The organism is Lactobacillus sp. W8174 (assembly GCF_016100975.1).
Taxonomy (GTDB): domain Bacteria; phylum Bacillota; class Bacilli; order Lactobacillales; family Lactobacillaceae; genus Lactobacillus; species Lactobacillus juensis.
The window spans coordinates 346,029-576,714 of the sequence record NZ_JACFRN010000001.1; the positions used below are offsets into that span (position 1 = coordinate 346,029).

The window sequence follows — 230,686 nt, forward strand, 5'->3', positions numbered from 1 at the left end:
GTAGATGTAATGATTAAAATGATAGAGTTGAATGCAAATAGCAATAAATAGTGAAACAAAAACGACTGTTTTTATTATTTCTTATTAAAATAATTAAAAGCTTAAATCTTGTTCTGATGGAGAAAATTTAACTTCTAAAAAGTTAGTAAAATTATGCACAATTAATAGAAATTTAAATTTAGGTACATAGGATCATTATCAAAAATGGTTTTATGTGCCTTTTTTCTTTTTAAAATTTTATATTGATAATTTGTGGAACACTTAAATTTTTCTAAGACAAAAGGCAAAAGACTCCTTGCAAAAGTTGATTATTTATTTTATTATACTAGTGTATTAGATAAATAGTTCACTATTATAATATAAGAGAAAGGATGAGTGATCATGCGAAGTTCTATTGCACTACAAGTCGATAATGTTTGCACTTATGTGGGCAAGACAGTGCTAGTTAATAATGCTACTTTTGATGTTAAAGCTGGTGAAATAATAGGTCTAATAGGCCCAAATGGAGCTGGAAAAACAACTATTATGAAAACCATTTTAGGGTTAATGAAATTTAAAGGAAAAATAGAGGTCAATGGCAAAAATGTGTCTGAAAATGAACATCATGCTTTAACAAAGGTTGGAGCATTAATTGAACATCCAGCAATTTACCCATTTCTTACTGGTATGCAAAATTTGACCCTTTATGCTCATGATCAAAAAGATATGGCAAATTTGATTTCTGAATTACAAATGGATTCATATATTAATAATAAGGCTAAAGGATATTCACTAGGGATGAAGCAAAAATTAGGCATAGCAATCGCCTTATTAAATCAGCCCCAAGTTGTAATTCTTGATGAACCAATGAACGGACTTGACATTGAATCAACGATTCGAGTAAGAAAATTAATTAAAAGATATTCTGATCAAGGAACAGCTTTTTTAATTTCAAGTCATATTTTAAGTGAATTACAAAAAGTAATGACGAGAGTTGTCTTAATCTCCGGAGGACAAATTATATTGAATAAAGAGGTCAAAGAATTTGAAAAAATTAGTCACCAAAAATACCATTTGACTACTGAAAATAATAAACTTGCAAAAAAGATTTTTGCTGCTTACCAGATCACATTTACGGCAAATGAAAACTATTTGATAGTAAGCCAAAAGGATATCTACAAAATACAAGATCTGCTTTTTAAAGAAGGAGTTCATTTAAATGAGATGTTACCTCTTGAGGCCAACCTTGAACGAATTGTAGTTGATGTCTTGGAAAAGAAAAGGGGCTAGACAGAATGCTTATAAGCTTTAAACAGGAAATCTATAAATTCAGGCATGAAAAGATTGCTCTGTATGGTCTGATTATTCTCATTGTAACAATGATTTACAACTTTTTTACTAATCCTATTACGCGCCAATCCCTTGGCTACGGATTTGGTGCAATTGAGTGGATTCCTTTAATAGTTATTACCGTAGCATCTGTAATTTTTTCAATGGAATACAAGAATAACACGATTATCATGCTGGAGTATAAAACTTCAAGCAAGTTTCAAATTTACTTTTCCAAGTTTTTGGTTGTCTTAGTCTATAGTTTTCTCCTAACAGTGATTGCATTTTTACTTACCTTGATTTTAAGCATGTTCTTTATTGCTGCTAGATATGATTGGTTAGTTAACCAAAAGGGGCATATTCTCTTAAATAATCTGCTAATTAACTTAGCAGGAGCATTGATTTATTCTTTTTTTAGTATTGGCTTATCTTTTATGCTCATTATGCTGGTTAAAAATAATGCTGTAGTAGTTTGTTTTGGAATTGTACTAGCATTTTTTGGTGCCAGCTTTTCCAAAGGATTAATGCAAACCTTTCCCCATTTTATAAGTACTATTAAATGGAACTTTTTAAATATGATTTTTATTTCCCAGCAATTATCAAATCCAAGCCTTAGCTTAAAATCGAATTTATCAAGTCTTGAACTAATTATAGCCAATATCGTTTACGGAATAGTTTTTATGATTCTAGGATATTATCTATTCAAACATCGACGAGTATAAAGAGAGGAGATCACTAAAATGATTTTTAGTATTAAGCAGGAATTATATAAATTAGTGCACCGCAAAATTACTTGGATCGCAGCTATCATATTATTTTTTTTAATGCTTATTACCGGTTTCGCTTTAGCAGATGAAAGTAAAAAGCTAATTTTAACATTAACTTTTGATTCTTCTGATTTTATCATGTTTATCCTAGTGATCGTAGGTGCCACGTGCTTTTCAATGGAGTTTCAAAACAATACGATTTTAACACTCTTATATAAGTCTTCGAATAAAATATATGTCTACTTATCGAAGTATATTGTTTTGTTCTTATACGATGTTTTTCTGCATTTGCTAGCTCTTTTTTATACCATTTGTCTGCGTTATACCATATTTAATTATCGAGTTAATTGGTCAGAACTTTATCTATACCATCAGCCGGTATGGCTAAACATGGTAACTGCTTCTCTAGTAGATTTAGTAACAACAATGTTAATTATTGCTATTGTTTTTTTACTCTCGTGTCTAATTAATAGTAGTGCAATTGTAATTACAGCAAGCCTTCTAATTACATTTATGGGTCAAAGTATTTCTTCGGACCTAATGAATGGAGGCAAACTGGTGAATATTATGAAATGGAACCCTTTTAATATGGTGGACTTGACCAGGCAATATGGTAATTATGGCATGTATGTTTTAACTACCCACCTTAATAACCAAGAGCTTTTAGTGGGTAGTCTAGTCTATATTCTTATTTTTGTGATTGCCGGCTATTTAATCTTTCGCAGAAAATGATTTTAAGTAATTAATTGCATAACTTTTAAGTTTATTGTAATATTATAGTGTATTATAAATGTAATACAGTTAGAAGAAAATTATGAATTTTAGAGACGATTTACCGATATATATACAAATAAAAGAATATCTATGTCGCCAAATAATCACCGGCAAGCTTGAGCCAAATCAGAGGATTCCCTCTGTACGCCATTTAGCAACGCAGTTGACAGTGAACGTTAATACTATTCAAAAAGCACTCAAACAAATGACTACGTCAGGGCTTTTAATTACTAAAAGAGGAGAGGGTAATTTTGTTACTAGCGATAAAAAATTATTGGAAAAAATCAAAAGAGACATGATAGTTGCTGAACAACGTAAGTTTGTTCAGAACATGAAAAGCTTAGGAATCACGCCAAAACAAACTAATCTTATTTTGGCTAATCACTTAAAGTAGGGAGTAAAAAAATGGATAATCTTTTAGAAATCAGAGATTTAACTTACAAGAAAAATCTGAAGACGATTTTAAATAATATCAACTTAAATTTACAACCAGGAAAAATAGTAGCACTTTTAGGCGAAAACGGCGCTGGTAAAACGACCTTAATGAGGGTAATTAGTGGGATGGCTAAAAACTATCGTGGAACCGTAAAAATTTCTGGTGAAAGTAAAGAGGCTCAACGAAAAGCCCGGCTATCATTCACTGATAGTCTAACGGGTTTTAACAACTCAACTAAAATCAAAGATATTGTTAAATTTTATGAAATTATTTATCAAGATTTTGATGGTAAACAATTTGAGCAACTTCGTCAGTTTATGAAATTAGATCCTGAAATGCGGTTATCTGAGATGTCAAAAGGGATGCGAGAAAAATTAATTATTGCACTTGCATTTTCGCGCAAAGTTGATCTTTACCTATTGGATGAACCTTTTTCCGGTATTGATGCTATGGCTCGTAAAAAAATTATTAACTCAATCATTTTATGGAAACCAGAAAAATCAACAATTCTCGTTTCAGATCATTTTGTCAACGAAATTGCCAGTATGTTAGACGAAATAGTCATAATCAAAGACCAAACCATTTATACTCATAAATCAACTGAAGAGATACGCGAACACCATAAGAGCGTTGAAGACTACTATGAAAGTTTATATGAGGCGGAGGATGAATAATGGCTACTTTCAACCACTTATTTGGCAAACTTTTTGAAAAAAAAGCCAAATATGTTCATCTACTAGTTGTCCTGCAATTTATCAGTTCTCTGGCATCAGCGTTTTTTACTTATTTTAGTTTTTATTCTGGCAGGTTTCACTTAAATTTGAACAATAACCTTGAATTTTTTCCAGGATGGATGGCCTTATTTGCTTCTTTTACTTTCCTGTTTGGACCTATTTTATATATTTTAACTGTCGTTCAGAATGAACGCTTAAATAGAAGTCAGACATGGCGTTTGGCACCAATCAGTGATGGCAAATTCTATGCTGCTAATATCTTAAGTTCATTTGTTTCATTAATTTATTTTGTGTTTTTAGATTTTTTAATTGCAATTGGTTTTTTCCTTTTGTCATTAATAATTTACCCCCAATTTGGCAAAAATCTGCGGTTTGAACTCAATTTAGATACTGACACATTTCTTACCTTTATTTGTATCATACTGTTGGTAATTCTAACTTCTCTTTTTATTTATTTTTTGGTTAGTTTCCTCAACTTTTCCAGTCAGGCAATTTTAAGTTTTTTACCACAAGCATCAAGTCATATTTTAATTTCTTTTATTCGTATATTCATCATTATCATATTAATGGGACTGCTTGTTAAGCTCTATAGAGTATTGATAAACTCTTTTGTAAATCTTTTTTTACTAAAAGCTACTGATCTTGCGGGATTAGAATATGTTGTAGGTATGATGTTTGTTGCTAATTTGATAATGCTTGGCATCAACGTCTTTTTAATCAATCATTTCTTTGAAGCAGAAGAGAAGTAAATCATAATATTTTTTACAATATTTTCATAGTAGGGGGAAAGAGTATGACCTCATTTAAAAATTTGTTTGGCAGATTCTTTGTCGAAAAAGCAAAAAATGTTTATTCATTTTTAATTATTCAAACAGTTGGTGCCCTTGCATTTTCTGTTTTTGGTCTGCTAATCGGGACAGGTAAGATAGGTGAATTTTTAAATTCTTATACTGAGCTTTTACCTGACTGGTTAATGGGCTTTTGTCTATTAGGTGTCTTTTTTGTCATTTTCTTTTTTATTTATATTATTGTTAAAAATGAAAAGATTAACCATAGTCAAACATGGCGTTTAACTGCAATTAGTGACGAAAAATTTTACATTGCTAACAGTTTAAGCACATTTGCAACGTTTGTTTATTTCATTATTCTTAACATCATTGTTGCTGGTATCTTGCTAACTGCTTCATTTTTTATGGACAAGGCTTTTCGTAATTCATGTGAGAGAATGTTTAAGCAATTTAGACCAAATTTTGAACTAAATACAATTCGTTTTATTTTTGATATCACGCTACTCATACTTTTATGTTGCTTTTTCATTTCGTTATTGATCAGCTTTTTAAATTTTTCCAGTAAAGCCATCATGGATTATCTTCCTGTAGCTTCAAGTGGGTTAATTGTCAAACTATTACATATTTTTATTGTTATCGTAATAGCATGGCTTTTTACTAAAGTAGAAAAAATTTTTGTCGATCAAGTTTTAGGCAGCCTCTTGAATTTTTTAAACTTAAATCCGGCTTATAACAACGCTTTACCATATGTTAATGTAATTGTTGTAGTTGTTAATTTAATAATGTACGTTATTAATATCTTTTTATTTAAGTATTTCTTTGAGGCAGAAGAAAAAAGTAGCTAGTAAAACAATATTTGTCACCAGTTAGAAATAAAAATAAGGAGTCAAAATGTCGGAATTTAGCAGACTATTCAATAGATTTTTTAAAATTAAAGCAAAAAAATTAAAAATATTGCTGTCTTTTCAGCTAATTGCAGCTCTAGCATGTGCCTTTTTTACTTATTATGAAGTTACAAATTGGCATATCCAAAAAAATTTAAAAAATAATGTCGGTTTGATACCAGAATGGGCATTATATTTTGTCATCTTAGCCTTCTTTGTCATATTATTTGTATTTATTTTAACTCCTTTGCAAAGTGAAAAATTTAATCGAAGTCAAACCTGGCGTTTAGCTGGAATAAGTGATAGTCAGTTTTATCTAGATAATGTTTTGAGTACATTTGTATCTTTTATTTACATGCTTGCGTTTGAAGTAGTTGCTGCAGTTATGCTAGGTTTCTTATCTTTTTTGGTTGATAAAGATTTTCAACGAGGACTTCATGATTTCCTAATGGATCTACATCCTAATTTTGATTACAATTTTTTCTGGACTGTAATTGGTACGATTGTCTTAGCCATTTTAAGTTGTTTCTTTTTATACTTTGTTATCAGTTTCTTTAACTTTGCTAGCCAGTCCATAATAGATTTTGTACCCGCCAACGTTAATGGAGCACTAGTAAAGATACTCCATTTATTCATAATTTTTGTACTAATCTGGTTCTTTTTTAAAATTCAACATATATTTGTCTACAAAATTCTTTTATCAGTATTTAACCCAGCTAATTACGGACTTGCTTTTTCTAGTGATTTACCTTTTGCAATTTTGTCAACCACAATTTGCGATCTTATTTTGTTGGTCAGCAACGTTTTCTTATTTAATCATTTTTATGAAGCTAGTGAACGTAAATAGGTAGGCAAATAAGAAAAAATTACTTTTACAATTTTATAATTTCTCACAAAAAAGCAAGTTATTACAACAATTAAAAGGTTTGCGGAAAAAATAAATCTGGTTTATGATAGTGTATTATAGGTGTATTACGGCCAAAGGATGGTGGACTTGTGGAATTTAAAGATAACATTCCCATTTACTTACAAATTAAGCAATACCTATATCGACAAATAATTACCGGCAAATTGAAGCCAGGTAAAAAAATCCCTTCTGTACGTGAACTAGCAGTGCAACTCACTGTAAACGTCAATACGGTACAACGTGCCTTACAACAAATGAACTTTGAAGGCATTTTGTATACCAAGAGGGGAGAAGGTAATTTTGTCACTGAAGATACTACTTTACTTGAAAAAACGAAAAGGGAATTAATTGACGCTGAACTAGACAAATTTGTTCAGAGCATGAACTCTTTAGGGGTTTCTGATGAACAAATTCTCAAATCTTTAACTGAATATCTTAAAGAGGAGCGTAAATAATGGGCAATCCCTTAGAAATAACAGACTTAGTTTACAAAAAGAACCAGAAAAAAATTATTACTGACTTAAATTTAACCCTTAAACCAGGAAAAATTGTTGCTCTTTTAGGTGAAAACGGAGCGGGCAAAACTACTTTAATGCGAATAATTAGTGGCTTAGCTAAAAACTATCGAGGCACTGTTAAAGTTGCAGGTTTTGCCAAAGAAGCTGACAGAAAGGCACATCTTTCTTTTACTGATGGCCTGACAGGATTTGCTAATTCAACTAAAATCAATGATATTGTCAAATTTTACCAAATTTTATACCATGATTTTAGTCTAAAGCAATTTGAGCAGTTAAGAAAATTCATGAATTTAGATTCTGACATGCGCTTATCTGAAATGTCTAAAGGAATGAAAGAAAAGCTGGTAATTGCTTTAACTTTTTCCAGAAAAACGGATTTATATCTTTTGGATGAACCCTTTTCCGGCATTGATGCTATGGCTCGCAAAAAAATTATTAAATCGATAATTTTATGGAAGCAAGAAAAATCCACTATTTTAGTTTCAGATCATTTCGTAAATGAAATCGCTGCGGTTTTGGATGAAGTTGTTATTATTAAAAATAAAACTGTTTGTATGCATAAGTCGACTGAAGCAATTAGAGCTGATAATCAAAGTGTAGAGGAATTTTATGAGAGTTTTTATCAAAGAGAAGAGGATGAATAATGGCTATTTTTAATCGCTATTTTACGGTGCTTTTCAGATTAAAAACCAAATGGATTTCTCTTCTGTTAATTATCCAGACCGTAGCTTCATTTGCGATGTCGTTTTTCAATTTTAATAACGGCCATGTGTACATTAATAGAACTATTTTTTCTAATTTCTTTACCTTGTGGCTGACTATTTTTGTGGTATCAGCGTGGCTTTTTACCGGGATATTTTATTTAACCACCTGTTTTCAAAATGAACGTGTCAGTAAAAGTCAGACTTGGCGTTTAGTACCAATTGATGATAAAAAGCTGTATTTCGATAATATTTTAAGTTCGTTTGGTGCATTGCTCTTCTTTGTGATACTCGAAATAATTTGCACATTAATTTTAGGCGTTGTTACTTTTACTTTTGATAGTCAGTTTCATACTGTCATAATCGAAATGTTTACTGATATTGGAAAGCATTTGCAGCAAGTTGATCTGGAAATTATGTTTAACTTCTTTGGTGCAATTATGATGGCCATTCTTTGCGCATTTTTTGGTTACTTCATTATCAGTTTTTTAAACTACTCCAGTCGTGCACTTTTGGATTTTCTTCCCCAAGCACTCAGCAAAGCTTACTTTCGGGTAATTGCAGTGTTTGTGATTATTTTAGTTGCCTGGCTTGCAATCAAAGCCAGTAACATTGGCCTACAAATAATTTCATTTCCGTTTAGATTTATGATGGGAGAAACCACAGGTACAAATGACGATTTAGCCCTAGCACTAATCTTAATGCTCGTAATCAATCTGTTCTTTTGGCTCTTGGATACAATCCTCTTCAGTAAATTTTTTGAGGCAAGGGAAGGAAAATAAAAATTCGTATACTAAAAGACGCTAAAAATTTTTAGCGTCTTTTTAACGGCCAAAAAAGACTCATGATACAAACAGCAAAAATACCAATGCGAATAAAGACAAAATGCAATAAAAGTTATAGCAGCAATTTTCTCAGCTTTTAAACTACGCAAAAGCAAGATTATTAATTATTTTCTCGCAACACTGAAAATAAAAGCCTGCAATGAAATAAGACGCATTGCAGGCTAAACTTTATAAATAACTTTTTAATGATTTGCAGCAAGGTAATCGTACAGCTGATTAATTTCTTCAGGAGTAAACTCGCCTTCGCCAGTTTTCATTGCGTGAATTTTTTCAACTGACAAATGACTTGCAAAAGCTAAATCCGTATCAGTAACATGATGTTTTACTTGAAAATCGATAATTGCATCGGATAATTCTTCTAATTGCTGATTCATAATAAATTCTCCTTTACAATTTATTTTAACGGAAAAATATTAAAATTCAAAGGAAATTAAAAACCTTGAATTTTATTAAATGGCCAATATCTGAATTTGACTTTGCCAACTAAATTTTGTCGTTTTACGGGACCAAATATATGTGAGTCCTTTGAAATGTCACGATGGTCGCCCATTACCCAATAATAGCCCTTCGGAACTTTATAAGTAAAATTCGTCGTATATGTCTGGCCTTGAGCATTATTAGCTTTTTTGAAATGATTTTCTAGATATGGCTCAGGTAAAAGTTTGCCGTTGACATACATTTTATCATTTTTAGAAACAAGCTTATCACCAGGAAGACCAATTACACGCTTGATATAATATGCCCCGGGGACATCATTAGCTGCCTTAGGAGCAAGCAAAACAACAACATCATTGCGCTTAGGAGTAAAATTACGCACAGCAATCAAACGGTCATTATCTTCAAAAGTCGGTTGCATAGACGGTCCAGAAACTCTATCATTAGAAAGTACAAAATGGAATAAAACATAGAATACACCTAAAATAACTGCCATCATTATGACAACATCAAGAATAAATTTACCTAAGCTTTCTTCCTCTTCGTCTTGCTTTTTTGTTACTTTTTTTGCCATAAAATTTTTCTCCTTTATTATGCTACCTTTTATTATAACTGAAATCCTTCAGTTTGAATGTTAAAATCATTATAGGGATTTGATAATGATAAATTTTTTAAGTAAAATTAACCACTTAGATGATCAACTTAATATTAAACAAGTACATCATCAAGTTAAGGAAATTAATGATATTATTTCTATCGTGAGCCAAAGACAAGTTTTGAAGAAAGCGCCAGAGAAACTGGGGTTTTTACCGGACATATTTGAAGAAATATGTGCTAGTCTTACGCAAACTGAAATTAGACAATTTAGAACTATTAACCACTTAATCAACAATTTAAGACAATTTCTGGCTATCAATTTTGGCGTTTGGTCGCTGCCTAATTTACAGACAGCTAAAGCAATTAAGGACAGGTTAAACATTAAAACCGGACTGGAAATTATGGCAGGTAATGCCTATTGGAGCAAGGCTTTATCTGATGTAGGTGTTAAAATGACAGTCACAGATAACTTAGATTGGTCAAAAACTTCAAACACTGGTTCCAAGTCATTTATGACAGTCGCAAATTTTGATGCTGCTAAGGCCATTGAAATGTTTGGTAATGTTGATCTAATAATATGCTCTTGGGCCCCCAATTTTGGCAACAGCGATACCAAAGTTGTTTCAACTTGGCAAAAGCTGAATACGCCAAGCCATCTGCTCTTTATAGGAGAAAAAAACGGAGCAACCAATTCAGAGGCTTTTTGGCAAAAAGGATTAGTACATCATTCAAAAGAATTAAAACAAATTAATCAAACTTTTCCTAGTTTTGATTTTATTGACGAACACATTTTTGAGATAGCACATGAAATTTAAAAAAACCATTTTAATCTTTATCATATTTTTATCTTTTTTAGGTATTGGCAGTATGTTGTCAAATGTTCAGTCCCGTGAAGCGAACCAGCTACTTGAGGCATATGGTTTAAGCAACAATACTCGCTATATTGAAGTTAAAAATGATCAAGAAGTTAGATCTTTTTTGATCTATCTGAAAAAGAAATTTCCCCATAATAAAATTCAAGTTCATATGACTTCTAAAGCTAAGAAAAATCAAACTCTCGTATGGTCAAATCATGATGTGTTAAAATTACCGACCGAATCTGGAAGGTACTTTACCAAAGATGATTTTAAAGGTCACGTTTCTTTTGCTGTACTAGGTTTAAATGCAGAGGTTCCTACTTTAAAAACACAAGGAAACGAATATATTTATATAAACCAAAAATATTATACAGTAATAGGAACTTTAAAGCATTATCGTCAAATGAAGCAAAACGGTTACTATTTGACTACTAGTCCAAAACAGCCAACAGGCAAATTTAAACTGCGTGATTATCAAATTATAATAGACAGTTCAAATAAAGTGATTCAACAAATCGCTAAGCATTATAAGGTAAAAGCTAAGACACCGGTTTTTGTAAAAAATCATCAAATACACCAGTTTTCAATTATTCGAGAAATTTTATTTATATTGTTGTTTTTGTTAATTGCTGCGGCAAGTAATATACTCTTAGCCTTTATGGACTGGAAAACTGTTAAACAAACAAACCTGAAGGGAAGTCTATTACGCAATTGGCTAATCAATCATGGTGTTAGAATTTTGCTTATTGAGCTTGTAATTACTTTTGGTGCTTATCTTTTTTTGATTTGGCGCAAATTCATTTCTAAACCACAACATTTAATATGGCTCTTAATGATAAGTTGGATTATAATTTCTATTCTGTACGGCATAGGTATTCTGCACTTATTACGAAAGGAACAAAACAATGCCAAAACTGCCTGAAGATTTCATCAAAAAATATACTAAGCTTTTAGGTAAGCAAAAGGCTGATCAACTTTTTAAGGCAATTAGTGAAAATTCCAAAAACGCATATCGGATTAATTCATTAAAAGAAAATCAAACTCTTTCTTATGATCAACGTGAAAAAATCCCATTAGTTCCTGGTGCCTATTACGGCAAAATAAGTGGAAAAGATCCTGAATGGGTAAGCGGAACAGTGTATTCACAAGAACCAGCTGCAATGTTTCCTGCTTTTTTTCTTGAAGCTCAACCTGGAGAAAAAATTCTCGATTTATGTGCAGCTCCTGGTGGCAAAAGTACTGCAATTGGCGCGCAACTAAAAGGTCAGGGACTTTTGTTAGCAAATGAAATTTCTCTTAGCCGCGCAAAAATTTTACGTGAAAATCTAGAACGTTGGGGAGTAACCAATGCACTAATCACGAGTGAAAAACCAGAAAAATTAACAAAATATTTTTCGCGGTATTTTGATAAAATTCTAGTTGATGCTCCTTGTAGCGGTGAGGGCATGTTTCGCAAAGACCCTCAAGCCATTGAATATTGGTCACAGGATTACGTAATTTTTTGTCAGCAACGACAAAAAGAGATTTTATCTGCTGCAGTTCAAATGCTTAAGCCAGGAGGAGAACTAATTTATTCAACTTGTACATTTGCTCCAGAAGAAAATGAACAAATAGTTGCTTGGCTAACTAAAGCTTTTGGTTTTACAATATTGCCACTAAAAATAAACGAACAAAATATTGACCATGGTCATCCTGAATGGTCTGATAATAATATTGAGTTAGTTAAAACAGCACGATTTTGGCCTACTGCTAATATTGGAGAAGGACAGTATGTGGCAAAGTTAAGGCTTGATGAAAAAATTAAGGATCAAACTTTCACGTCGACAAGCAAAAAGTCAACACACAAAAAGAAACAAAGAAATGCTTTAACCAAATCGGATATGGATTTGATTTCAAGCGTGTTAGATAAATTTAAATTGCCTCCTGAGATCGAGAACTGGCAAGTAAGTTGTCAGGTACGCAATAATCACGTTTTTATTCCGGCCATAAATACAAATTCTGATACTCATCTTAGGATTTTAGCCAATGGTGTTGAGTTAGGTGTTTTAAAGAAAAACCGGTTTGAACCAGGACATCAACTGGCGATGGTTTTAGCAGAACAAAAACAAAATAGAGTAGTTGACTTAGATAATGACAATTATTTGAAGTATTTGCATGGAGAAACTATTAAAACTGACTCAGCTATAACTGGTTTTATTCTGGTCAGTTTTAAAAACTTTATCTTAGGCTTTGGCAAAATCAGCAATCATATTATTAAAAACTATTATCCTAAAGGATTACGAATTTAGAGAAAGAAAAAAGAATGATTAAACTAATCGCTACCGATATGGATGGAACTTGGCTAACAGACCAAAAAACTTATGATCAAGACTTATTTTTGCAAGAATTTCAAATAATGCAAAAAAGAGCTATAAAGTTTGTCGTTGCAAGTGGAAACCAATTTGAAAATTTGTACTCCCGATTTCCCCAAGTGGCTAATCAGCTTTATTACATTGCTGATAATGGGGCACTCGTAGCTCAAGGCAGGCAAGTAATTCATGTTGAGTGCCTTTCTGAAGAAGACTGGCTCACGATTTTACAAATCATCCAAGAATATGATGAAAAAGTAACGGTTTCTGGTCTCGCAAGTGCATATATTTTAAAAAGTGATGGTCCTGAATATGCAGAAGATTTGAAAAAATATTATGAAAAACTGACAGTTGTTGAGAATTTTAATCATCTGGATGATCAAGTTTTTAAGGTCACTTTTGACGTTCCAGAAAATAGAATGGTTAAACTTTTAGAAGAACTTAAGCGGAAATATCCGCAAATTGGTTTTGTTTCCGGTTCAGCGACATCAATAGATATGTCGACAAAAGGCATGAATAAAGCACGAGGTTTGCAATATTTGGGCAACAAATACAAGATTAGTCCAAAGGAAATGGTTTCTTTTGGCGATAGTGGTAACGATGTGGGAATGTTAAAATATGCAGGCAGTAGTTATGCTACTGGAACAGCTCTTCCGAGTGCCAAAAAAGCTGCCAACCACATTATAGGTTCCAGTAATGATAGTGCTGTTCAAAAGGAAATATGGCGTTTATTAAAGTAAATTATTGTCAAATAAAAATGAGTACCAAGATTTTTAAAATTTCCGTACTCATTTTTATTTATAATAACTGATCAATAATAGTTTTTAGTGAAAAGTCATAATATTTATCAATCTTGGTTAGATCAGAGAGATCGTTTTGACCGTAAATTGCAAGAAGACAAGCAAGTTCATATTGCCATTCTTCAATAAGGTTTTGCAGGTAATCTGCATCATGCTTAAGTAATGCCTGTAAAAATACATTAGAAATTCCCACAAATTTTCCACCTAAGCAAAGCCCCTTAAAAACATCTAACGGATTACGCACACCACCAGAAACAGTAAATTCAACTTGCTCTTTGGCTGCCATTAAACTCGAAATAACGGTGGGTAAGCCAATATTATTTAAATAAAAAACATTATTAGTATTACGAGCATTTTCTATCTGAGCAAAATTAGTTCCGCCACTTCCTGCAACGTCATAAAATCTAAAGCCTTCATTTTTTAATGAACGAATTGTCTCTCTGTCTAATCCAAAACCGACTTCTTTTATAATAATTGGAACTGTTACTTTCTGACGCAGCTCTTTTAAGTTATCAAGCCAATAAAAATCTCGATCACCCTCTGGCATAGCTATTTCCTGTACCACATTTAGGTGTATTTGCAATGCATCAGCTTTTAGCTCTGTCACAATCTTTTCAGCTTGTTCGGCTGAAGTCTTTGCATTAACATTTGCTATTAAAGCGCCATCAGGATCTTGTTGTCTTGCAATCAAAAAGCTATCTAGTAAATCAGGTTCTTTAGTTAAAATACTGGCAGAACCTAATGCTAATGCAATATTTGTTTTTTCGGCTATTCGACCTAATTCTTTATTAATCAGATAAGATCTGTGAGATCCACCAGTCATAGCATTAATAAAAAAGGGGGCTGCAACTTTTTTACCAAACATTGTAGTTTGTATGGTTCGGTGATCAACTTTAGTTTCTGGTAATGCAGGGCGTACTAAGTGCATTTTATCAAAACTATTTGTTTTTTCATTTTGATAAAATTTTTGTGCCAAAACTAAATGTTCCTCTTTACGATTAGATCTGATTGACATAATTTTCCTCTGTTCTTCTAATCAGCAACTCGAATTTGGTGTACACGAAAGTCCAAAGGCATTATCCCGTTTTGACGCCATTTATCTTCAAGAAAAGCAGTATCTGTATTCCTGTCTGCAATTACAATGCCACAATCACCATTACCGGCACCTGAAGTCTTAGCTGCTCCACCAAATGATTCCGCAATGTTAATTAGTTTAGAAAGTCGTGGTATCTCAATGGCAATTTGATTTATTTGCGCAAAGTGCTGCAACAATTTACGATTGACACGAATTTGTTTTTTAATTATCTGAATATCATTATGTTCAAAGCCAGCAATCATTTTGAGAACGCATTTGCGTGAAAGCCTAAGAAACTCCTGGTATTGACCGTTTAAAGCAGCTTTATTTGCGTTAGTTTCATCAACCAGCCTTGAGGTTGATGCTGGCTTTTGACTCCAGCCAATCATTAATTTTAAACCGGCAGGAGGGGTCAGAAGCTGAATTTTAAGTCCAGGCCAAGCCTCGTTCAGTACTTCAGATAAAGATTTGTGTGCTAATTCATCAGCAAGCCATTGCTTATCAAAAGTTTGAAAAGCAATCCAGCCACCATAAACACTTGCAGCAATGTCACCGGCTGAACCATTACCTTGCACAGAATAATGTGAAATGGCTGATAGTTTATAAACTAATTCGTTACTGAAAGGCACATCGTAAAAACGGAGTATTGCTTTAACTGTGGCTACAGTCACTGCCGCACTAGAGCCTAAACCATACTTTTTGCCATCAGAAGAATCTAGATCAGAATTAACATATAAATCATAAACCTTCATCTTGACTTTTTGTTCTAAACAAAAACGTTCCGTGTAAGAAATTGCGGCCAAAATATACTCAAAAGGATTATCACGGTTGTCAATAACCATTTTTGCTCCTCGTCTTATCCAGTGAATGGAACTTTGAGAATACTGTTTAGAATGAATTAAACCAGTTTTCGATTTTGACTTAATAATTGAAACACGAATAAATTGATTAACTGCCACCAAGATAGCGGGACAATCTTGTTCTAATACGGCGTATTCGCCAGCTATGTATAATTTACCGGGTGCTTGTTCTGTTATCAAAAGAATTAAATCTCCTAATCAATTAATTTATATTAATTAGTTCAGACATGAAATACCTGGACCAAAACTTGCATTTATTATGTTAACATTATCAAATTCGGATACAAACCTATTAGTAATATCTTTTACATTTTTTAATTGACTTAAGATTTTTATATTAGGTCCGGCATCTATTGTAAAGTAACATTCTATACCAAGTCGACGTAAATCAGCTACAAGTTTGATTGCTTTAATAGTTGCAGGTTCAAAATATGTGAAACCTGGTTGTGCACATAAATTGACTGCATGCATTTCACAAGCATTCAGTTCTGCCAAACTGCCAATAGTTGAAAAATCATTTGCTTTAATAGCGCTAATCATTTGTTTTAATTCTGTTTGATTACGCGCAATCCAAGGTATAAAAAAGGGCGATGTTTGCGCCTGCTTCATCCCTTGAGTGGAAGACAAATCTTTTTGCTGGTTATTCAGCTCAACCACAAGCAATCGCAAATCTATGTCAGGCTTTTCATCTAAAGCATAGGCATAAGATGATTCATCATCGTGTCCTTTTCGCCAAATAGCAAAACCACCATAAATTGACCTGCTGGCTGATCCTGAACCTAAACGAGCCAAACGAGAAAGTTCAACAGGGGACAAATTAAAACCATAATGTAGGCAAAAAGCTCCAGCTAAAGCCGCAAAAGCTGAACTAGAAGAGGCTAATCCTGCAGCTGTTGGAACATGATTATATGATTCAACTTTTAATTTGCCGGTCACAGCAAATTTATTTTGTAGCAATTTTAAGAAAGAAAAAACGCGGCTGCTGCTTTGTCCATTTTGTTTGACGCCATTTAGCCAAAATTGATTTTCTAAACTATCTGAAATTTTGGTATCAGTATAAAATTTATCAAGTGTCATTGACAAACTGGTCATCAGAGGTAACCGTAAACCTGAATTTGCTTTGCCCCAATATTTGATCAACGCAATATTTGTATGGGCACGAACTGTTTTTTCCATAAAAATTATATTTCCTCAATCCAACTATTTGCAGCTATTTTTTGACATTTATCGGCTATTTTGACAGCATCTTCATGCTCTGGGCACAAAGCAATTACAATTCCGCCCAAGCCACTACCAGATAATTTAAAACCTAAAGCACCATTTGCAAGAGCAATTTTTTGCAAACGATCGATTTTGACAGTCGAAAGCTTAAACGAATGGAGTATCTCTTGTGCCCGATTAAAATATGAACCTATCTTTGCAGCATCTTTGTTCAACCAGGCGATTTTAGTCTCGTCTGCCAGTTTGCCTAGTTCTTTAATATTTTCTTTAACACGGGGAACTTTTATCATCAAATCATGAACCTGACTAACCGCTTTTTTGGTACTGCCTAATTCACCCGTATCCATTATAAGCAAAGTTGCGCCTAATTTAGCTTTAAGCGGTTTGGGACCTTCTTTTTGATTAAAAAAGATCAGATAATCTGAATTAACAGTTGCAGCATCAAGACCTGATGCTTTACCGTGATTGATCATTTCCGCATGATTAGTAATTTTAATTATTTCTTCTTCAGTTAAGTTAAGCTTGAAATAAGTATTCATTGCTCTGGTTGTAGCAAGAGCAACTGTTGCGCTTGAACCAAGACCACGTTCGATTGGAATCTCTCCTGTATAAGTTATTTTCAGAGTTTCATTACTGGCAGCTTTTGTCAGCATAGTTTTAACAACATATTTTAGTCCATCATATTCAGCTGGGGACATAAAAAAAGGCCCCTGATAATGAGCCGTATCCATCCACATTTGTTCTGCCGGTTCAACAGTAGTTTTGATATGCAATGATTTGATTGGCAACGCTAACGCATCATAGCCGTAAACTACTGAATGTTCACCTATCAGAATAACTTTTCCGTGTGCTAAAAAACTTGATTTCATTTTATTTAAGATCCTTATTGTTTGTAAAAAATTTTGGTTCCTATGCTAAAATAATGACAAAGGAGAAGAGAACAGATGATCAAGATTTTAGTCGGTCGCCAAACCGATCCCATGCAAGAAAAAATTTTACAGGAAGCAGTACAAAATTATCAGCACTTTCCTGATCATAAAACTTTTGTCATCGTTCCTAACCACATTAAGTTTACCACAGAAGTCAGGGCAATAAATAGAGTGGCTACTAGTCAAAAGCATACTGAACAGTCTGTCAAAAATCTACAGGTTCTATCATTTTCTCGCTTAGCTTGGTTTTTCTTAAAAGACGCCAAAAAAGGCTTGCCAACAGAACTTGATAATGCCGCTGCGGCGATGCTGCTTGCAAAAATCATTGACCAAAACAAAGAGCAGCTGCACCTTTTTCAAACTACCGACTTAAATCCAGGCTTACTAAAACAATTATACGACACCATTTTACAAGTTCGCGAAGGTAATTTGAATCTCGATGATATTGAGCTGGATACGCTCGAACTTGAAACCAAAAATAAAATTTCTGATCTCAAAGTTATTTATTCGGCTTTTATTGAAGCCATTACCGGCAAATTTTCTACCTCAAACGAGATACAGCTGCAATTAAATGAATTTTTAGCTACACAAAAAAATTTAGATCAAGCAGACTTTTACTTTAGTGATTTTTCTCATTTTTCGTTGCAAGAATGTTTAACTGTTAAATTATTGATGACCAAAGCCCATAGCGTCACATTGGCTTTTAAAACAAAATTGGGTGATATTAACCCTAAGCCTGAACCGGGGGATTATGATTACGTCATTCAGAATACTATCAGTAAACTTTTACAGTATATTAAAAATCATAATCTTGTACATCAAATAATAAATACAGCTGTCAATTCCAGACCCAGTAAAAGAGAACTGCTCAACGAATTTTGGACTGGAGCTGTTAGCAATATTGGTGAGCTTAAGCAAGTGCAGCTCGTGCGTGCAGATAACAGGTATGCAGAGGCGTATTATGTAGCTCATACCATTTACCAGCAAGTAGCTTTACGGCACTACCGCTACAGTGACTTCTTGGTTCTGGCACCTAATCTGCATGAATATGAAACTTATTTAACCCCAATTTTACGACAGAATCAAATTCCTTTCTTTAATGATTTACAGCAAGAAATGAAGTATCATCCTCTAGTGGTCTTAATTGAGAATATTGCCCAGTTATTGACTAGACCTATGCAGACCCAAAACTTGCTGGCCATAATGAAAACTCGTTTAATAATACCTGACTGGTATCAAGATGAAACGGCTTATGTATATGATGTTGATCAATTAGAAAATTTTGTCCTCGCCCATGGCATCAACCATAATTTATGGCGGAGAAACTTTGCGGAATATATGGCAGCAGATGTCATAGGCTTAGATAAAATTCCTGAAGAAGTTAATAAAATAGAAAAATTAAAGAATTATTTTGTCAAACAACTTACCCAGCTTTTTCACAATTTAAAAGAAGAAAAGGATACCCAAAAGGCTATTACGACATTTTTTAATTTTTTGATTAATAATAGGGTCAATGAAGTTTTAGAAAAATGGCGTGCCGACGCCCAAGAAAGTGGTGCTTTACAAGAAGCTAGGCAGTCAGAACAGGTTTGGGATCTTTTGATCAATCTGCTGCACGATTATCTCTTGATTAACCCTGATGATTTTGATCTGGCAGGCTTTTTTGCAGTATTAATTAACGGTTTTAAGGAAGCTACATTTTCTCAAATTCCAGCTACTCTGGACGCTGTAAATTTATCCGAAATGGGTATTGTTCAAGTTAGTGGCTACAAACAAGTTTTTATTATGGGAGCAACAGTTAACGGCTTACCACAAATGCAGAATACCCCGGGCTTTTTAAGTACTGAAAATCTGGATGAATTAAAAAAAGATTTTGGCGAGGACTCCTATATTGAAGACAAACAACAGCTAAGCAATTGGGATCAAAATTATCAGTTTGGTAATTGCCTGGCTTTAGCACAAGATAAGGTTTATTTATCGTATTCTTTAGCGACTGATGAGGGTAGCACTGTGCAGCCTTCAATTTATTATGAAAGGTTTAAAACAGCAGGTGCAGCAGAATTTTCGCAACACAATTTACCTGAAGAATACAGTCAATTGTTATCTTTTATAACCAATCCCCAAGCAAGTTTAGGATACTTAAGTTACCTTAACCGGGCAAAAAAAGACGTTGATGTTAAAGAATTGTTAAAGCTAACCGCTAAACTTTTACCGCAAAAAACCGCTAAAGTTATGGCAGGAAGTAGTTTCATAAATGAGCCCCAAAATATCGGTCCTGATTTGGCACAAGAATTATACGGGTCAAACCTCAATTCTTCAGTTTCTCAATTGGAAACTTTTTATGAAAATTCTTATGAATATTTTTTGACATATGGCTTACACCTTCATAAGAGATTTGAAAACGAATTTGATTTTATACAAGCTGGCAATTATTTTCACGAAACTTTTGACCGCTTAGTTAAGGAACTAAATGACCGTTCACTTGATTTAAAAGAAATTGATGATGACACATTAAAGCAGTTACTTACAATTGCACGTACTAAAATGAAAAGTGAAGCCAGATACCAGCAATTATTAAATGACCCATTTAATGAGTTTTTATTTAAATGCCTTGATCAAACTACCAGTAAAGTAGCAAGTAACTGGCACCATGCAGTTGCAAAAACACCTCTGCGTGCTAAATATTCAGAGCTAAGTTTTGGAAAAGGTGAGCAGGTACAGGGACTTAACTTTAAGGTGCCGGACATTGAAGGCAATCATTACGTTAATTTAAGAGGAAAAATAGATCGAGTTGATTTGGCTCAGGTTCCTGATCAAAACAAATTAATTGCTCAAGTAATCGACTATAAGTCCTCCGCTAAAAAATTTGATCTGGGATTATTTTACGAAGGTATTTCGTTACAAATGGTTTCATATCTAGATGTGTTGATGCAAAACCACAAATTCTTTGCTGGCTCTGAGCCACTTTCACTTTTAGGTGCTTTTTACCAAACCGTTACCAGACAAACTGAAAGGCTAAATAGCAATAAGTTGTATGACAGTAATTTGCAGATCAGAGATGCTTACTTAGACGGTCAAATTAAACTTAAATATACTGGTTTAATTAATGACGACCAGCTATTAATGCTCGCGGCTGAGCCTGACTTAAATAAAGCACGTAGTACTTCTTCCCTTTATGCTGGAGTCAGTACCACAAAAGATGGCTCTTTAAAGTTTGGCGGCAGTTATTTCAATAGTGATGAACTTGAATTATTGCTGAAATACGACGAAGAGCTTATTAAAGATGCCTCTAGTCAAATTTTAGCAGGAAAAATAAAGCTGAATCCCTATAAATATGGGAATGGAAAAAATGCCTTAACTTATTCAGACTTTCGTGATATTTTCTTTTTTGATGCCATGTTGAAAGAAAATAAGTATCATCAAGTAGGGAGCCTGAAAAGGGATGAACTACTGGCAAAGATTAAAAAACGGCTAAAGGAGAGCAATTAAAAATGGTTCAAGAAAAAGAAAAAACCCCATTTACAGCCGTTCAAGAAAAAGCTATTAATGATCATGGCCGCGACATACTAGTGTCAGCTTCAGCAGGTAGTGGCAAAACCACCGTTCTTGTGCAGCGCTTAATGAAAGAAATTCTTTCTGGCGTCAGTGTTGATCAACTGTTAGTAGTTACATTTACAAAAGCAGCTGCAGCGGAAATGAAAAAACGGATTAAAGAAGTATTAACAAATGAAATGCAGAAGTCTGCAAACAATTCATATTTGCGTCAACAGTTAAATTTGATTGACTCTGCTAATATCTCTACAATTGATGCCTTTTGTCTGGATGTGATTCATCGCTTTTATTACATAATTAATCTTGACCCCAGCTTCAGTATACTAACTGACGAGTCACAAGCGGAATTAATGCGTGAACGGGCTTTAAAAGAAGTTGAAGGAGAGTTTTTAGAGAAAAAAGATAAGGACTTCATAGCATTTTATGACAATTTTGCAGGTGACAGGGACGCGGAATCACCACAGAATTTATTGTTAGACTTATATAATTACGCAATGGCTAAACCTGATTATCGTGAATGGCTGCAAGGGCTAGCCTCAAAATATCAGATGGGAGAAGAAGTAAGCAAATCTTCTTTGTGGCAGAATGAAATTAAGCCTTATTTAGTCAATCTTTTTCAAAATCTTGCTGATAAGTTAGAGCATCTGTGTCAAAGTGCGGTCATGACTACTAAAGAACTGCATAAAGTTAAAGAAAGTTTTGACTTGTTTGAAAAATGTCTTAGCAGCTATTTGCATGACCTGAAAAATGACAGCACATATGATGATCAGCGAGAAAAACTACGTGCTTGCATTTTCAGGGGCAATCCGCGTAAAACTAAAAAATGGGACGAAGATATTATAGCTTTTTATGACAAGTGCTCTGATTTTAAAAAAGAGGCAAGAGAACAGATTTTTACTGCCTTTACCTCTTTTTATGCCACTGATGAAAAAGAGCAATTGTCCATGATGCAAAAAGGCCAGCAGATAATGACTGCAATCGTTAAAGCAGAACTGGCACTGATTGACCGTTTCAATGAGCTTAAAAGAGCAGAAAACCTGCTTGATTTTAGTGACATGGAACAGTTAGCCTACCAAATTCTCAGCCAAGACACTTCTGCATCCCAAATGGCACGAACCTTTTATCAAAATAAATTTAATGAAATTTTGGTCGATGAATATCAGGATATCAATCCGCTGCAAGAAAATATCTTGCAATTAATTAAAAAAGATGGTCAAAACAATCTTTTTATGGTTGGTGACGTTAAGCAGTCAATTTATGGCTTTAGGCAGGCTGAACCAAGTTTGTTTTTACACAAATATCAAGAAGCAGCCCTTAAAGAAAATCAAGCAAAAGAAGAAAGAATTTTATTGTCGGACAATTTCCGTTCTTCTCAGCCAGTTATTTCTGTAGTTAATCAAATATTTAAAAATATTTTGACAGCTGATTTTGGAGGCATTGATTATAATAAGGAGAGTCAGTTGACTTATGGCGCTAAATATTACCCCGCAAATCTTCCTGATGCGACAGAAATACTACTTCATGAGAAAAATAAAAACGAAACCAACCCGCAAGATGAGGATCCTGATGATATTGATTCAGCTGAAATTGCAATGGTTATTAATCGAATTAAAAAATTCACAGAAGAAAATTTGTTAATTTATGACAAAAACTCCCAAAATAATAATCATCTAAGACCTTTTAAGTACAGTGATATTGTTATCTTAACCCGAAGTCGCAGCAATAACCTTGAAATTATGCAAGAGTTTGCCAAAAGTCATATTCCGATAATGGTTACCGATGCGAAAAATTATTTTCAAACTTTAGAATTAACTATTATCATGAACTACTTGAGAATCATTGATAACCCAGATCAGGATATTCCGCTTGTTGCTGTATTAAGGTCACCTCTTTTTAATTTTACAGAGCCTGAGCTTAGTACTATTAGAATTCATACGCAGAATGCCAGTTATTACAATGCTTTAACTTCTTATGTTGCCGCGGGTGATGAACTAAGTCAAAAAGTTAAAGATTTTTTGAATCAACTCGAAGAATTGCGTAAATTCGCTGCAACACATAGAATTTCAGAATTGATTTGGAGTATTTATGAAAAGACCAGCCTGCTTGAAATTATGACCTCACTACCTAATGGCAAGCAGCGCAGAGTCAACTTAGAGGCTTTATATGAAAGAGCTGCTTCGTATGAAAGCGCTGGTTTTAAGGGCTTATATCAATTTATCAATTTTATTGAGCGAATGAGACGTAGCCAAAAGGACCTGGCGCAGCCACTTTTAACTAAAGAAGCCGGTAACTCTGTGCGCTTAATGACTGTTCATAGTTCCAAGGGCTTGGAATTTCCCATTGTTTTTTACTTAGGCTTGCAACACCAATTTCAAAAGCGGGATTTAAGCGGCAATTATATTATAAATTCGGGTTCTGTAGGTTTAACTATTAAGCAAAAACATTATCGTGCTGATACCCTTGTTAAGGCTATTGCAAATATATCCAAGAAGAGACAACTTTTAGAAGAAGAAGCGCGCATTTTATATGTGGGGATGACCCGAGCAAAGCAAAAGTTAATTTTAGTTGCTGATTTAAAGAAATTGCCTGATGCAATTAAAAATTGGCAAAATGAGACCGATCAAAATGGACGTCTTTCCCTGAACAGCAAGCTTAACGCTTCAAATCCGATGAGTTTAATTGGCCCGTCAATCAAATGGGATAAGCTTTTAAGTCAAAAAATCACTGATATCAATTCGGCTTCGGAAACTAGTCAAGAATTGCTTTATATCCAATATCAAGGCGAAAAAGTTCATCTTCAAGAAGATATTAGCCCGCAAGAAAGCAAAACTGAAAACATTTCAGCATTAGCACAATATACAAAAAAACTGTTTAATTTTAGTTATCCTTTTCAAGATGCCAGTCAAACAACCGCTTATCAATCGGTATCTGAGATTAAAAAAGCGTTTAACGATCCGCTTGATACCGAACTGGAAAATGCACACCTAATTTCTTCCACTAACCGTTACTTGCAGCCGATCGATACTAAACCTGATTTTCTATTTAAAACCCGGTTTACAGGAGCAGAGATTGGTACTGCAATGCACCTGATCCTACAATACTATGATTATCATGGATCAGGAAATACCAGCCAGGTGAAGGAAGAGGTTCAAGAATTAGTTAAGCAAAATAAACTTAATAGCAATATTGTTCCCAGTTTAGATTTAGAAAAAATAAATTGGTTCGTTCATAGTGATTTTGCACAGAGTTTCTGGCAAAAACCAGAAAACTTGCACCGTGAAATTGAATTTTCGAGTCTATTGCCAGCCGATAGTCTTTTTAACAATTTCAGCGATGCAGATGCAAAAATTTTAATTCACGGTACAATAGATGGCTATTTTACCGAAAAAGATGGCATAATATTATTTGATTATAAAACTGACCATATTGATCAAACTCACCTAGAAACAGCTATTAAAGAAATAAAACAGAGGTACCTGGGACAGCTGCGTCTTTATGAACAGGCCCTTAATTCCTTTGCTGGTAAAAAAGTGAAGGCTAAATACTTAATTTTATTAGATGCATGCAAAGTTGTTGAAGTAAAGTAAAAGAAAGGAGGAAAAATAGCAGAATGAAATCATTCGAGCATACCGTTTTTGCAGTAGTGGATTTGGAAACTACGGGAACTCAAAGAGAAGAAAATAATCACATTATTCAGTTTGGTTGCGCTATTATTAAAAACATGAAAGTTGTCAAAACTTACTCTTTTATGATTAATCCTCACCGCGAAATACCGATAGCCGTCCAAAATTTAACCCATATACACAATAAAGATGTGGCTCAAGAAAAAGATTTTGCTTATTATGCACCCAAAATTGTTAAAATCTTAAAAAATACTGTTTTCGTAGCACATAACGTTAACTTTGATTTGCCATTTTTGAATTTTGAATTGGTGCAGCACGGCTACGAGCCACTAACTAATCGAGCCATAGATACGGTGGAGCTGGCCAAAATTGCCTTTCCCACTGAACCGTCATACAAGTTAAGTGATTTGACCACGCATCTGCAGATAGAGCATTTAAATCCGCACAAAGCCGATTCTGACGCCTACGGCACTGCCGTTTTATTAATAAAAATAATTGAAAGACTTGAAAAACTTCCTCAAGCTACATTAAATACGCTAAGTTCTTTGGCTCACGGCTTAATTCGTGACACTTCCTGGATTTTTACTACCATTGCTGATGACGCACGTAAGGAAAAACGACCATTACCGGCTCAATTTCAACAAGTACGGCAAATAATTTTACGAAAACAGGAAAATGTAATTAATTCTGAGAATCAACAGTCTGGTCTTTTTCCTAAAAGTGACGCGGACAAGAAGAGATTATTTAAAAATAAGATTAATTACCGCCAGCCTCAGGTAGATCTCATCAATCGCATTGAGCAATTTTTGAATGCTCCTAAGCAAAAAGCACTATTGATTGAAGCACCTAATGGTACTGGTAAAACTTTTTCCTACCTGTTTTCATATTCCTATCAATTATATACAAATAGAAAATTAGTAATTGCCACTCCCACCAAAGTATTGCAAAGGCAGATAATAGAGCAGGAAATTCCCCAATTACTGAATGTAACCAAGTTGGATTTGAAAGCAGAAGAAGTAAAGGCCAGCAGCCATTACCTTGATTTAGATGGGTTTTACCAAAGTCTGTATCAGGGGACTCCCAATAAACTAACTTTGGTGTTGCAAATGCGCATTCTGGTTTGGTTAACTGAAACTCGAACGGGTGATCTAGATGAATTGCAGCTAACTAATTATCGTGCTCCTTTATTTGCCCAAATTGCTCACCCGGGAGATGCTCGTGTTGGCAGCATCTTTGCTGATGTTGATTTCTGGAATTTGGCCAGACAAAGGCAAGAGCAAGCTGACATTTTAGTCACGAATCATGCCTATTTAGCCAATCATTATAATGATACAATTTGGGGTCAAAATCCCTACCTCGTTATTGACGAAGCCCATCGCTTTGTTGACAATGTGATTACTTCAAGGAATGACTCATTTCAATTTGAATCATTGTGGGGCCTTCTTACTCACCTGCGTAATTTGCTTTATTATGCTGATGACAGTGTATTTAACCAGTATGGTAATGATGTACAGTTTAATTTTCTCTTAGAAAAATTAGATCCGGCAATACTTGATCTGATCAAAGTGATTAATCATTTGCAACGTTTGCTCTGTTCGAAAAAGAAGAAAGCTGTCAGTCAAAATACTCTAGCTAATGGCAATTTACTTCTCAGTTTTAGAGGTAAAGACCTATTTCCCAAGAATAGTCAATTTTTAACTAAACTGGCGGAATTACAACGAAAATTAGAAGGCATTAGGCAAAATACCAATCAAATTCTATTTAAGCTTTACAATGAAACTGACAATTCGAATATCGATAGGGATGCTATTTTAAGTGAAATTTCGGATCAAATAGATCAACTTGATGACTATATTACTAAAAGCTATCAATTATCGGATCTGCTTCATAAAAAAGCTTATGTGGATTCGGAAGGGTTTATCATTACTTTAACTAATCCGCAAGATCCTTTAAGTGCCAACTTAAGCTGGTTAATGCTTGATGCAACGCCCGAACTTCATAAGATATATGATCGCTTCGACCATATTTCATTTGTCAGTGCTACCTTAACTAGTGGAAAAGGTTTTGATTTTATCACTAAGCTTCTCGGGTTAACTAATTTAGCGCCACAAAAGTATATCGGAACAAGCACATTTAAGGTGGCAAAGCATCTTGAAGTATTGTCTGTGACTGATTTTCCCGATATCACCGACCCAAAATATGATAAAAGTCTAACCCAGATTTTGGAGAAAGATCTGGCAAATAAAAATCATGTTTTAGTTCTTATGACAAACCTAGAACAAATAAAAAAAGTTTTTAGTGCCATTATAAATTCACCTAGTTTACGTGATTTTGAAATTTTAGCTCAGGGCGTTTCCGGTTCAAATAATCGGATTATTAAGAGATTTGCAATTGCTAAACAAGCACTTATTTTAGGAGCAGATAGTTTTTGGGAAGGAATTGATTTTCATGAATGTGGTGTTGATTTGGTAATAGCAACTAAGTTGCCTTTCGAATCACCTGATTTGCCAGAAGTTAAGTTGCGCCAAAGACAACTTGTTGACAGGGGTATAGATGTTTTCCATGCCGATACAATGCCGCGAGCAATTATTCGCTTTAAGCAGGGAATGGGCAGGCTAATTCGTGGAGAACAGGATAAAGGTCAATTTTTAATACTGGATTCAAGAATCTGGTCAAAAGATTATGGTCCGGTTTTTCTGGCAGCCGTTCCAGTTAAAGTCAAAAAAACATCTTTAAGTAATTTACAGGAAAAGCTAACAAACTATGATACAAGATGATACAAAGCAAACTTTTAAATTTTTAGCATGGGTATTCATAATTCTGATTTTTTTATACTTTGCTTTCATTGTTATTTTTTACAAGGCAGGTAATCCGGAACGTTCAGAAACTCGTGAACTCAACAGAATAGCCGTCGAAAAGACTCCTATCAAATATACAGAAAAAAACTATCATTTAAATCGCGGAGTTAATAGTTATGCACTTAAAGGTCTAACTAAAAACCATAAGACTTACTACTTTATCTATTTACCTGGATCTAAAAAAGCATATCTTTATTCAGCAAGCAAAGGCGTAAATGAAGGGCTTATTCGAAATAAATATAGTGCAAAAGAGCCTAACGAAAAAATTACGGAAGTGAATCTGGGTTGGTATAGGAATAAACCCGTGTGGGAAGTAAGCTCTAAAAATATAGCTGGTGAATATCATTATCAACTTTATAATTTTAAAGATGGAAAATTAGTAGGTTAAGTCGCTAAATTGATCAAACTTTGGTATCATTAATTTGATTATGATAAGGAAAGTGGAATAAAAGTTTATGACAGAATTAATTTCAATAGAAGATTGCCGCAAGCATGTTGACCAAGAAGTAAAAATGCACGTTTGGTTGACTGACAAACGTTCAAGCGGCAAAATAGTATTTTTACAATTACGTGATGGTACAGCCTTTTTTCAAGGCGTAGTTCGTAAAAATGCGGTTTCTGATGAAGTGTTTGAAATAGCAAAATCTCTGCATCAAGAGGCCAGTTTTTATATTCAGGGAACTGTACACCAAGACGAGCGTTCTCATTTTGGTTATGAAATTCAAATTTCCGATTTAAAGCTGATAACTAACAATGAAGGCTATCCCATCGGCAACAAGGAACACGGGATCGAATTTTTGCTTGATCACAGACACTTATGGCTTAGAAGCAAACGTCCTTTTGCAATTATGCGCATTAGAAATACTATTTTCAAAGCTACGGTTGACTTTTTTGAAAATGAAGGCTTTGTAAAATTTGATGCTCCTATTTTTATGCATTCAGCTCCTGAAGGAACTACCGAGTTATTTCATACGGAGTACTTTGGTGGGGATGCTTACCTATCACAGTCTGGGCAACTATACGGTGAAGTTGGAGCAGAAGCATTCGGTAAGATTTTTACGTTCGGTCCCACTTTCAGAGCTGAAGAATCCAAAACTCGTCGTCATTTAACTGAATTTTGGATGATGGAGCCAGAAATGGCATGGATGCATCAAGATGAATCTCTTGATTTGCAAGAACGTTTTTTGTCATACGTGACCGGACAAGTTCTCAAGCATTGTCAATATGAATTAGGAATTTTAGGTCGTGATCCCCAAAAATTAGAGCCTGCGGCTCAAGGTAATTACACTCGCTTGTCTTATGATGATGCAGTAAAAATTTTGCAAGACGATGGTCGTGACTTCAAATGGGGCGATGATTTTGGTGCTCCTGACGAGGCTTTTATTTCTGAAAAATTTGATCGTCCATTTTTCATTGTTAATTACCCGACAAGTATTAAACCATTTTACATGAAGAAAAATCCCGATAATCCTAAGGAATACTTGTGTGCAGATGTTTTGGCACCAGAAGGTTATGGCGAAATCATGGGTGGTTCTGAACGTGAAAGTGATTATGAAACTTTGCTTAAACAAATACATGAGGCTGGTTTAAATGAGAATGATTACAGCTGGTATCTAGATTTGCGCAAATACGGCAGTGTACCTCATTCTGGTTTTGGGATGGGATTTGAACGTGTTATTGCTTGGATTTGCAAATTGGATCATGTCCGCGAAGCTATTCCATTCCCGAGAATGATTAATCGTTTGGAACCTTAAATTAAAGTGAATAGTATAGTTGAAAGTTGAACTAAAGATTGATTTAGTTCAACTTTTTTAAAGGGAGAAGTTAATATGCGCTATAATGATTACCGCTTTTTAGGTTTCACTACCTTATCAAATGGTTTACTAGCTTATTATCCGCAGCTTAATATTGATGATGCAGAAATGATGGTCATTATTCAATTGGAAATGTTTGCTCAGAAAAACATTTTTTTCCCCACCAATGAACAGATTGCAGGAAATACTAACTTTTCTGTTACAGAAATCACTGCTTTAATCCAAAAATTGATTGAAAAAGATTTAATTGTGATTGATCAGGTTACTGACAAGAATGGCATGATTGGAAACAAATATAATCTGAATCCATTATATGATAAGCTGGATCAATTGCTGGAAAATAAAACTTTGGCAGCTAATAAAAAAATACCTGTTAAAAAATCAGAAACGGTTATTGATAACAGTCCATTAAATCAATTAGTGCGGCAATTTGAAATTGAATTTGGTCGCTATTTAAGTCCAATAGAACGAGAAGAAATTGCCGCTTGGCTCAATGTCGATCACTACGATCCGGCCATTATTAAGCTGGCCCTACGCGAAGCAGTCTTATCTCAAGCATATAGTCTGAAGTATGTTGATCGTATTTTGCTCAATTGGCAAAGACATAATCTAAAAACAAGCAGTGAAGTCCAAAAGTTTTTGAGGAGGAACCGCTAAATGAAAGCAGAAAAAATACTTAGTAAAAATGAAGCTAGAAAGGTGCTAGAGTGCATCAACCGTATGTATCCTGATGCCAAAAGTGAATTGGTTTGGGACAATAAATTTCATTTATTATGTGCAGTGTTAATGAGTGCTCAAACCACAGACAAGATGGTAAATCGAGTGATGCCAAAATTTATGGAAGATTATCCAGAACCCAAGAATTTAGCCTCGGCAACAATTTCAGAGATAGAAAATCATATTTCCCAAATTGGACTTTATCATTCTAAAGCTAAGCACTTAAAAGAGACAGCAGAAATTTTGGTTTCAAAATATGATAGTCAAATTCCACCAGATAAAAAGGAGTTAATCTCTTTGCCTGGAGTTGGCGAGAAGACTGCTAATGTTGTTTTAGCAGAGGGATTTGGGATACCAGCGATAGCAGTTGATACACACGTGTCACGAATTTCAAAACGATTCCATATTGTGCCACAAAATGCCAAACCTCTTGAAGTAGAAAAAAGGTTAGAAGAAATTTTACCGAAAAACGAATGGATTCATACTCATCACGCAATGATTCTATTTGGTCGCTATTCCATGACAGCACGTGATAAAAATGATCCATACAGTTATTTAAAAGAAAAATAGGGTTTAAAAAAGGTTAGTATAATTTCTTTATCAAAATAATATTAAAGGAATCTATACTATGAGTAGTTGGCAAACGACTAACTTTAAAAGATTTTCGTAGGTTCTGCTTTATTCTTATGACTTCGTCCCTATGATGGAACCGGTGTTCCTAATACTATGTGTGTTAAATTTATTTACTTAACTGTTTTAGCAATGTTTTATGGCTTTGAAAAGCAGTTTAAAAATCTCACTGAACTGGAAGATGCGATTAGAGACTACATTGAGTATTACAACCAGAAAAGAATCAAGATCAAACTAAAAGGACTAACTCCGCTTGAATATCGGCAGTTAGTCCTCAGTTAATAGCTAATATAAAGTGTCCTAATTTTGGGGTTCACATCAATCTTTCGACGTTTTTCTTAACTAATGGTCATTATTTTCATTGTTGGTATTTGTATTATTGCTTTCACCTCCAGGTTTGTTAGGCTTTTGCTCATGATCAGAACTGGTACCCGAATCGGAATTATTAGAGTCATTATTTTGACTTGAATTTGGTGAATCATTTTCACTTGTATGATTTTGCTTCTTATCTTTTGAACTTTTGGCTTTTCTTTGATTCTTATCAGGTTGCCTGGTTGAACCATTTTGATTATGTTGAACTGAATATCTTCCTTGAGTATTTGTTGAAGAAGAATCATTAGTATTAGTTTTCTCATCATCTTCATCATAATCGCTGCTATCATCAACTATACCAATAGGAGAATGACCACGAACAAACAACTGCCATTCACCTGTAGACGACACTTCAGGCGGATTTGAGTTTCTAGCAATTTTTGCTCGGATCACAGAGTCAGGCTTTTGCCAATCGACATTTTCTTTGTTTCTCATTAGATAAGTCATCATGTTCTTGTAAAAAAGCTGTGCCGATTGCTGACCGATACCGGAAATGGTTCCGTCTTTCAGATTATCATAGCCTGTCCAAACACCAATTGAATAACTAGGCGTATAACCTACAAACCAGGAATCTTTAGGAGTTGCAGCGTACGCTGGGTAGCGTGCTAAATCCTGTTCGGAATACTTGACAGATCCAGTTTTTCCAGCATGATGCAAACCTCTAATTTGAGCGTTAGTACCAGACCCACGTTTAATTACTCCTTTCAGCATGTCCGTAATCATGTAAGCTGTAGACTTACTCATCACTCGAATGCCTTCAGAATCATAATTTCTGGTAAGTCCATCAGGAGTTTCAATTTTAGAAACAAATTGCGGTTTATGATAGATTCCCATCGTAGCAAAGGCACTAAAAGCACCGGCCATCTGCAAGCTTGACGCATTTGCACCAATTGCCACTGACAAGCCTGAGTCCTTAGGAACATTGATATCCATTTTCCCAGCAAATTTTGCTGCTCGTTTAACACCAACTTCTCTCAAAGTTTTGACTGCAGGAACATTACGTGACTGTTCCAAGGCGTGTCTCATTGTCATCATGCCATCATATTTATTATCCCAGTCATAGAGTTGCACATTCGTTCCTGGATATACATACTTGCTGTCATCTAGCATTTTTGCTGTTGACCAATTTAGATATTCAATTGCCGGACCATAATCTAAGACCGGTTTTATTGAAGAACCAGTAGATCTAGTGGTTTGTACTGCTCGGTCTAAGCCCAATTGAACTGAAGAGGGTAAGTGCCTGCCACCAAGTATAGCTACTACGTGGCCGTTACTTGGATCGACTACGGAAGCCCCAATCTGCATCTTGTCATTTGTGAAAGGAACTTGACCATTATTAGCCAGTTGATAAAGTTTCTTTTGAGCCTTTTGATCCATATTAATGGTAATCTTTAAGTTATCGCGGAAGGGGTCAAATCCCTTAGCTCTAACTTCGGCAATTGCTTCTTTAATGTAAGGATCATTAATTTTGCGTAAATTAGATTGTTTACGTTGATTATGAGGTTTTAACCCCTTTTTTATGCTTTCTTTCCTAGCTTCATCATATTGTTCTTGAGAAATTTTTTTATTGTTTAACATTGCTTTGAGAACAATATTACGCCGATATTTTGCATATTCTGGGTAGGTGTAGGGATTATAAACGGTTGGTCTGTTAGGCATTCCTGCAAGCATAGCTGTTTGGGCCAGGTCCAAATCTCCAATCTTTTTACCATAATAAAAGTTAGCAGCAGTGCCAATTCCAGTATTACCGTAATTCATGTAAACCTTATTAATATAAAACTCCAGAATTTCATCATGACTGTATTCTCTTTGAACTCGCATAGCCAGCCATGCTTCTTGTGCTTTTCTGCGTAATGTTCTTTGAGAGGCAGAAGTTGAAAATTTTGTCAACTTAACTAATTGTTGGGTAATGGTAGAGCCACCAGCAGAAATACTCTTGCTTTTAGCATTGGTTAACATTGAGCCTGCAATTCGAATAGGGTCAATTCCCAGCTTATCTCTATAAAAGCGCTTGTCTTCAACTGATACAATAGCATCTTTTAGTAGTTGCAAATCTTTACTGTCTTTAACATACAACCTTTTTTCAGTTCCAAGGGACATGATAAATTTACCATTGGTATTATATAACCCTGAAGAGCCACCACTTTCAAGATCAGCTCGACTAATGTTAGGAGCATCTTTAGCATAAAAGGCAAACAAACCTACGCCAGCTACCAAAATTAAAAAAACACCTAAAAATGTCCACTTAAGTATTCGACGCCACAATGGCTTGGGCAGACTTTGCCTGTAGTCCTTACGTGATTCACGTCCATTATTTGAGTTTGAATTTTTATTTGTCATCGTGTATTTTCCTATCCGAGATGAAAGAATCTACAGCTTTCAGGTATGGCAGAGTGGGTTGAAAGCCGTTCTTAATCTCTACTGACCAATCCTCGACTTCTTTTAATGTTAACGAACTTTTATCTTTGGTCCACCAAGCTTTAATGATTGCGCTTGCTGGTGTTACAAAATAGCGGTTTAAACTTGTAAATCCTATTATTGTAAAGCATATTCCTTTTTGCTTCAAGCATTCTGCTAAGTGAATTATCTGATGCTCGTGAAAATTTTTTAAAGGAAAACTAGTTTTATTTTTGGTCTCTTTTGCTTCGAAGTCGAGATAGTATCCTTTATAAACACCATTATAATCCGTAGTTGATTCCTGGCGGAAATATGCTTCTTTTATTACTGCACGTGACCTTTTAGGGTAGTCTACCTTAACTATTTGAATTGGCGTTGGCTTTTTATGCACCACTGCAATTTCTTTGGTACGATAATATTTATTAGATTCATTAATCATCTGCTCAAGATTCATTCCCCGGTCAGAAAAATTAATATTTTTGTGTCTTCTTTTTTGGTGCTTTGCTTGATGACTATAATTTAATTTACGAAAAGCGGCAGAACTGCCGGTTGGATATTTGACCATAAATATCACTCCTGCTAGCATTATAGCAATAAAGAAAAAGTTTTTGAACAAGGAGCTATCTGTTTCATTATGCAAAGATTGTGGGTAACTGGATATCGCAACTACGAACTTAATACGTTTGGAGACAAAGATCCTAAGATAAAAATTATTAAGTTGGTTTTAAAGAAACATATGGTTAACCTATTGGAAAATAATCAACTCGACTGGGTAATAACTGGAGCTAACCTTGGGATTGAGCAGTGGGCAAGCGAAGTGGCAATTGATTTACGACAAAAATATCCATTACGAGTATCCATTATTGTTCCCTATGAGGAGTTCGCTAGTAGATGGAACGAAAAAAATCAGGAAAAGTACCTTACTTTAAAACAACAAGTAGATTTTTTTGCCTCCACTTCTAAAGAAAAGTATCAAAATCCTGTTCAATTGCGCAACTATCAAAATTTTATGCTTATGCATACCGATAGGGCCCTAATGATTTATGATCCGGAAAATCCGGGAAAACCAAAGTTTGATTATAATTTAATCAAAAAATACCAAGAGACAACAGCATATCCTCTGGAGTTAATTGATTTTTATGATCTGCAAGATGAAGCAGAAGAATTTCAAGAAAATCAAGATGACGAATTTCGAGAATAAGATAACTTTGATTTAAAATTAACATTTTAGTTTTAAGCCAGTCCAGTTTTTGCTAGAATAAAAGTGATAAAAAAAGGAGTTGTATATTATCATGGCAGATTTAAATGATATTCAACTATCCACTCAGGATATTTTAAAAAAACAATTTAGAACAAAGGTTAAAGGTTTGGATCCAGATGAGGTCGATGCTTTTTTAGATAAAGTGATTGCTGATTACGATACCTTTGAACAAATAATTGAAGATCTTTATGGCCAAATTGGTAAACTTCAGGGTGAACTAATGGAAGACCAACATAAAGAAGAATCCGTCCAAGCGCAAAAAACTAGAAGGGTAAGTCCAGCGGTTACGCAGGAAACCGTCAGAACTTATAAACCGACTAAAGAAAGTTCTACTCATAGCTTTAATTCATCTACCGAATCGGATTATCAAACGGAAAGTTCTACTAATATGGCTATCATTCAAAGAATTTCAACCCTTGAACGAAAAGTTTATAATCTGGAACAACGAGTTTATGGGTTACAAAAAGAGTAAGCTTTGATATAATTTTAAATGGTGCAAATTTTGAGCAGTCGCGGTTTGACCTGTAAAAAGGTCAGGCTGAGGAAAGTCCACGCACGCACGAGCTGCGATGCTTGTAGTGTTCGTATTTAGCCCAATAAGCTAAAGAATTTTTAATTACGGCGAAAAAAGTGCTAAATCATACGTAAATGACATGCATGAATATTCTGAAAAGTGCCACAGTGACGTAGCAGAGGTGGAAACGCTTCTGGTGGAACGAGGTAAACCCTGCGAGCGTGCAACCCAAACTTGGTGGGGGCGTTTCAATCTATGAAAATGAACTAAAGATTGGAGTTGCTAGTTAAAGCAAAGATAGATGGCTGCTAAGGGTATTTATGCCACAAATACCTTAACAGAACGTGGCTTATAGAAATTTGCATTGGCAGCGTTGAGCTTTTCAAAGGGCTCAACGCTTTTTTTAAGAAAAGAAAGAATTAAGATGGAAAAATATCAACTATATACAACTATGGGCGCAGGATTTGAAAGTGTTGTCGCCAAAGAATTACAGGCAATGGGCTATCAAACGCGTACTGAAAATGGCAGAGTATTTTTTGAAGGCGCGCAAAAAGATATTGTCAAAACCAATCTTTGGTTAAGAACGGCAGATCGCGTTAAAATTTTATTGAAAGAATTTAGAGCAACTGATTTCGATACTCTTTTTAATCAAGTTTATGACATTGACTGGGCAGAATTACTACCTGTTGACGCAAAATTTCCTGTGAAAGGTAGATCAGTCAGGTCTAAATTGCACTCTGAGCCCGGTATCCAATCAATCGTGAAAAAGGCGATTGTAAATAAAATGTCAGATCAATATCATCGACGGGGCTTTTTGCCAGAGAATGGTAATGAATATCCTCTTGACATTCATATTAATAAAGATGTTGCCAGAATTTCATTGGATACTACTGGAGACAGCTTATTCAAAAGGGGCTATCGTATTGAACACGGTGGAGCACCACTAAAAGAAAACTTTGCAGCAGGACTATTAAAACTAACTCCATATGACGGCACTCATCCTCTTATAGATCCAATGACAGGTTCTGGTACTCTTGCTATTGAAGCTGCGTTAATAGGTAAAAACATCGCTCCTGGCAGTTGGCGCAAATTTGCTTTTGATGGCTTTGATTGGTTTGACAGTTCTATTCATCAGGAATTGCTAGCAGAAGCCAAGAATGAAATCAAACCACTTGAACAACCTATATGGGCAAGTGATATTGATCAGTCTATTCTTGAAATTGCCAAATTAAATGCCAATAATGCTGGTGTTTTACAAGATATTTATTTTAAGCAAGTTGCAGTAAAGGACTTTGCTACTGATCTACAAAATGGAGTTATAATTGCAAATCCACCATATGGTAAACGGCTAAAAGATCGAGAATCAGCTGAAAACCTTTATAAACAAATGGGCGAAACGTTGTTAAAATATGATAGTTTTAGTCAATATTATTTAGTTGGAGATCCTGCTTTTGAGAAATTTTTTGGTAAGAAAGCCACCAAAAAGCGAAAATTATTTAACGGCAACCTAAGAGTAGACTTTTATCAATATTGGGCAAAGAAAAATGATTACTGAAAAATCAAATACGGAATTTTGGGTTATTACGGACACACACTTAATTGCTGATAGCTTGCATGATGATGGGCAGGCATTTCAGAATATTCAGAATACTAGTCAGGGTAAAGATTTGGCTTATCAAGAAACAGCCTTACGTGCATTTGTTGACTTCGCCAATAAAAAGAAACCTGCCGCAATTATTGTCACTGGTGACGTAACTTTTAACGGGGAGTTAGTTTCAGCACAAAAATTTGCTGAAATATTTTCTCGTTTAAAAGCCACAAAATTACTTGTCATACCTGGTAATCATGATATTTATGATGGCTGGGCACGTGCTTTTAAAGGTCCCAATCAGCTCTATGCTCAACAAATAAGTCCAAAAAGTTGGCAGGAAATATTTAAAAATTCATATGACTGTGCACTGAGCATTGATCCTGATTCATTAGCATACAGTGTCCAACTAAATCAACGTTATCTTTTAATACTGCTGGATTCCAATATTTACGGTAAGCAGGAGTCTAATGGCGCACCGATGACCGAAGGACAAATAAATGAAGAAGAAATTATCTGGTTAGAAAAACAGTTGGAAAATGCTAAAAGAAATCATCTAAGGCCTTTATTATTCATGCATCATAACCTATATATTCATAATCAGGCCGTAAATCGAGGCTTTGTCCTAAATAATGCTCAACTTTTATGCCGCTTATGTCAGGACTACAATATTAAACTTGCCTTTTCCGGACATATACACGCTCAAAACATAGTTGGACCAGTAGGAAAAACGCCTGCAATAGAAATAGTAACTTCCAGTTTTTGTTCATATGATCAGGGGTATGGGGTAATCGATGTAAGTCCGAATCATATTAAATATCAACGTCATACATTTAATATGAAGCCGTTTCTAACTAAAAGAGAGCTGGAAGAAAAAAATTTGGCCCATTTTCACCATTATTTGAAGGAAATTCAGATTAAAAATTTGCAAGGAAATTCCAATAAGAAAGATCATTTGCATAGTGAACAATCTGAGTTCTTGCAAAAGGTAAATCATTTGTTTATAGAAATGAATTATCAATATTTTACTGGACATAATCATATCGAAAAAGAGCAACTGAAAAAGTTATATTCTTCTCCTGAATTTAAAATTTTGCTCAAACAAAGACCACGTTTTAGCAATTATATGAGAACTTTATTTGATACGACTAGTCATAGCAACCTTGAAGCAGAAATTTGGTATTGAAAAGGAGCCTTTATGAGAAAAAAGCATTTCATTATTTTAGGTCGCAGTGGATTAATTTATTTTAGCTGGGTATTAATAGTTCTTTTTTTATGTCTTATTTTCTTATATGAAAGTACAAAAGTTTTCAACTGGCCGGCTTTAATTTGTGCTTTAGTTTTCTTAATGTTATTAGTTAATACTTACTTTAATTCATATTGGACCGATGAAATATTTAAGCTGCCATTTCGTGCTAAAGCAAAATTGACATCTGAACCAGCAATTATTTTCGACTGGCAGCTGCTAAAAATTTACAAAATCAAAATTGCAGAATTTGGCCAGTACTATTTATTAAGATTTGAAAAATAAAAAAGGGCAGTTTCAGAAAATGATGTAACCTCAAAGGTTGGTAGTCATACTTAGTGGTGAGACTGTCTTGCCGTTTCAGAAGATTAAATTTAACATAATTCTTAATTTATGGCTGGCAATGCATAAAAATAGATCAATGTTTGTTATAATGACAATTGATTAACTAAAAGGTGGGACCTAAATTCTAATATGAAAAGGATATTATTTAAAATGAAGAGTTAGACTTTAAAATTTAAGAATATAGAAAGAGGCATGCGCAATGAAATCAGATATTCAAATCGCACAAGAAGCTCACGCATTACCCATTAAGGAAATAGCCGCTAAGGTAGGCTTAAGTGAAACAGACATTGAACCATATGGCAATGACAAGGCTAAAATTAACTGGCAGGCAATAAAGCATATAATGGCCAAAAAACACCTTGCTAAACTTATATTGGTTACCTCTATTTCACCCACTCCAGCTGGAGAGGGCAAGTCAACAATGACAATTGGTTTAGGAGATGCCATAAACAATCAATTACACCAGAAAACCATGATTGCTTTGAGAGAACCGTCAATGGGACCAGTTTTTGGCTTAAAGGGCGGCGCAACTGGAGGAGGCCAGGCACAGGTAATTCCGATGGAGGATATTAATCTCCATTTTACCGGAGATATGCATGCTTTAACTGCCGCTATTGATACTTTAGCAGCACTAGTAGACAATTATATCTATCAGGGAAATGAACTTAAATTAGATCCTGAGAGAATTCTTTTAAAGCGCGGAATTGATGTAAACGATCGCAGTTTAAGAAATATTACCGTTGGGCAAGGCTCAAAGTTTAATGGTGTTGAACATAAGTCCAGTTTCGCAATTACTGTTGCCAATGAATTAATGGCTATTCTTTGCTTGTCGACTGATATCGATGACTTAAAAAAGAGAATTGGATTAATGCTCGTTGGTTATACCATTGATGATCAACCTGTTTTCGTTAAGGATCTTGGGTTTGAAGGTGCAATTGCCGCTCTTCTTTCCAATGCCTTAAAGCCTAACCTTGTTCAAACAATTGAGCATACACCTGCTTTAATTCATGGTGGTCCATTTGCCAATATTGCTCATGGTGCCAATACAGTAATGGCAACAAATTTGGCTTTGCATCTAAGCGATTATGTTCTGACTGAAGCAGGATTTGGTAGTGACCTTGGTGGCCAAAAATTCATGGACTTTGTCTCCGAACATCTTGATAAAAAGCCAGATGCCAGTGTAGTTGTGGCTACTGTCCGTGCCTTGAAATATCAGGCAGAAGGGACTACTGATAACTTAAGTAAGGAAAATCTGTCTGCTTTACGCGACGGTTTTGGAAATCTTAAGAGACATATGAATAATATGCGCAATTATGGTATTCCTGTTATTGTTTTGATTAATCATTTCGCAACAGATACTGAAAATGAACTTAATCTTTTACAAAAGCTGATCAAAGAGCAAGGAATTGACTCTGTTGTGGTAGATTATCATGAACAGGGCTCAAAAGGTGGCATAGAAGCAGCAAAAGCAGTCCTTGACTTAGCAAATTCTCAAAGCGGTCATCTTATTCCTACTTACCAAAAAGATGATGACGTTAAAACTAAAATCGCAAAAGTTGCCCAAAAAATATATCATGCCGCACGAGTAGAATATAGTGAAAAAGCGGAAAAAGATATTCAAGAACTGGAAAAAATGGGGAAGGATAAGTTGCCTGTAATTATTGCCAAGACACAATATTCATTCACTGATAATCAAAAATTATTAGGTGCTCCAACTGATTTTACTTTACACGTTAAAGGCGCTAGTTTGAAAAATGGAGCTGGCTTCATTGTCATAACTACAGGCCATGTTTTAGACATGCCTGGACTACCTAAGCATCCTGCTGCATTAGATATTGATGTTGACAACAATGGCAAAATTAGTGGCCTATTTTAAGAGTAACAATGCAATTTTTATATTTAATTATTTCATTATTAATAGTGATCTCCGATCAGTCTTTAAAATCTTTTATTGCTGGTAATTATAAATTGGGTGAATCACACCAAGTTTTACCTCACATTTTCTCATTTACTTATGTGCAAAATGAGGGCGCAGCTTGGAATATTCTTCCGGGTCAAATGGGACTTTTTTATCTAGTTAGCATTATTGCTATCATAGTCTGTTTATATTATCTGTTTAGTAAAAAATTTCATAGTAAACTTTTTAGTATTGGGGTCGCATTAGTTCTTGGAGGAATCATAGGTAATTTAATTGACCGAATTCATCTAAAGTATGTCATTGATATGATTCAAGTAGACTTTATTCACTTCAATATATTTAATATTGCAGATTCTGCAATAACAGTAGGGATAATACTCGTTTTTATTTATCTTCTGTTTTTTGATGAAAGTGAAAAAAAATAATGCCTGATAAATATCAACTTGTCATTCAAGATGAAAAAGGCAGAATAGACAAAGTTCTGGCGACTAAAATTCCAACTTTATCTCGCTCAAGGATCCAAGAATTAGTACAAGACAAAAATATTCTAGTTAATGGCAAAAGGGTTAAAACTTCTTATAAAGTTCAAAAAAATGACTTAATTTCAGTTTTTATACCCAAATTAAAGCCTTTGGCCGTAACTCCAGAGGACATACCACTAGATATTGTTTATGAAGATCAAGATGTAATAGTTGTTAACAAGCCTCAAGGTATGGTAGTTCATCCAGCTGCCGGACATCCGGACCACACTCTTGTCAATGCATTACTTTTTCATACTAAAAATTTGGCTGAAAGTCCTGAGGGCTTTCGTCCGGGAATTGTGCATCGAATTGATAAAGACACATCTGGTTTGTTAATGGTAGCCAAAAATGCTTTTGCGCGTGAAAGCTTAGAGAAACAATTAGCAGAAAAGACAAACAAAAGACTTTATTTAGCAATTGTGCATGGGAATTTTTCTGAAAAATCTGGAACAATTGAAGCTCCGATCGGACGTGATCATTATAATCGTAAAAAAATGGCTGTAGTTGAAAATGGTAAAAATGCAGTCACTCATTTTACTGTCCTAGAACAGTTTCAAAAATATAGTTTAATAAAATGTCAGCTTGAAACAGGACGTACACACCAGATCAGGGTGCATCTTGCGTATATTGGACATCCCGTTGCAGGAGATCCATTATATGGACCACATCATACCTTAAACGGTAATGGTCAGTTTTTGCATGCTCAAGTTCTGGGCTTTAAGCAGCCACGTTCAGGTAAATGGCTGGAATTTGATGTGCAGCCTCCACAAATTTTTTTGGAACAATTGGCTGACTTAAGAGAAAAAAGTGATTAAATGAAACGATATTTGATTCTGGAAAATGGTCAATCATTTCCAGGAGAAGGATTAGGAGCTTCAATAATTTCCACAGGGGAACTAGCTATTCAAACCGGTAATTTTGGTTATCAGGAAGCTTTAACTGATCCAACAAACACAGGTAAAATTTTAGTTTTTACTGCTCCTATGATCGGTGGCAATGGCATTAACGCAATAGATTATGAAAGTATTAATCCAACTGTAAAAGGAATTATTGCCAATGATGTAGCTCAAAATATTTCAGATAGTGAAAACTTTCAAGATTTAGCTTCTTTTTTAAAGGAAAAAAACATACCGGCTATTTATAACGTTGACACCAGGGCTCTAGTTCATCTTTTAAATAAAGAGAAAACCATAAAAGCCTCAATCATGGACACAAACGACGAACATGCTTTTGATCAAATCAAAGCTTTAGTTTTGCCTAAAAACAAGTCTGCCACTGTTTCAACTAAAAATGCATATGCGGTACCTAACGTCGGTAAAACTGTGGCTATTATCGATCTGGGATTAAAGCATTCTATGCTTAGAGAATTATCTTTACGAAAAGTAAACGCTACTGTTTTACCTTATAACGTGTCAGTACCCGATATTAAAAATTTGCGGCCGCAAGGAATTATTATTTCGGGTGGTCCAGGAAAAGTGGAAGAACTCAAAGAGAATCTAAATCCTATTATGGCCGCATTTTATAGAAAAATTCCTCTTTGGGGAATTGGTCTGGGCTTTTTAGCCTTAAGTGAATTTCTTAATTTTGAATTAGTTGCTTTGCCGCAGGCCTATAACGGTATTAATTATCCTGTTATTGACCAAAATACGAATGAGATTTGGCAAGTGGCGATGAATATAGATCAATTAGTACTGCCAAACAGCGTCCAATTTGAAATGGAAAAAGAATTATACGATCTCCATAGTGAGTTATTAGCTGGTTACAGTAATAAAGCCAATAAGGTAATTGGTACAGCTTTTAATGCTGAAGGTGCGCCTGGAAGCCTTGATGCTCTTCCTATTTTTGATAATTTTGTAGAGATGATGGTGTAAAAATGCCTTTAGAAAATGACTTAGATAAAGTTTTAATCATTGGATCAGGCCCAACCTTGGTTGGTAAAGTGTCTGAAACTGATTTGTTAGTTGAAGATGCAATTCGAGCACTTTTTGAAGAAGATATTCAAGTAGTTTTGGTTAATCCCAATCCGGCAACTGTTTCTACTGACAAAAAGCCCGGTTTAACCGTCTATCTGGAACCAATGACATTGGAATTTCTTAAAAGAATAATTCGTATGGAGGAACCAAATGCTATTATTTCTGCCTACGGTTCAACTACAGGCTTAAAAGTTACCAGAGAATTGGTTCAAGACGGCATATTGCAAAAAATGGGAGTTAGGTTACTAACACTGAATAAACAAACTCTTGCAATGGACAATCACCAAAAACTAAACAACTTTTTGTCTGAGAACCAGATTGAAAGCAATAAATATTGGAATCTAACTGACTTTAATGCTGTTGATATTCAGAAGCAGCTATCTGAAAAAGTTCAGTTTCCAGTGATGCTTATCAAAGAAAATACCTCGACCAATAATACACAAATTATTTTTGATAACGTTTCCGATTTAAATGAATATTTAACAAAAGAAGGACAATCTGAGAACTTTTCTTTTAGTAATTACCATTTGTCTGAAGATCTTTCTTCTTGGGGAGAAGTCATTGCTAACATAATTCGTGACAGTTCTGGAAATGTACTTTTCACCAATTTAGCTGATACTCTTGAATCCGTAGCTATCAATGCTGGCGATTCTGCTACTGTAATGCCAGCTTTAACGCTTAATAATGACCAAGTACAAAAAATTCGTGCCATTGCTAAAGTAATTGCTAACAAATTAAAAATAGTGGGAATATTAAATATACATTTTGCTGTCAAACATGACGGCACCAAATTCTCAGTAAAAATTTTATCAATCAAGCCTCGGTTGACACGCAGTGCGATTTGGTCAAAAAGAGTAGGTTTGTATAGTTTAGGCTATATTGTTTCTAAAATAGCCATTGGCTATCGTTTAGATGAAATAACAGATCCATTATCAGGTCTTAATGCTGCTGTTGAACCAACTTTAGATAAAGTCGCAGTTAGAATGCCTTTCTGGTCCCTAACACAATCTGGCAGCAACCACTATTTATTAGGTACCAAAATGCAAGCCAGTGGGGAAGCCATTGGCTTAGGAACAAATTTTGAATCAGCTTTTTTAAAGGGACTTGCGTCAACAGTTAATCTGAAAATGGCACTTAATGTTTTTAAAACTGAAAAAGCAAAAGAAAAAAGTGAAATTGCAAGTGATTTAAAGCATCCCGATGAGTCACATTTAATTAAGCTTTTAGCCGCAATATCCAAGGGTTTTGATTATCATGAGCTGCAAAACATTATTCATATCCATCCCGTTTATTTTCAAAAACTGGCTCATATCGTGGCAATAGGTCAAAAATTAGCAGCTGGAAATCTAACAGATGAACTATTGATTGAAGCTAAAAAGAGAGGATTTCGCAATGCATTAATTTCTGAACTTTCTAATACTGATGCCAATGCAATTAAAAAGAAGCTTATAAAATTACATTTGAAGCCGGCTTATCAACAAATAGACGGGTCTGCCGGAACAATTAAGCCTCTAGTTAAGGCATATTACAGCTCATATGGAGTTCAAGATGAAAGCCAAGCTCTAACTGCAAACAAAAAAGTGCTTGTGATCGGAATGTTACCTTCACAAGTTTCAGTTACAAGCGAATTTGACTACATGATTAGTCATGCAATTGACACTTTACATAATAATAATTATGCCACTGTTTTATTATCCAATAACGATGAATCTGTGGCAATTAGCTATAAAAGGGCAGATAAGGTCTATTTTGAACCTATAACTCTTGAAAGCATCCTTCACATTGCCGAAAAAGAAGATATAAAAGATGTTTTAGTTCAGTTCTCCGGCAAAGAAATGAATGCTTTATGTAAAAAACTAATAAAAAATGGCTTAAATATTTTAGGCAGTAAAAATATTAATCCGAAGGATCGTATTGACCAAGTTTTAAATAAACCATTGAAAAATTTAGGACAAAATAAGCTTTTAACAACAGTTGATAAAACCGAAGCTAAGAATTTTATCAACGAACATGGTTTTCCAATCCTCATTGGCGGATTTAACAATATGGGTGTTAAGCAAAAATCTGCTGTTGTTTATGATTTGCCGGCTCTAAAAAAATATTTGAAAGAAAATCAATTATCCAAAGTTAGTTTATCTCATTTTATTGAAGGAAATAAATATGAAATCACGGCTATTTCAGACGGCAAGAATGTTACGCTTCCCGGTATTATAGAACACCTGGAACAAACTGGCTCCCATGCATCAGATTCGATTGCTGTTTTTAAGCCACAGAATCTAACTAAAACAGGCAAAAAACTACTGCTTGAATATGCTACTGAATTGATTAAACGTATAAATATGCGTGGAATTTTTACCTTACATTTTTTAATTGTTGATAAGAAAATATTTTTATTACAAATTAAGCCCTATGCCGGACATAATATTGCTTTTTTATCTAAGGCACTGGGAAAAGATATTACCAAATGCGCAACGGAAGTGCTTATCGGCAAAAACTTACCTGACTTAGATTGTAAAAATGGTTTGTGGCATTCAAATAATTTCATTTTCGTTAAAATGCCAGTTTTTTCATACATTAACTACCGAAGCGAAAACTCTTTTGATTCAAAAATGAAATCGTCTGGCTCTGTCATGGGCCGAGATACTGAGCTTGCAAAAGCTTTATACAAGGGTTATGAAGCTAGCGGGTTAAGAATACCAAACTTTGGTACGATTTTTATATCTGTTCGCAATGAAGATAAAAAGAAAGTGACAGAATTGGCTCAACGTTTTTATCGTCTGGGATTTAAAATAATTGCCACTGAAGGGACAGCTAATGGTTTAGCAGAAGCTGGAATAACCACAGGAATTGTTTCCAAAATCAGTCATGGTTCTCGCAGTCTATTGGATAAAATTCGACAACATAAAATTGATATGGTGATTAATATTACTAACTTATCCGACTCAGCTAGCGACGATGCGACCAGAATACGCGATGAGGCTTTGAATCAGAACATACCTGTATTTTCAAGTATCGAAACCACTGAACTTATTTTGAGCGTTCTAGAATCGTTGGCCTTAACTACACAGCCAATTTGATTCCACAAGTAAAATTGAAAACGAGGATGATTCTTCATCCTCGTTTTTTAGTTTATTCTTTTACCTAATACTCGGTCTTTTTCAGGAGTTACCTCAATTGAATTTTGCCCAGTATAAATTACGAAACCAGGTTTTGCACCATTAGGCTTTTTTACTCTTTTATCTTGCACATAGTCAACCTGCACATGAGCCGAATTCTTGGCCTTAGAAAAATAGGCTGCAATCTCAGCAGTTTCTGAAATATCCTCTTCTGTTGCCTGATCTGATTGTAAAATAACGTGTGACCCCGGTATATTTTTAACATGAAACCAAATATCAGTTTTATTAGCCTTTTTTAAAGTGAGCCAATCATTTTGTAAGTTGTTTTTGCCGACTAAAACCGTTTTACCAGATGAAATGCGAAATTTATTGAGATTTTTTTCAGTAATTTTCTTTTTACGTCTAGGTTTTTGGGGCTTTTTAATATAGCCTTGATTCATCAATTCTTCGTTAATTTGATCGATATCCTGTGGTTCCGCATTGTCGATTGCAGTTTGAATAGTGTCAAAATAATTTAAATTGTTTTGGGCTATTTTTATTTGTTCTTTAACATGTTTAATTGAATCACGTAGTTTTTTATACTTGGTGAAATATTTTTGACCATTGCGAGCAGGAGAGAGTGCAGCATCAAGCTTAATTTTTAGTGGTTGATTATTTTCATAATAATTGGGCAATTCAATTTCTGTCATTCCCGGTTTAACTTGAGCCAAATTTGCATTAAGAATTTCTCCCCGAATTCTATATCCTTCAGAATTTTCAGCTTGATCCAATTGCTTTTGGAGCTTAACTATTTTTTTAGCTAATTTTTTATGCTCATTTTTTACTACACGTTCTATCTGGCTTGACTTTTGCCTTACCCAATCTTGGTTTGACTGGTATTGGTAAAAGTTGTCTAATGCGTGATTAATATCTGGATCAGAGCTTTCTTTAATCAAGTCGAGATGGTAGGGCAAATAAGGAAAAATTTTACGCTTATTATTTGGTGATTTTAGAATAAAAGCACCTTTTTTATTAAACTGAGCCATAAAAGTTTTAAAAGATGAATAGGAAAAATCGTCTTCCAAATAACCTGCAAGTTCTTGACGATCGTCCCGATCAAGGCCACCAATCTGACTGGCAAATTTTTTAGGATTAGAATTGATAGATCTTTGACTAAATTCTTTTTTTGTCATCTTAAAACCGTCAATACCAGATATAAGGGGAGGTAACTCATATTTAGCTTTGGGCAAGAGCAATCTCACTCTATTTTCATCAGGATTAATTCTTTTAAGCAAATCAATTATGCGTCCACTTTTTTGGTCATAGAGAATAACATTGCTATGTCTGCCCATTAACTCTAATGATAAGACTAGTTGAACTTGATCTCCAAGTTCATTACGATTACTAAAACTAAAATTGACAATGCGGTCAACTCCCAATTGGTCAATTGATTGTAAAATTGAGCCTTCCAAATATTTGCGCAACACCATAACAAAAGTTGGTGCTTTATCAGGATTAGCAATTGTTTGCTCAGTAATATAGAAACGTGGATACTGCGCATTGGCAGATAATAACAATTGTATATTTTTTCGGTCTTTCCTAAAAGTTAATACTAGATCTTGTTCAAATGGTTGATAAATCTTGGAAAGCCTGCTATTCACGATTTTCGGTTTAACATCATTTAACAGGCTATGTATGAACAAACCATCAAAAGCCATATTATCACCTCAAAACACGTTTTCTATTATACCAAGTATTCAGCAATAAGTACCCGTTTAAAATATAAATTATCAAAAAACTTAAAAAAGAGTACTACCATTTATATAGTAATAATTTTTGCAATAATTAAAGAAATCGTTGCAAAAAACTGATATACTGGTAATATAGATTTAAAGTTATTAATGCAAATGTTTATAAGCTAAAAGTAATAGTAGCAGTCAAATGTGAATGTTTCACAACTTTGCTTGGCATTTTTTATGTTCTTAATGTCACTTAAATTTTAGTTTATAAAATATTTTTATGATTTTGTTTAATCAGAAAAGGTAGTTAAATGGATGTTTTATCTTTTAGCACAATTGCTGGAATTATTAAAAACGAAATAAACAAAAAGTGTGGGTTAAACCTTTCGCAAACTAGAATTTTGCTTTATTTTTACCATAATGGCAATACAGCTTTAAAAATGGGAGATTTAGCTGAAAAATTAAAAATATCGCTTTCAACATTAAGCAGACAGTTGCAGCAGAAGAAAACAATGAGCTTTGTAACAATTAAAAGGTCAGAAAGTGACTCAAGTAAAACAGTTTTGTTAAATGATCAGGGATTGGAGAAAATTTCTGAATTGCGAAACGTTTTAAAAGAAATAGAAGAATCACTTTTACATGGTCTTACAGAGCAAGAAATAAAAGCATTTGACCAAATATTTACTAAATTAGTGCAGAAAACAGAACAAACAAGTTCTCTATAGTTGATAGTCGAAACACTTATTTTTTTATGCTATAATTCTTGTATGTTGTACAGACAAAAGCGAAAGGTAAATTAGATGAAGATTGCTTTAGTTACTGATAGTACCAGCGCCATAACAAAACAAGAGGCTGAAAAAAATAACATTATTGTTGTTTCAATTCCGATTATTATAGGTAAAAAAGAATATTTGGAAAATGTTGATATAACCTCTGATCAGCTTTTTAAAATGCAGAGGGAAGGAGCAGATTTTCCTAAAACTTCTCAGCCAAGTACTGGTGATTTAATTCGTCTTTTTGATCGCCTGAATGAAGAAGGCTATGAGGCAATTATTGCTATTACACTTTCCAGCGGGATATCGGGTTTTTATCAAACATTATGTAATTTTGCAGAAAATCACCCAAAATATAATTTACATGCGATTGATTCTAGAATGACTGTTCGTTTACAAGGAAATTTGGTTTTGGCAGCAGCCAAAATGATAAAAAATGGTCTAGATTTGGATACCATTTTAACTCGACTTGAAAAAATTCGTTCTACTATTGATGAAATATTTGTAGTTAATGATTTAAAAAATTTAAGTCGCGGGGGACGTTTAAGCAATGCTGGTGCTTTTATTGGTTCAATGTTAAACATTAAGCCATTGCTTACTTTTAAAGACGGCAATATAGTAGCTTTTGATAAGATCCGTTCTATGAAACGTGCGTTTATCAAAATTAAGAAATTAACTGTAAAGAAAATAGATCAGTTGCCTTATAAAGATAAAATCAAACTTTTTATTATAGATTCCAACGATAGTAGTCAGGTAGATGAGGCTAAAGTGTTTCTAAGAGAAAAGTTTCCGGAGCAAAATATTTCTGTTACCAAATTTAGTCCTGTTATTGCTACACATTTGGGAGAAAAGTCTTTTGCAATTGGTTGGATGATTGATATAGATAAAATTGATTTAACAAAATAAAAGCAACCCCTTGTAAGGTTGCTTTTTTTGACTCAAGAATGTGAGAATATATATGAAACAAATGGATCAAATAACAGAATGGGCAGTAGAATTGCAGAGCATTGCTCAAGACGGCATACAATATGGTCACGATCGCTTTGATAGGGAACGCTACGAACAGGTAAGAAAGATCGCTACTGAAATGATGGCAGCCAAAACTGGATTATCAATAAATGTTGTTAAAGGCTTGTTCAGTAGTGATGATGGTTACCAGACACCTAAAGTTTCTACTAGAGCAGCAATTTTTAATAAACAAAAAATCTTACTGGTTAAAGAGACTACAGATAATTTATGGTCAATGCCTGGTGGTTGGTGTGAACCTAATATAACCGTTAAAGAAAATTGTATAAAAGAAGCCGCAGAGGAGTCCGGGCATAAAATTGAAGTTGAGCGAATTATTGCAGTAACCAACCATTCAACTAACGTTTATGATAAAGAGCGAATTGAAAGAGCTATTAATGTTTGTAATGTCATTTTTTTGTGTAAAGACCTGGGTGGTAAATTTTCCCAAAATACAGAAACTGACAAGTGTTCATTTTTCGAATTCGATAATTTACCACCTTTGTCATTGCCACGAAATTCTTTAGCAGAAATAAAAATGTGTTTTGAAGGGAATCAAAATCCTAATTGGCAAACAAAATTCGACTAAAACAGACTCTGTACTATGCTTGGTTGTGATCACTATTCTTTTTATCGGCCTCTGAAATTTCATTCAATGCAGCACGTTGCTTTTTTTGATCAACGTGAGTATATAAATCGGTTGCTGAAGTTCCTTTTTGGCCCAGTTGCTGAGCTACCAGCACTTGGTCTTTGGTTACGCCATACAGTTCAGAAGCCACTGTATGGCGCAATTTATGGGGAGTGAGCGGGTGACCAAAAGCTGCTGAATATTTGTTGACCATTTTCTCAATAGCGCTTGTGGTGATCCGACGTGTTTTGTTATGCCAGCGAGTCAGAAAAAAAGCTGAATCTTTTTTTACCGCCAAATAGCGTTGTTTTCTGATCTTTTTATAGTCCTTGATGTAACCCAAAGTCCATTCAGCAATTGGTACGCTGTCTCGTTGGCCACCTTTACGGGTTACGTCCAATGTAGCCTTTTTAAAATTAATGTCAGACAAGTCAATTCCTGCACATTCAGAAACTCTGATTCCAGTTCCCAGAATTAAAGCAATGACTGCCATGTCGCGTTCTTTATTTGCTTTAAATCCCGGTAAAGCATGTTTATTGCATTTAAATTCATAATTATTTGCAATAAAATCCAAAAATTGGTATTTTAATTTTCCTGTGTACATGTGTGATTCAAGAACATGGGCCCGATAATTTAAAGTTTTTGTATTATTAAGAGAATCAATTTTGAGCATAACATTGCGCTCAAAGTATGGTTTGCCATTAATATTATCAGCAGTAATAGTTAAAAACTTAAAAAGAGACCTCAGGGCATTAATAGACCGATTGATTGTAGTAGGCGAATTCAAGTTGCCTTGCTTATTCTTAGTATGACCTAAATAATTAATATAAAGCATGATGTCGTTGCGTTGCAGGTGAGCTAAAGTTTGGGTTTCAATGCTTTTGTTATTTTCAGCTTTTGAAATACCTTCATGACGGAGCCAATCAAAAAATCTTCTGATTTCTGTCAGATACTGATAGGAGGTAGCTAAAGAGTGACTAGTACCAAAATTGTATTCTTTAACAAAATCTGGCATTTTGCTTAATTCTTCGTCAATTAGATCTAAATACTTTTTTGTTTCCACGTAATAAATTTCTCCTAGCTTAATTTAATAAGTTACATGCTTTATTATAAAACAAAACTAGAATGTATGTTTGAGTCGCATATACTTATTATGGAATGGAGAAGGGGGAAGCAAAAAACGGCTTTGTTATTTTTTAGGATAAATCTTTTAAAAAGTTTTAAATAGAAATTTCGGCTTTAATTTAAACTTATCAAAAAATTACATCCAGTTTTGCAAAAATCAATCAATGAATAAAAATATTTGAACTCGTTGATAATTTTAATATCTTTCATTAAAATTATAGTTTTAATGAAAGCAACTGAAAAAACTTCATAGCTGACCGTATTCAAAACCTAAACCAAATTATTCGATCAAACTTTAAATTCTCAAATTAAAACAATGTTGCTCAAATTGCTTATAGCTGCTTTTGATACAAAATCTACCAATGTTATCACTTTTAAAGTACTAATATTGGCTGATTCAAACTACTTGTTAATAAAAAATATTAACTAAACGAAAATTAGCTCTAATAATAATTCCTGGGAGACTCACAGGCAGCTAAATGATCAATTATACACTCATTCAGTTTTTAACGAACTCTCAGATGACTTGTGTCAATCTAAAGAATTAGAAATTCATTTAAACAAAAGAATTTCTAATTCTTTTTTACACGCTCTCCGTAATTTCTATTTTACTTTACATAATATATATTATACGAAGTTATATCTTACTAAGCTGCAACTACCTCTTATCAAAATTTCTTACTTTATCAGCTCCATTTAGATAGCTAAATCAATAATTTATAAGTACGATTTTTTATTTTGAATTTCTTCAAAAGTTTATTACGACAAACAAAAGTTGCCATTATTCCAAAAACTATAATTTTATTTTGTATAATGTAAAATGATTTTTATTACTTATAACTTTTTAAAATTAATATGATTAGCCAGCCCTTTTCTTATCCAGATTAATTGATTTATTTAAAAATAATACTTTATAAGTGTAAAAATATAAATAAAAGCGCTTTCTAACATTGATAAATATATAAAACAATTGAAGTTTAATTTTTTTACATAAACACTTTTCTACTTGCCTATCCAGCAAGCGAATACACGCTTTGATATAATATTTGCCACTCTTTCCTTTTTCACTTTAAGTTTAATTATTTGGAGCTTTTTTATTTTATTTTTCCAAAAAATAGCTTACAATACTATGTGGGGTATAGTTTAAAACATTTAGTTTGAGTATAATTTTGCCAAAAGCAAGTGTTTTATTCATTATTATTTTTGTTTTACTGTTTATTTCTATAATTAATCTGTTATTATAGAATATGGAATTATTTTTTTGAAAGGGTTGAATTTATTCCATGAGTATAAATTTAGGAAAAGAAATATGTCGCAGGCGGCGTGAACAAAAGTTGACCCAGGAAGATCTTGCTGAATTAAGTGATCTATCAGTTAACTTTATTTCTCGCCTTGAACGTACAAAAAATCAAAATATTAGTATTCAAAAGCTTGACTCAATTGCCAGAGCTTTAAATACAACTACGCCAGATATTATCATGAATGCTTACCGCTTTAAGGAAGTTAAGGTGGAAAATCACCAAGATAATACTCCTGTATTTATTAAGAAGGTTCTTAATGAACTTAGAAAAATGTCACCTGATAAGGCTGAAAGAGTATGTAAATCATTCATTATTTTGGCTAAGGAAATTAACAAAGATTAGAAAAAGCACGAAATAGATTTTAACTATTTCGTGCTTTTTAAATTACTTAAATGCTTCAGTTAACGGTGGAACAACTTGCTTTTTCCTTGAAACAACTCCAGGTAAGCTAATTTCTGAATCTTTAACTTCACCAAATGCTTTTTCAAATGATGCTAAAGCTTCATTTGAACCTATAACTAATGCGGTTGAGTCTGAATCGAGTACATTAGTTATAAGTAACATAAACAAATCATATCCCTCTGAATTTGCTGAATCTTTCATCGTCTTCAAGAAGGCTTCTTTGCGTTCCAGAGCTTCTGGCAAATCAACCACATTAATTTGAGCTACTCGTACATTTTTGCCATTTAATTCAAATGATTTGGCGTCTAAATCAATTAGTTCTGCTTCTGATTTGCTTGCTATGTTAGTCCCAGCTTTTAATTCTTCCAAGCCATATTTTTCGTAATCTACACCAGCAATTTCTGCAAGTTCCTTAACGGCTTTTTTATCTCTATCAGTAGTTGTAGGAGATTTTAGCAATAATGTGTCAGAGATGATGGCAGAGAGCATGATGCCAGCAATATTCTTAGGAATTTCAACTTTAAAATGCTTATAAAGACTAAACATAATGGTACTAGTGCAACCTACCGGTTCGGCAAGATAAAATAAAGGCATACTAGTGTTAAAATTCATAATTCTGTGGTGATCAACAACATGAGTTACAGTAACCTGATCAATGTCTGATACACTTTGCTGTGGTTCATTGTGATCAACGAGCATTACTTCTTTAACTTCATTTGCTGCGGTCTTGATTACTCTTGGTGCTTTAAAACCAAACTTTTTTAAAGCAAAAGCTGTTTCATCATTAGGTTCGCCTAAAGCAACCGCCTCTGTATTGTAACCAAGCTTATTTTGTAAATATGAATAAGCTATTGCTGTACCAATTGCATCTGTGTCAGGATTTTGATGACCAAAGACCAATTCTTTTTCCATTAGATTTCCTCTTTTTCTTTTTAAAATTTTACTTAATTATAGTTTACCTAATAAAGGTTATTCTTGACAGAATAAATTACAAATTTTTTGTCTGGCAGCAAAATTTTTACAAAATTATTTGACAACGTCAGTCTTCTAAGAATTTCTTAAATTCCTTCAAAAAGTTCTGTATGCGGGGAACCTCTTTTTTCCCCTTGCGATAGATAAGCGAAATAGTGAATTTTTTGACGCCTTTTAAAAATACAGGTACTAAATTAATTTGACTTTGATTTAAGCTATAGTAGGAGTTACTTACAATTGTGTCATACCCCGTGTCTTGTGCTGTATCAACCATTTCTTTAGTGGAAGTGAAAGTTAATGGAACATTCAGACCGTTTCTCGCATTCATCTTATTGCCCAGTTTTCCTTTAAGTATTTGAGTTAAATAAAAACTATCAGGATAAAGAACCCACTTTTTTCCTAAAAACTTAGAAACTGGATATGAATTACCTGCTTCAAGATTTTTATCATGAGTTAGAATAGTTAACCTGTCTTGAGTAACTTTCATTAATTCATACTGGCTTTTTATATTTGACTGACTCTTTTTGGTGGTTTCAGGGAGATAAAGCATTGCTAAATCAATCAAATTATTATCAAGATTATACCAAAGATCTTTACGATTAAAATATGATACGCTGATGGTTATATTGGGATAATTTTTATTGAAATCAACCAAAAATTTCCTAAGAAGATCAGAATTAATACTTTCTAAAACGCCAATTGCAATATTGCCTTTATCAGCTTGGGTAAACTCTTGTATATCACTAACAACAGAATTAATAGTCCCGAGCAGTTTGATTGCCCCAGTTTGCAACTGCTTTCCTGCTTCCGTTAAGTAAAGCTTTTTACCCATTTGGCCAAACAACGGGGTGCCAATTGCATGTTCAATTTTCTTTATTTGCTGAGTTAAAGCCGGTTGGGTAATACCAAGTATCTGAGCAGCTTGGGTGTAGTTCATGGTATCAATTAATTGCAAAAAATAATGTAAGGATTTGGTCGAGAGTATTGTATCTGTTTTAGGCATAAGATGATTCCTTCTATCTTAACAATAATATTGCTCTATTTATATGCTATTATCAATCAAAAACCCCTTTGTGTCAAAGTATTATTTAAAGCTGTTAAAGCACTTCCATAAATTATTGATATCATTAAATAAATAAAAAATTATTCAGCACTTAAAGGCACTCCCAATTTTATATTAACTGGCTGGCCATCACTTGTCGTATCCAAGACAAAGGAGCCATTAGAATACCTATCACCGAGCGGATAATCTTTAGTTGAAAGTTTTATGTGACGTTTACTTGTTGTTGTGATCAGCAAGGTATGTTCTTGACCATATGAAACAACAGCTGCAATACGGTGAGGCTTAGTTTTGAGTTCTCTTAAAACTAATAGCCCTCGTTTGGCACGAGATACTTTATTGACTAAGCCGGCTTTAAGCTGCTTGAATGCTCCCCTTTGAGTAATTATACCGACACGAATCAAGTCAAGATAATCAGGATTTATTACAACATATGAAACTACATAGTCGTCATCTTTTAAATTCACGGATTTTACTCCAAATGATTTGGCGCCTGATGCAGGAATTTCAGCTAAATTATAACGAACCGCATAAGCTTTATGCGTAAATAAAATGATTTCATTATTGCTATCAGGTTTTACTAAATCAACACGAACAATCCTACTGTCAGCTTTTTTCATTTTCATCGCAGTAATTGCGCGTGAACGATAAGTTCTAGTAGGCTGAAGATTACTTAGTTCCAATTGTTTTATATAACTATCATTAGTTGCCATTAAAAAGTTTAGTTTTTGATCTAATTGTTCAAAATCAAAGACACGAATGATATTTTCATCCCCGCTTAAGCCAATTTCTTGAGATAAGTGTTGGCCTGTTTCTTTCCACTTAGTTTCCACTAACTCATTTACTGGTCTATAAATGACATTACCGCGGTCAGTAAACAAGTATAGATTTGTTAACGTGGACAATGTCTTTTCAAAAACGACCTCATCCCCACTCGGCAAACCATTATCCTCATCATCACTTGACTGCCAGGAACGAAGAGACGATCTCTTCAAGTAACCATCACGACTGATTAAAACACGTACTTGCTCATCTGCCACTAGTGCTTTTTCATCAATTTGAATCTTAGCGGTTTCAGATGAAATTTCAGTGCGCCGCGGATTACCAAATTCTTTTTTGACTGTCGTTAATTCCTTAATTATCTCTTTATCTAAAGTCTTTTTATTAGACAAAAGTTCTTTAAAACGAGCTATTTTTTCGTTTAGTTCGCTTTGCTCTTTAACCAAAGCATCAACGTCAGTGTTAGTTAATCTATACAGCTGCAAAGAAACAATTGCTTCTGCTTGCCGGGCAGTAAACTTGAATTTATCTGAGATATTTTTCTTTGCTTCTGCTTTATTTTTAGATGCTCGAATTACCTTAATTACCTTGTCCAAAATATCCATGGCATGAATCAAACCCTGAATAATTTCCAGACGTTCTTCCGCTTTATTTAAATCAAACTTCGTCCTCTTGATTACTACATCTTTTTCATGTTCTAAGTAAGAAGACAATATATGCTTTAAACCAACTTGCATGGGAGTCATATGATCAATGGCAACCATATTAAAGTTATAGGAAACTTGCAATTCAGTATTCTTGAATAAATAATTCAGAATATTTTGTGCATCAGCACCCTTTTTTAACTCCACTACGATTGATAAACCATGACGGTCAGTTTCATCACGCACTTCCGCTATGCCATCAATCTCCCTGTTAAGACGAATTTCATCCATCTTTTTAACTAACAAAGCTTTATTAACAGCAAAAGGAATCTCAGTAATAACAATTTCTTCGCGATGGCCTCTAATTTCCTGAATTGAACTTTTTGCTCTTACCTGAATGCGTCCTCGACCCGTTTCATAGGCTTCACGTAATCCTTTTTGTCCTAAAACAATGGCACCTGTAGGAAAATCAGGGCCTTTAACAAAATGCATTAAATCATCAAGACTTGCATCAGGATTCTTTAACAAATAAATAGTAGCATCAATTACTTCTGCTAAGTTATGCGGTGGAATCTCGGTAGCGTAACCAGCCGAAATACCTGTAGAACCATTAACTAATAAATTAGGAAACCGAACTGGTAAAACCGTTGGCTCATACTCAGTATCATCGAAGTTCAAGACCATATTGACTGTATCTTTATCAATATCTTGTAACAACATATTGGAAATCTTGCTTAGACGTGATTCGGTATAACGCATTGCAGCGGGACCATCGCCATCCATTGAACCATTGTTACCGTGCATTTCAATTAGTGGTTCGCGCATTTTCCAGTCTTGAGAAAGGTGAACCAGGGCACCATAAATGGAACTGTCACCGTGGGGATGAAAATTACCCATGATATTACCCACCGCTTTAGCCGCCTTTTTGAATGGCTTGTCATATGTATTATTATCTTGAAACATAGCGTAAAGGATTCTTCTTTGCACTGGTTTCAAACCATCACGAATATCTGGCAAGGCACGCTCTTGGATAATATATTTGGAATATCTGCCAAATCGCTCACCCATGACTTGCTCAAGGGGCATTTCACGAATTCGTTCTTTTGTAGCCATTAATTAAAAACCTCTTTATTCATTTTCTTCTTCCAAAATTGAAGTATTATCCCCAAGTCTGAACTTAACGTTTTCTTCAATCCACTTTCGCCTTGCACCTGCTTTGTCACCCATTAATGTGGTCACACGACGCTCAGCCAAGGCAGCATCGTCAATTTTTACCCGAATAAGCAGCCTTGTTTGTGGATCCATTGTTGTTCGCCACAACTGTTCAGCATTCATCTCTCCCAGACCTTTGAACCGTTGTAAAGCATAACCACGACCCATTTTCTTTTCATCGGCAGCAAGCTCTTCGTCAGTCCAGGAATATTTTATCTGCGCCTTTTTGCCACGACCTTTTTGCAAGCGATAAAGAGGAGGCAAAGCAATATAAACTTTGCCATGCTCGATCATTGGTCTCATATAGCGGTAGAAAAAGGTTAATAATAAAATCTGGATATGGGCACCGTCATCATCGGCATCTGTCATGATGATTACTTTATCGTAATTGGAATCTTCTACTTTAAATTCAGCGCCTACACCGGCACCAATGGTGTAAATCATGGTGTTGATTTCTTCATTTTTAAATATATCTTGCAGTTTTGCTTTTTGGGTGTTTAAAACCTTTCCCCGTAATGGCAATATTGCCTGGAACTTACGGTCTCGTCCCTGCTTTGCGGAGCCGCCGGCAGAATCCCCTTCCACCAAGAAAAGCTCATTTCTTTTAGGATTACGTGATTGTGCCGGTGTTAGTTTACCAGACAGGACTTCTTTTTTACGACGCTTTTTGCCATTTCGGCTTTCGTTACGGGCTTTTTTGGCAGCTTCACGGGCATCTCTTGCTCTTTGTGCCTTTTTCACCAGCTCTTGCGCCAGTTCACCCTTTTCCATCAGGTAATAAGACATTTTTTCATAAACAATCGCGTCAACAACTGATCTAGCTTGAGGGGTACCCAGTTTACCCTTAGTCTGCCCTTCAAACTCCAGTAACTCTTCTGGAATTTTAACTGATAAAACAGCACTTAAACCCTCGCGATAATCGGAGCCGTCGATATTTTTGTCTTTTTTTCCTAACAATCCCTGCTTCTTAGCATAATCATTAAAAGCACGCGTAAAACCGGTCCTTGCACCTACTTCGTGAGTACCACCATCCGACGTACGCACGTTATTTACAAAAGAAACCAGGTTTTCTGAATAGCTGTCACTATACTGACCACTGAATTCAACTTCAATTTCGTCTTGTTTACCCGAAAAGTAAAAAATGTCGCTTAAAGAATCTTTACCTTCATTCAAATAGGAAACAAAAGCTTTAATACCTTCATCATACTTAAAATCATCATGATGTTGCGGTTCACGCTCATCTACTAAGACAAAGCGCACACCTTTAAGCAGAAAAGCCGACTCACGTATGCGTTCTTGAATAGTTTCATATTTATATTTAATAGTCGAGAAAATTTTTTCATCGGGTTTAAAAGTAATGGTGGTACCTGTAGGTTCCTTAGTTTTGCCTAAACGTTTTAAGGTACCAATAGGGTGTCCGCCATCTTTAAACTCTTCTTCGTAAGCGATCCCATCTCTGACTACCTTAACATCCATATAACTGGAAAGAGCATTAACGACAGAGGAACCTACTCCATGAAGTCCACCGGAAGTTTTGTAATTTTGTTCAGTAAACTTGCCACCGGCATGCAAGACAGTCAGGATAACTTCAATTGTGGGCTTGCCTGACTTATGCATACCTGTGGGCATCCCTCGACCAAAATCACGTACCGTCACACTGTTATCTTCATGAATCGTCACGTCAATTTCTTTACCAAATCCGGCCATTGCCTCATCTACTGAGTTATCTACGATTTCATAAATAAGTTGATTAAGACCATGAACATCAGTTGATCCGATATACATACCCGGACGCTTGCGTACAGCTTCCAAGCCATGTAGAATCTGAATTGATGAGTCATCATAAGAATTTGTTTTTTTACTTGTTTTAGCCAAATAGACTCCTCCAGTTAAAAATCATTTATTATTTTCATCCTCATATTTTGTAAACTCTGATAAAATAGCATTAGACTTTAAGAGAGCAGGATATCAATGATAAACTTAAATTTAATTCTGATATTTATTCTAGCATATTTAATAGGTTCGTTTCCCACAGGCGTGATTGTCGGCAAGGTATTTTTTGCGGAAGATATTAGAAACTATGGCTCTGGCAATATCGGAACTACTAACTCTTTTCGCGTTTTTGGACCACTTGCAGGTAGCCTGGTCTTAATTGTTGATGTTCTCAAGGGAACATTAGCCACAAATTTACCCAGAATTTTCCATATTAATGCTCCTAAATATTTTTTGTTAATTTCAGGAGGCTTAGCAATTCTGGGACACACATTCTCCATCTTTCTCAAATTTAAAGGTGGCAAAGCCGTAGCAACCAGTGCTGGACTTTTTTTAGGCTACAACCTTAAATTCTTTGGTGTCTGTGCCCTTATTTTCTTGCCATTGGTTTTTATCACGTCTTATGTCAGCCTGTCCAGTTTAATTGCCGTAGTCTTAATATTCATTGTAACCTTCTTTTTTCATGATGTTTTTCTGGAGCTAATTGTGGGCTGCATCATGATCATCTTATTTATCCGTCACAGAAGCAATATTAAACGATTATTGCATCACCAGGAGAATATCATTCCTTTTGGATTATGGTACTGGTATAAGAAAAAGCATCATAAATTATAATTGCATAGCAGATAATATGGCTAGCAATTTCAGCTAGCTATTTTATTATAATCATAAGAACATTTGTTCGCAAGAATTATTTTTGGTGAAATTAATAAGAACTGTAAAAAAGGAAGCCCGAGAGCTTCCTTTTTTAGTTTACTGATTAAAGCTTATTCATCTTGATCATGAAAGGCCATACTAAAGCCAGCAGTAAAAGTATCACCAGCTTCAAGGTGATTCATGCCATATTTGTCTTCCAATTTTTGATTAGTATCAGTGCGATCTGCAATGCCCCACCATGGTTCAATACAAACATAATCAGCGGTTTTGGGGTATTGGGACCACACACCGACAAAGGGCGCATCCCTCAGCCAAACGTTGACATGAAAATTGTTGGCATCCGTTCTTAAAGATACCCGGTTGTCATGACCCCGCATTTGAAAAATCAAAGCATCATCTTTAAACAGATGATCACTAAGGGTAATCAAACTATTGGTTGAAGCCAGCGAACGATTGGGCCAGTCTAAAAAAGCTCCTTTAAGAGGAATACGAACGCGAGCACGAGAAGGTTTAGTACTAAAGTAAAAATCTTCCTTAGACAAGGTCTTGCTAGTAGGGATGTTAAAACCGGGATGTCCCCCAATACCAAAAATCATTGCGCCATCTGACTTATTAACGACTGAAAAATTTTCTTCCAGCAAATTATTAAGCAAGTTATAGTTCACACGCAACTCAAATTTGAACGGGTAAACTTCTCTAGTTTTGGCAGAATCCGTCAGCAAAAAAGTAATGCTTTCGTCCGTATGTCGCTCAACTTTAAACTCTGAATCTCGCGCAAAACCATGCTGAGTTAAGTGATAGGTTTTGCCCTGATAAGTATATTCATCATTTTTAAGTTTCCCCACAATGGGAAAAAGGACGGGAGCATGTCTTTGCCAAACTTCAGGATCAGCCTGCCAAATATATTCGTATCCGCTATGTAAACTTTTCACACTTTGCACTTCAGCACCCTTACTGGCAATTTCAACCTGTAAGATGCTATTTTTAATAGTGTAATTCATGCTTAATCATCACCTTTGTTAAAGAATGAACTTAGTTAAATCTTTATTTGTTATTATATCACTAAGTTTTTCGTTAACGTATGCCTCAGTTACTGTAATTTCGCCCATAGACATATCTGGACCCTCATACAAAACATCTTCCAGCAACTTTTCAAGAATTGTTGACAATCTTCTGGCACCAATGTTGTCAGTTCCCTGGTTTACGTCATAAGCAATTTGAGCAATCCGATCAACTGCTTCTTGTGTAAAGACTAATTTGATTCCGTCAGCTTTCATCAAGGCGACATATTGTTCTAAAAGTGAATCTTCTGGATCCTTGAGAATTTTAACAAAATCGTCTTTAGATAAGGCATTAAGTTCAACCCTAATTGGAAAACGACCTTGCAATTCGGGAATTAAATCGCTTGGTTTGGATTCAGAAAAAGCTCCAGCTGCAATAAAGAGTATGTGATCTGTTGCTACAGGACCATATTTAGTTTGAACCGTCGAGCCCTCTACAATTGGCAAAATATCTCTTTGCACACCTTCGCGTGATACTTCACCTGAAGTTTTCTTATTGCCGGCAGTAATTTTATCGATTTCATCAATGAAAATAATGCCGTTATTTGCCGTACGCTCAATAGCTTTTTGATAAACGGAATCATAATCAATCATCTTGCGAGATTCTTGTTGAATTAATACTTCCCGGGCATCTTTAACTGCCAGGGTACGTTTAATTTTCTTTTTAGGAACCAAATCATTAAGCATTGAGCTCATATCAATTCCCATTTGTCCCATCATGTCACCCATGGGATTGACTTTGGGAGCTTGTTCAACTTCGATAGTGACCTCCCGATTTTCCAGTAAACCTTTACTTAATTGCTCTGAAACAGTAAGACGCTCATTGCGGACATCATCGGTTATTTCTTCCTGGTCTGCTTCAGAAGACTGATCATTGTTTTGACCTCCTGACATGATCATTGACATCATATCTTGCCATTCCTGCATCTGATTTTTTCTTTTATCTTTTTTGATTCCGGGAACAAGCAGACGTACTAAAATTTTGTTGGCCTCTTTAGTTGCCTGAGCACGAACACGATCAAATTGGTCTTTTTCTTCCATGCGCACTGCTTCATTTACCAAATCGCGCACCATTGACTCAACATCACGACCGACATAACCAACTTCAGTAAATTTTGTTGCTTCCACTTTGACAAATGGCGCATTAACAATCGCTGCTAATCTTCTGGCGATTTCTGTTTTACCAACACCAGTGGGCCCCGCCATTAACAGGTTTTTAGGTGTGATATCTTCTTGCATTTTCTTAGGCAGCTGCATTCTGCGATAACGATTATAAAGAGCCACTGCAACTGCTTTTTTAGCTTCATCTTGGCCTATAATGTATTCATTAAGTAAATTAACAATTTGCTTTGGTGTTTTCGTTTCCATATTGTTTATCTGCCTCGTTTTTTACAATTCGTCAGTGATAATCTGGTTATCAGTAAAGATATCAATTCCGGAAGCAATTTCAACAGCTTCATGAGCAATTTCACTGGCACTCATATTGGACGAATGTCTAGTCATTGCGATGGCTGCAGCCTGAGCAAAGTTGCCACCAGAACCGATCGCAACCACATTTTCATCTGGTTCGAGCACTTCACCATTGCCGGAAATTAATAAAAGGTCCTTTTCGTTAAAAGCAATGAGCATGGCCTCCAGTTTTTGCAGGGTGGCGTCTTTTCGCCATGCCTGTGCCATTTCCACAGCAGCCCTGCGCAAATCGCCCCCAAAAGCTTCCAATTTACCTTCAAGCATATCTTGCAGACTGACTGCATCGGCTACGCCACCAGCAAAACCAATTACAACCTGGTCGTGATAAATACGTCTAATCTTTTTAGCTGTAGCTTTGGCGATTACTTTTTCACCTAAGGTTACCTGACCATCTCCCGCAATTGCGGTTTTTCCATTAAATTTGACTGAACATATTGTTGTCATTTTTTTGCCTCATCTTTCTTATCATTGCGAGTAAAGTACTTTTCATAATTTGCCTGTAAGTGGCTCATAGTCACATGTGTATATATTTGGGTAGTTGATAAATTATCATGACCTAAAAGTTCTTGTACACTGCGTAAATCTGCACCGTTATTCAACATTGCCGTAGCAAATGAATGGCGCAATTCGTGCGGGTGTACCTTACCATTAATGCCAGCCTTATTAAAAACCCTTTGCATAATATACTCGATGCCACGATCCGTTAATGGTTTGCCTTTATTATTTAAAAAGACATAATCTGAACTATCATCACCTTTTACAAGTTGATCACGACTGTTTCCCAAATAATTAACCAAAGCCGCTTTAGTTTTATCATCAAACGCAACGTACCTGTCTTTATTACCTTTACCGTGTACCAGAATTATCTTTAAATCTAAATCTACTTGCTTTCTTGTTAAGTTGCTTACTTCGCTAACCCTCATCCCAGTAGTATAAAACAATTCAATTAATGCTAAATTACGTAAAGTCAAGGGTTCATTCCCACTTAAAGAGTCAAATACCTGCTTCATTTCTGGTGCATAAAAAAACTGGGGTAACTTTCGTTCTTTAGTGCGCAAAACAATTGTTTGCGTTGGATCTATTTTAACAATTTTTCGTCTAGTTAAAAAGTGATAAAACGACCTGAGGCTAGACATTTTACGCGACTGCGTCGAGCGCGCTAAATTGCGTTCTGTTAAGTTTTGTAAAAAAATTTCAACATCACGTCTGTCTATTTTTGTCCAACCATTAAAGCCGCCATTTTCTTGCCAAAATTTTTCAGCCTCAAGCAAATCTGTTTGATAAGCCTTTATTGTTTTAGAACTATACTGTCTTTCATTACGCAAATAGGATGTGAACAGGTTTAGCAGCTCATCTTTTTTAGCGTCCATTATTGCAGCACTTCCAGTTGAAATTCCTTCAAACATTCTAAGCCGCGTTGACTAATCTTTAAGTGACGCTCTTTCTTATTGCGCACTTTAGGACCTTCAAGTCCTGGAATTAATGCAAAACTGGCATTCATAGGTTGAAAATGCTTAATGTCAGCAGTAGTTACGTAATTAGCCATTGATCCTAAAGCTGTTTGTTTAGGAAAAGCAACCGGTTCTTGGCCAATTGCTCTTCTAGCAGCGTTAATCCCAGAAACCAGGCCACTGCCAGCACTTTCAACATATCCTTCAACTCCAGTCACTTGTCCTGCAAAGAATAGACCTGGTTGCTTTTTGGTTTCATATGCGGCAGATAATACCGCTGGAGAAGCCATGTAAGTATTGCGATGCATTTTGCCGTATCTGATAAAACGAGCATGAGCCAGACCTGGAATCATGCCAAAAACTCGCTTTTGTTCACCATATTTTAGATGAGTCTGGAAGCCAACGACGTTATACATTGAAGCTACAGCATTATCTTGTCTAAGCTGAACAACAGCGTAGGGAGTCTTTCCAGTAGCTGGATTTTCTAGTCCTACAGGTTTAAGAGGACCAAAAAGCATAGTTTTCATACCTCTTTGAGCCATAACTTCAATCGGCATACAGCCCTCAAAAACGTCACTGTTTTCAAAGCTGTGAACTTCTGCAGTCTCCGCATTAACCAATTCCCGAGCAAATTTTTCATATTCTTCCTTTGTCATAGGACAATTTAGATATGCAGCTTCACCTTTGTCATAACGAGATTTCTTATAAACGATATCCATATCAATCGAATCGGCAGCAATTATAGGTGCCGCTGCGTCAAAAAAGTGCAGACTTTCATTACCTGAAAACTTCTGTATCTCTTCGGCCAGTTTATCACTAGTCAATGGACCCGTAGCAATAATTGCAATTCGATCGGTTGGAATCTGGGTAATCTCTTCAGTATGAAAATTAATATTTGGCAGTGCGTGTAGCTTATTTGTGACATAGTCACTGAATTGAGTTCTATCAACTGCTAATGCTCCACCAGCAGGTACCTGGGAATGGTCAGCAGCTGTCATAATCAGTGAATCAAGCTGACGCATTTCTTCTTTTAATAAACCTACAGCATTAGATAACTGATTTGAACGCATTGAATTCGTGCACACCAGTTCAGCCAGCCGATCTGTTTTATGCGCCGGGGTCATTTTTTTAGGGCGCATTTCGTATAAATCGACAGTGATACCACGTTTTGCAAGTTGCCAGGCTGCCTCACTTCCGGCCAAGCCGCCACCAATTACAGTTACTCTTTCTGGCATATGATCATATTCCTTTACTAAAATTATTTTACTTTATATACAAGAATATCATCAAATCATGACTGATCTGATGATATTAACATAAATTTAACTTTCTACAGTATCTTTTTCAGCACTCGTTTCTTCTTTATAATCGCCATTTGGACAAAGAACAACAGGTCCTTTTTTATTTCGTTTTTCAACTAGAAAATGACCACAGTTAGGGCAATTTCGGTTAATAGGCTTGTCCCAAGAAACAAAGTCACAATCAGGATAACGGGAACAGCCATAGAACTTGCGGTTACGTTTTGATTTTTTCTCAATCACGTCACCTTTGCCACATTTTGGACAAATAACGCCAACCTTTTTTACAATTGCCTTTGTATTGCGACAATCCGGAAAACGTGAACAGGCGTAAAATTTACCATAGCGTCCCATTTTAATAACCATCGGCGCCCCACAGATATCACAATTAAAACCAGCAGGTTCATCTTTAATCTGCACCTTTTTGATATCAGCATCGGCTTTATCTAGTTCTTTTTTAAAGGGATGGTAATAATCATCAATTACTTTGACCCAATTTTTCTTGCCCTCTTCAATACCGTCGAGATCATTTTCTAGTTGCGCTGTGAAGTCAATGTTGACAATATCCGGGAAAAATTTCTCAATTAAATTGTCTACAATTTCTCCCAGTTCAGTTGGGACAATTGATTTACCATCCAATTTGACATAATAACGACGTTGAATCGTATCAATAGTTGGTGCATAGGTCGAAGGACGACCAACACCATTTTCCTCAAGCGAATGAACTAAGCTGGCCTCCGTGTATCTGGCAGGTGGCATAGTAAAATGTTGTTTATTATCAGATTTGGCTAATTTAACCATATCTCCGTCATTTAATTCAGGTAATTCAACATTTTTTTCCTGTTGATTATCATAAACTTTAGTAAAGCCGGCAAATTTCATTTTTGAGCCCGTAGTTCTGAATATCACTCCATTTTGCGTAATATCTGCTCTTACTGTGTCGTAAACAGCGGGAGTCATTTCACTGGCCAAAAATCTAGACCAAATCAACTTATACAAACGATATTGTTCAGTAGTTAAAACAGACTTGAGAGACTCTGGGGTGCGATAAACACTAGTTGGCCTAATAGCTTCATGGGCATCTTGAGCATCCTCTTGATTTTTAAAATGGCGTGCTCCTTTGGCAGCATATTCTTTACCATAATTTTCATTTAAAAATTTAGATGCTTCGGCTTGAGCAACTGGGGATGTGCGTTTGGAATCAGTTCTCATATAGGTGATCAAACCAACAGTTCCCTGTTTGCCTAAACTAATCCCTTCATACAGTTGCTGCGCAATACTCATTGTTCTGCGGGTGCGATAATTTAAGCGTTTATTTGCTTCCTGCTGCATCGTTGAAGTTGTAAAGGGAGCGGCAGGCTGCCGCCTGCGCTCACGTTTAACCACATTTTCGACTTGAAAGCTTTTCTTTTTATCAATTTTAGCCAAAACTTTTTGGACAGAATCATTATCGGATAAATCCGTCTTTTTGCCATTAATACCCCAAAACTGGCCATTGAAAGTCTTTTTTAATTTCTTAAATTCTGCCTCAATTGTCCAATATTCCTGTGGCTTAAAGTTTTTGATCTCTTTTTCGCGATCAATGACCAATTTTAATGCGACTGATTGAACACGTCCGGCACTCAGTCCTTTTTTGACCTTTTCCCACAAAATTGGCGAAAGCGAGTAACCAACGATTCTGTCTAAAATACGGCGGGCCTGCTGTGCATTGACAGTGTCCATGTCGATTGTTCTTGGGTTTTTAAAGCTGTTTTTGACAGCGTCCTTTGTTACCTCATTAAAGGTAACGCGATTTTTATCTTTTTGATCTAAATTGAGCACATGAGCAACATGCCAGGCAATTGCTTCACCTTCACGGTCCGGGTCAGACGCCAAATAAACATCTTTGGCTTTTTTAGCTTCCGACTTAAGTTCCTTAATAGTGTCGCCCTTACCTCTAATAGAAATATATTTTGGCTTATAATTATTATCAAAATCAATTCCCATTTGCGACTTTGGCAAGTCACGAATATGACCTTTAGAAGCAATTACACGATAATTACGTCCTAAATATTTTTCAATTGTTTTAGCCTTAGCCGGAGACTCAACTATTACTAGTGTCTTCTTACGTTTCTTTGGCTTTGATTTAGTAGGCATCAAAAGCCTCCTCATTAAATTCTTTTTTTAAATACTCATTTGAGAATAGAATATTTAACTACTAATTGTCAAATCTTTCAAGTTGCAAATCAAAATCAGTGATCGGATAAGCACCTGCTTGAATTAGTTTATTGGGTCCTTGAGATAGTTCACTGGTAATAGGACCAGGTAAAGCATAAATGTCCCGATTTTCTTGTAGAGCTATGTTTGCTGTAATTAGAGAGCCTGACTTCTGCTTTGCCTCAGTAACAATTACACTTTCAGCTATCCCAGCCAAAATTCTGTTTCGCTGGGGAAATCTATAAGGCTTTGGTGGAGTATCAGGCAAATATTCACTCACTAATAAGCCTTTTTGAGCAATTTCTTCTTGCACCTGATGATTTATCTGCGGATAAAAATGGTTTAAACCATTGCCCACCACTGCAATTGTTTGACCATTAAATTTCAGTGCTGCCTTATGTGCCATAACGTCCACACCTTTAGCCAGTCCACTGGCAATAATAAAATCATCTTTTATTAGATTGGGCACAAGTTTATTCAAAACTACTCTGCTATAATTAGTGGCTTGACGGGAGCCGACAATTGTTATGATTTTTTGTTGAAGTAGTTCCCGATTCCCCTGTAAAAATAAAATTAAAGGTGGCTGGTATATTTGTCGTAGTTTTTCGGGATATTCTGCGTCAAAAAAGCTAATAACCCGACATTGCTTTTCTATTCTTCTGATCATTTTATCCGCATATCTGTCATTATAAGCATTCAGACAGACATTTATCAAATTACTGGTCAAATTCAAGTTTTTAATAGTTTGAATATCAATATCAGCAACTTGCAATTGACTAGCAACTTGTAACATCTTAACATATCCAATACCTTTTTGTAATTTTAAGCGCAAAAGAAAATTGGTAATCTTCATAAAAAACCTCCTAAATACAAATACGTAAAAAGGAGGAATATTTTTTATTTATAAAAAGAATTCACTGGTGCAAAAGTTTTACGATGAATTGGCGTTGGTCCATATTTTGCCAGTGCTTGAAGATGAGCTTGAGTGCCATAGCCAGCATTTTCATCAAAATGATACTCGGGATAAATTTTGGCATAGTCTGCCATCAAGTTATCCCTGAATACTTTGGCAACAATTGAAGCAGCAGCAATTGAATTTGATTTAGCGTCACCTTTTATTAACCGAACCTGCGGCAATTTAACCGGTACTTGCATAGCATCAACAAGCAAAGCATCAGGCTTAACGTCTAAATTCTTTACAGCCTCAGCCATTGCCAAACGATCTGCTTCATAAATATTTATTTCATCAATCACTTGCGGACTTTTTAAGCCGATTGCCACACTAACTGCTTCCTTTAAAATTAAGGGATATAATTCTTGGCGGCGACTGGCGCTTAATTTTTTAGAGTCATTGACATCAGTCAAATCAAAGCTGTCATCAATGATTACGGCGGCTGTCACAACAGGACCGGCTAACGGTCCTCTGCCGACTTCATCTACCCCTGCAACAATCTCTTTTTTTGCCCAAAAAGTTTTTTCATAGGCAAATCTTTTTATGAATGCGGCTTTTTTCTTGGCTAATTTTTGCTGACGATTATGATAACTTAGTAAGAGCTTTTGGACACCCACACGAGTATCATTTTCTAAAATACTCAAATCTTCATTATTGAGTGAGCCCTGTGCCAGTAATTTTTTTATTTCACCAATTGTCATAATCGATCCAAAGTAATCCTTCCCACTTTTCCTTTACGCAATCTTTGCAATAAATACATAGAAAACCGATCATAATCGTCACGCATACCATATTCTTCCGTTAGTCCCAGTAACAGATCAGTATCATTAATGTGTTGAATTTCTTCTTTGGAAGTTCTAGCAAACTTGCTTAAATCATTTAAATAGTGTTTACGTAAATTTGCTAATAAAAATAAGGCAACATCATCAGCGCTGAAAACAGTATCCTTAATTGCTCCAAGTGCCGCAAGCTTTAATCCGACTGTTTGATCTTCGAATTTAGGCCACAGAATGCCGGGAGTATCTAAAATCTGAATGTTATCGGCTGTTTTGAGCCAATTTTGCCCTTTGGTTACGCCTGGCTTATTACCAACCTGAGTCACATTGCGACCAACAAGACGGTTAATAATTGTGGACTTGCCACAATTGGGAATTCCAGCTATTGCAACTCTGATGACAGGACTAGTTGCACCTTTTTGTTGTAATTTTTTAATTTTCGCTGCAGCAGCTTTTTTGATCATCTTCACTAGCACTTGCATATTGGTATTATGAAGAGAATCCAGAGCCATCACAAACTTTCCTTTAGTGGTAAACTTTTTCTGCCACCTTTTAGTCATCACTGGATCTGCCAAATCAGCTTTATTTAAAATAATTAAATGCGGTTTGTCACCTACAAGTTTTTCGATCATCGGATTGCGTGACGATTGAGGAATACGTGCATCTAAAACTTCTATAATGACATCAATTAAATTCATTTTATCTTCAAGCTGATTCCGCGCTTTGTTCATATGCCCGGGATACCACTGAATATTAACCATTTTTTGCCTTTCTTACGTGAAAAGGGCCCCATAGCACCTAGGAGCCCTAATTTAATACGTCATCTTTTCACGATACATTTGATATGCTTTGTCAAAAATGCTCATGCTTGGTAAATAGCCAGCATTAAGTTCAAGATAATCAGATAATTTTTCATAATTTTGCTCTTGCTTAGGAAAAGTCTGATCATTTTGTGCATTGTTTGCAAACTGCGCAACTTCATCATTTGAATCAGCATTGCGCTGAGTCATTAGATAGCGATAAAAGCTTTCTCTATATGCCAATTTTTACTCCGTATAATACAAAACTGCATAAGCACCCATCCCTGCATGCGTTGCAATAATAGGACTGGTTTCTCGCACTAAAACGTCAATTTTGGAATTAATATCTTTAATTTTTTGGGCAAAATCGAGTAGCTTTTGCGGTGTGCTGCCTGTTGCAACGTATGAGATACCAACTTCCTTAATTTTTTCTTTGTTGGCCTCAATTTCATCTAAAATGCGTTTATCAAAAGCTAAAGAAAATTTTTTGCCTCTGCCCTTTTTAGCAATTTTCAAATGACCATTCGGCATCTGCAATTCAATGTGTATATTAAGCATGTTGACAATTTTACCAGCCAAAGGACCTAGGCGTCCACCTTTAACCACATTTTCTAAATTGACAATAAGTAAATGCAAACGCTGAGTTTTTTTAATTTTTTCAATATGAGCCAAAATTTCAGGAATACTTTTGCCAGCGGCAATATCTCGCGCGGCTGCCAAAACCTGAAATCCTTCAGAACGATCAGTTAATTCAGAGTCAACTATATGTACCAGATCTGATTTACCAGTTAGCTTAACTGCCTGACGAGCCGCATCAATTGTGCCGCTTAATACCTTCGCCAAAAATATGCCAATGACTTCGCTACCATCTTTAGTTAACTCATTAATCGTATCAACCATGGTTCCTATAGGTGGTTGACTCGTAGTTGGCAACTTTTTAGATTCACTCATTTTTTGGACAAATTGCTGTCTGGTTATTTCCACTCCGTCAAGATAAGTATCACCATCGATTGTGACCGATAAAGGCACAACGGTGATATGATATTTTTTTATTTCTTCCGGTGTTAATTGCGCGGAAGAATCAGTCAAAATTTTTATTTCTGACAACGTACTCGCCCTCAATTCTGATTTGATGTTCTCATTTATGATAGAATGTGAACTGTATTAATTATAATTATTATAGCAAAAAAACTAGTAAAAAAAAGAAAGCGAACAAACTGTTTCATAATGAAATTGCAAAAAATTTGGCAGGAACCTGCGCAGAGATCAAAAACATATTACTTAGTAGATAACATTCTTAGTGCTGTCACGCATGGAATTGGCTTTTGCCTAGCAGTTGCAGGATTAGTGCTACTAATTATTAAAGCCGTTTCAACTCATAGTCCCCTGAGAATTGTTACATTTACTATTTATGGTTCATGTTTGCTGCTGCTTTATCTTTTCTCTACACTTTTTCATAGTCTCATCTTCACTCGAGCCCGCAATGTTTTCCAAATTTTTGATCATTCATCAATTTTTTTGCTGATTGCAGGATCATACACTCCCTTTTCCCTGGTAGCGATTGGTGGCAAATGGGGCATAATGTTGTTTACTCTAGTTTGGCTAATTGCAATATTTGGTATCATTTACTACATTTTTAACCGAGGTAAACATGTCATATTAGATACTATTTTATATGTAGCCATGGGTTGGCTAGTAATTTTAGCTGGTAACCATTTGTATGTTCGGCTCAGTCCTGTTGGATTTTGGCTTTTAGTTAGCGGCGGTGTAGCTTATACGGTAGGTGCCCTATTGTATACAATGAAAAGAATTCCCTTTATTCACGTAATTTGGCACCTATTTGTCATTTTAGGCTCAACTTTAATGTTTTTCTCTGTGCTATTCTACGTCTAGGTTAATCTATTTGCTGCAAATAGTCTTGAATATCATCCTCAGAGTTGTTTAACTCACCTGCAATAACTTTTTGCTTAATTTGATTGAGGATTTGGCCCAATTTCGGACCAGGTTTTATACCGTTTGCAATTAAAAATTGTCCGTCAACAGCTAATTCTGACATTGACTTGATTGGCAAAGCAGTATAGCGGTCGACCAATGCTTCGGAATTGACTGGCTGTCCTAAAATATGCGCCACATCTATTGTGTTTAGCAAGATTTCCTTGCCAGCATTAAACAGTTCAAGATCAGAAGGCGATTTCTCAGAAATCAAATCAAACAGAGCCACAATTTTTCTAACTTTTTCTGTCATAGCATTTGAATTTTTCCAATCACGCATGAAACGAGCTATTTGGTCATCTGAAATTTTTAACAAAATAATAATTATAGACCATAGGCTAGTTTCCATACTGGGATTAAATTTCAATTTTGGATATATTGCCAATAAATCACTTTTACCAGCAAAATCTGGCACACTTTCACTTAATTTAGTTTGTAAAAAGATTTTGAAGGCATCCCGGGAATTTATTCCAGTACCCATTTTGACAAATTCATCACGAATTCTTTCGACTGAAATCTTGGACAATAACTGATGTAAGTCACTTACTGCTTCTTTAGTTTGAGATTCAATATCAAAATTAAGCTGACTCATGAAGCGGACTGCTCTCATCATACGTAAAGCATCTTCATGAAATCTTTTCATAGGATCTCCTACTGCTTTAATAAGGTGCTTTTGCAAATCCCCTAATCCATTAAAAAGATCGATTACTTCACCGGTTCTATTCATTGCCAATGCATTGATGGTAAAATCGCGCCTTTTCAAATCTTCAGCCAGATTTTGCACAAAAGTGACATGATCCGGTCTGCGAAAGTCTTGGTAGCCTGATTCTGTTCTAAACGTGGTAATTTCATAACTAGCGCCATCATTTAAAACAGTAACTGTACCATGTTTAATTCCCGTATCGATAGTTTTGGGAAAGAGTCTTTTTACTTCTTCTGGATATGCGCTACTAGCAATATCAATGTCATGAATGGGTCTGTTTAAAATCAAATCACGGATTGACCCTCCAACAAAATAAGCTTCATAGCCAGCTTGTTCTAATTGCTTAAGCACTGGAAACGCGGCTGTAAAAATCGGTGGTAAATTATTTATTTTTAACATTATTTTATCAACTCATTTATCTGTGTTTTTATTTTTAATTTGTGGTAGTTTTAAAGTACTAATTTAAAGGAAAAGTTCTATTATGCAAAAAAACAACAAAAGAATTATTTTTGAACTTATAATGATTATGATTGGCTGTGGCATTTATGGCCTCAGTCTTGACATGATCTCAGTGCCAAACCAGCTCACAGATGGTGGCATTAGTGGCATTACTTTGCTTTTGAGACACTTCTGGGGCATTAATATGGGCCTGTCATCTCTGTTATTAAATATCCCTTTAATTATTTTGGGCTATCGTTTCATGGGGAAAAGACTCTTAGCCTATACTATCTGGGGAACCTTATGGCTGTCATTTTTCTTATGGTTCTGGCGCTTAATTCCTATTATATATCAATTGAACTTAGAACACGACCTCTTCTTATCCGCGATACTTGCCGGAACACTTTCTGGTCTTGGTCTGGGCCTGGTTTTTCGATATAACGGCACTTCCGGAGGGACAGACATCATTGCCCGCATTATGCAAATGAAATATGGCATGTCTTCTGGCAAAGTTTTATTGTTCTGTGACACGATTATTTTATTGTCATCTCTATCATATTTAGACCTTAAGCATATTATGTATACCCTGGTAGCTGCATTCATTCTTTCCAGGGTGATGGATGCAGTGCAACAAGGAGCCTATTCTGCACGTGGCTTAATTATTATTTCGGATAATTATCAGCAAATAGCCAAAATGATAGACCTTAAATTAGACCGAGGCTTTACTTATTTTGAAGCTCGCGGTGGTTATAAAAAAACTAAGCGCCCTGTAATCTATCTGGTAGTTTCTCCACGAGAAATTCCATTAGTAAAAGAGTTAATAGCTGCAGAAGACCCTCAGGCTTTTGTAAGCGTCATTGAAGTACATGAAGTCTTAGGAGAGGGTTTTACTTATAAGCAAAAAAGCCATCATCTTTTGATTAGAAAATAATTTTTAACTTCAAGCTAATTCAGTGAGAGCTAGTAAAAAACAACAGGCTAATAAACCTATAATGATCTATTAGCCTGTTAAATTTTTAAATAGTGAAATTTGAACAAAAGTAAGAGATATTTTTTATCTGCTAACTGCTTGTGTACTTCCCATTATGTCCGTAATTCATCATATAAATCCTGCATTTCAGTATCTTCGGGTTCAAGTTTCAAATACGAATTTAGTAACTCACTGACAATCTCTTTAGCATTCGGTTCAGTATTAAAAAAGCGTATCATTTGCTTTAAAAAAGTACTATTGTTTTTAAATTCAGGATATGCCAGTAAAAATTCACTTTTGGCTTTTGCGCTCTGGTCTAAATTTTGGTAAGAAAGAGCTAAATTCCAATGAACTTGCGGCTCTAAATCTTCATCGTCAACTTTAGCAAAAAGAGCAATATTTTCTTCATTCTTATTTTCTTTAACATAAAGATTAGACAACTGGATGCGTAAGTCAAAACTTTCAGGAATATTTTTAATCCCCTTTTTTAGCAAGTTTTCAGCAGTATCTAATTCGTTTAGTTTAATTGCTGCTTGTGCACCCTTTTTGTATAAAACTGGATCTAGTTCATTGTAGGCAAGACCGGCCTGAGCAGAACGTAATTCCTGTTCATTATTGTTCTTGTGCTCGTATGCTGTAGTTAGCAAGCGGTACGCATTTACATAATCGGGACTCTGATCAATTACCTCATTTAAGTATTTAATTGCCTGATCGTCTTTATGTAAAGTTAACATAACTAATGCAGCCTGATATTTACTATCAATATCGAGAATATCATTGCCATTTTTAGAAATGATTTCGCCGGCTTCTTCATAACGTCCTAATTTTGCAAGAGTTTGAAAAAGGCGATCATTTAAGTTCACTTCACTAAAGGTTTTATGTCGTTTTATTAAATCTTGGTATCTATTAAGAGCCCGTTCATAGTTACCACTAAGATAATCCAGTTCAGCTAAACCAAACTTGACGACATCCTCATCTGGGGCAATTTTTTCTGCTTCTAACAGTTTTTGATAGGCCGTCTCAACCAATCCATTGGTTTGATAATAATCGGCTTGAACTAATAGGCTGTCAAGATAAGAGGAAGAATCAGGAGCAATATTATAGAGCAAAGTTAGACCATCATCATCTTTGCCATCATTTAATAAAATCTCAGCTAAATAAATTTTAAATAGATCCTCTTGGGGAAAGCGTGCAATTAAGCTGCGATATATTTCTTTAGCTAAATCAGAAAAACCCAATCCCACTAAATTTTCAGCTAATGATGCTAAAATTTCAGGTTTATCATTCTCCAAAGCCTTTTTTAATAATATTTTTTCTTGAGAAAAGTCCTGCTGCTCAATTGCATCAAGAAGCTGTTCAGAGTAGCTCATTCTCATTCCTCCATTTTTTTGATCTAAGTATGCCAATCATTGTGGCAATTAATCATTATTAAATGATAACACAAAAAAAGATGATGGCGAATTAGCCACCATCTTTTTAGATAAAACTATTAAGCTATTTAACAGCTTCTTTAAGAGCTTTACCAGGTCTAAATGCTGGCACAACACTTGCTGGAATTTGAATTTCTTTGCCAGTTTGTGGATTACGTCCTTTACGGGCTGCACGCTTACGCACTTCAAAAGTTCCGAAACCAATTAATTGTACTTTTTTGCCTTTAGAAAGGTCATCTTGAATAGAACTAAAAATTGCATCAACAGCTGTAGCCGCATCTTTTTTGGTTAACTTAGTTTTTGATGCAACTTCAGTGACTAATTCTGCTTTATTTGCCATTGGGAATTCACCTCCTGAAACTTGAACCTTACTTTAAGATTCCTGATTAGTTCCTCAAATAAGGAACAAGGAATAAATGATTATTCAAATCACTATTTCCTTGATTTCAAAATAGCACAAAACCCTTGATACAACAAGCAATTTAATCTAAAAATGTGATTTTTATGCATTTGGTAGATACAAACTATTTTCTTTTTCGTGCAATTATCTTAATTGGGGTGCCCGTAAAATCAAAATTTTCCCGTAACTGATTGATCAAAAAGCGTTGATAAGAAAAATGCATTAATTCAGGATCATTTACGAAAACTACAAATGTTGGCGGATTAGTAGACACTTGGGTCATATAATAAACCCGCAATCTTTTACCTTTAATCATTGGTGTAGGCACCAATTTGCTTGCTTCTAATAGGAGATCATTTAATACACTGGACTTAATTCTCTGTTGTTGATTTCGATAAACTGTTTGTACTAGTTTCGGAATCTTTTCTATATTTTGACCAGTTTTAGCCGAGACAAACAAGATTGGAGCATAATCAAGATACTGAAATTCAGTTCGAATAGTTTCTTCAAAGTCTTTGCCACTATTGCTGGTTTTCTTTGGTAAGTCCCATTTATTAACCAAAATAATAAGGCCGCGTCCAGCATCATGAGCATAGCCGGCAACATGTTTATCCTGTTCCCTGATACCTGTACTGGCATCAAGAACCAAGCAGACAACATCAGAATGTTCAATTGCCCCCATCGCTCTCATTACTGAATATTTTTCAGTTTTTTCATAAACTTTTCCTCGCCGTCTGATACCTGCCGTATCTACAATTCTGAATTTTGTGCCGTCTTTAGTTTTAAACGGTGTGTCGACAGCATCTCGGGTGGTTCCTTCTTCGTTATTAACGATCACCCTTTTCTCGCCTACCAAACGATTAACAATTGAAGATTTACCTACATTGGGCCTACCAATAACACTAAATGATATCTGCTCATTATCGTTCACGCTCATATCTTTAGGCAAGCTAGCTACTATTTGATCAAGTAGATCTCCAATACCCGTTCCATGTACACTGGAAATTGGGATTGGATCACCAAAACCTAAACTGTAAAAGTCATAAATGTCCATGCGTTGTTCAGGATTATCTGCTTTGTTAACTGCTAAAATCACTGGCTTTTTAGTTTGATAAAGCATTTGAGCTATCCGTTCATCAAGATTAGTAACATGATTAGTAACATTAGTTAAAAAAACAATGACATCAGCTTCTTCAATCGCTATTTCTGCTTGCGCCCTGATTTCTTCTTCAATATTACTATTTGCCCATGTAATTCCGCCAGTATCTATTAGATCAAACTTATGTCCTAGCCACTCAGCTGGAGCATAATTTCGGTCTCTGGTTACACCTGGTTTATCTTCTACTATTGCTAAACGTTGATTAATAATACGGTTGAAAAGCGTTGATTTACCAACATTAGGCTGTCCTACAATTGCAACTACGGGTAAAACCATTTTTCAGCCTCCTTTTACAAATAAAAAAACCGACTCAAAAGTCGGCTTTTTTTATTAAATTAACGACGATCCTTTAATTGGTCACCAATGATGTCACCTAAAGCAAAGCCACTGTCATCATTATTCATATACTTCTTGTTAACAGAATTGTGATTATAAGAATTACGTGAACGATTTCCTTCATTTTCAGAATTCTTAGGTTCAGCAGCTTTCATAGAAAGTGAAATGCGATGTTCATTAGGGTCAATATTTAAAACTTTAACTTTAACTTTTTGACCAACTTTTAAAACATCACTTGGCTTGTCTACGTGTTTATATGATATTTCTGAAACATGAACTAAACCTTGAATACCATCAGCAACTTCAACAAAAGCACCAAAGTTAGTTAAAGACTTAACTTCACCTTCAAACACATCACCTTCGTGTAAGTCAGCTGTAGCTTGTTCGAATGGAGAAGGTTCGGTCTGCTTAATTGAAAGGGAGATGCGATGTCTATCATCATCAATACCTATTACTTTAACTTTTACATCTTGGCCAGCCTTTAAAACATCGCTTGGCTTGTCAACATGTTTATATGAAATCTCGGAGATATGAACTAAACCGTCCACGCCGCCTACATCAACAAAAGCACCAAAGTTAGTTAGACGAGAAACTTTACCTTCAACAACATCACCCACAACTAGTTGTGATGCAACCTTATCAAAAGCTTCTTCACGTTCTTCTTCAATCAAGTCTTTATGAGAAAGGATTAAACGATTCTTACTTGGATCAATCTCTGTAATCTTAAGTTTCATTGTTTTACCAATGAATGGCTTAAGGTCTGAAACGTAACGATTTGAAATTAATGAAGCAGGCAAAAATCCTCTTGTGCCTACATCAACTAATAAACCGCCACGAACAGAAGAGGTTACCGTACCTTCGATTGTTTTGCCTTCTTCAAAGTCTTTTTGCAACTCGTCGTAAGCTTCTCTTTCCTTTAAACGAGTAACTGAGAAGAAAAATTCACCATTTTCCTTATCACCGCCAGCTTTTCTTAAGACTAGAGCTTTGAGTTTATCACCTGGCTTAACTGCCTCACGTAGGTCAACGTTGCGATCCGAAGTGTATTCACGACGCGGAATTACACCTTCAATACCGGCATTTTCAACACCAACATCGATTTGACCTTCTTCAACGTCTAATACTTCAACATCTACAATATCTCCGACCTCAACTCCTTGCATTTGCTTTAATGCATCTAAAAATTGATTACTGTTTTCTGACATTATTTACCTCCCAATATCATACTCTAATTCTAAATGAAAGTTTGATATTTTTCTACTGTTTTATATTCTTTTTTATAGTTTTTTTTGACTTTTTTTAATTTCAGATAAAATTGCCTCGACGACCTGATCAATACTCATAGAAGTTGTGTCTATTTCAACTGCATCCTGTGCTTTTTTTAAAGGTGAAATTTGACGGTGTGAATCCTTGTAATCTCTTTCTGAAATGTCGTGCTCAATTTCTTCAAGAGTTTGACTGGTTTCAATCCCTCTTTCCTTAAAATCGAGCATTCTTCTCTCAGCGCGAGAATGAACAGAAGCAACCAAAAAGATTTTAACTGCAGCGTGAGGTAAAACAGTAGTGCCAATATCACGGCCATCCATCACCACATTCATTTCACCAGCCATTTGCCTTTGGAGACTAACCATTTTTTCCCTGATGCCGGCTAATGCTGAAACTTGAGACACATTAGCTGAAATTTCAGGAGTACGTATTGCTTGAGTTATATCTTTATTGCCAGCATATATTTTCTGCTGACCATTGTTAAACTTAAATTCAATCTTTTCATGGTCAATTGCAGTCAAAATTCCCTTTTCATCACCATATTTAATGTTATTTTCTCGTGCAATCCAAGTCGATGCTCGATACATTGCGCCGGTATCAATATATGTAAAATTAAGCTTATGGGCAATAATTTTTGCTACAGTACTTTTTCCAGCTGAAGCTGGTCCATCAATTGCTATTTGCATTCCAATAAAAAAGGGACCTAAGTCCCAATCCTTTCTAAATTATCTGATTCGTAAAGTTTGTCCTGTATCAACCTGACTATTAGGATCGAGTTGGTTCAATTCTGCTAAATGACCAACTGAAATGTTAAAGTGCTGGGCAATACTAGTCAAAGAATCCCCGTCTTGTACGACATATTGTTTAATCGTAACGCGTTTCTTTTTAGGCTTAGTTGGAGTTTTTTTGGATGATTTCGGCTTCGGCTTAGCCTTGGCTTTAATTTCTTTGTTTTTTACAGGCGCAACCTTAGCTTTTGTCTTAGTATGTGCTTTTTTGCTAGTCTTACGTACTTCGACTACTTTTTCATGTGAATTATTGTTTGCTGCCAAATGATGAACCACAGGCACAAGACTAATAAGAACAACTATAATCAGTATTATCAAAGCAATCCAGCCTTTTGATACAGAAGAATAAGTTTCTACTCTTGGCTTTTGTGGACGCTCATAGTGCTGATATGGTCCCTTAGGGTAATTATTCATCTAAAAAACCTCCTTACCTAACCTGTTTAATTTTAGCATATTTAACATTTAAGTGGACAAAAAAATCGGTCATTTACTAGACCGATTTGCAATATTTTAAAATTTAGTTTTTAAGATTGAAATTTTTTCTGACAAAAGGTTTGAAAGTTCTTAAAACGGTTTCAAACAGCAAATAAACTACAACACCGTTAATAGTTCCTTTTAACAAATTAAACGGGACTATTATGCCAAAAATGTATGCGCTCATTGAAGGAATATGCAATAATTTACCCAAGTAAACTTTTTCAGTAAAAGAAAGCAAACCAGAATATCCATGGATTGCCGGCAGGTTTGGCACAGTAGTTACTGCATAAAACGGTGTCAAAACTAATGCATTTAGTACGGATAGCACGAAGGCCATTGCTAAAATACCGAGAACAATACCTACAATTGGTTTTAAATATTTTTTAGAAAAATTTTTCTCATCTTTGCTAATATTTTTTGTTAAATAATAAAATGGCAAAGCAAAAGATATTGATGCCAGAAAAGCCGCAGACTGACCCACTAAACTAGGTAAAGCAAAACCTTTATAAATTAAATTAATCAGCATTCTGACAAAAGCAATAAAGATACCAGGTCCAGGCCCGAATAAAAATGTCCCAATAGTGATTACGACATCCGAGAAGTCAAATTTTAAAAAACTAGTTATTGGCAATGGTATCTCCAATAGCATTAATACATAGGCAATTGTACCAATTAAAGTATAAGCCAATATATTTACCAAATTATTTCTGCTTTTTTTTTGCAAAATTCTTACCTCCAAAAAACTCGGTCTGTTGCTTCTAGCAACAGACCGAGTAAAAGTAAGCTTTAGATCTTGGCTTTTAGTTTAGTCTGTCTTCTTTCATCTAGACTCTAACTATCGGTATCTCAATAGATTCCACCACTTGCGTGGGTCGTGGACTTGCACCACCGGTCGGGACTTTCACCCTGCCATGAAGACAACAAACTTATTTATCAAATTTCACATACTATACTAATCTACGTTTTTTAATCTGTCAACTTCCTCATGAGACAATTCTCGGTACATTCCTGAAATAAGAGAATCAAGTGTAAGAAAAGCATATTTCTCGCGAGCTAATTTCTCTACCTGGTGGTGAACAGCCTTGAACATTCTTTTTACCTGGTGATACTGGCCTTCATGAATTGTCAATTGCACTATTTGATTATTCTTTTTACGATCTGTTCTAATAACCTTAACTTTTGCGGGAGCACAGCGATGGCGATCAATTTTAACTCCATGCTTCAGCTGACTGATTTCATCAGGCGTAAGAATGCCAGAAATCTTAGCAACATAAACCTTAGCAACATTGTTTCGCGGATGCATCAGTAAATTGGCTAATTCACCATCATTGGTCATTAAAAGCAGCCCTGAAGTATCATAATCCAGTCTACCAATTGGATAGAGACGATAAGGCAAATTTTTAAAATAATCAACCACCGTTTTTCTGCCTTTATCATCATTAGCAGTTGAAACTACTCCTCGTGGTTTGTAAAAGAGATAAGTATGCAAACTCTCTCGTTCAATTGGTTCACCATCAACCGTGATGTTACTGAAGGTATCCACTTTAGTACCAAGTTTAGTTACCACGTTACCATCAACAGTGACTCGGCCTTCCGTAATCATTTTTTCAGCCTTGCGCCTGGAAGCAATACCCGCTTCAGCAATTACTTTTTGCAACCGTTCTAAAACCATTATTTTTCTCCTTTTTGAGTTTTGGCAATATTTTTATCAGCTTGACCCTTAGCTGCAAACAAATCTATTTCGCCTTCACTATTAATGCTATCATCTTCAAAATCTTCTATTAGTGGTAAATCAGCTAAACTATGATACCCGAAATACTGCAAAAAATACTCACTCGTTATGTATAAATTAGGATGACCGGGAGCATCTTTTTTTCCATTAATTTTTACCAGTCCACGCCAAATCAGCGTCTGTAAGGCTCCAGATGAATTAACACCCCTGATGTCATCTATTTCTACACGAGTGATCGGCTGGCGATAGGCAATAATAGATAAAATTTCTAGTGCTGATTGGCTTAAGCTCTTAGATAAATCTTTTTGAAAAAAGTTTTCAATTATCTTGCCTGCCTCTGGTCTGGTGGTCAATTTGTAAATATCATTGAGATGCTGGATTTGTAACCCTGAATCAGGATTTTTTTGTAGTTTTTCCCGTAAATTTTTGCTGAGTTCGCGCAATGCAGGTTTACCAACCTGCAAAAGTTCGCATAAGTTGCTGCTGTCAATACCATTATCACCGGCAACATATAATAGCGCTTCTAACTGCGCCATTTTACTTATCATTACTACCAACTCTTTCCAAATTCAGGTCACCAAACGTCCTCTTTTGTTTTACCCGAATTTCCTGATTTTTACAAAGTTCAAGCAGGGCCAAAAACAGACCAATAATATCAGATAAAGTTTCCATTTTTTGACAACAAGCAAAAAAGCTTATCTGCTTATTTCTCATCAATTCTTTTCGCAAAAAGGCACTCATTTCTTTGACAGAAGTTTCTTTAACTTCAACTGAAACAATATCAGGCTGTCTAATTTTCATCCTTTGTAAAACAATAACGAAAGTATTAGCTAACTCTGTTGAAGTAATTTGTCCTTTGGGCAATGGCTGAATTTTTTTACTTTCTGGTACGCTTTCCTCTTTAGCAGCAGTGATTGGTACTTCCTCATTGCGCTTTTTAAAGTATGCTGATACTTTTTTAAAAACTGAATAAGTAATAAGCTGCTGCACTAACTCATCTCTTGGGTCTTCTTGTTCATCATTATCCTCGGTAAAGTCATTTTGCGGGAGAAGAGATTGAGATTTTATTCGCAAGAGCATTGATGACATAACAAAATATTCACCGGCAATTTTTAAATTAAGCCTTTGCATTTGATGTAAATAAGCCAGATATTGGCTGGTAATTTGAGCTATGGGAATATCATAAATATCAATCTTTTGCACTTTTATTAAATGTAACAACAAATCCAAGGGTCCTTCAAAGTTAGGCAGCTCAAGAGTAAGACTATCACTCATTTTTCAGTACCTTTTTTCAAATACTTAATAAGATAGATATATTCCGGAACAGCCGTAATAACTTTGCTGGGACTGTTTTGTGCCAACTCTTGAACGGCTCTGGCCTCGTATTTAGCTTGACGATAATCGGGAGCAAAAGAGATGTAACGAATAATTACAAAGTGTTTGCTTATCTGTGTACCTATTACACCGATAAAATTGGGAGCTTTATAACGATAGAGATACAAGCAAAACTCAGCGCTACTTTTGTTTAATTGAATTTCATCCTTGAGATTGGCCAGGTTTTTAAAATCAGGCAAATAAGATAGTAATCCCATAGCTACCTTTTCTTTATCATTTTTGCATTCAATTAGCATTTAATCACCTTATGTCCGCGGATGCGTTTTTTCGTAAACTTGTAAAATATGTTTCTGGGACAAATTTGTATAAATTTGAGTTGTACTGATGTCTGAATGCCCTAAAATTTCTTGAACAACACGCAAATCTGCCCCATTTTCCAGTAAATGTGTTGCAAATGTGTGTCTTAAAGTATGTGGAGTGACATTTTTTTGAATACCAGCCATTTTACAGTAATGCTTAATAATTTGCCAAACTGCTTGTCTTGTTAATGAAGTACCTCTGCTATTAAGAAAAATAAAATCGTTATTTCTACCGCTCTTTAATATTAAAGGGTCACGAACCTTTTCTTTATAACTGTCAATCCAAGATAAAGCTACTTCGCTAATTGGAATCAATCGCTCTTTTGATCCTTTGCCAAAAATTTTGACCAATTTCAGTTCTTCATGCAAATCGGTAAATTTAAGATTAATTAATTCACTCACTCTTATTCCCGTAGCATACAGAGTTTCAAGTAAAGCCCTATCACGCAAGCCTAACTTCTTTTTAGTATCAGGTTGCTCAAGCAAATTATTAACTTCACTAACTGTCAAAGCCACGGGCAAAGTATGACGCTTTTTAGGAGAATCAATTTCGAGCATTGGGTTTAACTTTTGAATATTTTGTCTCACCAGCCACTGATAGAATTTACGCAAACTGGTTATTAAACGGCTAATAGAACTTGTGGCTTTATTTTGATCGCGCTGCTCTGCCAAAAAAGCATCAATGTCAAGGGCTTGAGTCGGCCAAGAAGTAAAATTTTCCTGTTGAAGAAAACGAATGAAAGAAGTTAAATCCTGCCTGTAGGCTGTTATCGTATTATTACTAAGGCCACGTTCAACCTGACTATATCTCAAATAATCTTCAACTTGCTCTGATAAATTAATCTTTTTCGGCATTTTCTGGATCCTTTATCAGGGAGATAGAGCCAGCAGCCTTATCCTCCACTATATATTTAGCTTTAAGTAAATGGCCTAAAGCTCGCTTAAAGGCCGATTTAGAAATACCAAAATAATTTTTGATATCCTGTGCGTCAGATTTATCGTAAAAAGGTAAGGTTTTATCTTTTTTCCTGCGCAAACTCATTAAAATCATTTGTGCATCATCATCAATTTCCTCGAAAGCTCGTGGCAAAGTACTTAGATTCAAGCGACCATATTGGCTAATACCAACCACCCTGCCACTGAATTGCTCGCCTAAACGCAAGGGACGCGTCATTTGTGTTGGATGGACAAAACCTAAATAATATTCTTTAGTGATTATAAATGCCCCTACTTCACGAGACGCATATACGGTACCAAAAATATCTTTATTTTTCATATCGTCAGGAAAATGAGCTGCTAACTGTTCGAAAATATTTTCGTCTGCCAGTTTTGCCCAAATACGATTTTTCTCATCTGTTTCCAGGTGAACCAAAAGCTGATCTTCAGGTTGGGGCCAACACTCTTTATCATAAGGTAAGTCGTCCATTGAAATTACAACATCTTTATCGGGTAAGCCAATATCTACGAAAACACCCAGGTTATATTTTACTTCAGTGACTTTACTCCAGCCATATTGATCTTGTTGAGCAAAAGGCAAAAATTGCGTCATTTCTCGATTGTGCTGCTTATCATCGTATAAAAATCCCCTGATTTGATCTCCAAGCTGTGGCTTTTCTTCCTGTGTAATTTCTTTTTTCTTCAGTTCATATGTAATTCCGTCAATTTGAACAAAAAAAGAATCTTCGTTTTGGTCTATTATTTTTCCAGTTGCAATTGTGCCAAGCATGATTTTTCTCCTACATCTAGAATGGGATCTGATAACAAGTATATCATTTTAAAGGAATAAATTGACATTAGTCAATCTAAATTTGCTTCTGATTTTTCCTAAAATTTAAATCATACAAAAATAGCCAGTAACAAGCACTGGCTATTTTAATGCTTAATTTTTAATTAAAGGTTTGAAACTTCGCCTTGATAGATTGCGCCGCGACGAGCATCAACAGTAATAGTAATACCACTGCCAATCTTTTCTGTTGCATCAGTAACTCCAACTACAACTGGAATACCTAATGATAAACCGACAACAGCAGCGTGTGAAGTCAAACCAGATGCTTCAACAACTAAACCTGAAGCCTTCTTAATTGCAGGCATGTAATCAGGATCAGTAGTTTTTGCTACCATGATATCTCCCTCTTTAACCTTGCTAATAGCTTCTTCAGCACTGTTAACCACAACTGTCTTACCGACAACAGAGCCATTACCAACGCCAAGTCCCTGAGCTAACTTGCTACCGATAATCTGCAGCTTCATCAAGTTGGTGGTACCTGAGTCGCCAACAGGTACACCGGCAACGATAATAACAAGATCACCATCTTTAACGTAGCCTTGTTCTTTAGCAACTTTAGCTGCTACATCAAACATATCATCAGTAGAAGCTGGTTTATCAGTCAACAGAGGCTGAACACCCCAAGAAATACCAAGTGAGTGTTGGATCTTTTCATCAAAAGTTAATGCCAAAATGTTTGCGTTCGGACGATACTTGGAAATCATTCTCGCAGTGTAGCCAGAATTAGTAGCTGTAATAATAGTCTTAACGCCTAATTCTTGGGCTGTCCGCACAACTGATTCACCAATAGCCTCAGTAACGTTTGAACCTTTATATTCTTCAAATCTTTGAAGAGCTAAAGTATTACGCTTAAGAAGTTCTTGTTCAGTTCTTTCATCAATTTCAGCCATTGCAGAAACAGCTTTAACCGGGTACAAACCATTAGCGGATTCACCAGAAAGCATAGTGGCATCAGTACCATCAAGTACAGCGTTAGCTACGTCTGAAACTTCAGCACGAGTTGGACGAGGATTTTCTTGCATTGAGTCAAGCATTTGAGTAGCGGTAATTACTGGCTTACCAAGTGCGTTTGCCCTCTTAATTAAATCTTTTTGAACAAACGGCACATCAATAAATGGAATCTCAACACCCATGTCACCACGAGCAACCATCAAGCCATCTGAAACTTGTAAGATTTCATCGGCATTATCAATACCTTCTTGTGATTCAATCTTAGGATAAATCTTAACATAATCACAGCCAGCATCTTCACAGAGCTTACGGATATCAAGAATATCTTGCGCCTTGCGTGCAAACGAAGCAAAGATAAAGTTAATGCCGTGAGCCAAACCAAACTTGATGTCATCAGCATCTTTTTCGGTAATTCCTGGGAGGCGAATTTCTACGCCAGGTGCATTAACACCCTTCTTAGAACCGATAACACCCGTGTTTTGGGCTTCACAAACTAATTCTTTCTTTTCTTCATCTTTTTCTTTAATTAATAAGTCAACTAAACCATCATCAATTAAAACGTGACCACCAACGTGAGTATCACCATAAAGACCTTCGTATGTAACGTGAATCATGTCCTTGTTACCAGGCTTAGAATCATCCATTGACACCCGAATTTGATCTCCAGTATTAATGGTAAACTTGCCACCTTCTTGATCAGTGGTTCTAATCTCAGCACCTTTGGTATCCAATGCTATACCAAGTACTAAACCAGTTTCTTTTTCAACTTGGCGAACCATTTTCATCCGTGATAGGTGTTCAGCGTGGTCACCATGTGAAAAGTTGAAACGAAATACATTTACGCCTGACTTAGCCAAAGCTGTAATAGTTTCAATATCATTTGAAGCTGGCCCTAAGGTACTAACAATTTTAGTTTTCTTCATTATGTAAAATTCTCCTCAAAATCGACTAATTATTTAGTCATTTCTTCATTTATATCAATTAACGATTCTTCACTGGCATGTTTTTCATCAAAAAGATCAAGAATATCATGGGTTTCTAATTTTCCATTCTCCATGCCGACAGCTAAACCGCCTTTACCATCAAGAAGTAACTTGACCGCATAATTTCCCATCTTTGTGGCATTAATCCTATCAGTAACCGTTGGTGCACCACCACGCTGCATGTGACCAATTACATTTGCCCTGCAATCGAATTCGCCGTATTTTAAAAGTTCAGTTCTAAAATCAGCGGCATCCATCACACCTTCAGCTAATATGATAATGCCATTGTCTTTGCCATCTTTAAAACCGCGCTTTAATCTTTCAGCAATTGCTTTAATGTCATAACTTCTTTCTGGAACAACAATTGCATCTGCACCACTTGCTAAACCTACACGCATAGCAATGTCACCACAATTGCGTCCCATAACATTAACAACAAAAACGCGGTGATGACTGCTGGCAGTATCACGAATTCTGTCGATAGCTTGCATTGCCGTATTGCAGGCAGTATCAAGTCCAATAGTATACTCAGTATATGGAATATCATTGTCAATGGTTCCTGGCAAACCAATTGAGTTAATTCCCAACCGAGTTAATGCCAGCGCACCATGATAAGAACCATCACCGCCGATAACAATTACAGTATCAATGTCATGCTTTTTTAACTGTTCCACCCCTTTTTCTTGCACTTCTTTTTGTGCAAACTCAGGGTAGCGGGCACTGTAAAGAAAAGTACCACCAGCGCTAATCATATGGTCAACATTTTCGCTAGTTAAGGTAACAAAGTCACCTGCTACAAGCCCAGCATAACCATAACGGATACCAACAACACCAAGTCCGTGATGAATAGCAGTTTTTGTAACAGCCCTTACAGCTGCATTCATACCAGGAGCATCGCCACCGCTCGTTAAAATTCCAATTCGCTTCATGAATTCACCTCATCAAGATTTATTGTGTAATTTCTCACATCCACTAAATTTTAACATTCTTTCATGAAAAAATCTCACAAAAAATGATTAAAATTCTTGATTTGACGGTCTTTTTCAATGTTAGCGTTAACATCAACTATTTGTTTACGCTTACTCAAAAAATTACTCTTTTAAATTTACAACCTTTAAATTAGTTAGAATATATTGTTTTTTACTCGAGTCGAAACGATCATTTTGAACTTTAATACCTAATAGATAAATATTACCCTCCTTTAAATTCGATTGAATTTTATCATAAACATTAGGAAAGATTACAATATCCTGCTTACTGTTTGTATCAGCAAAACTACCAAAAGCCATTGTTTGACCTTTTTTGGTCCTCACAAGTTTTAATGACATCAGTTTGCCGACAGCTATTCCCCCATCATTTATTTCAAATTCATTTAGCGGCTTAGCATTAAACTTCTGAGCATATTTTTGCACGGTAATTAATGGAGAAGTGAGTGTAGAAAAACCTAAAGTTTTTTCTTCCATCAGAGCCATTTCTTGTTTGCTGGGTTCCTCAGCGGGCTTAATGGGAACGCCACCTAAGCCTTCTGATAAAGCAAGATTTTCTCCAGTTAATTTAACGTTCTCAATTATTTCAGAGCAATTTTGTAATAGCTCGTTACGATTTTTGTTAAGGCGGTCAAAACATCCCGATTTGATTAAAGATTCAACCACATTTGTAATGCTGTTGGTTTTAATAAATTTGGGATCAATCTGACGTAAAAAACCGCTAAGAGAATCAAAGGGTTGAGTTTGCCGCTTGGCAATTATTTCTTTAAGAAAATCTATTCTAATTCCTTTAATTGCACGCAAGCCCACTAAAATTCGCCCATCAATTACCTGATAAGCTAAGTCACTTTTGTTAATGTCAGGTGGCATAATTTTAACGCCATCTTCTTGAGCGCGCATTATATATTCATTCGCCTTATTTTGATTACCAATATTAGAATTAAGCATAGAGGCATAAAATTCAGCTGGATAATGAACTTGTAAATATGCAAGCCAAAATGCGATCATCGTATAAGCAACAGCATGTGATCGGTTGAAACCATAATTGGCAAATTGCTCAATATAGTCATATACACGGGTCGCAACCTGAACAGTCCTGCCGTTTTTTACTGCACCGTTGATAAATTTAGATTTTTCCTGTTCAATAACCTTTTGCTCTTTTTTTGACATTGCTCTACGTAAAATGTCGGCTTCTCCTAAAGAAAAGCCAGCCAGAACTCGGGCAGTTTGCATGACTTGCTCTTGGTAGACTAAAATGCCGTATGTTGAGGACAAAATAGGTTTTAAGCTGGGGTCAGGATATGTGACTTTCTGTGTGCCTTTCTTGCGTGCAATAAAATTCTTAATATTCTGCATTGGACCTGGACGATAAAGTGCATTGACTGCTACCAAATCTTCAAAATTATCTGGATGCAATTCACGCAGAACATTGCGAATTCCACCTGATTCAAATTGAAAGACGAGTTCTGTTTCACCCTTTTGAAAAATACTTAAAGTAGCTGGATCATCTAGAGGGATCTGACTAACATCGATCTTTTTTCCTTGCTCGCGGATCATTTTCTCCGTATCACCAAGAATAGTTAAATTTCTTAAACCCAAAAAATCTATTTTTAACAATCCCAATGACTCGACATATTTTTTGGTTTGCTGAGTTATGGGTATTCCCAATTGTCCTGATTGCAAGCCAGCAATAGCAGCAATAGAATTATCGCTAAGAACTAAACCGGCAGCATGGATTGAATAGTGGCGGGGCAAGCCTTCCAAGCCACTTGCAGTTTCATAAAGCAACTTATTGATATCATTTGCGTTCACCAGCATTTGCATTTTTTTGGATTCTTTATAAGCCTGAGCAAGACTAATTTTGCCCTTTGCAAAAGGTACGCTTTTAGACCATTCACTTAATTGCATTTCTTGGAGACCAAATACTCTGCCTGTATCTCGCAAAACTTGCTTAGCTGCCAGAGTCCCAAAAGTGAGGATCTGAGCAGCATGATCCATGCCATATTTATTAAACATATATTTTATCACGTCATCACGACGATTATCTGGTATATCCAAATCAATATCAGGCATTTCATGTCTGGCGGGATTTAAAAAACGCTCAAAAAGCAAGTTATATTTAATTGGATCAACCTCTGTAATATTTAAAGAATATGAAACTAACGAGCCACAAGCTGAACCCCTGCCTGGGCCCATCGTAATCCCTACTCGATGACAGTAGTTTACAACATCCCAAACAATCAAAAAGTAATCATTAAAACCCATTTTATCTATTACTTGTAATTCATAATTTAGCTGTTTTTGATAATTAGCAGGAACTTTATGTTGACCAAAGCGTCTTTGTAAACCCTTTTGAGCCAAAAATTGCAGATAATCTTTGGAAGTTGAAAATTGGTCTTGCTTAAATTTAGGCAAAACTGGTGTTTGAAATATAATTTTTGCATTGCACATAGAAGCAATTTTTTCTGTATTTTCTAAAGCTTCATCTAAACCTAATTTATGGTAGCGTTCGCTCAATTCCTCAATAGCAGGCAAATAATGTGAGCCAGATTGTTTAGCTAAATCTGTGATATCTTGCAAAACTGCGCCTTTTTTAATAGCTTGTAAAGTTTTTCGCAAGAATTGGTCACGAGGTTTTAAATAACAGGTATCCTCAACGCTAACTAATGGTAAATTAAACTGCTTTGACAGAGCTTTGATATAGTGAATATAATTTTCCTGCTTTTCACTGCCATATACTCCGATATATAAGGAACTAGATTTAGGAATCAAGTCAACTAACTGACGCAAAAAATCTGTTCCTAAAGACTCATTCTGCATCTGCAAGTTTAATAACTCACTGTGCAAATTTGCCGGTATAATAAATATCAAATCATTTAAATCCTTGGTCAAATCTACCATAGTTAAAATTTTTTGCTTACTGCCATTGTCTGTCAAAAGGTTAATTCTGCTGGATAAACGCAAGATATTGCGGTAACCCTCATCAGTCTTTGCTAAAGCAATAAGATCATATTGGTGAGCACTGTCAATTAATCCGTTTAATCTTAATTGCATCCCTAAGAGTGGCTTAATACCAACTTTTTGAGCAACTTCAAAAAAATTAACTAGTCCATAGGTTACATTAATATCAGTTAAACCCACAGCCCCATAACCTAATTTTTTTGCAGTAGTCAGTAAGTCCTTAATTTTTATTGGACTGTCTAAAAGCGTAAAAGAGCTAAGGTTTTGCAATGCAGCGAATTTCATATTCAGGTCACCTTCCATATAAATAAGTATACCAAAAACCTGTCTTTTGGATTGAAAACGTGCATAATATTTGTTAAAATTCAATGGTATGAAAGAAGGAAACGCTATGGGTCGTTATATCGTAACTATTTGCTGGAGCGTTGTTTACATGCTAATTGTAGGTTTTATTGCCGCTCCTTTAACCCAACATGTTTTTAATCTAAGTGAAGCTGCCGTTGTCGGTTTGATTTTTGGTTTGTTATTTGCAGCCATCATCCCCACAATTACGGCTCATTCTCATAAAGACAAAAGTAAGTATTCAAAACTTAAATAACTAAAAAAGTCATTAGCTGATAGCTGATGACTTTTTAATTATCTAAAACGATAATTTCGTGAAAAATTAACTTTTGGATGACCTTTAGTCAGAAACTCTTTGAACATTTCCACATAATCTTTAGCCAAAGTTTTTTCAATCTTGTTAACGCCGTATTCTGGATAGAAACCGCCTCCCATAGCACGATAATTATTAACGGCCAGGCGATATTTTTTTTGCTCTAAAATTGGTTGTCCGTTTAATTCAAACTTAGTTAAGCGATTCCCAACAGGTCTTAGAATATCCGCTTCATAATTAAGCGGGTAAAAAACATCAAAGTTAAAAAGCTGATTGCGATAATGAGGGTCAAACGTAATGTTGCCCCTGTTATCCTTGATTAAAAATTTTAGTGAATATTCGACAATATGGCGTAATTCTTTCCCGGTTACTTTAACTATACACAATTGATTAGCAAAAGGATAATTTAGCAAAATATCACGCATTGAAACATTTTTATTAAATCCATGAGCAGTTTCACTCATCAAAGCTGTTGCTGAAACATCAGCCTTTGTAAAATAAAGTTGCAGGTCTTGTAATAAATTAATAAATGGTGAACCCTTAATTCTTGCTTCATTTGCATTCAAAATAAGAGCAGGTTCATCTAAATAAGCAATTGGCTGGTCAAGCCATTTTTGTGCTTGCCGCTCCACAGATAAACTGGAAATATTAATTTTGCGATCGGGTTCATAGTCTTGAGCGTCAATTAATTCAGTAGACATTGACTTTATTTCTTTACTTTGCTGGTCAAAATCCAGCACTATCTTGCCAATGGCTTCCCCGCGATAACCTGGTTGCACAATGGCAGTTTTGCGTGCGACTAGACTTAGTCTACGGTGTTGATGTCCTGTCAGCATTACATCAATATCAGGAATTTTCTGTAAAATACGATATCCTTCATTTTCTCCTGTGTGTGGCTCCTTGCGTGTTCCTGTGTGAAGATCAGCTTCAAAGCCGCCATGATAAAGCACAGCCAAGACATCAACTTTAGGCCTTAAAAAAGCTGCTATCTGCTTAACCTGCTCAAAAGCAGATTTAAATTTTAATCCCGCAACGTGGTCTGCTGGCTCCCAAAACGGTACCCGTTGGGTAGTAATACCAACAATTCCCACCTTTATACCGTTTTTATTGATAATGATATAATCTTGTCCAAAGGCCGGCAGATCATTTTTTTCAGCCAATATATTGCTATTTAAAAAAGTAGCTTTACTATAAGCTAAATATTTTTTTAAATAGCCTAATCCAAAATTAAAGTCATGATTGCCTAAACATCTGACATCGTACCCGATGAGATTATAGCAATCTGCAAATGCTTTTAAATTAGCATCATTATTTGACTCATGTACATAAGCCGCTAAAGGTGAACCTTGAAGACAATCACCTGAATCGGTCACAATTACATTTTCAGCCCCATATTTATTGCGCTGCTGTTTTATTATGCTACTTACTCTGGCCAGTCCATAAGGAGCAGCATAACTATTTTTTTCTTGATAGTCCGTGGGAAAAATAAAGCCATGAATATCACTTGAATGTAAGAATACGAGTTTCATTTCACCTTTTCCTCTTGCTAGATAGGGAATTACTTGATTTTTTAGAATAAAAAAAGACACCCGCTTTTGGTGTCTTTTAATTATTGATTGTCATTTGCGTTAGTTTGACTAACAACTTGACGACCCTTGTAATATCCTTTAGGTGAAACGCGGTGGCTCAAGCGATATTCACCAGTAGTTGCATCATAATGCATTGCTGGTACAGTTAACTTAATATGACCACGACGTGAACGTTTCTTTTGCTTAGAAGTATGTCTTTTAGGAACTGCCATTTAACTGATCTCCTTTTTTGTAGAATTACGATTTTAGGTTACTTAAAAGTACCCAAAATACTTCACGTTTGTTAATGATACTATTGTATCCCAAATAAATCAAGCTATATTAGTTATTCTTGTCTTGATTATGTCCATAAGAACCCCAAAAATAGCCAATTAAAACTCCAATAATGATCATAACTACTAAAATAATAATCAAAGGTAATTTAAATTGGAATAAACCAAAATTAATGGCAACATTGTTAGTATTTAAAACCACGAAAATTACTGCCAATAAGGTTAAAATTAACGTAAAAATGAGCTTAATCTGTCTAGTTTTACTTTTCATACCTTGCACTACTTTCTGGAAGCAAACTTAAGCGACAATTTATCACCTATTGTTGGAAACAGGTTATATAATTTAGTTAATATTGCTAAACTAACTGGTAAATTAAGCTCGCGCTTATTACTGCCAAAGAAATGAACCACTTGCCAGGCAACATCATCTGGATCCAGCATAAATTTCTGTACGCTGTCAGCATAATGCCCGCTTTTATCAGCAATATTAAAGAAATTAGTGTAAACGGGGCCCGGATTAACCGTCATGACCTTAACTCCAAATGGCTTTAGTTCTAAACGCAAAACATTTGAAAATTGGATTACAGCTGCTTTTGATGCACTATATGCAGCTGACTTTACAGTCGGAACTTTTCCTGCAATTGAACCAATATTAATAATTTGACCAGACTTTTGTTCCATCATTAATCGACCAACAAGACGGCTAAAATACATTAAGCCTAAAACATTAACTTGAAACATGGCTGTAACTTCCCGGCGGTTTGATTCCACAAAGTTTTCAAATTTGCCAAAACCCGCACAATTAACTAAATAGTCTACGTGTTTAGTTAATTTAATAATTTTTGTAAAAGCAGCATCTATCTGGTCGCTTTGACTCATGTCAGTCACTATAGTATAAGAGTCAGCTCCTGACAACTCATGTGCTTCAGAAGCAACTTTTTCCAGCTTTGCCTTATTTCTGGCAATTAAAATAACTGTTGCTCCTCTGCCGGCACTTTCCAATGCGATAGAATGGCCTATTCCACTTGAAGCTCCTGTTATTACAACTACTTTATTTCTAAGAGAATCACTCATCTTTTTCTCCTTTCATCGGGATTACAATTCGGTCGAAATCATTAGCTAATCTTGTATTTGCAAATATTTTTCGTGCCTGGTTTTCCAATTTTTTGGCTTTAACACCTAAATATCTAGCGGAAATATGATTTAAATATAAGCGTTTTACATTGTTATCACGCGCGATCTTCGCTGCTTCAACTGCCGTAGAATGATAATATGAATGAGCTAAATCTGCCTCATTACCGGCAAAAGTAGATTCATGTACCAAAACATCCGCATTCTGTGCAAGTTGTGCTATTGCAGGAGTGGCACGCGTATCATAAATAATAGTAACAATTCTACCTTTTTTGTTAGGACCCAAAAAATCATTTCCATCTAATATAGTACCATTATCCAGAGCAATTTTTTCACCATTTTTAAGTTTACCAAGTAAAGGACCATTAGGTACATTATATTGCGCTAGTTTATCCATTAAAAGTTCTCCTGGATGGTCAGCTTCAACTACCCGAAAGCCAAAACTAGGAACGCGATGGGCTAATTTTTCTGTATAAACCCTAAAACCTTTTCCCTGATAGATTAATCCGCCTTCATCTAGCACAACAAATTTAATAGGATAGCTAATTTTTGTTCGTGAAATTTTTAAAGCTGTCCTTACAAATTGCTCTAAGCCTGCTGGACCGTATATAGTAATCGGCCCAACATCCCCTTGAAATGATCTTGTTGCGAGCAATCCTGGCAAGCCAAAAATATGATCCCCATGATTGTGAGAAATAAATATTTTAGTGACTTTACGCAATCTAATATTTGTTCGTAAAATTTGATGCTGTGTTGCTTCTCCCACATCAAATAACCAAATTTCATTGATCTCATCAAGCATTTTTAGTGCAAGACTTGATACATTACGTTTCTTTGAAGGTTGTCCTGCTCCAGTTCCTAAAAATTGTAACTCCATACTCTACCTATCTAATACTTAGCATTTTCCACTATTTTTTTGACAATTAAAGCACTGTAGTGCTTTGATCCTATTGGTGTTGGGTGCGTTTTATCTTCGTAAAACCAATTTGGGTGCTTTTCAGCATATGAATGCCAATTAATCACTTTAAAATTATGGTATTTTTTCGCAGCTTCATTCAATAAGTTATTAACCTGATTTTGCCATGGTTTGGCCGGTACATAGGTGTTTATCCAAAATACTTGTCTGTTATGTCCTAACTGCTTCATTAAATCATCTATATCAGACATTTTAAAGGGACCATTGGTACCCAAACCTATTAATACATTCTTTCCTAAAACATTTTCATTCTGATAATGCTTTAATAAAGCGAACGAAACATTCAGTTGACGTGAAATAGCCGCATCAATCACAGCCTTAGGCATTAGATCTTTTAAATCATTGCTAGAGCCAGCCATAACTGAATCACCAATAGCAGTTAAATCAATTTTACGTGCTAATTGAATTTCAATTTGCGAAATACCAAATTGCTCAAAAGACTTTTTTATTGGATGTTTCTTGGCTGCTTGTTTAGCTTCCTTTATTAGTTTAGCCTTTTTTTGCTCTCTCGGACTAATCTTGTGGTATTCCTTAATTAACTCATTATTATCTTTTCTTTGTTGCTCGCGATTTGCTCTAATCCTGCGTGCCAACTGGCTTTGATTGAAATTTTGGGCCTTTGCAGCAGGAGAAATTAAAATTGCAATGCTACCGGTTAAAAAAATCAAACCTGCAAGAACCGCTTTCGCTTTTTGAAAATAATTTTTTGATTTTTCATCAAAAATTTGCTGCAGATATATTTTGATTTTTGACCAGGAAATTTTGCCACATGGTCGTTCTACCAATCTGTATGCCAGCTCACTTAAAATAACTATTAAAACTAGCTCAATAAAACGATAAAGTAAAACATGATCTGCCATATTAGAAACTTTATCCTCAAAAAAGATCATTACTGGAAACTGATAAAGATAAATTTCGTAACTTCTCGAACCAATCCAATTAAAAACAGGATTCGTTAACCATTTATTCCAGTGACTTCCTGGATGAGCAATCACACCCACCAATATTGTTGTAAACCACGTGAACAAAAACATTCCGCCCAAATAAGTAAATGCATTCTCTGCATTCATTACGGGAGAAAGAAATAAAAATATCATTTCACAAAAAGAAATCAGACCAATAATATCTAACGTAATAGAATCATTACGCTTGATATTGCTCTTCAACTTATCCAGTGGCCAAATCACAGCAAGTGCAGCACCCAGGCCCAAAGAAAAGAATCTGGTGTCTGTCCCATAATAAATGTGATTAATATCAACTCCAGTGCTAAACATTATTGCCATTTCAACTGCTGAAAGCACAGATAAAATTAGTAAAATACTAAAAATATTTTTTCTCTTTTTGCCATATTTCACTAACAAAAAAATAACTATCGGCCATAGTATGTAAAATTGACCGTTAATTGACATTGTCCATAAATGGACAAATGGAGATTCGTTAGCGGCAAAGCGTTCAAAGTAACTCTGACCATTTAAAATCTGCCAAAAATTATAAACGTTAAGCAGGTTGGCCATAACTATTTGACCAAGTTTGACAAGCAAATTACGTTGAAATAAAACAATATATGCTGCAGAAAGCCATAGTACTGCAATCAATGGTGGATATATTTTTTTAATTCTACTCAAATAAAACTTTTTATTGTTATAAAAGCCCTTTTCTTCATATGACTTTAGTATTTGGCAAGTTACCAGGTAACCTGATAAAACAAAAAAAATCGGTACGCCAAGATATCCGCCCACAAAAGTATTAGGATCGAAGTGATAAAGAATCACGCCGATTACTGCCAAAGCTCTAAGTCCAGAATATCCTGTAATATATCGATTTTTTGCCATTTTTTCAAAACTTTTCTATTTATTATTGGACAAATTCAAAGTTGAATGAGCCAATTATTACATCATCGCCGTCAACGGCTCCTTTTTCACGCAGAGCATCATCTACTCCCAGATTTTTAAGTTTCCGAGCTAATCTCATAACACCATCTTGATAGTCAAGATTGGTCCTTTCCACTAGCCTTTCCAGGTTTTCACCTTTAATCTCAAAAACATGTTCTTCCAGTTTGGTGATAGTAAAATCATTCTTTCGCCTTGCTTGATATTTATATTCTTTTACCTCTTGAACAGGCTTTGGTTTCTGCTTTGCTCGTTCTTTTTCAACCTGCTCTACCACAGTTGCAGTATCCTGCATTAACTGCTCAATTCCTTTATGCGTCACACTTGAAATAGCATAAACAGGTGTTTGAATTTTCTCAGTTTGCAAATCTTTCTTGAATTGCTTTAATTTTTCATTTGCACCGGGAATATCCATTTGAGTTGCGACAATTATTTCTCTTCTATTCTTTAGATCTTTGTCATAAGTCAATAGTTCCCGCCGAATTGTCTGGTAATCTCGCAGTGCATCCCTGCCATTAGCAGGATCCATCGCAACCAAGTGCAAAATGACCTTTGTTCTTTCAATGTGACGTAAAAACTGGATACCAAGACCAACGCCATGACTTGCTCCTTCGATTAAACCAGGTAAATCAGCCATCGAAAAGTCACGACCGTCAGGTAAAATAACCATGCCCAAATTTGGCGTTAAAGTCGTAAAAGAATATGCAGCTATCTTGGGTTTAGCTTTAGTTACAACTGATAACAACGTTGACTTGCCCACAGAAGGAAAGCCAACTAGACCAACATCTGCCAAAACTTTTAGTTCTAAGCGCAATACTCGGTCTTCACCAGGTTCACCATTTTCAGCTATTTCAGGAGCTGTGTTAACACTAGTTGCAAAGTGAATATTACCACGTCCACCTTTACCACCATGTGCTACAACCAGTTCTTGTTTATTTTCGGTTAGATCACCAATTTCTTCATTGGTTTCAAAGTCATAAACAGTCGTCCCAACTGGAACTTTAAGATACAAATCCTTAGCTCCCCGACCATATTGAGACTTTATGCGACCATCTTCACCATTTTCTGCCTTGAACTTACGGCGATAGCGAAAGTCCATTAACGTTCTCAAACCGCTATCAGCAACAAAAATAATACTGCCGCCGCGACCACCATCGCCACCGGCAGGTCCACCATTAGGAACATATTTTTCATGGCGGAAAGCAACCATGCCGTCTCCGCCTTTACCAGCTTGGACTTCAATCTTAGTTTGATCGACAAATGTAGGCATCTAGATTCTCCTTCCGTCTTTCTTAACCATATTACTATACCACAAAAAGTTTGGTCAATTGCGGTAAAAATCAATATTACAAGGTCAATTTAACTGTCTGAGCCTGGGGCAATGTTAAACCCGCAGAACGTAATTCATCAATTGAGGCCTCTTTAATTTTTTTCAAAGAGCCAAATTTTCGTAAAAGCTTATTTCTGCTTTTGGGACCGATTCCTTTAATTGAATCAAGTTTGCTCGATAAAGCATTTTTAGCATGAGTCCTTCTATGAAACGTAATTGCAAAGCGGTGTACTTCATCCTGAATTCTAGTCATTAAATAAAAGCCTTGAGATTTGGGATCTAAAGGTATTAATTTCAAAGGCACACCATTAATCGGATCCCCATACAAAAGATGGTTTGTTCTGTGCTTGTTATCCTTGACCATACCAGCAACTGGAATATTAAGGTTCAGCTCATTGCGTAAAATATCTTCACAAGCATCTACTTGAATTTGACCGCCATCCATCAAAATTAGATCTGGCATTGGTTTATGTTCCTTAAGTAGTCTGCTATATCTTCTGCGCACTACCTCACGAGTATTACGAACCTCATCGCCACCATTTTGGTGCTCAACTTCACCCTTTAATTTATATTTCCGATAAGAGTTTTTATCTGGTTCACCATCTTTAAAAACGACTAAAGCTGAAACCGGATCAGCCCCTTGGATGTGTGAATGGTCAAAACTTTCAATAACATGACCATAAGGTAAACCTAAAGAAGCAAAAATTTCTTTCTGTGCTCCTTTAGTTTTTCTATTGCCTAATTCCAGCAAGCGAAATTTTTCGTCCAGCTTGAGCTTGGCATTGTCTTTTGCCATATTTAATAAAGAGCGTTTTTGACCCCTCTTTGGCGTTCTCACAGGGACATGCAAAACTTCACTCAGTGCCTCATTGTCAATTTTGGCTGGTATTAAAACTTCTTTTGGCAGTATTCTATTCTTTTGCCCGTAAAATTGCACAATAAAGGAAGCAAATGTATCCTCAGGATCGTTAGTATCTGTCAGTGGATACATTCTAGTCTCACTTCTAAGCAACTTGGCTTGCCGTAAAAAGAAAATTTGAATAGCAATCCATGATTTATCAACATAAAAATTAAATATATCACGCTGAGTATTGTCATTCGAGATGATTTTTTGCTTTTCGACAGTTTCTTCAATGTAATTAAGCTGATCACGAATTTCAGCTGCCCGCTCAAACTCAAGATTTTTAGATGCAACTGTCATTTTTTCGTTAAGATCTTTCTTTACCCAGCCTATATCACCGTTTAAAAAGCTTTTAATCTTTTTTATTTGAGCATCATAAACTGATTTTGGTACCGTTTTAAAACATGCTCCCAAGCATTGTCCCATATGATAGTACAGACAGGGTCTGCCCTGTTTGCCATGACAACGTCTTAGAGGAAAAACTTTTTGAATAAACTTAAGGGTCGCCTGTGCGGCATAGACATTAGGATAGGGTCCAAAATAGTAGCCCCCATCTTTTCTAATAATACTGGTTAATTTAGTTTGTGGATCACGTTCATTAGTAATCTCAATATACGGATAGCCGGTTCCCTGTTTTAGCTGCACATTATAATATGGCTGGTATTTCTTGATGAGCGTGACTTCAAGCAAAAATGCCTCTTTATCAGTTGAAACAGTGATAATATCATAATCACGAATGTTTTCTACTAATTCAGCTCTTCTGCCAACTTGAGTACTTTTAAAATAAGAGCGCACTCTGCTTCTAAGATTTTTCGACTTGCCAACATAAATTACCTTACCATTTACATCTTTCATTAAGTAACAGCCAGGTTTAGCCGGCAAAAGCTTTAATTTATTTTCAATTAACTGAGTTGCCAAAAAATCACTCCCCAAATTCGCTATCATATTTTAACATACAATTTATAATTTGAAATTTGCTTTTGCTTAGTTGGACTTTGATTATTATAAAATTATAATTTCAAAATATAGCTTTACATAATTAAATTTATTTAGAATTAATAAATTAACGTATTTTCTGGCTTGTGCTTTAGTTTTTTATTATAATTAAGATCAGAAAGGAAATAATATTATGGGTTTAACTTTTAAAAAACAAGACGAATTAGAAAAATTATTCGACAAATTTGCCACTGTGCCTGAAGACAAAAAGAAAAAATTAGCAAAAAACAAAGATAAAGTAGTCAAAGATAAAAGCAATTAAAAATGGTTCTCCAATGAGAACCATTTTCTCTTGCAAATTTTACAGATTTTGTTCAATCCATTGCCACACTTCTTGGACATGCAATTTTTGGACAGAACTAAAAGTAAGAACAGCAACGTTATCATGATTTAAATCAAGTTTTCGTTTCAATATAGCAAGTGCTTTGTTTTGCTGACTTTTCTTAACTTTATCAATTTTAGTACAAACTACCAGAATGGGAATATTTAGATATAGTGCATAGTTATACATAGCTACATCATTTTTTGTAGGTTCATGTCTAGCATCCACCAAGATAATTATTCCCTGCAAGTTTGCCCTGGTTTCAAGGTAATCTTGAATCATCATACCAAACTGTTCGCGCTTTTTTTGCGAAACTTTGGCATACCCATACCCTGGCACATCAACCAAATAAAAGTCTTGATTTACTAAATAAAAATTAAGTGTTTGCGTTTTTCCGGGTTGTGCCGAAGTTCGCGCTAAATTTTTACGATTCAATAATGTATTTATCAAACTTGATTTACCAACATTAGAACGACCAGAAAGTGCAATTTCAGGCAAATTATCAGTTGGATATTGATCCTCACGTACAGCACTAACTGCATATGAACTATCTTTAATGATCATTAGCTGCCTTTATTTCGTCATTATTTTCCTGATCATCAGCTTTACGTCTTGTCACATTTGGTTCGGCATTTTTTTCAATGACATCTTTAGTAACTTTCACGTTCTCAATATCAGGCTCACTGGGCGTTTTATACATGATACCCATCATTGCATTTTCAATTATAGTTCGCAAGCCACGTGCCCCCATATTACGGTCAATGGCCAAATCTGCAATAGCTTTTAAAGCATCCGGTGTAAATTCTAAGTTAACCTGGTCAAGCGCCATCAATTTCTTATATTGCTTTACTAGTGCGTTTTTAGGTTCGGTTAAAATTCTAACTAAATCGTTTCTGTCTAACTTATCTAGGGTAGCGATAATAGGAATACGACCAATAAATTCTGGAATCAGCCCAAACTTAACCAAATCCCCTGTTGTTAAATGCTTAGTCCAAGAATCATCTTGCACTTTATTAAGCTCATTTTCAGCACTAAAACCGATTACCTTTTTACCTAAACGACTTTTGACAATTTGCTCTATTCCATCGAAAGCTCCACCAACTATAAATAAAATGTTGGTAGTATTTATTTGTATTAATTCTTGTTGAGGGTGTTTACGACCGCCTTGTGGGGGAACGGAAGCAATAGTACCTTCCAAAATTTTTAATAATGACTGCTGAACGCCTTCACCGGAAACATCTCTAGTAATTGAAACATTTTCAGACTTTTTAGAAATTTTATCAATTTCGTCAATGTAAATTATTCCCCGTTCTGCACGTTCAATGTCATAATCCGCATTTTGCAATAATTTAAGTAAAATGTTTTCAACATCTTCACCGACATAGCCTGCCTCAGTTAAGGTAGTTGCATCAGCTATTGCAAAAGGCACATCTAAAATACGGGCTAAAGTTTGAGCCAAGTATGTTTTACCTGAACCAGTTGGTCCAATCAAAGCAATATTTGATTTTTGCAATTCAGTCGAAGAATCTACATCCATTTGTGTAACACGCTTATAATGATTATAAACTGCAACTGATAAAATCTTTTTGGCACGCTCTTGGCCAATAACGTACTGGTCAAGCTGCTTTTTAATTTCCATTGGTTTAGGTAAATCCTGTGCCTTCTTTAAAGAATCAGATTTTAATTCATCGTCAATAATTCTTTTTGATAAATCTACACATTCATTACAAATATAAACCCCGTTGCCAGCAATCATTTTTTTAACTTGATCTTGTGTTTTGTCACAAAAGGAACATTTAATAACCTCTTGATCAGTAAATTGTGATGCCATTCTATTCCTCCTTGTATCTACAAGTCTAAGGTTAGCATAAAATACGGGTTGTATATGAATTATATGCTTATAAAATAAAAAGGCAGTATGACACCACCTTTTTACTAGGATTTTAAAACTCTACTTTTTATCAGACTTGTTTTCGTCCTTTTTAGTCTTAGATTTAGAAACTTGTTTTGCGTTGTCAGCGACAATATTAATAGCCTTACGTACATTAATGTCATGTGAAAGCATATCATCAGTCAGAGTATTACGGACAGTTTTTTCGTCCATGTTATATTCACTAGCCAAGTTTTTTATTTCCTTGTCAATTTCTTCTTTAGTGGCTTTAATGTCCTCTTTTTTGACAATTGCTTCAAGTACTAGGTTAGTTTTAACTCTTTCTTCAGCATCTTTACTGAATTGTGAACGTAATTGGTCTTCTGTAGTATTAGTTATCTTGTAATATGTCTCAGGGCTAATACCTTGACGCTGCATATTTCCTAAATATTGATTCATTTGCGTATTGATATCTTCTTGAATCATAGCATCAGGAATTTTATCAATAGTAGCATTGGCAACAGCACCTTCGATAGCTGCTTGTTCAATTTCGTCTTGTGCTGCTTCTTCCTTTTGGGCCTTTAAGTCTTTCTTGATCTTTTCTTTTAAATCATCAAGAGTTTCGACTGAGTCATCTACATCTTTAGCAAATTCATCATCTAATTTTGGCAACTGTTTTGATTTAACTTCATGAACCTTAGTAGCAAAATGAGCTTCCTTACCAGCTAAATCTTTTGCACCATAATCTTCTGGAAATGTTACAACTACATCTACATCGTCTCCTGCCTTGTGACCGATTAATTGATCTTCAAAACCCGGAATAAATGTATTAGATCCTAATTCAAGAGAGTAGTCCTCTGCTGAGCCACCATCAAAAGCTTTGCCATCAACTGTTCCTTTATAGTCAATGGTAACCGTATCACCCTTAGCTGCTGCACTCTTCTTCAATACTAATTCGGCGTTCTTTTCACGCTCTTCTTTTAATTTAGCATCAATATCTTTGGCATATACTCGGGTATTTTGTTTAGGTACTTCAATACCTTTATATTCGCCCAGTTTTACCTCAGGTTCAACAGTAATAGTGGCTTTCATTTGCCAATCTTTACCCTTTTCCATTGAAACAGGTAAAATTTGGGGTTGACCTACAGCCGCAATATCAGCTTCTTTAAGTGCTGACTCGTAAGCATCAGGTAAAACAATATTCAATGCATTTTCATACAATGATTCTTCACCATAATATTGGTCAAAAATCACGCGCGAGACGTGTCCCTTTCTAAAGCCAGGAACACGCAAACTGTTCTTTACCCTCCTAAATGCTTGATCTAGCCCACGTTTTACATCAGTTTGGGGAATATCAAAAGTAAGTTCACCGGTAGTTTTATCGGTCTTATTCCATTTTACAGACATTAATTAAATACCTCCAATGTCAAGTTAAATTGCATCTTTACATACTAAATTATCTTACATTAAACGGTCGCAAAAAACAAACTTAGGCAAAAAAAGATGTACTTCTATGAAGAAGTACATCTTTTTAAACTGTTTTTAACGAACTAGTCAAGAATTTCAGTAACCTGACCAGCACCAACAGTACGACCACCTTCACGGATAGTGAACTTAGTACCCTTTTCAATGGCTGCTGGTTTGATTAATTTAACAGTAAACTCTGTGTTATCGCCAGGCATAACCATTTCAGTACCCTCTGGTAATTCAATTTCACCAGTGATATCAGTAGTGTGGAAATAGAATTGTGGACGGTAGTCTGAGAAGAATGGGGTATGACGTCCGCCTTCCTCTTTCTTCAATACGTAAACTTGTCCTTTAAATTCGTGGTGAGTTTGAATTGAACCAGGTGCAGCTAAAACTTGTCCACGAACAACTTGATCACGGTCGATACCACGAAGCAATACACCAACGTTATCTCCGGCTTCACCTAAGTCCAAAGTCTTGTGGAACATTTCCAAACCAGTAACAACTGATTTGAGAACTTTGTCTACCAAGCCGACAATTTCAACTTCATCACCAATCTTAACTGTACCACGATCAATACGACCAGAAGCAACAGTACCACGACCAGTAATAGTGAAGACATCTTCAACTGGCATCAAGAATGGCTTATCAGTTTGACGTTCAGGAGTTGGAATATATTCATCAACTGTGTCCATCAACTTCATGATAACTTCTTCTTGTTCCTTGTCACCTTGTAAAGCTTTTAATGCTGAACCACGGATAACTGGAATATCATCACCTGGGTAATCGTATTCAGTCAACAAGTCACGAACTTCCATTTCAACTAAGTCAATCAGTTCTGGGTCGTCAACTAAATCAGTCTTGTTCAAGAAAACAACGATATAGTTAACACCAACTTGACGAGCAAGTAAAATGTGTTCACGAGTTTGTGGCATAGGACCATCAGTTGCGGCAACAACTAAAATAGCTCCATCCATTTGGGCAGCACCGGTAATCATGTTCTTAATGTAGTCGGCGTGACCTGGGGCATCCATGTGGGCGTAGTGACGATTTTCAGTTTCGTACTCTACGTGAGCGGTATTGATAGTAATACCACGTTCCTTTTCTTCTGGGGCTGCATCGATTTCTGAATAATCTTCTGCTTTAGCCAAGCCCTTTTCTGATAAAACTTTAGTAATAGCCGCTGTTAAAGTGGTCTTACCATGGTCAACGTGACCGATAGTACCAATGTTTACGTGTGGCTTTGTTCTAACGTAATGTTCTTTTTCTGCCATTAAAATGACCCTCCTGTAAATTTGCAAGAAGTCCGTTGAGTAAGTAACGGATAGTTCTCTGTTGAATATTGTACTACTTTCATTGGCAAATGCCTAGTATTTTAATGCATAGAGCCATGCCTAATGAAAACGTCCTTTGCTATTATACTAAATACTTTGAAAAAGTAAAGGCATTTTATCCAATTTTATTCGGATATATTATTATCGATTTTCTCAAACAGCTTTTGATTGCTTCTGCCATCGTGATTATCAATATAAGAAGCAATGTCACTAGCAAAACTGTCGGGATCATCAACATACTTATTTAGTTTAGGATAAAGGCTTCCTAAAATCAAATTAACTTCGCCTAACACAGCCGGAAGTTGACTGGGCTTATGGTAGTAACGTGAACCAATGCCTGAAATAGCTTCACGATATACCGGTTCCTTTTCAAGTAAATTTATTTTTCGGGGAATAAATTCCTCTTCCTGCCCTAATACCAGTACCTTAAATTTATCTTTTAGTCCAAGTCTGAATAAATCCTCACATAAAACCAGTCGCACCGCAAAATTTAAACTCGGATCGATCAATAAGCTCTGGGCAAAATTTTTAAAATTCGACAAATCAAGCTTAAATAGCTGGTCGTAGTCGTATTTTGTCGGTTTAGCTTTTTGCCTAAAAGTAACCATTATTTTCTGTTGAACTGATGAATTAACTGGTTCTACCGAACATGGTAATTCATAGTCAGTTATATTTTTAACTTCTAAAGCTTCAATAAAAAAATGATTTTCACTTAGAATTTTACTATATTTAGCAAAAATTTCAGAATCAGTGAAAAGGTCTTTTTCTTCTTTAATTAATTCATAGGCAGAATAATTCTGCTTGTTCTTAATATAGAAATCACACAAATTAAGAATAACTTCGTCACTGTGACCATCCCTTAAAGCTTCTTCAAGATTTTGAATGGCCTGCAGCAAATCGCCATTTGCCTCATTTCTTTTTGCCAAATTAATTAAATTTTTTTGACTTAGTGAAGTCATCATTGATCTTTCTTGATAATTCTTTGACCGGTCTTATTAACATCAACTGGGTGATGTATTTCCTTTTTTGGTGCATCATTTTTACTATTTCTCTTTTGCATTGCCCGATGCCGGTTTTGGTTTACTTCCATTACTACCGGCAAAACTACTGGCCGTCTATTTGTTTTGCGATAAAGAAACTTTTCCAAATCATTGCGTACATCTTGTTTAATCTCTGTCCAGTCAAATTTTTTGTGCTCGAAATTATTATTGATTGTCTTTTTAATCAGCTCAATGCTGTCACGCATTAATTGCTGATTGGCCTTAATATATACAAACCCTCTACTGGTAACCTGAGGCTGAGCAATAATTTTTTTCTTGCGCCGATCAATAGTCACGACTGCAATAAAGATGCCATCATCGGACAAAACTTCGCGATCGCGTAAAACAATATTACCGACATCGCCAATGCCGGAACCATCAATCATGGTGTCCTCTCCGGGAACAGGATCTGTCAAATAAAGTCGTTTTTGATTAAAGTCATAACTTAAGCAATCACCATTTTTAGTGATAAAAATATCATCTTTTTTGAGTCCTGCCCTGATTGCCAAATCTTTGTGAATTTCCAGTAATCGATATTCGCCAATTACCGGTATTAAAAATTGTGGCTTTATAATGTCAATAAGCAGTTGTAAATCACGGCCCGTCGCATGTCCACTAGTATGTTTTGCTTTACCTAGTTGAATTACAGTACCACCAGCGCGGTAAACCATATCACTAGTTTGAGCTACAATAGTCTCTACTGCGTGAGAAGGCGTTGTGGCAATGAAAACCAAGTCTCCCTTATGAATTGTAATCATACTGTGACGTTTTTTGGCCATCTTTTGTAAAGAATTTAAAGGCTCACCCATTTGACCGGTTTCAAGAATAACCGTTTTTTCATCAGGAGTCTCTTTTAAATCTTTAACGCGCATCAACAAGCCTTTAGGAACATTCAAATAGCCAAGATTCATAGCGGTGCGGACTATTTTGGCCAAATCCCTGCCCGTCAACAAAACATGTCTGCCAGTTTTATTAGCGGCATTTAGCACTTCCTGAATTCTAATCAGGTTAGAGGCTTTGGCAGCGACGATTACTCTGCCCTTGGCATTACGAAAAACATTTGTGACGTAATCGCCAATCTCCTGCTCGGCAACATTGGGCAAGGATGCCTCTGCATTTGAGGAGTCACTTAAAAGTGCCAAAACTTTCTTTTGTCCAATTTCTGCCAATCTGTCTAAATCCGTCCGGTATTTAGGGGCTGCTGAAGGATCAAACTTAAAGTCTCCAGTATAAACAACCTCTCCTGCAGGAGTATGTACATCTATTCCCAATGAATCAGGAATAGAATGAGTGGTCGGGAAAAATGAAATATTGGCATTTTTGAAATCAATCTCTGTTTCCGCATCAATAACATGAAAAAGATTGTTTTTACAACGCTTATTCTCCCTTTTAACTGTTATTTTTGCCAGTTCGATTGTGAGTTGTGACCCAAAAACAGGTATATCATACTTTCTTAAAATATAAGGCAAAGCTCCTATCGAATCAGCGTGTCCGTGTGTCAAAAAGATGCCGACCACCTGATCACCATATTGCTCAAAAAAGTCCAGATCCGGAATAACCAGATCAATTCCAAACAATGTGCTGTCAGGATATTTAAGACCAGCATCAAGAACAAAAATTTCATCATTAACTTGAACAGCGAACATGTCTTTTCCTTGTTCACGAACGCCGCTCAAAATCATAATTTTAACTTGATCAGTCATTATATTTCCTTTTCTTTAATTTGCTATTCAGTTGTTATTTATGGATCATGTGATCACAACGTAAAAAGTATCTTTTTTTATTCTAGCATAAAAAGGTATTTTGACAAAAATAAAAAAGCCGATTCCTAATTTGAACCAGCTTTTTTGACATTTCAATTAATTAACGACGCAAACCTAGCTTCTTGATTAATTCACGGTAACGATTAATATCCTTATTTTGTAAATAACGAAGTAAGTTACGACGGTGACCTATTTTCTTCAACAAACCAACATAAGAATGATGATCGTGTGAATGATTCCTCATATGTTCAGTCAGGTTGTTAATATCTGTAGTCAAGATGGCTACTTGAACCTCAGTTGAACCTGTATCACCTTCGTGAGTCGCAAATTTTTGAATTATTTCATCTTTTTCTGCTTTTGAAATTGCCATATTATTTTCACCTTTCACTAGAATAATTGCCGTTAACAACGTTAACCGTCAGGTGTGAGCGCGCAAACAGCGTTAACGGTTCACAACAATAGTATAATACAGACAATTTTTTTAAAAAGCAAGTATTATTTATCTTGCATCTACAATTATCTTTCAGTATAATCTATAAAGTAGAATTACGATCAATGGAGGTGAAATTTATGCCACAAATTAAATCAGCTATTAAGCGTGTTAAGACTCAAGATGCTACAAGAAAGCGCAATGCTGCTCAAATGAATCAGTTAAGAACTGCTGTTAAAAAGTTCAAGACTGCTCAAGCTGCTGGTGCTGATAACGCCTCCGAATTACACGTAGCTGCTGCTCGTGCATTAGATAAAGCTGCTTCTAAAGGTCTTATTCATAAGAATAAAGCTAACCGTGATAAGAGCCGTTTAGCAAAACTTGCAAAATAATGATCTTGCTTAATTAATAATCAAAAAGACAGAAATGAAATCATTTCTGTCTTTTTATTTACATAAATTTATACACTGAGAATAAATAGTTTTAAAAAATTGTTTTCTTGGTATTGTCCGCTCTTATAATTAAAATCCAACTTAATTGCTTGTTTTAATAGTTTTGCTACTTTGTCCAGTGCTAATCTATTTTTAAGAGCTAACTTCACGCGATAAGGATGAACTCCCAAAGTTTGCACAATCTCAGCTTCACTGCGGCCTCTCTCATTAAGTACCTTAACAATCAAAATCAATTCCAACTGATTTTCAAACACCGCAAGAATCTGTATTGGATTGTTGCCGTTGTGCAGCTGATTACTTAATCTTGCCAAAGCTTCTTGATAATTGTTGCTTAAAGCTGAATCCAATATAGCAAAAATATTTTGTGCCAAAGACAAATCAACATTTTTTTCGACTAATTCAGTCGTGATTTTTCTATTGTTCGCAACCATTTTCAGTTTATTGTAATTACTTAAAACAGTGTCTAGTACTTGATCGCTGCGTTCTAATAAAAGATTCAGAGCAGAACTCGTAATTTGATACCCTTCCATGGAAATCAAATTTCTGACAGTTTTACCCATTTCAAATGGTCTGATTTTGGTTTCCACCACATTGAAATTTTTGATAATAAGCTTAGTAATTTTCTTTCGCCGATCAATTTTTTCATATGAGGCAACAATTACTAAAACATCATCCAACTCTGCAATGTTTGCAAAAACATTCTGCAACTTTGAAATTTGCTTTTGGAATTTTTTAGGAGCTTTTGCAGTTAAAAAAAATGGGTTTTTAATTGTTATTATTTTTTTTTGACTAAAAAGGCTCGACTCAGTGAGATCAGCAATTAATTCATCTAAGCCATCTGAATCACAATCAACAGAAACTTTTTCATATTCAGAAAATTCTGCTTCATGAATATATGAATCAGCAAGATATTCATTTAAGAAAGCATCGTCGCCATTAATCAGCGTATGAGCAATTTTCTTATTAGAACCTTTAAACAAAGAAAGTAATGTCATTTTTTAATCACCGGTAAAAATCTCTTAAATTTGGGCCTCGTAAAAACACCATAAGTCCAAGTAATCATACCACAGTCTTGGGTCGATGCCCACGGAATATGTTGCTCCTGCAAAGTTTCAATTGTCTCCATGTGGGGATGACCAAAACGATTTTTGCGACCGGCAGAAATAAAAACTTTTTCTGGATGTAGTGCTTTTAAGAATTCTTTATTTGAAGCAGTACGACTACCGTGATGACCTAGTTTAAAGTAATCTGCATGCAAAGGATATTGATTTATAATTTCCAGTTCACCTTCTTGACCTAAATCGCCAGTAAAAAGCCACCTTTTACCTGCCAATTTAAATGTTAGAGAAAGAGAATCTTCATTTTTGCCTAAACCTGGCTTAAAAGGATAGACAGTCTGAAAAGATATTTGAGAGTCATTAACTCTATTCCCAGCTAATAATTGTATGATTTGGCTTTTCTTGATTTTACCAATGATCCTTTTTTGAAAAGAAGGATTTTGTATTAATCCTCGAGCTATATATAATTTTTTTACTTTGATTTGACTCAAAAGTGGTCTCAAATCACCTACATGGTCTGCATCTTGATGCGTAATAAATATCCCGTTAATTTTGCTTATGCCTTGAGCCTTCAAAAATGGCAACGTAATTTTATTAATTTGAGGGTTTATTTTCTTGCCGTTAAAATTAAGTTTTCCGCCGACGTCTATTAAATAAACTTTTCTGAAAAACGGAGTAGAAATAAAAATACTGTCACCTTGACCAACATCAATAAAAGTCACCTGTCCCTGCAACGGAAAATGAATTGTTAAAAATAGCAATCCATACATCAGTAAAAGGCAGCCTATGATATTCTTTTTTACTTTTTGATTGTCTGGCTTTTCATTTATCCAAATCAATATGATAGATGTCAACATTAATAAGAATAGGCATTGCCACCAGTTTATTTTGCCAAATGTTAAAAGACCAATTTTGCTGTTAGAAATTTGTGCAATTGCTTTTTCTCCTTGTTCAAGTATTCTTTCAAATAAAAAACTGCATTTTGGACTAAAACTAAAGAGAAACAAATTCAAAAAAGTTAAAGGCATTACGACCCAGTTGAAATATGGCACAATTAGTAAATTGAAGAAAACGGTTAATAGATTAAATTGAAAAAAATAAAATAGAAGCAAGGGCAATAAAAGACTATTTAAAGAAAATGACTGCTTAAATTTAGTCATATGGTTAGTCATTTCCAAACCCAAGGCTAAAATATAGCTTAAAATTGCACCAGTGTTCATCATCAAACGCGGAGCGAAAATTAAGTGCAAAACAGCAGTTAGACCAAGTAAATCACTCTTGTTAATTTGTAATTTATTTATACTAAGGAGCTGACCTAAAATATAGGTCAAACTTGCTCTGATAAAACCAACTTGACCATTACTGAGAAAAATTCCTATAAGTAAAATAATTAAACAAAAAACAAATGTCTCTTCTTGTGTTAATTTTAAAAAATAACAACATGTACTGATTAACAGAGTATAAATACCAACATGCAGACCGGAAATACTCAGAATATGAATTACACCAAGGTCACGATAATTATTTAGTATTGATTGAAATCTTTGACTGGGATTCTCACCTAATATCAGTTCACTACTGAAAAAAGATAAGATTGGTGGCATTTTTTGCAAAAACACTTTTAATTTGAACCGCAAATGATGTAAATAATTCCAGATGCCACGCTTTTCAATTTTAACTTTATAGTTGGTCAGTTTGACTTCTTGAGTAATATTTTTAAAGCGATAGAACCTTTGCAGATCAAATTGGCCATAATTAGAAGCAGGTTCAATCGGATTTACATCACCAGACAAATTATAAAGTACAACTTTGTACCCTAATCGTAATTGTTTTATTTGGCTAGATTTTATTTTTCCAGAAACTTTTATTTTGCCGTTTGCCACTTGACCATCAACTGTGAACCAATCGTCAAAAATTTCAACCTGGTCAGGATAAAAAACTATTACTGTCTTGGGACGGATGGTAAAGTTAGTTTGCTTTTTATCAATGTAAGAAACAAAAAAAGTTATGAAAAGAACGACGAGAGAAAACCATTTTAAAGAATTAAACTTATAAAAAAGTAAATATGAAAGATAAGATCCTATTAATAGACAAACGAGCTTTTGCATTAAGGTATTGCACTGGTAGTACAAGAAACTTAAATCAACCAGTAATAAAGCTAATACAAGAAAAAAGCCGGGTTTTAGGACATCAAACTTCCAATTGCTCTTTAAGGGCGACAAAAGTTTTTTCCCCAATTCCAGATACTTGTTTAAGTTCCTCTATGGATTTAAATTGACCGTTTTTTTGACGATAAGCAATAATTTGCTGTGCTTTTTTCTCTCCAATACCATTAAGTTGTTGTAATTGTGCTACATTTGCGGTATTAATATTTACTTTGTTGCTGGCAGTCGTTTGATCAGCTTTGTTATCACTATTTTCAGCAGAAACCGAGCCAGAGGAAGTAGATGAAACTGACTCTACCACTTGTTCTGCTTTAATTTTTTCACCTTTATAAGGAATATGAATTTTATCCTGGTCTTTTAATATCAAAGCTCGGTTAACCCTTTTCAACTGAGCGTTGCTTTTAATACCTCCTGCTGCAGCGATCAGCTCATTTAATCGTGCTCCATTTTTAAGTGTGTACACTCCTTGATGATTAACGGCACCTGATATATCACAAGTGACATTTTTGGGCTTAGCTGCAGCGATTTCTTTTGTTTTTGTTTTCTCTGAATTTGTTTTGTCTAACAAATTGTCAGTATTGTCTTTTTCACTTTGCAAAAGCTCAGTATTTTCATCGTCAAAATCATTAATATTTTCATTAGATTCCGATTTTTTTATTTCAAACACAAAAACAACCATTAAACATGCTAATCCAATGAAAAAATACGTTTTATGCTTATCAATAAAAGTTTTTAATTTTTCCCAATCCATGTTTTCAACTCCTATTTTTAAGTACGTAAAAAAGCCCAAAAACATTTGGACTTTTTTGATATTTATCAATAATTTTTTTGTAAATAATGGAGTGCATCCTCAAACGTGCGCACAGGAACAATTTTCATCTTTGTTCCAATTTGCTTGGCCGTCTTTTTAGCAAGCAGATAATTACTTGCACTTTTTTTCATTCCTGCCGTATCAGTAGGTGCAAAAAAGACCTCAGCACCAGCACGATCAGCAGCCACAACTTTTTTATCAACGCCACCAATCATACCCACTTTGCCTGATGGACTGATTGTTCCAGTTCCAGCAATCTTATGGCCTTTAGCTAGGTGCTTGCCTGAAAATACTTCATAACTAGTCAAAGTGAACATTAATCCGGCTGATGGTCCCCCTATTGCACCGGCGTTAATTGTAACTTTTGGCTTTGTCTCAACCTGTATATGTTCTACCAGCTGTATTCCAATGCCAGGTTTGCCTGTTCCCTCAACCTTAACAATTTTTCCTTTAAAATTGATCTTTTTCTGTTCTCGCAAGACATTAATTTCCGTTTTAGAGCCTATTCTCTTTTTTTGAAAATAACTGATCATTTCTTCTGTAGAGTGAAATTGATGACCGTCAGCGCCTAAGACAGTATCTCCTACTTGCAATTTGCCATTAAAGCTTGAACCTTTTTGCACCTGCATAACGTAAACACCTTTATAGTGGAGTTTAGGCTTTAGTCCCGCCTTTTTGGCCGCATAATAAATTGCATTTTGTTGACTAGTTTGCATATACCAATTTTGTAATTCTTGGTATTGACTGCTGTTTGAACCACCCAACAACTCAGTTTTTGGAATACGACTAGCATGCTTTTGAGTAAAACTGAAAAGATATTCCCATACTGTTGCCGGCTGACTTGTTTCACTGACTGTCACTAAATAAAAATTACTTGGCGGCTTAACCTTACTTTTTACAAATTGACCAATTGAAACAGCACTGCCTGGCATTTCAATATAATAATTGGTTGGCCAGTTTAAGCCAATAAAAACCAGAAAAAATGCCAAAATAATAAATAGCCATTTTCGAGCTTTTGAAAACTTCTTGAGTGGTTTCTTTTCATTATTCATGTTTGTTATAACCTATTTTTTCTTTTAAAGCCTGTGCTGCTTTAGTCGGCAAAAAACTAGCAAAATCACCATTAAACTGCGCAATTTCTTTTATAATACTTGAGGCAACAAAGCTATTTTCTGGCTCAGTAAAAAGCAAAACGGTACTTATGTCACTAGCCATTTTTTTATTCATTTCTGCAATCTGCTGTTCGAATAAAAAGTCTGTAGTATTTCTTACGCCACGTACAATTGTATTTGCTCTTAAATCGCGTGCAACATTAACAGTAAGCTGGTCAGGCTTTAGCAGCACTTGAACATTTTTCAGATCTTTGACGGCATCATTAATCAAGTCTTCTCTTTCTTCATTTGTGAAAAGATATTTTTTTGCCGTATTGACCATGACCACTACGTAAACTTTATCAAATATCGCAGCAGCCTGATTAATTATATCAACGTGACCGTTAGTGATGGGATCAAAACTCCCAGGAAATATTGCTACACTCATTAGTATTCCTTTCGATAAAAACGAACGATGGTTTTACCCAGGTGCTTTTCTTTAATTAGCTGAAAATTACTGCTTGTTTTTAAAGCCGTTTGATCATCAGTTTCAGCCACTACTACTGCCCCATTATTCAATAACTCAAGGTCAACCATTTTTGCCATATCCGCCGCAATTTTTTGCTTGGCATAAGGTGGGTCTAAGAAAACAAGATCAAATTTCTGCTTTTCTTTGGCAAATTTACTTAAAGCTGCATTACTCGGCATTTTATAGACTGCAAAACGTTCAGGCTCCTTTGTTAAAGCCACATTCTTGCGAATAACATTAACAGCCTGATAATTAATGTCAACTATAACTGCGTGAGAGCATCCCCGAGAAACAGCCTCAATTGCCAGAGCGCCACTTCCCCCATATAGATCTAAAACTGCTCCACCGTTAAAAAATTGACCTAACGAATTAAACAGAGATTCTTTAACCTTGTCACTTGTTGGTCTTGTAATTTGGCTTTTAAGAGTAAATAAATTGCGTTTAGCATACTTTCCGGAAATAATTCTCATAATAGCTGTTCAGTATCTTCCTGACGTTCTTGTAATGTTTTTTCGGCTTCTTGGGCTAATTCTGTAATTTGCTTTTCAATATGATCGCTTGAGAGATCGATTTGATTCCGATTTGATTTTTCCACTTTTTCAACAAAATCAAGTGAATTCAAATCTTGGCAAACTTGTTCAATGTCTTTTTTATTGACATATAAAATACAATAAGCAAATTTCTTAGAAAAATAAACAATATCGCCATATCGTCGCAATTTATATTGATCACTAATTGAATTCAAATAAACAGTCAGACTTTGCCTTTGAATAATATTTTTATTAGCTAAATCTTTTTCAACGCCCATTTGCAAACCTTTCTTCATTTTTAATTCGTTCATTTGCTGAAATATTCAACACAATTCCGATAGCAGCTGACAAAATTATTAAAGATGATCCACCATAAGAAATAAACGGTAGCGTGACCCCAGTTATAGGCAATAAGCCAAGCACAGCACCCACATTAAAAACTGTCTGGGTAAAAATAATTGTCGTTACCCCAAAACATACTAAGGCATTGAATTGGGAACTGGCATGAATACCAACTTCCATAATACTCCATATTAAATAAAAAATTAGACCTATTACTACTAGAGCACCAATAACCCCTATTTCTTCTGCAATTACTGCTAAAATGAAATCCGTATAAGGCTCGGGCAGATAGCCTCTTTTTTGCATGCTATTACCCAGACCTACACCAAATAAACCGCCATTATGAATAGCGTAGTATGAGTTAACCAGTTGTGCTCCTCCCTTTTGCTCCAGTTCAAACGGATGAAGAAAAGAAAGAAAACGACGATACTGATACTTATTTTGCAGAAATTCAGGATTCCATTTGATAATCAGAAAAACCAGCAGGTAAACTCCAACCGCTATTCCAATAAGACATAAAACTGCGTTTTTAGCGGGCACACCAGAAACTGAGAACATGACGATGACAATCATTGCTAAAACAGCGGTACCGCCAAAATCAGGCTCAAGGATAACCAAAAACATCATAAAAGCAGCTAAAATTGCAGGTCTGGACAAGTTTTGAATAATTTGGCCTTTGTTAAAAGAACCATCATGACGATCTAAAAAATAAGCCAAATAAATTATCAAGGATAATTTGGCAATTTCCAGTGGCTGAATCTTAATTATTTTTAAATCAATCCAACCTACAGAGCCATTGACCGCAGCAGCAGAGCCCTTGAAAATTTTTAGACAAATTAAATAAAAAAGTAATAAAATACTGATCCCGAGAAACCAAACAACAAACTTCCGACTCTTGAAAATATCAAGTTTTAAAAAAAAGCAGAGAGCACCAAAAACAAAAACCGCAAAAAAAGCGTACACGGCTTGGCGTTTACCGTAAAATGCCGGATTAAAGCCATTCACCAGCAAAATATCCGAGCTAGCAGAATAGACCATCACTATTCCAAAGACCACTAACAGGATATATGGTAAGAAAATATTGTAATTTAAATGGTGAAGTTTTTGCCGCACAAGCCGACCTCTCCTTCTATAATAAATTAACCTTTATTATAAGCATTATAAAACAAAAAGAGCACCACTTCATCAGTGAGTGCCCTTCTTAAAAAATTTATTTATTTCTTATTACGTCTTTTATCGGCTTTTTGTCTCTCAGAAGTGTTCAGAATTTTCTTTCTTAATCTGATTGAATCAGGAGTTACTTCACAATATTCATCATCATTTAAGAATTCAATAGCTTCTTCAAGAGTTAAAGTCTTAGGAGTTCTAATTGCAGCAGCGTGATCTTTCCCAGCAGCACGAGTATTAGTCAGGTTTTTACCTTTGATAACATTAACTGCGATATCACGGTCACGAGAGGATTGACCGACAATCATTCCTTCATAAACTTCGACTCCAGCACCAATAAACAATTCACCACGTTGCTCAACTGTTTGCAAAGAATATGTGGTTGATTTACCCTGGCTAATGGAAACTAAAGCACCATTTTGCCTTCCCGGTTCCCAGTTCTTAACAACGGGCTTATATGAATCAAAACTATGATTCATAATGCCGTAGCCACCGGTTTGGGACATAAATTCATTGTTATAGCCAATTAAGCCACGAGAAGGAACTAGGAAGTCAAGCCGAGTTTGATTGTTACCGGTAGATGCCATGTTCTTCATTTCGCCTTTTCTCTGAGAAAGTGAATCGATGACAGAACCAACATATTCATCAGGAGTATCCACTTGAACAGCTTCAAATGGTTCACACATTTTACCATCAATTTCACGATAGATAACTTTTGGTCTTGATAATTGCAGTTCAAAACCTTCACGCCGCATTTCTTCAACCAAAATTGAAAGGTGAAGCTCACCACGACCTGAAACTGTCCAAGCATTTAATTGGTCGGTTGGATCAACTTTCAATGAAACATCGGTTCTGGTTTGCTTAATTAAGCGATCTTCCAACTTCTTTGGTGTTACTTTATCACCTTCGCGACCAGCAAAAGGTGAATCGTTAGCGACAAAATCCATTTGCAGTGTAGGTGGATCAATCTTAAGGAGAGGCAAAGCTTCAGGATTTTCAGCTGAAGCAATAGTTTCACCAACAAAAATATCATTAATCCCACTAATGGCAATGATATCGCCTGCTTTAGCTTCCGTAATCTCGTTACGCTTTAAGCCAAAGAAACCGAACAGTTTGGTAACTCTAAAGTTTTGGGTAGATCCGTCACGTTTCATAACAGTGATATTATCGCCAACTTTAACTCGCCCGCGATAAATACGACCAACACCTATACGGCCAACATAGTCATCCCAGTCAAGCATCGTAATTTGGAATTGCAAAGGCTCATCCGAATTATCAATTGGTGCAGGAATTGATTTAATAATCGTGTCAAAAATAGGGTTCATAGTTTCTTCCTGCTTTGACGGATCAGGATCATAAGAGGAGGTACCATTTAAAGCAGATGCATAAACTACTGGGAAGTCAAGCTGCTCATCGTTTGCTCCTAATTCAATAAATAATTCCAGCACTTCGTCAAGAACTTCTTTAGGACGAGCACCAGGACGGTCAATCTTGTTGATAACGACAATTGGCTTAACTCCTGCTTCTAATGCCTTTTTAAGTACGAAACGAGTTTGCGGCATAGTGCCTTCATAAGCATCAACCAATAATAAAGCACCGTCGACCATATGCATGATTCTTTCAACTTCGCCACCGAAATCGGCATGTCCTGGAGTATCCAGAATATTAATGGTTGTATCACCATATTTAACCGCAGTGTTTTTAGATAAAATAGTTATACCACGTTCACGCTCAATATCATTTGAATCCATCGCACGATCTTCCAAAGCCATATGTTCAGGGAGAGTGTCGGATTGTTTCAACAATTGGTTAACCAAAGTAGTTTTACCATGGTCAACGTGCGCTATGATAGCTATATTCCTAATATCGTCTCTTCTTTTTTCTGACAAAAGTATTCCTCCTCCACTCCTCAATAAAAAAACTGTGACGTGGTCACAGTTTCGGCGGCACGTCAAAAACATGCTGATCGAAGTGTTTCATATCTGTATATTTACGCTCATTGATTTTACCACCTAACAGTTTAAGGGTCAACGTTTATCCCTCTTTTTCAAATTAAAAATTTAGTATAGAATAAAAAGCAGACAAATTAGTTTATTTTATGTTACAAATATAAATATAAACTTTTATGAAAGAGTGAATGTAATTGATTTTAATGAAAGATATTACCCGTGACGGTAACCCAGTATTGCGCAAAGTAGCTAAACCATTAACTTTTCCTTTAAACGAACATTATCAAAATTTGGCTAAAGAAATGATGGAATATCTAGTTAACTCGCAAGATCCTAAAATTGCAGAAAAGCACCAATTGCGTGCCGGAGTTGGTTTGGCCGCACCACAGGTTGGTGAAAGCGTTCAAATGGCCTCATTACTGGTTCCAAATGACAAAGGTGATATTGTTTTTAAGGAAACTTTTGTTAATCCTGAAATTTTATCTGAATCAGTCAAGCAAGCTTGCTTAAGTGAAGGTGAAGGATGCCTGAGTGTTGATAAAGTAATTGATGGTTATGTGCCACGACCTGACAAATTAAAAATTCATTACTATACTGTCTCCGGTGAAGAAAAGACCATTCGCTTAAAAGACTACCCAGCTATTGTTGCATCCCATGAAATCGAACACTTACGGGGACATCTTTTTTATGACCGTATCAATAAGCAGAACCCATTTAAATTAGATGAAGATACAGTAATAATTTATTAATTTTAGTAAAAAGATTTTTAGCCGTCATTTTATTGCTTTGACGGTTTTTTTAATAAAGCTGGCAAAACTTGATTCTATACTTGTTTTTGCATGTATGGTAAAATTTTACTAGCTATTGGATGCTTTATGTTATCCAAAATTTGAACGTTTTATTAACTGAATAAGGAGAATACAAATATGATCTATAAAGTTTTGTATCAAAAAGACAAGGTTGTCAACCCTAGACGGGAAACAACCCAAACTCTTTATCTTGAGGCCGACAACATGGTGGCCGCAAGAACAATGGTTGAGGAAAATACCCCCTATAATATTGAACTCATCCAAGAATTGGCTGGCAATTCGCTAACTTACGAAAAAGAGCATGCCGATTTTAAATTAACCACTTTTGAGAGTAAGAAGTAGTCTCTGTGCGTATTAAAAATAATGAAGTCGCTGTAGTTGCAATCGGGGGGTTGCACGAAATCGGCAAAAATATGTACTGTGTACAATACCAAGATGAAATCATCATTATGGATTGTGGTATTAAATTTCCTGAAGATGATCTTCTTGGTATTAATTATGTGATTTCAGATTATTCTTATTTAATAAAAAACCGCAAAAAAATTAAAGCTCTAGTTGTTAGTCACGGACACGAAGACCACATTGGCGGGATCCCCTTCTTACTAGAAAAGATCCCTGAAATTCCAGTTTACGCCACCCCATTTGCTTTAGCTTTAATTAAGGGTAAGCTTGAAGAGCATGGTATTTTAAGAACGACTGAGCTTCATGAAGAACATGAAGATACTGTACTAAAATTTAAGAAATTGACGGTTACCTTTTTCAGAACCACTCACTCTATTCCTGATACATTGGGTATAGCTGTTCATACACCACTAGGTGCAGTCGTTTTCACTGGTGATTTTAAATTCGATTTAACTCCGGTTATGAATCAACCAGCTCCAAACTTCCAGAGAATAGCAAAATTGGGCAACGATGGCGTTTTAGCACTACTATCTGATTCAACCAATGCTGAAGTCAGCCAGTTTACTAAATCCGAACGGTTCGTTGCTAAATCTTTACACGACATTATTACCGGAATACACGGAAGAATAATTTTTGCTACTTTTGCATCTAACTTGTACCGTGTTTCAACTGCCATTGAAGCTGCTATTGACACTGGAAGAAAAGTTGCTATTTTTGGTCGTAGTATGGAAAATGGTGTGCAAAACGGGATTGATTTAGGTTATCTCAATGTTCCTGATGGTTTGATTGTAGATGCTAATGAAATTAACCATACACCAGCAGAACAAGTAATGATTTTATGTACCGGTTCTCAAGGTGAACCTTTAGCCGCCCTTTCTCGCATTGCCAACGGAACACACCGGCAAATTAGTTTACAACCAGGCGACACAGTAATTTTTTCATCGAACCCAATTCCTGGAAATACATTAAGCGTTAACCACTTAATCAACAAGTTAATGGAAGGCGGCGCGAATGTTGTTCATGGCAGAATAAACAACGTTCATACTTCTGGACATGGCGGTCAGGAAGAACTTAAAATGATGGTTCGTTTGACCAAGCCGAAGTACATGATCCCTGTTCACGGTGAATACCGCATGCAAGTCATTCATACTGAATTAGCACAAGCAGCAGGCGTCCCTGCAGAAAATACTTTTGTCCTTGAAAACGGTGAAGTAGTTTGTTTTGGTCCTGAAGGATCAAGAATAGCCGGACATATTCCTGCGGGTGATGTCTATGTTGATACTTCAGGTACAGCTGATGTTGGCAATGTTGTGGTTCATGACCGTCAAGTCTTGTCTGAAGATGGCTTAGTGGTTGTAGTGGCAACGGTTGATTACAAACACAAACGAGTTTTGGCTGGTCCAGATGTTTTAAGTCGTGGATTTGTCTATATGCGGGAATCAACCGAATTAATTAATCAGGCCCAAAAGCATATTTATCACGTTATCAAATCTGAAATGGACAAGGTAGATCATCCTAAAGATAGTGTGATCCGTCATGCAATAGTTGATAATCTTTCAGACTTTTTATATTCAAAAACCAAGAGACGGCCAATGATCTTACCAATGTTAGTTGAGAAAAAATAGTAAAAGCCCGTTTTGAGGGACTTTTTATGTAACGAATGAAATTATATGGATAATAAATTAAAAATACATCTTTTAGTCAATGAAGTAGCTGGTAACGGTCGTGCTAAAAAAGTGCTTGAGCAGACAACTTCTTTGTTAATCAACCAAAATATTAACTTTGACCTGCAAAAAAGTAATTATGCTGGTGAAGCCATTCGTCTCGCCCAACATTATGGCAATCAACACCATTTGTCAAATGAAATTTTATTAGTGATTGGTGGCGATGGCTCACTAAATGAAGTGTTAAATGGGATTAAACGCTCGGAAAATCCTAGTACTCCTATTGCATACTTACCAGCAGGCACTGGCAATGATTTTGCCCGTGCCGCTGATCTGACCTCTGATCCTAAAGTATTACTAGATCACTTTAAGGAAAATTTTGAGCCAGATGAGATAGACTGTGGCTCATTTACCCTACCCAAAATAACAGCTGAACAAAAATATTATTTTGCTAATAGTTTTGGGGTTGGTTTTGATGCTTTTGTTAACCATAATAGTAATATTTCCAAGCTTAAAAAGCTCTTAAACCATCTTAGCGAGGGAAAATTTATTTATGGCCTTAACGTTGTGGCGAGTGTGACTAAACAAGATACTTTCGGAGTTGAAATTGAACGAAATGGTCAAAAAATCTACTTTGATGATGCTTTTATGGTTACTACAACTAATCACCCGTTTTTAGGTGGCGGCCTTCCCCTCTTGCCCAGTGCCAAAATTGATAGTCACAAAATTGACACTGTCGTAGTAGAAAAATTTAGTTTAGGCAAACTGATAAAGTTATTTATTAACTTATTAAAAGATGGCTCACACGTTAATGATCCACAATTTCATTATTTTGAAGCTGACAAAATTAAGGTTACTACCATGAAAAAAGAATATGCTCAAGTAGACGGAGAGGAAATTAAGCCAAACCTTTTTAATATTGAGTTTTCTGTCTCGAGCTTTAACCTTTTACGCTAATCATAAGAATTAAAATTTTTTTATTATAATAATTTAACAAACCAAGCAAGAGATGACTTGGCTTTTTTTGTATCTGAATTACATAATTAATTCACTTTTGTTAGTAAAAACAGATATATTAAAATAATTTACTAAAAGTTAATTTTTATTTATTATATTTAAAATTTAACTTTAATATGATATTATTGAAATTGTTACATCATTATAAATTAGTACTCATAAGGGATGAAAAATCATGAAAAAAAGCAATGTTTTAAGCTCAATTGGTATTTTGGCGGCCACAACCCTAACTCTTACGGCATGTGGTAAAAGTAACAATAATCAGGAAAATAATGCAAAAGAAGCAAGCAAGTTTCCTGCAAAAATGCCTGATAAGCCAATTAAACGGGGTGGTACGCTTAGAGTAGCACTGCAGACCGATACACCTTTTACAGGTATCTTTTCTGATCAATTACAAGTAACTGCAACTGATGCTGACCTTTCCTCTCCTGGATCTGAATCCCTATTTGATACAGATGATAACTACCGTTTCACTAATAAAGGACCTGCAACTTTGAAAATCAATCAAAAGAATAAAACTATTACGATTGAGGTTAAAAAGGGAGTAAGGTGGTCTGATGGTCAACAGGTAACGGCTAAGGATGTAGAATATCCCTATGAAATATTATCTAATAAAGGCACCGATTCTCAAAGATATTCCAGCCAGTTTGAACTTATTAAAGGCTTAAAAGAATATCACGAAGGAAAAGCTAAGTCTATTTCAGGCATTGAAATGCCTGATGGTGAAAATGGCAGAAAAGTCATTTTGCATTTTAAGCAATTAAAACCAGGAATGTACAATAGTGGAAATGGCTATTTTTCAGAATATACCGCTCCTTATCATTACTTAAAAGACGTCCCTTTTAACAAATTACAGTCATCTAATAAGATTAGGAAAAAGCCTTTGTATTTCGGAGCCTATAAGTTAGAAAAATTAGTTCGTGGACAATCAGCTGTTTGGGTGCCAAACAAATATTATTGGCGCGGTAAACCCAAACTGGATAAAATTATTTATCAGGTGATTTCTCCTAACTCATCATCGCAATCAATAAAGAATCATAAATTCGATGTCATTAATGTTGTAAATTCCCAATGGGATGAAGTGAAGCATACTAAAAAAGTTAAGTTTATAGCAGAAATCCCTCTTTCATACTGGTTCATTGGCTTTAAATTAGGTAAATGGGATGCCAAACACAATAAGAGCATTATGAATCATAATAGCAAGATGAACAATAAATCTCTGCGTAAAGCAATTGGTTATGCCATGAATGTTGATGAAGTTACCAAACATTATACCCACGGGCTAACTTTTCATATAACCACCCTAATTCCGCCTCAATTTGGTGACTATTTCAATAAAAATATTAAGGGTTATGATTATAATCTGAAAAAGGCCAACGATATTCTTGATAAAGCCGGATATAAGAAGAAAGGTAAATGGCGTGTTCAACCCAACGGCAAACCTTTAAAGATTACATTTATGGCCAAAGCTGGTGATCCAACACAAGGTCCAATTATACAAAATTATCTTCAGCAATGGCATAAAATAGGACTAAATGTTAATTTATTGAATGGTCGATTGACGGAAACAAATTCATTTTACGACAAACTTAACAAAGATGATCCGCAAGTCGATATGTTTGAAACCGGTTGGTATATGTCTACTGAACCATCACAGGATGGAATGTACGGTGACAGCACCGCAGCCAACTATGATCGTTTTGTGACACCAGAAAATACTAAATTACTAAAGGAAATGGATTCACAAAAAGCTTTTGATCATAAATACCGTGTTAAAGTTTTTCATGACTGGCAACAATATATTTTTGATCAAGCTTACATGATTCCAACAGTTAACTCATACAAAATCAGAGCGATCAACGACCACATTTCAGGTTATTCCCTTAAACCCTCTGAAAATAATAATGGGCATGTCTTATGGTATAAAGTCGGATACATTAAATAAATTTAAAAAGGATAATCAATAACTCAAGTTATTGATTATCCTTTTAATTTTTAAAATATTAACAAGCTATGGTATACATCAAAATAAACGTGTAATCTTTGTCAAAATAACTGTTTGTTTAATTATCTAGAAACAATTTTAAACTTATAGCAATTGAAACTCATTCGCTCCAGTAATTGACTTAAATTACGCTTTTTAAAGCTTTCATCAGAGCTTAAAATCGAATAGTGACCACCTTCATCGACTAAATTATCTTGAGTCAATTTGAAGCCATTATGCTTGTAAAATAATAATCTATTGATTCTCTGAGAATAATTCTTTGCTGTTTTTATAACTGGTTCAATGTCTAAAACAATTTCCTGGTTTGGATGGTTTTGTTTCATCAAATTTAAAATCTGACTGCCATAGCCCTTGCCACGCCAGATTGGGGCAACTGCCAAATAACCAATATAAATAATTTTTTCTGCATAAGTCCAAAAAATTAAACCAATAAAATTATCATGGTCATAGACAGCCTGCAAATTAACTCTTTTCTGCAGTGCCATCGCTAGCAACCCAATAAATGGAAATCGTTCATTTTTGGGAAATGCACTCAAATATAATTTTTTTACTTTAAAATATCTCTTTGTTCCCCATTTAACATTTTTGAACGTTAAAATAAATATCACCTTTCTTTAACTTAAAAAGCATCAAACGAGCCGTTTTTGCGCTCTTTTTTAATACAATAATTGAAAATCAAAATACCAACTAAGAACCAAACGACATTTACTACTATAAATATTAGCAGTTTTGGCAATGAAACTCCATGGCCCAGAAATATTTGCCGCACTATTTCCACACCACCGACATAGGGAATGAGCTCTTGAAACGCATTATATACTGGTAAATAAACATTTGACAACATTAATAATAAAGCCTGCAGTATAGTAGCCCACTGACCCATTCTTTTAAATCTAATTGAACCAGAAGCAAAAATCATTCCAATGCCAAACATTCCTAAATTCGAAATTAAAGAAAATACAAAGGTTAATAACAAAGCTTTTAATAATTCAACTACCGTGAATATTGAAAAAAATGAAGCTACGAAGCCTATGATTAAAAGATAGATCCAAACAAATAAGTTTTCTGCCAAAGTTTTGATAAAGTACAGAACCCATAAAGGAAAGATAGACTGAGTTTCACTTTCAAGCAGACCAGTTTGCTCATCAGTCTCCACCCCATTACTACATTCACCTAATGAAGAGATACCAATACTCCAAAACAAAAAGCCGACAATAGTAAATAGAACACCCTGCTTGGTACCATAAGCTCGGCCCAATTGGGCAGGCTGGGTGAAAAGGACAACAATTAAAAATGCACCGGCATATAAAACTAGCGAACTAATAGCTGAATTAACATAACGAACTTGCAATTTTAGCTGTAAATATAATTGCACCCAGAAAATATTAAATAGCTCTTTAACTTTTTTCATTTTGCTTCCTACCTTTACTTATAAATTTCACGGTATTCAGAAATCAGATCATTTTCAGCCATTTTATTTCCAATATTTTCCGCTATTTGCCCATGCTTTAAAAACAGATAATGATCAACAACTCCAGAAAGCATTTGAGTGTCGTGCGATGAAATAAAAATAGTATTCCCATATTTATTTTTTAAATCTAGAATAAAGGACGCTAAATCTTCTTGTGCAGCTATGTCAAGACCGTTTGAGGGCTCGTCCAAGAGTAAAACCTCTGTTTCCATTGCTGCTCCCACCAAGATAGCAGCCTTTTTCTTCAAGCCAGTAGACAAATTTTGAAAATAAGTAGCAAGTTCATTTGAAAAATTGAAATCCTGCGCCATTTTTCGAATATTGTTTTCTGTCTTTTTTATACTAATTCCTTTAAGTGAAGAAAAATACATACCGTTTTCAAGAGTATTTAGTCTGTACATGAGGCCTCTTTCACCTGACGCCACAAAACTAGTATGCAAGCTAGCCCATTTAACATACGGTTCATTAGCCTGGTCATTTTTGATCAAACCCGCGGTTGGTTCCAATACCCCTGCAAGCAACCTTAACATGGTTGACTTGCCCACACCGTTAGGCCCTACCAAACCAATTACTGCTGGTTCTAAAGGAATTTTAAAATTTAGGTTATAAAAAACAGGCTTCTTACCGTAATTTTTCTTTACCTTATCAAAGATAATTGCCATAGGCTCTTCTTCCTTTTATTTAAAATGATACCAATAATTTAATCATTATTTTTTAAAATTAGCAATAAAAAATAGTATTTAGTGATAGCTTTTTAATTAAGATATGAAACTTTTACTGCTAATTGTCCTAATTGCATAATGTTTTCAGCCAAAGTTTGCTCATCACTTTCACAGCTGATCACTCCATTTTCGACATTAAAAGAAAAGCCGCTAGCTGTGACTAAATCTTCGCTGGCAGCAATCAAATCCTCGTCACTTGCGCTAGGATCTAATTTAAAAAGAGTCCGACCATCATCAGTAACATTATAGGTTGCAAACCCAGTTTTTTCGATAAAGCAATATACAGCTTCGTCAAATGAATCTTTAAAAATAGTTTCAATTTCAAGAGTATCTGGACCAAAATTTAAAATATGAGTCTTAGTGGTAATCCATTTTACAATTTCTTTTTGCAAATTAATATAAGATTGTTCCTTTTTTATCTTTGCCATTGTTTAAAAAAGTCCCTTAATTTGTTCTTTCTGTTAATTTAATATCTTGCATCCCAATCATAGGATCAATTCGACCTGAATAAATCAACTCCGGTGTTAAGATATGATCCTGACTTAGATCTTCGAGCCTATCAGAATTTGCTTCTTCTGGCTCACTTTTACCAGGAATTTTTTCTGAGTCATCTTTATTTGGCACATTTAGTATTTTTTGTAATTTAACAGTTAATCCTGTCTGACGATCATTACCAGAAGTATTAAAAGCCATTTCATAAGCGCGAGGATCACCAATTAAAACCAAATTTTGCTCTGCGCGAGTAACAGCAGTGTACAATAAGTTACGTTTAAGCATGACATAGTTTTGCATAGTCAGACTCAAAATAACTAACGGAAATTCAGAGCCTTGAGCTTTATGGATGGTGATTGCATAAGCTCTGGTTAAATCAAACAGATCTTTTTTACTGAAAGTTATTTCTCTGTCATCAAAATCTGCCACCATGCATTTTTGAGAATTATCATTATCAATTGTCAGGATTTTACCGATTTGTCCATTATAGATATCTTTTTCTGGATTATTTTGCAATTGCAAAATGCGGTCACCAATGCGAAAAATTTCGTCGTGCACCTCTAAAGTTTTACTATTTTCCTTAGGTGGATTAATAATTTCTTGAATAACATTATTCAAATTGTTAACCCCACCATCGCCCTGGTACATTGCTCCTAGTACTTGAACGTCATCCGGATTAAAGCCCTTTGCCAAAGCACGCTGGACTATTTGACTGACAACATGGGAAACTTCATGCGGTGGACATGAAATAAATGAGTAGTTTTTCGTCTTTTTAAATAATTCTTGGGGATTCTTTCCTTCATTAATGTCGTGCGCCAACGTAATAATGCTGGAATCGTCTCCTTGACGGTGAATTTGCTTAAGAACGGTAGTAGGAAAGGCCTGTGATTTGATTAAATCAGCAAATACATTTCCGGCACCAACTGATGGCAGCTGATCCTTATCACCTACGAAAACTATGTGCTTAGTTTCATTGATGCAGGAAACCAGTTGCCTAAACAAAAACATATCTACCATCGACATTTCATCAATAATTAAAATTTCACCGTTTAATTCATTCAGATCAGTTGCATCATTTTCACCAATCCCTAAACCCAGCAACCGATGGATAGTTTTAGCTGTGATTCCAGTAATTTCTTCCATTCTCTTGGCTGCACGACCAGTGGGTGCAGCAAGTAAAAATGGTGGATCTGTACTATAAAGAGACGATGATGGTATTTCTGCTAGCTCTTTCAATGCTAACAAAATACCGTTAATGATAGTAGTTTTGCCAGTTCCGGGGCCACCAGTTAAAATTGAAATTGGATTCGTCAGTGCGTTTTTAATCGCTGCTTTCTGTGTGTTATCATAGTGAATTTTCAACTTGGTTTCAGCGTGAGTTATTGCAAGATTTAATTCTTTTTCATTGTAACTTGAACTCTTTTGCTTTTTTTCCACCAAGTTTTTCATTGCGTTGGCAATATCAGTTTCAGTTTCATAAATTTCCTGTAAAGCCGCATTTTCTCCCATTACCACAACTTTACCTTGATGCTGGAGATTATTAACGCAAGTTGCTATCGTATCGTACTCATCAATTTGCAGTAGCTTGCTCGCTTCTTGCAATAGCTGCTCAAGTTTGACGTAAGTATTGCCTTCTTTAGCTACTTCATCAAGTAAAATTTGAAAAACAGCGCCATTAACTCTTTTGGGATCATCGAGTGCCATTCCCAATTTACTGCCGATTCGATCAGCACTCTTAAAAGCATAGCCTGTAACTTCCGCAATAGAGGCATAGGGATCCTCTTCAAGTTTAGCTAAAGTTTCACCATGATAAAGTTGATACAGTCTACTTGCTACTTTTTTGTTCAAGCCAAATTGAGCCAATTTTAATACAGTTTCAGAGTATGAATCCATTGAACTGACGCCGTTTAACAAACTTTCTTTTTGCTTTTTTGAAAGAGACAAAGTACCAATTTTTTCAGGCTTTTCCTTTAAAACTGTCAGTGCATCCATTCCCAAGTCTGAAATTATCGTATCAGCTGCTTTTTTGCCGATTCCGGGAAACTTGCTCGAACTTAAAAAATTAATTAGGCTCCCCTTTTCATGAGGTAAAGCTAATTTATAATTATCGCAACGAAATTGCAGGCCAAATTTATTATGCACAATTAACCTTCCTGAAAAGGTATAAGTTGCACCAACTTGGACATCTCCAAAACTGCCGGTCACTTTAATATCTTCACGATCATATTTTTCTAATTTTCCAATTATGGCAACATCAAGTATTTTATAAAGGTCTTGATCGTTTTCAAAAACTATTCGGTTAATTTTACCAGTAAATTCAGTCATTTTTCTTTCTCGCATCATTCACTAATTTTAATATTGAAGCATATTTTTTTTGCTCTTGTGCAAAAATTTTAGGATCTTGTTTTTTTGACTTTGCCAGATATTTTTCAGCCTCTTGGCGATTTCTGGATAAAATTGTGATACCCAGCATGAAATTTATTTTGGCCGACCTCTTTTTATGAGCTATTTTTTTATAAGCTGACTCTGCTTCCTGAGTTTTACCTAGGCTTAACCAAATATCCCCTATTAATTCCGAGACTTTTGCATCAACATTCTTAATTGTTAAAGCGTATGCCAATGCTTTTTGGCTTTGGCCAACTTTAAAAAAAACGAGTGCTTTTTGATATAAAACTAAATCATCATTAGGAATTTGATTAAGTATATTTAATGCTGTATCAAATTTGCCCTGTAAATAATAGCAAACTGCCAAATCATAATCTAAATCTTGAGGATGAGTAACTAACTTTTGGGCTTTTTCTAATAGTTCAGTGGCTTGGTCACTGCTGCCTTGCTCTATTAAAAAGGTTGCTAATTCTAAATAGTTCTCACTATTATGTGGTTGTTCATCAATTTTCGTTATTAATTCATGTACCTTTTTGTTTACTGCGCTTGTTTTAGCAGTCTTTTCTCTTTTTTTTATCATAATGAATCCGAGTCTTCCATTTTCCTGTCCAAAAATTTCGTTTCATTCCATACCAGAGCTTTAAAGGTTTTACCACTATCTTTTGTTTCCAAAATAGTCAGGCTGGTATTACTTAAACCACCATTCTGGCGGATGTCTGGTAAAGGATAACCTAATAATCCACCCATAATCGCTCCCAAAGCTGCCCCATGGCTCACTGCTAAAACTTTGTCGTCTGGTTTAAATTGTAAGCCAACGTCTCGACCAAAGTCTTTGCCACGTGCAATTACCTCAGGATAATTTTCACCTCCGATGCTGTGGCCATCGTATTTATCAGGTTTATCCCAAATATCAGTTACTTGCTCAGGATATCTGGCTTTGGCTTCAGTAAACGTAAGTCCTTCCATAGCTCCTAAATCAAATTCTCGCAAACGTTCATCTATTTTGATGGCAAAGGGATAACCCATTTCTTTAGCGAGTCTTTCTGCTGTTGTCCTGGCCCTTTTTAATGGACTTGAATAAATGCCTGCAAATTTAGTTTCACCTAAAAAACTACTTAATTTTTGAATATCAATTAAGCTTTGCTTTAAAAGTGGCGAATCACCGTGAGCTCCTTGAAAGCGCTTCTGTAAGTTCCATTCTGTTTTACCATGTCTGATGAAATAAATCTGCATTCATTAAATACTCTTTTCCGTAACTGTTATTTTCTAGTTTATCATTTAATAGTTTAAAAGAAAAAAGAACACAAATAAAAAAAGAAAATGCACATAAACATTTTCTTTCAAGTTTCTATTAAACTAATTGAAGCTGACGATCATTTTGATAGGCACAATCAATATTGCCACCACCAAGACATTCCTCACCCTGATAAAGAACAAGAGCTTGCCCAGGAGTAACGGCACGTGCTGGCTCATCAAAGTAAACTTTCGCCTTGTTTTTTGCTGCATCATAGGATACTGTTACCCCAACATCGGGTTGACGATAACGAAACTTGGCACTGCAATGAATTTTAAAATCGTGATCAGGCTGTCCGGTAAAGAATGACATATCACTAGCTTCCAATTCGGTGGCGTAAAGCAATTTGCTGTCATATCCCTGCTCGACGATCAATTGATTTTTTTGTAGATCCTTACCGACCACAAACCAGGGAGCAGTTGATTCTTTCGTTGAACCAAGTCCTAATCCCGATCTTTGACCAATTGTATAGTACATTAAACCAGCATGATGACCGACTACTTTTCCATCTGGTGTGACCATGTCTCCAGATTGGGCAGGCAAAAATTCACTCAAAAATTTACGAAAATTTCTTTCACCAATAAAACAAATGCCTGTAGAATCCTTCTTTTTGGCGGTAGCCAGGTCGTTTTTAAGCGCAATTTCGCGCACCTGTGGTTTAGTTAAATTAGCTAACGGAAAAATAACTCGACTAATCTGATTTTGGCTTAATTGGCTTAAAAAGTAAGTTTGATCCTTATTGCCATCTTTAGGGCGCATCATATGAGTGATACCATTTTTGTCAGTTATAGTTTTCGCATAATGACCCATTGCAATGTAATCTGCATCAAGATTAAGTGCAAATTCTAAAAATGATTTAAACTTTATCTGACTATTGCACATCACATCCGGATTAGGCGTATGGCCTTTTTTATATTCATTTAAAAAATACTCAAAAACGCGATGCCAATATTCTTTTTCAAAATTGATTGAATAGTAAGGAATCCCGATTTGATCTGCTACTCTTTTTACATCTTCGTAATCATCAGTAGCAGTGCAGACACCAGAATCATCAGTGTCATCCCAATTTTTCATAAAGACGCCAATTACATCGTATCCCTGTTCTTTTAAAAGGAGTGCCGAAACGGAAGAGTCCACTCCCCCACTCATGCCAACTACAACTCTGGTTTTTTTCTTTACCAAATTAATCAATCCTTCACAGCAACAATAATATTGCGCTCTTCTAAATCTTTTAATATATAATCTAAAAGTTCAACAGTGGGAGCTAATTTCTCATTCTTAAAAATGTTGACCTTTTGCAAACCATTTTTGTCTGTAACAACCATGGTCAGATGAGTCATCTCTTTATTTATGGTCATCTTCAATTTAGTTGGAGCATTATACGGCGAATCATTATAAAGTGGATGCTCATAATTAAAATTACCCTTAACGGTTTTAACAAAACCAGCATCAATTAGAGCGTATAGTTTTAGTTCTGGACTAAGGGTAAACTTGCGTTTATCCCCATTAATAATAACTGTATTTGCCATAATTCTACCTCACTTACTAATAATAAGCATATTTAACTAAAAAAGCAATTAAATTTATTTATTTTGGATTTTACTTACAATATCAGTCAGTTCCTTTGCAAAGGCTCTAACTTCTTCTTCAGTGGTATAACGTCCAAAAGAAATGCGAATAGATTCATTTATTCTCGCAGAATCTTTACCAAAACAAGCCACTAAAACATGTGATGGCTCAATTGAACCTGCAGTACATGCAGAGCCTCCAGAAACTGCAAAACCAGCTAAATCCAAATTTGTCTGCAAAACAGTCGTTGAAACTTTATTAAAGTGCAGATTCAATACGTGATGAGAATCAAATTTTTGGGTTCCACCATTAACCTGATATTCAATTTTAGCTTGACTAAGTTCATGCAAAATAATATTTTGCAAGTTCTGATATTTAGTTTGCAAACTTTTTTTATCTATAGCTGCAATTTCACTAATTGCTTCACCGAAACCAGCAATTCCCGGTACATTTTCCGTTCCTGCTCTGCGCTTAGTTTCTTGTTCTCCACCATAAATAAGAGGTGGCAAATTGAGCGAGTTTTTTTCATATAAAAAGCCAAGGAATTTCGGACCATTAATTTTATGAGCAGAAGTTGATAACAAATCGATATTCATCTTAACAACATCAAGATCTATATTGCCCAGTCCTTGTACAGCATCAACATGAAAATATGCATTGCTTTTCTTTACTATATTGCCAATTTCAATAAGTGGATTAATTGTGCCCAATTCATTATTAACGGCCATGACGGAAACCAATGTGGTTTGCGGAGTTAGTGCATCTTCCAAATCTGCTAATGAAATACAACCATTTTCATCAACATCAAGGTAAATGACTTCATAACCCTCACTTTCTAAACGTTGCATTGGTTTTAAAACAGATGGATGTTCAATCTTAGTAGTAATTATACGTTTACCAATACTTTGGCGACTATGAGCAGTTCCAAAAATAGCAGTGTTATTACTTTCTGAACCACCAGATGTAAAAATTATTTCATTTTCCTTGGCGTTAATTGCCCTGGCAGCTTTTTGCCTTGCCTGATCAATCACATGACGAGCTTTGCGTCCCAGTTCATAGGTACTTGAAGCATTACCAAAATTGTTTTTCATTTCCTCAGTTATCACGTCGATTACATTGGGCGACATTGGTGTTGTAGCTGCATTATCCAGATAAATTTCTGTCATCTATTAATTCATCTTCTCTATGTAAGTACAAATAATTTTAGCAGCTTTTGCTCCTACCTTTTGAGCGAAATGATCAAAGTCACCGTTTGCATCTTGATTACCATTGTCAGAAATAGCCCGTAAAGCTATCAAAGGTTTTTTAAAATGATAAGCTACCTGAGCAAAAGCGGCTCCCTCCATTTCGACACCTAAAGCATGAGCAAAGTTTTGTTTAATTTCATCTTTTTGCTTCTGCGAGCCAATAAAGGAATCACCGGTAACAATTAATCCCTCTTTAAATTCAATCTTGTTTTCTTGCAAGAACTGTGCAAATTGCTTTCTTGCAGAAGAATTTAAGTCAAATTGGGCTGGTTCACCGGGTATTTGCCCTTCAACATAATCACCTGCCAACGTATTGTGAGCATCATGATATGCAAATGAATCAGCTAAAATCAAATCTTCTTTATGAACTTCTTTTTGCAAAGATCCTGCTGTTCCTGTCATGAAAACTAAATCAATATCGACTTTGCTTAACAAACTAGCTAAGTTCATAGCAGCCTGCACTTTGCCAATTCCGCTTAAACTAATATATAAATCATTGTGGTTAACGCAAAAATGCTCGAATGTAGTAGATCCGAACATTTCTTTGCGACCAGAGTGAAAATACTTATGATAATATTCAGCCTCAATTTCCATTGGGACAATAATCGCTATCTTCATTTTTACCCTCGTTTTATTTTTATAAGTGAAATAACGCTAATAAAACCAAAATAATTAAAACAGCAACAATCAAAATTGCACGATTAAGTTTACCTTTCAGCTTTAATGCTTTTTCTTGACTCGTAGTTAACTGAGACTGAGATTTATTCTCTTCTCTTCTTGGAGCCTGCTCTTGATTTTTTACCCTGTCATTTGCAAAATCATTTGATTCTGCAACTTCATCTTTATCACGGGTAAAATCAGGATTAACATCAACTTCATCATCACTATCATCAAAAGCAGATTTAATTGTATTTAAAAAGTTTTTGCTTTTTTTATGTTTTAATTTTTTACGGTAATCAGATCGTTTTTCAGTCATTTTATTCCTTTGCGTCAGCACCGGTGAGCAGCATGTTTTCCCAAACACTCATTGCATATAATGTCTTGGCATCAACGATTTTACCCTGTGCCGAAAGTCTTTTCAACTCTTCCAAACTAAACCAATGACTAGTTAAAAACTCATCAGGATCAAGATCTTTTTTATCAGTCAATTTAGTTAATGTATCGCAATAAAATAAGTAGAGTTTCTCATTAGTAAAACCGGGAGATGAATAAAACTCAGTTATCTTTTCCCAGTAGTCTGCATGATAGCCGCCTTCTTCGTTTAACTCTCTTTTCATTGCATCAAGTGGACTAGCATCAGTTTCGTCTATTAAACCTGCTGGAATTTCTAAAGTCAACTCTTTGATAGGCTCACGCCATTGTTCAACTAACAGCATTTCCTGCTTTTCATTCACAGCTATAGCAGCTGATGCAGGTTGATGTTTTACTACTTCTCTTGTAGCAGTCTCACCATTAGGCAATTTGATCGTTCTTACTGAAAGATCAACTATACGACCTGTAAAAATTTGTTTTGAAGAGATTTCAGTTTCTGTTAAATCCATTATTCACTTTCCTGCTAATCAGCTAAATATACATTAACACATTGCAATCCATTTTTTCCTTGAGCAAGCTGATATTTGACTTTTTGTCCGACATGTAAGCGACGATATCCTTCTTCTTTAATAGCAGTATAAAAGACAAAGTACGCCTTCTGATTTTCATCGTCAGTGATAAAACCAAAACTACTGTTTTGATCAAACTGCTTTACCTTACCGTAACGCATTATTCTTCTAAACCTTCTTGTACAGCTTCAGGATAATCTTCTTTAACAATTTTAGCACATCTGCCACAAAGCATTGGAACTTCGCTATCAGCTCCAATATCGGTTCTAATCATACGGCAACGAGGACAAACTTCACCTGCTGCGTGTTCAACCACAAATGCACCATTCGGTAATTCTTCAGCATTTGCCGGTGCTTCACCGTCAGCAATAGTTAATTTAGAAACTATTAAAATTTGTCTAAAGTTTGCATCCAGATTGGCTAAGACTGCTCTCATCTCATCCGTCGGATAAACTGTGACTGCAGCTTCAAAAGACTTACCGATTAACTTTTGATCACGCGCTTCTTCTAAAACTTTCAAAACATCATCGCGGAAATTCATAAATTTCTTCCAGTTGTCAATGAGTTCATCATGATTTGCATAATGCTCAATTTCAGGCATTTCAGCAAGTTGGACATAATCTTCCTTTTCCTTTAAGAAAGACCAAACTTCCTCCATGGTATGTGGCAAGATTGGTGTCAAAACCTTAGCTAACTTAACGGTTGCGTCATAAATCACAGTTTGCATTGATCTTCTGGCATGACTATTTTTACTCTCAATGTAAAGAACATCTTTGGCAAAGTCAAGATAAAACGCTGACAGATCATTAGAAATGAAGGCAAATAACTTTTTATAAACATTATTAAAATCGTAACGTTCATAACTGTCAAGACAAATTTTAACCAAATCGTTAAGTTGAACTTCCATATACTGGTCAATAGAGTTTAAATCTTCATAAGCGACCCTATCTGTTTGCGGGTCAAAATCAGAAGTATTAGCCAGCATATAACGGAAAGTGTTTCTTATTTTGCGGTAACTCTCTGAAGTTTGACGCAAAATATTTTGCGAAACAGCAACATCAGAAGTAGTGTCTACAGAAGCTACCCACAAGCGAATAATTTCTGCTCCCATTTGTTTGATGACATCATTTGGTGAAATTACGTTACCTAATGATTTAGACATTTTATGTCCTTTTTCATCCAAAACAAAACCTTGAGACAAAATACCGCGATAAGGTGCTTTACCCGTGGCAGCTACAGCTGTAATCAGACTTGAATTGAACCAGCCACGATACTGATCACTACCTTCAAGGTATAGATCACATGGGAAATTCAAGTCTGGTCTTTTAGCCATGACAGCTTGATGAGAAGACCCAGAGTCGAACCAAACGTCTAAAATGTCGTTTTCTTTAGTAAATTTGCCATTTGGTGAATGCTCAGAAGTAAAGCCTTCTGGTAACAATTCCTTAGCACTTCTTCTATACCAAGCGTTTGATCCTTCTTTAGCAAAAATCTGCGCAATATGTTCAATAGTTTCCGGTGTGACAATTGCAGTGCCATCTTCTGCGTAAAAGATTGGTAATGGAACGCCCCAAGCCCGTTGTCTTGAGATTACCCAATCGCCACGATCCTTAATCATATTATGCAGGCGTAATTGACCCCAGGATGGCGTGAATTTAACCTGATCAATTTGATCAAGAATCTGTTGGCGGAATTTTTCAACCGAAGCAAACCATTGAGTAGTAGCCCGATAAATTACGGGTTTCTTCGTGCGCCAATCATGCGGGTATGAGTGGGTAAAGAAACTAAGTTTAAGTAAATTGCCAGATTTCTTTAATTTTTCGCTGACGACTTTATTGGCATCATCGTAAAACAACCCTACTAAATCGGGATCGTTAATATCTTCAGTAAAACAACCTTTATCATCCATGGGACTATATACCGGCAGACCATATTTTTGAGCAACATTATAGTCATCTTCACCAAAGCCGGAAGCCGTATGTACTAAGCCGGTACCATCACTAGCAGTAACATGCATCGCATTCATAAGCAGAGAATCACGGTCATATAAAGGATGCTTGGCTACCATATGATCCATTTCAGTACCCTTAAGGTGCTGAACGACTTGATAGTCTTCCCAACCCAATTCTTGAGCAACTGCTTCTAGACGGTCAGTGCCAACGACATAGCGCTTTGGACCCACTTGAACTACTGAATAATCAAAGCCCGGATTAACCGTGATACCTTGGTTAGTAGGAATTGTCCATGGTGTAGTTGTCCAAATTAAGAAATAAGTATTTTCTGGATCGAGAATGCCCTTACCATCTTTCACTGGAAAAGAAACATATATTGAAGGTGATTTAATATCATGATATTCAACTTCAGCTTCAGCTAACGTTGACTCACTTGAAGGGGACCAATAAACAGGTTTTTTACCTTTATAGATGTAACCTTTTTCATACATTTTACCAAAGACACGAATTTCTTCAGCTTCATATTCAGGCTGATAAGTAATATATGGATGATCCCAGTCCCCCATTACTCCCAAACGCTTAAAGTCAGTCATTTGCTTTTTTACTTCTTTACTGGCAAAATCTTGACAAAGCTGACGGTAATCCGCAAGATTCATTTTCTTACGGTCAACACCCTGTTTGGTCAACTGTTGTTCAATTGGTAAACCATGAGTATCCCAACCTGGAACATAGGGAGCATAATAGCCATTCATGTTCTTAAAACGAACAATTATGTCTTTTGAAACTTTATTCATAGCATGGCCAATGTGAATATTACCGTTTGCAAAAGGAGGCCCATCATGTAAATCAAATCTTGGTTTTCCTTTATTCAGTTTTAATCTTTGTTCATATAATTTATTTTCTTCCCACTCTTTTTGCCATTGTGCTTCGCGAACTGGCAAATTGCCCCGCATCTTAAATTTGGTTTTACCCATATTAAGTGTATTTTTCACTCTCATTTTTTAATCCTCCCTATAAAAAAATCCTCGTCCTAAAATTAGGGCGAGGTTAATATCGTGGTACCACCTAAATTGAGTTTTAAACTCCACTTATGAGTTACATATCGTGCAACTAACGTAACAAACCATCTCAAACAGCTGATCAACCTTTGAGCTCTTATATTAGCCTTACACCACCGCTAATTCGCTGAATTGCTCTCGAGTTTTACTGTCAGTTTGTTATTTGTGATTTTTATAGTCATTGGGAAAAATAACAGTAGGTCCAGAGCCGTTGTTAGAATCGTTAACATTTTCCGTGTTAACCGTTTCAGTATGCGGACTGTCACCCGACATCGGTTGGGGACTATCATTATTTTCATCAATGTTATGTTCAAAGTTTACTTCATCATCAATGTCATTGTCAAGTTCATCGTCAACTTCTTCGTCTTCATCAATATCATCATCGTCTTCATCAACATCTTCTTCTTCATCAGTAAGCATTATTGGTTCAGCCCCATCTGGAGGATAAAAGCGCTCAGTATCAAAGTATTGATCAAGTGCCTTTTGCCACTTTTCATCATTGAGATTTTCAATTGCTTTTTGTAAAAGATCTTGAATATAAGAGCGATAACCAGAAGCTTCTTTTTTCACACGTTCGTAATCAGACTTAATAGTTTCAAGCTGCTGACGTTGATAATCAGTGTCGATTTTTGCTTGTTCGGTAGCATTATTAGCTTGGACTGTAGCATCATTGATAATTCTTTCAGCCTTAATTTTAGCGTTACCCACTGCTTCTTTTGTAGCATTTTCGTTCTGCTTGAATTGTTTAACTTGCTTTTGTAAGTCTGAAACTTGTTCTTGTAAATGCACAATTTCATTTTTCAAGTCAACTGTTTGGTCTAGCGCATCGCCATAATCGTTGATAATTTGATCTAAAAAACTGTCTACTTCATGCCTGTCATAGCCACTTAGGCCTCTCTTTTTGAATTCTTTGTTATGAATTTCAAGCGGAGTCAATTTCTGCGATTCCTTCTTTTCGTCTGCCATAGTTTATACACCACCTTATGTTTACCTTTTCTCGTAGTTGAAATATCCGTAATTTTGCATCTGCCAAAATGTCTTAAACTAAGGACATCATCTTCACCAATCATTATATTAGAATCTTTGACACTATGCCAATTTAATTTAACCAAATTATTAGAAATATTTGCTTTTATTTGTTGCCTGCTTTCATGTGTGATTGAAGCTAAAACTGCATCCAGTCTGAGTGATGAAACAATAGCAGTCGACACTTCACTTTCATCATCAACTATAATTACTTTTTGATTTAAACTGGGTCTTATCCTAACTTTTGTTTTGCCAATATGGTTTATTTCATGTTGAAAAAAATCTTTCAGCTCACTTTTTGCAAAAAATTGCCAGCGACCATCTCCATCAGTAATAATGTCGCCAAAGGTTGAAGTTTCTATACCTGCATTAGCTAGACTTCCCAATATAGCGCTATGTGTTAAACAGGCAAATTTTTGAGGATATTCAATATTAAAAACAGTAATCTGATAAGAAGAAGGTGCAATAGTATTCCAATCTTCAGTTATAAATACTCTCTTTTTTTCAGCGTTTGAGTATCCTCCAAAGCTTTGTAAACAAACTTCAGTCCTAGCTATTTTTTTAAGAATATCTCTTTCGCCAGGATCCAAAAAATCTGTTAAAACTTCTTCATGTTTGCCAAGAACATTATTTATAATTCCGTTCATCTTATCCACTGTTTTTTGGTCAGACAAATCATCTTTAAATAAAACATTCTTGGCGTAAAAACTTCGCTTTGCCATATTTTTTGTCTTCACACAATTCCCCCTGCTAATGAAGGTGAAAGACAGATTGGCCTTTTCTTACACCATTATAGCATTAACTCTAAAAGTCATTCATCATAAAATGAACAAGCAATTTGTATTATTTAACAATAAATAAAGAGCTGATAAATCAATTTAGCGCTCTAAGGAAATTTATCAGCCCTTTATAAAAAATCAAATCAAACAAACAACCTAAATAAGATGTTTGCAACCCATTTTAAGACATAATATTGCACAAAATAAAGAAACAATAAGCCAATTAAAAATGAAATATCCAATCCAGTAGCATTAGATAGTCTGGCAATCGGTCCTTTACGAAAAAGGTTTAAATATGGATCAACTAACAAGTCGATTATGCGTCCAACAGTCGAATCACGTAAGGAAGGAACCCAACTTAAAATTGCATCGATTACCATAATGATGCTATAGATCCATATTATATAATCTAGAATATAAATGCCGTAATATATGATATTTGCTGCCATTAACTTAAAGTATCTTTCTTATCAACTAGGTCACTAATTTTGCCATTAGTAACGAATTTAGGAGGTGTTGCTAAAAATATTTTATCGCCAATACGCTGTATTTCACCATTTAGGGCATAAACTGTCCCTGTAATAAAATCAACAACTCTCCGAGCCGAAGCATCTTCCATCCTGCTAAAATTAATAATCACCGCTTTGTTATTCAACAAATTTTGTGCTACATCTTTAGCATCAGAATAAACCCGTGGCTCATAAAGAACAATTTTGCTTTTAGCCGCATTCATGCCAGATTTTATTGAAACTACATTATCACGATCAACAGCACTCGCAGAATAATTGTCCTCATTATTTAATTGTTGCTCTTCTGCATATTCGTCATCCAGCATTTCATCGTCATCGTTTGCAACACCGAAAAACTTACCTATTTTACTAAAAGCCATTTCTCTTGCCTCCCATTAGTTTTCACCACGATGCCTGAAAAATGGTATATCATCAGTATCATCGTCATCGAAAGCGTTGGTTTCGATTTGTGAAATACTACTTTGATCGTCGTCATCAAATGAACTTGATCTTTGCTCTTGATTTGAAGCAGAAGGAGTCGAGCGACGATTTCCTTCGTTATCATTGTCCAACCCCCAAACGCTTGTTGGATCAACCATGGGCCTATGCTTTGGCGCGGTTTGAACAGTTTGGGTGCCATCATCAGTTGAAGTCTTAGGTTCAATTGGTCTTTCAGCTGAATTTGTTCTCGACATAGATGAATTAGTTTGACTAGGTTGTGACTTTATCTGGTGACTGTGACCAGGAAGCTGCTTAGAAGCTTCCTCTTCTGCTTGTGAATTTATTCCTGTAGCAATAACAGTCACAACAACCTCATCCCCTAGATTAGGATTGATGGATGTACCAAAAATAATATTAACATCATCGCCTGCAGCCTTAGAAACAATTTCAGAAGCATCCTGTGCTTCAAATAATGTCAAATCTGGTCCACCAGTGATGTTCAGGAGAACCTGCTTGGCACCATCAATTGAAACTTCAAGCAATGGTGACGAAATTGCCAGCTTAGTTGCTTCAACAGTTCTGTTTTCTCCACTGGCACGACCGATACCCATTAACGCTGCTCCCTGATTTGCCATAACAGTTTTAACATCAGCAAAATCAAGGTTAACATAGTCAGTTGAAGTAATTAAATCAGAAATGCCTTGAACACCTTGTTTCAAAACATTATCAGCTTCTTTAAAGGCATCCATCATAGGCGTCTTTTTATCAACCATTTCTAATAAACGATTATTGGCAATGATAACAAGCGTATCAACATACTGCTTTAGTTGGGCAATGCCTTCGGCAGCATTTTTGGACCTTTTTGGACCTTCGAAGGTAAAAGGACGAGTAACAACGCCAACAGTCAAAGCACCAGTTTCGCGTGCAATTTTGGCTACAATTGGTGCAGCACCAGTTCCAGTACCGCCACCCATACCGGCAGTAATGAAAATCATATCTGCACCTTTTAGTGCATCTTCAATGGTTTGCTCACTTTCTTCAGCCGCTTTTTGACCTACTTCGGGATGAGAACCAGCTCCAAGTCCCCTCGTCAATTTTGGCCCTAACTGAATTTTATTTTCAGCTTTATTACTATTTAATGCCTGTACATCCGTGTTAGCAGCTACAAAGGATACTCCCTGCACGCCATCATCGATCATTCGATTAACAGCATTACCACCAGCACCGCCGACACCAATAACTTTGATGACAGCATTTTTATTGTCGTCAGAATCGAATGTAAAATCCATCTAATTAACCACCTTTAATCAAAGAACTTTTTGAAGAAGTTCTTAAAGCCTTTATCTTTATTTTGTGTATTTTTTTTCGGTTTACTTTGCGTAGATCTTTCCCGCTTTAGTAACTCATGTCTATTATATTCTTCTTTTCTTTTAGTTTCATTAACAGCAGCTGTTCTTTTCGAAGTTTTTGTCTTTTCTTGTACAGTTGCTCCTTCTTGACCGAATGAATCCTTGCCATATATGGCGCTAATTACTAAAAAGTCTATATCAGACATTTTATATGCATAGTTAACGACACCATATGCGGCTGAGTAGATTGGATTGCGCATTCCAATCTGGTCAGGTTGATAAATTCTGGCTTTTACATTTAAAGTATTGGCTATTATGCTATCAAACCCTTGTAATAGACTGCTTCCACCAGTAATAATGACACCGCCAGGCAACTTTAAAGCATCATGCTTATCTAATCCTTTTTCAATTCTATCAATAGTCTGCATAACCCTGGCATTAATAATTTCACTTAAATAGCTCTCGTCAACCATCTGTTGACCATTTGAACCCACACTATTAACAGCAAATTTATTTTTAGCAGAAGCTAAACTCGGATCCGCATAGCCATAATCAAGTTTTATTTGTTCTGCATCTTTTTTGGACGTACTAAGAACAACAGAAATGTCATTGCTAATGTCGCTGCCACCCTCAAAATCAATATTGGCATATTTAATCTGATTATTGTGAATAACAGTAGCTGTAGTCACACCACCGCCTAAATCGAGAATAATTGAGCCAAAGTGCCGCTCACTTTCAGTTAAAGCTACGCTGGCAATAGCAAGTGGTGTTGGAACAAAAAAGTTATTAGAATAACCCGCACGCTCTATCGCCTTTTTAATATTATGCAAAGGACTTGCCGGAGCTGTTAACATGATGCCCTGTACCGACAGAGAATGGGCAATCATTTTACGGGGATCATCAACCTCAGTTTCACCATCAATTAAAAAGCGGCTTGGCAAAAAAGCAATAGGTTCACGTTCGTTTTTTACTGCAGACCTGATTGCAGCGCCCACTACGCGTCTGACATCATGGTTGCCAACTTCTTGACCATTATCGCTTACATTAACCAAATCGCTTGCAGTTTCCAGTTGAAGCATACCTACCGGTATGCCTGTTACAACCCGATAAATCTTTGCGTTTGTTTTTTTGGCTATTTCCTTTAAGGCTCTGCTGATAGCAGCTGCTGTTTCATCAATATCAACTATATTGCCATGGCGCATTCCTCTATTGGGAACTGCTACAGCTCCGATAACTTTTCCAGAATCTGCTACAACCGCTTTCACGCTCGTGGTGCCAATATCTAAGCCCACTAATAAATTTGTATTGTCCAAAATTTACCCCCTGTCGGTCCTCTTTACAAAAATTTTACCATAAAAGTAGCTTAAATTCAGCCTAAGTTAAGCCATAAGCTCTTTTTTCACTTGGTGTAAGCGGTCTGCTAAACGCGCCTACTTCCAAATCAATTAAAGTATTTTTCCCCACTTTAGTTTTTATTTTATTATAGTACTTTAATTTGCTTTTGAGGGTAGAAACGTTGCCAATGACTACATTTCCGTTTTTCATCAGAAAAATAACTTGTGACTTTCTCCTTGTGTTGCCACTTAATAATTTTATCTGCCTTTGGAAACTGACAGGCAGACTATTAAACAAATGGAGAGTTTCTTGCAACGACAATTCATGGTTATATCCCACAAAAACCGGCTTATCATGACTTACTTTTGACCATGGAATTACCTGGCTACCTAATTTGCCAGGTGAAAGTATCTTCCGGTAGCCTTTGGCATTTTTAACGTAGCCGATCGTATGGTATTCGTCAATATTAAGAACTATATTGTTAAAATTCTTAACATGGACATTTGTGTTTTTTATCTCAGAGTATCTTGAAGACAGCTTATGATCTATGCTGTTCTTATTCAACAGATGGTCAATTACTTTATCACTGGATTTAATATCAGCTGTTTTTACTACTTCCCTGATTGGTAAATCATTTTCTCCTTTTATTTGAATACTTTTCACATTTGCCAAAGGAGAAATATAATACCCTAGTCCCAAAATAGCCACAACTGATACACCAACAATAAGTCCTAGACGCTTAAACAACGCAGACTTACGCTCACTACGTAATTTTGATAACGAGGCAGAGACTTTTGCTTTAGCTTTGAACTTTTTCTTCTGATTAGTTTCGTGGTCTAAATAAGGCGATAACTTTTCTTTGGGATCAATTTTTGTTACTCGCTTCTTAGTCAACTGCCTCACCTTCTTCTTACTTAGATAAATCTTGTATTACTTTAATTACTTCATCAGAAGCATCTGGAACGCCTAATTTCTTTGAAGCCTTGCTCATTTCTGTATAATATTTACGGTCTAAAACGATATGATCAATTGAGGAAATAAAATTATTGATATTAAGGTCGCTTTCTGCAATTACCGTGGCAGCGCCTGCTTTTTCCAAGTCAAGAGCATTTTTCATTTGATGATTATGAGTAACGTTTGGACTGGGAATTAATATGGCGGGAACACCTAAAGCCGTAAATTCCGCAATACTGGTTGCTCCGGATCGTGAAACCACACAGATCATTTTAGGCAAAAGTGCTGGCATATCCTTAACATATGGCAAAATTTTAATAGTTTTACCATAATCTATTTTAGCCAGTTTTTCTTGGATTTCCTTATAATAATATGTTCCGGTTACCCAGATTATCTGATACGGCTTTTTTTGTAAACGAGTCAACGACTTAAGCATAATTCGATTGATAGCTAAAGCTCCACGAGATCCCCCAAAAACTAATACTGTAGGTATAGTTGGATTTAAATCCCATTTACTTTGCATGTCAACTTTTGTCGACGATAAGTTCAGTACTTGCTGAGAACGAGGATTTCCGGTTTTTACCAATTTTTTCTTCTCAGAAAACTGTTTAGCAGCGTCATCAAACGTATAGCAAATCTTATCTACATAGTGGCCCAAAAACTTATTAGCAACCCCAACTACTGAATTCGATTCATGAATCAAAGTTGGTATTTTCATTTTAGCTGCTTCGTAAACTACGGCACCACTTACATAGCCTCCAGTGCCCATGACAATATCAGGCTTAAAATCACTAATTATTTTTTGTGCCTTTTTAGTAGCTTTAAGAAACAACCTAATTGTAGCAAAATTACTCATTATATGTTTACGAGAAAACCCACGCATTTCGATTGTTTTGAAATTCACTCCAGCCGCCGGAACAATTTTTGCCTCCAGACCATTTTTAGTGCCAACAAACAGAATTTCATCAGTTGTAGCTAATTTGCGCTCTTTTAACCGTTCAATGATAGCCATAATAGGGTAAATATGACCACCGGTTCCTCCACCAGTAAATATTATTCTCATTTTATTTCGTCTTCAATTCCTTTATAAAATTAACAAAATAGTCGCCACGTTCTTCAAAGGTCCTAAATTGATCCCATGACGCACAAGCTGGCGAAAACAACATTACATCACCAGGTTTGGTTAATTCATAAGCTTTCGGCACCGCCTCTTGCAACGTATTTTCAATTAAAATATGTTTAATCCCAGCTTTGCGTGCTGCATCAGCCAGGAGATAACGTGTTTGCCCGTACAGTACGACCGCTTTCACGTGCTTTTTTAAAAGAGGAATTAAAGAATCAAAAGTAAATCCTCGATCTAAGCCGCCAGCGATCCAGACTTCTGGATCTTTAAAAGCAGGAATTGCAACAGAAGCTGCTTCAATATTTGTAGATTTGGAATCGTTATATATTTTGCGGCCTTCTAGTGTCATCACGTATTGCAAGCGGTGCTTTGCACCAGCAAAAGTTGTTAAAACAGCTTTAATGTCATTGGTATCTGCACCCATTATTTGAGCAATTGCACTGGCAACCAAGGCGTTCTGCTGGTTATGGATTCCAGGCAATTTCATGTCAGAAGTCTTCATTATTTTTTCATGCTGATTTTGCAAATATCCATCAGCAATAAAATAATCAGCAGCTTGATCATTTTCAGAAAAAGTTATGAATTTAGCTCTAGTAGTTTTCCTCTCCTTTTCCAAGATATCTTTTTGATCAAAATTAGCCAAAAAATAATGATCTGGACTCTGCGTTCTAGTAACATTCAATTTGGCATTAACATAATTTTCAAAAGTTTTATGATAATCCAAGTGAACATTCTGGTAAATATCAATGATTGTTGCTACCTTAGGATTAATATCTGTGACACCAAGCAACTGAAAACTGGAAGTTTCACAGACTAAAATATCATCCTTAGTCGCTTTTTCAACCACTTCGGATATAGGTACGCCAATGTTCCCTACTGCGTATGCATGATGACCCTTTTTAGACAAATGATGATCAAGAATTTTCTGGGTCAACATTACTGTAGTCGTTTTTCCATTCGAACCTGTAACGCAAATGTAAGGGGCCTCACTAACACTCAATGCAATTTCTGGCTCGGTAATAATAGTTAAGTTTAGTTTTTGGGCCTCTTGTACCATTGGATTTTCATAAGGGATGCCGGGATTCTTTACTAAATAATCAAAACTTTCTTGACTTAATAATTCAATTGGATGCCTGCCGTCGATCACTCGGACACCCCTTTTTTTCAATTCCTCTGCATTTTGGTTGTTACTCAAATCAGCCTGGTCATTTAAAGTCAGCTTTGCACCAAGTTTGAGCAGCAATATACTAACTGCAAAACCGCTTTTACCCAGACCTAAAACCAAAATATTTTTATTTTGATAAGTTTTAATCTGCCTCATTTACCTATTTTATCCCCATATTATTAAATATAAAAAACTACCAATTAATCCAACTATCCAGAATATAATATCTACTTTCCATTCAGAATACCCCAACATTTCGAAATGATGATGAATTGGGGTCATTTTAAAAATCCTTTTGCCTGTGGTCTGAAAAGAAATTACTTGCAGAATTACACTTGCAGTTTCACAAACAAACACAATTCCTATTAGCAAAAGAGACCAGGGTCTGTTTAAGAAAATGCTAACAGCAGCCAATCCACCGCCCAATGCCAATGATCCTGCATCACCCATAAAAATTTTAGCAGGTTTATGATTAAAAATAAAAAATGAAATTAAACCACCTATAACACTCATACAAAAGATCAAAACAGCAAAGTTCTTTTGTTTAAATGCAATATAAGAATAAGTCGCATAAGCAATAATTGAAAGTCCTGTTGCTAACCCGTCTAATCCATCTGACAAATTGACAGCATTGGAAAAGCCAACCAACCAAAAAACTACAAAAATAGTAAATAAAATAGCGCTGTTCACAATACCAAAAAAAGGTACAAAAAGCTGCAATTGAAAATTATCTGTAGCAGCGATAATGACGATTAAAATAGCAACTAGTATTTGTAAGGAAAATTTTTGCCAAGCACGCAGACCTAGGTTGCGCTTAAAGAACAATTTAATACCGTCATCTAAAAAGCCAATTATTCCATAGCCTAACAAACTGATTAGTAAAATCCAAATTAATTTTGAAGTTTCATGTTGCCAAAAACTAACCCAAATAGTAGATACTGCAGCCGCTAGAACAAAGACTACTCCACCCATAGTAGGCGTTCCGGATTTCTTTTCATGCCATTTAGGACCTTCATCACGTATTTCTTGCCCTTCGTGATGCGTCCTCATGAAGATAATCATCCAAGGCAGAATGATTCCAGTCAATGCTAATGAACTTACTAATGCGATAATGCTAATGATCAGCATAAAAATGCTACTCCTTTAATTGTATTTTTATTTTTGTACCAGGTTTAACAGGCTCACCTTTAGCTAGACCTTGCTTAAAAACTATTCCTGTGCCTTTGATCCGTAATTTAACTCCTGTTAAAGCTGCAAACTGGTGTAACTCATCAATAGACCAGCCCTTCATATCAGGACATTTAATACTTCCACTAGTACGTACAAGCATTAATTTACCTGATTGCTGTTTTTGACCTGCTGAATATGACTGTTCAGTTATTTTATCACCCGTACCAATCTTAGCAAGTCTTAACCCAACACGCTGTGCTACCTTTTCAGCCTCTTTGTAGTTTAATCCTTTTAGGTTAGGTGTTTTAACAACCGTCGAACTGCTTAGACCATTTTTAGACATGAGAATTACTCTGTTCATCATTGGTTTGAAAATTGATGAGAGAATGACTTCAGCCGGTTTACTCATTTTACGCGGCTGTTTAACAGTGATATAAATGCAGTACCGCGGATGCTTAGCAGGGGTCACACCAACCACTGAAAAGATATAATTATTGTTACCTTTAAGATAGCCTCCGCCTTTAAGGTTTGCAATCTGAGCTGTCCCCGTCTTAACTGCAATGCTTTGACCTTTCATTTGGTAAGCCGCACCTGTGCCAATGCGTTTATTTAAAACTCGACGCATATTTTCAAGCACAGTAGCTGCAGTTTCTTTGGTATAAACGGGTTGGCCGACATTTTTAATTTGATAGCCAGTGATAGTGTGATTATCGGCATCCGTAATTTTTTCGACAAATTGCGGTTTAACCATTTGACCATCATTGGCTAGACTGCTAAATGCTTGCATCATTTGCATGACATTAACATCAACACCTTGGCCAAAACTAGTTACTGCTTGATCAATCGGAGAATTGAAAGCTATGGTTCCTGGTTGTTCACCGGGTAAGGTTACTCCCGTTTTTTCTCCAATATGAAACTTTTTTAGATACTTTTTCCAGGTCTTAGCACCCATTTGCTGCTCAATATGAACGAAGCCAGTATTGCTTGAACGTGGAAAAGCCTGTGAAAATGGGATACTTCCCCAGCCGTGAGGCTGCCAATCGTGAATTACGGATCCATTAACAGAAACAGATCCTGAATTATAGTATTGGTTAGGATGGTAATTCCCACTATTTACAGATGATGACAGCGTTAGAACTTTAAAAACAGAACCCGGTTCATAAGTGTCTTGTACCAAAATGTCACGATATGAGTTTTTTAACCCTTTTTTCGTTTGCGGATTAAAAGTTGGCCTTTGAGAGGCAGCTAAAACTTTTCCCGTTTTAATATCTTCAACGACAGCTGTCATGGAAACAGGATTAAACGCATTTTGAACATAGGAAAGCCTGCTTTCAAGATACTCCTGCAGCTGAGAATCAATGGTTAGATAAATATTGTTACCATCGACTGGTGCCTTATAGGTATGCGTACTATTTGGTGTCTGAAAATTAGAAGCATCTACTGCTGAAACCTGATAACCATTTTTTCCAGTGAGTACGTCATCATACCAAGCTTCAAGTCCCATGGTGCCTTCGAGATTCTGCTGCTTGGTTTTTTTATCATATACTGGTGAAGCCATTCCTATTACATGTGAGGCAAAATTACCATTAGGATAAAGCCGAGACTGAGTTTCAAAGAATTTAATCCCAGGCAAATTCATCTTTTCAATTTTATCTTTTTGCTGTTTGGACAAATTAGAACCTGCAGTACCAAATTGTACCTGAAAAACAGGACGAGCAGGATTAAGATATTTTAAAATTTCACTCGCTTTAAGAGGTATGACTTGGGCTAATTTATTAGCAGTTTTATTTTTATCAACAACATACTCAGGCTTATTTTTATAATTGATAGAAGATTTATCTAAAATAGCATAAATAGTATATAAATGAGAATCTTGAGCAACTGCCAAACCATTGCGATCATAAATTGTACCGCGATTAGCCTTTAATACCTGATTACGCATGTATAATTGCTCGGTTTTAGCAGTTAAATTTTGACCATTAATAGTCTTGGATATGCCAATATATAAAAATCTTCCTATAAATACGAGAAAAACCAAAGCAACAGCTACCTCGAGAAATCTCCCGACTGTAAAACGGTATCCGTGAGCTTTGGAATTAGAGTTACTTATCTTACTAATGTGCTTTTTCATCAGCGTATAGTCCTAATATTTTTCTCATTCAAGGCTAACCCCTTGCTACGTGCAATTTTGTTCATGCGAGAGCTTGAGGTTAACTCACCTAATTCTTGATGCAAATCTCCAACTTGACTTTGCCCTTTTGCAACTGCACGTTGCACATTGGTAAGTTCATGCTGAGCTGAAGTAGCAGAAATACTGGAAGAAACAAGCATTGTCATTAAGCCAATCGTTATTATCGTTCCCAATACAAGCAAGGACTTTTCAAAGCCGGTCCAAGCAACGTTGTGATGATTGAGAACTTGACGTTGTCTCTTCTTTGGATCTCTTTGCTCATTAGGATTAAACTCTACTTTTCTTGCTAAATTATCAGCCATTGTTTTTCCTCTTTACAATTTTTCTGCAACTCGCAACTTTGCACTGTGTGAGCGATTATTATTCTTTAACTCTTCAGCTGAAGCAACAATGGGTTTGCGGTTAACTAAACGAAGCATTGGCTTCAAGCTGTCAGGTATAACAGGCATTCCCCTGGGAACATCAACTTCAGAGTATTTTTTAAAAATGTTTTTTACAATTTTGTCTTCATCAGACTGAAAGGTAATCACACTAATTCGACCACCAGGTTTTAACAAATGAACCGCTTCTTCAAGTGACTCACTTAAAACATCAAGCTCGTGATTTACAGCAACACGCAAAGCCTGAAAGGTCTTTTTTGCTGGATGCCCACCAGTCCTTCTTGCAAACGCAGGAATCGCTTCCTTAATTATATCAACCAGTTCAAATGTTGTTTCAATCGGCTTTTTTTGTCTTTTTAGGACAATTTTATGGGCAATCTGGCGAGAATATTTTTCCCCACCAAATTTATACAAAATATTTGCCAATTCTTTTTGACTTGAGTTATTCACTAGTTGATAAGCATCAAGACTTTGCTCCTGATCCATTCTCATATCTAATCTAGCATCAAAACGGTAAGAAAAACCCCTTTGTGCCTGATCAAATTGTGGTGAAGAAACTCCCAAATCATAGTAAATTCCATCTATACCATTATGATAACCCAGCTCAACCAGATTCGCTTTTAAATGGCTAAAATTATCGTGTACCAATTGTAATTTGGGATCAGCATTTTGAACAAGTAAATCAGCAAAGTTTAACTTAGCCGAATTTATTGCATATTCATCTTGATCAAAGCCAATTAAAGTGCCACTAGCAAGTTTGCTCAATAAATATTTTGCATGACCGCCACCGCCAAAAGTTGCGTCTACATAAAGACCACCATTTTTTAGTTTTAAATTATCGATTGTTTGGTGTAAGAGTACACTGGTGTGTTTGAATTCCATAATTATAGTTCAATATCGTCCAAATTTTCTGCAATATCATCATAGTTTTCATTGGCTTCATCACTAAAGCTTTCCCAACGTTCCTTAGACCAAATTTCAATTCGATCAGAAACTCCTACAATGACACATTCTTTGACAAGGGAAGCGTGTTTCTTCAACGTTGTGGTCAGATTCACACGACCTTGTTTGTCAAATTCGCATTCCATCGCACCAGAGTAAAACAAACGCGTAAAACTGCGCGCATTTCTCTTAGTTAGTGGAAGTTGCGCTAGTTTAGCTTCAATTTTTTGCCATGCCTCTGTGGTATAGCCAAAAATGCAGCCTTCCATTCCGCGAGTAAATATCATTTTGTCACCAATCTGACTACGCAAACGGGCAGGTATAATTAACCGCCCTTTGCTGTCGAGATTGTGATGATATTCACCCATGAACATGGCTTAGCCCCCTTCCACTAAATAATTTACCACAATTCACCACTTCCTACCACTTTTTAGTCAAAAAAGTTAAATATTTATTTTTTAATGACACAAAAAGAAAAAATCGCAAACCAATTCAGGTTTGCGACTAGATTTTTTTAAAAAATTTTTATTAAAAAGTTTGACTATATCATCAAAAATAATAGACCCAGATACCAAAAAATAGTATTCACAGTTAAGTAATCCCAGATTTTACGCAGAGTTTGACTTAAAGAGAGATTTTTATTTTTAACAGCATCAGATATTGCTATGACTATAACCAGGAAGAAAAAGACAAAAAAACCAAAAGGCAGAAACTCAGGCCTTTTTTGGTGCAGGGTAATTAAGTGACAGGCATATATAAAAAAGAAGGGTAATAAATCATATCCCCTAAATTGAGCCTTAGGAAACATCTTATTGACAATATATGCTAAAGCAAGACCTAGAACAGGTATCAATATAATTAAAAGCATTACTTACATCCTCTATCATTTAATATCTATTTTATCTTACTCTGCGATTGAAAAAAACTATTAAGTAGCATAAAATATTGTTCAAGTAGGAGGTCAATCAATGACACGTAGACATAAGAAAAAGAGATCTAAATTTCAAAAATTAACAATTGCCATGGCTTGGCTAATGGCGATTATTACTTTAGTGGCAATTGTGATGCAGGTTGTTGGTGCATTATCAAGCTTTGGCTTTTTTGAGTAAAAAACGTGAGATACAAATCTCACGTTTTTTATTTATTGTCGATAATTGTCTAAGTTAACCATAAAAGGATAGTTAAGAACCAAGTTCCACCATAATTTATAGGTAGCACAAACAAATATAAACACCCAGCACAATGTTGGCAAAATACTTTGCACCAACTTTAAGATACCTATGCTTGATAAGCCCGTCATATTTAAAATCAGCCATGTGTAGGCCTCAATTAGAACAGAAGCAATTAAAACTGCCAGAAGTTTGGCCCAAAATACCTCAGGCAAAATCCGTGCAGATTTTTGCAATAACCATGAAATTATCGGCAGGCTAATTGCGTAAATACCTATAATGCCAAAAAAATAAATGTCACTAACTATCCCTGCACCTAAGGCCAGCCAAACTTCCTTGCTATTGGTATCATCAAAAAGTGCAATTAGCATCATACTAACAGGTACTAATAAGTTCGAAGCTTTACCAATTGAGAAAAACTGATGCAGGTAAAAAGATAAGCTACCACTGATAGCCAAAGCAACGTATAATGCTAAGACAAGAGTAAATTTCCGCAGTGTCTTCATTAGTCGCTCACTTTCCTTTTGATAACTGTGACAATGGAAGGATCGTTCAACTCGCCAGCCGGATTGATCTTGATCAAATCAGATAAGCCAAAAGAATCATGTGTTGTAGCAGAAATAGTTCCTATCAGCAAACCTTTGGGTGAATTACCACCCATTCCACTAGTATATATTTTGGTACCACGCTTGAGCTTTTTACTATCAATTGCCTGGGTAAAAGCTAAAGTTTTGTCGCCAATTACTGTAATAATTCCATGAACTTTTTTACCATTTATGGCTTGTGCTTGTACTGCAAAGCGGTTTGCTGACTTGTCACTGGTAGTAATTAACTCCACTTTTGCCGAAGCTGCACTGACTTCTATTATACGACCGATTACTCCACCGCCTGACATCACAGCCATATTCTTGCGCAAACCAGAGGTAGTTCCTTTGTTGATAACTAGAAGGTCTGTCCAGCTGTCAGGCGAACGCGAAATCACGGAGGCTTGAACCATATCATAGTCCGTTAACGTTTCTTTTAACTTTAAAGCGGACTTAAGTTGTTTGTTTTCAGATTCAAGACTTGAGTTACGAGCCTTTGTTTGTTCCAAATCGGTTATTTGGCTCTTAAGATAGTTATTTTCATCTTGAGTATTCAGCAAATCATGCACATTATTTAAACTGCCAGACACAAAACTAAGAGGAAAATCAATAACCCTTGACCCTACAGCGACTATATCATTACCAAAGCTTTGAATAATTAATGGAGTGTTGCGCTTATTACGCAAGCTTACACTACCACCTAAAACTATAAATACTACAATAACTGCAAGACATGCTGACAACAGTTTTTTATTCTGTAAAAATTTCTTCATTTGGAAACAGTCCCTAAAGAAAAATCGGCAATAATAGCCGACTTTTTATATTATCTGCGACTTTTACGCATTACTTCAATATTTTTCAGAGACTCACCTGTACCAACTGCAACACAATCTAATGGGTCTTGTGCTATAAATACTGGAACTTTAGTAGCTTCTGAAATAACATCTGGTAAATTCTTTAGTAAAGCACCACCACCAGTTAGCACAATACCATGATCAATTACATCCGCTGCAATTTCAGGAGAGGTTTGTTCTAGAGTTTCTTTAATAGCAACAATAATATCTTGAACGACATCTTGAATTGCTTTTGAAACATCAACTGCTTTAACATCAACTGATTTTGGCAATCCGGTAACTAAATCACGTCCACGAATATTGACAGATTCAATTCCTTCTGCCTTTTCAACTGAAGCGGAGCCAATTTGGATTTTTATGTCTTCAGCGGTTCTTTCACCAATCAAAAGATTAAAATTTGAGTGTACATAATTCACAATTGCGGTATTAAACTTATCACCAGCTTGGCGAATTGATGTAGATGATACAATGCCACCTAGTGAAATAGTAGCGACATCTGTAGTTCCACCACCAATATCCACGACCATTGAACCAGTAGGATCCATTACTGGCAATCCAGCTCCAATGGCGGCTGCAAAAGGTTCTTCTATTACAAAGGCTTCACGCGCACCAGCTACACGAGCAGCATCAATAACCGCCCGTTTTTCAACTTCAGTTACTCCCGAAGGTACACAAATCATAGCTGAAGGTTTGGAGTTGCCTACAGTCTTTTCTATAAAATACTTAAGCATAGAGGCAGTTGTATCATAATCAGCAATTACGCCATCTTTCATTGGCCTGATAGCCACTATGCTTTCCGGTGTCCTGCCGATCATTTCTCTTGCTTCTGACCCTACCGCAATCACTTTTCCAGTATGGGTGTTTTTAGCCACAACAGAAGGCTCTCTTAAAACAATTCCTTTACCTTCCATATAAACAAGAGTATTGGCCGTCCCTAAATCGATGCCAATATTTTTTGCTCCTAATCCAAACACGTAAATCTCTCCTTAATTATTGCAGTCTCTAAATCTTGAATAATTATAGCATAAAGTGCAACTTAAAAAAGAAAATGAAATGTAACTTTAAGATGAATTTAAAATAATTGCCGTTCACGCAAACTCACATATTGTCCCTTCCCCACAATAAAATGATCAAGAAAGTCAATATGAAATAATTCAGAAGCTGCAAAAAGCATTTTAGTTAGCTCTATATCGCTTTTTGATGGAATTAAATTGCCACTTGGATGATTATGAACCACAAAAAAGCCTGCACAGGCATAAATTACTGCCCAACGGAAAATTTCCCGTGGATGAGCAATTGATTTATCTAAAGTTCCTTGAAATAATCTTTTTTCAGCAACAATGTGATTACTGTTATCAATATAAACTGCCCACAATTCTTCTTGTTTACGGCCCGCCAATTTGTCCAACAGATATGTGCCGACTTCATCACTTGAGGTCATAATGAGTTCACGGTCGGGAACCGCCGACCTTAGTCTTTCAAATAGTCCCTCACAAAGAACGGCTAAATTATTATCACATTGACTGCCTGAAATATATTTAAGCAAGTCATTAAAGTTTTCGATTTTTAGCTCTGTGAGTTTTGCAAAAAGTTCATCGAATTTCTCTATGCCATGTTCTTTCAACTCATCAAAAAAGTTGCTTAACATTTCCCAGTCAGTTTTCATTAAATAGTGATTAGATTTTATCAATTCCATAAAACCCTTCCTTTCACTATTAAATACGTTGAAAACTAGCAAACCTTTTTCAGAAATTCATAAAAATCGTGACAGACAAATACAGCATTCTGGTAATCTTTTTTACTTGCTGGAATTAAGTCAGGCACCATCACGCATTTCAAGTCGGCATTGACAGCAGCTAAGAGTCCTGGAGAAGAATCTTCGAAAGCTAAAATATTATTTTGAGGGACCTGTAATTTTTTAGCAGCCAAAAGATAAATATCTGGAGCTGGTTTAGGCTTAACGTTATTCTTTTTAACATCGTCATAATTTAGGTGAAATTGAAAATAATTGCGGCTGCCAGTTGCCCACAAGTTATGCTCTACCACATCTTCTGTATTGCTGGTAACTACTGCCATCGGCAAACCAGCTTTTTGAAAAAGATCAAGAGCTTTTTGCACGCCAGGACGCAATTTTAATTTACCTTCTTCAGTCCACTGCCAGACCAAGTCATCCGTACGCTTAATAAATTGATCCCGCTGCTTCCTATTTTTAAAGTATTTGAGATAAAAATCGTCCATATCAGTAGTTGTCGAGCCGACTAATTTAAGATAGATATCATCAGGAGTACCTAAATCCGCTTCTTTTGCTGCCTGAATATTGGCTTCCCAGTATAAATTTTCAGAATTGACCAGCAATCCATCCATATCAAATAAAATTCCCTTAATTTCATCATCAATACCATGAACCCGCATTTTTTGTCTCCATTTGTAAAATATTACCAACTAAATAAAAAGATCCTGTCACTAGCAGTATATCATTTGTCTGACTCTTCTGCTTTAAATTCTCATAAGCTGCCTGCCAATCAGACATATATTGGTATTTTTCCTGAATCCATTTGGGAAAGTCTTTTTTCTTAGCTGCACGAGGGTAATCTATTGTAGTTAAGTAGACTTCATCAGTAGCTTGGAGCAGGTCAAACACCTGTTCGATATCCTTATCTTTCATCATCATGATTAAAACTCTAACTTGGCCTTGCCTTTTCTTTTGTTCACAATGAGCATAATTAAGCAGGTTTTGCACAGCTTGAATATTATGTGCGCCGTCAAGAACTATCAAGGGATTGTTTTGCAGTACTTGATAGCGACCAGGCACAACAGTCCGATTAATTGCGTCACTAATATTATTTTGAGATAGTGGAAGACCTAACATGCTGAAGGCCTCAACTGCAATGCCTACATCGTAACCTTCAACAATAGGCCTAGGTAAAAAAGAAAGTTTTTGGGTTTGAATTTTCAAAGTTAAGTTTTCATTTTGGCTAATTTTAAAATCCTTTCCCAGTTGTTTAAGCGGTGCACTTTCTTCTTGGGCTTTTTTCTGAATAATGGACAGCACCTCTTTAGGAACATTGCCGATAATCACAGGACGGTTTTTCTTGATCACCCCACTTTTTTCACGCGCAATATCCTGAAGTGTGGGTCCTATAATTTGTTCATGATCTAATCCAATTGTGGTAATTACACTGACTTCAGGTGTAATCACGTTTGTCTTGTCATGCTCGCCACCTATGCCAACTTCTATGACAGCATAGTCACATTTTTTTCTTGCAAAATAGAGAAAGGCCATTACCACTTCGTACTCAAAAGTTACTAAAGAAAAAGCCAGATTTTCTCTACGAATTTTTGCCAAAGCTGATTCTATGGCATTAGCTGTCTTTACTAAATCTGCGTCACTAATATTTTGCCCATTTAACTGAATACGTTCGTTAAATTCAAACACATATGGCGAAACAAAAAGGCCAGTCTTCTGACCGGCCTTTTGCAGCAAACTACTTAAATAATAGGAAGTAGACCCTTTACCATTAGTGCCCGTAACGTGAACTGTTTTAACTTTATCTTGCGGATTATCCAAAAAAGTCAGCACTTTTTTTATATAAGATAGATCTGCTTTTTCGTGTAATTTGGGAAGTGAATATAAATAATTAATCACATCTTGAGCTTTAGTAAAAGTCACATTATTCACTCTTCTTTAATTCTTGAATTCTTTCCTGAACGCTTTGAAGTTGGTTTTCATAATCAGCCTTTTTAGCTTTTTCCTTATTGATTACCGCCTCTGGTGCGTGAGCTACAAAGCCCTGATTATTCAGTTTTTTGGTTGAGCGTTCAACTTCAGCTTGGAGATCTTTCTCCTCTTTTGTCATGCGCTTGATTTCATCATCAATATTAACTAAATCGGCTAGTGGAACAAAAATTTGTGCTCCTGCAATCACAGCAGTTTTAGCTAATTTCGGTGCTGTAACATCAGTTGCAATGGTCAAATTCTTTGGGTGCAAGAAATTCTTGACGTATTCTTCATTTTCGCTCAAAATTCGTTCGTTATTGCTATCTTCCAGTTGAATCATAATGTCAATCGGTGAAGAAAGTGGCGCATTAACTTCCATTCGAATATTACGTACAGCTTTAATAATTTCAATCAAGAAAGCCATATCGCGCCTTGCTTGGTCATTAACAAATTCAGCATGAGATGTTGGGTATTTCGCAACCATGATAGATTTACCTTCATGAGGCATCGACAACCACAGCTTTTCAGTCACAAATGGCATAATTGGATGAAGCAAACGTAAAATTTGATCAAGAATCCAAATTAAATTGTCTTGCTTTCTAGTCTTCAGTTCTGTATCCGAACCATTGAGAGCAACTTTGGCCATTTCGATATACCAATCGCAGAAATCATTCCAGATAAAGTTATAAAGTTCGCGCCCAGCTTCACCAAATTGATAATCATCAAATAAACGAATTACTTCGCTTACAGTATGATTTAAGCGGTCAAAAATCCAGCTGTCTGACAAATCAAACTTGCTAGTATCAGGCATATGAGCTGCTTGTGCATCTTCTGGTAAATTCATAATCACAAATCTGGCAGCATTCCAAATCTTATTAATGAAGTTCCATGCAGATGCCAATTGCTTAGGATTATAACGTGTATCTTGTCCCGGCGCTGTCCCATTGAGCAAGAACCAGCGTAAAGCATCTGCACCATATTGATCAATAACGTCCATTGGATCAACACCGTTACCCAGAGATTTACTCATCTTGCGACCTTGTTCATCACGAATCAAGCCGTGAAGAACAACATCATTAAATGGTCTCTTGTGGGTAAAATGCAGACTCTGGAAAATCATCCGTGAAACCCAGAAAAAGATAATATCATAACCGGTAACTAAGGCATTGGTTGGGAAGTAGCGTTTGAAATCAGCAGAATCTTCATCAGGCCAGCCTAATGTTGAAAAAGGCCATAAAGCACTTGAAAACCAGGTGTCTAGAACATCTGGGTCCTGTTTCCAGTTTTCAATGTCTTTTGGTGCTTCTTCGCCAACATACATCTCGCCAGTCTTCTTGTTATACCAAGCTGGAATCCTGTGCCCCCACCATAGTTGACGTGAAATTACCCAGTCATGAACATCTTCCATCCAGTGATCTAAAGTTTGTTCAAATCTCTTTGGTACAAAATTGACTTTGCCTGCAGTTTTTTGGTTTTCTAAAACTTTATCTGCCAAAGGTTTCATCTTAACAAACCATTGAGTTGACAGGCGCGGTTCAACTTGAACACCAGAACGTTCAGAGTGTCCAACTGAGTGCACAATCGGCTTAACTTTAATTAAGTAGCCTTGCTCCTTTAAATCTTTAACCAATGCTTCACGGCAGGCAAAACGGTCCATGCCTTCATACTTACCAGCATTTTCGTTCATAGTGCCGTCGTCATTCATTACATTGATCCGCTTTAAATTATGACGATTACCGACCAAGAAGTCATTAGGATCGTGAGCCGGAGTAATTTTTACCAAACCAGTACCAAATTCTGGATCAACGTGTTGATCCTCAATAATCGGAATATGACGTCCAACTATTGGCAAAATTAGTTCTTTGCCCACAATATCCTTGTAGCGTTCATCCCCAGGAGCCACAGCAACGGCAGTATCACCGAACATAGTCTCAGGACGAGTAGTAGCAATCTCAACAAAACCGGAACCATCAGCAAAAGGATATTTAATATGATAAAAAGCACCCTTATCGTCTTGGTGAACAACTTCAATATCACTTAAAGCCGTTTGCAGCTCTGGATCCCAGTTAATAATATATTCACCACGGTAAATTAAGCCTTCATTATATAATTGTACAAAAACGCGACGAACTGCTTTAGATAAGCCTTTATCCAACGTGAATCTCTCTCTGGAATAGTCCAGAGACAGACCTAATTTTGCCCACTGACTCTTGATAATAGCAGCGTATTCATCTTTCCAGTCCCAAACTTGCTTAACAAAAGCTTCACGACCCATTTCATGTCGGTCTTTGCCTTGTTTGCGTAATTTGGCTTCAACTTTAGCTTGCGTGGCTATTCCTGCATGATCCATCCCTGGAAGATACAAAGTATCGTAACCCTGCATTCTTTTAAGTCGAATTAACGTATCTTGAATTGCAGTATCCCAAGCATGTCCTAAGTGAAGTTTGCCCGTAACATTTGGTGGCGGAATAACAATAGAATATGGGTGTGCTTTTTTATCCCCGGATGGCTTAAATAAGTCTTGATCAAGCCATTTTTGATATCTGCCTTGTTCAACCTCTTTGGGGTCATATTTTGGTGCTAAATCTGTCATAATTCTCCTCCCAATAAAAAAGTCCTAGACAAAATGTCTAGGACGATATAATTAACCGCGGTACCACCTAAGGTTAAACAGAATAAATTCTGCTTCTCTTAAAAATGATAACGGCATATTTGCCGGATTAGCTTACTCTCAGTTCAGCCAACCAGTCCAATCGAGCTACCAATTAACCTTCATTCGGCTTTTCACCATCAACGAGCCTTTCTCTATCTATAAGGTTAATACCTCTCAATTATTGCTTTGGGCGTATTATAACATACTTTTTAAAGTAGTGAAGCATCTTCTTCTGCTTTATCAGCTAAAAACTTATCATTTGGGTAAATTGCAGTTACTTGTATGCCCGCCAGAGCACGTTCAATTAAGCAATCGACATCCAGGCGATTTTCAAATTCACGTGCTTTTTCAATTTTTGGTTTTGTTTTTGGACGAGGAGGTGCGAAAATTGTACAACAATCTTCAAATGGCTGAATTGACAAGTCAAATGTGCCAATCTTTTCTGCTAAATTGATGATTTCGGTTTTATCCATTGTAGCAACTGGTCTGACGACCGGTGTAGTGGTTACATCGTTAATTGCTGCCATTGACTCTAAAGTTTGTGAAGCGACTTGCCCAACAGACTCACCATTAAAAATAGCCAATCCTCTTCTTTTAGCCCTGATTTTGTCAGCTAGCTGCAACATAAATCTTCTCTGCACAGTCATCAAATAGCCTTCGGGAATTTTTTCCTTAATGGTTTCCTGAATTTCTGCAAACGGTACTGCAATGAAATTAATTTTACCAGCATAATTAGCCAAAATACCGGTTAATTCTTTAGCTTTATTCAAAGCTTTTTCGGTAGTATATGGCGGACTGTAAAAATGCACCATATCAATATCGACACCACGTTTTAAGGCCAGATAGGAAGCCACTGGCGAATCAATGCCTCCTGATAGCATCATGACAGCTCGACCACCAGTACCAACTGGCATTCCCCCAGCGCCATGAAGCAGCTGGTTAGAAATGTAAACTGCATCTTTACGCACTTCAATTCTGAGTACAATGTCAGGATGTTTCATTTCTACCTTTAAATCATCCATGTGTGAAAAAAGGTAGTCACCCACCATTTTATTCAATTCATTAGTATCATATAAAAACTGGTGGTCACTGCGCTTAGTGTTAACTTTGAAAGTCATTCCTTTTTTAAAAGTTTCCTTCATTAAGGCAAGTGCAGTTTTTTCAATTTCTGCCAGCGTTTTTTCTACTTTAATTGTTGGTGAATAAGTTTGGATGCCAAAAACTTTTTTTAACCGTTGGTCGACTTCTTCAAAAGGAGCATCGTTTAAAACAATATGCATCCGATCATGGCGTGGGTGAATTTCAACTTGTGGAAATTCACGCAGCACTTTAGTAACGTTACCGGCTAAGCGACCGATAAAATCTTTCCGGTTCTTTCCTTTTGTTGAAAGCTCACCGTAACGCACCATTATTTCAGTATATTTCATAAAATCTATTCTCCTAAATGATTAATTGGGGCAAAGTGACGGTAAATTTTGTCAAAAACTTTGATAAACTCATCGGCTTCCGCAAGAGTATTGGATTCATCAAAACTGAGACGAATTGCACTGGTGGCAATTTTATCATCAACATGCATTGCTACTAACGTGCTGGCTTGATCAACTTTAGTTGAAGAACAGGCCGAAGTAGTGGAAGTGTAGATGTCATATTCTTCAAGTGTGTGAACTAAAGTTTCTCCCCTGATACCTTCAAGTGCAAAACATAAAATATGGGGCGCAAAATTGTCATTGACAGGAGAAAATATAGTAATGCCAGGCTTGCCCTGCAAATAATTTACTATTTTTTCTTTAATAGCAGCCTCTCTTGCAGCCTTTTCCTGCTCATTTTCTAAAAGTAAACGTACAGCCTTAGCCATTCCTGCTATCGCTGGCAAATTTTCTGTGCCAGATCTAAGACCTTTTTCCTGTCCACCACCATCATGCAAAGGATCCAGCATTTTGCCCTCTTTTTTATAAAGAACACCGGTACCTCGTGGTGCGTGAAATTTATGGGCGGAAAGGCTGGAGAAATCAACTCGAGGAGTAAAAACTCGTGACCAAATATTTTTACCCAGTGCCTGGACATTATCAACGTGAAAACTTACAGTTGGATAGTTAGACAATAGATCACTGATTTCATCAATCGGCTGAATTGAACCAATCTCATTATTGACACCCATTATTGAAACTAATGTGGTGTCAGAATCAAGAGCGTTGCGCAAATCATTGACATTGACACGCCCTTCTTTATCAACTGGCAAGTGAGTTACGCGAAAGCCGATGTATTCCAGCGCATTAAATGCATTAGCCACAGAAGCGTGTTCAACACTCGATGTAATGAGATGCTTGCCAAATTGCCGTTTTTGAAATGCTGTGCCTTTTATAGCCCAATTGTTTGATTCTGTACCGCCGGAAGTAAAGAAAATTTCATCCTGCTTTGTTCCCAAAAGATTAGCAATCTGTTTACGCGAGCTTTCCAAAAGTTGATAAGCACGGTCTCCCAGTTTATGTAAACTAGATGGATTACCCCAAATAGTTTGTGCTACTTTATCATAAGTCGCTAAAACAGCAGGATCAATTTTGGTCGTGGCGCTGTTATCAAAGTAAATCACGGAATTTCTCCTCCAATACACTACAAGGTCAGCTATTAACTTATAAATTGTAACTTAAAATAAACTCAGCTTCAATTATTTATTCATTAGCAATAAAAAAGCCTTAAAATCATTTACAAATTTTAAAGCTGAAATCTTTCAACAAAAAGTTAGCAGTATTTATTCATTGTTTTTCTTATCAGAATAATATAAATTTTCTAAACGCTGATACGAACCCGGTTCCACTTTTTCAATAGCAGTTGCAATGGTATCAAGAGCATCCTTATAATTATAATCTTGCTCATAAAGATCCATTGCTTTTTTCTGAGCATTTTGTATTGAACCATTGTCAGAATATTTGTTTGAATACTGCAAGGTTAGTTGAACTAAATCTGCAGAATTAATGATATCATCTGCTTCTCTTTTTAATCTTTCAACGTCATCAGAAATTTGGATTAATTCCTGAGAAATTTTTTCCATATTCAGACGAACTTGACCCAATTCTTTTGTTACATGGCCGATTTCATTAACAACTAACGTATACATTTGAACAAAAGCATCTGGATTACCCGGCAAATTTTTACGTTCTAACCGCCGGTAAACTAAAGACACTTCTTGTTTAAACCGATTGATTGAATCATTAGCGACATTTTCTGAATCATAAAGACCATCGACGTCTTGCGACATTGTCTTTTGCTGGTTGCTAATTTCACGTAGACGGTCGAGCATACTTAGCCATGATGCTTTAATTTGTGAATAAACGCCCTTGCCATCAGCAACATTCTGCGTGTCAACTGTATATTGCCGCTCCATGTCGTTGACTTCCTGCTCTAGTTGCCTACTGGTAGCAAGCTCATTATGCGTAAGCTCGTAACTCTCATCAATATGACGCAATTTAGCCACCAAGTTTTTGGACTCAACCTGTTCATGAGCAAGCAGTCTTTGGATTTTGTCCTGATTTTCTTCTACAAAAGGTCTTGCCTTATATTCATTAGCCAAAGTATCGTAAAGAGTAGCAATCTCTTTTTTAATTTTTGCGATTTCTGTGTTCAAATCAGATACTTTTAATTCCGTCAATAATTTGCCTGCATCGGCCACTTGACCGCGAATTTTTTTAATCTCGGCTAAAACGTCAACTTGAGTTATATAATATTTTGAAGACATCATCTTTTTATAACTATTAGAAAGTTCATCCAGTTGGTCTTTAAAAACAGTATCAATTTGGTGACGCCCATTTCTAACTTCAGGTAAAACTGAACTGATATTCGTCAAAGCTACTTTAATCTTTGACAAAATGCGTTTTGCTTCAACCTGGTCTCCTTGAGCAGTCAGACTCTTAGCTTCAGAAAAGTCAGTTTCCATATTAGTCAAATCAGTTTCAATTTTATCAAGTGCAGTGCCATATTCGTACGAATTGGCCAAAACACCCTTACGCAATTCTTTAAACTGACTGAATAAGTCATTATACTGTCTTTGGTTTTCACGGTTGGATTCAAGCAATTCAGTAAAAACTTCCTTTGTGTTTTTAGCGTCTTTATAGGTTGAACCCATGATTTTCTGAGCCTGTTTGATATTTTGGTGGGCTTTGAATAGCTGATAGTGTGAGGTTTGGTCAGCAGCTTGTTCAAGAAAATTCTGTACAGCAGGAATTTTTTTAGTTGATGCCTGCTCATAGCTTTTACGCCAAGTAGTCAGTGTGGTCAGACTCTCACCAGCTAAATCCATTTTATCCAGATTAATAATATCTGTTTCTAAATGCATTTTATCAATTTTAGTAATCAAATCGTCCAATTCAAGAATCTGCCTTAATTGGCGTCGATTGACTATGATCATAAGTGCTATAATTATAATAATGATTAAAATTGCAATGATTACAACTATGGATTGAGTCGGTGACATATTTTTCCTCCAAAACTACTCCAATTATACCAAACTTCTACATTATTGTGGGCAAGAGTTTTTCGAACTAGTTCATTTCATTATTTTATAAGAATTGATATGTAGTATTGATAAATGCTATTTTACTTTTAAACAAATATTGACTTTTATATGTCTTTATAAACCAAATTTTCTTTTTCTTCCTATAATAATTAAAGCAATCAATGTTTTCCTTGCTTTAATAAGTCAATACAACTATAATATAGAACGTGTAAAATATTTGCAGCTATAAGTGGCAAGAACGTCAACATCTTAATACGTTTTAGTGAACGAGTAACCGACGCTGCAATAGGCGAAAATGAAAATTAAGATACACGAATGTTAAGCTTATACGTAATTATTTTACTCCAAAAACTGTTATCAGATTTTATTGGAGGATTTTATGTCAAGATATACAGGTCCAAGTTGGAAACGTTCCAGAAGATTAGGAATCTCACTTTCAGGTACTGGCAAGGAGCTTAGCCGTCGTAACTACGCTCCTGGTCAACACGGTCCTAATTCACGTGGTCGTTTATCAGAATACGGCGAGCAATTGCACGAAAAGCAAAAGTTACGTTGGATGTATGGTTTAAACGAGCGTCAATTTAGAACTTTGTTCAAACGTGCTGGTAAGATTCGTGAAGGTGAACACGGTACTAACTTCATGGCTTTGCTTGAATGCCGTTTAGACAGCATCGTTTACCGTTTAGGTTTTGCTACTACAAGAGAACAAGCAAGACAGTTGGTTAACCACGGTCACATTACTGTTAACGGCAAGCGTGTTGATATTCCTTCATACGAAGTCAAGGTTGGTGAAACCATTGGCCTCAAGGAAAAGTCAAAGAACTTGCAACAAGTTAAGGATGCACTGGAAGCAGTTGTATCCCGTCCATCCTTTGTTTCATTCGATGATAACAAAGTAGAAGGTTCACTTGTTCGTCTTCCAGAACGTGATGAAATGGAACCAGAAATTAACGAAGCTCTAGTTGTTGAATACTACAACAAGTTACTTTAATTTCTACATTTTCACAAAACCCCTTTCCTACTTGGAGAGGGGTTTTTGCTACCCGAAAGGAAATCTCATCAATGACTGAAGATTTAAATACCAGAGTCTCAAATGCTGCACAAGGCATTACGCCACAGACAAAACCGGATGAACGCAGAAGATTTTTAGGGTCTCTGCGAGAACGAGTTTTGGTTAGAATGACTAATGCTGAAGTGCAGGATCCCAAATTAACCAACCTTTTTTTACAACATTTCAAGGACTATGCCGGTTACAATATCCTGATAAACGGTAATTTACATGATAATTTTGTTAATCAGGTAGAAACTTATTGTAGCAAATACGAAACTTCTTTTACCATTGTTAATAACGAGACAGCTAAAACGGGGCCTGATGATTCAGCAATTTTAGTGGTAGCTTCCAGTGCCATTAATAAAATGCGCATTGAAATAAGTCAAGTTTATCCACCAGAAATGCCTAAAGCCCAGCTTGCTGATCCAAATCAAAAAAAGGCTGGCTTTTGGCACCGGCTTTTCCACGGAGACAATTAAATGAAGCCATTAGCTTATAGAATGAGACCGCAAAATTTGAATGAAGTTGTTGGTCAACAACATTTAATTGGTCCCGGAAAAATTATTCGGAGAATGGTCGAAGCCAAAATGCTATCTTCTATGATTCTTTATGGCCCCCCTGGAATCGGCAAAACAAGTATTGCCAGTGCTATTGCCGGCTCCACTAAATATGCCTTTCGCCAGCTTAACGCTGCCACTGATAGCAAAAAGCAGTTAGAACAAGTAGCAGCTGAAGGAAAATTAAGTGGAACTGTCATACTGTTACTAGACGAAATTCATCGGTTAGATAAAATGAAACAGGATTTTCTCCTGCCACTTTTAGAATCAGGACAAATTATTTTGATAGGAGCGACAACTGAAAACCCCTATATTGCTATCTCCCCCGCTATTCGTTCTCGCTGTCAGATTTTTGAACTAAAACCACTGGCAAAAGAAGACGTAAATAAGGCAATTGACCGTGCGCTTATTGATGATAAAAATGGTTTGGGGAAATACCATGTAAAATTAACTAATGATGCCAAAGAATTATTGGTGCAAAAAGGCAACGGTGATTTACGCGCCACATTAAATGGACTGGAACTAGCAGTGCGCTCAACCAAGCAGGAAATGATTGCTGCTGGTAAAAGTGATAAAGATGAAATAACTATTAGTCAGGACGAGATGGCTAATTCGATTCAGTTACGCAGTCAAAACTTTGACGCCAAAGGTGACGGTCATTACGATTTAGTATCTGCTTTTCAAAAGTCAATTCGTGGTTCTGATACGGATGCAGCTTTGCATTATTTGGCCAGATTAATTGAATCAGGAGATTTAGTCGCAATCTGCCGACGATTAAGTGTAATTGCCTATGAAGATATCGGTCTGGCAAACCCTGCTGCCGTGCAACACACACAAATTGCCATTCAAGCAGCAAAGAATCTGGGATTTCCAGAAGCCCGCATCCCCTTAGCTAATGCAGTAATAGAATTGGCATTATCGCCAAAGAGCAATAGTGCTATTAGTGCCATTGATTCAGCCTTGCAAGATGTAAAAAATAAAGATTATGGCGCAATACCAGCAGACTTAAAAGATACTCATTACTCTGGTGCCACAAAATTAGGTCATGGCAAAGGTTATATTTACCCTCACTCTTTTGCAAGCGATTGGGTACCACAACAGTATCTACCAGATAAACTGGTTGGGAAAAAATATTTTCAACCTAAAGGTAATTCTAAAATTGAAAAAGGATTAAAAAAACAATACGAAACTTTGCATGAAATGCAAAAAAATGGTTTAAAATAATATAATTTTTTCTATAAAAAAATGCCGCAATTGTTATCTCAAACAATTGTGGCATTCTTTTTTAGTTAGGGAATTAACTATCCTTTAACATTTGCTTTCTTTATAAATTTACTGGTAGTAACAGTATAATACTTTTTACCTTTAATCCTGACTGGTGTTCCGTAAGTATTTACAGACTTATTCTTCTTCAGTACTTTCTTACCTAGACGATTACCATATTTACTGTATACATAGGCATTATGCTTCAATTTCAGTTTCTTGGCATCGATATTTCCTGCAGCTATATACAAGCCATTTTCTAGTGCATAATATGCTCTCTTATTTATAACTTTTTGGGTCGAAACATCAACCGTGGAACCAGCATTTATTACCAAGCCGTTTGCCCGAACACCATTTTCATCATAAAGATAGGCATTGTGCATTACCTTTTTGTTGATAATTACTTGAGATTGATCAGCTGCAGCATCTTCTTTTGCTTTCTTTACAGTTGTTTTTGCCTTATGACTTGTGAAGTTTGCTGCCTTGACGAAACGATTTTTGGCAACAATATAGTATTTCTTGCCTCGAATCATAACAGAGCTGCCATAAGTCCTAACTGCCTTACCGGCTTTAAGCTTACCATATTTTCCGACACGTTTGCCGTATTGATTATAAATGTAAGCATTATGATGTAATTGTTTAGCGGTACCTTTGACATTGCCAGCCGCAACATAGTATTTCTTACCGTTTGCTCCCTGGTCTACTAAAACATAATATTGTCTATTATTGATTGTCTCAGTACCAATCGTTTCAAGTATCGAACCAATCCCTAAGATAACTCCATTGGCACGATGAGCGCTATTATCATACAGATAGGCATTGTGGTTTAGAACAACTCTTACTGTCTTAGCTGTTTCCTTGCCGTTTTCTAGCGTATTAGGAGTCTGGTTGTTTTGATTGTTATCAGGATTAGTATTAGTTATATTCGTGATCTGATTGCTACCGCCACCCGAATTAATAATGTTGGTAACATTCACATTTGTATCAGTTGCATCACGATATAGTTGATCTATACCATCATTACGCTTTTGGGTAATGAGTTCGCTTACTGCTGGACTTTCTTTTATGCGATTATATGCTTCATCAAAATCTTTTTGAATTTGCTGCTTTATCTTATCCTTAACAGTGGAACTGTAATCAGTATTACTGTCTACAATATTGTCAGCAGCTGTCTTTGCATCAGATAAAGCTCCGTTAGCAATTAATTTTTCACCAGCGAGTTCAGTTGCTAAATCTGTTGGATTAGAATTAAGATCCTTTTTGGCTTCTTCATAATTCTTATCGGTCTGATCATGATTAACATTTGAACCAAATTTTTGTAACTTGTCAATTGCAGACTTATGAGCTTTAGCAAGACGTTCAAGCAAAACATCCGGATCATGCTGCAGAACATTTTCACCTTCTTGACTATCAGCAATCGATTCACTGATAATCTTGTTGACGGCATCATTACGGATAGTATCTATACCTTCTGTATCCGAAGGTTTATCTAATGTACCCGACTGATTTTTAGATCCGTTTGCTTCAAGTACATCTTTTTCAATTTGATTCTTTAAAGCCTTCTTTTCATTATCGGTATAATCAGTACCATCCTTATGTTTTAGACTATCAACTCGTGTTTTTGCGTTTGTACCGGTATCACGAACCTCGCCTTTAGCTAATTCCCTTTCGGCTGCTATTTCTTTTGCGTTAACCTCTTCAACCGATTTACCAGTGATGTCCTTATTAGAGTTAAATGCCTTATCAACTTCGGTGGTCGTAGCGCTATCACTGAATTCCTTCTTCAGTCTGGCAACAGCTTCTTTGTATTTTTTCTCAAACTCATCATTTGCATACTTAATAGCATTTTCTAAGTCTGTCTTTTCACTATCCTGAATTGCTTTTATCTTGTTAATTGCATTTTCAGTAATTTTTTCAATTTTTGCAACAGTTTCTGCGTCTTCAATATCACTATTAGCTTGAGTTACAATATCTGTAACGGCAGCTTGTCCCTTAGGACTTAAGACTTTATTTGCCTCTACAGCAGCATCGTGAATCTTATCTTTACCTGCTATTTTTGCAAAAGAGACCTCGGCATTAGTAGCAATTGTATTGAAATCTTGTTTTGCGTTACTTACTGCAGCATTAATAGCATCTACATTTGTAGCATTATCAATTTTATCTTCTGCAGCAATCCTGGCATCATTGATAGCTTTAATAGCAGCATCGTACTCATCTTTTTTAGCAGTTCTTTCAGCTTCGGTTAATTTTTCATAAGCTTTTTTGACACGATCAAGCGCGGCAGCTGCATCTACTTCAATTGTATCTCTGCCACTGCTTTTAGCATTAGACAAGTCATTATTTTCTTTATTGTCAGCTGCATTTTTAATTTGCTTAATTTCGTCGATAATATATTCCTGAATCTTGGTCACATCGTGAATGGTTTTAGCCCAGTCAACGGTTGTCTCCTTAATAACCTCATCAACAGCATTCCGATCTTTCGGGTCCTTTAAATTCTGTTTGACAATATCACTTATTTGTTGAATAATTTCTTTTGCTGCCTCCTTGGCAAATTCTAGTGAAGTATCATCTGCTACACCATTAATCTTATCAATTCCGGTTTTAGATATAGTGCTTACAGCATTTTTATCTGTAGCACTTGAAATTGCTGTTTCAGCATCATTTTTAACTTTTTCAATAGTTTCTAATGCAGTTTCAAGTTTGTCTTTTTCTTTATCTAGGCCATTAGTGTCCAAGTGATTAAATTCATCTCCAACTTTATTCTTGGCATTTTCGGCTGCATTTTCAACTCTTATTTTCTCAATAAGTTTAGCCCTTTCAAGATCAGTTAAATAAGCTGCTTGCTCAATCGCATCAATAGCAGCTTCTCCGGCTTTTTTAGCCGCATCCACCCTCTCAACAGTAGGTTGCTGTTCAACTATATTTTTGGCATCATCACGAGCCTGACTGATTGCATTTTTTGCTTTCTCTTTATCATCTTCTGATAAATTAGAATTATTGATATTTTCAGTTGCTTTTTGTGCATAATCATCAAGTTTATTTTGGTCTGACGCAATTTTTTTATTCAGATTTTGAGCATCCACTACTACCCTATCCATATTGAAATGACCAGCATTTTCTTCTTTATCAACTTGGGCAAAATCGACAGCATTTTCTATATTACTGATAGCAGTCTGATAATACAAGTTAACTTTATCTTTTAGAGCACTCTTATTTTCAGCACTAATATTTGGTAAATCATCAATATCTTTATTATCACAGAACTGTACGTCACCTAACTTTTTACTAGCAGCTAATTTATATTGATTAAGCTTATTTAATGCATCTGATTTGACAGCATCAATATCTTTTATTGCTTTACGCGTTATTTCAAATACTTTTTGAAGGGAGTCAGCAGTGGCAAAATCTGTATCAGCTTGGCTTAAAATTTCATTAACCAAGTCTTTGTCAGCTTGACTTGGTAAGCTACCACTAACTTTATCTGCTCCTTCTCCAACTAGGTCCTTGGCAAGTGCAGTGGCAAAAGCAATTTTCGCTTTGTCTACTGTTTTAAAAAACTTATCCACAGCCGTTCCCACTATATTTGTTATGGAATTGGCGTCATCAGCTTTATCAATTTGATCATTCGCATCTGTTGCAGTTGCCTCAATGTCATCAATAGCAGCTGCCCATTTTTTTCCAGTTTCAGTCCTATTAATCGTATTAAGTTTGCTATAAGCATCATTTATCTGATTTTTTGCAGCATTAGCTGCAGAATTTATATTGGCATGACTATTAGCTTTACTTGCTGCTAATTTAGCTTGTTCGTCAACGTTTGCTTTACTTGTAATAGCATTAGTAGCTTTCTTTTGGGCAAAATGTAGTTCTGTAGCCGATGCAATATTTAAAAGGTCCCTTATAGCAGTTTCTGCTGTTGAATTTATTTCTTCAACACTTTTACCTGCATTGAGTTTAGCTAAAGCTTCATTATCAATTTTATCAATCTGAGCCAAATAATCATTTTTAGTGTTCAAGTCGTCTTGATCTTTTGAGGAAGAACTATATGCATTATTTACTCTAATTTGTACAGTTTGAACTGTAGATGTTATATCAAATTTTCTATTATTTCGTATTGATTCAATATCACTTTGATCGGATTCATCTTTTTTTAAGTGTTCTTTAGTAAGACTATTTTTTGCATCCTGATCAGTATCAGCTTTTTTAGCAACGTCTGTTTGAACACCTGAAACAGTATTATCAGATGCAAACTTTTGGACAGTAGAAGTGCTTGCGGCATCTTTCTTGTCACCATAAGTCCCAGTATTTTTACTAGAACCAAGTTTGATAACATTATCATTGACATGACGTTTATCTGAAACTGATTCTATTTTATCATCGGCCTGCTGTGCAGTTGATTCAGTATCAGCTTTAACTGTTTGACTACCAGCTCCGAAAAAAGTGAATCCCAATAAAACAGAAGCCACTCCAACTGTTAATTTGCGAATTGAAAAATGATCCTGCTTTGCTTGCAATTCCCTTTTTCTTAATTTCTCATTATAGTTATTTTTACTTAGCATTATTAGTCCTTTCTTGTTATTTAAGCACATCCATATTGTATAACAACCGTTATTTGTTGTAAATATAATACATATTTTTTTAGTATTATATTATAAAAAATAATTATTTTAATATAAGTAGTACTACATCTGTTATATTTATTTTATCTTTTATATCAAAATTTAAATTAAAGACAGCAGTTTTAATAATCGTATAAACATGAAAATTTGGTTTTTAATAAATATATTTATACAAAATTTTGTTATAAATTATATTAATATATAGATATATTTAATTTTTATTTTTAAATTTTTTCAGCTGATTTTTTAGTGTTAAAAAAACCAGCTGAAATAGTGGGTTGTAGTTTTAAGGCGTTATTTATTGCTAAGTAAAAAATAATTAGCAAAAGAAAAAGTGCCACAATTGTTTTTTTACAATTGTGGCACTTCTCTCGTTATCAGCTAGTTAAACTAACCTTTAACATTGGCTTTTTTAACAAATTTACTTGTTTTTATAGTGTAGTACTTCTTACCTTTAATCTTTACTGGATTACCGTAAGTCTTAATTGATTTACGTTTCTTCAGTACTTTCTTACCTAGGCGATTACCATATTTACTGTATACATAAGCATTATGCTTCAATTTCAGTTTCTTGGCATCGATATTTCCTGCAGCTATATACAACCCGTCTTCAAGAATATAATATAGCTTCTTGTTGACAACTTTTTGCGAAACTACGTCAACCTTTGAACCAGCATTTATTACTAAGCCATTTGCACGAATACCATTTTGATCATAAAGATATGCATTGTGCATTATCTTTTTATTAATGATGATATGAGATTGGTCTCCTGCTTCAACAGCAGCAGTTTGATTAGCCGTTGCCGTCTTTAAAGGTACATTTTGGCTTGAGACATTTGCTGCTTTGACATAACGATTCTTGGCAATGATAAAGTACTTCTTACCACGAATCTTAACGCTACTGCCGTATGTAGCAATGACCTTACCTGACTTCAGTTTACCTGATTTCTTAACCCGCTTGCCGTATTGGTTGTAAATGTAAGCATTATGTTTCAACTTCTTAGCTGTTTTCTTAACATTGCCGACTGAGACATAGTACTTCTTATTATCGGCAACTTTGTCAACTAAAACATAATATTGTTCACCGTTAATTGTTTCAATACCGTAAGTATCAAGAATTGATCCGGCTCCCAAAGTAATGCCATTTGCACGTTTACCTTTACTATTGTACAGGTAGGCATTATGCATTAAGATTACTCTTTCAGAGTCTTCAGTCTTCTTATCAGTTTCCTTATCTTTATCATCAGTCTTATCAGGTTGAGCAGGTGCTATCGGTTGAACTTGCTGTCCGCTACCACCGTTTTCTATAATATTGGTTACATTAACATTAGACTCCGTGGCATCGCGTTTTAATTGATCAATACCAAGGTTACGCTGCGCAGAGATTACCTCACTGACTGATGAACATGCATTAATACTGTTCAAAAATTCATTGTAATCCTTCACAATATGCTCTTTGATTTGCTTTTTAGCATCAGAATCATAATTAGAATTACCATCAACAAGCTTATTGGCTGCCTTTTGTGCATCAGCTAAAGCTCCTATGGCAATTAACTTTTCACCTTCAAGTTCAGTTGCTAAATCGGTTGGCTTTGCGTTAAGTTTGGCAAGCGCATCTTCATATCTTTGCTGAATGGTACTATCATCAGTGTCAGGACCAAACTTCTTATCTTTCAAATATTTTGAAGCAGCTTCACGAGCTGCGGCTAGTCTTTGACTGAGAACGTCTTTATCTTGATTTATGATGTTGTTGACTTCCTGACTGTCAGGAACTGTTTCACCAATTATCTTGTCGATTGCATCCTTACGAGCTTTATCCACACCGGCTGAATCACTTGTTTGATCAATAGTACCATTCTTATCAATAGCTTCATGAATATCTTTATCAATTTGGTTCTTGATAGCATCTTTTTCAGCCTGAGTATAGTCAGTACCATCCTTGTGCTTTAAATCGTCAATTTTATTCTTAGCATTAGTGCCAGTGTCTTGAACTTCGCCTTTAGCCAATTCCCTTTCGGCTGCCAATTCGTGCTCTTTAACTTCATCAACCGATGTACCAGTGATGTCCTTATTAGTGTTAAATGCCTTATCTACTTCAGTGGTATCTGCATCTTTGCCAAACTTATCCTTCAGTCTTGCTACTGCATCATCATGCTTTTTACTCAATTCTGCTTTGGCATTTGAGATAGCTTGAGCTAAGTCTTTTTCATCATTACCTTTTAAGGCATTAATTTTATCAATAGCGGTTTGCTTAATTCTATCAACATTGGTAACAGTTTCAGCTGAATCAATATCAACACTTGCCTGTTTTGCTATCTCATCTACTCGATCCTGATTATCTTTACTCAAGCTTGGCTTAGCTGTAGAAGCTGCTTTATTGACTTCATCTTTGGCAGCCACTTTGCTAAAGGCCAATTCAGCTGTTGTCGCCGCAGAATCAAATTGTCTAGAAGCATTGTCAACTGCTGCTGCAACCGCGTCTGCATTAGTAGCACTGTCTATCTTAGTTTCGGCTGCTTTCTTAGCATCCTCAATAGCAGCTAGAGCCTTGTTATAATCAGCTTGAGTAGTTGCTTTTTGAGTGATATCAAGCTTGTTATAAGCTTCATCAACACGGTTTTTAGCTTTAGTTGCTGCCTGGTCAACATTTGTTTTATTAGTTGACTTGATAGCAGCTAAGTTATCTTTATCTGACTGGTCAGCAGAATTCTTAATACCCTTAATTGCAGTAATCGCTTGGTCACGAGTGCTATTTACAGAATCAATTGTAGTTGCAGCGTCAATTTCTTTATTAGCTTGAGTAACAAGATCGTCGACCTTGTTCTTATCCTCTTGTCTATTTAAGGCACTCTTGATATCTTCAGCAACTGCTTTAACTGCGTCCTTAGCTGCAGCTTGAGCAAAGGCTAATTCGGCATCGTTCTTGGCCTTGTCAATGTCAGTCTTAGCTTTATCAGAAGCATTGTTGACATCTTGCTTGGAAGTTGCTGAATCTATTGCTTTTTCGGCATCAGCTTTAGCCTGATCAATATCTGCTTTAGCTTTGTCATACTTATCTTTAACTTCCTTCTGCTCATCAAGAGTCAGCTTATTATAGTCATCATCAAGTTGTTTCTTAGCATTATCTGCCGCAGCATCGACTTTGGTCTTTTCGGTAAGTTTAGAATTTCCTAAATCTGTATCTGTAGCCGTTTTTTCAGCTGTATCAATTGCACTCTCTCCAACTTTTTCGGCTGCGTCTGCCTTTTCAACAGTTGGCTGTGAAGCAACAGTCTCTTTAGCATCATCACGAGCTTTATTGATTGATTCAATAGCCTTTCCTTTGTCAGCGTCAGATAAATCAGACTTATTAATCTTGTCAATTGCTGCAGAAGCATGATCATCTAATTTCTTTTGATCATTTGCAATAGCTGTGTCTAAGGACTTGACATCATCAAGAACTTTGCCCATGTTATCGATGCCTTCTTGTTTAGCATTGTTAACCTGGTCAGAAGTAGTTGTCCCTGCGTCTTTGATCTTATTAACTGCATCTTGGTAATAGCGATCTACTTTATCTTTTAGAGCAGCCTTGTTTTCATCACTGATGTTTTTCAAGGAGTCGATGCCATTTTTAACTTCAGTTTGTTTGTTAGTTAAAGCATCAATTGCAGCTTTCTTGTCATTATCAAGCTTAGTAGCAGCAGTTTGATCTGCGGTTGTCTTAACAGTATCAATGTTACTGATGGCTTGATCTCTAATATCATTGATCTTTTGCACTGTATCAGCTGTATTTAACTGAGTATTAGCTTCGTTGACAATGCCTTCAACTTTAGTCCTATCACTTTCAAGGCTCAAGCCTTTTTCGATCTTATCTGATTCATTTCTAACATCGTCTTTAGCAACTACCCGTGCAAAAGCGACTTCAGCCTGAGTGGCTGCCTGATCAAAGGCAGTATTTGCAGTTGAAACAGCTCCAGCTACTGCACTCTTGTCTTTTGCTTGCGCAATAGCATCATTTGCTGCTTTTTGTGCATTTTTAATAGCTGTAATAGCTGCATCATGATCTGCTTTAGTCTTGGTTTGTTGCTGCGAACTAAGCTTATTATATGCATCTTCAACCCGTTTTGTAGCGGCTGCAGCTGCAGCATCAACACTTGCCTGACTGTTGTCTTTAGCTTCTTCTAACTTAGCTTGTTCAGCGGTATCAACAGTATTCTTCACCTTATCAATATCATTGATGGCTTGATCTCTGATGTCATTGACCTTTTGCACTGTATCAGTTGAAGCATTGTCAATATTTGTCACTGCATCGTCAGCGATTTTCTGAACTGTTTCCTGATCCTTTTCATCTTTCAGATTCTTAATCACATTTGCAGCTTCAGCCTGAACCGCATCTTTAGCAGCTGTTTTTGCAAAAGCTACCTCTGCAGTAGTTGCTGCTTCGTTAATCTTGTTAACTCCCCCATTAGCTGCTGAAGTAATAGCATCTTTGCTTGTTGCTGCATTGACTGCATCAATGGCTGCAGTTTTGGCATTTTCAATTGCAGTAATTGCATTATCATGATCCAGTTTTGTTGCCGCCTGTTGACTTGAACTTAGTTTTTCATAAGCATCATCAACTTGCTTCTTAGCTGCTTCTGCGACATTAGTGATATTCTGAGTGCTGTCTTTGCGAGCTTGATCTAGCAAAGCCTTGTCTACTGCTGATGCAGTATTTGTAACAGCATTAATGGCATTTATAGCGTTTTCTTTGATGCTGTTTACTTTGTCTACCGTATCTGTTGCAACATCATCAAAAGCGGTATCTGCTTGATCAGAAATGTTTTGAACTTTTTGTTTATCATCAGTGTTCTTTAACTGACTTTGGGCATTAGCGGCTTCTTTGTGAACAGCATCTTTAGCTGCTACTTTTGCGAACGCTACCTCTGCTTTTGTTGCTTCCTGATCAAATTTTTGGTCTGCTGTTGCTGCTATGGCTACCGCAGCATCTTTAGTTTCAGCATTTTGAATATCGGCAATTGCTTTTTGAAGTGTATTGTCAATGGCAGTAATAGCATCATCATGAGCCTGCTTAGTTTTTTGTTGTTGATCTTTTTCTAGATCTCCATAAGCTTTTTCTACTCGAGCTTTAGCTGCGTCTGCCGCACTATTCACATTACTCTTTTGATTATTCTTAGTTTCTTCTAAGCTTGCTTGTTCATTACCATTAGCTGCGTCTTTAACAGCATCAATATCATCAATTGCTTTATCTCTAATGCTGTTTACCTCTTGCACTGTATCCGTATCGCTATCGTTAAACTGGATATTAGCTTGGTTAACAATACCATCAACCTTGCTTTTATCAGCTTGAGACTTCAGATCATTCTTAATCTTTGTTGCTTCCTTTTGAACAGCAGCTTTAGCTATCACTTTAGCAAAGGCTACTTCAGCTTGGGTTGCAATATCATTAAACTTGGTCTTAGCATTATCTACTAACCCATTAACTTCGTCAGCAGTTTGGGCTTGACCAATTTGGATATTTGCTGCATCTGCAGCGTTGTCAATTGCAGTAAGAGCATTTTGATATGCTTGATAATTATCATTCTTTTGGTCAGAATTAAGATTATTATAAGCATTTTCCACACGTTTTTTAGCATCTGCAGCAGCACCGTTAACATTGGACTTACCATTATCCTTAGCTTGATCCACAGTTGCCTGGTCAACAGCAATAGCAGTCGCTTTAACAGCATCGATGTCGCTAATTGCTTTATCTCTTAATTTATTAACAGTTGTTATATCGGCAGCAGCATCAATAGCTGTGTCAGCTTGCTCTGAAATTGCATCTACTTTTTTCTTATCAGTATCTTTACTTAAACTGCTCTTAACAGTATTTGCCTCATTTTGAACTGCTTCTTTAGCTGCTGCTTTAGCAAATGCTAATTTAGCGTCTGTTTCGGCCTGTGTGAAAGCCTGATCGGCATCTCCCGCAGCCTTACTTACGGCATCCCTATCCGTTGCTTTTTCTATAGCATCTTTAGCTGCAGCTTGAGCATTAGTAATAGCTTGAATTGCCTTGTCATAATCCGTCTTGGTTGCTGACTGTCCATTTGCACTAAGACTATTATATGCATCATTAATTCTTTGCTTTGCAGCTGCGGCAGCTTGATCAATACTCTGCTTAGTATCATCCTTAACTTTAGCAAAATCCTTTTGCTCATTTTCTTCAGCAGTATCTTTAACGGCGTCAATGTCTTTAATAGCTTGAGCTGCAATAGTATTTACATTATCTACGCTTACAGCTGCAGCAAGATCATTTTCTGCTCGTAACACTATGTTATCGACTTTTGTTTGATCAACTTCCTGCTTCAAACCTTTTTTGACTTTATCAGCCTCAGCTTGGATTGCAGTCTTAGCTGTCACTCTGGCAAATGCTACTTCAGCTGTTGTAGCAGCCGTATCAAGGGCAGTAGATGCTGTTCCGACCGCTTTAACAATCGCATCAGCATTTGTAGCGGCACTAATCGCATCATTTGCTGTTGCTTGGGCTTGGGTGATGGCATCCATGGCTTTACTGTAATCACTTGCAGCCAAAACTTTTTCGTCTTTTCCAAGTTTGTCATAAGCATCTTGAACACGTTTTTTAGCAGCTGTAACTAAATCATCAACACTGGTCTTATTATTTTCTTTTGTTTTCTCCAGTTCTTTTTGTTCATTATCATCCGCAGTTGCTTTTACATTACTTATATCACTAATCGCTTTATCTCTAATACTGTTTACCTTATCTACAGTATCTGCTGCAACTCCGTCAATATCTTTATCTGCTTGATCAGAAATAGCTTGTACTTGCTTCTTATCATCAGTTTTATTCAACTGATCTATGATAGATTTGGCTTTTTCATGAACTGCATCTTTCGCTGCTACCTTGGCGAAGGCTACTTCTGCTTCGGTTGCTGCTGCATTAATCTTATTAATACCCTCAGTTGCTGCCTGAGTAATTTCTGCTTTTGAATTTAATGAAGAAATTGCATCGTTAGCAGCCTTTTGCTCACTTGCAATTGCGCTAAGGGCGTCATCATGAGCCTGTTTGGCAACTGCTTGTTCAGTTTCCGTCAGCTTACTATATGCTGCTTCAACTCTCTTCTTAGCTGTTTCAGCTGCTTCATTAATATTCTCTGAGCTGTCTTTGCGAGTTTCGTCAACAATAGCTTGATCTACTGCATTTGCTGTATTTTTAACAGCCTTAATGGCACTAATTGCGCTATCTTTAATGCTGTTTACTTTGGCAACAGTATCTGTCGAATTTTGGTCAATTTCTGCAATAGCATTATTAGCGATGTTCTGTACAGAAGTCTTATCGTCTTGACCTTTCAGATCGGCAATAGTACTTTGCTCTTCAGCCTGAATCGCATCTTTAGCAGCTGTTTTGGCAAATGCTACCTCTGCTTTTGTTGCTTCTTGATCAAGTTCCTGCTCAGCTGTTGCAGCTATATCGCTTACCGCATCCTTAGTTTCAGCACTGGCAATATCGCTATTTGCTTTAAGGCGCGTATTTTCAATAGCAGCAAGAGCATCATTATAGGCCTGCTTTGTTGCATCTTGTTCAGCAGGTGTCAGCTGAGCGTAAGCCGTATCAACCCGGGTTTTAGCATTTGCTGCTGCTTTGTTAACATCACTAGTCCGATTATTCTTAGTTTCTTCCAGACTGGCTTGTTCACCACCATTAGCTTCAGCTCTAACAGCGTCGATATCTTTAATAGCCTGATCCCTAATACTGGTTACTTTAGCTACAGTATCAGTATTAGTGCTATTAATACTGGTAGTAGCAGTGGTAGCAATATTGTCAACCCGATTCTTATCAGAATCAGCCTTTAGGTCTTGTTTAACCTTATTAGCTTCATTCGAAATATCTGCGACAGCTGTTATCTTAGCAAAAGCTACTTCAGCTTTTGTGGCTGCATTATCAAACTGAGCTTTAGCTGTGTTAACTATCTCCGATATCTGATCACTTGACTGTGCCAGTGCAATTTGGTTATTCGCACTAGTTGCAGCATTGTCAATCGCATCATAGGCGTTTTGGTAAGTCTGATGATTGGCATTCTTTTGAGAATCATTTAATTTGTTATATGCATCATCGACACGTTTTTTAGCAGCTGCAGCAGCTTCATTAACATTAGCGGTGTTGTTTTTCTTGTTTTCATTTAGCTGTGCTTCTTTAACAGCATCTGCCACAGCTTTGACACCATTAATATCATTGATAGCCTGGTCCCTAAATCTAACCACGTCAGTTATAGTAGTAGCACTGTCAATGTTAGAATTTGCTGTAGTTACTATCTCTTGTACCTTTTGCTTTTTTTCATTATCAAGACCGTTAATGACAGCATCTGCTGCTGCTTTAACTGCAACTTTAGCTCCCAATTTTGCAAATGATAGTTCAGCTCTGTTGGCAATATCATTAACTGCAGAAATTCCTGTTGTAGCGGCACTGGTAGCATCATCTACTGTCTTTGCAGCTTGAATTGCCGCATCCGCAGTATTCTTTGCCTCATTAATATCGCTGAGAGCTTTATTATATTCTGACTTAGCCTGCTCTTTTTCAGGTGCACTTAACTCGTTATAAGCATTCTGAACGCGTTGAGTTGCATCAGCTGCTGCTTTATCAATATTAGCTTTATTAACTGTTTGGGAATTGTCAATTGCTGCATCAGCTGCAGCTTTAACATTATCAATATCTTTAATTGCCTGGTCTTTAATGAAGTCAACTTTGGTAACACTGTCGGCATTGTTCAAATCAGTTTGAGCTCGGCTTACTATACTGTCTACTTTATTAAGATCAGCTGTTTGCTTTAAGCCTTGCTTGACATTGTCCGCTTCATCTTGAACTGCATCTATCGCAGCCACCTTGGCAAAGGCCAGTTCGGCGTCAGAAGCTGCCTGTGTAAAGGCTTTATTAGCATTATCAACAGCTGTCGTAATTTCTGAATTAGATTGTGCAGCAGCTATTGCAGTCTCTGCTATAGTCTTAGCTTTATCAATGGCATTATTAGCTGCGTTATAAGCAGTTTGGACTGCCGTTGTCTTTTGCTCATCAGAAGTGAGCTTATCATAAGCATCTTTGACCCGCTTCTTAGCGGCATCTGCTTGGGCATCAACACTCGCCTTGCTTAATTCTTGTGCTTTTTGAATCGTTTGCTCGGCATTGCTCTTGACGTTGTCAATTGCCTTGATGGCATTCTCTTTTATTCTGTTTACATTATCAACGTTTTCTGCTGCTCCGATATCATCTTTTGCTTGACTAACAATTTCATCTACTTTATTTTGATCTGCGGTTTCTTTGAGATTAGGTTTTACTTTTGCCGCTTCAGCTTGTACCGCATCGTTTGCAGTGATTTTGACAAAGGTTAATTCAGCTGCATCTGCCAGCTTATTAATGTTTGTTGTACCTTCACTAGCTGCGGCAGCAACTTCAGTTTCAGTAGTTGCGGCTGCAATCTTTGCTTCAGCTGCAGTTTGGGCATTCTTAATATCTGCAACAGCTTGGTCATGTGTGCCCTTATTGGCTGCCTTTTCAGCAGTTGTTAAGCTGTTGTAAGCAGCATCCACCCGCGCAATCGCTGCTTGAGCTGCTCCATCAATACTAGTCTTATTCAGCTCTTTTGCTTTATCAACTTTTTCCTTTGCACTTGAATCAGCTGTGGTTTTAACCTGGTCTATATCTCTGATTGCCTGATTTTTGATATTATTAATTGTTGACACATCAGTAGCAGCGTCTATCTTGCCATTAGCTGCAGTAACAATGCCATCAACCGTTTGTTGATCAGCGGTGCTTAAGCCAGGCTTAATCTTAGCAGCTTCATTTGCGATGGCTTCTTTTGCATCAGCTTGAGCAAAAGTAACTTCTGCTTTTGTTTCAATAGCAGCGATTGCCTGTGTGCCTGTTCCAGCTGCAGCTATAATATCTGCCACATTTTGTGCGTTCTGAATATTGCTTTTAGCAGAGTTTGCAGCTTGGTCTATATCATCTAAAGCTGTCTGTAACGACTGTTGGCAACTAGTTTGATTATTCGCTGACAGTTTCTGGTAAGCATCACTTACACGCTTTTTAGCTGCTGTGGCTGCCGCATCAATATTAGCTGTCTGAGTATCCTTGTTAGCCTTAATTTCGGTTTGCTTAACTACATCAGCAGTAGTTTTAACATTATCAATATCTTTAATTGCCTGATCTTTGATGCTGTTGACCTTGTCGACTGTAGTTGCTTTTTGGAAATCGCTATTAGCTGTTGCAACGATACCATCAACTGTCTGCTGATCAGTTGCACTTAAATTCGGCTTGACACTGTCAGCTTCTTTCTTGACAGCATCAACAGCTGCTATTTTGGCAAAAGCAACTTCAGCTGTGGTTGCCGCGTTGTCAAACTTGTCTTTAGCAGCATTAAAGGCATTAATGATTGCATCTTTGGTTGTAGCAGAGTTAATTGTTTCGGTGGCAGCGTCTTTAGCCTGATTAATAGCTGTAATTGCAGCCGCTTTATCGGCATCAGCTCTTTGCTGCTGACCAGCTTCTGTCAAACTATTATAAGCTTTATTCACACGCTCAATTGCGCTATCAGCAGCAGCGTTAAGGTTAGCAGTGTTAGAAGTTTTAATAGCTTCAATGTTGGCTGCATTTGCGTTGTCTTCAACTGCTTTTATCGCGTTTTCGCCATCATCTGCAGCCTTATCTGCATTTTCAGCCGTTAATTGTTTGCCCACATTTATCTTGGCATCATCACGAGCCTTGTTAATATCGTTTACCGCTTTTTGCTTGTCTTCATCAGACATGTCCGTCTTATTGATTCGGTCTGCTGCAGCTTGGGCGTAATCATCAAGTTTTTTCTGGTCAGAAACAATTTCCTTATCAAATGCCGTAGCTTTGTTCCAAACACTGTCAATCTTTCTAATCCCAATGTTCTTCTCAATGTCTACCTGTTCAAGACTTGATGGCGTCGGATTATTAACTTTGTCAGCAGCATCTTGATAATAATCCTCAACTTCCTTATTTAATGCAGCCTTAGCATCAGTACTGATATTTTTTAAATTAGCAATATAATCTTCAACGTTTGCTTGTTCAGCTCCTAATTCTTTCAAAGCATTTTCTTTAGCAGTCTTTAAATCACTTGCAGCTTTATCAATAACTTGTTGCGCCTTAGCATCTGTTAAAGCTTGATCAATGTTTGCTACACTCTTACCTTGCTCTTTAGTGATTTCATCAAAACTTTCACAGTCATCAATAGCTTTCTTTGCAGCGTCGTATGCCTTTTGAGCTTGATCTTGATATATCTTAACGTTGTCCTGAGTTAAACCACTGTTTGCTAAATCAGCGATTTGGTTAACCACACCCGGCATCCCGGAAGTGCCATTACCATTGAGCTCATTATCAAGTGCTTGTTTAGCAGCTTCTTTGGCTGCAGCTAATTTATTTTGCTCATCTGACTCTTCATTAGCAATTTGCAAAGCTTTTTTTACAAGGTCAAGAGCCGTTTCTTTACGTCTATTGACCTCGGCAATGGTATCTGCACCATAAACTGTTGTGTCTTTATTAGTTTCAGTGACTGAATCTGCCATTGCCAATGCTTTAGCCAGATCATCTTCAAAAGTCTTTGATTGACTTTCTTTTAAATTAGTTGGCTTCTTGCTTTCGGCATCTTTTACCGCATTTCTAATCGTAGTAGCAGCATCGTCTTGAGCTTCTGACAAAGTAAGAATATCTAAACTCTTTTGCACCGGACGAGCACCCGCATCAATGAGCGTTGGACTGTACTCAACAAAGTTGGCATCTGGTATTATTTCGACTTTATCACCCTTTTTCATGTTTAGGGTAACATCAGCCGGTATTGTTACTGCAAAGGTTCCATCTGGATTAATTTCAGAGGAGAATACATTGGGCAACTTGCTAATATTATCTTCAATACTTCCTCGATAGGTATCGGTAGTATTTACATAGGGTTTCAAATTTTCATCTTGGAGAATTTGTTTATCATAATTTGGATTGCTACTAATATATTTAACAATGACATACCCCTTAGTACCTTTCGGGAAATACTTATAAAAGGCATTGACATTACTTGGGCCATCTACCTCTTCACTGTAATTTGATACCTTTCCTGTGATAGTCCTAGAGCCATCATCATTTTTGATAACTTGCAAGCCATCTTCATCAATATCCAAGAAGCCGCTTGGGTTTGCCGGAACAAAAGCTATATTATTGTAGCTACTAGTATCTTTACTACTCAAAGCACTCTCTAAGGCATTTTTAACAATATTATCTAATGTACTTGTTTCTGGATTTTTAACGGCAGCTTCAGCGGCAGTTAAGAATGAAACAAAGCTCTTGTCATTGACAATGTTTTTTATTTCAGGGTCATTTTTAATCTCATCTAACTGCTCTTGCGATAAAGTTTTGTTCCCATCCAGCATCTCAATCGTGTTTATAGTAATACCGGTATTAGTTTTCTGCATTTGCAAAACATGGAATGGTGGTAAGGTAAAAGCTTTACCCGTACTGTTTTGTAGTTGTTGTCGCACATTGGTAATCGTGATCTTGTTATTACCGATAACGCTTGTATTAGTATTTTTGTTATTGTGGGCATCCAAAACAAATGATGTCGGGTTATTAACTTTGAATGTTCCTCCAGAGACATCAAGCAAAGTAATGTTTCCAGAACCAGCATTATCTCCCAATCGAATATTAAAGCTACCGTTCTCAACGTCAGCTGTCCCCGTAACATAAACTAAGGTACCTGAATAATCACCCATGTCATTTCCCAAAATGTTCATTTCACCATTGGGATTAATAGTCAAATTGCCATTGTCAAAAAATAAATTATTGGTATCGCTATCACTGATATTACCATTAGTTTTTATGTTAACTTGACCATTTTGCATAACGTTAAATGTTGAACTAGCATCATTCAAATATACCGCTCTTGATCTGGCACCATTCCTCGTGTCTTTATAAGGCATGACTGTGTTATCACCAATGTTAATATTTAAGACGCCGGCAACCTGTATAGTTCCTGCGCCTTCCATATAGATGGCACTGTAAGGGAAACCATATTCACCGGTGGTAGCATTGCCATCATATGTTTGAGCAGGAATAAGATTTACTGTGGCGCCTCTATGAATTTTAAGAGTGTTGCCATTACTTTTCATTTCAATTATGGTTCCGCCATATGTTGAACCAGTAAATTCGCCATCCAGGAAGTCAATACTATTATTTTTTGTGTTTCTAAATTCAAACAGCTGTTGCTGATTATTATATGCGTTTGATGTCTTAATATTTTGACAATCATTATTACCCGTGAAGTAAATATGGGTATTATCACCAGAATATATTAATTGTGTACCTCTAAAAGTGCAATTGTTAAAAACTATATTAGTATGAAAAGAACCACTTACATATAGTGTATCCCAAACACCGTAAAAGTCGTTACTCTTGATATTTATATTTTGAAAAGTAACATTTGCGTTTGTTCCAGCCGTTTGTATAGGTGCATATCCAGTAAAATTCAAAGTATACTTGTTATTAGCATCAGATCTAATTAATAAATCACGTCCCGGAACGCTAAATGTAGTGTTCCAAATACCTGAAGCTGCACTAATATCATTCATTAAAACAATTTCAGTAATTTTTTGATTATACAGTGCATTTTGGAAATCTTGCCAGCTACTTACTTTATATGATATTCCATTACCAGCATCTTTTACTATTGGAATTTTATCATTTGCAACCGCTGTTTTATCTATATCACCATTTTGTCCGCCCTCAGAACTGGCATCATTATCAGGTTTATCAACACTACTCTGTGAATCTTCTGGCAACTTACTATCACTTGAAACATTATTTCCAGCCGTAATATTAGAAACAGTGTCTTTACTAATTGAGTCATTTTTTTCTGGGGCTGTCACGCTTGAATCATTTGCATCAGTTTCCGGTTGTTCAACAGGATTGGCTTGACCAGCGTCTTTAACATCTTTCTTTTCCTGATCTTTTGCAGTTTCCGTTTTGGTTACACTTTTTGAGGCCTGATCATTACTCTTCAAAAATGAAGTTAAACCGGAAAAAGTGGACAATTTTGGTTCTTTTTCTGTCCTCTCAGTTTGATTATCAACTTTATTAGATTTAAGTGTAGTTTCTTCTTTATTATCTGTCGCAGTTGTCTTCAAATCAGATTCGTTTGATTTGGTTTCAACTTTAGACTCTAAATTTTGAGCAGGAGTATCAGTATCGGCCTTTACTGTCTGGCTGCTTAAACCAAGAAAAGTGAAGCCGAGCAAAACAGAAGCAGCACCGATTGTCAATTTTCGAATTGAGAAACGGTCTTGCTTTGCCTGCAACTCCATTTTTCTTAATCTCTCTTTATAGTTATTTTTACCTAACATAAGTTATCCTTCCTTGAAAATTTAAATACATTCAAATTTTATAACCATTGTTATTAATTGTCAATATAGTACATTAAGTACAATAATCAACTATAAATAACTGTTATTTAAATATCTATTATTTTCAAAAATAAATAACAAATATTCTATAAAATTATCCGTTAAATGCAGTATTTTATAGCTATTTAATAAAAATAACTAAAAAGTGATGTATAGATTTATTTTTTTGATTTTTTATTTTTATTACATTTTATATACAAAATTTCGAATTTTATTTTTAATTTAAAATAACATAAAAATAATAAATTAGCTATAATTAATATATCTATTTTATATTTTTATGTTATGTTTAATTGGATTTATGCTGTGCAAAAAGAAGCATCAATTATGATGCTTCTTTCATCTTATATGAATATATTGTATTTAAGCAAAGTGTATTAGAAGTTTGCCTTCTTGATAAACCTTCCTTTAGCTATAATAAAGTACTTTTTATGACCAATTTTAATAGGATTGCCATAAGTCTTAACAGCTTTATGTTTACGCAAAACTTTTTTACCTAAACGATGACCATACTTATTGTATATATAGGCATTATGTTTCAGCTTTAATTTCTTGGCATCAATATTGCCGCTATTTACAAGCAATCCATCTGTTAAAACGTAATAGGTTTTACCGCTAATAGTTTTCTTAGCAACTGTTTCAATTTCTGAACCCAAGTTGATAATTAACTTGTTAGCACGCTTGCCATTTTCATCATATAGATAAGCATTATGCATTAGTTTCTTAGTCGTAGTCTCAACAGTTTGAACTGCAGCATTAATAGTTGCTGCAGCAACTTCTTCACCCGCTGATCCCGTAGCAGTTACTAATTTTACATTTCCTGCTTTGACAAAGCGGTTCTTTGCAATAGTGAAATATCTTTTACCACGAATCTTAACGACTCCACCGAACGTATTAAGCAGCTGACCCTTCTTGTAAACGCCAGTCTTCTTAACCCGTTTACCTAGCTGGTTATAAATATATGCATTATGGACCACTTTTTGCTTGGTGGCCTGACCATTTGTTGCAGCAACATAATACTTCTTGTTATTATCATGTGTGTCAACTAGTACATAGTATTCACGGCCTCCAATAGAAACTGTACCATAAGTAGTAAGGATTGAACCGGCACCGAGTGTAACTTTGTTAGCACGTTTGGCAGAATTATCATATAGATAAGCATTGTGCATTAAGGTCACATTAGTACTTTCGCCTAAATCATTTGGCGCACCATTTGTTCCATTTTGTTTATCAGTTGATGGTTGATTAACAGGGTTAACAGGAATAGATGAAGTACTGCCATTACTATCAGAATTAGAATTGCTGCCATTGTTGTCAGAATTATTATTGGTATTGTTTCCGTTATTATTGCCATTATTATTGCTGTTGGCACTATCTTTAATAATCTTATCAATGACAGTTGAATCTGATGAAGCCTTATTAATCGCTTCAATACCATCGTCACGCTTGCCGTCAATATCAGTTAAAGTATTATTTTGATTAATCTTTTCCTGAGCATCAGCTAAAATGCGGTCGATTTCAGTCTTAATTGCAGCTTTTTCATCGTCAGTATAGTTATCACCGTTTTCATGCTTGACCCTGTTATTATCAATTTTCTTCTTAGCATTAGTAGCAGCATCTGAGACAGCAGCTTTGGCAATCTCCCGTATCCCAGTTATTCTATTATTCAGAACTTCATCATAAGAATTACCAGAGATATCTTTATATTTGTCATGCTCACTATTAGTTGCATAAATCAATGCAGACTCACCAAAATATTTTTGGTTCTGGGCAACTGCACCTTTGTATTCAGCCTCAACATCCCTATTGGCAGAACTCTTAACTGCATATAATGCTTGCTGCATTAACTGATCAATTGCTTGCCTTGCCATGTCTATATCATGGTTCATCTGATTTGCAATATTCTCGTAAGATGCGTCAGCTTGAGCATCTTGAGTAAGCACACTATCTATACTTCCATGTATGCCATCAAGTCTATTTTTGAAATGATCTCTATCCTGAGGAAGTAGACTATCTATATTGTTAAGCTTGTCCTTTGCCTTATTGAACAAATCATTAACTTTTTCTTTACCCATTAGCTCATTATAGGCATTGATTCCATTGCTATACGCTTGAGATGTAGAGCCAATGTTGGTCGAATGCTTAATTGCATCAATTGCATCCTGGATAGCTTGAATGTTCCTTTGATAATCAGGATTTGCTTTTTGTGCTTCAGTTAAGCCATTGTATCCAGCTTCCAGGCCTGTTATTTCATTTCCAGCACCCTTTAAGGCATTAGCTTGGTTATAATCAAACCATTCAGAAGTATTTTGATAAGTATCAGTTAGCTTAGTACCAATTTGATTTTCGTCAGTCGGAATTTTATTGATATCAGTTTGCTGTTCTATGTCTGCTTTTTCAGTTGCATATAAATCATCAACTATCTTGTTTAATGCTTTCTTTTGATCAGCAGTTAGTTGAGATGACCCAATAATGTTGTGAGTTGTTGAATATTTTCTTTGTAAAATATCTTCTGCCTTTGCTTTGGCAGCAGCAAGATTAGTATCTTTTTCGACATCAGCAAAGCCAGGAATGTGACTGCCAGAATTGTTATCAGAATATCCTTGGGTTGCATTGTTAACAATCTGATCAACGTCTTTTTGGATGTCAGCAGTAGAACGATCATTTCCATTCTTATCTGTTGTCGGAACTGCGTTAATCTTTGCCTTGCTTTGATCGTAAATATCTTGAAGCCTCTGTTTTTGCTTTTGTAAATCAGAGTTTACTAAGCCAGAGCCTTCAAGTTTTTTATCAGCTTCTGCTTTTTGCTCAAGAAGATTATTAATAGCATTTTGCTTAATTTGATAGATTTCTTCTTTATTTTGGGCTGTTTGGTAAAGCTGGTCGATTCCAGTTTCACCTAAATTGGTTGAGTGTCCCTCGCTATCCAGACCCTTCTCAATGTTTTGCAATTTTTGTTTAGCATTTTCGAGATCCGTTGTTGTCGGACTGCTTGGTAAAGCAACTTTACTAATTTCATCCTTAGTCTTTTGAACCAACTGATTAAGTTGATCCTGTAAGTCAGCCTGTTGTTGATCAGTTAAATGACTTGCAACTTGACCAATACTGCCCTTATCTTTGACATACTTATCAATAGCAGCAATTTGTTTGTTCTTTTCACTTAGTAAATTGGCTGGAATACCTGCTTGATCTATAGCGGCCTCACCAGCTTTTTCAACTTGACTTAAGTTTGCATTATCATCAGCGCCATATAAGTCGCTAATGCCTTTTTGCATTGCGTCATTTATTGCAGCTTCATTTTGACTTATTTCCGTTGGATCAAGTCCTGAACTTGGCAATTTTGTCTTAGCAGCTTCAGCATATTCTTTCAGAGTATTAATTTGTTTGTTCTTTTCTTCGAATCGCTGAGTTAAGCCAGTAATTGCATCATTACCAGCTTGTGCCGCTTGATTCATTGCACTATTGGCATCAGTTGCATTGTTTTGAGCAGCTTGAATATTTTGAGCAGCTTTATCACGTTCTGACTTGATGCGATCTCTCATCTGATCTGCCAAACTAGGATTATCTTTAGCAATCTTATCTGCAGCTTCATTTGCTTTATTAACTGCGTCTTGCAACTTAGTCAATGCGTTATTGACAGATTCTGCCTTAACAATTTCATTATTAACTTTATTCAAATCAGCATCATTCTGACCTTTAGCATCAGACAATTGGTCCTGGCTGGTAGCAGAGTTAACTCTGGTTTCACCAGACTGACGAATTTGATCAATTTTATTCTTCAAATCATTATACTGGTCTTGACCTAATTTTTTATCGGCCAAATCTTGATCAATTTGCTGTTGTAATTTATTTGTTGAATTATCAAAATCATTTTTAGCAGATGTCTTAGCGTTAGTGAGGCTGGTATCCTTTGCTGTATCAACAATCGCTTCTATTGCTTTATTACCCTCATCTTGAGCCTTTTGCACATCATCTTGATTTTGAGCTTTATCAATATTTTCTTTTGCTTTATCCCGCTCGCTTTCAATCGTAGATTTATCATTAGCGTCACTAGCAATTGAAGTTTGGGCTTTATCATCTAAGGCAGATTTTGCCTTATTTTTAGCCGCCTGCAGTTTAGCATCAGACAAGGCCTGGTAAATATTGCTTAGACCGGTATTCTTTTCTGTATCAATATTTTCAGATAGAGCGCCACTGACGCTTGAAACGGCATGATCATAAGCATCCTGTGCTTGCTGTTTAAACTTAGCTAGCTGATCAGGGTTTAGACCAGTTAAACCATTAATTTCTGGTAGAACACCGGTATCAGTTGAGCCTTTTCCAAGAGCTTTATCAAGTTCTTTAATTGCTTGATCTCTTTGGTTACGGATATCGTCAGCATCACTCTTACTTGCATTAGCAACTACGTTACTAATTCCCTGTAAGGTATTATTTTTGATTTTCTCAACTGTAGCGCTATCATTAGCCGCGCCAATATCTTTAATGCCTAAATCAGCCACTGCAAAAACCGCATTTTGGTCTCGTGAATCATTTAGTTTAGCTCGAGCCGCGTATGCTGTATTTTTAATCAAATCGGTGGCAACAACTTTATCACTAGCTAACTTGGCAGCAGATTCAATGTTATTAATTTTATTTAATGTATCTTGATAAATTCCAGTTAGTTGTTCTTTATTTGTGGCAGCGTCAATTTTACTATTTGCATCCGTTGGGATTGACTCAAGCTGACTAATTGCATCATCAAATTGCTTTTTTACTTCATTTCTTTGGTCATTCGATAATTTGCTATAAATGTCACTTAAACGATTCTTGGCACTGCTTGCAGCATTGGCAATATTATTTTTAGTATCAGTTTTAGATGTATTAAAACCATTACCTGCAGCTTCTGCAGCATCAATAGCTGATTCGCCCTTTTTCTCAGCTATATTAGCATCAGAGACAGCATTTGTAGAATCAATTATTGATTTTGCATTATCGCGTGCAGATGTAATGTTATTAATAGTTGTGGTCTTGGCATCATTAGTAATATCTGACGAACTATTAATTCGGTCAATCGCCTTTTGTGCATAATCATCAAGCTTTTGTTTATTAAGGATCTTATTAACATTTACGTCACTAATCACATCATCAATTGATGACTTACCATTTTGGACAATTTTATTAAGTTGCTCATTGGTAGTAGTGCTTTTATCATTAATGCCATTAACACCAATATCATATGTAGCATCCACTTTTGCACGCAATTCATCTTTGTTGGCACTGGTAATCTGATCCATATTGCCAATTTGCTCTTTTACTTTATTGCGCTCATCCATTAGAGCTGTTAAAGCCTGGTCTTTTGCAGATTGCAAGTTCGCTGCAGCTTGAATGTTTGCTAAATCATTTTTACCTTTAGTTAATGCTGCATCTATATCATCTTTACTTGCACCTTGAATGGCAGTTTGAGCCTGATTGAAGGCATTGGTAATCTGATTATAGTAGTCATTCTTTTCGGTTACTCCTAAATTAGGATCATTAGTAATCTGACTGCTTGCAGAATCACGCGCATCTTTTAATTTTCCAATTGCAGTTTGACGCTGTTGTTCTAAGGCCTGAGCTTCGAGATCAGGAGAAAGGGAATTAATAACAGAATTAATGGCATCAATTCCTGTTTGAGCATCAGTGTTAATATCAGTTACTGTATGGTCATTAGTGATCGCCTGGATTGCTTGATCATAACCTGCATCAATCTGATCCTGTTTTGCTTGAACTATTGCCGGATCAAGATGAGAATTTGCAAGAGTATTTTTGGCATTAGCCTTGGCCTGTTGCAGTTTGCTAATTGCCTGCGCCTTAGTGGCCGTGATTTGAGCAGCACCTAAATCTTTTAGAATATTGTTTTGACCATCTTGCTTAGCCGAAGTGATATCAGAAACATTTTGAGCTGAAGCAATTTTGGCCTTCGCAGCCTGGGCATCTTGATCAATTTGATCTTCATAATACTTCTTATTTGAAGGACTAAGTTGACTATCATCAATGCTTTCAATTTTAGCTTTTGCATCATTAACAGCTGTATCAACGTCTTGAGCTGCCTTGGTTCTAGCTTCTTCTACCTCTTTATTGGCAGTCCCTTGTGCATCGCTTACAATATTATCTATACTGTTTTTAGCGTTAGTGACTGTCTCAGCGATTTTAGAACTATCGACTTTGTTTAAGGTATCAATACTATCATTAACTACCTTGCTGATTTGATCATGATATGCTTTCTTTTGTTCAGTAGTCAGATTGTTGGTTTGATCGATTTGGTTATCAGCGTTTACTTGCTCTTGTCTGATCTGCTTGATAGCATCATCTAAGGACTGGTTACGCTCACCCTTAGCCTTAGCTGAAGCCAGTAAGCTGTTTAAGGCATCGATACCATCATTACGTGCTGAATCAATTGCAGTTAAACTGTCTGCCTGATCAATCCGCTGGTTATAGCCAAGAGGAGTGCTTGAATTATTGAGCAGTTTCTGTGCATTTGCTACGCTATCGTCAATATCATTTGCTGACAAGCCTGGCAAGCTACGCAATTGGCTTTCAATATTACTTTCAACTTGGGCAAGCTTAATCTTAGAAAGCTGTCTTAAAATTGACCGCTTAGTTGACTCCTCGGTTGTCGAAACAGTAGCAGAATCGCTTGCTTGATCAATATTGGTTAAACCATCAGTTACTGTTTTTTCGATTTCAGAGTTTGAAGGGATGCCTAGCGAGCTCTCATTAGCATTTGCATATCCCAAAATTTCAGCTTTTGCAGCATTTTGATCAAAAATAGTTTGTGCAGCTGCTTCTCTTTGATTGATAACAGTGTTGTCAGAAGTGCCATAAATTGACTTTTGCTCATCATACTTAGCACTTCCTGGTTTAGCAGTTGCAACTTCTGCTGCTTGATCAATTGCGTCTAGTAAAGGAGTTTGTTGATCTAAACTAATGCCTGAATTCTGTACTCGCTCTTTGGCAGCAGCTGCTGCAGCATTAATTTTGCTTGCTTCTTGATCAGCATTTATATCCTTAATAGACTCCTTACCCTTAGAACCATCAGGATCATCACCAGTGATAATGTCGTGAACTGCTTTATTATAGGAATCCTTTATTTCTGTAGTCTTATCGGCATGGTTTTTAATTTCATCTTGAGCAACAGCTTGTAAGTCTTTCAGTGCTTGAATTGTTTTATTAACTTTATCAATTATACCTTGAGCTTCTTTTTGGTGCCCATCTACTGATACTTGGTCAAGATCTTTTTCAATATCGCCTTCTGGTTGAGCGATAGCCTGAGCACGAGCCAGACGAGTAGGTAAATTAACTATTTCATCCTTCTCTTCTTTACTCAAGTTAGGATCGTTTGCTAGCTTGTAAGCGTCAACATAGACTTGATCAATTTTTTGCTTAAGATCAGTTTCAATACTCTTCTTATAACCATAAGCAGCTTGATCAATCGCATTTATGCCATTCTTCTCTGCTTCAGTAATATCTTTATCAGCTTGAATACCTTTAATAGTATTAATTGCTTTATCACGTGCAGCATTAATCGCATCTGTCATTGTAGGAAATCTCTTTGACTGCAACGTGGCTTCATTATTTAAATTTGTAATTGCATTATTACGAGATGCCTCAATCGTTGAAGAATTTTGCGCCTGACTTACGATATTCTTAATTGCATCAAGGGCAGCCTTCTTACGATTGTTAACCTCTGTTAAAGTATTAGCACCTGAAGCATAAACTGAAGTTTTTTCGTTGTCGGAAGTAATTGTCTTAGATGCAGCCGAAGCAATTTTATCTAGCTGATCATTAAACTCTTTGATCTGTGCATCAGATAAATTATTAGGCCTGTTTATTTTTGCATCACTAATAGCATCAGTGATTGCCTTAGCAGCCTGATCTTGCGCATCTGTTAAAGTTAGAATATCCAAGTTTTTAATTATTGGACGACGTCCAGCAGCAACACTAGATGGATCATAGCTAACAAAGTTAGCATTTGGAGTTAATTCTATAGAGTAGCCTTTATCAAACTTAATCGTTTGATCGGCTGGAATAGTAAAACTAAACGAACCGTCATCATTTACAATTGCTGCAAATTGTGTTGGTAAAGGATTTAAAGAACTGTTGCTTGAATCTCTAGTGGTGTCTTTTGTTTGTGCGTATGGATTGTCGATTATATTTTTACCATTTTGATCCTTTGGTGTCCATGCAGTTTTTACACCCATACTATCAATTAAATTTGCTATAATATATGCTTTAGTGGCAACAGGTAAAATCAAACTAAACGGGTTTTTCAAATTTTCTGGATCTGAATCTGGTCCATCAGTAGCAGAATTATAATTAATTACGCTACCTGCCTCACCGGAAATTGTTTGTGAGCCATCATCATTTCTAGTGATTTTGACCTTTCCAGGATCAATATCTAAAAAGCCACTTGGATTGGCCGGAATAAAACTAATGTTGTTATAGCCAAAATTATTGCTATTATTGAATGCTTTTTGAATAATATCCGAAAAGATTTGATCGTAAGTCCAACCGTTCTTAATACCATCAGCTAAGGAATTTTGAACGTCAGCTGGTAATTTATCAAGTGAAATATGAGCCTTAGCAGCCTGTGCTTTAATTTCTGCTAATTTATCTGCTGTTAGCTTTTCTTGACCATTAAGCAACTCAATATTATCGACTGCAATTGTATTGTCAGTTTTCCTAACAGTTAAAACGTGAAATGGTGGCAATGTTACTTTACCAACCCCAGTTTGCGTTGAGCTCAAATCAAACTGCTGACGCACATTTGTTAAGGTAATCGGCATGGTGCCGATAATACTCGTAGCAGGATTGGTATTGCCCTGGACATTCAAAATTAATGAGGTAGGATTATTAACAAATAATTTTCCGCCTTGCACATCTACCAAAAGTATTTGGCCATTACCGCCATCTACGTATCTACCATTTGGACCTGGCTTTCCAAGAATGATGTTAAAACCACCGTTTTCAATATTGGCCGTACCCCTAATTAGGACCAAAGTACCAGAATAGTCGCCCATATTTGAACCATTAATGTTTAACGATCCCCTTGGCAGAATGTTAAAATTACCACCATCATAAATCAGGTTTCTGTTGCCCCAGTTATTAGCTATATCACCATTAGTAGTAATATTGACTTTCGCATCACTATTAATGTTGAAAACGGAGTTGCCATCATTGATCAGGATTGCACTGGATTGATCGTTATCATTTGTACCATTATAGTGATCGCTACCAGTTGTGATATTCAGCTCACCATCAACATTAACGGCTTCATTATTGCCTAACATGGCGATAGCTAAAGGAAGCCCGGTATGCTCAGCAGCGTTAGAGCCTAAGCTATTATTAGGAATATAGATCCGCGGTGAAAGTGATACCTTAGCGTTCTTTTCAATGTTAACAACATTGTTGTTACCCGCCATTTCTATCACATTACCACCAACGGTTTTACCAGTAAAAGTCCCACTAAAATCAAGTGAATTATTTGAACCAGTAAATTCAAAAAGTTGTTGAACATCACCACTTGAAATGGTAATTCCTGGATAAGGTGTATGCGTTACTTCCCCGTAGTTTGTTCCTGTAAAGTAAATTTTAGTATTATTTCCACAGTGAACCATTTGCGAACCATGGAAATTAACATTATTGAATGTGATTTTTGAAAAATGACCATCTTGGTTGTAATCATCAGTCATGATGACGCCCCAGATATCTGCACTCCATAAGTCAAGGTTGTCGTAGGTTATATCTAAATCCTGCGTACTGCCACTATTTAATTGGAGATGGTTACCTTTCAAATCAACTTTATACCTAGTACTACTGTCACCAGCGGATTTAATGAGCATTTTCCTGCCGTAAAAGTAGAACGCTTGTGATCCATTCTCTGGTCCGTCAGTAATATCGTTCATAACGTCAATTTCTGAAATACTATCATTTTGAAACGCACCTATAAGCTCATCAAAGGTATGGACCTGTGCTACACTAGCATCCCTAGTATTTATTTCTGTGTTTTCAGCAGCATTTGAATCATTAGCCACTGCAGCTGTTGAATCGACAGGCTTTGTTGTATCACCTTTAGCGGATGAGTCAGCAGCGGTATCCTGATTATGACTAGACTGTTGATCAGAATTATTCGTCGACTCGGGCATTGTCTTTTCTGATTCTGCTTGACCAGTTGCAAAACTGTGACTAGTCTTTGAGTCACTATCTTTTAAAAATGAACTTAAGCCAGAAAAAGTGCTTAAATCGTGCTTCGTATTATCTTGAAATGATTGCTTTTGTGTAGTTGCAGTTTTTGCCTTAGTCGCAGTTTGTTCAGTATTAGTTGTTTCATTTCCATTAGTTTGGGAATCTACTTCTTCACTTGCTGGATCAACTGTATCAGCTTTAACTGTTTGATTGCTTAAGCCAAAGAATGTAAAACCAAGTAAGACAGAAGCAGCACCAATAGTCAATTTACGAATTGAGAAGTGGTCTTGCTTTGCCTGCATTTCCATTTTACGTATTCTTTCCTTATTATTATTTTTACCTAGCATAATAATCCTTTCTCGAAATTATGATTACATATTAATTGTAAGTCCTGTTATTTTTACTGTCAATTTAGTAACACTATTATGCATTTTAATAGGTAATGAAATTCAAAAAAATATAATATAAAATAACCTTAATTTTAAGTTTTATGCTGATTCAATAAGTATAATATATATATAAATAACAATAATTTAATCAATAGAAATAAAATGTTTATTTTAAATATAAATTAATTTTACTGTTTTTATAAACATATTTATATATAATATACAAAATATAATTTGTACTATATATACATGAATATGTTTGTGATCTGATTAACATAGTCAATTAAGTAAATATAACTTTTTTCGGACTTGCTTAGATATTTAGATAGTATGGAAGATATGCCTGCTAGAGTTTTTCTCGCAGAAAAAAGGAGGAGACTCAGCCCCTCTTTTTCTAAAACTATAGATGATTTGAAAATGCAAAAGAAGTGCCACAAATGTGACACTTCTTTTGTGATATTTAAGCTGTAAATTCTAGAGTTTTTAATAATTAAAAGTTTGCTTTCTTAACGAACCTCCCTTTACTTAATGTGTAGTATTTTTTATGACCAATTTTGACTGGATTACCGTATGTATTCACGGATTTACGCTTCTTGAGTACTTTCTTGCCTAGACGATGACCATACTTATTGTATATATAAGCATTATGCTTCAGCTTTAATTTCTTGGCATCAATATTACCACTAGCTATATAAAGTCCATCAGGCAAAGCATAGTATTTCTGACCATTGATTGTCTTCTTACCAGTAGTTTCAACAACTGAACCTGCATTGAAGATCAGCTTATTTGCACGCCTGCCGTTTTCATCATAAAGGTAAGCATTATGCTTTAAGCTCTTAGCAACAGTGACAACAGGTTGTTCAGTAGTATTGGTATTCGTTGGCGCAACTTCTTCATTGGCTGATTTTGCAGAAGTTACTATCTTAACATTTGCGGCTTTGACGAAGCGGTTCTTACCAATAGTAAAGTATCTCTTACCACGGATCTTAACGACTGCGCCATAGGTATTTAGCAGTTGACCCTTCTTGTAAACGCCTGTCTTCTTAACTCGCTTGCCAAATTGATTGTAAATATAAGCATTGTGAGTCAATTTTTGCCTAGTAGCCAATACATTTGCTGTAGCAACAAAGTACTTCTTATTCTTAGCACCTTGATCAACTAAGACGTAGTATTCTTTACCATTGATCGTTTGTGTGCCATAAACAGTAACTATTGAACCAACACCTAAAGTGATCTGGTTAGCACGCTTGCCATTTTCATCATACAGGTATGCATTATGCATCAATTTGACTTGTGATGAATCAGACAAATCAACATCATCACCATTTTGAGGCTTGTCTTTACCTGCATCAACTGAGCCAGTTCCTGGTTTATTTCCAGGTCCTGGAGTTACTGTAGAACCGCCACCAGTGTTTCCACCGTTGCTAATGTTTTCATTGTTTCCACCATTACCATTATTATCGCCGCCGTGAATAACCTTATCAATTGTTGTTGGATCGGAGCTATCCTGATGAATGACATCTATACCGTTATCACGATTCTTGTCAATATCGTCTCCGCTACCAGCGTGATCTATCTTATCTTTGGCATTATCTTTTTGATGATCAATCTCATCCTTGATCTTTTGTTTTTCATCATTAGTTAAATCACTGCCATCTTGGTGCTTGCCCTTATTATTGTCGACATCTTTTTTGGCATTCTTAGCAGCATCATCAACGGCACCCTTAGCAATTTCTTTTTCGGCTTCAAGCTTATTCTTTTGAATTTCATCATAAGAATTGCCCTCCGTGTTTTTATGTTTATTAAAAGCATTTTGGATTGAAGAAGTATCAGCGTTATCACCAAATTCTTTATGAATTTTATCGATAGCTTCTATTGCTTTATCAGCAACTTCCTGATCAGCTTTCTTCTTGCTGGCATCAATTGCCTTATTGACCTCAACTTGAATATCACCTTTAGCTGTGTTAGCAGCCTTGTCAATATTAGTCTTCTTACCGGCAGGATCATCACTAGGAGCATTAACTTGATCAATTGCTTCGTTACCTTCTTTAACATGTTCATTAACATTATTAATGAGGTCCAACTTAGTTTGACTATCGATATCTTTATTATTGATAATCTCAGTTTTAGCCTTATCAGCAGCGTTCTTAATTTCTTCCTTAGCTTTGAGTTTGTTCAAAGCTGTAATGCCTTGATTGTATGCAGAACTAATATCCGGAATATTGTCAGCTTTGTTGATATCGGCAAGACCTGCAATTATATCTTTAATATAGTCTTGATAGTCTGAATTTGCTCTCTGGTCACTAGTTAATTTATCATATTCACTTTGTAAACCATTAGTGCCGACTGTAGCATTCTGTTTATCTTTAACAACCCATTCAGAAGAATTCTGCCAAATCTTATCAATGCTAGTTCCAACGTGATCCTTATCTTTCGGAACTGTATCAAGGTCAGTAATAGCTTCAATGTTTTTCTTTTCAGTATTATAAGCATCATCGATAGCTTGGTTAGCTTCCTGCTTTTCGGAATCGGTTAACTGAGATTTGTTAATGATATCATGAGCCTGATTCTGCTTTTCTTTCAAATAACCTTCTGCCTTGGTTTTAGCACCAGCAAGAGCTGCTTGATCAATAACACTTGAAGTACCAGGCATCTGTTCTCCAGTTGTAGGATCTTTATAGCCATTCTTGGCCTTATTAACTATAGCTGCAGCATCTTGTTTGACATCATCAGCGGTCCTGTCTTTACCATCTTTTTTATCAGGAATATTATTAACATCAGTCTTACTCTTGTCAATGATATCCTTGATCTTTTGTCTTTCAGCTTCTTGATCTGTTCCTGACAAGCCAGAATCTTCAATCTTCTTATTAGCTTGATCCTGGATATCTTGTAACTGCTTAATAGCATCTTGCTTAGCTTGATAGATATCCGCTCTGTTCTTAGCTACATCGTAAACATTATCTACGCCTGCTTGACCGAAGTTAAGTGCTTCATTATTTTCTGGAACACCCTGTTCGATATTAGCCAACTTCTTCTTTGCGGCTTCTAAGTCAGACTGAGTTGGGTTATCAGGTAATTTGACACTGCCAATCTTGTCTTTAGTGTTTTGCACTACTTGATCGAGCTGCTTTTGCAAATCAGCCTTTTGATCATTAGTTAAATTAGTAGCAACTGAACTAATATCACCTTTATTTTTGACATAGTCATCGATAGCTGCAATCTGCTTGTTCTTTTCAGCTAGCAGATCGCTTGGCAATTTAGCTTGGTCGATGGCCTTTTCTCCGGCTCCTTCAATATCATCTAAATTGTCAGTATCTTTAGCACCATAAATGTTGCTGGTTGCATTTTGCAAAGCAGTATTGATAGCACTTTCACCTTGACTAATTTCATTAGCATCAAGATTATTGCCTTGCAGACCCTTCTTTACAGTTTCTGCATAGCCCTTTAACTTATTGATAGCGTCATTCTTAGCTTCATAACGGTCAGTTAAGCCAGTAATCGCTTTTACACCATCTTGTGCAGCCGTATTCATAGCATTATTAGGGTCTTGTGCATCATTTTTAGCATTTTGAATGATTTGAGCAGCTTTATCACGTTCAGATTTGATCTGTTCTCTCATTTGCTCAGCCAGATCTTTATTGTCCTTAGCAATTCCGTCTGCCGCAGCAGAAGCCTTATTGACGGCATCTTGCAGCTGAGTTAAAGCATTGGTCAATGATTCTTCTTTACCAATATCAGTACTGATATTATTGAGATCATTGTTGTTCTGACTCTGGGCACCAGTCAAACTATCCTTATCTTTGGCTGAGTTTATCCTGGTCTCACCATCTTTACGAGCCTGATCAATTTTTTCTTTTAAATCATCATATTGGTCTTGACCCAGTTTCTTATCAGCTAGGTCTTGATCAATCTTTTGTTGTAGCTTGTCTGCAGCATTTTTCAGATCATTTTTTGCTGCAACTTTATCATTGGCAAGTTGAGTATCCTTGCCTGTCTGCTCAATACCGTTAATAGCATTTTGGCCTTCATCTTTAGCTTTATTGACTTCATCGGTATTTTTAGCCTGATCAATTTTGTCTTTGGCTTTGTCACGCTCGTTATTGATTGAATCCTTGTCGTTAGGATCATTTTTACCAGCATCAGATGCTGCTTGATCCAAATCTGATTTAGCCTTGTTTTTGGCAGCTTGCAGCTTAGCATCTGTCAATGCCTGATTAATGTTGACTAAGCCCGCATTCTTTTCGTTTTCAATTTGATCTTTAGACGCTCCGCTGACCTTAGCAACAGCACGATTATATGCGTCTACAGCTTGTTTTGTGAAAGCAGTCTTTTGATCGTCAGTTAAATCATTCAGTCTATTAATTTGATCACGAACTCCAGCAAGATCGTCCTTCCCGTCTAAAGTATCCTTTAGCTCTTGCAGTGCTTCATCCCGTTGATTTCTAATCTGATCAGCTTGCTGAGAGGCAGCAATATCAAGAATGTTTTGTATGCTTTGAATAGTGTTGCCTTTGATCTTATTAACAGTTGCAATATCACTGGCAGCATTAATGTCATTTTGACCAAGATTCGTAACAGCTTTGACTGCGTCCTGATCTTTCTTATTTGTTAATTGGGTATTTGCTTTAGTACTTGCTTCATTAATTGCAGTTATTGCGGCAGCTTTGGCAGCAGCTAAGTCTGCACCTGTTTCTGCCTTATTAATAGCAGCTATTGCATCTTTAGTATAGCCATCTACCTGATCTTTATTAGTAGCCTTCTTAACGTTTGCAATTGCTGTGGTGGAAGCCTGCTGAATAGCATTGTTGGCCTGATCAAATACGTCCTTAACTTTTGCCTTATCATCATCGTTAAGTCCATTATAAATTCCTTGCAAACGTGAAGTGGCATTAGCTGCAGCAGTAGAAATTTGATCAATTGTGCTGTTCTTATATCCTTCAAGGCCATTGCCTTTGGCAGCAGCCGCGTCAATTGCCAGTTCACCATTTTGTTCTGCAAGATTAGAAGCTGGGATATCTTCTTGCTTATCGACCTTATCGACATTAGCCTTCGCCTCATCACGAGCAGCTTTAATTCCAGCAATAGTGGAATCCTTCACAGCTTGAGTAATATCGGTTGAGTTGCTAATGCGATCAATAGCTTTTTGAGCATAATCATCAAGTTTTTGCTTGTTAATAACTTTATTAATGTTTAAATCACTGATGACATCATCAATAGCTGCTTTGCCTTGTTGAGCTGCTTGGGTAACTTGTTGGATAGAAGATGTACTTGCAGAGTTAATATTCTTGACTGCTTGATTGTATTGCTCGTCAACTTTAGCTCGTAAATCGTTCTTATTGGCACTTGTAACTTGATCCATATTGCCAATTTGCTCTCTAATTTTGCTTCTCTCAGTAAGCAAGTCATTTAGAGCTTGATCCTTGGCAGATTGCAAGTTTGCAGCTTCCTGAATCTCAGTCAGTTTCCTAGTGCCATTGGTAAGAGCAGTATCAATATCGTCTTTGCCTGCTGCTTGAATAGCCGACTGAGCATTATTAAAGGCATTTGAGATTTGGTTATAGTAATCGTTCTTTTCGGTAACGCTTAAATTAGGATCAGTAGTTATTTGGGTATTCGCATTATCGCGAGCTTCTTTTAGTTTATTAATAGCATCCTGACGCTGTTTTGCTAAAGCTTGTGTGGCTTCGTTATCCGAGATACTGTCAACTATACTTTGGATACTCTTTTTGCCTTTATCCGCATCATTATTAATATCTGAAACATTAAAGTCGCCCGTTACAGCCTGAACAGCTTGATCATAGGCATTGTCAATCTGGTCTAATTTATCTACCCAGTCTTTGTCGTTAAGTGATTCTTTATCATGAGCGGTAGAAATGGTCTCTCTGGCTTCATTCTTAGCAGTTTGTAAATCAGATATTGCTTTGGCACGTGCTGCAGAAACCAGAGCATCGTTCAAGTCCCTGGTAATATTGTTTTCACCGTCCTGAACAACAGATTTGATACTGTCTTCATCTTGAGCTGCAGCAATCTTATCTTTAGCTGATTGTGCATCCTGATCAATCAAATCTTCATAGTGCTTTTTGTTTGATTGACTGAGTTGACTGTCAGGTATGCTTTCAATCTTAGCTTTAGCAGCCTTTGCTGCATCATCAACTGCTTGTGAAGCTTTTGCCCGTGCATCTTTGATCACACTGTTACCCTTATTTTGGGCATCAGCGACTATACTGTCTATCTTTCCTTTGGCTGTTGTAACAGCATCATCAACCTTTGAAGGGTCAATGCTGTTTAAACCGTTAATACTGTCATCTGCAACTTTTTTAATTTGGTTATGATATGAATCCTTTTCGGCGTCACTGAGATTTGTTATAGCATCAATAGCTTTATCAGCATCCTGTTGTTTCTGCCTAATCTGTGCGGCAGCATCAGTTAGTTGATTATTGCGTTTACCTAACTCTTGCTGCTTAGTCAACAGATTGTTAAGAGCTGTAATACCATCATTTCTGGCTCCGTCAATTGCTGCAAGTGAATCAGCTTGATCAACCTTCTGAGTATATCCCAGTGGATTAGTATTATTACTTAAAATCTTCTGAGCCTGCGTTTTAGCATCATCAATATTCTGAGCAGTTAAACCAGGAATATTGCTGATTTGATTTTCAACATCTGCTTCAACATCGACTAACTTCTGCTTGGAGATTGCTTTAAGCACATTCTTTTTAGCAGTATCCTCTGCAGTTGCAACTGCATTAGAGTCAGCAGAATTATCAATACTTGCCAAACCGTCACTAATTGCTTTGGCGATAGTGGTGGTTGAATTAACCGACAGACTATCCTCGATAGTAACAGCATATCCTGAAACTTCAGACTTAGCAGCAGCCTTATCAAAAGCAGTTTGCGTTGCTGCTACTCTTTGATCGATACCTGTAACATCTGAGGTACCATAAATTGATTTATTAGCATCATAATTTGAATCACCCGGTTTGGCAGTAGCTACTTTAGCAGCATTATCAATTGCATTTAAGTAAGCTACTTGATCTGCAGGAGCAAGACCAGAATTTTGGACTCTCTTCTTAGCTGCTGCAGCTGCCTTATTAATAGCGTCTGCTTCCTGATTTGCGTAAACTTGTTTGATTGCTTCTAGACCATTTGAACCGTCAGGATCGTCACCATTGATGACTTTATGTACGGCATCATTTAAAGAATCCTGAATATCAGTCGTTTTGTCACTATGCTTGGCAATTTCATCTTTGGCTGCTGCCTGTAATTTCTTAATTGCAGCGATAGTATTCTTAAGAGCGTCAATGGTATCTTGAGCTTCTTTTTGGTGATTTTTGACTGAAGCTTCATTAGTATCTTTATCGATGTCACCTTGAGTAGCGACGATTGCATCCGGACGTTTCAACCTGTCAATTAAGCCATTGACTTCATCTTTTTCTGTATTATTCAGGTTAGCATCTTTAGCAAGGTCAGCTATATCAGATTTTACTTGACCGATTTGCTGGTTAAGACCTGTTTTCACGGTGTTCTTATAGTCAAGACCAATCTTGTCAATTGCCTTTATTCCGTCATCCTTAGCTTTAGCAACATCAGTACTATTTTGTGCTGCCTTAACTTGGCTAATTGCACTATCCCTAGCGCCATTAATTGTCTGCGATTGTGAAGGATAGTATCCAGCTTGCTTGCTTGCTTCGTTATTCAGAGCATTGATGGCACTAGTCCTATCAGTTTCAACTTGAGCCGAATTTTGTGCTGCTGTAATGGCATCATTAATAATCTTTAAAGCATCATTTTTGCGTTGATTTACTTTAGTAATTGAGTCTGCACTAGGGTCATAGACTGAAGTTGACTTGTTAGCACTATTAATGGTCTTGGAAGCAGCAGCAGCAGCCTGAGCCAGCGCATCATTAAATGCCTTATTCTGATCGGCGGTCAGATTATTTGGCTTATTCGTTTTAGCAGTATTAATTGCATCAGTAATTGCCTTAGCTGCTTGATCACGGACTTCACTCAAGGTCAAAATATCCAAATTCTGTCTGACAGGTTTTGAAGTATCAGTTGGATCATAGCCAATGAAGTTAGCACTAGGTGATAATTCAATACCATAATTTTTATTAAATTTGACAGTTTGATCTGCCGGAATGGTAAAGGTAAATGAACCATCATTGTTGACCTCAGCAGCATACTGGGTTGGCAGCGGATTTAGTGAGCTATTCTTAGAGTCTCTATACGTATCATCAGTTGCAGCATAAGGATTGGGAACTCCATGATTCTTATCATCCTTATCTGGCCACGGAATTTTTTTGCCCTTATCGTCAATAATATTGGCGGCAATATAAGCTTTAGTAGCTACCGGCATAACCAAACTAAACGGATTCTTAATGTTTTTTGGATCGCCTTTAAGGTCATCTGGACCATCTGTATCAGGGTTATAACCTATTACGCTTCCTGCAGCACCTGTAATAGTATTTGATCCATCGTCATTTCTCTTGACAGTCACCTTGCTAGTGTCAATATCCAGAAAGCCACTTGGGTTGGCAGGAATAAAGGCAATATTGTTATAGCCAAAGTTCTTACTATTATTGAAAGCTCTTTGAATAATATCAATAAAGAGATCGTCAAAAGTTTTATTGCCCTTAGCAGTTTCAGTTAAAGATTCTTTCACATCGGTTGGTAATTTATCATAATCAATACCAGCATTCGTTACATTGGTTATTAATTCCTGTAATTTTTCATTATTTAGAGGCATTTTCCCATTCAGCAACTCAAGTTTGTCTACAAGAATGGTTCCTCCCCGTTTTTTTCTAACATTTAAAACATGAAATGGCGGTAAAGTGACTTTGTCAATTCCAAGTCCCAAGCCAGTAAGATCAAATTGTTGCCGGACGTTAGTTATAGTAATGTTATTTGTACCAATAATACTGGTGTCAGGATTTTTGTTAGCCTGCGCATTCAGAATTAATGAAGTAGGGTTATTGACAATTAAGGTACCACCCTGAACGTCTACTAATGTAATAGCTCCTTTTCCGGCACCCGTCCCGGCACCTTTTCCAGGACCTGCAGGTTTGGAATCGTCAAGACTGATGTTAAAAGCACCGTTTTCAATATCTGCTTTACCCTTAACTAAAACTAATGTTCCGCTATAGTCACCCATATCGTTACCAGTGACATTCAAGGTCCCTTTTGGTCTAATTGTGAAATTACCAGCATCATAAATAAGGTTACCACTGTCTGCATCACTAATGTTACCGTTAGTAGTGACATTTACTGTACCATTAGTTCCAATATTAAAACTGGAGTCATTATCCTTTAAAAATATAGCCCTACATTTGTTGCTATTGCGACTACCTTGATATGGATGTGAAGTAGAGTTATCGCCCATAAAAATATTTATCGTACCCGAAACATCTACTTTGCCCTTACCTTTAATGTAAATGACGGAGAATGGATACCAATGTTCACCATATGTTCGAGAAGCGTCATAATTTACAAGGGGCGTGAGATTAACAACGGCACCTTGATCAACTTTAACAGAAACATTATCACCTGTCATTTCGATCATACTGCCACCATATGTTGAGCCATTAAATACACCATCTACAAATTCAACGCTGCAATTTTTGCCATTGAACTCAAATAATTGTTGGTCGTTAGACTCAGTTGGTCCACCATTATAAGGTGTTTTAATCGTATTTATATGATTTGTACCATAAAAGTAGATGTGAGTATTTGCTTGAGCATATATTAACTGTGAACCGTAATAATCAACATTTTTAAATCTAATATTGACATTAACATTTTGGGAACCTCCCGTTCCAGAAAGTCCATAAGTGGAAAGAACGCCCCAATAGTCTGCACTCCATAACTCTAAATTTTCATAAGTTATGTCTGTTGAATTTCTCTTATCACAATCAGGATGATTCTGCTTAAAATCAATTTTATATTTTGTAGTTCCTGCGGATTTGATTAATAATTTCCTTCCCGGAACTGTAGCTAAAGTAGTATGCCAGCCATTACTGTCGGCAGAAATGTTATTCATGATATCGATTTCGCTGACGCTTGCATCACTATAAGCATTTTTTAGCTGTGTCCAATTTGTGACCTTTGCAACTGTACCAGTAGTAGCATCCCTCTTAGCATCTTTATCGACTAATGTGGGAGTCTGAGAATCAGTTTTTCCAGCACTATTTGTTTTTGAATTATCCTGATCTGTTGCACCATCAGCTTTAGCTGGATCCTTTGTGGCACTTTGATCCTTATCAGGAGTCTTTGCATTGTTATCAGCAGTATTCTCCTTGTCTTTTTGACCATCAGTCTTGGAATCAGTAGTTTTAGCTGTAGAATCCTTGGTAGAAGTGGTTGAATTTTCAGTATCCGTACTCTTTAAAAAAGAACTCAGACCGGAAAATGTACTTAAATTAGCATCTTCCTTCTTCGAACTCGTTTGTTTATTTGCGTTTGCAGAATCTGCTTTGTCTGCAGTCTGATCAGATTCAGTCTGGGACTTATTCGTTTCAGAACTAATTTCTTCCTTTGCAGGATCAATAGTGTCAGCCTTGGCAGTCTGGCTATTCAGGCCAAAGAATGTAAAACCAAGCAAAACAGAAGCAGCACCAATTGTCAATTTTCTAATTGAGAAGTGGTCCTGCTTTGCCTGCATTTCCATTTTACGAATTCTTTCCTTATTGTTGTTTTTACCTAACATAAATTAATCCTTTCTCAAAAATCATATTTACAGCAATATTCTAGTTCCAGGCATTTTTATTGTCAATATAGTATTTGATATTTACTTGTTGCAAATAACTTATATTTAAAAAATAAACTATTTAATTTATAAAATAACTTATATTTTATTATAAAATACACTTATATCATATTTAATTAGGATATAAAATAACATTAATAAGTTTTAAAAAAACAATAATTTTTGAATATTTATGTATATAAGAAATATTTCCAATAATTAATCTTTTCATATATTTTTATATACTATACAGTAGTTAAAACACTTTTTACTATATATGAATATTTTTATAAACCTTATACTAACTTGATTTGTGGGATTAATTTTAATATTTGAAAAAACACTATATAAAAGAATAGTTATATACTATGAGTTTTAAAAAAGCGCAAAAAAAGTGCCGGAAAATGTTAGAAATAACATTTTCCGGCACTTTATTTAAGCTATTTCAATTTAAAAGTTAGCTTTTTTAACGAAACGTCCTTTTGAAATAATGAAATATCTCTTGCCGTTTATCTTGACTGAATTACCATAAGTCTTAACTGACTTACGTTTCTTCAATACTTTCTTGTTTGCACGATGACCATATTGGTTGTAAACATAGGCATTGTGCTTTAACTTCAACTTCTTGGCATCGATATTGCCGGCTGCAATAAACATACCATCTGGAAGTTCGTAGCAAACCTTACCGTTGACTGTCTTCTTACCAACAGTTCCAACTTGAGAACCTGCTTGGAAGATCAACTTGTTAGCACGGTTACCATTCTTATCATAGAGGTAAGCATTGTGCATCAAAGTCTTTTCAACAGTAACTTGAGGCTTTTCAGCAACTGCACTGGTTGGAACTACTTCAGCCTTTGCAGTACCTACAGCTACGACACCTTTAGCAAAATTAGCAGCTTTAACAAAGCGATTCTTGCCAATGATGAAGTACTTCTTGCCACGAATCTTGACAACTGCACCAAAGGTCTTAATTAGTTTGCCCTTCTTGTATACACCAGTCTTCTTTACCCGTTTGCCAAATTGATTGTAAATATATGCATTATGCTTCAGCTTACGAGTTGAGTGATCAATGTTACCAGCAGCAACATAGTAGACCTTGTTCTTAGCACCTTTATCAACAAGGATGTAGTAGACTTTACCATTGATGGTCTTAGTACCATAAGTAGTCAAGACTGAACCAGCTCCAAGAGTAATCTTGTTAGCACGTTTACCAGTTTCATCATAGAGGTAAGCATTGTGCATCAGAGTTACATCTGAAGGGTCGCCAATAACACCTTTTCCACCATCATCCTTATTCGTGTTAGAAGTGTTGTCTACAGTTGGGTTCTTTGCTGGTATTACTGGTTGAATTGGAGTAGCTATTCCACCACCATTATTGTTGTTATCACCATGAAGAATCTTATCGATTGTAGAAGTGTCAGAGCAATCTTGGTGGATTTGGTGGATGCCATTATCACGAATATTATCAATATCAGTTACATTCTCAGCTTTATCGATCTTATCCTTGGCATCTTTAGCGTCCTTATCAATCTGCTCATTAATCTTATTCTTATCAGCATCAGTGTAATCAGTGCCGTCGTCATGCTTCAGATGGTTGACTTTATCTTTAGCAATATCAACTGCATCGTCAATTGCGCCTTTAGAAATTTCCTTATCAGCGTTGGTCTTATCAGAGTTGATACCATCTTGCGATGAACTATGAACATGCTTGTTCTTTTCATAAGCATCATCAGTCTTAGGCGTCTTGCTGTCATCACCAAACTCATTGTGAATCGTATCTACCGCATCACTATGGTTCTGGGAAATTTCGCTGTTAGCGTGAGAAACATTCGGATCACTTTCAGCATCAGCATCATTAATTACAACATTGATATCATTATGAGCATCTTTGTTAATCTGATCAATCTTATCTTGGTTAGATGCGGCTGTACCATTAGAAGAATCGATCTGGTTGAGCTTGTCCTTGGTGTCTTCAACAACCTTATCAACGTCACCCTTTAGACGATCCTTGGTATTTTCATCCAACTTATCATTCTTATCAATCTTATCTTTAGCCGTATTAGCTTCGTTCTTAACTTTTTGAAGAGCATTCAACTTATTAAGAGAAGTCATACCCTTGTCGTAAGCTGAACTTGCATCCTTAATGTTCTCAGCTTTATTAATTGCTGCAATAGCATTATTAATATCGTCGAGGTAGTCTTTGTAATCAGGATCAGCCTTTTGACCAGAGGTTAATTTATTAAGACCAGCTTGTAAACCAGCTACATCGTCTTTACCTGACAAAGCATTCTTTTGTTCATCATCGAACCATTCACTAGGTTTAGTGCAGATATCATTGATTGCTTTACCAATCTCGTCCTTATTAGTTGGAACATCCTTAATGTTAGTCTTACCATCAATTTCAGACTTCTCATCGGTAAAGGCCTTATCAATTGCTTCAGTGGCTTTTTGCTTCTGATCTGCAGTTAACTGTGAGCCCTTAATAATATCATGAGCTTGAGCACGTTTATCATTAAGTATGGTTTCAGCTGTTGTCTGAGCACCCTTAAGTTTAGCGTTATCGACAATATTGTTAATTCCTGGTACTTCTTTACCATCATTGTCTTGATCTTTAAAGCCATCAACAGTATTGTTAATAATTGTTTCAGCTTCTTCTTTTACCTGCTCAGGAGTCTTAACATTACCGTTATCATCTGTGTCAGAGATATTAATAATCTGATCCTTAGCTTTATCAACGAGCTTTTGTACTTGATCCTTCAAAGGTCCTTGATCAGCAGGAGACATGCCAGAGTTTTCGATATCGTTATTGGCATCTTTCTCTTTCTGCTCAAGTTCAGCAATTGCGTCATTCTTAGCCTTAATAATATCGGCTTTTTGCTGAGCAAGTTTCGTAACTTTGTCAATTCCAGCTTCACCAAAGTCAACTGTTTCGTTACTTTCAGCAACACCTTTTTCAGCCTTATCAACCTTGTCCTTAGCTTTGTCAAAGTTATCTTGGCTTGCGCCTTCAGCTAAAGTAACACCATTAATCTTAGAAATAGCCTTTTTCTTGGCAGCTTCAACTTGCGCCTTAAGTTCTGCGATAGTGTCAGCTGGTAGACCATCCTTATTCTGATCGGTTTGAGCAAATTTATCAATATCACTTTCAGCAGCAGTAGCATACTTGTTGATAGCATCAATCTGTTTGTTCTTTTCTGCAAGAAGCTTAGTTGGTAATTTAGCTAATTCAACAGCGTGTTCGGCATCCTTTTCAATTTTATCTAGATCATCGTCAGCAGATGCTTGATAAATATTGCTAATTCCATTTTGAACTGCATTGTCGATATCAGTTTCACCTTGAGCAAGTTCGTTTTCATCAAGGACATCATTGCCATTTTCATCCGTCTTAAGTTTGTTAAGGTCATCCTTAGCTTTATTAGCAGCATCCTTCAAAGTCTTGATGTGGTCAACCTTATTGCCGTAATTATCAGTCAGACCGGTAATAGCGTTGACACCGTCTTGCGCAGCATTTTCAATTGCTTTTATTGGATCTTTAGCATCATTTTGAGCATTTTGAATGTTCTTAGCTGCTTTAGCACGCTCTTTTTCGATTGCGTCCTTCATTTGTTTAGCAAGATCTTTATCATTCTTGCTTAGTTCGTCAGCTTTTCCATTAGCTACGTTAACTGCATCTGTTAGCTTGCCCAAAGCCTTGTTAACGGCTTCCGTCTTTTCTACATCTGAAGTGATTTCGTTTAAAGCATTATTACCATCATTTTGGGCTTTGTTAATAGTAGTTGGATCTCCAGCTTGGGAAATAGCTCCTTTGGCTTTATCAACAGCCTCTGTTACCTTATCCTTAAGAGCTTTGGCTTGATCGTGATTTAACTTACCATCTTTTTCATCTTTATCTATACGATCGTTGATCTTATCGGCAGCAGTCTGAATTTTGTCTTTAGCAGTTTGCTTGTCTTTAGCTATCTCTTTATCAGTATCTGTACCATTGTCACCGTTGTCACCGTGATGATTGATTTCTTTATTGATATCATCTTTACCATTTTGTTGAGCATTGTTGATATCGTCAGGCGTTTCGGCATGATCAATCTTGTCTTTAGTATTGTCACGATCTTTGTTGATATTAATAATAATATTATCTTTATCATCTTTACTAATAGTATTGTCTTTATTAACTTGATCAATGGCATCATCGGCAGTCTTGTCAACGTCTGCTTTAGCAACATTCTTAGCAACTTGTAGTTTCGCATCTGAAAGAGCTTTATCAATATTATTCTTGCCAGTGACTTTTTCAGAATTGATTTGATCTTCAGTAGCACCTTCAATTCTGATATGTGCTCTATCGTGAGCAGCTTGAGCTTGATCTTTAAATTGCTTCTTTTGATCAGAAGTTAGATCAGTCAGTTTGTCAATAGCAGAGTCAATATCGGCAAGTTCTTGAGCAAGTTCCTTATTAGCAGCATTCTTTTTATCCCAGAGAGCATTATCTTTATCTGTATCACCAGTACCAGAATCTTTGATGTTCTTAATGCTGTTAAGAGCATTATCTTTGATGTCAAGTACTGTTGAACTGGTAGTTGCCGCATTAATATCCGCAATTCCCAAGTTAGCAACATCATCAACACCGTCTTTGTCTCTCTTGTTGGTCAATTTATCCTTAGCGGCTTGAGCGGCATCCTTAACAGCTTGAACAGCGACGACTTTGGTTATTGCTACGTTAGCCGTGTCACCAGCTGAGTTAATTGAATTGATGGCATCGTTGGTTAAGTCACTGATAGCACCTTTGTCATAGGCATTATCAATTGCAGACTCAGCTTGTTCAGCAAGTGCCGGAATATCTTTAACAGCTTTATCGTATGCATCCTTAGCTTGCTTCTTTTCATCGTCAGTTAAAGTATCATATGCATCCTTTAAGTTCTGTAAAGCTTTGTCTCTGGCACCATTAATTTTGGCCTTTGCTTCTCCTTTGGCATTGTCCATATCAGCTTTATTAGCCTTAGCTTCGGCTTGTAAGATACTGGTTTCACCGTCTTTTTCAGCTTTATTAGCATCTTCAACTGTAAGTTGCTGGCCAACTAATGCTTGAGCATCATCACGAGCTTTTTGAATATTTGTAGTGGCTGCACTCTTGTCAGCATCTGACATAGTTGAACTATTGATACGGTCAATTGCTTTTTGAGCATAGTCATTTAACTTTTGCTTATCGTCTGATATTGTCTTGTCTAAGCCCTTTGCTTTGCCCAGGATATTCTCCATATTGGTAATCCCGGCATCACTTTGAGAATTAATCTTAGCAACAGTATTAGAAGTTGGGTCTTTAACTTTCTTGACAGCATCGTTATATGCATTTTGCAGGTCAGTCTTAATACCAGCTTTACCAGCGGTACTGATATTGCCTAAGCCGTCAATAGCTGCATTATCTGTATTGAATTCATGTTGTAAGTCAGTTAGAGCTTTATCTCTAGCGGATTGTAAGTCAGCATTATTTCTAATGTCGTTTAAGTCTTCAATACCTGCATTGTGAGCTGAGTTAACAGTATTCTTATCAGCAGCGCTAACAGCTTGCTTAGCATTATTTAAAGTAGAAGAAATCTGGTCATAGTAGTTATTCTTTTCAGTGTTAGACAAGTTAGGATCTGCTTGAATATGGTCATGCAGAGCTTGAGCTTGATCTTCCAAATCTGCGATCGCTTTATTCTTATCTGCTGCTAATTTTGCTTTGTCTTTATCTTGAGAAACGCTGTCAGCAACTGCATTCATAGCATTGATACCAGTGTTCTTGTCAGTAACAACATCTGCTGGAGTATGGTCATTAGATACAGCAGTTATTGCAGTGGTGTAGGCATTATCAATAGCATCAAGAGCTTTTTCCCAGTCATCGTCAGGAAGTGTACCATTCTTATGAGCTTCATTAACAATTCCCTTGTCATCAGTCTTTGCCTTATTCAATTCTGCAATTGCTTGTGCTTTAGCAGCTGTAACTTGGCCTAAAACAAGGTCACCGTTGATGTTGCTTTCACCGTCTTTTTCAGCAGTATCAATATCATCTTTGTTACTTGCTGAGTTGATGGCATTAGTTGCGGAAGCAGCATGCTTATCAATCAAATCTTTGTAGTATTGCTTGTTACTTGGGCTGAGGTACTTGTCATCAATCTGGTCAATAGCATCCTTAGCATTTGTAGCTGCATCTTGCAATGCTTTAAGTTGAGAGCTCTTCTCCTTATTAAGACCTGCTAAATCTTTGCTTGAAGCAGTGGCCTTAACACTATTAATCTTGTCAATTGCTGCCTGTTTATCAGCTGTGATCTTAGCAGGGTCAGTATCTTTATTGACATTGTCAACACCCTCAGTAGCATCGTCTTTAATAGTGTTAATTAATGAGTTTCTATCCTCATCAGATAAGTTAGGATATTTGGTTTTATCATTAATCTCTTTGATAGCATTGTCTCTTGCCTGATTAATAGCGTTGATAGCATCGTTCTTGTTACCAAGTGAAGACTTATTTATCAGTAAGTTGTTTAAAGCGTCGATACCATCTTTAGTGGCAGTATTGACATCTTCAAGAGTGTTAGTCTTAGGATCATCAATCTGGTCCTTGTAACCAGTCTTGTTGTCATTAGTTAGTAAATCCTTAGCTGCTTGCTTAGCTTTTTCAATATCATTAGCAGTTAAGCCCTTAACTTTTTCAAGTTTACTTTCAACATCTTTTTCAGCTTGATCAAGTTGTTTCTTAGCAGATTCCTTGTAAGCAGCTAAAATAGCTTCCTTTCCGTTAGTAATATCAGTACCAATGTCGCTTGCTGCGGTGTGACCAGCTATAGCATCTTTAGCCGCCTTAGCAGCATCATCAATACCAGCATCTGAATCAACACCAAGGTTACTCTTAGCTTCATCAGCATAATCTTGAACTTGATTCTTAGCAGAGTCCTTGAAATTGTTCCCTATTTTTGTCTTACCATCACTTAAGTTGTCGGTAACCATTTTAATGGAACTTGACTGACCAATTAGACTGCTTGCATTATCAAGAGCTTGGTCAATATTAGAGTCAGATTCTACACCAAGTGCTCCTTTATCGGTCTTAGCAATATCAGTAAGCTGTTTCTTAGCAGCCGTCTTATAGTTGTTTAGGACATTGGTCTGACCATTAGTCATATCGTTCTTGATATCATCAAAATCAGTGTGACTATCAATAGCATCTTCAGCAGCTTTAACGGCTTTATCAATGTCTGTGTTGGATTCAACTCCAAGACCACCCCTGGCAGCTTTAGCATCATTTTCAACTTTAGCTTTAGCTGAAGCCTTTAGTTTGCCTAATATATCATCCTTAGCATGCTGTTCAGTAGCATCTATATCAGTAGCATTGTCAATAGCCTTAAGTTGAGCAGACAAAGCTGGATCAATAACATCATCTGGTGAAGAAATGCCTAAAGCATTCTTTCCCTTTTCAGTATAACCAGCTACTTCGGCTTTTGCTGCTTCTCTATTAACTAGGTCATTAAATGCTTGTTGAATATTTGTAATGGCAGTTGCTGAATTGTCAGGATTATAAATTGAATTCTTGTTAGTCGAAGGATTTTGCAGAGCAACATTCTCAGCGCTATTAATGGCGTCAATGTATTGTGCTTGTTCCGATTCAGTTAAGCCTGACCTATTCACACGACCTCTTGCTTCTTGTGCAGCATTACTAATGTTAGTTTTTGCTTTTGTTTGAGTATCCTTAATAGCATTAGCCTTTTCAGAAGCTTCTTTTGCTTTTTCATAAGCTTGTTTAAGTTTACTTAAAGCATTATTTTTACGGTCGTTAACTGTCTTAATATCGTTAACATCACTTGCATAAATGGAAGTATCTTTTTCACCTGGTTTAGCAATTGCAGCTTCACCGGCAGCTATTGCATTATTTAGTTGTGTTCTTTCATCATCCGTTAAAGTAAGTTGTTCACTTTGAATTTCCTTTAATTTATTTTGAATTTCTTGTGCAGCAGTATTTTGAGCAACTTGCAGAACATCTTTTATTATTGGACGATAATCTGGTGAGTTTGTATCTTTTATTTGCAAAGCCAGTGGATTATATTGAACGAAGTTAGCATCTGGATATAATGTAATCTTATAGTTTTTCCTTAGGGCATCTGTATCAGCCTTTGGCATAGTAAATTCAAAAGTACCATCCTCTTTAACCTCTGCAGCGAAATCATGCTGTAATGGCCTTAGAGATTTATCTGAATAGGTATCGTCTGTTGCTGCATACGGGCTAGGAATTTTCGATTCAGGTGTCCAAACCTTTTCATTTCCGCTCGGGTCCTTAATAAATGCCTGAACATAAGCTTTAGTACCACCAGGAAGAATTAAACCAAATATTCCATCACTACTTTCACCATCAGTTTCTTCTTTGTAATTCAATACACGTCCACTAATTGTACTAGAACCATCAGAATTGTATGTTACATGAACCGAATCAGGATCAATATCTAAGAAACCATCTGGGTTAGCTGGTCCAAAAGCGATATTGTTGTATCCAGGATATTTTGCATCAGAGAAAGCAGTAGTAATAACTTCTTTGAAAATATCATCATATTTTTTATTACGCCAGCCTGGTATCTTTGCTTGAACATCTTTGTAATTATCTAATATTTTTTTAATTTCAGAATAATTTGGAATATCCTTACCATGTTCATCTTTTCCAGTAAGTAGTTTAGCTAGTGTCGTATCATCTAAAGTTGTCTTTCCATTCAATAGTTCCAGATTGAGAACGTTCATATTGATACCATTGGATGTTGTTCCACTATTTTGAACTTGCAAAACATGGAAAGGAGGCAAAGTAAGGTTTTCGTTTGGTTTTGTTGCACCAGGTGGTGTTAATATTTGCCGAACGTTAGTTATTGTAATCTTATTTTGACCAATGATACTTGTGCCTGATGCAGTATTTAAATGACAATCCAAGACTAATGAATAAGGATTATTAACAATTAAGTTTCCTGGTGCATCAACTAGAGTTATTTTCCCTGTTCCTGCACCATAGATTTGAGCATCTTTATTTTGAGCACTAGTTGGATCGTTTTTATCATAAGGATGGTTTGGATCTGCTTCTAGTCTGATTTCGAAAGTACCGTTTTCAATATCAGCCACATTATTGATATAAACCAAAGTACCACTATAATCACCCATATGTTTACCAGTAATTATTAATTTACCATTAGGCTTAACAGTAAAATTACCACCGTCATAAATCAGGTTGTTACCATTATTGCCTGAAATATCACCGTTTGTTGTAACATTAACGGAACCACCGTTTTCAACAGTAAACTGAGCAGATGAGTCATTTAATCTGATGGCTTTAGCTCTATTTCTATCAAGTGTTCCTTGATATGCGTTATCTCCTTTCTCAATTCCGACGTTAATATTTAATTTACCTTTAACATCAACTGTTCCGGCACCTGAAATATATATTGCGTGAACTGTAGATGTATTTTCTGCTGGATCATTTCCTAATGAGCCGTCTGAATTATGTCTTGGATTTAAGGTTACTTTTGCGCCTTTTTCGACTGTGACGTTGCAATTACTGCCCCGCATTTCGATAACGTTACCACCAAATGTCGTACCAGTAAAGTCACCTTCAAAATTGATACTATTATTACTACCTCCAAATTCAAATAGTTGTTGGTTATCGCTACTGCTTGCTCCCCCAGTTTTATACGGAGTATGGATTGTTTCAGCAGTATTAGTTCCTTTAAACGTAATATGAGTATCCGAAGCAGAGTGAACCATTTGAGAACCATGAAATTCAATATTTTCAAATGTCAGATTAGAAACACCAACTTTATCTCCACTATTATCATGAGGCTTATTTGAACTACTATTGCGGTCAGTCATAATAATGCCCCAATAATCGGCGCTCCAAAGTTCGAGGTTACTATACGTTAAGTTAGTAACTTCGGAACTATTATTTCTAATTCTGGGGTGCCAACCGTTAAAGTCTACTTTGTATTTATTCTTACTACCATCGGCATCATAAGATTTTATCAATAAAGTTCTACCATATACGTCTAATCCGTTCTGACCTGATACCTTATCACCTACGATATTATTCATGATATCTATTTCAGAAATACGTTTAGTCTCATCAGGGTTTTGTGCATCTTTATCAAAACACTCTTTATTATCAAGAGCGTAAACAAGCTGATTCCAATTATAAACATGTGCAACCCCATTTATAACAGTTGGAGTGTCACCAGTTTTATCGTCAAGAATCGTATCATCAAATGCTAATTTCTTAGATTCATTAACTTTTGAATCTTGAGTAGTATCAGTATCTTTATCTGAATTAGTATCACCAGCTACATCAGTTGGCAACTTAGTATTGTCAGAGTTGTGATCATCTGAACTAGTTATATCAGTTGGAGTTTTGGCAGTAGTGGTATCTTGATTGCCTTCATCTGATCCGGTTACAGGAGTAGTTGCACTATTGCCAGTTGAATTAGCTGTAGTGGTTTCCTGCTTATCTTTATCTACAGTATTCTTATGAGCTTTATCTTTAGCAGTATCAGCCTTGTCCTTAGCTGCAGTATCTTTCACCTCACTAGCCTTTGAGTCTTTTAAGAACGAACTCAAGCCTGAAAAAGTTGACAAGTCTGTTTCTGTCCTCTTTTTAGAAGCAGTGGCCTCAACCTTAGTTGTATCCTTAGTACTTGTTTCCTTAGTTTCAGTAGTAGAGTTGTCCTTATTAGACTCCTCACTTACTTGTTGTGCAGGTTCAACAGTGTCGGCTTTTACGCTTTGGCTATTCAAGCCAAAGAAGGTGAAACCTAACAAAACAGAAGCAGCACCAATACTCAATTTACGTATTGAGAAATGATCCTGCTTGTCCTGCATCTCCATCTTTCTTAATCTTTCATTGTAATTATTTTTACCTAGCATATTTATCCTTCCTAAAAAGTATGTATGATTAGTATGTTCGAATACTATTTTAGGATTGATAATAGCAATTGTCAATATAATATCTAAGTCAAATATAGTATTTATAAATAACCATACTATAAAAATGGATAAATTTTAAAAATTAAAAAACGTTATAAACATTAAAAATTTTATTAAGCTGTAACTTTTTATACTAAAAATAACATTATGAAGAACATAAAAATTGACTTTTATTTCCTTTTCTGAAACAAATAATTAGTATAAATAATTTAGTGAAATTAATAACTATGTTTTTTTGAATAAGTTAAAACGCTAAAAAGCACTTGGCAACAACTGCAATTTCGTTATTCAAATGGGATCTGGAAAATAATAAAATATTTTTCTTTTCTTAACTGGGAAAAACATAAAAATTGCTTGGTTTGAATTAATCTCTAATGTTCGATAACAAATTTATTTTTTTAACTTGAAAAATTTGTAATAAAAAACTTGCTTTTGTAATATATTTGTACAATTTTTGCGACTATAACAAAGAGCTAGCAAAAAAATAGCATTAAATATATAGCACTGATTTTGGACAAATAAAATATTTTATTTTTGTTGAAACAGATATTTAGTTTCTATCTTGACAAAAGTTATGATGCTTAGTACTATAATAATTGATCTGAGTCGATCGAATAGCTTAATTGTATAAGGTTGACCGGTCAAACATAAGACATGCGAGATAGTAAATAACTTTCGAATCGGAAGACTATCTTTTGCGATAGGATCCACATTCGTTGCGATACATCTCATTTTTTGAACACTGCGGGTTCAACAAGCATTGTTTTGCTATGTTTCGATGACTCGGATTTCTTGAGAATATTAGGAAACGGTCTGCGGACCGTTTTTTTGTTTGGAGATTTTATGGCTATAAAAGTTGTTATCACTATATATCTTGCAATATTACTTTTGACTGCCTTTTATTTATGGCATAATCGCCACAGTCATTTTTTAATCTATGATAGTAAAAACATTTCTAACTTCAGTTCTATAATGTCCTGGACTGCGATTATCTTGGGTTTAGAAACTTTATTGGGTCTAGTTTTAGTATTTCAGGCAAATAAGTATCTTAATTTAATTACCCTAGCTCTCAGCAGCATCACGATTTTAATTTTTAGTCTTTTACTTAATCAAAAGGGTGATTAATTGCACTAAAATTTGGTAAAATAGTGGTAAGAGAGGTGTTTTAAATGATGAAACAATATCACCGTATTCAAGTCGCAGTTGACGGCTCCAAGGAAGCCGACTTAGCTTTTAAGAAGGCTATCTCTGCTGCTAAACGGAATGATGCTGCATTGGAAATTCTGCATGTCATTGATACCAGATCTTTCCAAAATGTTTCTAGCTTTGATTCAGAGATGGTTGAGCAAGTATCAAATGATGCTAAGGAAAAATTGCAGAATTACTACAAGCAAGCTTCGGAAGCTGGCGTCAAGGAAGTTCACTATTCAATTGAATTTGGGGCTCCCAAGGCAATCATTGCCCACCAATTTCCTAAAAAGCACCAAATTGATTTAATCGTATTAGGAGCTACAGGCCTGAACGCTGTTGAGCGCATATTAATCGGCAGCGTGACAGAATATGTTACCAGAACTGCTGATTGTGATGTCTTAGTCTGTCGTTCAAACGAAAACTTAACCAAGTAAAAAAGAGCATTTCATCGCTGAAATGCTTTTTTTGTGTGTTATTAAATTTTTAGAAATCGCCTGCTTGGCTGAACATGTAGTCTTTATTATGAAACTTCATGGACAAAATCATCCCAATACCAATCATATTTCCAATTAGGGCTGAACCACCCTGAGAAATAAACGGCAATGGAATACCTGTAAGCGGCAATAGATCAATACTCATGCCTATGTTTTCAAACACATGGAAAAGTATCATCATAATTACGCCGGTTGAGACATAAGAATAAAAGGCGTTTTTAGTATCGAATGTGATACGAACCATCTGCACAATTAAGTATAAGTAAAGCAGAATGACGGCTACACTACCAACAAAGCCGAATGATTCACCAATTACTGAATAAACCATGTCAGAGCCCCGCACTGGTACGTAAACACTCAGCTTGCCAAAGCCATTGCCAAAAATTTGTCCAGAACCAATCGACTGCATACTTTGCCACAATTGATAGGCAGCTTTGGAAGTATCAGTAGATGGATTCAGCCAAGACATAATACGTCTGAACTGGTATGGCTGGAAAAAGTGACTTAAAATTGATTGTCCTCCGGGCGTGGTAACCATGTAAATGACCACAACTCCCAAGACAAAAACTGCCGCAAACATTGGTGCAATTATCTTCCAGGAAATACCGGAAACCAGCACCACGCCACCAACAATTGCAATGAAGACCAGCATCGTACCGAAGTCATTTTGCAATTTTAACAGTATGGCAATCGGTAACAGCCAAGCTAGCATTTTACCGATTAAAATCCAGTCATTTTTGATAGTATGAGCAAACTTATCGTTATGTTCACGCACGACCCGCGCCAGCATTAATATAAAGGCTGGTTTCATGACTTCAGATGGCTGAAAAGAAATTGGCCCGAGCTTAAACCAGCTTTTGGCACCGGCATCTGCAGCAATACTACGATTATAAAAGAACAAAACCGCAATCAAGAGCAAGATGCCAAGTCCATAAACATACGGCGCGATGCGGAAAAGTTGCTCAGCATCAAACTGAATTACAAACACAACGATGGCCACCGAAATAATATACCAAAGTCCTTGCATTGCCACAGCTTTAACCGGGCTACCCATGTGACTGGGATCGTCAACCGCCGCAAAATAAATGGAATAAAGGCCCACTGCTGCCAGCAGCAACACAGGGACAACAATATTCCAAGCAATGCGATCAAAAAGACTAGATTTATTTTGTATTTTGACCATTAATTATCACAACCTATTATTTTTCATGTAAAGCAAAGTATGAAAGCAAATCGTTAATGCTGCTTTCTAAGCTTTTGGCATACAAGATACTATTGGTTTTGCCAGTTGTAGCCCGGTAACGACCAGCAATTTTTTCAATCACTCCAATAGATTTTTTCTGAGGAATTACTACTTCCCAGGTAGGGTTTTCTTTACCCTTTACTTCATTAATTTCAACGTTAATATTTTCAGGTTTTTTTGACATAAATTCTCCTACTTTATATTTGGATGAAACTTTTTCGCTATAATTTCATCTTCATATCGTTCTGGATGAGGATTGCGAAAAATTGTAAATTTATCTGGTACCGGATCAACTCCACCGCGCACAAAAGGATTGCAACGCAATATCCGGCAAATTCCCATTATTAGTCCTAAAAACGGCCCAAATTTGGTCAATGCATCAACCATATAAGTTGAGCAGGTCGGATAATAACGGCAAGACTTTGGCAAAGCTGGAGAAATAAATCTCTGGTAAATTCTAACTAAATAAATCAGTATTTTTCGCAAATCGAGCCTCCAAAAAATTAGTGGCGCTGATGCTTTTCGATGTTCTTGAGCAAAATCCCAGTACCAAGTGCTACAGCTTCAAGTGGATGATCAGCTGTAAGTACCGGCACTTTAAGGTAATATGAAATCAGCTTGTCAATATTTTTCAAAAGTGCCCCACCACCAGTGAGCATGATGCCGCGATCAATGATATCCGCTGAAAGCTCAGGTGGTGTTTTTTCTAAAACTTCTTTAGTAGACGCAATAATAGTCATTAAGCCGTCGTGGAGTGCTTCCTGAATTTCAGGTGCAGTCACGGTAGCCTGTTTTGGCAGACCATCAACCACGTCACGTCCACGAACAGTGATTGTTTCGTCCTTGTCTGGTTCAAAGGCACTACCAATTTCAATTTTAATTTGTTCAGCGGTGCGTGAGCCAATCAGCAAGTTATGCTTATTTTTGATATAAGAAACAACTGCCTGGTTCATATGATCACCGGCATAGCGCAATGATTGACTGGTAACAATTTCACCCATGGACAGCACAGCAATATCAGTAGTACCACCGCCAATATCTATTACGATGTTGCCTTGAGGTTTAAAAATATCAAGACCAGCACCGACAGCAGCAACTTTAGGCTCAAAATCAAGGTAGACTTTGCCTCCACCAGATTTTTCAGCAGCCTGAATAATCGCCTTCTGTTCAATTGATGTTACTCCTGTAGGAGCACAAATCAAAATATTTGGCTTGGACATAAAGCCCTTGACGTTCAGCTTTTCAATAAAGTAGGACAGCATCGCTTCAGTAATATCAAAATCGGCAATAACACCATTTTTTAAAGGACGAATTACACGGATGTTGCCCGGAGTTCTCCCCACCATCTTGTAAGCTTCTGTCCCAACAGCTACTACTTTATTTGTACTTGTATTAACGGCAACAACTGAGGGCTCATTTAAGACAATTCCCTTGCCGGAAACATTAATGAGCACGTTTGCTGTTCCTAAATCTATTCCTATATCTCTTGCCACGATAATCCTCCATCATATTCAATGTATATTTTACCATAAAGATTTCAAGTTTGTTTGCGACTTTATCCGCTTTACCAAGTCTTAAAAGAAATTACTTAATTGCAAAGAAGTATCAATTAATGTGATTAAAAAATTACCAACAAGAAAACCTAGAGCAATCGCAGCAAAAATCAGCAGCAGCTGTGCTTCAAAGACCCTGTTTTTACGAATTATTTTTTCAATGTGGACACTTTTCATAATCTGAAAGGACAAGCCGATCGTAATTAAATAAATTACTATACTAATTAAGGCATGGACGCCAAGTTGAAACATATTCTTTCTCACTTTTCTTAAGTCACAATAAAAGCGGACGCACAAAGCAGTGCATCCGCTTAAAACTTTAATTCTAATTGTCTGAATTGTAAACACTTATTCGATTGATGGCTCTTCTGAGTGCAACCTGTGCCCTCTCAAGTGATCGCTGGTCATGAGCAGCTTGAGCCTTTTTCAGTGCATTTTGTGCACGTTCTCTAGCTGCCTTAGCCCGAGATACATCAATATTGCCAGCTCGTTCAGCACTGTCAGCAATTATTGTAGCTACGTTATTGGAAAATTCAAAGTAGCCACCGCTAACAGCAATGTGATTGACAACATTATTCATTTCGCGGCTTCTTTTGACTTTAATCTCACCTATCGCCAGTGGAGTCAAAATCGGCAAGTGATTATACATCACTGAACGTTGACCATCAATGGCCCGCATTTCCACAATACTGGAGTGATGAGAAAAAATCAGGCCATCTGGAGTTACAACATTTACCATAAAAAGTTTTTCTGGATCTGCCATTTGACATCACCTTACTTTTCTAATAATGCTTTAGCTTCTGGATCACTAGGAGTTACACCCATTTGCTCAGCCTTCTTTAAAACATCTTCAATTCGGCCTACACTACGGAATGCATCTTCAGGAAGATCATCTAAGTGACCATCCAAAATCATCTTAAAGCCTTTAATTGTTTCCTTAATGGGAACATAAGAACCAGGCACACCAGTAAATTGCTCTGCCACAAAGAAGTTTTGTGATAAGAAAAACTGTACCTTACGAGCACGGCTAACAATGACCTTTTCCTCGTCAGACAACTCATCCATTCCCAAAACGGAAATGATATCTTGCAATTCGTGGTAACGCTGCAAAATATGCTGTACGCCTGTTGCCACTTCATAATGTTCTTGACCGACAATTTCTGGGTCCAAGGCACTGGAAGTCGATTGCAAGGGGTCAACGGCTGGGTATATACCTTGCTCAACTAAGCTACGTTCCAAGTTGGTAGTAGCGTCAAGGTGAGCAAAAGTAGTAGCTGGAGCCGGGTCAGTATAGTCATCGGCCGGCACATAAACCGCCTGAATCGAAGTAATAGAACCCTTCTTAGTTGAAGTAATTCTTTCCTGCAACTGCCCCATTTCAGTAGCTAAAGTTGGCTGATAACCAACGGCACTAGGCATACGTCCTAACAGAGCGGAAACTTCGGAACCAGCCTGAGTAAACCGGAAAATGTTATCAATAAAGAGCAACACGTCTTGGCCTTCAACGTCTCTGAAGTATTCAGCCAAAGTCAAACCAGTCAGCGCTACACGCATTCTGGCACCAGGCGGCTCATTCATCTGACCAAAGACCATGGCTGTTTTGCTTAAAACACCAGATGCTTTCATTTCAAAGTAAAGGTCATTACCTTCACGAGTTCTTTCACCGACTCCGGTAAAGACTGAAATACCACCATGTTCTTGGGCAATGTTGTGAATCAGTTCCTGAATGATCGTGGTCTTACCGACACCGGCACCACCGAACAATCCAACTTTGCCGCCGCGAACATAAGGTTCAAGCAAATCAATAACTTTAATACCAGTTTCAAGAATTTCTTGACTTGTAGTTAGTTCATCATATTTAGGAGCATTCTTATGAATACTGTCACGAGCATGATCTTTGTCAAATTTAGGGCCATTATCAATAGGTTCCCCTAATACATTGAAGACGCGACCCAAAGTATCATTACCAACAGGTACTGAAATAGGGCCACCTGTGTCTTCAACTTTCATGCCCCGTCTAAGGCCATTGGTAGATTCCATGGCAATTGTTCTTAATATACCGTCGCCAAGTTCCAATGTAACTTCCAGAACAACAGATTCATCGTCCGACTTAACGACGCGCAAAGCATTGTCAATATCAGGCAGATTTTTGTCAAGCGGGAATTTGACATCGACAACTGGGCCGATTACTTGAACAACTTCACCTTCACTCAAAACATCTACCTCCTTTTCTTAATTATTTCAAAGCATTAGCACCACTGACAATTTCGGTAATTTCAGTAGTGATTTCTGCTTGTCTTGCACGGTTTAATTTAGTAGTTAAACTCGAAACCAAATCATCAACGTTGTCCGTAGCACTCTGCATTGCAGTCATTGAACTGGCATGCTCTGCAGTTTTAGCATCCAGAATAGCACCGTAAATGGTAGAGCGGGCATATTGAGGAATTAGTGTTGTTAAAACGGCATTAACATCAGGTTCGATATCGTATTCTAAGTCTTTATGAGCTTCAGCTTCTTTGACACCAATATCAATGTCAACGATCGGCAACATTTTTTCAACCCGAAATGCAGATGATAACGAGTTAATGTGGTGGGTATAACAAACATACAGCTCATCATAAACTCCGTTCAAATACATTTTGATCGCAGTTGAAACAATAGGCAAAACTTCATCAAATGTAGGTACATCAGAGATACTGTCATTTTCATAGACAACATTGAGATTGTTTTTCTTGAAAAAGTCAGCACCTACTGACCCAACAGCTAAGACTTTAATATCTTTATGTTCAGTTTTTGAATCCTCAAACAGACCCATCATGTTTTTAATGACAGCACTGTTATAAGATCCGACTAGACCACGGTCACCGGTAATAACCAAATAACCGGTAGAGTTGATCTTTTTGCGTGCCTGGACCATATCGGAAACAATCCCTAAACCAAAGACATTTTCATAGTCAATTTTGCCAATGCTGTCTTCATCAATTGCCACATGCGCTTTACGCAAGTGATTAACTACCTCAGCACTCATCAAGCGTGATAAAGTTTGCCGCACATGATCATTATAGATTGTGTAGCCTTTGTCCCGCTTCTCAGTTTGGTTTAACTTTGAAGCCGAAACCATTCTCATGGCCTCGGTAATTTTACCAGTTTGCTTAACTGAAGCTATTTTTTTCTTCAACGCAAGTAAAGATGCAGGCATATAATTACCTCCTATTATTACTTGGTGAAAAACTATCCGCAAATTTAGAAATTGCTTCTTGTAATTTCTTTTCATCTGGCAGGTCACCAGTCTTACGAATATGTTCTAGTAAATCTGCGTGATTAGTATCGAAGTTGTCGTATAACTCTTTTTCAAACTTGGCAATATCATCAACTGGAACAGAATCAAGATAACCGTGAGTCAAAGCATAAAGAATGACAACTTGTTTTTCAACCGGAATTGGCGTATGCAAAGGCTGTTTCAAAACTTCAACAACTCTTCGTCCACGATTCAGTTTGGCTTGAGTTGCCTGATCCAAATCGCTGCCGAATTGAGCAAAACTTTCCAGTTCATGGTAAGCTGCCAGGTCAGTACGAAGCGTACCAGCAACTTTCTTCATAGCCTTAATTTGAGCACTACCACCAACACGAGAAACTGAGTTACCAGCATCAATCGCTGGACGGGTACCCGCAAAGAACAAATCACTTTGCAGGAAAATTTGGCCGTCAGTAATTGAAATGACGTTAGTTGGAATATATGCTGAAATATCTCCCGCTTCAGTTTGGATAAATGGAATAGCAGTCATTGAGCCGCCACCCAGTTTATCACTCAACTTGGCACTACGTTCTAGTAAACGAGAGTGCAAATAAAAGACATCACCAGGATAGGCTTCACGACCAGGCGGACGACGGAGAAGCAAAGAAAGTTCACGGTATGCAACGGCTTGTTTGGACAGGTCATCAAAGACCACCAAAACATCCTTGCCATTGTACATGAATTCTTCGCCCATAGCTGTTCCGGCATATGGTGCTATATACAGCATCGGTGCCGGCTCACTTGGTCCAGCTTCGACAACAATTGTATAATCCATTGCGCCAAAGCGTTTTAATGTTTCTACTTGTGATCTGACAGTTGATTCCTTTTGACCAATAAAGACATAAATACAAATAACGTCTTGTCCTTTTTGACTCAAAATTGTATCAATTGCCAAACTTGTTTTACCAGTCTTACGGTCACCAATAATTAACTCACGTTGACCGCGACCGATTGGCACCAAAGCATCAATGGCTTTGATACCTGTTTGCAGCGGCTGATTAACTGACTGGCGTTCCATAACACCCGGTGCCGAAGCCTCGATTGGACGAGTCTTTGACGTTTTTATTTCGCCAAGTCCATCAACCGGCTGACCTAGTGGGTTCACAACGCGACCAATTAGTGCGTCTCCAACCGGCACACGCATAATTTCACCGGTTCTTTTGACTTGGTCACCTTCACGAATATCATCAAAATTGCCCAAAATAATGATACCAACATCATTTGATTCCAGGTTTTGTGCAATGCCATAAGAACCATTGTCAAATTCCAATAGCTCGTTGGCCAAAACATTGTTCAATCCGTGAGCCCGGGCGATACCATCACCTATGTATGTAACAACTCCAACTTCATTAATGTCGAGCTTATCATCATAGTGTTCAAGCTGCTGCTTGATTAGAGAGCTAATCTCTTCTGCTTTTATGCTCAATGGTTTCACCTCTTTTAATTTTTATTAATTAACTGCGCACGAATCTTTTTCAGTTTGTTTTTGACTGACCCATCGATTACGCAATCGCCAACTTTTAAAATTACGCCGCCAATAATGCTTTGGTCAACCACATTAGTGAGAATGACTTTTTGCAAATTATATTTTTGGGCATAACCAGCACCTAATTTTTGTAATTGCTCTTGATCAAGTGGCACTGCCGAAACAGCAACACCAGTTTCGATCTTTTGACTTTGGTTATATAAGTCATTAAAACATTTTATTATTTCCGGCAATTCCAAAAAATGATCATAGTCCAGCAATAAATTCAAAAAATTTTGAACTTCTTTGGTCAGACCTTGCTCAATCGCAGAAAGCGATTTTACTTTTTCAGCACTGTTAAAAATCGGGTCGCTAAAAGCTTTCAAAATCTGCGGATAATCTGAGATAGCTTGTGCCAGTTCTTGCAAATCTGCATGAACGGTCTCCAAGGCACCCATATCTTCTGCATAATCAAATAGTGCAGTACCATAGCGTGCAGCAATCTCTTCTGTACTTAAGGCCATTATTTATTCAGCCCCTTAATAAACTGATCAACCAAATCTTTTTGGTCATCAGCAGATAAATTCTTAGAAATTACTTTTTCCGCAATCGTTACAGAAATATCTGCTACTTGTGCACGGGCTTCATCTAAAGCATCAGCTTTTGCCTGAGCAGCAGCAACCTTTGCCTTTTCATGAATTGAAGCCGCGTTATCATTTGCTTCTGCCACAATCTGCGTACTGGTTTTTTCAGCATTCGCCTTTGCATCAGTAAGAATTTGCGTTGCTTCTTGTCTTGAGTTCTTCAAGGCAGCTTCACGCTCATTAGCCAAAACCTCGGCCTTTTTGCGATTGTCTGCAGCCGAATCAAGATCACTGATTACCTTTTGGCGTCTTTTTTCCATCATGTCGGAGACAGGGCCCCAAGCATAATGCTTAACCAAAAGAAGCAAAATTGCGAAAACAATTAAATACCAGAGGGTATTTCCTAGGTAAATATGACCTGCTGAGGCCGCAAATAAAATTTGAAATGTCATTTACTGCCCTTCTCTCTTTTACCTAAATTATTTTAAAT

At 36.1% G+C, this 230,686-nt stretch carries 177 protein-coding genes, 1 other RNA gene, 2 pseudogenes and 1 riboswitch (1 of these 181 running past the window's edge); of the genes and pseudogenes, 57 read left to right on the forward strand and 123 right to left on the reverse strand.

Annotation, left to right across the window (positions count from 1 at the left end):
- The 12 genes from pepT to H3U49_RS01855 all read left to right on the forward strand — a co-directional run.
- Positions 1–51 carry the 3' end of a peptidase T gene (pepT, locus tag H3U49_RS01800; protein ID WP_198179196.1) on the forward strand. Its footprint begins 1,191 nt before the window's first position, so only the last 51 of its 1,242 coding nucleotides appear in the window; the start codon falls outside the window, past its left edge; it ends in the stop codon at positions 49–51.
- Between the two features lie 330 nt (positions 52–381).
- Positions 382–1,269, forward strand: a complete 888-nt coding sequence (locus H3U49_RS01805) for an ABC transporter ATP-binding protein (RefSeq protein ID WP_198179198.1) — start codon at positions 382–384, stop codon at positions 1,267–1,269.
- Between the two features lie 5 nt (positions 1,270–1,274).
- The gene (locus H3U49_RS01810) at positions 1,275–2,030 is read left to right on the forward strand and encodes an ABC transporter permease (protein ID WP_198179200.1); all 756 of its coding nucleotides are present in this window, start codon (positions 1,275–1,277) and stop codon (positions 2,028–2,030) included.
- Positions 2,031–2,048: 18 nt separating this feature from the next.
- A complete protein-coding gene (locus H3U49_RS01815) occupies positions 2,049–2,807 on the forward strand; it encodes an ABC transporter permease (RefSeq protein ID WP_198179202.1) in 759 nt (252 codons plus the stop codon).
- Between the two features lie 82 nt (positions 2,808–2,889).
- Positions 2,890–3,243 carry a GntR family transcriptional regulator gene (locus H3U49_RS01820; RefSeq protein ID WP_198179204.1) on the forward strand — a complete coding sequence of 118 codons (354 nt, stop codon included), beginning with the start codon at positions 2,890–2,892 and terminating at the stop codon, positions 3,241–3,243.
- Positions 3,244–3,254: 11 nt separating this feature from the next.
- The gene (locus tag H3U49_RS01825; protein WP_198179206.1) at positions 3,255–3,959 is read left to right on the forward strand and encodes an ATP-binding cassette domain-containing protein; all 705 of its coding nucleotides are present in this window, start codon (positions 3,255–3,257) and stop codon (positions 3,957–3,959) included.
- Positions 3,959–4,768: a hypothetical protein gene (locus H3U49_RS01830; protein WP_198179207.1), complete on the forward strand. Its 810-nt coding sequence runs from the start codon at positions 3,959–3,961 to the stop codon at positions 4,766–4,768. Before H3U49_RS01825 ends, H3U49_RS01830 begins: the two co-directional genes overlap by 1 nt.
- Positions 4,769–4,812: 44 nt before the next feature.
- A complete protein-coding gene (locus tag H3U49_RS01835) occupies positions 4,813–5,652 on the forward strand; it encodes a hypothetical protein (RefSeq protein ID WP_198179208.1) in 840 nt (279 codons plus the stop codon).
- A gap of 46 nt (positions 5,653–5,698) precedes the next feature.
- Positions 5,699–6,538 (forward strand): hypothetical protein, encoded by an 840-nt coding sequence (locus H3U49_RS01840; protein WP_198179209.1) that lies wholly within the window; start codon positions 5,699–5,701, stop codon positions 6,536–6,538.
- Between the two features lie 149 nt (positions 6,539–6,687).
- The gene (locus H3U49_RS01845; protein WP_046332134.1) at positions 6,688–7,053 is read left to right on the forward strand and encodes a GntR family transcriptional regulator; all 366 of its coding nucleotides are present in this window, start codon (positions 6,688–6,690) and stop codon (positions 7,051–7,053) included.
- Positions 7,053–7,760: an ATP-binding cassette domain-containing protein gene (locus H3U49_RS01850; protein ID WP_198179210.1), complete on the forward strand. Its 708-nt coding sequence runs from the start codon at positions 7,053–7,055 to the stop codon at positions 7,758–7,760. The genes H3U49_RS01845 and H3U49_RS01850 overlap by 1 nt, the downstream gene beginning before the upstream one ends.
- Positions 7,760–8,599: a hypothetical protein gene (locus H3U49_RS01855; RefSeq protein ID WP_198179211.1), complete on the forward strand. Its 840-nt coding sequence runs from the start codon at positions 7,760–7,762 to the stop codon at positions 8,597–8,599. Before H3U49_RS01850 ends, H3U49_RS01855 begins: the two co-directional genes overlap by 1 nt.
- A 245-nt stretch (positions 8,600–8,844) precedes the next feature.
- On the opposite strand, the gene H3U49_RS01860 is transcribed toward H3U49_RS01855, so the two are convergent.
- On the reverse strand, positions 8,845–9,036 hold the full coding sequence (locus tag H3U49_RS01860; protein ID WP_046324857.1) for an LBP_cg2779 family protein: 192 nt from the start codon (positions 9,034–9,036) through the stop codon (positions 8,845–8,847).
- Positions 9,037–9,092: 56 nt separating this feature from the next.
- Positions 9,093–9,671 (reverse strand): signal peptidase I, encoded by a 579-nt coding sequence (gene lepB, locus H3U49_RS01865; protein ID WP_198179213.1) that lies wholly within the window; start codon positions 9,669–9,671, stop codon positions 9,093–9,095.
- Between the two features lie 85 nt (positions 9,672–9,756).
- On the opposite strand from lepB, the gene H3U49_RS01870 reads away from it, so the two are divergent.
- Genes H3U49_RS01870 through H3U49_RS01885 form a run of 4 tightly spaced genes read left to right on the forward strand, consistent with a single transcriptional unit; the run spans position 9,757 to position 13,639 of the window.
- Positions 9,757–10,509, forward strand: a complete 753-nt coding sequence (locus tag H3U49_RS01870) for an SAM-dependent methyltransferase (RefSeq protein WP_198179214.1) — start codon at positions 9,757–9,759, stop codon at positions 10,507–10,509.
- Positions 10,499–11,473, forward strand: coding sequence for a hypothetical protein (locus tag H3U49_RS01875; protein ID WP_198179215.1), 975 nt, complete (start codon positions 10,499–10,501; stop codon positions 11,471–11,473). Before H3U49_RS01870 ends, H3U49_RS01875 begins: the two co-directional genes overlap by 11 nt.
- On the forward strand, positions 11,457–12,839 hold the full coding sequence (locus H3U49_RS01880; protein ID WP_198179216.1) for an RsmB/NOP family class I SAM-dependent RNA methyltransferase: 1,383 nt from the start codon (positions 11,457–11,459) through the stop codon (positions 12,837–12,839). The genes H3U49_RS01875 and H3U49_RS01880 overlap by 17 nt, the downstream gene beginning before the upstream one ends.
- Positions 12,840–12,853: 14 nt before the next feature.
- Complete coding sequence (locus H3U49_RS01885) at positions 12,854–13,639, forward strand: HAD family hydrolase (RefSeq protein ID WP_198179217.1); 786 nt, start codon at positions 12,854–12,856, stop codon at positions 13,637–13,639.
- A 58-nt stretch (positions 13,640–13,697) separates the two neighbouring features.
- Here the strand turns inward: H3U49_RS01885 and fni are convergent, their stop codons facing one another.
- Genes fni through mvk form a run of 4 tightly spaced genes read right to left on the reverse strand, consistent with a single transcriptional unit; the run spans position 13,698 to position 17,724 of the window.
- Complete coding sequence (gene fni / locus H3U49_RS01890) at positions 13,698–14,714, reverse strand: type 2 isopentenyl-diphosphate Delta-isomerase (RefSeq protein WP_198179218.1); 1,017 nt, start codon at positions 14,712–14,714, stop codon at positions 13,698–13,700.
- Between the two features lie 17 nt (positions 14,715–14,731).
- Positions 14,732–15,814 (reverse strand): phosphomevalonate kinase, encoded by a 1,083-nt coding sequence (locus tag H3U49_RS01895; RefSeq protein ID WP_198179219.1) that lies wholly within the window; start codon positions 15,812–15,814, stop codon positions 14,732–14,734.
- Positions 15,815–15,850: 36 nt separating this feature from the next.
- Positions 15,851–16,810: a diphosphomevalonate decarboxylase gene (mvaD, locus tag H3U49_RS01900; RefSeq protein WP_198179220.1), complete on the reverse strand. Its 960-nt coding sequence runs from the start codon at positions 16,808–16,810 to the stop codon at positions 15,851–15,853.
- A 5-nt stretch (positions 16,811–16,815) separates the two neighbouring features.
- Positions 16,816–17,724, reverse strand: a complete 909-nt coding sequence (gene mvk / locus H3U49_RS01905) for a mevalonate kinase (protein ID WP_198179221.1) — start codon at positions 17,722–17,724, stop codon at positions 16,816–16,818.
- A gap of 75 nt (positions 17,725–17,799) precedes the next feature.
- Between mvk and H3U49_RS01910 the strand changes: the two genes are divergently transcribed.
- The 8 genes and pseudogenes from H3U49_RS01910 to H3U49_RS01945 all read left to right on the forward strand — a co-directional run.
- Positions 17,800–21,273 carry a PD-(D/E)XK nuclease family protein gene (locus H3U49_RS01910; protein WP_198179222.1) on the forward strand — a complete coding sequence of 1,158 codons (3,474 nt, stop codon included), beginning with the start codon at positions 17,800–17,802 and terminating at the stop codon, positions 21,271–21,273.
- Positions 21,274–21,275: 2 nt separating this feature from the next.
- The gene (gene addA / locus H3U49_RS01915; protein WP_198179223.1) at positions 21,276–24,923 is read left to right on the forward strand and encodes a helicase-exonuclease AddAB subunit AddA; all 3,648 of its coding nucleotides are present in this window, start codon (positions 21,276–21,278) and stop codon (positions 24,921–24,923) included.
- A 23-nt stretch (positions 24,924–24,946) separates the two neighbouring features.
- Positions 24,947–27,736, forward strand: coding sequence for a helicase C-terminal domain-containing protein (locus H3U49_RS01920; RefSeq protein WP_198179224.1), 2,790 nt, complete (start codon positions 24,947–24,949; stop codon positions 27,734–27,736).
- Positions 27,723–28,205, forward strand: coding sequence for a hypothetical protein (locus H3U49_RS01925; protein WP_198179225.1), 483 nt, complete (start codon positions 27,723–27,725; stop codon positions 28,203–28,205). Before H3U49_RS01920 ends, H3U49_RS01925 begins: the two co-directional genes overlap by 14 nt.
- A gap of 67 nt (positions 28,206–28,272) precedes the next feature.
- Positions 28,273–29,571: an asparagine--tRNA ligase gene (gene asnS / locus H3U49_RS01930; protein ID WP_198179226.1), complete on the forward strand. Its 1,299-nt coding sequence runs from the start codon at positions 28,273–28,275 to the stop codon at positions 29,569–29,571.
- 75 nt (positions 29,572–29,646) lie between these two features.
- Positions 29,647–30,288, forward strand: a complete 642-nt coding sequence (locus tag H3U49_RS01935; RefSeq protein ID WP_198179227.1) for a DnaD domain protein — start codon at positions 29,647–29,649, stop codon at positions 30,286–30,288.
- Positions 30,289–30,918 (forward strand): endonuclease III, encoded by a 630-nt coding sequence (nth, locus tag H3U49_RS01940; RefSeq protein WP_198179228.1) that lies wholly within the window; start codon positions 30,289–30,291, stop codon positions 30,916–30,918. It abuts the gene before it with no gap.
- A 189-nt stretch (positions 30,919–31,107) separates the two neighbouring features.
- Positions 31,108–31,260 (forward strand): annotated as a pseudogene (locus H3U49_RS01945) (IS3 family transposase); the annotation flags it as partial.
- A 60-nt stretch (positions 31,261–31,320) separates the two neighbouring features.
- Here the strand turns inward: H3U49_RS01945 and H3U49_RS01950 are convergent.
- Complete coding sequence (locus tag H3U49_RS01950; protein WP_198179230.1) at positions 31,321–33,690, reverse strand: transglycosylase domain-containing protein; 2,370 nt, start codon at positions 33,688–33,690, stop codon at positions 31,321–31,323.
- Complete coding sequence (gene recU, locus H3U49_RS01955; protein ID WP_198179232.1) at positions 33,680–34,312, reverse strand: Holliday junction resolvase RecU; 633 nt, start codon at positions 34,310–34,312, stop codon at positions 33,680–33,682. Before recU ends, H3U49_RS01950 begins: the two co-directional genes overlap by 11 nt.
- A gap of 69 nt (positions 34,313–34,381) precedes the next feature.
- On the opposite strand from recU, the gene H3U49_RS01960 reads away from it, so the two are divergent.
- From H3U49_RS01960 to H3U49_RS02010, 11 genes are all read left to right on the forward strand, one after another.
- The gene (locus tag H3U49_RS01960) at positions 34,382–34,948 is read left to right on the forward strand and encodes a DUF1273 domain-containing protein (protein ID WP_198179234.1); all 567 of its coding nucleotides are present in this window, start codon (positions 34,382–34,384) and stop codon (positions 34,946–34,948) included.
- Positions 34,949–35,039: 91 nt separating this feature from the next.
- Entirely contained in the window at positions 35,040–35,480 is a 441-nt protein-coding gene (locus H3U49_RS01965) for a DivIVA domain-containing protein (RefSeq protein ID WP_198179236.1), read from the forward strand.
- A 26-nt stretch (positions 35,481–35,506) separates the two neighbouring features.
- Positions 35,507–35,879: RNase P RNA component class B (rnpB, locus tag H3U49_RS01970), an RNA gene on the forward strand.
- A 67-nt stretch (positions 35,880–35,946) separates the two neighbouring features.
- A complete protein-coding gene (locus H3U49_RS01975) occupies positions 35,947–37,077 on the forward strand; it encodes a class I SAM-dependent RNA methyltransferase (RefSeq protein WP_198179238.1) in 1,131 nt (376 codons plus the stop codon).
- Positions 37,067–38,296, forward strand: coding sequence for a metallophosphoesterase (locus H3U49_RS01980; RefSeq protein WP_198179240.1), 1,230 nt, complete (start codon positions 37,067–37,069; stop codon positions 38,294–38,296). The genes H3U49_RS01975 and H3U49_RS01980 overlap by 11 nt, the downstream gene beginning before the upstream one ends.
- 12 nt (positions 38,297–38,308) lie before the next feature.
- Positions 38,309–38,641, forward strand: a complete 333-nt coding sequence (locus tag H3U49_RS01985; RefSeq protein WP_198179242.1) for an acyltransferase — start codon at positions 38,309–38,311, stop codon at positions 38,639–38,641.
- Between the two features lie 259 nt (positions 38,642–38,900).
- Positions 38,901–40,577: a formate--tetrahydrofolate ligase gene (locus tag H3U49_RS01990; RefSeq protein ID WP_198179244.1), complete on the forward strand. Its 1,677-nt coding sequence runs from the start codon at positions 38,901–38,903 to the stop codon at positions 40,575–40,577.
- Between the two features lie 8 nt (positions 40,578–40,585).
- Positions 40,586–41,044, forward strand: a complete 459-nt coding sequence (lspA, locus tag H3U49_RS01995) for a signal peptidase II (protein WP_198179246.1) — start codon at positions 40,586–40,588, stop codon at positions 41,042–41,044.
- A complete protein-coding gene (locus H3U49_RS02000) occupies positions 41,044–41,955 on the forward strand; it encodes an RluA family pseudouridine synthase (RefSeq protein WP_198179248.1) in 912 nt (303 codons plus the stop codon). The genes lspA and H3U49_RS02000 overlap by 1 nt, the downstream gene beginning before the upstream one ends.
- Complete coding sequence (locus H3U49_RS02005; protein ID WP_198179250.1) at positions 41,956–43,011, forward strand: carbamoyl phosphate synthase small subunit; 1,056 nt, start codon at positions 41,956–41,958, stop codon at positions 43,009–43,011.
- 2 nt (positions 43,012–43,013) lie between these two features.
- Complete coding sequence (locus H3U49_RS02010) at positions 43,014–46,190, forward strand: carbamoyl phosphate synthase large subunit (protein WP_198179252.1); 3,177 nt, start codon at positions 43,014–43,016, stop codon at positions 46,188–46,190.
- Positions 46,191–46,237: 47 nt separating this feature from the next.
- On the opposite strand, the gene H3U49_RS02015 is transcribed toward H3U49_RS02010, so the two are convergent.
- Positions 46,238–47,926 (reverse strand): NFACT family protein, encoded by a 1,689-nt coding sequence (locus tag H3U49_RS02015; protein ID WP_198179254.1) that lies wholly within the window; start codon positions 47,924–47,926, stop codon positions 46,238–46,240.
- A gap of 332 nt (positions 47,927–48,258) precedes the next feature.
- On the opposite strand from H3U49_RS02015, the gene H3U49_RS02020 reads away from it, so the two are divergent.
- The 3 genes from H3U49_RS02020 to H3U49_RS02030 all read left to right on the forward strand — a co-directional run bounded on the left by H3U49_RS02020 (position 48,259) and on the right by H3U49_RS02030 (position 50,314).
- A complete protein-coding gene (locus tag H3U49_RS02020; protein WP_198179256.1) occupies positions 48,259–48,672 on the forward strand; it encodes a MarR family winged helix-turn-helix transcriptional regulator in 414 nt (137 codons plus the stop codon).
- A 75-nt stretch (positions 48,673–48,747) separates the two neighbouring features.
- Positions 48,748–49,626: a DegV family protein gene (locus H3U49_RS02025; protein ID WP_198179258.1), complete on the forward strand. Its 879-nt coding sequence runs from the start codon at positions 48,748–48,750 to the stop codon at positions 49,624–49,626.
- Between the two features lie 52 nt (positions 49,627–49,678).
- A complete protein-coding gene (locus H3U49_RS02030) occupies positions 49,679–50,314 on the forward strand; it encodes an NUDIX hydrolase N-terminal domain-containing protein (protein ID WP_198179260.1) in 636 nt (211 codons plus the stop codon).
- Positions 50,315–50,327: 13 nt separating this feature from the next.
- Here the strand turns inward: H3U49_RS02030 and xerS are convergent, their stop codons facing one another.
- The gene (gene xerS, locus H3U49_RS02035) at positions 50,328–51,416 is read right to left on the reverse strand and encodes a tyrosine recombinase XerS (protein ID WP_198179262.1); all 1,089 of its coding nucleotides are present in this window, start codon (positions 51,414–51,416) and stop codon (positions 50,328–50,330) included.
- A 1,345-nt stretch (positions 51,417–52,761) separates the two neighbouring features.
- Here xerS and H3U49_RS02040 point away from each other — a divergent pair.
- Positions 52,762–53,121 (forward strand): helix-turn-helix domain-containing protein, encoded by a 360-nt coding sequence (locus tag H3U49_RS02040; RefSeq protein WP_034979176.1) that lies wholly within the window; start codon positions 52,762–52,764, stop codon positions 53,119–53,121.
- A gap of 42 nt (positions 53,122–53,163) precedes the next feature.
- Here H3U49_RS02040 and H3U49_RS02045 read toward each other — a convergent pair whose 3' ends face one another.
- From H3U49_RS02045 to parE, 4 genes are all read right to left on the reverse strand, one after another.
- A complete protein-coding gene (locus tag H3U49_RS02045) occupies positions 53,164–54,093 on the reverse strand; it encodes a manganese-dependent inorganic pyrophosphatase (protein ID WP_198179265.1) in 930 nt (309 codons plus the stop codon).
- 127 nt (positions 54,094–54,220) lie between these two features.
- Entirely contained in the window at positions 54,221–55,156 is a 936-nt protein-coding gene (locus H3U49_RS02050; protein WP_198179267.1) for a LysR family transcriptional regulator, read from the reverse strand.
- A 140-nt stretch (positions 55,157–55,296) separates the two neighbouring features.
- Positions 55,297–57,750 (reverse strand): DNA topoisomerase IV subunit A, encoded by a 2,454-nt coding sequence (gene parC, locus H3U49_RS02055; RefSeq protein WP_198179268.1) that lies wholly within the window; start codon positions 57,748–57,750, stop codon positions 55,297–55,299.
- Positions 57,751–57,765: 15 nt separating this feature from the next.
- Positions 57,766–59,724: a DNA topoisomerase IV subunit B gene (gene parE / locus H3U49_RS02060; protein WP_198179269.1), complete on the reverse strand. Its 1,959-nt coding sequence runs from the start codon at positions 59,722–59,724 to the stop codon at positions 57,766–57,768.
- A 96-nt stretch (positions 59,725–59,820) separates the two neighbouring features.
- Here parE and plsY point away from each other — a divergent pair, with 96 nt between their 5' ends.
- Entirely contained in the window at positions 59,821–60,456 is a 636-nt protein-coding gene (gene plsY / locus H3U49_RS02065; protein WP_198179270.1) for a glycerol-3-phosphate 1-O-acyltransferase PlsY, read from the forward strand.
- Positions 60,457–60,608: 152 nt separating this feature from the next.
- Here the strand turns inward: plsY and H3U49_RS02070 are convergent, their stop codons facing one another.
- From H3U49_RS02070 to H3U49_RS02120, 11 genes are all read right to left on the reverse strand, one after another.
- Positions 60,609–61,499, reverse strand: coding sequence for an aldose 1-epimerase family protein (locus H3U49_RS02070; protein ID WP_198179271.1), 891 nt, complete (start codon positions 61,497–61,499; stop codon positions 60,609–60,611).
- Between the two features lie 18 nt (positions 61,500–61,517).
- Entirely contained in the window at positions 61,518–62,927 is a 1,410-nt protein-coding gene (hslU, locus tag H3U49_RS02075; RefSeq protein ID WP_198179272.1) for an ATP-dependent protease ATPase subunit HslU, read from the reverse strand.
- Between the two features lie 21 nt (positions 62,928–62,948).
- The gene (hslV, locus tag H3U49_RS02080) at positions 62,949–63,473 is read right to left on the reverse strand and encodes an HslVU peptidase proteolytic subunit (RefSeq protein ID WP_046332086.1); all 525 of its coding nucleotides are present in this window, start codon (positions 63,471–63,473) and stop codon (positions 62,949–62,951) included.
- Positions 63,470–64,399 (reverse strand): tyrosine recombinase XerC, encoded by a 930-nt coding sequence (gene xerC / locus H3U49_RS02085; RefSeq protein ID WP_198179580.1) that lies wholly within the window; start codon positions 64,397–64,399, stop codon positions 63,470–63,472. The genes hslV and xerC overlap by 4 nt, the downstream gene beginning before the upstream one ends.
- Positions 64,399–65,715 carry a methylenetetrahydrofolate--tRNA-(uracil(54)-C(5))-methyltransferase (FADH(2)-oxidizing) TrmFO gene (trmFO, locus tag H3U49_RS02090; protein WP_198179274.1) on the reverse strand — a complete coding sequence of 439 codons (1,317 nt, stop codon included), beginning with the start codon at positions 65,713–65,715 and terminating at the stop codon, positions 64,399–64,401. The genes xerC and trmFO overlap by 1 nt, the downstream gene beginning before the upstream one ends.
- Before the next feature lie 87 nt (positions 65,716–65,802).
- A complete protein-coding gene (topA, locus tag H3U49_RS02095; protein ID WP_198179276.1) occupies positions 65,803–67,914 on the reverse strand; it encodes a type I DNA topoisomerase in 2,112 nt (703 codons plus the stop codon).
- A 61-nt stretch (positions 67,915–67,975) separates the two neighbouring features.
- Complete coding sequence (gene dprA, locus H3U49_RS02100; RefSeq protein ID WP_198179278.1) at positions 67,976–68,827, reverse strand: DNA-processing protein DprA; 852 nt, start codon at positions 68,825–68,827, stop codon at positions 67,976–67,978.
- A 44-nt stretch (positions 68,828–68,871) separates the two neighbouring features.
- On the reverse strand, positions 68,872–69,627 hold the full coding sequence (locus tag H3U49_RS02105; protein ID WP_198179280.1) for a ribonuclease HII: 756 nt from the start codon (positions 69,625–69,627) through the stop codon (positions 68,872–68,874).
- A complete protein-coding gene (gene ylqF, locus H3U49_RS02110) occupies positions 69,624–70,463 on the reverse strand; it encodes a ribosome biogenesis GTPase YlqF (RefSeq protein ID WP_198179282.1) in 840 nt (279 codons plus the stop codon). The genes H3U49_RS02105 and ylqF overlap by 4 nt, the downstream gene beginning before the upstream one ends.
- A 51-nt stretch (positions 70,464–70,514) precedes the next feature.
- Complete coding sequence (locus H3U49_RS02115; protein ID WP_046324806.1) at positions 70,515–70,745, reverse strand: YozE family protein; 231 nt, start codon at positions 70,743–70,745, stop codon at positions 70,515–70,517.
- Positions 70,746–70,748: 3 nt separating this feature from the next.
- Complete coding sequence (locus H3U49_RS02120; protein WP_034979218.1) at positions 70,749–71,609, reverse strand: DegV family protein; 861 nt, start codon at positions 71,607–71,609, stop codon at positions 70,749–70,751.
- A gap of 120 nt (positions 71,610–71,729) precedes the next feature.
- Between H3U49_RS02120 and H3U49_RS02125 the strand changes: the two genes are divergently transcribed.
- Complete coding sequence (locus H3U49_RS02125; protein ID WP_198179284.1) at positions 71,730–72,395, forward strand: hemolysin III family protein; 666 nt, start codon at positions 71,730–71,732, stop codon at positions 72,393–72,395.
- 1 nt (position 72,396) lies between these two features.
- Here H3U49_RS02125 and H3U49_RS02130 read toward each other — a convergent pair whose 3' ends face one another.
- Positions 72,397–73,596 (reverse strand): CCA tRNA nucleotidyltransferase, encoded by a 1,200-nt coding sequence (locus H3U49_RS02130; protein WP_198179286.1) that lies wholly within the window; start codon positions 73,594–73,596, stop codon positions 72,397–72,399.
- A gap of 82 nt (positions 73,597–73,678) precedes the next feature.
- On the opposite strand from H3U49_RS02130, the gene H3U49_RS02135 reads away from it, so the two are divergent.
- Positions 73,679–74,566, forward strand: coding sequence for a YitT family protein (locus H3U49_RS02135; protein ID WP_198179288.1), 888 nt, complete (start codon positions 73,679–73,681; stop codon positions 74,564–74,566).
- Positions 74,567–74,718: 152 nt separating this feature from the next.
- Here the strand turns inward: H3U49_RS02135 and H3U49_RS02140 are convergent, their stop codons facing one another.
- The 16 genes from H3U49_RS02140 to H3U49_RS02215 all read right to left on the reverse strand — a co-directional run bounded on the left by H3U49_RS02140 (position 74,719) and on the right by H3U49_RS02215 (position 91,839).
- A complete protein-coding gene (locus H3U49_RS02140) occupies positions 74,719–75,975 on the reverse strand; it encodes a lipopolysaccharide assembly protein LapB (RefSeq protein WP_198179290.1) in 1,257 nt (418 codons plus the stop codon).
- 124 nt (positions 75,976–76,099) lie between these two features.
- The gene (locus H3U49_RS02145; protein WP_198179292.1) at positions 76,100–76,375 is read right to left on the reverse strand and encodes an HU family DNA-binding protein; all 276 of its coding nucleotides are present in this window, start codon (positions 76,373–76,375) and stop codon (positions 76,100–76,102) included.
- Positions 76,376–76,559: 184 nt separating this feature from the next.
- The gene (gene der / locus H3U49_RS02150; protein WP_198179294.1) at positions 76,560–77,870 is read right to left on the reverse strand and encodes a ribosome biogenesis GTPase Der; all 1,311 of its coding nucleotides are present in this window, start codon (positions 77,868–77,870) and stop codon (positions 76,560–76,562) included.
- Positions 77,871–77,929: 59 nt separating this feature from the next.
- Positions 77,930–79,135 carry a 30S ribosomal protein S1 gene (gene rpsA / locus H3U49_RS02155; protein WP_046332073.1) on the reverse strand — a complete coding sequence of 402 codons (1,206 nt, stop codon included), beginning with the start codon at positions 79,133–79,135 and terminating at the stop codon, positions 77,930–77,932.
- 72 nt (positions 79,136–79,207) lie between these two features.
- Positions 79,208–79,882 (reverse strand): (d)CMP kinase, encoded by a 675-nt coding sequence (gene cmk, locus H3U49_RS02160; RefSeq protein WP_198179296.1) that lies wholly within the window; start codon positions 79,880–79,882, stop codon positions 79,208–79,210.
- A 39-nt stretch (positions 79,883–79,921) separates the two neighbouring features.
- Complete coding sequence (locus tag H3U49_RS02165; RefSeq protein WP_198179298.1) at positions 79,922–80,398, reverse strand: LysM domain-containing protein; 477 nt, start codon at positions 80,396–80,398, stop codon at positions 79,922–79,924.
- Positions 80,399–80,501: 103 nt separating this feature from the next.
- Complete coding sequence (locus H3U49_RS02170) at positions 80,502–81,188, reverse strand: ECF transporter S component (RefSeq protein ID WP_198179581.1); 687 nt, start codon at positions 81,186–81,188, stop codon at positions 80,502–80,504.
- Between the two features lie 81 nt (positions 81,189–81,269).
- A riboswitch (FMN riboswitch) is annotated at positions 81,270–81,384 on the reverse strand.
- Positions 81,385–81,413: 29 nt separating this feature from the next.
- Positions 81,414–82,133, reverse strand: a complete 720-nt coding sequence (locus H3U49_RS02175) for a pseudouridine synthase (protein WP_198179299.1) — start codon at positions 82,131–82,133, stop codon at positions 81,414–81,416.
- Positions 82,133–82,741, reverse strand: coding sequence for an SMC-Scp complex subunit ScpB (scpB, locus tag H3U49_RS02180; RefSeq protein WP_198179300.1), 609 nt, complete (start codon positions 82,739–82,741; stop codon positions 82,133–82,135). The genes H3U49_RS02175 and scpB overlap by 1 nt, the downstream gene beginning before the upstream one ends.
- Positions 82,731–83,468: a ScpA family protein gene (locus H3U49_RS02185; RefSeq protein ID WP_198179301.1), complete on the reverse strand. Its 738-nt coding sequence runs from the start codon at positions 83,466–83,468 to the stop codon at positions 82,731–82,733. The genes scpB and H3U49_RS02185 overlap by 11 nt, the downstream gene beginning before the upstream one ends.
- Positions 83,465–83,824, reverse strand: a complete 360-nt coding sequence (locus H3U49_RS02190) for a reductase (RefSeq protein ID WP_198179302.1) — start codon at positions 83,822–83,824, stop codon at positions 83,465–83,467. The genes H3U49_RS02185 and H3U49_RS02190 overlap by 4 nt, the downstream gene beginning before the upstream one ends.
- A 9-nt stretch (positions 83,825–83,833) precedes the next feature.
- Positions 83,834–84,742 carry a site-specific tyrosine recombinase XerD gene (gene xerD, locus H3U49_RS02195; RefSeq protein WP_198179303.1) on the reverse strand — a complete coding sequence of 303 codons (909 nt, stop codon included), beginning with the start codon at positions 84,740–84,742 and terminating at the stop codon, positions 83,834–83,836.
- Positions 84,726–85,613, reverse strand: a complete 888-nt coding sequence (locus H3U49_RS02200) for a S1 RNA-binding domain-containing protein (protein WP_198179304.1) — start codon at positions 85,611–85,613, stop codon at positions 84,726–84,728. Before H3U49_RS02200 ends, xerD begins: the two co-directional genes overlap by 17 nt.
- A 164-nt stretch (positions 85,614–85,777) precedes the next feature.
- Positions 85,778–87,547: a pyruvate kinase gene (pyk, locus tag H3U49_RS02205; protein WP_198179306.1), complete on the reverse strand. Its 1,770-nt coding sequence runs from the start codon at positions 87,545–87,547 to the stop codon at positions 85,778–85,780.
- Positions 87,548–87,576: 29 nt separating this feature from the next.
- Positions 87,577–88,536, reverse strand: coding sequence for a 6-phosphofructokinase (gene pfkA, locus H3U49_RS02210; protein ID WP_198179308.1), 960 nt, complete (start codon positions 88,534–88,536; stop codon positions 87,577–87,579).
- A 162-nt stretch (positions 88,537–88,698) separates the two neighbouring features.
- On the reverse strand, positions 88,699–91,839 hold the full coding sequence (locus H3U49_RS02215; RefSeq protein ID WP_198179310.1) for a DNA polymerase III subunit alpha: 3,141 nt from the start codon (positions 91,837–91,839) through the stop codon (positions 88,699–88,701).
- A 106-nt stretch (positions 91,840–91,945) separates the two neighbouring features.
- Here H3U49_RS02215 and H3U49_RS02220 point away from each other — a divergent pair, with 106 nt between their 5' ends.
- A complete protein-coding gene (locus tag H3U49_RS02220; protein WP_198179312.1) occupies positions 91,946–92,152 on the forward strand; it encodes a YjzD family protein in 207 nt (68 codons plus the stop codon).
- A 38-nt stretch (positions 92,153–92,190) separates the two neighbouring features.
- Here the strand turns inward: H3U49_RS02220 and H3U49_RS02225 are convergent, their stop codons facing one another.
- The 8 genes from H3U49_RS02225 to uvrC form a co-directional block, all read right to left on the reverse strand.
- Complete coding sequence (locus H3U49_RS02225; RefSeq protein WP_198179314.1) at positions 92,191–93,738, reverse strand: bifunctional UDP-sugar hydrolase/5'-nucleotidase; 1,548 nt, start codon at positions 93,736–93,738, stop codon at positions 92,191–92,193.
- Positions 93,739–93,818: 80 nt separating this feature from the next.
- Positions 93,819–94,010 (reverse strand): 50S ribosomal protein L32, encoded by a 192-nt coding sequence (rpmF, locus tag H3U49_RS02230; RefSeq protein WP_198179316.1) that lies wholly within the window; start codon positions 94,008–94,010, stop codon positions 93,819–93,821.
- Between the two features lie 109 nt (positions 94,011–94,119).
- Positions 94,120–94,341 carry a lipopolysaccharide assembly protein LapA domain-containing protein gene (locus H3U49_RS02235; RefSeq protein ID WP_046332059.1) on the reverse strand — a complete coding sequence of 74 codons (222 nt, stop codon included), beginning with the start codon at positions 94,339–94,341 and terminating at the stop codon, positions 94,120–94,122.
- Positions 94,342–94,349: 8 nt separating this feature from the next.
- Positions 94,350–95,144, reverse strand: a complete 795-nt coding sequence (locus H3U49_RS02240) for an SDR family oxidoreductase (protein WP_198179318.1) — start codon at positions 95,142–95,144, stop codon at positions 94,350–94,352.
- A complete protein-coding gene (gene rnz / locus H3U49_RS02245) occupies positions 95,137–96,078 on the reverse strand; it encodes a ribonuclease Z (RefSeq protein WP_198179320.1) in 942 nt (313 codons plus the stop codon). The genes H3U49_RS02240 and rnz overlap by 8 nt, the downstream gene beginning before the upstream one ends.
- Positions 96,079–96,089: 11 nt before the next feature.
- Positions 96,090–98,009, reverse strand: a complete 1,920-nt coding sequence (locus H3U49_RS02250; protein WP_198179322.1) for an acyltransferase family protein — start codon at positions 98,007–98,009, stop codon at positions 96,090–96,092.
- Positions 98,010–98,031: 22 nt separating this feature from the next.
- The gene (gene obgE, locus H3U49_RS02255; RefSeq protein WP_198179323.1) at positions 98,032–99,336 is read right to left on the reverse strand and encodes a GTPase ObgE; all 1,305 of its coding nucleotides are present in this window, start codon (positions 99,334–99,336) and stop codon (positions 98,032–98,034) included.
- A 76-nt stretch (positions 99,337–99,412) separates the two neighbouring features.
- On the reverse strand, positions 99,413–101,215 hold the full coding sequence (gene uvrC, locus H3U49_RS02260; RefSeq protein WP_198179324.1) for an excinuclease ABC subunit UvrC: 1,803 nt from the start codon (positions 101,213–101,215) through the stop codon (positions 99,413–99,415).
- A 211-nt stretch (positions 101,216–101,426) separates the two neighbouring features.
- On the opposite strand from uvrC, the gene H3U49_RS09920 reads away from it, so the two are divergent.
- A complete protein-coding gene (locus H3U49_RS09920; RefSeq protein WP_255528827.1) occupies positions 101,427–101,555 on the forward strand; it encodes an SPJ_0845 family protein in 129 nt (42 codons plus the stop codon).
- A 39-nt stretch (positions 101,556–101,594) separates the two neighbouring features.
- Here H3U49_RS09920 and yihA read toward each other — a convergent pair whose 3' ends face one another.
- From yihA to rpsO, 7 genes are all read right to left on the reverse strand, one after another.
- A complete protein-coding gene (gene yihA / locus H3U49_RS02265) occupies positions 101,595–102,179 on the reverse strand; it encodes a ribosome biogenesis GTP-binding protein YihA/YsxC (RefSeq protein ID WP_198179325.1) in 585 nt (194 codons plus the stop codon).
- A complete protein-coding gene (gene clpX / locus H3U49_RS02270) occupies positions 102,169–103,446 on the reverse strand; it encodes an ATP-dependent Clp protease ATP-binding subunit ClpX (RefSeq protein WP_198179326.1) in 1,278 nt (425 codons plus the stop codon). The genes yihA and clpX overlap by 11 nt, the downstream gene beginning before the upstream one ends.
- A gap of 120 nt (positions 103,447–103,566) precedes the next feature.
- The gene (gene tig, locus H3U49_RS02275) at positions 103,567–104,892 is read right to left on the reverse strand and encodes a trigger factor (protein WP_198179327.1); all 1,326 of its coding nucleotides are present in this window, start codon (positions 104,890–104,892) and stop codon (positions 103,567–103,569) included.
- 143 nt (positions 104,893–105,035) lie between these two features.
- Positions 105,036–106,226 carry an elongation factor Tu gene (tuf, locus tag H3U49_RS02280; protein ID WP_045928030.1) on the reverse strand — a complete coding sequence of 397 codons (1,191 nt, stop codon included), beginning with the start codon at positions 106,224–106,226 and terminating at the stop codon, positions 105,036–105,038.
- Positions 106,227–106,411: 185 nt separating this feature from the next.
- The gene (locus H3U49_RS02285; protein ID WP_198179328.1) at positions 106,412–107,245 is read right to left on the reverse strand and encodes a tetratricopeptide repeat protein; all 834 of its coding nucleotides are present in this window, start codon (positions 107,243–107,245) and stop codon (positions 106,412–106,414) included.
- Positions 107,245–109,029: a ribonuclease J gene (locus H3U49_RS02290; protein ID WP_198179329.1), complete on the reverse strand. Its 1,785-nt coding sequence runs from the start codon at positions 109,027–109,029 to the stop codon at positions 107,245–107,247. Before H3U49_RS02290 ends, H3U49_RS02285 begins: the two co-directional genes overlap by 1 nt.
- A gap of 160 nt (positions 109,030–109,189) precedes the next feature.
- Entirely contained in the window at positions 109,190–109,459 is a 270-nt protein-coding gene (rpsO, locus tag H3U49_RS02295) for a 30S ribosomal protein S15 (RefSeq protein WP_034979304.1), read from the reverse strand.
- Between the two features lie 200 nt (positions 109,460–109,659).
- Between rpsO and rpsT the strand changes: the two genes are divergently transcribed.
- Positions 109,660–109,911 (forward strand): 30S ribosomal protein S20, encoded by a 252-nt coding sequence (gene rpsT / locus H3U49_RS02300; RefSeq protein WP_198179331.1) that lies wholly within the window; start codon positions 109,660–109,662, stop codon positions 109,909–109,911.
- Positions 109,912–109,979: 68 nt separating this feature from the next.
- Here rpsT and holA read toward each other — a convergent pair whose 3' ends face one another.
- The 9 genes from holA to typA form a co-directional block, all read right to left on the reverse strand.
- Positions 109,980–110,966, reverse strand: coding sequence for a DNA polymerase III subunit delta (holA, locus tag H3U49_RS02305; protein ID WP_198179333.1), 987 nt, complete (start codon positions 110,964–110,966; stop codon positions 109,980–109,982).
- A complete protein-coding gene (locus H3U49_RS02310) occupies positions 110,963–113,251 on the reverse strand; it encodes a DNA internalization-related competence protein ComEC/Rec2 (RefSeq protein WP_198179334.1) in 2,289 nt (762 codons plus the stop codon). The genes holA and H3U49_RS02310 overlap by 4 nt, the downstream gene beginning before the upstream one ends.
- Entirely contained in the window at positions 113,220–113,945 is a 726-nt protein-coding gene (locus H3U49_RS02315; protein ID WP_198179335.1) for a helix-hairpin-helix domain-containing protein, read from the reverse strand. The genes H3U49_RS02310 and H3U49_RS02315 overlap by 32 nt, the downstream gene beginning before the upstream one ends.
- A 65-nt stretch (positions 113,946–114,010) precedes the next feature.
- Positions 114,011–115,057, reverse strand: a complete 1,047-nt coding sequence (locus tag H3U49_RS02320) for a SepM family pheromone-processing serine protease (protein ID WP_198179336.1) — start codon at positions 115,055–115,057, stop codon at positions 114,011–114,013.
- Positions 115,050–115,544: a pantetheine-phosphate adenylyltransferase gene (coaD, locus tag H3U49_RS02325; RefSeq protein ID WP_198179337.1), complete on the reverse strand. Its 495-nt coding sequence runs from the start codon at positions 115,542–115,544 to the stop codon at positions 115,050–115,052. Before coaD ends, H3U49_RS02320 begins: the two co-directional genes overlap by 8 nt.
- Positions 115,544–116,095, reverse strand: coding sequence for a 16S rRNA (guanine(966)-N(2))-methyltransferase RsmD (gene rsmD, locus H3U49_RS02330; RefSeq protein WP_198179338.1), 552 nt, complete (start codon positions 116,093–116,095; stop codon positions 115,544–115,546). The genes coaD and rsmD overlap by 1 nt, the downstream gene beginning before the upstream one ends.
- Positions 116,092–116,451: a YlbG family protein gene (locus H3U49_RS02335; RefSeq protein WP_327059486.1), complete on the reverse strand. Its 360-nt coding sequence runs from the start codon at positions 116,449–116,451 to the stop codon at positions 116,092–116,094. The genes rsmD and H3U49_RS02335 overlap by 4 nt, the downstream gene beginning before the upstream one ends.
- Complete coding sequence (locus H3U49_RS02340) at positions 116,423–117,610, reverse strand: FtsW/RodA/SpoVE family cell cycle protein (RefSeq protein ID WP_198179339.1); 1,188 nt, start codon at positions 117,608–117,610, stop codon at positions 116,423–116,425. The genes H3U49_RS02335 and H3U49_RS02340 overlap by 29 nt, the downstream gene beginning before the upstream one ends.
- Before the next feature lie 101 nt (positions 117,611–117,711).
- Positions 117,712–119,553, reverse strand: a complete 1,842-nt coding sequence (typA, locus tag H3U49_RS02345) for a translational GTPase TypA (RefSeq protein WP_198179340.1) — start codon at positions 119,551–119,553, stop codon at positions 117,712–117,714.
- A 254-nt stretch (positions 119,554–119,807) separates the two neighbouring features.
- Between typA and def the strand changes: the two genes are divergently transcribed.
- The 5 genes from def (at position 119,808) to H3U49_RS02370 (ending at position 125,450) form a co-directional block, all read left to right on the forward strand.
- Positions 119,808–120,362, forward strand: coding sequence for a peptide deformylase (gene def / locus H3U49_RS02350; protein ID WP_198179341.1), 555 nt, complete (start codon positions 119,808–119,810; stop codon positions 120,360–120,362).
- Positions 120,363–120,539: 177 nt separating this feature from the next.
- Positions 120,540–120,764 (forward strand): DNA-dependent RNA polymerase subunit epsilon, encoded by a 225-nt coding sequence (locus H3U49_RS02355; protein WP_034979341.1) that lies wholly within the window; start codon positions 120,540–120,542, stop codon positions 120,762–120,764.
- Positions 120,765–120,769: 5 nt separating this feature from the next.
- Complete coding sequence (gene rnjA / locus H3U49_RS02360; protein ID WP_046332037.1) at positions 120,770–122,449, forward strand: ribonuclease J1; 1,680 nt, start codon at positions 120,770–120,772, stop codon at positions 122,447–122,449.
- Between the two features lie 45 nt (positions 122,450–122,494).
- On the forward strand, positions 122,495–123,445 hold the full coding sequence (locus H3U49_RS02365) for a diacylglycerol kinase family protein (protein WP_198179342.1): 951 nt from the start codon (positions 122,495–122,497) through the stop codon (positions 123,443–123,445).
- 235 nt (positions 123,446–123,680) lie between these two features.
- On the forward strand, positions 123,681–125,450 hold the full coding sequence (locus H3U49_RS02370; protein ID WP_198179343.1) for an oligopeptide ABC transporter substrate-binding protein: 1,770 nt from the start codon (positions 123,681–123,683) through the stop codon (positions 125,448–125,450).
- Positions 125,451–125,572: 122 nt separating this feature from the next.
- Here the strand turns inward: H3U49_RS02370 and H3U49_RS02375 are convergent, their stop codons facing one another.
- From H3U49_RS02375 to H3U49_RS02520, 30 genes are all read right to left on the reverse strand, one after another.
- A complete protein-coding gene (locus tag H3U49_RS02375; RefSeq protein WP_198179344.1) occupies positions 125,573–125,995 on the reverse strand; it encodes a GNAT family N-acetyltransferase in 423 nt (140 codons plus the stop codon).
- 134 nt (positions 125,996–126,129) lie between these two features.
- Entirely contained in the window at positions 126,130–126,921 is a 792-nt protein-coding gene (locus tag H3U49_RS02380) for an ABC transporter permease (RefSeq protein ID WP_198179346.1), read from the reverse strand.
- Positions 126,922–126,935: 14 nt separating this feature from the next.
- The gene (locus H3U49_RS02385) at positions 126,936–127,643 is read right to left on the reverse strand and encodes an ABC transporter ATP-binding protein (RefSeq protein ID WP_198179348.1); all 708 of its coding nucleotides are present in this window, start codon (positions 127,641–127,643) and stop codon (positions 126,936–126,938) included.
- Between the two features lie 92 nt (positions 127,644–127,735).
- A complete protein-coding gene (locus H3U49_RS02390) occupies positions 127,736–128,131 on the reverse strand; it encodes a DUF1828 domain-containing protein (protein WP_198179349.1) in 396 nt (131 codons plus the stop codon).
- Between the two features lie 16 nt (positions 128,132–128,147).
- Entirely contained in the window at positions 128,148–130,520 is a 2,373-nt protein-coding gene (locus H3U49_RS02395) for an ATP-dependent RecD-like DNA helicase (protein WP_198179350.1), read from the reverse strand.
- The gene (locus H3U49_RS02400; RefSeq protein WP_198179351.1) at positions 130,513–131,160 is read right to left on the reverse strand and encodes a tetratricopeptide repeat protein; all 648 of its coding nucleotides are present in this window, start codon (positions 131,158–131,160) and stop codon (positions 130,513–130,515) included. The genes H3U49_RS02395 and H3U49_RS02400 overlap by 8 nt, the downstream gene beginning before the upstream one ends.
- Positions 131,157–131,813 (reverse strand): histidine phosphatase family protein, encoded by a 657-nt coding sequence (locus tag H3U49_RS02405; protein WP_198179352.1) that lies wholly within the window; start codon positions 131,811–131,813, stop codon positions 131,157–131,159. The genes H3U49_RS02400 and H3U49_RS02405 overlap by 4 nt, the downstream gene beginning before the upstream one ends.
- A 118-nt stretch (positions 131,814–131,931) precedes the next feature.
- Positions 131,932–133,056, reverse strand: coding sequence for a tRNA 2-thiouridine(34) synthase MnmA (gene mnmA / locus H3U49_RS02410; protein ID WP_255528828.1), 1,125 nt, complete (start codon positions 133,054–133,056; stop codon positions 131,932–131,934).
- 5 nt (positions 133,057–133,061) lie between these two features.
- Entirely contained in the window at positions 133,062–133,403 is a 342-nt protein-coding gene (locus H3U49_RS02415) for a DUF1831 domain-containing protein (RefSeq protein ID WP_034979365.1), read from the reverse strand.
- A gap of 54 nt (positions 133,404–133,457) precedes the next feature.
- Complete coding sequence (locus tag H3U49_RS02420; protein ID WP_198179354.1) at positions 133,458–134,609, reverse strand: cysteine desulfurase family protein; 1,152 nt, start codon at positions 134,607–134,609, stop codon at positions 133,458–133,460.
- Between the two features lie 3 nt (positions 134,610–134,612).
- On the reverse strand, positions 134,613–135,308 hold the full coding sequence (locus H3U49_RS02425; protein WP_198179355.1) for a 5'-methylthioadenosine/adenosylhomocysteine nucleosidase: 696 nt from the start codon (positions 135,306–135,308) through the stop codon (positions 134,613–134,615).
- Positions 135,309–135,327: 19 nt separating this feature from the next.
- Positions 135,328–135,666 (reverse strand): hypothetical protein, encoded by a 339-nt coding sequence (locus tag H3U49_RS02430; RefSeq protein ID WP_198179356.1) that lies wholly within the window; start codon positions 135,664–135,666, stop codon positions 135,328–135,330.
- 1 nt (position 135,667) lies between these two features.
- Complete coding sequence (locus tag H3U49_RS02435; protein ID WP_034979378.1) at positions 135,668–136,231, reverse strand: NUDIX hydrolase; 564 nt, start codon at positions 136,229–136,231, stop codon at positions 135,668–135,670.
- Between the two features lie 14 nt (positions 136,232–136,245).
- Positions 136,246–136,452, reverse strand: a complete 207-nt coding sequence (locus H3U49_RS02440) for a cold-shock protein (protein WP_198179357.1) — start codon at positions 136,450–136,452, stop codon at positions 136,246–136,248.
- Complete coding sequence (ileS, locus tag H3U49_RS02445) at positions 136,452–139,241, reverse strand: isoleucine--tRNA ligase (protein ID WP_198179358.1); 2,790 nt, start codon at positions 139,239–139,241, stop codon at positions 136,452–136,454. The genes H3U49_RS02440 and ileS overlap by 1 nt, the downstream gene beginning before the upstream one ends.
- 219 nt (positions 139,242–139,460) lie before the next feature.
- On the reverse strand, positions 139,461–140,267 hold the full coding sequence (locus H3U49_RS02450) for a DivIVA domain-containing protein (RefSeq protein WP_198179359.1): 807 nt from the start codon (positions 140,265–140,267) through the stop codon (positions 139,461–139,463).
- Positions 140,234–141,049: an RNA-binding protein gene (locus H3U49_RS02455; RefSeq protein ID WP_198179584.1), complete on the reverse strand. Its 816-nt coding sequence runs from the start codon at positions 141,047–141,049 to the stop codon at positions 140,234–140,236. The genes H3U49_RS02450 and H3U49_RS02455 overlap by 34 nt, the downstream gene beginning before the upstream one ends.
- Before the next feature lie 200 nt (positions 141,050–141,249).
- Positions 141,250–141,555, reverse strand: a complete 306-nt coding sequence (locus H3U49_RS02460) for a YggT family protein (RefSeq protein WP_198179360.1) — start codon at positions 141,553–141,555, stop codon at positions 141,250–141,252.
- Positions 141,555–141,995 carry a cell division protein SepF gene (locus H3U49_RS02465; protein ID WP_198179362.1) on the reverse strand — a complete coding sequence of 147 codons (441 nt, stop codon included), beginning with the start codon at positions 141,993–141,995 and terminating at the stop codon, positions 141,555–141,557. Before H3U49_RS02465 ends, H3U49_RS02460 begins: the two co-directional genes overlap by 1 nt.
- Before the next feature lie 15 nt (positions 141,996–142,010).
- Entirely contained in the window at positions 142,011–143,345 is a 1,335-nt protein-coding gene (ftsZ, locus tag H3U49_RS02470; RefSeq protein WP_198179363.1) for a cell division protein FtsZ, read from the reverse strand.
- A gap of 14 nt (positions 143,346–143,359) precedes the next feature.
- On the reverse strand, positions 143,360–144,718 hold the full coding sequence (gene ftsA, locus H3U49_RS02475) for a cell division protein FtsA (protein ID WP_198179364.1): 1,359 nt from the start codon (positions 144,716–144,718) through the stop codon (positions 143,360–143,362).
- A 61-nt stretch (positions 144,719–144,779) separates the two neighbouring features.
- Positions 144,780–145,634 (reverse strand): cell division protein FtsQ/DivIB, encoded by an 855-nt coding sequence (locus H3U49_RS02480; RefSeq protein ID WP_198179365.1) that lies wholly within the window; start codon positions 145,632–145,634, stop codon positions 144,780–144,782.
- Positions 145,635–145,650: 16 nt separating this feature from the next.
- Positions 145,651–146,757, reverse strand: a complete 1,107-nt coding sequence (gene murG / locus H3U49_RS02485; RefSeq protein WP_198179366.1) for an undecaprenyldiphospho-muramoylpentapeptide beta-N-acetylglucosaminyltransferase — start codon at positions 146,755–146,757, stop codon at positions 145,651–145,653.
- Between the two features lies 1 nt (position 146,758).
- Entirely contained in the window at positions 146,759–148,138 is a 1,380-nt protein-coding gene (gene murD, locus H3U49_RS02490; protein ID WP_198179367.1) for a UDP-N-acetylmuramoyl-L-alanine--D-glutamate ligase, read from the reverse strand.
- A gap of 9 nt (positions 148,139–148,147) precedes the next feature.
- Positions 148,148–149,110 (reverse strand): phospho-N-acetylmuramoyl-pentapeptide-transferase, encoded by a 963-nt coding sequence (mraY, locus tag H3U49_RS02495; protein WP_232347592.1) that lies wholly within the window; start codon positions 149,108–149,110, stop codon positions 148,148–148,150.
- 7 nt (positions 149,111–149,117) lie between these two features.
- On the reverse strand, positions 149,118–151,283 hold the full coding sequence (locus tag H3U49_RS02500; RefSeq protein ID WP_198179369.1) for a penicillin-binding protein: 2,166 nt from the start codon (positions 151,281–151,283) through the stop codon (positions 149,118–149,120).
- Positions 151,283–151,645 (reverse strand): cell division protein FtsL, encoded by a 363-nt coding sequence (gene ftsL / locus H3U49_RS02505; protein WP_198179370.1) that lies wholly within the window; start codon positions 151,643–151,645, stop codon positions 151,283–151,285. The genes H3U49_RS02500 and ftsL overlap by 1 nt, the downstream gene beginning before the upstream one ends.
- Before the next feature lie 12 nt (positions 151,646–151,657).
- Positions 151,658–152,605 (reverse strand): 16S rRNA (cytosine(1402)-N(4))-methyltransferase RsmH, encoded by a 948-nt coding sequence (gene rsmH / locus H3U49_RS02510; RefSeq protein WP_198179373.1) that lies wholly within the window; start codon positions 152,603–152,605, stop codon positions 151,658–151,660.
- 2 nt (positions 152,606–152,607) lie between these two features.
- Positions 152,608–153,039, reverse strand: a complete 432-nt coding sequence (gene mraZ, locus H3U49_RS02515) for a division/cell wall cluster transcriptional repressor MraZ (protein WP_046332010.1) — start codon at positions 153,037–153,039, stop codon at positions 152,608–152,610.
- A gap of 167 nt (positions 153,040–153,206) precedes the next feature.
- Positions 153,207–153,533 carry a DUF3397 family protein gene (locus H3U49_RS02520; RefSeq protein WP_198179375.1) on the reverse strand — a complete coding sequence of 109 codons (327 nt, stop codon included), beginning with the start codon at positions 153,531–153,533 and terminating at the stop codon, positions 153,207–153,209.
- Between the two features lie 100 nt (positions 153,534–153,633).
- Here H3U49_RS02520 and H3U49_RS02525 point away from each other — a divergent pair, with 100 nt between their 5' ends.
- Positions 153,634–153,774, forward strand: coding sequence for a DUF4044 domain-containing protein (locus H3U49_RS02525; protein ID WP_084605719.1), 141 nt, complete (start codon positions 153,634–153,636; stop codon positions 153,772–153,774).
- Between the two features lie 32 nt (positions 153,775–153,806).
- Here H3U49_RS02525 and mreD read toward each other — a convergent pair whose 3' ends face one another.
- The 10 genes from mreD to ezrA form a co-directional block, all read right to left on the reverse strand.
- Positions 153,807–154,340 carry a rod shape-determining protein MreD gene (gene mreD, locus H3U49_RS02530; protein ID WP_198179376.1) on the reverse strand — a complete coding sequence of 178 codons (534 nt, stop codon included), beginning with the start codon at positions 154,338–154,340 and terminating at the stop codon, positions 153,807–153,809.
- Positions 154,340–155,191: a rod shape-determining protein MreC gene (mreC, locus tag H3U49_RS02535; protein ID WP_198179378.1), complete on the reverse strand. Its 852-nt coding sequence runs from the start codon at positions 155,189–155,191 to the stop codon at positions 154,340–154,342. The genes mreD and mreC overlap by 1 nt, the downstream gene beginning before the upstream one ends.
- A 50-nt stretch (positions 155,192–155,241) precedes the next feature.
- Positions 155,242–156,246 (reverse strand): rod shape-determining protein, encoded by a 1,005-nt coding sequence (locus H3U49_RS02540; protein ID WP_198179380.1) that lies wholly within the window; start codon positions 156,244–156,246, stop codon positions 155,242–155,244.
- A gap of 98 nt (positions 156,247–156,344) precedes the next feature.
- Complete coding sequence (locus H3U49_RS02545; protein WP_198179382.1) at positions 156,345–156,968, reverse strand: RadC family protein; 624 nt, start codon at positions 156,966–156,968, stop codon at positions 156,345–156,347.
- 35 nt (positions 156,969–157,003) lie between these two features.
- Entirely contained in the window at positions 157,004–157,684 is a 681-nt protein-coding gene (locus H3U49_RS02550; RefSeq protein ID WP_198179384.1) for an HAD family phosphatase, read from the reverse strand.
- A complete protein-coding gene (locus H3U49_RS02555; RefSeq protein WP_198179386.1) occupies positions 157,665–158,942 on the reverse strand; it encodes a folylpolyglutamate synthase/dihydrofolate synthase family protein in 1,278 nt (425 codons plus the stop codon). Before H3U49_RS02555 ends, H3U49_RS02550 begins: the two co-directional genes overlap by 20 nt.
- 1 nt (position 158,943) lies before the next feature.
- The gene (locus tag H3U49_RS02560; RefSeq protein ID WP_198179388.1) at positions 158,944–161,583 is read right to left on the reverse strand and encodes a valine--tRNA ligase; all 2,640 of its coding nucleotides are present in this window, start codon (positions 161,581–161,583) and stop codon (positions 158,944–158,946) included.
- A 269-nt stretch (positions 161,584–161,852) separates the two neighbouring features.
- Positions 161,853–163,070, reverse strand: a complete 1,218-nt coding sequence (gene thiI / locus H3U49_RS02565) for a tRNA uracil 4-sulfurtransferase ThiI (RefSeq protein ID WP_198179390.1) — start codon at positions 163,068–163,070, stop codon at positions 161,853–161,855.
- Positions 163,071–163,075: 5 nt separating this feature from the next.
- A complete protein-coding gene (locus tag H3U49_RS02570; protein WP_198179392.1) occupies positions 163,076–164,233 on the reverse strand; it encodes a cysteine desulfurase family protein in 1,158 nt (385 codons plus the stop codon).
- Positions 164,234–164,392: 159 nt separating this feature from the next.
- Entirely contained in the window at positions 164,393–166,111 is a 1,719-nt protein-coding gene (gene ezrA, locus H3U49_RS02575) for a septation ring formation regulator EzrA (RefSeq protein ID WP_198179394.1), read from the reverse strand.
- 421 nt (positions 166,112–166,532) lie between these two features.
- Here ezrA and rpsD point away from each other — a divergent pair, with 421 nt between their 5' ends.
- From rpsD to H3U49_RS02590, 3 genes are all read left to right on the forward strand, one after another.
- Positions 166,533–167,144, forward strand: a complete 612-nt coding sequence (gene rpsD, locus H3U49_RS02580; RefSeq protein ID WP_109586202.1) for a 30S ribosomal protein S4 — start codon at positions 166,533–166,535, stop codon at positions 167,142–167,144.
- A gap of 71 nt (positions 167,145–167,215) precedes the next feature.
- Positions 167,216–167,683, forward strand: a complete 468-nt coding sequence (locus H3U49_RS02585) for a YueI family protein (RefSeq protein ID WP_198179396.1) — start codon at positions 167,216–167,218, stop codon at positions 167,681–167,683.
- The gene (locus H3U49_RS02590) at positions 167,684–168,985 is read left to right on the forward strand and encodes a replication-associated recombination protein A (protein ID WP_198179398.1); all 1,302 of its coding nucleotides are present in this window, start codon (positions 167,684–167,686) and stop codon (positions 168,983–168,985) included.
- A 77-nt stretch (positions 168,986–169,062) separates the two neighbouring features.
- Here H3U49_RS02590 and H3U49_RS02595 read toward each other — a convergent pair whose 3' ends face one another.
- The 5 genes from H3U49_RS02595 to H3U49_RS09995 all read right to left on the reverse strand — a co-directional run bounded on the left by H3U49_RS02595 (position 169,063) and on the right by H3U49_RS09995 (position 215,160).
- Positions 169,063–173,580: an SLAP domain-containing protein gene (locus H3U49_RS02595; RefSeq protein WP_198179400.1), complete on the reverse strand. Its 4,518-nt coding sequence runs from the start codon at positions 173,578–173,580 to the stop codon at positions 169,063–169,065.
- Between the two features lie 450 nt (positions 173,581–174,030).
- Entirely contained in the window at positions 174,031–188,016 is a 13,986-nt protein-coding gene (locus tag H3U49_RS02600) for an SLAP domain-containing protein (RefSeq protein ID WP_198179402.1), read from the reverse strand.
- Positions 188,017–188,453: 437 nt separating this feature from the next.
- Complete coding sequence (locus H3U49_RS02605) at positions 188,454–198,626, reverse strand: SLAP domain-containing protein (protein ID WP_198179404.1); 10,173 nt, start codon at positions 198,624–198,626, stop codon at positions 188,454–188,456.
- Positions 198,627–199,158: 532 nt separating this feature from the next.
- Positions 199,159–209,367, reverse strand: coding sequence for an SLAP domain-containing protein (locus H3U49_RS02610; RefSeq protein WP_198179406.1), 10,209 nt, complete (start codon positions 209,365–209,367; stop codon positions 199,159–199,161).
- A gap of 489 nt (positions 209,368–209,856) precedes the next feature.
- The gene (locus tag H3U49_RS09995) at positions 209,857–215,160 is read right to left on the reverse strand and encodes an SLAP domain-containing protein (protein ID WP_370466781.1); all 5,304 of its coding nucleotides are present in this window, start codon (positions 215,158–215,160) and stop codon (positions 209,857–209,859) included.
- A gap of 382 nt (positions 215,161–215,542) precedes the next feature.
- Between H3U49_RS09995 and H3U49_RS10000 the strand changes: the two genes are divergently transcribed.
- Positions 215,543–215,608, forward strand: a complete 66-nt coding sequence (locus H3U49_RS10000; RefSeq protein WP_370466783.1) for a variable surface lipoprotein — start codon at positions 215,543–215,545, stop codon at positions 215,606–215,608.
- A gap of 56 nt (positions 215,609–215,664) precedes the next feature.
- Here the strand turns inward: H3U49_RS10000 and H3U49_RS10005 are convergent.
- Positions 215,665–220,311: pseudogene (locus tag H3U49_RS10005) on the reverse strand (YSIRK-type signal peptide-containing protein); the annotation flags it as partial.
- A gap of 903 nt (positions 220,312–221,214) precedes the next feature.
- Here H3U49_RS10005 and H3U49_RS02620 point away from each other — a divergent pair.
- Both H3U49_RS02620 and H3U49_RS02625 read left to right on the forward strand, forming a co-directional pair.
- The gene (locus H3U49_RS02620; RefSeq protein ID WP_046331989.1) at positions 221,215–221,496 is read left to right on the forward strand and encodes a hypothetical protein; all 282 of its coding nucleotides are present in this window, start codon (positions 221,215–221,217) and stop codon (positions 221,494–221,496) included.
- A gap of 44 nt (positions 221,497–221,540) precedes the next feature.
- Positions 221,541–221,996, forward strand: a complete 456-nt coding sequence (locus H3U49_RS02625; protein WP_198179410.1) for a universal stress protein — start codon at positions 221,541–221,543, stop codon at positions 221,994–221,996.
- A 49-nt stretch (positions 221,997–222,045) separates the two neighbouring features.
- Here H3U49_RS02625 and H3U49_RS02630 read toward each other — a convergent pair whose 3' ends face one another.
- The 11 genes from H3U49_RS02630 to atpF all read right to left on the reverse strand — a co-directional run bounded on the left by H3U49_RS02630 (position 222,046) and on the right by atpF (position 230,648).
- Positions 222,046–223,239 (reverse strand): FtsW/RodA/SpoVE family cell cycle protein, encoded by a 1,194-nt coding sequence (locus tag H3U49_RS02630; RefSeq protein WP_198179412.1) that lies wholly within the window; start codon positions 223,237–223,239, stop codon positions 222,046–222,048.
- A 16-nt stretch (positions 223,240–223,255) separates the two neighbouring features.
- Positions 223,256–223,483 (reverse strand): DUF2969 domain-containing protein, encoded by a 228-nt coding sequence (locus tag H3U49_RS02635; RefSeq protein ID WP_046331982.1) that lies wholly within the window; start codon positions 223,481–223,483, stop codon positions 223,256–223,258.
- A gap of 8 nt (positions 223,484–223,491) precedes the next feature.
- The gene (gene yidD / locus H3U49_RS02640) at positions 223,492–223,785 is read right to left on the reverse strand and encodes a membrane protein insertion efficiency factor YidD (protein ID WP_046331981.1); all 294 of its coding nucleotides are present in this window, start codon (positions 223,783–223,785) and stop codon (positions 223,492–223,494) included.
- A 17-nt stretch (positions 223,786–223,802) separates the two neighbouring features.
- A complete protein-coding gene (locus H3U49_RS02645) occupies positions 223,803–224,792 on the reverse strand; it encodes a rod shape-determining protein (protein ID WP_045927967.1) in 990 nt (329 codons plus the stop codon).
- Positions 224,793–224,873: 81 nt separating this feature from the next.
- Complete coding sequence (locus H3U49_RS02650) at positions 224,874–225,104, reverse strand: DUF1146 family protein (protein WP_198179414.1); 231 nt, start codon at positions 225,102–225,104, stop codon at positions 224,874–224,876.
- A 73-nt stretch (positions 225,105–225,177) separates the two neighbouring features.
- A complete protein-coding gene (locus tag H3U49_RS02655) occupies positions 225,178–225,615 on the reverse strand; it encodes a F0F1 ATP synthase subunit epsilon (RefSeq protein WP_046331979.1) in 438 nt (145 codons plus the stop codon).
- 11 nt (positions 225,616–225,626) lie between these two features.
- Positions 225,627–227,066, reverse strand: a complete 1,440-nt coding sequence (atpD, locus tag H3U49_RS02660; protein WP_046331978.1) for a F0F1 ATP synthase subunit beta — start codon at positions 227,064–227,066, stop codon at positions 225,627–225,629.
- Between the two features lie 22 nt (positions 227,067–227,088).
- Positions 227,089–228,051, reverse strand: coding sequence for a F0F1 ATP synthase subunit gamma (locus H3U49_RS02665; protein WP_198179416.1), 963 nt, complete (start codon positions 228,049–228,051; stop codon positions 227,089–227,091).
- A gap of 4 nt (positions 228,052–228,055) precedes the next feature.
- Positions 228,056–229,573: a F0F1 ATP synthase subunit alpha gene (atpA, locus tag H3U49_RS02670; protein WP_198179418.1), complete on the reverse strand. Its 1,518-nt coding sequence runs from the start codon at positions 229,571–229,573 to the stop codon at positions 228,056–228,058.
- Between the two features lie 14 nt (positions 229,574–229,587).
- Positions 229,588–230,136: an ATP synthase F1 subunit delta gene (gene atpH / locus H3U49_RS02675; RefSeq protein ID WP_198179420.1), complete on the reverse strand. Its 549-nt coding sequence runs from the start codon at positions 230,134–230,136 to the stop codon at positions 229,588–229,590.
- On the reverse strand, positions 230,136–230,648 hold the full coding sequence (gene atpF, locus H3U49_RS02680) for a F0F1 ATP synthase subunit B (protein WP_046331974.1): 513 nt from the start codon (positions 230,646–230,648) through the stop codon (positions 230,136–230,138). Before atpF ends, atpH begins: the two co-directional genes overlap by 1 nt.
- Between the last annotated feature and the right edge of the window lie 38 nt (positions 230,649–230,686).

Coding starts and splice junctions, on each gene's coding strand:
- H3U49_RS01805 (WP_198179198.1), top strand. CDS start 382: ATGCGAAGTTCTATTGCACTACAAGTCGATAATGTTTGCACTTATGTG.
- H3U49_RS01810 (WP_198179200.1), top strand. CDS start 1,275: ATGCTTATAAGCTTTAAACAGGAAATCTATAAATTCAGGCATGAAAAG.
- H3U49_RS01815 (WP_198179202.1), top strand. CDS start 2,049: ATGATTTTTAGTATTAAGCAGGAATTATATAAATTAGTGCACCGCAAA.
- H3U49_RS01820 (WP_198179204.1), top strand. CDS start 2,890: ATGAATTTTAGAGACGATTTACCGATATATATACAAATAAAAGAATAT.
- H3U49_RS01825 (WP_198179206.1), top strand. CDS start 3,255: ATGGATAATCTTTTAGAAATCAGAGATTTAACTTACAAGAAAAATCTG.
- H3U49_RS01830 (WP_198179207.1), top strand. CDS start 3,959: ATGGCTACTTTCAACCACTTATTTGGCAAACTTTTTGAAAAAAAAGCC.
- H3U49_RS01835 (WP_198179208.1), top strand. CDS start 4,813: ATGACCTCATTTAAAAATTTGTTTGGCAGATTCTTTGTCGAAAAAGCA.
- H3U49_RS01840 (WP_198179209.1), top strand. CDS start 5,699: ATGTCGGAATTTAGCAGACTATTCAATAGATTTTTTAAAATTAAAGCA.
- H3U49_RS01850 (WP_198179210.1), top strand. CDS start 7,053: ATGGGCAATCCCTTAGAAATAACAGACTTAGTTTACAAAAAGAACCAG.
- H3U49_RS01855 (WP_198179211.1), top strand. CDS start 7,760: ATGGCTATTTTTAATCGCTATTTTACGGTGCTTTTCAGATTAAAAACC.
- H3U49_RS01860 (WP_046324857.1), bottom strand. CDS start 9,036: ATGAATCAGCAATTAGAAGAATTATCCGATGCAATTATCGATTTTCAA.
- lepB (WP_198179213.1), bottom strand. CDS start 9,671: ATGGCAAAAAAAGTAACAAAAAAGCAAGACGAAGAGGAAGAAAGCTTA.
- H3U49_RS01870 (WP_198179214.1), top strand. CDS start 9,757: ATGATAAATTTTTTAAGTAAAATTAACCACTTAGATGATCAACTTAAT.
- H3U49_RS01875 (WP_198179215.1), top strand. CDS start 10,499: ATGAAATTTAAAAAAACCATTTTAATCTTTATCATATTTTTATCTTTT.
- H3U49_RS01880 (WP_198179216.1), top strand. CDS start 11,457: ATGCCAAAACTGCCTGAAGATTTCATCAAAAAATATACTAAGCTTTTA.
- H3U49_RS01885 (WP_198179217.1), top strand. CDS start 12,854: ATGATTAAACTAATCGCTACCGATATGGATGGAACTTGGCTAACAGAC.
- fni (WP_198179218.1), bottom strand. CDS start 14,714: ATGTCAATCAGATCTAATCGTAAAGAGGAACATTTAGTTTTGGCACAA.
- mvaD (WP_198179220.1), bottom strand. CDS start 16,810: ATGGAAAAAACAGTTCGTGCCCATACAAATATTGCGTTGATCAAATAT.
- mvk (WP_198179221.1), bottom strand. CDS start 17,724: ATGAAATCAAGTTTTTTAGCACACGGAAAAGTTATTCTGATAGGTGAA.
- H3U49_RS01910 (WP_198179222.1), top strand. CDS start 17,800: ATGATCAAGATTTTAGTCGGTCGCCAAACCGATCCCATGCAAGAAAAA.
- addA (WP_198179223.1), top strand. CDS start 21,276: ATGGTTCAAGAAAAAGAAAAAACCCCATTTACAGCCGTTCAAGAAAAA.
- H3U49_RS01920 (WP_198179224.1), top strand. CDS start 24,947: ATGAAATCATTCGAGCATACCGTTTTTGCAGTAGTGGATTTGGAAACT.
- H3U49_RS01925 (WP_198179225.1), top strand. CDS start 27,723: ATGATACAAGATGATACAAAGCAAACTTTTAAATTTTTAGCATGGGTA.
- asnS (WP_198179226.1), top strand. CDS start 28,273: ATGACAGAATTAATTTCAATAGAAGATTGCCGCAAGCATGTTGACCAA.
- H3U49_RS01935 (WP_198179227.1), top strand. CDS start 29,647: ATGCGCTATAATGATTACCGCTTTTTAGGTTTCACTACCTTATCAAAT.
- nth (WP_198179228.1), top strand. CDS start 30,289: ATGAAAGCAGAAAAAATACTTAGTAAAAATGAAGCTAGAAAGGTGCTA.
- H3U49_RS01950 (WP_198179230.1), bottom strand. CDS start 33,690: ATGACAAATAAAAATTCAAACTCAAATAATGGACGTGAATCACGTAAG.
- recU (WP_198179232.1), bottom strand. CDS start 34,312: ATGGTCAAATATCCAACCGGCAGTTCTGCCGCTTTTCGTAAATTAAAT.
- H3U49_RS01960 (WP_198179234.1), top strand. CDS start 34,382: ATGCAAAGATTGTGGGTAACTGGATATCGCAACTACGAACTTAATACG.
- H3U49_RS01965 (WP_198179236.1), top strand. CDS start 35,040: ATGGCAGATTTAAATGATATTCAACTATCCACTCAGGATATTTTAAAA.
- H3U49_RS01975 (WP_198179238.1), top strand. CDS start 35,947: ATGGAAAAATATCAACTATATACAACTATGGGCGCAGGATTTGAAAGT.
- H3U49_RS01980 (WP_198179240.1), top strand. CDS start 37,067: ATGATTACTGAAAAATCAAATACGGAATTTTGGGTTATTACGGACACA.
- H3U49_RS01985 (WP_198179242.1), top strand. CDS start 38,309: ATGAGAAAAAAGCATTTCATTATTTTAGGTCGCAGTGGATTAATTTAT.
- H3U49_RS01990 (WP_198179244.1), top strand. CDS start 38,901: ATGAAATCAGATATTCAAATCGCACAAGAAGCTCACGCATTACCCATT.
- lspA (WP_198179246.1), top strand. CDS start 40,586: ATGCAATTTTTATATTTAATTATTTCATTATTAATAGTGATCTCCGAT.
- H3U49_RS02000 (WP_198179248.1), top strand. CDS start 41,044: ATGCCTGATAAATATCAACTTGTCATTCAAGATGAAAAAGGCAGAATA.
- H3U49_RS02005 (WP_198179250.1), top strand. CDS start 41,956: ATGAAACGATATTTGATTCTGGAAAATGGTCAATCATTTCCAGGAGAA.
- H3U49_RS02010 (WP_198179252.1), top strand. CDS start 43,014: ATGCCTTTAGAAAATGACTTAGATAAAGTTTTAATCATTGGATCAGGC.
- H3U49_RS02015 (WP_198179254.1), bottom strand. CDS start 47,926: ATGGCTTTTGATGGTTTGTTCATACATAGCCTGTTAAATGATGTTAAA.
- H3U49_RS02020 (WP_198179256.1), top strand. CDS start 48,259: ATGGATGTTTTATCTTTTAGCACAATTGCTGGAATTATTAAAAACGAA.
- H3U49_RS02025 (WP_198179258.1), top strand. CDS start 48,748: ATGAAGATTGCTTTAGTTACTGATAGTACCAGCGCCATAACAAAACAA.
- H3U49_RS02030 (WP_198179260.1), top strand. CDS start 49,679: ATGAAACAAATGGATCAAATAACAGAATGGGCAGTAGAATTGCAGAGC.
- H3U49_RS02040 (WP_034979176.1), top strand. CDS start 52,762: ATGAGTATAAATTTAGGAAAAGAAATATGTCGCAGGCGGCGTGAACAA.
- H3U49_RS02045 (WP_198179265.1), bottom strand. CDS start 54,093: ATGGAAAAAGAATTGGTCTTTGGTCATCAAAATCCTGACACAGATGCA.
- H3U49_RS02050 (WP_198179267.1), bottom strand. CDS start 55,156: ATGCCTAAAACAGATACAATACTCTCGACCAAATCCTTACATTATTTT.
- parC (WP_198179268.1), bottom strand. CDS start 57,750: ATGGCTACAAAAGAACGAATTCGTGAAATGCCCCTTGAGCAAGTCATG.
- plsY (WP_198179270.1), top strand. CDS start 59,821: ATGATAAACTTAAATTTAATTCTGATATTTATTCTAGCATATTTAATA.
- H3U49_RS02070 (WP_198179271.1), bottom strand. CDS start 61,499: ATGAATTACACTATTAAAAATAGCATCTTACAGGTTGAAATTGCCAGT.
- hslU (WP_198179272.1), bottom strand. CDS start 62,927: ATGGAAACGAAAACACCAAAGCAAATTGTTAATTTACTTAATGAATAC.
- hslV (WP_046332086.1), bottom strand. CDS start 63,473: ATGACAACAATATGTTCAGTCAAATTTAATGGAAAAACCGCAATTGCG.
- xerC (WP_198179580.1), bottom strand. CDS start 64,399: ATGGACGCTAAAAAAGATGAGCTGCTAAACCTGTTCACATCCTATTTG.
- trmFO (WP_198179274.1), bottom strand. CDS start 65,715: ATGCCAGAAAGAGTAACTGTAATTGGTGGCGGCTTGGCCGGAAGTGAG.
- topA (WP_198179276.1), bottom strand. CDS start 67,914: ATGCCTACTAAATCAAAGCCAAAGAAACGTAAGAAGACACTAGTAATA.
- dprA (WP_198179278.1), bottom strand. CDS start 68,827: ATGAAGATTACCAATTTTCTTTTGCGCTTAAAATTACAAAAAGGTATT.
- H3U49_RS02105 (WP_198179280.1), bottom strand. CDS start 69,627: ATGACAATTGGTGAAATAAAAAAATTACTGGCACAGGGCTCACTCAAT.
- ylqF (WP_198179282.1), bottom strand. CDS start 70,463: ATGGTTAATATTCAGTGGTATCCCGGGCATATGAACAAAGCGCGGAAT.
- H3U49_RS02125 (WP_198179284.1), top strand. CDS start 71,730: ATGAAATTGCAAAAAATTTGGCAGGAACCTGCGCAGAGATCAAAAACA.
- H3U49_RS02130 (WP_198179286.1), bottom strand. CDS start 73,596: ATGTTAAAAATAAATAATTTACCACCGATTTTTACAGCCGCGTTTCCA.
- H3U49_RS02135 (WP_198179288.1), top strand. CDS start 73,679: ATGCAAAAAAACAACAAAAGAATTATTTTTGAACTTATAATGATTATG.
- H3U49_RS02140 (WP_198179290.1), bottom strand. CDS start 75,975: ATGAGCTACTCTGAACAGCTTCTTGATGCAATTGAGCAGCAGGACTTT.
- H3U49_RS02145 (WP_198179292.1), bottom strand. CDS start 76,375: ATGGCAAATAAAGCAGAATTAGTCACTGAAGTTGCATCAAAAACTAAG.
- der (WP_198179294.1), bottom strand. CDS start 77,870: ATGGTTTTACCCGTAGTTGCAATTGTAGGACAGCCTAATGTTGGTAAA.
- rpsA (WP_046332073.1), bottom strand. CDS start 79,135: ATGTCAGAAAACAGTAATCAATTTTTAGATGCATTAAAGCAAATGCAA.
- cmk (WP_198179296.1), bottom strand. CDS start 79,882: ATGCAAATAGCAATTGATGGACCAGCTTCAGCTGGAAAAAGTACTGTA.
- H3U49_RS02165 (WP_198179298.1), bottom strand. CDS start 80,398: ATGAATAATTACCCTAAGGGACCATATCAGCACTATGAGCGTCCACAA.
- H3U49_RS02175 (WP_198179299.1), bottom strand. CDS start 82,133: ATGGTTTTAGAACGGTTGCAAAAAGTAATTGCTGAAGCGGGTATTGCT.
- scpB (WP_198179300.1), bottom strand. CDS start 82,741: ATGATAAGTAAAATGGCGCAGTTAGAAGCGCTATTATATGTTGCCGGT.
- H3U49_RS02185 (WP_198179301.1), bottom strand. CDS start 83,468: ATGAGTGATAGTCTTACTCTTGAGCTGCCTAACTTTGAAGGACCCTTG.
- H3U49_RS02190 (WP_198179302.1), bottom strand. CDS start 83,824: ATGCTAATTGAATGCAAAAATGATAAAGAAAAGGTAGCTATGGGATTA.
- xerD (WP_198179303.1), bottom strand. CDS start 84,742: ATGCCGAAAAAGATTAATTTATCAGAGCAAGTTGAAGATTATTTGAGA.
- H3U49_RS02200 (WP_198179304.1), bottom strand. CDS start 85,613: ATGCTTGGCACAATTGCAACTGGAAAAATAATAGACCAAAACGAAGAT.
- pyk (WP_198179306.1), bottom strand. CDS start 87,547: ATGAAGAAAACTAAAATTGTTAGTACCTTAGGGCCAGCTTCAAATGAT.
- pfkA (WP_198179308.1), bottom strand. CDS start 88,536: ATGAAGCGAATTGGAATTTTAACGAGCGGTGGCGATGCTCCTGGTATG.
- H3U49_RS02215 (WP_198179310.1), bottom strand. CDS start 91,839: ATGAAATTCGCTGCATTGCAAAACCTTAGCTCTTTTACGCTTTTAGAC.
- H3U49_RS02220 (WP_198179312.1), top strand. CDS start 91,946: ATGGGTCGTTATATCGTAACTATTTGCTGGAGCGTTGTTTACATGCTA.
- H3U49_RS02225 (WP_198179314.1), bottom strand. CDS start 93,738: ATGAAACTCGTATTCTTACATTCAAGTGATATTCATGGCTTTATTTTT.
- rpmF (WP_198179316.1), bottom strand. CDS start 94,010: ATGGCAGTTCCTAAAAGACATACTTCTAAGCAAAAGAAACGTTCACGT.
- H3U49_RS02235 (WP_046332059.1), bottom strand. CDS start 94,341: ATGAAAAGTAAAACTAGACAGATTAAGCTCATTTTTACGTTAATTTTA.
- H3U49_RS02240 (WP_198179318.1), bottom strand. CDS start 95,144: ATGAGTGATTCTCTTAGAAATAAAGTAGTTGTAATAACAGGAGCTTCA.
- rnz (WP_198179320.1), bottom strand. CDS start 96,078: ATGGAGTTACAATTTTTAGGAACTGGAGCAGGACAACCTTCAAAGAAA.
- H3U49_RS02250 (WP_198179322.1), bottom strand. CDS start 98,009: ATGGCAAAAAATCGATATATTACAGGATATTCTGGACTTAGAGCTTTG.
- obgE (WP_198179323.1), bottom strand. CDS start 99,336: ATGCCTACATTTGTCGATCAAACTAAGATTGAAGTCCAAGCTGGTAAA.
- H3U49_RS09920 (WP_255528827.1), top strand. CDS start 101,427: ATGGGTTTAACTTTTAAAAAACAAGACGAATTAGAAAAATTATTCGAC.
- yihA (WP_198179325.1), bottom strand. CDS start 102,179: ATGATCATTAAAGATAGTTCATATGCAGTTAGTGCTGTACGTGAGGAT.
- clpX (WP_198179326.1), bottom strand. CDS start 103,446: ATGGCATCACAATTTACTGATCAAGAGGTTATTAAATGTTCCTTTTGT.
- tig (WP_198179327.1), bottom strand. CDS start 104,892: ATGTCTGTAAAATGGAATAAGACCGATAAAACTACCGGTGAACTTACT.
- tuf (WP_045928030.1), bottom strand. CDS start 106,226: ATGGCAGAAAAAGAACATTACGTTAGAACAAAGCCACACGTAAACATT.
- H3U49_RS02285 (WP_198179328.1), bottom strand. CDS start 107,245: ATGACTTCACTAAGTCAAAAAAATTTAATTAATTTGGCAAAAAGAAAT.
- H3U49_RS02290 (WP_198179329.1), bottom strand. CDS start 109,029: ATGACTGATCAAGTTAAAATTATGATTTTGAGCGGCGTTCGTGAACAA.
- rpsO (WP_034979304.1), bottom strand. CDS start 109,459: ATGGCAATTTCAAAAGCAGAAAAAGATGAAATAATTCAAAAATTTGCG.
- rpsT (WP_198179331.1), top strand. CDS start 109,660: ATGCCACAAATTAAATCAGCTATTAAGCGTGTTAAGACTCAAGATGCT.
- holA (WP_198179333.1), bottom strand. CDS start 110,966: ATGACATTACTTTCTTTGTTTAAAGGTTCTAATAAGAAAATTGCTCAT.
- H3U49_RS02315 (WP_198179335.1), bottom strand. CDS start 113,945: ATGGATTGGGAAAAATTAAAAACTTTTATTGATAAGCATAAAACGTAT.
- H3U49_RS02320 (WP_198179336.1), bottom strand. CDS start 115,057: ATGAATAATGAAAAGAAACCACTCAAGAAGTTTTCAAAAGCTCGAAAA.
- coaD (WP_198179337.1), bottom strand. CDS start 115,544: ATGAGTGTAGCAATATTTCCTGGGAGTTTTGATCCCATCACTAACGGT.
- rsmD (WP_198179338.1), bottom strand. CDS start 116,095: ATGAGAATTATTTCCGGAAAGTATGCTAAACGCAATTTATTTACTCTT.
- H3U49_RS02335 (WP_327059486.1), bottom strand. CDS start 116,451: ATGAAGAAAGGTTTGCAAATGGGCGTTGAAAAAGATTTAGCTAATAAA.
- H3U49_RS02355 (WP_034979341.1), top strand. CDS start 120,540: ATGATCTATAAAGTTTTGTATCAAAAAGACAAGGTTGTCAACCCTAGA.
- H3U49_RS02365 (WP_198179342.1), top strand. CDS start 122,495: ATGGATAATAAATTAAAAATACATCTTTTAGTCAATGAAGTAGCTGGT.
- H3U49_RS02370 (WP_198179343.1), top strand. CDS start 123,681: ATGAAAAAAAGCAATGTTTTAAGCTCAATTGGTATTTTGGCGGCCACA.
- H3U49_RS02375 (WP_198179344.1), bottom strand. CDS start 125,995: ATGGCACTGCAGAAAAGAGTTAATTTGCAGGCTGTCTATGACCATGAT.
- H3U49_RS02380 (WP_198179346.1), bottom strand. CDS start 126,921: ATGAAAAAAGTTAAAGAGCTATTTAATATTTTCTGGGTGCAATTATAT.
- H3U49_RS02385 (WP_198179348.1), bottom strand. CDS start 127,643: ATGGCAATTATCTTTGATAAGGTAAAGAAAAATTACGGTAAGAAGCCT.
- H3U49_RS02390 (WP_198179349.1), bottom strand. CDS start 128,131: ATGGCAAAGATAAAAAAGGAACAATCTTATATTAATTTGCAAAAAGAA.
- H3U49_RS02395 (WP_198179350.1), bottom strand. CDS start 130,520: ATGACTGAATTTACTGGTAAAATTAACCGAATAGTTTTTGAAAACGAT.
- H3U49_RS02400 (WP_198179351.1), bottom strand. CDS start 131,160: ATGATAAAAAAAAGAGAAAAGACTGCTAAAACAAGCGCAGTAAACAAA.
- H3U49_RS02405 (WP_198179352.1), bottom strand. CDS start 131,813: ATGCAGATTTATTTCATCAGACATGGTAAAACAGAATGGAACTTACAG.
- H3U49_RS02415 (WP_034979365.1), bottom strand. CDS start 133,403: ATGGCAAATACAGTTATTATTAATGGGGATAAACGCAAGTTTACCCTT.
- H3U49_RS02420 (WP_198179354.1), bottom strand. CDS start 134,609: ATGACAGAAATTTATCTGGATAATGCAGCTACAACACCAATGTCGCCC.
- H3U49_RS02425 (WP_198179355.1), bottom strand. CDS start 135,308: ATGAAGATAGCGATTATTGTCCCAATGGAAATTGAGGCTGAATATTAT.
- H3U49_RS02430 (WP_198179356.1), bottom strand. CDS start 135,666: ATGACTGAAAAACGATCTGATTACCGTAAAAAATTAAAACATAAAAAA.
- H3U49_RS02435 (WP_034979378.1), bottom strand. CDS start 136,231: ATGGATTTAACAGAAACTGAAATCTCTTCAAAACAAATTTTTACAGGT.
- H3U49_RS02440 (WP_198179357.1), bottom strand. CDS start 136,452: ATGCGTTACGGTAAGGTAAAGCAGTTTGATCAAAACAGTAGTTTTGGT.
- ileS (WP_198179358.1), bottom strand. CDS start 139,241: ATGAGAGTGAAAAATACACTTAATATGGGTAAAACCAAATTTAAGATG.
- H3U49_RS02450 (WP_198179359.1), bottom strand. CDS start 140,267: ATGGCAGACGAAAAGAAGGAATCGCAGAAATTGACTCCGCTTGAAATT.
- H3U49_RS02455 (WP_198179584.1), bottom strand. CDS start 141,049: ATGGCAAAGCGAAGTTTTTACGCCAAGAATGTTTTATTTAAAGATGAT.
- H3U49_RS02460 (WP_198179360.1), bottom strand. CDS start 141,555: ATGGCAGCAAATATCATATATTACGGCATTTATATTCTAGATTATATA.
- H3U49_RS02465 (WP_198179362.1), bottom strand. CDS start 141,995: ATGGCTTTTAGTAAAATAGGTAAGTTTTTCGGTGTTGCAAACGATGAC.
- ftsZ (WP_198179363.1), bottom strand. CDS start 143,345: ATGGATTTTACATTCGATTCTGACGACAATAAAAATGCTGTCATCAAA.
- murG (WP_198179366.1), bottom strand. CDS start 146,757: ATGAGAATAATATTTACTGGTGGAGGAACCGGTGGTCATATTTACCCT.
- murD (WP_198179367.1), bottom strand. CDS start 148,138: ATGAGGCAGATTAAAACTTATCAAAATAAAAATATTTTGGTTTTAGGT.
- mraY (WP_232347592.1), bottom strand. CDS start 149,110: ATGCTGATCATTAGCATTATCGCATTAGTAAGTTCATTAGCATTGACT.
- H3U49_RS02500 (WP_198179369.1), bottom strand. CDS start 151,283: ATGAAAAAGCACATTAGTAAGATAAGTAACTCTAATTCCAAAGCTCAC.
- ftsL (WP_198179370.1), bottom strand. CDS start 151,645: ATGGCTGATAATTTAGCAAGAAAAGTAGAGTTTAATCCTAATGAGCAA.
- rsmH (WP_198179373.1), bottom strand. CDS start 152,605: ATGGAATTCAAACACACCAGTGTACTCTTACACCAAACAATCGATAAT.
- mraZ (WP_046332010.1), bottom strand. CDS start 153,039: ATGTTCATGGGTGAATATCATCACAATCTCGACAGCAAAGGGCGGTTA.
- H3U49_RS02520 (WP_198179375.1), bottom strand. CDS start 153,533: ATGCTTTTAATTATATTGATACCTGTTCTAGGTCTTGCTTTAGCATAT.
- H3U49_RS02525 (WP_084605719.1), top strand. CDS start 153,634: ATGACACGTAGACATAAGAAAAAGAGATCTAAATTTCAAAAATTAACA.
- mreD (WP_198179376.1), bottom strand. CDS start 154,340: ATGAAGACACTGCGGAAATTTACTCTTGTCTTAGCATTATACGTTGCT.
- mreC (WP_198179378.1), bottom strand. CDS start 155,191: ATGAAGAAATTTTTACAGAATAAAAAACTGTTGTCAGCATGTCTTGCA.
- H3U49_RS02545 (WP_198179382.1), bottom strand. CDS start 156,968: ATGGAATTGATAAAATCTAATCACTATTTAATGAAAACTGACTGGGAA.
- H3U49_RS02550 (WP_198179384.1), bottom strand. CDS start 157,684: ATGCGGGTTCATGGTATTGATGATGAAATTAAGGGAATTTTATTTGAT.
- H3U49_RS02560 (WP_198179388.1), bottom strand. CDS start 161,583: ATGACAGATTTAGCACCAAAATATGACCCCAAAGAGGTTGAACAAGGC.
- thiI (WP_198179390.1), bottom strand. CDS start 163,070: ATGAAATATACTGAAATAATGGTGCGTTACGGTGAGCTTTCAACAAAA.
- ezrA (WP_198179394.1), bottom strand. CDS start 166,111: ATGTCACCGACTCAATCCATAGTTGTAATCATTGCAATTTTAATCATT.
- rpsD (WP_109586202.1), top strand. CDS start 166,533: ATGTCAAGATATACAGGTCCAAGTTGGAAACGTTCCAGAAGATTAGGA.
- H3U49_RS02585 (WP_198179396.1), top strand. CDS start 167,216: ATGACTGAAGATTTAAATACCAGAGTCTCAAATGCTGCACAAGGCATT.
- H3U49_RS02590 (WP_198179398.1), top strand. CDS start 167,684: ATGAAGCCATTAGCTTATAGAATGAGACCGCAAAATTTGAATGAAGTT.
- H3U49_RS02595 (WP_198179400.1), bottom strand. CDS start 173,580: ATGCTAAGTAAAAATAACTATAATGAGAAATTAAGAAAAAGGGAATTG.
- H3U49_RS02600 (WP_198179402.1), bottom strand. CDS start 188,016: ATGTTAGGTAAAAATAACTATAAAGAGAGATTAAGAAAAATGGAGTTG.
- H3U49_RS02605 (WP_198179404.1), bottom strand. CDS start 198,626: ATGCTAGGTAAAAATAATAATAAGGAAAGAATACGTAAAATGGAAATG.
- H3U49_RS02610 (WP_198179406.1), bottom strand. CDS start 209,367: ATGTTAGGTAAAAACAACAATAAGGAAAGAATTCGTAAAATGGAAATG.
- H3U49_RS09995 (WP_370466781.1), bottom strand. CDS start 215,160: ATGAATGCAGTTGCTGACAGCGTTTCTCAAGATAAAGACAAAGCAAAA.
- H3U49_RS02620 (WP_046331989.1), top strand. CDS start 221,215: ATGGCTATAAAAGTTGTTATCACTATATATCTTGCAATATTACTTTTG.
- H3U49_RS02625 (WP_198179410.1), top strand. CDS start 221,541: ATGATGAAACAATATCACCGTATTCAAGTCGCAGTTGACGGCTCCAAG.
- H3U49_RS02630 (WP_198179412.1), bottom strand. CDS start 223,239: ATGGTCAAAATACAAAATAAATCTAGTCTTTTTGATCGCATTGCTTGG.
- H3U49_RS02635 (WP_046331982.1), bottom strand. CDS start 223,483: ATGTCAAAAAAACCTGAAAATATTAACGTTGAAATTAATGAAGTAAAG.
- H3U49_RS02650 (WP_198179414.1), bottom strand. CDS start 225,104: ATGTTTCAACTTGGCGTCCATGCCTTAATTAGTATAGTAATTTATTTA.
- H3U49_RS02655 (WP_046331979.1), bottom strand. CDS start 225,615: ATGGCAGATCCAGAAAAACTTTTTATGGTAAATGTTGTAACTCCAGAT.
- H3U49_RS02665 (WP_198179416.1), bottom strand. CDS start 228,051: ATGCCTGCATCTTTACTTGCGTTGAAGAAAAAAATAGCTTCAGTTAAG.
- atpH (WP_198179420.1), bottom strand. CDS start 230,136: ATGGCCTTAAGTACAGAAGAGATTGCTGCACGCTATGGTACTGCACTA.
- atpF (WP_046331974.1), bottom strand. CDS start 230,648: ATGACATTTCAAATTTTATTTGCGGCCTCAGCAGGTCATATTTACCTA.